This is a genomic window from Streptomyces sp. NPDC006326 (assembly GCF_040612915.1).
Taxonomy (GTDB): Bacteria; Actinomycetota; Actinomycetes; order Streptomycetales; family Streptomycetaceae; genus Streptomyces.
In genome coordinates, this window is the sequence record NZ_JBEXRC010000005.1 from 54,880 (window position 1) to 236,807 (window position 181,928).

Sequence of the window (181,928 nt, forward strand, 5' to 3'; positions counted from 1 at the left end):
CGGCGAGCTTGCGCCAGGAGACGGGGGCCAGGGCCAGGCCGATCGGCACGTTCAGCCAGAAGATCCACTGCCAGGACAGGTGCTCGACGATGGCTCCGCCGACGAGCGGTCCGGCGGCGATCGACAGGCCGTTGACGGCGCCCCAGATGCCGAGGGCCGTACCGCGCTTCTCCGCGGGGACGGCGGCGGTCAGCAGCGTCACCGAGAGCGGCATGATGAGCGCCGCGCCGGCGCCCTGGACGGCGCGGGCCGCGATGAGCTCGTTGATGCCGGGCGCGAGCGCCCCGGCGGCCGAGGAGAGGGTGAACAGCAGCAGGCCGAGCACGAAGACCTTGCGCCGGCCGAAGCGGTCACCGAGGGCGGCACCGAACATCATGAGCACGGCGAAGGACAGGGTGTAGGCGTTGACCGTCCATTCGAGGTCGGCCAGGCTGCCGCCGAGTTTGTCCTTGATCGTCGGCAGCGCCGTGATGATCACAAGGTTGTCCAGCCCCGCCATGAAGGAGGCGACACTGGTGGTGAGGATGGCCCATAAGACCACCCCCTTCTTTCCACCGCCCGTGGCTGGGGGGTTGACGGAGCTCATCCGAGCATCCTTTCTGGAGGCTTGTCAGTACGAGATGCTCATCGCCGAGACATGTCTGACTTGCGGTGACCGCCGCGGGCACACTCCGTGCCGGGCGCTCACGACGCTACGGAACGAGACTCAAGTCCCCCTCGAACCGGACTCGGGGCGCACCGGCCGGCCAGCGCCGCGGGGCTCCGTACCGGTGCCGGTACGGAGCCCCGCGGCTGCGCAAAGGAGGAGGGGTCAGGCGAGCTGGCGCTGGAAGGTGGCGAAGTCGAAGAACAGCGTCTCGTCGACCAGCACGTCGCCGTCGAAGTGGAAGAAGACCGCGACGGGGGCGTCGATCGACTTGCCGCGGTTGGGGATGCCCCGGTAGTCCGCCTCCTGCTTGCCGCGGGCCTGGGCCTCCAGGATCACCGCGGTCGGCGTGTGGTGGACGTGGTGCAGCTCGTGCTCCATGTTCGGGAAGGCGGCCTGGAGCTCGGCGAAGTAGCCCTTCTTGATGGCGTCCGCGCCGACGAACGGGCTGTCCTCGAAGGCCTGGATGCGGTAGACGGGACCGCGCGGGAAGGTGGCGAACACGCCGTCCAGGTCCCAGGCGATCTCGGCGACGGTGTGCTCCAGGACCACCGCCTCTCGCCTCTTGCGCAGCTCGGCGTCGGGCGCCGGGAGGTCCGCTCCGGGCAGGATGAACTCGTTCTCCATGGCCATGACCATTCCTCCACGCATTCGACCGTCTTCGGTTGCGGCCGACGCTAGGGCGCGCACCTCGTCGCACCCTCGCGCGGCGCTCGAACACACGGAGAGGGGGCCGGGTCAGGCGGTGGAGTGCAGCCGCGCCTCCGGACGCGCCTTCGCCGGCGGCTGCGGGGGCTTGTACGTGGACCGGTACCCGCAGGCCAGGCCGACCGGTGCGAGCACGGTGCACAGGGCCATGTCGAGGGCGAAAGGACGGCCCGTCACGACGCGGTACTCGTCGCGGAAGGCGAGGGCGAGCAGCGGCATCTGCAGGCGGGGGGTCCCGTCGGCCTTCAGCCGGCCCTCGTTGGTCAGCCCCCACAGGGTCTCGAAGACCTTCTCGGTCTGGTAGGCGGGGGTGGTCCGCCACACCATGCGGGTGCGCTCCGGGCCGGGGTTCCACATGGAGTGGGCGGCGCCCGGCGGGATGTAGAACTCGTCGCCCGCCTTGTACCTGTGCACGACGCCGTCGAGCTGGAGGTGGATCTCGCCGCTCTCCAGCCGCATGCTCTCGGTCTGCCGGGGGTGGTAGTGGACGGGCGGTTTGACGGCGGCGGCCGCGTAGTCGACCTCCACCTCGACGTAGGCGCCGTTCGTCTCCGCGGCGGTGGTCAGGAAGGTCAGGCGGTCGTTCCCCAAGTGCAGGACGTCTCCGGGGCGTGCCATCGGATGGCTCTCCATTCGGTACGGGGGGTGGTCGGGGCGGGGGGTCAGGCCGCGGTGGCAGCGGCAGCGGCGGCGGTGCGCCGCTTTCCGGGCAGGCCGAAGAAGGCGTTGGCCACGTTGAGGACGGCGATGCCCGCGGCGATCCAGAAGCCGAGGTGCAGTCCGTCCAGCCAGGCGAGCGCGGGGGCGGTGCCGGCTTCGAGGGCGCCGGTGGTGCGGGACAGGGCGCTGGTGGCGACCGTGGCCACCCCGAGCGAGGCACCGACCTGGAAGGCCGATACCAGGACGCCCGAGGCGATGCCCTGCTGTTCCTGCGGGATGTCGGAGACCCCGTGGACGTTGACCGGGATGCCGCAGCACTGCATGGACGCCCCGAGGATCAGCAGGGCGGGCAGCAGGTCCAGCAGGTAGTTGCCGTGGGCCGGGGCCTGGCTGAGCAGGACCAGGCCGAGGACGGTGCCCACCGCTCCGGCGAGGTACACCGGCCGGGGCCCGTACTTGTGCATGACGCCGGTCGCCGGCGCCGTGATCAGGATCGCCATGATCCCGAGCGGCAGGAACGCGAAGCCGGACTTGAGGGTGGAGTAGCCGAGGGTCCGCTGGAGGTAGTAGCTGGACAGGAAGAGCACGGAGGCCTGGACGGCGCTGGTCAGGACCCGGCCCAGGCCCGCCGTGGCGAGCGAGCGGGTGGCGAACAGCCTGAGCGGCATCAGCGGGTCGGCGACGCGCCGCTCGACGAGGACGAAGGCGCCGAGCAGGGCGAGCGCCGCGGCGGCGGGGGCCAGGACGTGGGCGGGCGAACTCCAGCCGTGGTCCTGGATGCTGACGACCGCGTACACGAGGGCGGCCAGCCCGCCGGTGACCGTGACGGCTCCGAGCAGGTCGGGGCGGCCGCTGCCGCGGGCATCGGTGCGCCCCGAGCCCAGGACCAGGACTCCGGCGACCGCCACGACCCCGATCGGGAGGTTGACGTAGAAGATCCACCGCCAGTCGAGGCTGTCGGTGATCAGCCCGCCGACGATGACGCCGAGCGTGGCGCCGAGACCGGCGAGCGCGGCCCAGATGGCGAGGGCGGTGGTGCGTTCCTTGCCGCTCGGGAAGATGGTGGTGACCAGGGACATGGCGGCGGGCGACAGGAAAGCCGCCCCGCAGCCCTGGAGGGCGCGGGCGGCGATCAGCAGGCCGGTGCCGTCGGCGAGGCCGCACAGCAGGGAGGCGGCCGTGAACAGCACGGCGCCCACGATGAAGGTACGCCGCCGGCCCCAGCGGTCGGCGGTGCGCCCGCCCAGCAGCATGAGGCCGCCGAAGCACAGGACGTAGGAGGTGAGCACCCATTCGATGCCGGTGGCGCCGGCGCCCAGGTCCGACTGGATGGCGGGTAGTGCCAGGTTCACCACGGTGGTGTCCAGGAGCACCATGAACTGCGCGAGCGCGACGAAGACGAGCAGGCGCCAGCGCCTGGGGTCGGGCGGTGGGGCGGCGGCGTGACCGGCAGCGCCGTCCTTGTCTGCGGATGCCGGGTCGCCGCCGGGGCGGGCCGCGCGCTTTTCGGTGTCCATGGTGTCCCCTCGGGTGTGGCCCGGCTCCCGCCCCGGCACCGGTGGGATGCCGGGGCGGGCACGGGCCGGTCAGGCGGCGGGTGCCTCGATGTAGCTGAGGGCGTTGTAGATGGTGCGGTCGGGGTCGGTGATGGCGCGGCGGCCGTGCATGACCCGGGTGTTGTCGATGACGGCGGCGTCGCCGTCCTGCCAGTCGAGGTTCTCGGTCAGCCGGGCGGTGACCTCCTCTACCTCGGCGATCAGCTCCGGCGGGAACGCGGTGCCGTCGGCGAAGGTGATGGTGGGCTTCTCGTAGTTGAAGGAGGGGCCCAGGATGGAGTTGGCGAAGGAGAGCCGCTCGCCGAAGACGGTGGTGCCGGCGGCGGGGGTGCGGAAGGAGTAGCGGACGCCGCCGTCCTCCTGGGGGACTATCTCCGTGCCGTCCAGCTGGGAGGCGAGCGCGAGGAGTTCCTCGACCTTGATCTCCTCGGCGGGCTTGGTCTTGCCCAGCAGGTGGTGGGCCATGGCGCGCCACTGCGCCTCGGAGACGTAGCGGCTGTAGACGATGTCCTGGGCGGCGAAGGCCTCGCGGGCCGCGGGGCTGAAGGCGTCCCAGACCCGGTAGCCGTCGCAGACGGTGGTCTGGGAGCCGGAGGAGGCCGCCTTCTCGCAGAAGAACCAGGCGACGTGGGCCCGGAAGGGGCTGTTGCCGTTCTCCGTGTGCAGGCCGACCTCGTCGAAGCCCGCGTCGACCTTCTGGGCGACCTCGGAGTAGAAGTCGCGGGCCGGGTCGAGGGTGGTGGAGGTGGAGGTGTTCTGGACCAGGGTGGTGAAGGAGTCCATGTCCGAGTCGAAGCCGCGCAGCAGCAGGAATCCGGCCTCGGCGAGCAGGTCGCGCAGGACCTTGGGTTCCACGTCCGCGAGGCTGCCGCCCTCGACGGGCTCCACCAGCAGCCCGCTACCGGTGCCGTAGGCGGTGGTCTTCACAGCGGTGCTCATGCTCTCTCCTTGGTCGTGGCGGGCTCGGCGCCTTCGCCGGCCCGGTGCTCTCGCAGCACGTGGGACCGGATGACGTCACGGCGCGGACGGCCGGTGACGGTGAAGCAGGTGGCGTATGCGGGGTCGTCCTCGGACATCAGGTGCACCACGGCGGCGCGTTCGATGCCGGAGAGGCGTTCGCGGCCGAACTCCTCGATGCGGCGCCGCGCGGGGCCGTGGTCGAGGCCGGACTCGATGACGAACAGGCCGTGGACCTGCTCCAGCCCGTCGGCGACGATCGCCGCCTCGCGGATGAAGCCGATCTCCCGGTAGCGGGCCTCGACCCATTCGGGCGACACGTTGCGGCCGCTCGCGGTGATCACCATGGACTTCTTGCGGCCGGTGATGCGCAGGTAGCCGTCCTCGTCGATCTCGGCGAGGTCGCCGGTGTGCAGGCGGCCCTGCTCGTCGACGACGACGCTGGAGGGGTCCTCACGGGTGTAGCCGGCGAACAGCGAGGTGGAGCGGATGAGCAGCTCCCCGTCCTCGGCGAGTTCGGCCTGGACGTGGTCCAGGGGGCGGCCCACGGTGCCGAAGCGGACCTCGCCGGGGAAGTTCCAGGAGACCACCGAGGAGTTCTCGCTCAGGCCGTAGCCCTCGTGCACGGTGAGCCCGTACGCGTCCAGGCGCTGGAGGATCTCGGCCGGGACGGGCGCTCCGCCGCAGGCGATGAAGACCCCTGCCTCGTGCCCGAAGATGCGCGTGCGCCGCTCGGCCACGCTCTCCTCGGGGTGCTGGTCGCACAGGGCGAGGAAGAGGCCGGCGACGGTGGGCGGGACGACCAGGGCGGTGGGGCGGGCCTGGCGCAGCAGGGCGAGCATCCGGGGGGCGGCGTCGGCGGCGGTGCCGACCAGGGCGGTGCCGGGGGGCAGGAAGGAGACCGAACCGCCCGCCAGGAAGGGCATGTAGAGGCCGGCGACCTGTTCGATGAGCAGGCTGAGCGGGACGATGGAGAGGTAGCGCTCGAAGACGGCGGGCTCGGTGCGCGCGCGCAGCGAGGTCAGCAGGGCGTCCAGGCCGTGCCGGCGGATCTGCACGCCCTTGGGGGCGGAGGTGGTGCCGGAGGTGTGGATGACCTTGACGACGGCGTCCTCGGCGGGCACCTCGGGGCGCGGCGCGCCGTCGCCGGCCTGGGCCAGCAGCCCGCGTACGTCGATCGGGACGACGGGGCAGTCGGCCCGCAGGACGCCCTGCTCGGTGTCCTTGGCCCAGCGCTCCAGGGCGCGGGTGCCGCCCTCGTCGACCAGGCAGATGTCGGCGGTGTCGAGGAGCGAGGCGGCCTGGTCGGCGGCGAAGGCCGTGGGGACGGGGACCTCGACTGCGGCGGAGAACAGGGCGGCGAGGTCGGCGACGACCCACTCGGGCGAGTTCTCGGCGAGGAGGCCGACGCGGGCCGGGCGGCCGTGGTCGGCGGCCCACTTCTCCATCTGTGCGGCCAGGACGAGGGCGGCGCCGATGATGTCGCGGTAGCGCCAGGTGGCGCCGGGGGCTCCGTCGGCGGAGAGCACCCGCACCATCACGGCGTCGCTGTCGGCCTGGGCCAGCAGGCCCTCGGCGAGGGAGAGGACGGCGGTCTCAGGCGGCACGGGTCAGCACCTTCTCCGGACGGCTGCTGAGCAGCCTCATGTCGACGGACTCGAAGCAGTAGCGGCCGATCGCGGCGAACAGCAGGGTGCTCTGGTCGACGGCCTTGGCGTAGCCGACCATCGGCCGGGTGTCGTAGTAGGAGCCCCAGGAGGCGGCCTCCTCGGGGGCGAGCCGGTCGGGCGAGGCGTCCGCGAGGGGGTGGAAGACGCAGCCGAGGCGCTCCATGAGGGCGGCGAGGCGGCCGGTCATCGTCATGACCGCGTAGGGCCGGCCGAGGCAGGCCATCACCAGGGGTATCGACTTGATGATCTCGCCGCCCGCGGAGGCCCGGACGGAGGCGATGTTGCCTATCTGAAGGACCTGGGAGCGCTGGACGTCCTCTCCCACGGCGCCCGCGATGACCTCTTCGACCGGGGCGTCGAGGTAGCACTCCAGCAGGATGCTGTCGGTGCCCTCGGGGAAGGACAGGCCCGCGCAGGCGAGGACTTCCTCCCTGCCGTCCTCGTTCTTCTCGAAGAACGCGAGGAAGCCGTCGGGGTCGGGGGAGATGTCTGCCTGGTACTGCTTGGCGAACACCTCCCGTGCCATGTCCGCAGCGACCTGCCAGTCCGGTGTACCGCGCTGCGAAAGCGTGATTCTCATGTGCTGCGCCGCCTTAGAGGATGGAGTGGGAGCGGAGGGAAGTGCTCACCGCCCCAGCAGGGCGGCGGAACGCCTGGCCGCCGGCTGGGTGCTGACGGCGAGTTCCGCGGCCCGCAGGGCGCTGTTGACGGAGGTTTCGGCGAGGATGCCGGGAGCGGCCACGGCGTCGCCGATCAGGTAGACGCCGTCGCCCCGGTCGATGGCGGGGCGGTCGCGCCAGCTGAGGCCGGGCAGGTCGAGGGCACCGGTGCGGCCGCGGGAGACTCCGTCGCGGCGCCACAGCGTGCGGTCCTGCCAGCCCGGTGTGGTGAGGTCGAACAGCTTCTCCAGGCGGCTGATCGCCTCGGCTTTGGACTCGCCCGGCCGCAGGGGCATCGCACCCTGGAAGAGTGCCTGGCCCTTGGGGGCGAGCGAGGGATCGTGGTCGGAGTACTGCGAGGTGAAGCCGCCCTCGTCCATGTCGAAGGAGACGTTGCCGTCCTTCTTGGAGCGGGTCACGGCCATGTCGACGAGGGCGGCGGTCCCGCTGGGCCAGTCCAGCGAGCTGTCGCCGAGCAGGCTGCGGGCGGAGGCCAGCGAGGTGGCGACGATCACGGGCCCGTCGGTGGGCAGTTCGGTGATGCGCGAGCCGGTTTCGATGACGACGCCGTGCCGCCTGGCCACGCGTTCCATGCGCTCGATGACGGTGCCCCAGCCGCCGATGAAGTAGCGGCTCGGCAGCGGGAAGCGGGGGGTGCCCACGCGCAGCAGCCGTTCCCAGACGAAGGCGGCGGACAGCCGGCCGGGGTCCCCGTCGAAGAGGATCGGGCCGAGGAAGCCGAGGGCCTCGTTGACGGTCTGCTGGGCGAAGCGCTCGCTCGCCCAGTCCTGGAAGGAGCGGTCGACGGGGACTTCGATGTCCCGGTGCATCCAGGTCATCTTCATGTAGCCGCCGGGCAGCGTCATGCGCAGCTTGCCCTGGTGGCGGAAGCGCATCCGCGTCCACTCGTGGAAGGACAGCCGTACGTAGCGTCCGGCGAGCCCGCGGTTGAGCAGCCACTGCCACACGGGGCCGTTGTCCATGATGGTGTGGGGGCCGTCGTTGGTGATGTAGGGCCCGGACGCGGAGCGGGCGCGGCCGCCCAGGTGCGAGTGGGCCTCGTGGACGGTGATGCGGGTGGCGCCCTTCTCCGCGGCTGCGATCGCCGCGGCCAGGCCGGCCAGTCCACCGCCGATGATCGTGATGTTCGCCGTGGTCATGCTCACTCACCTTCGGATTGGCAGGTCATGGCTCAGCCGTCGAGCGTGGCCATGGCGCCGGCGGGGTAGCGGTCTCCCACCGTGCTGCCGTGGGGGGCGATCCGGTCGAGCGCCGCGAGGTCCTCGGCGCTGAGCGTGACGGCGGAGGCCGCCGTGTTCTCTTCGAGGTACTTGACCCGCTTGGTGCCGGGGATGGCGACCACGTCCTCGCCCTGGGCGAGGACCCAGGCCAGGGCGAGCTGACCGGTGGTGATGCCCTTGGCCGCGGCCAGGGCCTCCAGCTGCTCGACGACGTGCAGGTTGGCGTCGAGGTTTTCCTTCTGGAAGCGGGGGGCGATGCGGCGGAAGTCGTGTTCGGCCAGGTTGTCGACGCCGCGGATGGCGCCGGTCAGCAGGCCGCGGCCGAGCGGGCTGTAGCCGACGAAGCCGATGCCGAGTTCGCGGACCGTCTCCAGGACGCCGTTGACTTCGACGTCGCGGGTGGACAGGGAGTACTCGGTCTGCACGGCGGTCAGCGGGTGGACGGCGTGGGCGCGGCGGATGGTGGGGGCGGCCGCCTCGGAGATGCCGAGGTAGCGGACCTTGCCCGCGGCCACCAGTTCGGCGAGGGCGCCGAAGGACTCCTCCACGGGGACCTGGGGGTCGACGCGGTGGAGGTAGTACAGGTCGAGCCGGTCGGTGCCCAGGCGCCGCAGGGTGCCCTCGACGGAGGCCCGGATGTACTCCGGGCGGCCGTTGAGCCTGCCGGTGATGGTGCCGTCCTCGGTGACCTCGTTGCCGACCTTGGAGGAGACGATGACCTCGTCCCGGCGGCCCGCGATGACCCGGGCGACGAACTCCTCGTTGCTGTGCGGGCCGTAGAAGTCCGCGGTGTCGAGCAGGTTCACGCCGAGTTCGAGGGCGCGGTGGGCCGTGCGCAGGGCCTCCTGGTCGTCGGCCGGCCCGTAGGCGAAGGTCATGCCCATGCAGCCGAGCCCCTGCTCGGAGACCGCAAGACCCTGGCTGCCGAGCTTTCGTTGCCGCATCATCGTGCGCCTTCCGGTGGGTTGTCGTCGCTTGAGATTCTATCGTTGCTAGACTAGAGAAGTGGCCGAGCTCCCCTTGAGGCCGGGTGCAAGCACCCGGCCTCAAGGGGTCGTTGACGGCCGGTCAGTCCTTGGCGGCCAGTTCGGCGGTGACGGAGGACCAGCTGTGGCCCTGTTCGGCGGCGCCGCCCTGCGCCAGCCGGGCCCACGGGTCGGTGCCGAACACCTCGCCCGCCTCCTGCCGCAGCCACACGTCGAAGGGGTCCTCGGAGTCCCGCAGCCGCTTCGCGGCGCCCGCCGGGTCACGGGCCTCCAGCTGGAGGACCACCACGTCCTGCCCGCCGAGCTCCTGCACCGCGAAGGACTCCTGGAGGATCCCGGCCCGCCGCCTGGAGGCCTCGTACGCGCGCAGGCGGGCACCGGCGAGCTCCTCCTGGACCTGCGCCCAGCGCCCGGCCCGCCCCTCGGGCAGCGGCAGCAGCACCGTGGCCGGCTTGACCGTGCGGCGCGCGGCGGCGCGCGCCGCGCCGCGCGAGGCGGGGGCGAGGCGGCGCATGCCGAGCACGGAGAGCATGTTGGACTCGACGCCGATGCCCCACCGCTCGGCGATCAGGCCGTTGTCCAGCAGCCGCCACACCACGACGCCCTGGAACTCGATGAACCTGCCCGTCGGCTCCATGCCGAGGAACTCGCCGAGGTGGGTGCCCCGCCAGGTGTTGTGGATGACCACGTGGTCGCCGTGGGCGCTCATGTCCTCGATGGTCACGTGCAGGTCCGGGAAGCCCTCCCGCAGGCCCGCGATGGTGTACTTGACGCCCTCCAGGCCCTCCGGCGCGCCCGGCAGCGGCTGGTGGTCGACCATGTCGGGGCTGTAGATCTCGTCGACGATCGAGAAGTCGCCCTTGTTGACGAAGGTGTCGAAGACCGATCGGATGGTCTTCTTGTTGCGCTCCTCGACACTCACGCCGGTGCGCTCGGTCTCTTGTATCGACACGTTCCATCCATCCTTACGTGGTCACTTGGCGGGGTGGGCGTCAGCGGGCGGGAGTGGGGGCGTCCCAGGTCAGGGTGAGGCCCGCGTACAGGTAGCGGCTGGCCTCGATGGCGAGCAGCAGCACGGTGTCGCCGGGCTTGATGCGGCCGTCGGTCCAGCCGGCGTCGAGGGCGAGCGGCACCGCGGCGGAGCCGGTCGCGCCGACGTCGGTGAGGTTCTCGACGATGATCTTGCTCAGGGTGGCCTGGTCGGCGGCCGACAGCCCGGCCGTGCCGTACTCGCTGGCGAAGTACTCGGCGTTGCCCTCGGGCAGCACGCACGCGTCGATGTCGTCGAGGGCGAGCCCCGAGCGCCGCAGCATGTCGTGGATGCCCTCCACGAAGACCCGCGGGCCGAACTGCGCGGTGCCGGGGATGTCGAGCCTGATGTCCATCAGGCGCTTGCGCTGCTGCTGCTCGGCCAGCGGGACGTCGGTGCCGCCGCCGACGATGAGCATGCCGGGCTTGCGGGCGCCGCCCATGGAGCGGGTGGCGAACACCTGTCGGCTGCCCTCGTGGGCCGAGCCCTCCTCGCCGGCGCGCAGCACCATGGCCCCGGCCCCGTCGCCGAAGGTGTAGACGGTCAGGCGGTCGCGCATGCGCACGCTGTACGGGTCGCGGCCGAGGAAGACCGGGGCCAGCAGCGGGGAGACCGACTCCGAGCCGATGACGAGCGCCGTGCGGTAGGTGCCGTCGGCCAGCTGGCGGCGCGCGATGTCGAGCGCCTGGACGGCGCCGACGCATCCGGCGCGGACCTCGATGACCGCGCAGCCCTCCAGGCCGAGCTGCTCCTGCACATAGGTGGCGGCGACCGGCAGCAGGTAGTCGGGGCTGGCCGTGGACAGCACGATCAGGTCGACCTCGGCCGCCTCCACGCCCGCCCGCTCCAGTGCCTGGCGGGCGGCGGCGGTGGCCATGGCGGAGGTGCTCGTACGGTGTTCACCCGTGGCCGGGTCCACCATCCAGTGCCGTCGCTGGACCTGGATGCCCTCCAGGACGTCGTCGGGCAGCGGCCCGCAGATCCGGGCCAGGTCGTCGTTGTCGAGCGGGTCGCCGGGCAGGTGGGCGCCGGTCGCGAGGATCGATACGTGCCGGTCGGCGGTAGTGGACATGGTCAGTTCTCCGTAGCGGGACGCAGGACGAGGCTGATGTGGGTGCCCCCGAGCGAGGAGCTGTTGATGAGCACCGGGCCGCTGTCCCGCCCGCTGTCCCAGCTCGTGAGCGCGAGCAGGGCCGCCAGCTGGGCGCCCGCGCCGACCGGTTCGCCGAGCGTCCGCTTGGGCGTGTGCACGGGGCAGTCCGCCTGCGCGGACAGCCGGCCGGTGGCCAGGGCCTCCGGGCCGTCGGCCCGCCCCAGCCCGGCCGCGTTGGCCCAGATCCCGGTCAGCTCGGCCGGTTCCACCCCGGCGTGGGCCAGGGCCTGGCGCATCGCGCGCTCCACGCCCTCGCCCCGGTCGTCCCAGCGGCCGATGCCCTGGGCGTCGGAGGCGGTGCCGTGCCCGGCGAACTCGGCCAGGATGCGCGCCCCGCGGGCCCGGGCCGTCGACTCGCGCTCCAGCACCAGGGCGATGCCGCCCTCCGCCAGGGTGTAGCCGGCGTCCTCGAAGAGGGGCAGCCCGCGGTAGGCCTCCAGCACGCCCGGCGAGAGGTCCTCGACCGCCGGGCACAGGACGGCGTCCGCGCGGTGCTGCACCAGCAGGTCGTGGGCGACGGTCAGGGCGGAGGCCCCGGCCGCGTGGCCCGTGGTCACCGTGGAGGTGGGGCCCTTGGCGCCGACGTTCATGGCGACCTGGCCGGCCGCCGCGTTGAAGACGGTGTTGGGGAAGACGGCCGGGCTGCCGTGGTCGGGGCAGCCCCCGAGGACCGGCAGCAGGAACTGCTCGATGGAGCGCATCGGGCCGAGGCCGGTGCCCAGGACCACGCCGACCCGCTCGTCGGCGGTGAGGCCGGCGTGCTCCAGGGCGATGCGGGAGGAGGCGATGGCCAGCTGGCTGAGCCGGTCGATCCGGCGCCGCTCGGCGGGCTTGGTGTACGCCGCCGGGTCGAAGTCGGCGCGCGCGACGCGCAGTCCGTCCTCCTCGGTGCCCAGCGGGCGGCCCTCCTGCCAGGCCTGCCACAACGCCTCGGCCCCCTCGCCGGCCGAGGTGATCGCGGCGAAGCCGGTGATCACGATCTTCTCCGCCGCCGGCTCGGGCGCCGGGGTGAAGCGGCGTCCGGCCGGTCTGCCGAAGGCCACGCACGCGTTGGCCCCGGCGAAGGCGAAGTTGTTCGACAGCGCCGCGTCCATCGCCATCGCGCGGTCCGCGTCCGGCACCGCATCCAGGCCGCACTTGGGGTCCACGCCGGTGAAGTTGGCGGTCGGCGGGGCGATCTGCTCCACCAGCGCCTGCACGGTGACGATGGCCTCTACGGCGCCGGCCGCGCCCAGCAGGTGGCCGATCATCGACTTGGAGCTGCTGAGCGCCGCGTCCTCGGCGGCCTCGCCGAGCGCGGCGCGCACCGCGTTGGACTCGGCGGAGTCGTTCTTCGCGGTGCCGGTGCCGTGGCCGTTGATGTAGTCGACGTCCTCGGGCCCGAGTCCGGCCGCCTGGAGGGCACCGCGGATCGCCCGGGCCGCGCCCTCCCCCTTCGGGTGCGGCGCGGTGGCGTGGTAGCCGTCGGCGGAGAGCCCGTAGCCGAGGACCTCGGCCAGGATCGGGGCGCCCGCGGCGCGCGCCACGGACTCCTCGGCGAGGACCAGCATGCCCGCGCCCTCGCCGAGCGAGAGCCCGTCGCGGTCCTTGGAGTACGGGGCCGCCGGCTTGGTGGACAGCGACTGGAGGCTGGTGAAGCCTGCCCAGGCCGTCTCGGTGAAGGCGTCGCTGCCGCCGACGAGCATGGCGTCGGCGCGCCCGGCCCGGATCGACTCGGTGGCGTGGGCGATGGCGTGGGCGCCGGAGGCGCAGGCGGTGTTCACCGACAGCGAGGGGCCCTTGAGGCCGAAGGCGCCGCTCAGCGCCTCGGCTATGGCCTGCGGCGGGACCAGCAGGTAGTGCCGGCCGTCGTCCTCGCCGCCGCTGCCCTCCTGGGTGCGGCGCGCCAGCTTCTCCGCGCTGCGCAGGCCGCCGTTGCAGGAGCCGAAGGAGACGCCCCAGCGCTCGGCGGGCAGGCCGGTGATCCCGGCCTGCGCGAGTGCCTCCTCGGCCGCGAGCAGGGCGAAGTCCGCCGCCGGCTCGCGCTCGCTGCCGCCGAAGGAGGCGAGGTAGTCGTAGGCGGGCAGCCGGTCGGTCTCCACCTCGCCGCCGATGTCGGTGCCGTATCCCTCCATCGGCATGCCGCGTACGGGGCCGATGGCCGTGAAACCGGACCGGATGCCCTCCCACAGCGCCTCGGCGGTGTCCCCCTGGGCCGTCACGGCGCCCACGCCGCAGACCACCACGGTCCGCGGCCGGGCGGTGCCCTCGGGCGCGGTGTCGTGCTCGTACACGTCGGTCATGTCCGCACTCCGTCCGGGTGTTTCAGGGTGTTCCGTATGTCCGTCATCAGGCCCGCCCCATGGCGACGGCCACCGCCTGGCCCTCCAGGCCGCGGGCGAGGGCCAGTGCACTGTCGGGCCGGGTTTCGCGCGGTGTGAGCGGGACGTAGTCCAGGTCACACTCCTGGGCGGGGTTGTGGAGGTTCTGCGTGGCGGGGACGACGCCGGAGTCCAGGGTCAGCGCGGCGACGGCTGCGTTGAGCGCGCCGGCGCCGCCGACCAGGTGGCCGGTCTGCGGTTTGACGCTGCTGATCTGCGCCGCCTTGGCGGAGGTGCCGAGGGCGTCGTGCAGGGCGATGGTCTCGCTGGCGTCGCCCTGCACGGTGGCGCAGCCGTGGGCGGCGATGTAGCCGCCGTCGTGGAAGACGCCGCCCGCGTCGGCCAGCGCCCGGGTGATGGCCCGGGACAGGCCGCGGGCGCGGGCCTGCGGGCTGGGCGGCCGTACGCAGTCGTTGCCGGCGCCGAATCCGGTGACCTCGGCGTAGCAGTGCGCGCCGCGGGCCAGGGCGTGTTCGCGCTCCTCCAGGACGAGCAGGGCCGCGCCCTCGCCGAAGACGGAGCCGCTGCGGTCGCGGTCGAAGGGCCGGAACGCCTCCTGCCCGAGCTCGGGGCGGGTGGACAGGACGCCGAGCCCGTCCATCTTGGACATGGCCCACCAGCCGGTCGCGTCGTCGTACCCGCCGGCGACGACGAGGTCGGCCTCGCCGCGGCGTACGGTGCGCATCGCGCGGCCGATCGCCATCGCGCCGGAGTCGGCGGTCCCGGCGAAGTAGGCGTTGGCGCCGCGGATGCCGAACTTCTCGGAGATGTGGAAGCCGGCCGCGGGCTGCAGGCCCTCGACGAAGAACAGCGGGGCGACCACCGAGGAGGCCGTCCGCCCCAGCGTGTGGAGGTCGGGGGTGCCGTCCTCGGCGCGGACGGCCTGCAGCTGGGCGATGAGCTCGTCCATGCGCGGCATTTCCTTGTTGCTGCCGAGGAAGAGGCCGGCGCGCAGGCCGAGGTCCTTCTCCCCGTCCAGCCCGGCGTCGCGCAGGGCCAGCGTGGCGCCGGCCAGGGCCAGCTGGTCCCCGCGGCACAGCATGCGCAGGGTGCGCCGGGTCGCCCACTCGGTCGGGTCGAAGCCGGGGATCTCCGCGCCGATGGGGGTGCGCAGCGGAGCCGGGTCGTAGGCGCGCAAGGGGCCGATGCCGCTGCGGCCTTCGAGGATGCTCTCCCAGGTGGGCGCGGCGCCCTGGCCGATCGCGGTCATCAGACCGATGCCGGTCACCATCACGCGCCGCCTGTCGTCGCTCATGCTGTGCCCTCCCAGGGCTTCTCGGCGCTCACGAGGGCGAGGACGCGAGCGGCGGCAACCACACGGCCCCCGACTCGGGCGGTGGCCCGTACGTCGGTCTTGTCTTGGGTGCGCTGCGTCACCTCGGCGGTGATCTCCACCTGGTCGCCGGGGCCGACGAAGTGCTTGAAGCGCACACCGCCCACGGAGGCCAGCCGCCACGGGGTGTCGGAGCCGGCCGCCGCCTTGGCGAGGGCCGCCATGGTCTCCAGCAGCAGGACTCCGGGCAGGATCGGGTGGCGCGGGAAGTGGTGGTCGAAGACCGGCAGGGTGCTCGGGATGTTGCGGACGGCCACGGCCCGCTCGCCGGGCACGAGTTCCACGAGCCGGTCGAAGCCCTGGAAGACCCCGGGGGCCAGCGAGGTGAGGGTGGCGGCCCCGAGGGTGGCGGCGGCGTCGGCGGCGGTGCTCACGCTTCCTCCCGGGGGGCGCCGATGACGATGCTGGTGTTGCTGCCGCCGAACGCGAAGGCGTTGATGAGGGCGGCGCCCACCGGCATCGGGCGGGCGGTGTGCGGCACGTAGTCGAGGTCGAGCCCGCGGTCGGGCTCGTCGAGGTTGACGGTGGGCGGCACGAGGGAGTGGCGCATGGCGTTGACCGCGGCGAGCACGCCGAGGCCCAGGCTGGCCGAGGTGAGGTGGCCGGCCATGGACTTGGGGGCGCTGACCACGAGCCGCTCGGCGTCGGCGCCGAACACCTTCTTGATGGCGACCGTCTCGGACTGGTCGTTGCCGTGGGTGCTGGTGCCGTGCGCGACCACGTAGTCGACGCCGCCGGTGCCCAGGCCCGATTCGGCGAGGGCCCCCTCCATCGCCTGGATCGCGCCGGAGCCGTCCGGCGGCGAGTCGGTGATCCGCCACGCGTTGAGGGTGGAGCCGTAGCCGAGGACCTCGGCCAGGATCGTCGCGCCGCGCGCGCGGGCCGCGTCCATGTCCTCCAGGACGACGGCGACGGCACCCTCGCCGACGACGAAGCCGGAGCGGTTGGCGTCGAAGGGCCGCGAGGCGTGCTCGGGGTCGTCGTTGTACTGGTCGGTGAGCGCGCCCAGCAGGCTGAAGCCGAGCAGGTCGAGCCAGGTGGTCAGCGAGTCGTAGCCGCCCGCGACCATCACCTTGGCGTCGCCCTCCTGGATGGCGCGGTACGCCTCCCCGATGGCGTGCCCGGATCCCGAGCAGGCGGTGCTGATGCCCATCATCGGGCCGGTGGCGCCGACCATCCGGGCCATGGCGGCCAGCGGCACGTTCTGGTCGTCGGTGAGGGCGACGGCCGGCGGCTGGCAGATGAAGGCGTCGGCCCGGCCGGTGGTGGCCCGCAGGTGGCCGATGTCCAGGAGCGCCTGGAGTTCGGGCCGGCCGACGCTGGCCCCCATGGCGACCCCGCGTTCGTCGCCGGGGTAGACCTCCTCGGAGACCTGGTCGATCCCGGCGTGGCGGACCGCCTCCCAGGCGGCGGCGACCCCGAACTGACCGACCCGGGAGAGGTGTTTGCGGCCGACGTGGGCGGGGATCGACGCGGCCGCGTCGAAGTCCTTGACCTGGGCGGCGATGCGTACCGGGAACCCGGAGGCGTCGAAGGTGGTCAGCTTCCCGACGCCGCTGCGCCCGGTGGACAGGCCCTCCCAGGTGCTGTCCGCGTCGTTGCCGAGCGGGGTGACGGCACCCATGCCCGTGATGGCCACACGCTTGGTCCCGCTCATCCCACCGGCCCTCCGCCCTGCAGCTGCCGCGCCATGCGCGCCGTGTTCGCCGGGTCGTCGAGGCGCTCGGCGTCGATGAGCGCGCACAGGATGCCGCTCGCTTCCAGGACGGTCTCGCCGTCCACGCTGACGGTGCCGTCCAGGATGGCGGCCTCGTCGTTCATCGATTCGATCCGGGCCTCCATGCGCAGCACCTCGCCGGGTGCCACGGCGCGGTGCGCGGTGGCCTCGCCGACCGCGAGCAGCGCCGCGCGCAGCCGGTGGTCGGTGCTGAGCATGATCAGCCAGGTCGCCGACTGGCACAGGGCCTCCAGCGCGAGGCCGAAGGGCAGTGCGGGGCCGGCCGGGGCGGCCTGCCAGTAGTCCTCGTCGACGGTGGTGACCTTGCGCGCGGTGATGTGCTCGCGGGGGGTCCAGGACTCGATCCGGTCGATCAGGTGGAATCGCATCGTCGTCTTCTTCTTCCGTTCTTCCTCTTCTCCGGTCCGCTACGGACGGCCGATGCCGAGCTGGGCGGAGAACCCGCCGTCGACGGTGAGCAGCTCGCCCGTGGTGTAGCCGGAGTCGGGGCCGGCCAGGAAGACGGCGGCGGCGGCCACCTGCTCGACCGTGGCGAACCGGCGCAGCGGGATCTGCCGCTTGATCGACTTGCCGCCGTCCTTCTGCATCACCTCGTCCACCAGTTCGGTCGGGGTGAAGCCGGCGAGGACCGCGTTGACCCGTACGCCGAACCGCGCGAGTTCGATGGCGGCGGAACGGGTGAAGGAGTTCAGGGCCCCCTTGGAGGCGGAGTAGTTGGACTGGCCTATCCAGCCGCGCTCGCCCATGGCGGAGGAGATGTTGACGATGGTGGCGTCACCCGCGGTCATGAACTGGTCCATGACGGCGTGGGTGCAGTGGTAGGCGCCGCCGAAGTTGACCTTCATGACGTTCCACCAGGCATCGGGCGCGGACTGGTAGATGAGCCCGTCGTCGCTGACGCCGGCGTTGTTGACCAGGATGTTCAGGGAGCCCAGCTGACGGGTCGCCTCGGCGACCAGGCGGGCCGCGTCCTCGGGGTCGGCGACGTCGGCGCCGACCGCCACGGCCCGGCCGCCCGCCGCCTCGATCTCCTTGACGACCGCCAGGGCGTCCTCCCGGCGTGAGCGGTAGTTCACTGCGACAGCCGCCCCCTGTTCGGCCAGGGCCAGGGCGATGGCCCGGCCGATGCCGCGCGAGGCACCGGTGACCAGGGCGGAGCGGTCCTTCAGCTTCATCTGTCTTCCCGTTTCTGCTACGAGTGGGCGTCCTGGTCGCTGGTGCCAGGGGGGCGGTCTGCGCGCCCGGCGCCGCCGTCCCGTCCGCCCGGGCCCCGAGGGGGCGGCCGGGCGGATACGGGGGGCGGCGCGGTCACCGGATCCCTCCGGGGCGCGGGCGGGGCGCCGTTGACCCGCCCGCGGCCGCCTCGGGGCGGCCCGGGGACCCCGGGTCAGGAGGTGGCGGCCGCTGCGGCGCGCTCGGTCAGCAGATCGGTGAGGTTCTGCACGGTGAACAGGCCCAGCACGCCCTCGGCCGTCAGCGGCTCGGAGAGCTGGCTGCGGTCGAACTGCGGGAGGACCTTCTCCAGGTGGGTCAGGCCCGTGTCGTTGACGACCTCGTTCTCGTCGCCGAACTCCTCGTCCGGGATGCCGCCCTGGAGCAGGTTGGCGATGTCGGCCACGGTGATCTTCACCTTGGTGGCGCGCTCCAGCCGGAAGAGGATGTCGAGCAGGTCGATCGACTCGGCACCCAGCTGCCCGAGCAGGGTCGCCTCGGGAACGGCCTCGGCCTCGTCGATGCCGAGCGCGTCGGCGATGGCGGCCTGGACCGCCGAGAGGTAGTCGGTCGAAGTGGTGATCAGGGTTTCGGGCACCGTTGGCTGCCTTTCAGATGGGTTGTTCCCTGCGGCGTCTGCCTGGGCGTACGCGCCGCACGGTCGTGGGAGGGGAGCAGGGCGGTCGCAGTCAGGCGGCCGTGGCGACGGGCTGCGGCCGCAGGTCGCGCAGGAGTGCGGCGATGCGCCGTTCGTCGTTGGTGCTGCGGACGGTGGCGTCGGCGACGGTCCGGTTGGCGAATCCGCTGAGGACCCGGCCGGGGCCGACCTCCAGGTAGCCGCCGACCCCGTACGCGGACGCCGCGGTCAGGACGTCGACCCAGCGCACGGGGCCGGCGAGCTGGCGCCGCAGCAGGTCGCGGGCGTGCGCCTCGTCCCGTACCGGGGCGCCGGTCACCGAGCTGATGACGGGCAGGCGGGGCGCGTGGAAGGCGGTGCGCTCCAGCTCGGCCGCGAACTCGTCCTCGATCGCGCTCATCAGCGAGCAGTGGAAGGGGGCGGAGACCTTCAGCGGCACGGCCCGCTCGGCGCCGGCCTCCAGGGCGAGCCGGCCGACCTCCTCGACGGCCGCGCTCTGCCCGGAGATCACCGTCTGGCCGACCTCGTTGTAGTTGGCGACCTCCACCACGCCGAGCGGGGCGGCCGCCGCGCACAGCTCCTCGATCCGCTCGGGGGCCAGGCCCATGAGCGCGGTCATCGCTCCCGAGACGGTCCGGGAGACGCCGGCCATCAGCTCGCCCCGGCGGCGCACCAGACGCAGGGCGTCGCCCGCCTCCAGGACGCCCGCGGCGACGAGGGCCGTGTACTCGCCGAGGCTGTGCCCGGCGACGGCGCCGGGCACGAAGCCTGCCTCCTCGCGCAGGACCTCGTAGATCGCGAGGCTGGTGGCGACGATGGCGGGCTGGGCGATCTCGGTCGGCGCGAGGTCCGCCTCGGGAGAGGTGGTGCACAGGTCGGTCAGCGCGAGCCCGGTGGCCTCCTCGGCCAGCGCCAGGACGCGGCCGACGGTCCGGGGGTGTTCGCGCAGGAGATGCCCGGCCATGCCCGCGCGCTGCGAACCCTGTCCGGGAAACATCGTGAATAGGTTGTCGATCATCCCCGTTCCTACCTCACTCTTTGCGGGTGAAAGGTCGTCGAGTCGTCGGCGAGCAGTTCTCGACTCCGAGAAATCTGGCAGTTCGTTCTGGCGCATTCCTCGAATGCGCCTGGACCCGGCCTTTTCGGCGGCGTTGCGCGCCGACGGACACAAAGGGAAGGAATGCCGGGCCGTTCGCCATCTCGCCACGGCAAGGGCCCCTCGCGCGGGACGGGGCCGTCCATCCCCTCGCAGCCGGCCCCTGCCCGGCCCCGGACCGGCCGGAAGCCGCCAAGCCGAGCGGGACCGTGTGGCGATCTGACGCGATCTAAGGCGATCTGAGGCGATCTGAGGCGATGGTGGGCCGCCGGGACCCTGAAAGGGGCACGCGCAACCCTGAAAGGGGGCAGGGCCGGGGCAACCGGCTCGCGGGTCCCTGACGGGCGGGCCCTGAAACGTGAACCCCCGGCCGCTCCCCCTCCTCGGGGGCTTCCCGGCAGTCTGTTGTCTTTCCGGGGCGGGCCGGGCGGTCAGGGGTGGCCGAAGGCCATCGCGAAGCGACGCGACGAAGGAGCGCCCTTGACGGCCCGGCCCACCCGGAAGGACAGTGGACTGACGGGACGCCCCCGAACCCCCTCCGACCCCGGACGCGGGTGCCTCAGCCCCGCTCCAGCCGCCCCACCCGTCCCTTCTCCCCCGCCGCCCAGCAGCCCCCGTCGCCGGCGCAGTCGACGGTGTCGAACGAGCCCGCCGCCAGGGCGTGCCAGGTACGTCCGCCGTCCGTGGTCACGTCGGTGCCCGTCGGTCCCACCGCCAGGGCCGTCCCCCGGGCGTGCGGAAGCCAGGCCGCGCCCGAGCGGTAGGCGGGCGGCGGCGTCTGCGCCGGCCTCCACGTGCGACCGCCGTCGGCCGACACGGACGCCGCCTTCGGTGAGGTCTCGCCGGTGCGGTAGTCACCGCCGACCGCGAGGCCCGTCGTACGGTCGCGGAAGGCCAGGGCGAAGACGCCCTTGGCCGGGTCGCCCGCCGGGATGCCCGACTCGGCGACTCGCCAGGTGCGGCCGCGATCGGCCGAGTGCAGGACCCGGCCCACCGCGCCTCCGCCCGTGGCCAGCCACACGTCGCGCGAACCGGCGCTGACGAGGCACTGGCCGCTCGCCGCGAAGCCCGCCTCGCCGGGCAGCGCGTCCGGCATCCCCGTACTCGGCAGCACCTCCCAGCTGCGCCCGCCGTCGTCCGTCGAGAGGATGCGGAACTTCCCGTCCACCGGGTCGCTCATCGCGAGCCCGTGCCGGGCGTCGAAGAAGGTCAGGCAGTCGTAGAAGGCCCGCCGATCGGGGTTGCGGAACGTCTCGGTCCATGTCGCGCCGCCGTCCACGGTGCGCCACACCCGTGAGGCCTCGCCCTCACCGATGGACAGGGCCACCGCGCGCCGCGCGTCGAAGGCCTCGATGTCCCGCAGCTCCAGCCCCTCCGCAACCGCCCCGGGCGGGGACACGTCGCGCCAGCTCCGCCCGCCGTCCACGGTGCGCAGCACCGTCCCCTTGGACCCGGCGACCCAGGCCGTGGACCGGCTGACGGCGGCCAGCCCCCGGAACCGGGCGTCCTTCCCGGTCGCCTTCACCCCCCACCCCCACCCGGCACCGACAGCGGCACCGTCACCACCGCCCGCCCCGATGCCGGCCACTTCCCCGCTCGCCCACGCCGGACCGGCCAGCACCCCCACCACCAGAGCAGCCGCGCACATGCCAACTCCCAGAAGTCTCATGGCGCCGGAAGCTAATGCACCCCGGATTCGCCGTCCAGGGCGCATCGCCGTCACCGGGTCCTAGGCTGAAGCCATGCCCTTCAACGACCAGGAACCCGAGGAACCCACACAAGCCCAACCCAACGCACCCCACCCACCCACCGCAACCACCGCAGCCACCCCACCCACCGCACCCAAGGCCTACCAAGGCCACAACATCACCGTCACCTACGACACCGGGCGCTGCCTGCACGCCGCCGAGTGCGTGCGCGGCCTGCCCGAGGTCTTCGACACCGGCCTGCGCCCCTGGGTGCAGCCGGACGGCAGCACCCCGGAGCGGGTCGCCGAGGTCATCCGCCGGTGCCCCTCGGGCGCCCTCCAGTACCGGCTCGCCGACGGCCCGGCGGAGGAGCCGGACCGGCCGACCACGGTCGTACGGTCGCCCACCGGGCAGCTCGTCGTACGCGGCGAAGTGAGCGTGAAGACCACGGACGGAACCGTTCGCACCGAAACCCGGGCAGTGCTTTGCGCCTGTGGAGTGAGCGGGAACCAGCCGTTCTGCGACCACTCCGGCCCCTGCGGCGCTTCCTGAACATCCGCAGCAACCACAACGACGACCACCCCCCACACCCCCTCTCCCCGACTACTCTGAGCAACCAAACAGACGCGTTCCAGCCAATCGGTGACACAGCTCACGTGATTCGGCGTGCACGGATTTGCCGAATCCGGCGTCTATCCGGTTGCCGGGTTCCACCCCTCATCCCGGCCGCAGATCCGCCGCAAGGGAGCCGAGCCTTGATCACTGTTATCGAGCAGTCCGTGCAGGCCCGTCTGGTCGCCACCGCGCCGAAGGTCGAGACCGTACCCGTCACGCTCTGCTACGACCGTGCCGATCCCTTCGCCGTGCGCATGTCCTTCCCGGCCCCGGCCACGCTCGAAGGCGTCGAGGTCTCCTGGACCTTCGGGCGCGAGCTGCTCGAAGCGGGCCTGGACTGCCCTGCGGGCCAGGGCGACGTCCGTGTGCGCCCGTACGACACCGACCGGACCTCGATCGAGTTCCACGCCCCCGAGGGCGTCGCGATCGTGCTGATGCTGACGGCCGAGCTGCAGCGGTTCCTGGAACGGGCCGCGATCGTCGTCCCGCCCGGGCTGGAGCACCTCTACCTCGACGTGGACCACGGCCTCGCCGAGCTGATGCGCGACCCGCACTGAGGCCGGCCGGTCACCGGCCCGGACATATTCGTTTGCGGGCGGCTCCGGCCGCCCGTACGTTCGTAAACGCCCCATCCCCGCCGAACGGAGCAGGACATTGCTCTTCTGAGGTCCGAGACACCGACCCGACCGTCACTGGCAGAGGCACCAGCCACCCGGCCACCGCCACATGCGCCAGGCACCCGGCCACCGCCACCAAGCACCAAGCACCAGTGCCAGCCGCACCAAGTGCCAGGTACCAGGTGCCAGGCGCCAGGTGCCAGGTGCCAGGTGCCAGGTGCGAGCGTCAGGCCGCATCAAGTGCCAGGCGCCAAGCACCCGGCGCCAAGCCCGCCACCGTGACGTCATCCAACCCGTCGGCTGTCTCCCCGCGTTGCACGCACCACTCACGCAACCTGGAGGCCTCTATGAGCCATCGCCACCCCCTTGCTTCCCTCACCTGCTCCGCCCTGTCCTTCGAATGGCCCGACGGCACCCCCGTCTTCAAGGACTTCCAGCTGACCGTGGGCCCGGGCCGCACCGGTCTGATCGGCCTCAACGGCTGCGGGAAGTCCACGCTCCTGAAGCTGTTCGCCGGTGAACTGACACCCACCACCGGCCAGTTGTCCGTATCCGGCACCATCGGGTACCTCCCGCAGAGTGTCACCCTCGACACCACGTCACGCGTGGACGAGGCCCTCGGCATCCACACCACCCGGGCCGCACTGCACGCGATCGAGGCCGGCGACGCCACCGAGGCGAATTTCGCCGCCGTCGGCGACGACTGGGACGTCGAGGAGCGGGCCCTGGCCACCCTCGACCAGCTCGGGCTCGCCCGGATCGGCCTGGACCGTACGGTCGGCGAACTGTCGGGCGGGGAATGCGTCCTGCTCCGGCTGGCCGCCCTGCTGCTCGCCCGCCCGGACGTGCTGCTGCTCGACGAGCCGACCAACAACCTGGACCTCCGGGCCCGGCGTCGCCTGTACGCGGCGGTCGAGTCCTGGTCCGGGGTGATGCTGCTGGTCAGCCACGACCGGGAGCTGCTGGAACGGGTCGATCAGATCGCCGACCTCCGCGAGGGCCAAGTCCGCTGGTACGGCGGGAACTTCACCGCCTACGAGCAACTGCTCGCCGCCGAGCAGGAATCGGCCCAGCGCATGGTGCGGGTCGCGGAGGCCGACGTACAGCGGCAGAAGCGCGAACTGGCCGACGCCCAGGTCGTCCTGGCACGACGCAAGCGCTACGGACAGAAGATGAACGACAACAAGCGCGAGCCGAAGATCGTCATGGGAGCCCGCAAGCGCGCCGCGCAGGAATCGGCCGGCAAGCACCGCATCATGCACACCGAAAAGCTGGCGCAGGCCAAGGAGCGCCTGGACCAGGCCGTCGAAGCGGTCCGCGACGACGACGAGATCCGCATCGAGCTGCCGGCCACCCAGGTGCCCCCGGGGCGACGGGTGCTGACCCTGAGCGATCTCCACCTGGCTTACGGGGCGCGGGTCTCGGGCGAGTGGGAGGTGCGCGGCCCGGAGCGGATCGCGCTGGTGGGCGGCAACGGCTCGGGCAAGACGACCCTGCTGCGCACCATCGCGGGGCAGCTCGCACCGCGGTCCGGGAAAACGGTGACCCATGTGCCGACCCGGTTCCTGCCGCAGCGGCTGGATGTGCTCGACCCGGACCGTTCCGTGGTGGAGAACGTGGCCCGGTTCGCCCCCCAGGCCTCGAACAACGTGATGCGGGCACGGCTCGCGCACTTCCTGTTCCGGGGCTCCCGGGCGGACCAGTGGGCCGGCACCCTGTCGGGCGGTGAACGGTTCCGTGCGGCCCTCGCGGCACTGCTCCTCGCGGAGCCGGCTCCGCAGCTGCTGATGCTGGACGAGCCGACGAACAACCTCGATCTGGCGAGCGTGCGCCAGCTGACGCACGCCCTGGAGTCCTACGAGGGTGCGCTGCTGGTGGCGAGCCACGACCTGCCGTTCCTGGAGTCGGTGGGAATCACCCGGTGGCTGCTGCTCGACGGCGAGCTCCGGCCGACCACGGCGGAGGACGTCCGGTCACGCTTGTGGCACTGACGCTACAGGCGCATGACGCTCACGGTCGGCCGGCACAGCCGGCCGACCGGCAACCCGCCGACAACACCGACCCCCGCCCCGGACCGTACGACAACACCGACCCAGATCCCGACCCCGACCCGACCGTCAAGGCGCGGGCGCCGGGCCACCTGTCGGCGTGACTTTCGTTCCGCTTACCCGCTTCGGAACCTCCGCACACTGCGTAGATAACGGGATGTAACCGGTCATATGAACGCCAGGGGCTTGGCGGGCCTTCACGCTCCGCTTAACCTACGGGTTCGTAGGCTACGGAACCGTAGGTAATTCGCTTTGTCCCCAGGAGTACCCGTGACGATCACCTCTCCCCACCTCGGCAGCTCGGAGGCGTGGACCGACGCCAAGCTGCTGTACGCGCTGGAAGAGGTGGTCGAGAAGGAGCTCAACCGCCATCTGAAGGTCACCAAGGACTGGATGCCCCACGAGTACGTCCCGTGGAGCGACGGCCGGAACTTCCCGGAGTTCTTCGAGGACGGAGAGGCCTGGGACCCCAAGCAGTCCAAGGTCACCGAGATCGGCAAGATCGCGCTGGTGGTGAACCTGCTGACCGAGGACAACCTCCCCAGCTACCACCACGAGATCGCGACGCTCTTCGGCCGCAACGGCGCCTGGGGCACCTGGGTGCACCGATGGACCGCCGAGGAGGGCCGCCACGGCATCGTGATGCGCGACTACCTGCTGGCCTCGCGCGCCGTGGACCCGGACAAGCTCGAAGCCTTCCGGATGCAGCACATGTCGGAGGGCTTCGAGTCCGACAACCGCCACTCGATGCTGCACTCGGTGGCGTACGTCGCCTTCCAGGAGCTGGCGACCCGCATCTCCCACCGCAACACCGGCCACCAGTCCGGTGACCCGGTCTGCGACCGGATGCTGGCCCGCATCGCGCAGGACGAGAACCTGCACATGATCTTCTACCGCAACCTGCTGGGCGCGGCCTTCGAGATCGCCCCGGACCTGACGATGCAGGCCGTCCGGGACGTCGTGGTCAACTTCCGGATGCCCGGACACGGCATGCCCGGCTTCGAGCGGATGGCCGCCCAGATGGCGATCGGCGGGGTCTACAACCTGCGGATCCACCACGACGACGTCCTCAGCCCGGTGATCCGCTTCCTGAAGATCATGGACATCGACGGGCTCGGCCCGGACGGGCAGAAGGCCCAGGAGGAGCTCGGCCTGTTCATGAACGGCCTGGACTCCGAGGCCCGCAAGTTCGACGAGCGCCTGGCCGCCCGCGCGGCCCGCCTCGCGGCCCGCAAGGGCTGAGACGCCGGTTGCCGGTGCCCGGGCGGAGCCCCGCTCCACCCGGGCACCGGCACCCCCAGGCACCCCCGCCAAGGCACCCCACGGGCACGCCCGCCGAGCACCCACAGGCACCCCGGCCGAGGCACCCCGGCCCCCGCGCCCTCCCCGCCCCCGGCGGTCGACGGCCAGCGGCCGGCGGCCGGCGGCCGGGTCAGCGGCGCGGACGCAGGGCGAGGCGCTCCGCCTCGGAGAGGCCGCCCCAGACACCAAAGCGCTCGTCATTGGCCAAGGCGTACTCCAGGCATCCCGCCCGCCCCTCACACGCCCCGCACAGCCGCTTCGCGTCCCTCAGGGACGAGCCCGGCTCCGGGAAGAAGAAGCCCGGCCCCGTCTGGGCGCAGAGGGCGAGGTCGTACCAGGCTGTGGCGGTGGCTGCAGTGGTGTTCATCGACATGCCGGTGATCCTGACCGGCGCCGATGGACGTCCGATCAACGGCTGATCAACACGCGCCGCACCGGGCCGGCGAGCTCCAGCGGCCGGCCACACCGTCACGCCCCACCTCACACCCCGGCCGCCGGGGCGCTGGCTATGACGGCGAACCGGGCGCCGTACGGGTCCGCCAGCTTGGCGAAGCGGCCGACCCCCTCCATGAAGACGGGGCTCATCCGGACCTTGCCGCCCGATTCCTCGGCCTTCGCCGCCGTCACATCGCAGTCGGCGACCTCGAAGTACGGCGTCCAGTACGGCCGCTCGGTGTCCTCCACCGGGTCCGCGGCGATCGGCACCAGACCGCCGAACGCCTCCCCGTCCGCCGCGCCGGCCGGCTTGACCATGGTGTACGTGCCGCCCTCGAACGGCATCTCCGCCGTCTCCCACCCGAAGACGGAACGGTAGAACCCGGAGGCTGCGGCCACATCGCCGGTGTAGAGCTCGGCCCAGCACAGGCTTCCCACCTCGGTCACGGCGTCAAGGCCCTTGTTCCGCATCGGCTGCCAGGCGGCGAAGCCGACACCGGACGGGTCGGTGAAGACCGCCATCCGGCCCAAGTCCATGACGTCCCTGGGCTGGAACGCCACCGAACCTCCCGCCTCGGCCACGGCGGCCGCGGTCGCGTCCGCATCACGCGTCTGGAAGTACACCGTCCAGGCCGACGGACCCTGTTCCGCGGTCACGGCCATGCCGCCCGCCACCGTCTTCCCCCCGAGGCGGAACATCCCGTACCCGCCGACCTCCTCACCTCCCGGCCGGAACTCCCAGCCGAACAAGCCGGCGTAGAACTCCGCGGCGCCGCCCATGTCGGGCGTGCCCAGGTCCACCCAGTTCGGGGAGCCGTCCTTGTAGTCCGTGGTGAGCATGGCCCGCCTCCTTCCCTCCTCTTCCCTCCTTTTGCGTCCTCTCCGAGCATGGCACCCGCCACTGACACCGGCCGCTCCACAAAGTGGACGACCGTGCGTTCGCTAAGCTGGGTGCATGGCTGACGGGCGCGTGGAGCGCGGAAACCAGACCCGGCGGACCGTCCTGGCGCACACGATGGACATCGCCTCGACCGACGGCCTGGAGGGCCTGTCCCTGGGGAAGATCGCCACGGACCTGGGCCTCAGCAAGAGCGGCGTCTTCGCCCTCTTCGGCTCCAAGGAGGACCTCCAGCTCGCCACCGTGCGCGCCGCGGTGGCGGTGTTCGTGGAGCAGGTCGTCACACCCGTGGGCGACGAGCCCGACGGTCTCGGCAAGGTCTGGCGGCTGTGCGAGCGCTGGATCGACTACTCGGGGCGCCGGGTCTTCGCGGGCGGCTGCTTCTTCTACGCCGCCTCCGCGGAATTCGACTCCCGCCCCGGGCCCGTACGCGACGAGATCGCGAAGGCGCGCTCCGACTGGACGCGGTACATGGAGCGGCTCCTCAACGAGGCCCGGCTCCACGGCGCTTTCCGGGCCGGCGCCGGCCCGGAGGACGTACCGCAGCTGGCGTTCGAGATCATCGCGCTGATGGAGCTCGCCAACGCGCACTCCCTCCTGCACGAGGACCCCGTCGCCTACGAACGCGCCGCGCGAGGCATCCTCCACCGCCTCCGCTCGGTGGCCTCCGCCGCGGACGACCTGCCGCACCGGCCCCCGCCGAGGGAGCGCTGAGCCGCGCAACGGCGCGCCACGCCCACCAGCCCCCACCCGGCCCCCATCCCCCACCACCACCATCACCGAGCGATGGGCGCCGCCTCCGCGAGGAACTCGACGGCCGTGGCGATGACTTCGGGGTCCGCAAGGATACGGCGGTGACCGAGCCCTTTGGTCTCGATCAGGCGGGCACGGTCCCCGTAGGCCGCCGCGATGCCGCGGGACTGATCGGGCGCGGCCACGTCGTCGTCGATGTCGTGCACCAGCAGGATCTGCGCCGGGACCTGCTCCGGGCGGTGGCGGGCGTCGAACCGCGGCCAGACGTCGGGCTCGTCGGGGAAGAGGCGGTCCTGGACGTACGCCCTCAGGGCGCGTTCGACGCCCGGGCCCACGCGCAGCATGCGCCGGAAGCCGGCGAGGAGGTAGTCGAAGTCGGCGACACCGCCGACGGCCACGATCCGGTCCGCCCCGATGCCGTCCCGCAGGGTGAAGAAGGTGGCGAGCACTCCGAAGGAGTGGGCCACCACGGCCGAGAAGTCGCCGTGGCGGGCGTGCAGTTGGCGGATGATTTCGCGCTGTCTGCGGATCGTGGTGGCCCGGCCGCCGGATTCGCCGTGGCCGGGCGCGTCGAAGGAGACGACGGTGTGGCCCTGGGCCCGCAGGGCCTCGATGAATCCGGCGAGGCGGGAGGCGCGGGAGGTCCACCCGTGCACCGCCAGGACGGGCCGGTCGCCTTCGCCCCAGCGGTAGGTGGTGACCGGTATGCCGTCGACGGTCAGCCGCCCCCTCACGGCCTCGGCCATCAACGCGGCCTCGTCGGAACGCAGCCGCGGCCGGCCGACGGGCCGCACGAACAATGCGAACGCCGCGCGTCCGGCCAGGCCCGGCGTGATCCGGGCAGCGAGATTGAGGGTCGTGCTCATGAGTGAAGACACGCCAAAAACATTAGCACGATCGTTCGTGTTGTTTGTAGCAGAAGCAACGCAGAGCCAGGGCGCAGGCGCAGCCACGTGCCGCGCCCGGCCCGATGATCGGTTCGGATACCGTCTGCGCCTGGAGACTTCACCAGGGGGATGGGATGAAAGCAGAGACCGTCACCGCGATGTGCGCGGTCGTGATCGCGGTCGGGTCGCTGGTCGTGTCGGTCTACCAGGCACACGCCACGCGACAGCACAACCGCCACTCGGTACGCCCGATACTCCAACTGCACCGCGGTTGGCCGGAGGGAGGCAGAGCAGGAATCCGGCTCATCAACTCCGGACTCGGCCCGGCGGTCATCGTCGGCAGCACGCTCGCGGTCGATGACGAAGTGATCGGCGTCTGGAACGCCCTCGGCGTGGACCGCGTCCGCGAGCGCCTGCCGGTGCGCCCGTCCGCGGTGACCTTCAACCAAGGAGAGGTCATCGCCACCGACTACGAGCAGTACCTGTTGGGTGTCGCCGACTTCGACCCGCAGCGTCACGCCGAAGTGGAGGAACTGATCAACCGGCGGCTCACACTCACGATCCGCTACGAGTCCCTGTACGGCGGGGAGGGCTACACGGCCGTGCTGCGCCCCATCCCCTGAGGGGCCGCTCCGCGTCGTGGCGCCGGCCGTTCCCCAGAGGCCGGGCCGGCCCGCGCATGCGGGCGGGGACGCCGGCGGCCGGCGGCCGGCGGTCAGGGCTCGTCGTCGTTCTTCGCGCGGCTCGGCTGGACGCGCTTCGGCTCGCCCGGCATCTTCGGGTAGTCCGGCGGGTACGGCATGTCGCCCAGGCCGTGGTCCTGTTCGAGGCGGGCCGCGAGTTCCAGCGCTGCTTCGAGGGTGAAGGCGTGGTCGTCCATGTCCGCGTGGAGGTCGCCCAGTTCGGCATAGCGCGCGGGCATGGTGACGATGTCGAAGTCGCGGGGCTCGGCCGAGTCGATCTCGTCCCAGCGCAGCGGGGCCGACACCGGGGCGTGCGGGCGGGGGCGTACGGAGTAGGCCGAGGCGATCGTGCGGTCCCTGGCCGTCTGGTTGTAGTCGACGAAGATCCGCTCGCCGCGCTCCTCCTTCCACCAGGCCGTCGTGACCTTGCCCGGCATACGGTGTTCCAGTTCCCGGCCGATCGCGATCGCGCACCGCCTGACCTCGGTGAACGTCCAGCGCGGCTCGATCGGCACGAAGACGTGCAGCCCGCGCCCGCCGGAGGTCTTCGGCCAGCCGCGCAGGCCGAGATCCTCCAGTACGTCGCGCAGCTCGTGGGCGGCGATCACCGCATGGCGGTAGTCGGTGCCCGGCTGCGGGTCCAGGTCGATGCGCAGTTCATCGGGCCGGTCGGTGTCCTCGCGGCGTACCGGCCAGGGGTGGAAGGTGAGGCAGCCCAGATTCGCCGCCCACAGCACGGCGGCCGGCTCGGTCGGGCAGATCTCGTCGGCCGTGCGCCCGCTGGGGAAGGCGATGTGGGCGGTCGGGATCCAGTCGGGGAGGTTCTTCGGGGCCCGCTTCTGGAAGAAGGACTCGCCCTCGACCCCGTCCGGGTAGCGCTCCAGGGTGGTGGGGCGGTTGCGCAGGGCCCGGGTGACGCCGTCCGCGACCGCCAGGTAGTAGCGGGCCACGTCCCCCTTGGTGAGGCCGCGCTCCGGGAAGTACACCTTGTCCGGGTTGGACAGCCGTACCGTCCGCCCGCCCGCGTCCAGCTCGATCGCATTACCGGATGCACCCATGTGGGCCACGGTAGGCGGGGCCGGCCGGAGGCGCATACCGGGCGGGGCCGGACGTACCACCGCAGAATCGAAGACATGGACCTGCCGGTGATGCCGCCCGTGAAACCGATGCTCGCCAAGTCGGTGGCCAAGATCCCGCCGGGCATGCAGTACGAGGCCAAGTGGGACGGCTTCCGGGCCATCGTGCACCGCGACGGCGACGAGGTGGAGATCGGCAGCCGCACCGGGAAGACGCTGACCCGGTACTTCCCGGAGCTGGTCACCGCCTTGCGGGACAATCTCCCGGACCGCTGCGTGGTGGACGGCGAGATCGTCATCGTGCACGGCGGGCGGCTGGACTTCGACCGGCTGACCGAGCGGATCCATCCCGCCCGCTCGCGGGTCGAGCTGCTCGCCGCGACGACGCCCGCCAGTTTCATCGCCTTCGATCTGCTCGCCCTCGGCGACGAGGCGCTCCTCGACACCCCGCTCGCAGACCGCCGTACCGCCCTCGTCGACGCCCTTTCCACCGCTCGGCCCCCCGTTCACCTCGCGCCCGCGACCACCGATCCCGCGCTCGCGCAGGAGTGGTTCGAGCAGTTCGAGGGCGCCGGACTCGACGGGGTGATCGCCAAACCGCTCCAGCTCCCCTACCGGCCCGACGCGCGCCTCATGTTCAAGATCAAGCACGAGCGTACGGCGGACGTCGTCATCGCAGGATTCCGTTTCCACAAGAGCGGTCCGATCATCGGATCACTCCTGCTCGGGCTCCACGACGCCCACGGCGCCCTCCAGCACGTCGGCGTGTGCGCCGCCTTCCCCATGAGGCGCCGCGCCGAGCTGGTGGACGAGCTGGCCCCCCTGCGGATGGCCGACGCCGAGGGCCACCCATGGGCCGCCTGGGCCGAGGAGGCCGCGCACGAGAGCGCCCGGCTGCCCGGCGCGCAGAGCCGCTGGACGGGGAAGAAGGACCTCTCGTGGGTGCCGCTGCGCCCCGAACGCGTCTGCGAGGTGGCGTACGACCACATGGAGGGCGACCGCTTCCGGCACACGGCCCAGTTCCGCCGCTGGCGGCCCGACCGTACGCCCGAGAGCTGCACGTACGCCCAGCTGGAGGAGGTCGTCCACTACGACCTGGCCGAGGTGCTCGGCGGCGGCCCCGGCGCCACCGCCCCCCTGCCCTGAGCGGCGGGCGGCCGGCGCGGCAGGCCCGCGGTCCACGGGCGCGGCCCCTCACCCCGCGGTCAGCTTCTCCCACTCCTCCCGGTCCGGCCCCACCGCATGCGGCACGTAGCCCGGCCGGGCCGCCAGCCAGCGCGCCACCCGGGTCCGTACCTCCAGGTCCGCGTACGCCCGCTCCGGCCGTTCGGCGAGGTGGCGGACCCGGGCACGGGCGCGCATCACCTCGGGGTCCTCCAGGGCGCACTCGAACAGCGCGGCCATCTCCCGCGCCGGGCCCGGCCGCCCGGCCCGCGCGGCGAACCGCTCCCCGACGGCCGTGTCCGCCACGACCTGGAAGTCGAACCACGGCTTCAGGGTCCGCACCGCCCACGCGTGGTACTCGGTCGAGAACCGCTCCGATCCGGGGTCCCGGTGGGCCGTGCGGGCCACCCGGAGGGCCGCCCACAGGGCCAGCGAGATGCCCTGCCCGAGCGTCGGGTTGGTGTGCGTCAGCGCGTCCCCGACCGGCACGAGCCCGGTCACCACCGGCCCCTGCTCGTCCACCAGTGCGCTCCACCGGTTGTCCAGGCTCGCCGCGGCCAGGACGCCCGACAGCGGCTCGGCCCCCAGCCCCAGCCAGGCCGCGCCGGGCGGGAAGGTGCGCGCGGCGGCCTCGAAGACGGCGGGGTCGCGCAGCGCCGCCCGGGTCGGGTCCTCGGTGTGCACGAGCAGCGTCACGGCGAACACCCCGTTGTCGGCCGGGAAGACCGCGCACCCGGCGAAGGGCCCCCCGGTCACCGTCCACGGCCGCCGCGGCCCCTCCTCCCTCCCCTCGGGCAGCCGGTACCAGCGGCAGAAGTACGCCAGCCCCGTGCGGTGGCGTTCCACGACGGCGGGCCGGCAGCCCGCCGCGGCCAGCCACCGCTCGGCGCCCCCGCGCCGTCCGCCCGCGTCCACGACGAGGTCACACGGGTACGCACCCGCACGCGTGGTCACTCCCGTCACACGGACCCCGAAGGACCCGGGACCGGGCGCCGTCGTCAGACCGGTCACCGGTTCCCCGTGGTGCACCACGGCGCCCTGTTCCCCGCGCAGGGCGGTGACCAGCGCGCTCTCCAGCACGATGCGCCGGGCGTGGAGCATCACGAGGTCCTCGTCGCCGGCCCGCGCGGCCGGGCGTACGTCGAACCAGTCCAGCTCGTGCCGCTCGCGGGCGCCGAGCCTCAGCATCTCCCGGTGGACGTCGGGCAGTTCCTCCCGCAGGACGGCGCGGGCGGCGCCGAGCAGGACGTGCGGCTGGTTCGCCTGGGGGACGCCGGGCCGGCGCCAGCCGAAGAAGTCCCGGTCGAGGGCGGTGCCGGGCGCACGCACGTCCCGTTCGAACAGCTCGACGGTGTGTCCGTACCGTGCCGCGAGCAGCGCGGTCGCGAGCCCTCCGACACCCCCGCCGATGACCAGCACCCGTGCCATTGCGCCCCCCGAGTCCGGAACCGATGAACCGTACGACGATCAGACCGCCCAGAGCCTGCACGCCGGGGGCCTGGCCGAAACCCGCACACATGTCCGATCCGCCGGATCCGTCGGCCCGTCAGGTACCGCTGCGGCCCGCACGGTATGCCGCGAGGGCCCGCCGGGTCTCCGCCTCGATCAGGTCGGTGTTGATCGCCACGGCGGCCCGCACCCCGGCTGCGGCCGCCCCGCTCAGCTGGTCCACCGGGTTCACCAGGTTCCCCGCCGCCCACACGCCCGGCAGAGCGGTGGCTCCGGTAACGGGGTCCGCCTCCACACACGTGCCGACCGCCACGCCGTCCCGCTCCAGGGTGGTCACGGGCAGCCCCAGACTCGCCGCCACCCCGGCGCGGGCGCCGAACCACGGCGCCACCACCAGAGCCGCGCAGTCCACCGACCCACCACCTGCCAGCCGTACCCCCACCAGCCGGCCTCCGCCACCGCTGCGGCCCCCGCCGTCTTCGCCGCCGCCGTCCGCCTCCAGGTCACCCTCCCCGGTGACCACCAGGCCGGTCACCTCGCCCTCCACCACCGCGATGCCCAGTGCGGCGAGCAGCTCCCGGTCCGCGGCCGTGGGCGTCCAGGTGTGGGCCAGCAGGGTCACCCGGTCGCTCCACTGCCGCCACAGCTGCGCCTGGTGCACCGCCACCGGTCCGCTCGCCAGCACGGCGAGCGGCATGCCGCCGACCTCCCACCCGTGGCAGTACGGGCAGTGCAGCACCTCCCGACCCCAGCGCTCCCGCAGCCCCGGCAGCTCCGGCAGCCGGTCCTCCAGTCCGGTGGCGAGCAGGAGCCGGCCGGCCCGTACGGCCGCACCGTCGGCGCACCGCACCAGGAAGCCGCCCCCGGGCTGCGGATCGGCCGCGACGGCCGTGCCGGCCGCCCCGGACCGGATCGCCCCGCCGTACCCGGTGACCTCCTTGCGACCGCCCGCGAGCAGCTCCGCGGGGCTCTCCCCGTCACGGCCGAGGTAGCCGTGCAGATGGGCGGCGGGGGCGTTGCGGGGGCTGCCGGAGTCGAGCACCAGCACCGAACGCCGGGCCCGGGCCAGGGTCAGTGCCCCGGCGAGTCCGGCGGCGCCGCCGCCCACGACCACTACGTCGAACTGCTGCGTGCTTGCGTTGTCCATACCGGCGAGGGTGGGCCCGTATCCCCCGGCTTGACAAATGATGTTGCCGAACCGGCAAATGGAGCCATGCCCCCTGAGGACGCCGAGGACCCCGAGCACTCCGAGCACCCCGAGGCCGCCGAGGCCGCCGAGGAACAGCGGCCGCGGCGGGACGACGAGCTCGCGGACGTGCTCACGACCGTCGGCCCGCGGCTGCGCGCACTGCGCCGGCAGCGCGGGATCACCCTGGCCCAGCTCAGCGAGACCACCGGGATCTCGCTCTCCACGCTGTCCCGGCTGGAGTCCGGGCAGCGCCGGCCGACGCTGGAACTGCTGCTCCCCCTGGCCAAGGCCCACCGGGTCGCGCTGGACGAGCTCGTGGGCGCGCCGGAGACGGGCGATCCGCGGATCCGCCCGCGCCCGTTCGTCCGGCACGGCAGCACCTACGTGCCGCTCACCCGCAGCTTCGGCGGGGTACACGCCTTCAAGCAGGTGATGCCGCCGGTCGACGGCAGCGCGCCCGAACCCGAACTGAAGGTCCACGAGGGCTACGAATGGCTGTACGTGCTCTCGGGCCGGATCCGGCTGCTCCTCGGCGAGCACGATCTGGTCCTCACCGCCGGGGAAGTGGCGGAATTCGACACCCGCACCCCGCACGCCTTCTTCAACGCGGGACCGCAACCCGCCGAGTGCATCAGCCTCTTCGGGCCCCAGGGCGAACGCATCCACGTCCGCGCCAGGCCGGCCCCCCGATCGGACGACGGAAAAGGAAAGCAGCGATGACGACGAAGCCGAACGAACGCCCCGAACGGTCCGTCCCCCAGCCCAACGCCGTCGTCGGCGTCGGCCTGGTCGTGGCCGACGCCGACGGGCGCGTACTCCTCGGCCAGGCACACGACGGCCGCTGGGAGCTGCCCGGCGGCAAGGTCGACCCCGGGGAGGGCTTCGAACAGGCCGCCGCCCGCGAACTGGCCGAGGAAACGGATCTGCGCGCCGACCCCGGGGCCATCCGGATCCTGGCCGTCCAGATCGACGCCAAGTCCGGGATGACCCGGCTGACCGCGGCCGCCGTCACCACCGCCGCGCAGGGCACGCCCAAGGTCACCGAACCGCACAAGATCGTCCGCTGGCAGTGGTTCGCCCCGGCCGAGATCCCGCACGCCCTCTACGCCCCCTCGGCGGCGGTCCTGCGCACCTGGCGCCCCGAGCTCACCCCGACCCTGCCGCCCGTGCCCTCGTACGACTACCCGGCGACCAACGACCGGTAGCGCCTGTCTCTTGGGAGTGCGGTGCGCATGGTGCCGCATCCGGATCGAAATCCTGTGGCAGCAGCACTCGCCCCGCAGCGGCTGATCGAGCGGGTCCCGGGCCTCTACGAGGCGGCAGGCGCTGCCGCCTGGCTTCGACCCGTCCCCCGCCGGGATGACGATGATCGATCCGCTCCGCGGCTGAATCCACGGCGGGCGCGGCCGGGGCGGCGGGCGTGGCGTCGGGATGCGGACGGGTTGGCGGGAGACGATGGCGCAGTGCGACTTGACCATGTGTCCTATGCGGTGGCCCGCGACAGCTTCGTCTCGACCGTCCAGTGGATCGGATCGGCCCTCGGCGCCGGGTTCGTCGACGGGGGCGTGCACCCGCGATTCGGCACCCGCAATTTCATTCTCCCGCTGAGCGGCGGCACCTACGTCGAGGTCGTCACCACACTCGACCACCCCGCCGCCGACCGCGCACCCTTCGGCCAGGCCGTCGCGCGCCGCGCCGCCGAGGGCGGCGGCTGGCTCGGCTGGGTGGTCTCCGTCGACGACATCGCCCCGGTCGAGGCCCGCCTCGGCCGCACCTCGGCCGAGGGCCACCGTGTCCGCCCCGACGGGTTCGACCTGCGGTGGAAGCAGATCGGCCTGCTGGAACTGCTGGAAGACCCGCAGCTGCCCTACTTCCTTCAGTGGTTGGTCCCCATCGAGGAGCGCCCGAGCGCCGACCCGCGCACCTCCACCACCATCCACGGGCTCTCCATCGCCGGCGACGCCGCCTCCATCGCCGAATTCCTCGGCGAACCGGCCGACCACCCGCTCGACCAGATCGACGTCACCTGGGTCGAGGACGAGGAACCGGGCCTGGTCTCGGTCGAGTTCGCCACCGCCCACGGCCCGGTCACGATCTGACCAGGGCCCGACTGCACCGCCGGAGCAGCCGGATGGGGTCTGCCGGCCAAGGCCGCACCCGCCGGACCGGCCCGCCCGGCAGCGCCTGCCCGGGCCGCCGCCCTGCCGGGGCACGCCCCGCCCGGCCGCCCCGCTACACCCCCGTCGGCGCCCGCGGGGCGAAGTTGCCCTCGCGCAGGTCCTCCGCCAGCAGGCGTTTCGCGATCGCGTCCGCGGCCACCCGCAGCTCCTCGCTCCGCGGGCGCCCGCGGTCCTTCTCCAGCTGGTCGCCGAGCCAGTCCCCCCACGCCTTGGAGATGGCCGCGGCCTCGCGCTCCCCCGGCGCGGTGAGGGCGAGGAAGTTCCCGTCCCGGGTCAGGTAGCCCTCTTCCACCATCCGGTCGAAGACCGGCAGCAGCACCTCGGGGGGAAGGGACCGGCGGGAGGCGATGAGTCCGAGACTGGCGTAGCCGACCGTCCGATGCATGAGCTCCACCTGCATGACGGCCCAGGCCCCCGCCAGGTCCAGGCGCGTGTCCGCGTTCCGCACGAGCTGCCGGGCGGTGTCGGGCCCCATCCCCCGGAGCAGCTTGCCGACCGCCAGTTCGAGCACCTTGGCCGAGTCGCCGGTGGCCGTGGTCGGCGAGGCGAAGCCGTCGCCCATGTCCGTGGAGCCGGCCCGGACGGTGTCGCGCAGCCGGACCTGCTTGAGGAAGAGCGCGACGACGAACCCGAACAGCGCCACCGGGACCGTCCACAGGAACACCGTGTGCAGCGCCTGCGCGTACGCCCCGACGATCGGGCCGGCCGCCGCGGGATCCAGCCGGTGTACGCCCTCGGGGCTCTGGGCCGCCCTCCCCAGCTGCGCCGGATCGGCTCCCGTGGCGCGCGCCGCCTCCCCGACCGCCCGCTTCAGCCCGGGCCCGAGGTGGTTGGCGTAGATCGTCCCGAACACGGCGGTCCCGAACGAGCTGCCCAGCGTACGGAAGAAGGTGACGCCCGAGGTGGCCGTGCCCAGGTCGGCGTAGTCCACGGTGTTCTGGACGGCGATCGTCAGCACCTGCATGCACAGCCCGATGCCGGCACCGAAGACGAACATGTACAGCGATTCCAGCCAGGTGCCGGTCCCGGGGCCCATCCGGGACAGCAGGTACAGGCCCGCCGCCATCACCAGGCAGCCGATGATGGGGAAGAACCGGTACTGCCCCGTCCTGCCGGTGACGGTGCCGCTGAAGACGGACGCCAACAGCAGGCCGATGACCATGGGCAGCGTCCGCACGCCCGAGATCGTGGCCGAGTCACCGTCCACGTACTGGAGGTAGGTCGGCAGGAAGGTCATCGCGCCGAGCATCGCGAACCCGACCACGAAGCTGAGCACCGAGCAGACGCTGAAGACGGGGTTGCGGAAGAGCCGCATCGGCAGCATCGGCTCCGCCGCGCGCCTCTCGGCCAGGCAGAACAGCACGAGGGCCAGGGCGCCGCCCGCGAAGAGGGCGAGGATGACAGCCGAGTTCCAGGCGTACTCGTTCCCGCCCCAGCTGGTGGCGAGGATCAGCGCGCCGGAGCCCACCGCGACCAGCGCGATGCCGAGGTAGTCGATGACGGGGCGGGAGACCGCCCGTACGGAGGGGATGGTGCGGGCCGCCGCGACCACCACGCAGATCGCGATCGGGACGTTCACGTAGAACGCCCAGCGCCAGCTCAGCTCGTCGGTGAAGACGCCGCCGAGCAGCGGCCCGATGACGGTGGCGACGCCGAAGACGGCGCCGATGGCGCCCTGGTAGGTGCCGCGTTCGCGCAGCGGGACCACATCGGCGATGAGTGCCATCGAGGTGACCATGAGTCCGCCGGCGCCGACTCCCTGCACCCCGCGCCACAGGATGAGCAGGGTCATGTTGCCGGCCAGACCGCACAGGAACGAGCCGGTGATGAAGACGATCGCCGAGATCTGGAAGATCCTCTTGCGGCCGAAGAGGTCACCGAACTTGCCCACCAGCACCGTGGAGACCGTCTCCAGGAGCAGGTAGGAGGTCACCACCCACGACATGTGGTCCCCGCCGCCGAGGTCCCCCACGATCGTGGGCAGGGCGGTCCCCACGATCGTCTGGTCCAGCGCCGCGAGCAGGACCCCCAGCATGATCGTGCCGAAGATGACGTTGCGCCGCCGCCGGTCGAGCACGGGGGGTGCCGCGGCTGCGGCGGGGGCCGTGGTGGTCACACTCGCACTCTCACAGCGCCCCCGCCCCGCCGCATGCCGCGCCGGGCCGTACGGGGGACCCGTGCCGCGGCGATCAGCGCAGGTGGGCGAGGCCGGGGTGCTCGGCCGCGTAGCCGTCGAGCAGCCGCCGGGCCACGTTCACGGAGTCCACCAGCGGGTGCAGGGCGAAGGCCTTGACCGCGTCGGCCCGGGAGCCGCTCGCCGCGGCCCGGAGCACCGCCCGCTCGACCGCCTTGACGGAGGTGACGAGTCCGACCGCGTGCAGCGGCAGCGGGTCCACGGCCACCGGGTGGGCGCCGTTGGCGTCGACCAGGCAGGGCACCTCGATCACCGCCTCGGCGTCCAGCACGGACAGGGTCGAGCCGTTGCGGACGTTCAGGATCAGCGTGGCCCGCTCGTCGCGGGCGATGGCGCGCATCAGCGCGAGCGCGACCTGCTCGTACCCGCCGGACTCCAGGTCCGCCGCGTCCCGCTCGCCGACCCCCGCCGCCTCGCGGTTCTCGGCCATGTACGTGGCCTCGCGCTCGTGCCGGGTCCGGTCCCAGGCCGCCAGCGCCGCACCGGTGGGCTGCCCGGGCCTCCCCGCCTCGGCGTAGAAGCGGCGCTGCTGGTCGCGCAGGAAGGCGCCGCGCGTCTGCCCGGCCTCCTGGTAGGCCCGTACGGTGTCGCGGTTGAAGTAGTAGTAGTGCAGGTACTCGTTCGGGACCGCGCCGAGCGAGCGCAGCCATTCGGCCCCGAACAGCCGCCCCTCCTCGAAGGACTCCAGCGCTTCGGTGTCGGCCAGCAGCCGGGGCAGTTCGTCGCGGCCGCCGATGCGCAGCCCGCGGACCCAGCCCAGGTGGTTGAGGCCGACGTAGTCAATCCAGGCCTCCTGCGGACGGGCTCCCAGCAGCCGGGCGATGCGCCGGCCGAGCCCCACCGGGGAGTCGCAGATCCCGATCACCCGCCCGCCGAGCTCCTCGGCCATCGCCTCGGTGACCAGCCCGGCCGGGTTGGTGAAGTTGATGACCCAGGCCCCGGGGGCGGTACGGGCGATCCTGCGCGCCAGTTCCCGGGCGACGGGCACGGTCCGCAGGCCGTACGCGACCCCGCCCGCGCCCACCGTCTCCTGGCCGAGCACGCCCTGTGCCAGGGCGATCCGCTCGTCCGCGGCGCGCCCGTCCAGGCCGCCGACCCGGATGGCGCAGAAGACGAAGTCGGCCCCGCGCAGCGCCTCGTCGAGGTCCCGGGTGGCCGTGACGGCGGGGGCGTCGTCGAGCCCGGAGGCGGCCGCCTGGCCGGCGAGCACCCGGGTCATGGCGGTGAGCCGGGCGGGGTCCTCGTCGTAGAGGGTCACCCCGGTCACCCGGCCCTCGGCCCGGTCGCCCAGGAGCGCCCCGTACACGAGCGGTACCCGGAATCCGCCTCCGCCGAGGATGGTCAGCCGCACGCCCTTGCCGCCCTTCGTCCTGTCACCGTCGGTGCACCCGCCGGTGCCACGATCGGTGCCACGATCCGTGGCATCCGGCTCCGCGGCACGCGGTGTCGGGCTCCAGTGTCCCCTGCCGGGCGCCGGGCGGCGGTCAGTCCACCGGCGAGGGCACGGCGCGCAGCCGGGGTCCCTGGCGGAGCGGGGCGGCGGCGCCGCCGCGGACCGGGCCGGTGGGCGCGCCCTGGGGCGCGGAGAGGACCAGGGTGATCCGGGTGAGCCCCATGCCGTCGAGCATGCGGCTGGATTCCGCCACCATCCGGCAGCGTACGAGGCCCCACTGGGGGTCCCAGTGGCGCACCGTCCGCACCGCCCCGTCGTGCTCGGCGGCGTCGGCGCCGTGGGTGGTGAGCCAGTGCGGCACGCCGTAGCGGTAGGCCGCCTCCATGAAGGGGTCGCGGGCCACCTCCTGGCGGATGCTGCGCAGGCCCTCGTCCTCCGGGGCGGCGGCCAGGGCGTTCGCGAACCGGGCCAGCAGCGGTACGCACCAGGCCGGTTCGTGGTCCTCCAGCACGGCCGCGGCGTCCGGGTGGAACAGCACGAAGCGCAGGAAGTTGTCGTCCGGCAGGGCGGTGGGGTGCGGGCGTACCGACTGGAACAGCTTGTCGAACGCCGAGTTGGTCAGGGCCACGTCCCAGCGGTGGTCCACCAGGAAGCTCGGGTAGGGCACGGCCTCCATCAGGGCCGCGTAGTCGCACAGGTAGTCGCGCTGGGCGGGGTCCTCGGGCAGCCGGTTCTCCTCGGCCGCCCGCCAGGTCGGCGGCGGGTCCCGGTCGACCATGACGCGGAACAGCCAGAAGCACTGCCGCTCGCTCATTTCCAGGGCCTCGGCCAGGGCGAGCAGTTTGCGGTCGGTCCATTCCTTGACCAGACCGCGTTCCCAGTTCCCGTAAGCGCGCACGCTGATGCGCAACCGCGCGGCGAGGTCTTCCTGGCTCAGGCCCAGTTCCTCGCGGCGCTGGCGCAAAATCTCCTTGCGTCGCTCCGACCGCACTGCGCCGCGTGCGGACTCCTCGCCCGCCAGGCGCTCCTCACCGGCTGGGGCGAGGCCATCGGACGGGCCCACCGCTGCGAGATGTGGCACCGAGAGCTCCCCCTCCTCACGGTCTGGATCTTCAATTTCCTCTGGCGATCCTGCTACCGACTTCATTCGAGTGTCAACTATCGTGGCAATTCCAGCCTCTTGACAGCTCATTCCCGCCACAGCTGTGGCAAGTTCTGGCCCTGCGGCGGCGGACCGGCTAGATTCCAAAAGCCGACCATGTGCCCGTACCGACCTCGCCGCGATCTAGGAGAACCACTGGTGACAGACGGCTTCCCGGCTCCCGTCGCGGTGGCCAACGCGCCCCTGGCAGCCACCGTCACGCGCGTCGCCGAACTCGCGGGCAAGTTGGGGTACGACCTGAACAAGGTCTTCGACCTGCGCCGCCTCTCCGAGGCCTCGGGCGTCCCCGCCGACGTGGTCAAGACCCTGCTGGACGGCAGGCCCGCCGGCGAGCCCTGTCTGCAGACCCGCTTCCTGCAGCGCCTCGACCTGCTCCGACGCACCCGGGTCAAACCCAACGGCCGCCGCTACACCCAGCAGGAGATCGCCGATGGCGCCGGGATGTCCCGGCAGCAGGCCGGCGCCCTGATCAACGGCGACCGCCGGCCCACCATGGAGCACTGCGACGCGATCCAGCGCTTCTTCGGCGTCCACGCGGGCTTCCTCACCGCCCATGACGCCGACGCCCTCACCGACGCCCTCCTGCGCACCGAGCAGCAGCTGCTCCAGGACTACGCGGGCCGCACGCGCGAAACCGTACCCGCCCCGGCCGCTTCGGCAGGCGATCCGCTGGCAAGACTTCTCCAGAACCACGGCGTACGGGGCATCGCCTGGCGCGCCGCCCAACTGCCCAGCGACAAGCACCGGGACAAGGTGACCGAATGGCTGGACATGCTTCTCGAAAGCGTCAAACCGAACGACGAATCCTGACCCAGTCGCGAGTCTGGGTCTGATCCTTGAGTCCTGATCCGGATCCGCGCCGACGGGGAGAACGGTGAGCATAGGCAGAGAGCAGCGCCGGTTGTGCGGCGAACTGGTGGCCGGGCTCCGGCTGACAGCGCCCGTGGAACCCGTGGACCTCTACGCCGCCCTCTGCGACGGCATGAGCAGACACCGCGGCCGCCGGGTGGACTTCCGGATGGCCTCGTTCCCGCCGGGGACGGCCAGCGGCCTGTGGCTCGACATGGCGGACCGCGACCTGGTGGTCATCGAGGAACGGACCGCGCCGGACCACCAGCTGGTGATCCTCGGACACGAGCTGTGGCACATGAAGGCCGGCCACTGCAGCCACCACGTCGACGGAGCCGCCGTCGCCGCCCGACTGCTGTCCGACGAGGCCGATCTGGGCGAGACCGTCCGCCGGGTCGCCGCGCGCACCCGCGCCGACGTCCAGGAGGAGACCGAGGCCGAGACGTTCGGTTTACTGCTGGGCAGCCGGTGCCGCACCTGGCTGGCCGGGTCCGCGGGCCACCGGGCGCCGGCACAGCGAGACCAGTTGGCGGGGCGCATCGAGGCCTCGCTCGGATACCGGGGGCACAGGAACGACCGTTGAAGGGCCAGGACTACTACATACCGGCAGCGGCGATGGCGATCGCCCTCGCCTTCAAGCTGCCCGCCCTCAGGCACAACTGGCGTGACCCGCTGCTGCGTTCCGTCTGCGCCCTGCTGATCCTGGCCGGATCGGTGTTCACCTTCGCCGCACCCCCGACCATCGAGGCGGTCAACCGCTGGACCGGCGTCAGCAACTTCTCCGCTCCGCTCGTCTACTGCCTGATCACCGCCTTCAGCGCCGCCTGCCTGGTGCTGATCGTGAACTGGCGCGGCGGCCCGCCCGAGCTGACCCAGCGCATCTCGCGCCGCTGGATCCTCGGGTACGGCGCGGTGATCGTGGGGCTGATCGTCCTCTTCCTGCTCGGTGAGGCGCCGGTCGAGCGGCTGCGCGACTTCGACACGTACTACGCCGGCACCCCCTACATGCGCGAGCTGATCGCCCTGTACCTGCTGGCCCATAACGTGGCCGCCGTCGTCATGGTCGCCATGTGCTGGCGCTGGTCCCTCCAGGTACGCGGCTGGCTGCGCACCGGCCTGATGATCATCGTGCTCGGGTACGTCTTCAACCTGAGCTACGACGCGACGAAGATGACCGCCGTGATCGCCCGCTGGACCGGCCACGACCTTGACTGGCTGAGCACCTTCGCCGCCCCGCCGCTCGCCTCCGCGGGCGCGCTGATCAGCGCGATCGGCTTCGTCGTTCCCCTGGTGTGCCAGCGGCTGTCCGACAGCTGGCAGACCTGGACCACCTACCGGCGGCTCGGTGCGCTCTGGCACGAGGTGCAGATCGCGGCGCCCAGCGGTGTTCCCGCCATCCGGATGGCCTGGTGGTCGCCGGTCGAGCTGCGGGTGATCCAGCGCGAGTCGGACATCCACGACGGGTTCCTGCACCTGGGGCCGTACTTCGACAAGCACCACCGCGACGACGCCTACGACCGCGCCCTGACCGGCGGGGCGGACGAGGAGACGGCGCGCGCCGTCGCCGACGCGGCGATGGTCGCGGCCGCCGTCCAGGCCCGCTCCGCGGACCCCGAGGGCAAGGTCATCGGGGCCAGCGAGGAGAGCACGCTCGACACCCCCGGCGGGCCGCGCGACCTCGTCCGCATCTCCCACGCCCTGCGGCATTCACCCGTGGTGGAGGCCGTGCGCCGGCAGGTCGCGCCGTCGAGGTGATCAGCGGCCGCTGACGGCCAGCGCCACCTTCGGGAAGAGGTCCTGGAACGGGGCCGCGCTGTCGATGCCCTCACGGCCGTAGGGGGCGTCGAAGCTCCACACCATGAACAGCAGGAACACGATCAGCGCGCTGAACAGCCCCGCCAGCAGCAGCTCCCGTCCCGAACGGCGGATCTGAAGGGTGAAGATCAGCCCCACCGTCACCACCCCGCCCACCAGCAGCCCGAACCACACCACGCTCGGCAAGGTCGACTCGGAGCTCTGCACCCGCGAGTGGCGGGCGTCGTCGGCGGCCGCGATGTGGTCCAGCAGCGGCTGGTAGGCCTGGGCCTGGAGTTCGGTGGCCGGGCTCTGGTGGGTGACGTCGCTGCGCAGCGTGCCGAGCAGCTCGGCGCCCTCGGCGGAGGCGTCCTTGCCGGAGGTCAGCCGGGGCCAGTCCACGGCGACGGTGTGGGAGACGTACGCGTCCACCTCGCCGCGGATCCGGTCGCGGACGGCAGCCGGGTAGACGTCGGCGCGCTGCGCGACCTCGTACAGCGACTGGGCCTCGCGGCGCACGCTGTCCTCGGCGGCGCCGCGGGCCTCCCAGACCCCGGCGATGGCCAGGCCCAGCACGATCGCGTAGACCACGCCGACCATCATCGTCATGTACTCGATGACGTCGGGGGTTTCGCTGGTGTCCTCGTCGGCTGCGACCCGGCGGTGCCGGATCAGCGTGCAGGCGAGGACGAGGGCGCAGACGAGCACCATGGCGATGGCCAGGACCAGCCATTCGGACACGAGGGATCTCCCGTTGGTGGTTCGGTGGGGATGGAATGCGGTGCGCGCGGGCTCAGCCGCGGCTCTTGGAACGGGGCCGCAGGGCGGCGGCCGCCAGCACGGCCGGGGTGGTGACGACCACCATGAGCATCATGGTGGACAGGCCGTCCGGGCCGCGCCGCTCCACGACGGACGAGCGGTACGGGCGCACGTGGAAGGCACTCACGGGCGCGGCCACCGCTGCGGCCCGGGGCGGAGCCGGGCTCTTCCCGGGCGCCGGCCCAGCCCCCGCGACGGCAGCCGCCGCGGGCGCCGGTGGCTCCGCCCGCCGGCCCCCCGCCTTCGCCGCCGGCCGCACGGGCTCCCGCCGCGGCGGTGCGGCGAGGGGCATCGGAGCCGACCCCCGCCCGGGGTGGTGCACGGTCGGCCGGACCGCGCCGGGCAGGAGGGCCCGTACCGGCGGCCGCGGCGAGGGCCGTACCGCGGGCGGGGAGGGTTCGGCGGCGGGCGGGGAGGGCCGGGCGGCGGGCGGCCGCGGCTGCCGGCTCGGCACGCACGCCTCCGCCCCGGCGCCGTCCTCGTCACCGCCGTGGCCGTGGCCGTGGCCGTGGTCGCCGGGGGTGTCGCCACGGCTGTGGCCACCGGTGTGGTCCGGGCGGTGGCCGTCGTCCGCGACCGCCACCTGGGCGTGCAGCGGGCCGAGCGCCGCCACCAGGCCCGCCCCGGCGAGGTACTGCCAAGCGGTCACCGCGCGTCCTTCCGTTCCGCAGCCGTTGAGTGGTGTCGGCTGAAGAAACGATCAGGGGACCGCTTCGATACGCTGCAGACGCGTCAAGATCCCCGGTGGAGGGATTACTTCAGGCCATCGGCGGCAGAAACCCGCTCAGGGGCCCCGGCGCCGCCGTCCGGGAGCGCGTCCGCGAGGATCCGCAGCGCCGCCTCCGACGGCGAGCCCGCCTCCGCGGTATAGGTGATCAACGACTGGTCGGGGTCGTCCGGCAGGTTCAGGCTCTCGTAGGCGAGGGTCAGTTCACCGACCACCGGATGCCTCAGGTGGTACCCGCCGTGGCTCTTGAGCCGGACCTCCTGCCGGGCCCAGAGCCCGGCGAACTCCGGGCTCCGCCCGCTCAGTTCCTCGATCAGCGCGGTGAACCGCCCGTCGTGCGGGTGGCGTCCGCGGTCCAGGCGGAGGTAGGCGACCAGGTCCCGCGCCTTGGCCTCCCAGTTGACGTACCGGCCGCGTACCCCGGGGTGCAGGAAGACCAGCCGGGCCTTGTTGCGCTGCTCCGGGGCCAGGGCGCCGAAATCGGTGATCAGGGCGGCGAAGAGCGGGTTCCAGGCGAGGATGTCGGTGCGCCGGCCGATGACGAACGCCGGGGTCTGCGGGATCGACTCCAGCAGCCTGCGCAGGCCGGGCCGGACCTCCTGAACCGCCGCGCCCTCGCCCTCCCCGCCCGCGGGCACACCGGCGCCGCGCCCCGTGGTACGCACCAGCCGGGTCAGGTGTGCGGTCTCGGTGGCGTCCAGGCGCAGGGCGCTCGCCACGGCCCCGAGGACGGCGTCGGAGACGTTCTCCGCGCGGCCCTGCTCGAAGCGGGTGTAGTAGTCCGCGCTCACTCCGGCGAGCTGTGCGAGCTCCTCGCGGCGCAGCCCCGGCACCCGGCGGCGGCCGCCCACGAAAGGCAGGCCCGTGTCCTCGGGGCGGATCCGGGCGCGCCGGGACCGCAGGAAGTCGCCGAGTTCCGCTTTCGGGCGTGTGGGTGTCATGTACGGATCCTATGAGGGGCCGGGCACCTTCCTCAGCCGAGGGAGAGGGCCGGTCCCGTGACCATGAGGCCGAGGTCGTGGCCCGCGTAGGCGAAGAAGGCGAAGATCACCAGGGCGGCCCCGCCGAGGGCCAGGTCCTTGAAGAAGTGGCTCTGCTCCGCCATCTTGGCCTGCGGATCCTTCTCGGCCCAGAAGCCGTGCATCAGCACGGCCGCCGAGAAGCAGAAGGCGGCGAGGAGGAGCGCCCCCAGGTCGGCCCACAGGCCGACGGCCACGCTGACCGCACCCGCCCCGAGCACCACTCCGCTGGCGAGGACGGCGGCGGTGGCGAAGGGGATCCCGCGCGAGGCGGTGTATCCGGCCATGGCCTTGGAACGGGTCAGATGGTTGACCGCGGACGTCGCGAAGAGGACGACGAACAGCACACGGCCGATCAGCACCAGAACGTCCATGACGACCTCCGAGGCGCATCGGGCTGCTCTCCCATGCGGATCCTGCCCCGATCAGGGCCGTTCACCCGCCCCGCGCGGTGATGCGGCGGCACGCGTGAGGGGCGCGGCCTCGGCAGGTCGCGCCCCTCACGGGTCGGCGTGTGCGTCCCGGGCGGTGCGGCCCGGCAGCGGGGGTCAGCCCGCCTCGGAACCACCGAAGCGCTCGCGGTAGGACTCCAGGTCCTCCTCGGTGATCTTCGCGAAGAGCACCGGCGGCACCGTGAACGGCGTCCCCGCCGGGACCGCGTCCAGCGAGCGGGCCTGCTCCGGGGTCACCCACGCCGCGGTGTCGTCGGCGAGCGCGAACGCGGAGCGCATGGCGCGCGCCGAGGCCGGGATGAACGGCTCGGACACCACCGAGTAGAGGTGGATCAGGTTCATCGCGGTGCGCAGGGTGAGGGCCGCGCCCTCCGGGTCGGTCTTGATCTCCAGCCAGGGGGCCTTCTCCTCCAGGTAGGAGTTGCCCGCCGACCACAGGGCGCGCAGGGCGGCCGCCGCCTTGCGGAACTGGGTGGTCTCCATGTGGCCCTCGTACTCGGCCAGCAGCTCGGCGATCTGCTCCCCGAGCCGGGTTTCGGCCTCGCCGGCCGCCGTGCCGGCCGGGACCTCGTCGCCGAAGCGCTTGCGGGAGAAGGAGAGCACGCGGTTGACGAAGTTGCCGAGGGTGTCGGCGAGGTCCTTGTTGACCGTGGCGGTGAAGTGCTCCCACGTGAAGGACGAGTCGTCGGACTCGGGCGCGTTGGCGATGAGGAAGTAGCGCCAGTAGTCGGCGGGGAGGATCTCCAGCGCCTGGTCGGTGAAGACGCCCCGCTTCTGCGAGGTGGAGAACTTGCCGCCGTAGTACGTCAGCCAGTTGAAGGCCTTGACGTAGTCGACCTTCTTCCACGGCTCGCGGGTGCCGAGCTCGGTGGCCGGGAACATCACCGTGTGGAACGGGACGTTGTCCTTGGCCATGAACTGCGTGTAGCGGACGTCGTCGGCCTCGTACCACCACGACTTCCAGTCGCGGGTGGCCGGGTCGAGGTCGGACCACTCCTTCGTCGAGCCGATGTACTCGACGGGGGCGTCGAACCAGACGTAGAAGACCTTGCCCTCGGCGGCCAGGTCGGGCCAGGTGTCGGCCGGGACGGGGACGCCCCAGTCGAGGTCGCGGGTGATCGCGCGGTCGTGCAGGCCCTCGGTCAGCCACTTGCGGGCGATGGAGGACGCCAGCTGGGGCCACTCCTCCTCGTGCTGCGCGACCCAGGCCTCGACCTCGTGCTGGAGCTTGGACTGCAGGAGGAAGAGGTGCTTGGTCTCGCGGACCTCCAGCTCGGTGGAGCCGGAGATCGCCGAGCGGGGCTCGATCAGGTCGGTGGGGTCGAGGACGCGGGTGCAGTTCTCGCACTGGTCGCCGCGGGCCTTGTCGTAGCCGCAGTGCGGGCAGGTGCCCTCGACGTAGCGGTCCGGCAGGAAGCGGCCGTCGACCGGCGAGTAGACCTGCCGGATCGCGCGCTCCTCGATGAAGCCGTTCTCCTGGAGCCGGCGGGCGAAGCGCTGGGTGATCTCGCGGTTCTGCGCGGAGGAGCTGCGGCCGAAGTAGTCGAAGGACAGCTCGAAGCCGTCGTAGACCGCCTTCTGCGCGTCGTGGGCCTGCGCGCAGAACTCGGCGACCGTGAGGCCGGCCTCCTTGGCGGCGAGCTCGGCCGGGGTGCCGTGCTCGTCGGTGGCGCAGATGTAGAGCACGTCGTGGCCGCGCTGGCGGAGGTACCGGGCGTACACGTCCGCCGGAAGCATCGACCCGACCATGTTGCCCAGGTGCTTGATCCCGTTGATGTAGGGAAGCGCGCTGGTGATCAGGTGTCGAGCCATCCTCGGATGCTCCATTCGTTGCATTATGCGGATTTATGCGGTGACAAACGTGCTGTGACGGATTGTGATCCGGTTCATCGTATCGAACCGCCGAAAGGCCCCGCGCCGCATTTCTGTGGGTGGACGTAACGCAAAAGCGAGGGAAGTGACCTCTGCGTCACGGCCCTCGCTCGTGGGTCATGGTACGTCACCGGCAGTGCGCCCCGTACGGCGCCCCGGGGGCCGCGGGCGGCCGGTGCATGGCGTCCCCGCTTGGCGAGGGCATATGCGTTTGCGCTGGTTGGAGCGGTGCGCGGTCGAAGTCTGTCACGAGTCGATCATCACCGACCGTAATCCTCCAGGTTTCTTCTCCTCGTTCCCCACCTGCGCCCTGACTGCCAGGCTGGCCGCGTACAGGGGATGAGGTGGAACGGTGAGCGATGGCGGACCAGAGGAGTCCGGTGGGGCCGTGGGACTGCCCAGCCGACGGCAGCGGCCGACACCCATGAGCCAGTGGGACCCGACCGCACGGTTGTCGTACTGGGCCTTCCACGCCAATCGGCGGCCCTCGTACATGCGCTTCGCGTATTTGCAGCTCGGCTCCGACGCGGCGGCCGAGGCCGCGGTGGACGCCACCTTCGACTCGATCATGAACGAGTGGCTACGCATGCTCCATATGGACCGCCTCGACGCCTACGCCTGGACCATCCTCAAGCAGCGGCTGGTCGACCGGCAGCACCTGCGCAGCCCGTGGCCCGAGCCCATGGACATCAGCGCCTTCGAGGCCGCGCTCAAGGAGGCCAACGCCGACCAGTACGAGGTCCTGACCGACACCATCCGCTTCTACTCGGCCGTCTCCCGGCTCGCCGAGCGCCAGCGCGACGCCGTGCTGCTGCGGTACGGGCTGCAGTGCACCCCGGGCGAGGCCGCCGCCGTCATGGGCGTCGACGAGGCCACCGTCCGCTCTCAGCTCGGCCAGGCCCACCGCCGGCTCGCCCGCCTGCTCGACACCTCCGCCGAATCATGAGGCGGCGGGAGGGCAAGGAGGAGCGCGGCGGCGACGCCACCCGCCGCTCCCTGGCCGAGTTCCTGGCCCGGGCGGGCGTCCGGGACCGCTATCCGCACTACGACCTCGGCGCTGCCGAGGCGCGGCTGCTGCGCGCCCCCCGCATGGGCGGCTGGGCGGCCCGCACCCGGCGGCGCGCCTACGGGTGGAGCGACCCCGTGCGGGACTGCCCGCTGGACGCGGAACGGGCCCGCCGCGACCTGAAGGCCGCCTGCCTGGCAGCGGTGTGCGCGCCGAGGGCGGAGGCACAGCTCGAAGCGTTCCTGGCCGGGGGGCCGACCGATCTGGGCGGTGCCCTGGTCTTCGGCTGCCTGCTGCACCTGGCCGGGCTGCGCGAGGGCGCGCGGTTCTGGTGGCAGTTCGCCGCCGGTTCCGGGACGGCCCGGACGGCGGTGGCCGCGTACTGCCTCTTCCTGGACCACTCCCGGCGCGGGGAGCACCACGACGCCCGGGTCTGGGCGCGCGAGCTGGGCCGCCGCGGTTTCCGGCCCGGGGGCCGGCGCGAACTGCGGGAGGTCCGGCTGTGCGCCCAGGCGGCCGTGCTCCGCCACGTCGACCAGCTCGACGATCCCGATCTGGGGCCGGTGCCGATGCCCCGGCCGGGGCTGACCTCCGTGCTGGCGGCGTTCCGGCCGCCGCCCCGGATGCAGCCGCAGCCGCCGCGGCCGGTCGCCGGGCCGCGGCGGCGCCCGGCCCTCGCGGCGGCCTCCCGGGGGCGCGCCCCGCGGGCCGGCACGAGCGAGGCCATGGCGGAGGCCCGCCGTGCCCTGGCCGTCGTACGGGTCCTGGAGAAGCACCCGCTGGGAGTCCGGGCCGGCCAGCTCGGGCGGGAGTCCGGGCTCGCCGAGGCGGAGCTGCGGCCTGTGCTGGCGATGCTGTGCGAGGAGGAGTACGCGTACCGCCCGGGGGCGGGGGTGTACGCGCGCGGGCCCGCGCTGGACCGGCTCGCCGCCCCGGGCGGCGGCGGCCTGGCGGGCCAGCTCCAGCGGACCCTGGCCCTGGCGCGGGACAGCGCGGGCGCGGCGGTGTACCTGAGCCGGTACGCCGAAGGCGAGGTCCGGATCACCCAGATGGCCGACGGGCCCGGGGCGCCGCCCGTGCAGGAGTGGGTGGACTTCCGGGCGGCCGCGCACGCCAGCGCCGTCGGCAAGTGCCTGCTCACCCAGCTCGACCCGGACCGCCGCCGTGACCACGTGGCCCGGCACCGGCCCGCGCGGCTGACCCCGCAGACGATCACCGACAGCCGCGTGCTGTTCACCGCCCTGGACGCGGTGGCTCCGGGCGCGCCCGTCTTCGACCTGCGCGAGTACTCCCCGGGCGTGGTCTGCTCGGCGGTCCCGATCGCCACCGGCGACGCGGCCGGCAGCCTGGCGCTCTCCCTTCCGGCGGCCCATGCGCACCGGCTGCACGAAGCGACGGAGGCTCTGCGCCGCAAGGCCGTTCCGGTGCTGCTGGCGCTGCTCCTGTCGGGGGCGATCCCGCCGGACGCCCCGGACGCCGCCGACGCCCCGGCGACGCCGGAGGCCGCGCCGGCCCCGACCGGGATCAGCCCGGAGACCCTGCGGCACTTCCGCCACGTGTTCCGGACCCCGCTGCCACGGCAGCGCCGCGGGGCGGCCGACCCGGCCGGCCCGCACCTGGTCAGCGACGCCGCCGCGGCGGCGGCGTACCTGTTCGAGGCCCTCCCGGACACCGGCCCGCCGCGGCTGGCCCTGCCCCACACCTTCGCCCCGCTCACCCCGGGCAGCCTGCCGGCCGCCGAAGGGCTGGTGGTCCTGAGCACCACCTGACCCACACGGCCCGCCAAGGCCGACGCCGAGCCGGTCACCGGCCACGGCCCGCCCGGCGGGTCCGCTCTGCCCGGCCTCGTCGGCCGCGGCGTCCGCTCTGCGCGGACCGGTGCCGCGCGGGGTTCAGCCCGCCCGGGTGAGGCGGTCCGCGCCCGAGAGGACGGCCGCCGCCAAGGCCTCCGCCGCGGCGGAGGAGTGCGGGCCTCGCAGCAGGGCGAACTCCACCGCGCCCAGCTCCGGCAGCCCGCCGACCCGTACCAGCCCCGGCGGGATCAGCCCGCGGGTATGGGCCATCACGCCCAGCCCCGCCCGGGCCGCGGCGACCAGCCCGCTCAGGCTGCCGCTGGTGCAGGCGATCCGCCAGGCCCGCCCCTCCCGCTCCAGCACCTCCAGGGCCCGGGCCCGGGTGATCCCCGGCGGCGGGAAGAGGATCAGCGGTACCGGGCGGTCCGGATCCACCCGCAGTCCCTCCGCCCCGATCCACACCATCCGGTCCCGCCAGACCAGCCGGCCCCGCTCGTCGCCCGGCCCCCGCCGCTTCGCCAGCACCAGGTCGAGCCGTCCCGCGTCCAGCCGTTCGTGCAGGGTCCCGGACAGCTCCACCGACAGCTCCAGGTCCACCTCCGGGTGCTCGTGCCGGAAGCCCTCCAGGATCTCCGGCAGCCGGGTCAGCACGAAGTCCTCCGACGCCCCGAACCGCAGCCTGCCGCGCAACCGCGTCCCGGTGAAGAAGGCCGCCGCCCGCTCGTGCGCTTCCAGGATGGTCCGGGCGAAGCCGAGCAGTGCCTCGCCGTCCTCCGTGAGTTCCACGCTGTGCGTGTCCCGCAGGAAGAGCGGCCGCCCGGTCGCCTCCTCCAGCCGCCGGACGTGCTGGCTGACCGTGGACTGCCGTACGCCGAGCCGGCCGGCGGCCTGGGTGAAGCTCAGCGTCTGGGCCACCGTGAGGAACGTGCGCAGCTGGACCGGGTCGTACACACCTCCAGCTTATTGCGGAACGCGATGGCAGTGAGAGCGGTATACGGGTTTCCCGATCACCGAGCGCCGCCCACGATGGGAACAGCCCTCGCCCGCCCGCACGACAGCAAGTGAGCCCTCCGTACATGCGCCGCCCGTCCTTCCCCGCCCGGCTGCCCCTGGACCCGTACGTCCTGGCCCTGCTCGCCACCGTCGGCCTCGCCGCCCTGCTCCCCGCGCGCGGTACGGCCGCCGCCGTGTCCGAGGGAGCCGCCACGGCGGCCGTGACCCTGCTCTTCTTCCTCTACGGCGCCCGCCTCTCCACCCGGGAGGCCCTCGACGGGCTGCGCCACTGGCGGCTCCACGTGACCGTGCTGGGCTGCACCTTCCTGCTCTTCCCGGTGCTCGGCCTGGCGACCGGATGGCTGGTCCCCGCCCTGCTGACCCCGGAGCTCCGGAGCGGGCTGCTCTTCCTCTGCCTGGTCCCCTCGACCATCCAGTCCTCCATCGCCTTCACCTCGATGGCCCGCGGCAACGTGCCCGCCGCGATCTGTGCCGGTTCGTTCTCCAGCCTCGCCGGGATCTTCCTGACCCCGCTGCTCGCCGCCGGGCTGCTCGGCAGCAGCGCGGGCGGCTTCTCCGCCGACTCCCTGGTCACGATCGTCTGCCGGCTCCTGCTGCCCTTCCTCCTCGGCCAGGCGCTGCGTCCGTGGGTCGGCGGGTTCCTCGTCCGCAACAAGAAGGTGCTCGGCCGCGTCGACCGCGGTTCGATCCTGCTCGTCGTCTACAGCGCCTTCAGCGCGGGCATGGCCGCGGGCATCTGGCACCAGGTCAGCCTTCCGCGGCTCGGTGCCCTGTTGGCGGTGGAGGCCGTGCTCCTCACCGTGATGCTGCTGGTCACCTGGTACGGGGCGGGGCGCCTCGGGTTCGGCCGCGCGGACCGCATCGCCATCCAGTTCGCCGGGTCGAAGAAGAGCCTGGCGGCCGGACTCCCCATGGCCAGCGTGCTGTTCGGGGCGCAGGCGAGCCTCGCGGTGCTGCCGCTGATGCTGTTCCACCAGATGCAGCTGATGGTGTGCGCGGTGCTGGCGCGGCGCCGCGCTCGGGAGGCCGATGCCGCCTCCGGGGCCGAACTCGGCGCCGGGCGTGTGGTGGAGGTCTCGCCCGGGTCCCAACACCCCGCCCCGCAGGCCCGGTAACGTGCGGCGGTGACCTGGATACGCCCGCTCGCCGCCCATGCCGAACGCCCCTGCACCCTGGTGGTGTGCCGCGGGTGCTGCTGCGGAGACCCCCGCAAGAACCCCGGCACCGACCACGCGGGCCAACTGGCCCGGCTGCGCGAGGCCGCGGCGGCTTCCGGTGGCCGGCTGGCGGTCCGTACGAGCGACTGCCTCGGCCCCTGCGCGCAGGCCAATGTCATCGTGGTCCAGCCCACCAGCGAGGCTCGTCGGCGGGGTGCCCGTGCGGCCTGGTTCGGCTGGGCGCTGGACGACACCGCCACGGACGAGGTCATCGCCTGGGCGGAATCCGGCGGTCCGGGCGTCACCCCCGTCCCGCCGACGCTGGACCTCCACCGCATCGACCCCCCGGACCCCAAGCCGGCTCCCACACGACGCGGCCGCCGCCGCTAGCACTCGCCGCCGCGGAGCTCCCGCTCGACCTGGTGGATGCAGGCCCGGACGTCGGCGGGGGGGCGGGCGAGCTTGCGATACGGGCCGATGTGCGCAGGGGACGGCACCTGCTCTCCGGTGGGCCCCGGCCCCTCACGCGTCGAGGAGGAGCCGTTCCTCTCCCGCGTAGATGTTCATGTCCGGGCCGCGCAGGAAGCCGACCAGGGTGAGGCCCGACTCCCGGGCCAGGTCCACCGCCAGGGAGGACGGGGCGGAGACGGCGGCCAGCACCGGGATGCCCGCCATGACGGCCTTCTGGGCGAGTTCGAAGGAGGCCCGGCCCGACACCAGCAGCACCGAGCCCGTCAGCGGCAGGCGGCCGTCCTGCAGGGCCCTGCCGATGATCTTGTCCACGGCGTTGTGCCGGCCCACGTCCTCCCGCAGGTCCAGCAGCTCGCCCTGCGCCGAGAACAGCCCGGCCGCGTGCAGGCCACCGGTCCGGTCGAAGACCTTCTGGGCCGCGCGCAGCCGGTCGGGCAGCTGCGCGAGGAGCTCCACGGGGATCCGTACCCCGTCGGAGGCGCCCTGGGGGAAGCGGGTGGCGGTGCGCACCGCGTCCAGGCTGGCCTTGCCGCACAGGCCGCAGGAGGAGGTGGTGTAGACGTTGCGCTCCAGCGTGAAGGCGGGCAGCTCGACGCCGGGGGCGAGCTGGACGTTGACCACGTTGTACGTGTTCGTGCCGTCGTCGGTGGCGCCCTCGCAGTAGGTCACGGCCCGTACGTCCGCGGGGGAGCCGAGCACGCCCTCGCTGACCAGGAAGCCGACGGCCAGGGCGAAGTCGTCGCCGGGGGTGCGCATGGTGATGGCCAGCGGTTTGCCGTTCAGGCGTATCTCCAGCGGCTCCTCCGCGGCCAGGGTGTCGGGGCGGACCCCGCTCACCCCGTTGCGCACCCGTACCACCCGACGGCGTTCGGTGACCCGTCCCATGCCGATCAGCCCGCCGTTCGTTCCGTGCTCGTTGCGCACCCGTGCGTGCGCCTGACGGGGCCCATTCTCGCGGATCCGCCGTCGGCGGGGCTCCCGGCAGGAAGATCCTCCGGAATCTCCAAATCCGAGGGCGGTAATCCTGTTGGTTCACGCGCACCCCTACCCACCGGTAGCAGGTCAAGCTGGGGCATCTGACTGCCGTATACAAGGGGGACCCCGCCCATGACAGGTTCACGCGTGGTGGCGCTTGGGCACTACCAGCCCGCCAAGGTGCTCACCAACGAGGACCTCGCGGCCATGGTCGAGACCAGCGACGAGTGGATCCGCTCGCGGGTCGGCATCAGGACCCGGCACATGGCGGGTCCGGACGAGCCGGTCGACGAGCTGGCGTTCCACGCCGCGGGCAAGGCCCTGGCCGGCGCGGGGCTGACCCCGGACGAGATCGACCTCGTGCTCGTGGCCACCTCCACCGCGATCGACCGGTCCCCCAACATGGCCGCCCGGGTGGCCGCCAAGCTGGGCATGGGCAGCAGCCCCGCCGTCATGGACCTCAACGTGGTCTGCTCGGGCTTCACGCACGCCCTGGCCACCGCCGACCACGCCATCCGGGCGGGCTCCGCCACCCGCGCCCTGGTCATCGGCGCGGACAAGATGACGGAGATCACCGACTGGAGCGACCGCACCACCTGCGTCCTGACCGGGGACGGGGCCGGCGCGGCCGTCGTCGAGGCGTGCGAGGAGCCCGGGATCGGCCCGGTCCTGTGGGGCTCGGTGCCCGAGATGGGCCACGCGGTCCGGATCGAGGGTTCGCCGCCGGTCTTCGCCCAGGAAGGGCAGTCCGTCTACCGCTGGACGACCAGCCAGCTGCCGCCGCTCGCCCGCAAGGTGTGCGAGAAGGCCGGCGTGGCCCCCGAGGAGCTGGCCGCGGTCGTCCTCCACCAGGCGAACCTGCGGATCATCGAGCCGCTGGCCCAGAAGATCGGCGCGGTCAACGCGGTCGTCGCCCGCGACGTGGTCGACTCCGGGAACACCTCGGCCGCCAGCATCCCGATGGCCCTGTCGAAGCTGGTGGAGCGCGGCGCGATCCCCTCGGGCGCCCCGGTCCTGCTCTTCGGCTTCGGCGGAAACCTCTCGTACGCCGGCCAGGTCATCCGCTGCCCGTAGGGTCTGCGGGGGCCGGGCAGGAGCGGGCTTCCGCCGCCAGCGCGGCCATCAGGACGACGACGAGGCCGAGCAGCTGCCACATCCCGGCGACCGCCGTGCCGAGCGGGATGGTGGCCAGGACGAGCACCGTGGCCGCCGTCCGGAAGCGGGCCGGGCCGATCCCGAGTACGGCCCGGAAAGCCAGGTCTCCGGCCAGGTAGACCGCCACCCCGCCGGCCAGGGCCACCGCCGGGCCGGGGTCGAGGTGCTCGCCGAGGTGCCCGATGGTCTTCTTGACCCCGGCGGCGAAGGCCGCGATGCCCAGCAGCATGGGCAGGAAGGCGTAGTAGTAGGCGAGCATCGCCAGCTTGAAACGCCGTTCGGGCGCCGTCTCGGCGAAGACCTCCTCGGCCCGCCCCTCGTCGCGTACGAAGTACATCCACCACAGGGCCGACGCGACGGCCAGGGCGAGGAAGGCACCCGCGGCGATGCCCGGGGACAGGGCCAGCGAGCCGACGCCGATGCCGATGGCGATCACCGACTCGCCGAAGACGATGATCAGCAGCAGTCCGTGGCGCTCCACGAGGTGGCCGGAGCTCATGCCGCCGAGCTGGTCGCTGACGGTGGTGGTCGTCCCCCCGGTGCTCGCGGCCTCCTTCGTCCCGCCGGCGGCGGCCCGCTGCACCACCTGCGGCACCAGGAACTGGATCAGCAGCGCGAGCAGCCACAGCCCCCACGAGGGCGGTCCGTCGAAGTACCCCGCGGCCGTCACCGCGAGCGCGCACAGCACGTTGGGCAGCGCGAACCACAGGACGCCCGCCCCGTGCGCCTGGGTGAAGAGCGCACTGTGCACGAGCACGACGCACAGGTAGCCGAGGCCGAAGGCGACCCCGCCGGCGCCGAACGCGGTCGGCACCGCGAGCGCGCACACGAGGAACGCGCCCATGGCCAGGATGAGGAGCACCCTGCGCGCCGTGCGGTCGGGCGGCACCTGGTTGGTCAGGTGTGCGTAGCCCCCGTACATCCAGAACAGCACGGTGAAGATCACGACGACCTGTCCCGCGCCCCGGAGGCTGAGGTCGTCGGCGAGCAGCACCGTCAGCTGCGTGATGGTGAAGACGAATACGAGATCGAAGAACAGCTCCAGCGTGCTGACGCGGTGCTCGGTTTCCATGCGCGGCTCCCCCGGCCTTCCGTCCTTGCGGCGCCCATCCGACCGGCTCGCCGCCCCGCGTGTCCAGCGGGATGCCGCATCCCGTCAGGTCCTGCGGGACATGCGTGCAGGTCAGCGAGCGGGCCCGGACCGAATACCTGGTCGGAAGCACCTCGATCCCCTGCTATTGTTGTCCTTGTCGCCGCGGGAAACCGGGGCCGACCACCGGTCCGGGTGGCGGAATGGCAGACGCGCTAGCTTGAGGTGCTAGTGCCCTTTATCGGGCGTGGGGGTTCAAGTCCCCCCTCGGACACAGAGCAGGAACCCCACTTCGGTGGGGTTTTTTGCGTTGTTCCCCGGGGGCCGCGGAGGCCGATCTCGTGGTGCGGCATCATGGGCGCACGGGGTCGGAGGGGAAGCAACGTGTCGTACGACGGGCCGGACGCCGGCAGGGTGATCGCCGGGCGCTACCGGCTGGAGAAGCGGCTGGGCAGAGGCGGCATGGGGACCGTCTGGCGGGCCTCCGACGAGCTGCTGGGGCGGCCCGTGGCCGTAAAGGAGCTGCACGTCGAGGGGGGCACCGACACCCGGGGGGCCCTGCGGGAGGCCCGGACCGTCGCGCAGGTCAGGCATGCACACGTCGTCGTGGTGCACGACGTGGTGGAGCACGACGGGCGGCCGCACATCGTCATGGAGCTCGTCGACGGCGGTTCGCTGGCCGACCGGCTCAGCGGCGACGGGCCGCTGGGCCCCGCCGAGACCGCCCGGATGGGGCTCGCCCTGCTCGGCGCGCTGACCGCGGCGCACGCGCGCGGGGTGCTGCACCGGGACGTCAAGCCCGCCAACGTCCTCATGGAGGCGGGCACCGGGCGGGTGGTGCTCACCGACTTCGGCATCGCGCGGCTCGCGGGGTCCACCACGATCAGTGAGACCGGTGCATTCGTCGGCTCGCCCGAGTACACCTCGCCCGAGCGGATGCAGGGGGCGTCCGCGGGTCCCGAGTCCGATCTGTGGTCGCTCGGGGTCCTGCTCTGCGCGGCGCTGACGGGCAAGTCGCCGTTCCACCGGGATTCGCTCGGCGGGGTGCTGCACGCCGTGGTGTACGACGAGATCCGGCCGCCGGCGCAGGCGGGGCCGCTGGCCCCGGTGATCCGCGGCCTGCTGGAGCGGCTCCCGGAGCGGCGGATGGGGGCGGCTGAGGCCGAGCGGCTGCTGTCGGCCTACGTGAGCACCGGAACGGTCCCCGCCGTCGGGCGGGTCCCGGCCCCGGCCCCGGCGTCCGGCTCCGCCGCCGCGGTCGGCTATGCGCCGACCGAGCACGTCACCCGGCCGTCCGCCCCCTCCCCGGAGCAGGCCCGGCAGGTGCCGCGAGTCCGGCCCGCCGCACGGGCGGGGCTGATCGCCGTGCTCCTCGTCATCGCCGTCGGCGGCGCGGTACTGCTGACCTCCCGCTTCGGTGACGGTGCGCGCGGGGCGACGGACTCCGCCGGTGCCGCTCCCCCGGCGCACTCCCCCGCCCCGTCGGCGCCGGGCACGCCCACGCGCGCAGCCACGGCCCCCGCGTCGGCGGCGGGCGCGACACCGAAGCCCGCGCCTGCCGGCTACCGGTCGGTGTCCGACGCGGAAGGCTTCAGCCTCGCCGTGCCCGCCGGCTTCCAGCGCACCACCGACGACCAGCGGGTCGTCTACGTGTCACCGGACGGTGCGTTCCGGATCGGCGTGAAGCTCCAGGCGGCGGCGCCCGCCGGGCCGGTCGGCGTGATGCGGCTCGCCCATGCGAACGGCCCGGCCACCAATCCCGGATACCGCGACGGCACGGTCGTCCCGACCACGCACGACGGACTGCCCGCCGCGCTCTGGGAGTTCACCTGGAACGGTTTCAGCGCCTCCGAGGGCGCCCGGCACACCTTCGACGTCTGCTGGGAGGACGACGGCCGCCTGTACGACGTGTGGGTGTCGGCGCCCGTCGGCCGGCTCGCCGAGGCGCGGAGCCACTTCGACACGGCCCTGGACTCCTTCGTTCCGGGCGGGCCCGCAGCCGCGAACCGCTGAGCACGCCAGCCCGCCCCCGAAACCGCGCACATGATCGGCGGGGCGTTCCGCGTTTCCGGACCGGCGCCGCGGGGAGTTTCCCTGGCGACCCGCCCTTCCCCCTCTGCCCCTGGGGAGGTCTTGTGGAGGTCTTCCCGCGGTGATCGACCGCGGGTGGGCGTGGGGTAGCGTCGCCGCGCTGCGGGGAGAGGAGCGGGGCATGCGCGAGATCACCGTCCCACCGGTCGTCACCGACCCACCCGTCGGCGGACTCGCCGACGTCGTCTTCCGGTACGCCCAGGAGGAGCCCGGCCGGATCGTGCTCGGGCGGAAGACCGGCGGGCTGTGGCAGGACGTGACCTCGGGGGAGTTCGCCGGGCAGGTGCTCGGGCTGGCGCGGGGGCTGCTGGCGCAGGGCGTGCGGTTCGGGGACCGGGTCGCCGTCATGTCCCGGACCCGGTACGAGTGGACCCTGTTCGACTTCGCGCTGTGGTCGGTCGGGGCCCAGCCGGTGCCCGTCTACCCGACCTCCTCCGCCGAGCAGGTGCACTGGATCCTGCAGGACTCCGACTGCGTCGCCTGCGTCGTGGAGGACGAGGACCAGGCCATGACCGTGGGGTCGGTGATCGAGGGGCTGCCCGGTCTGCGCAGGCTGTGGCAGCTCGACGCCGGGGCCGTCGACTCGCTGGTCGCGGACGGGCGGGGGGTCGACGAGGACGTGGTGCACCGCCACCGCCGCGCGGTCACGCCCGATGCCGTCGCCACCGTCATCTACACCTCGGGGACCACCGGGCGCCCCAAGGGCTGCGTGCTCACCCACGGCAATTTCATGTACGAGGCGGACACGATGGTGGCCCGCTGGGAGTCCGTCTTCCAGGCCGGGCCGGGGGAAACGCCCTCGACGCTGCTGTTCCTGCCGCTTGCGCACGTGTTCGGGAGGATGGTGGAGGTGGCGGCGGTCCGGGCCCGCGTGAAGCTCGGGCACCAGCCGGTGCTGGCGGCCGCCGAGCTGCTGCCGGACCTCGCCGCGTTCCGGCCGACGTTCGTGCTGGGGGTCCCGTACGTCTTCGAGAAGGTCTTCGCGGCGGCCCGGCGCAAGGCGGAGACGGAGGGCCGCACGAACGCCTTCGACCGGGCGGTGGAGACGGCCGTCCGGTACGCCGAGGCGCGTGAGCAGAAGGCCTTCGGCACCGGGCCGGGACCGTCGGCGGCGCTGCGCATGGAACACCAGCTCTTCGAGCGGCTGGTGTACGGGAAGGTCCGCGAGGCGATGGGCGGACGGGTCCGGCACGCCATGTCGGGCGGTTCGGCGATGTCGCGCCGGCTCGGGCTGTTCTTCGACGGCGCCGGGATCACCATCTTCGAGGGGTACGGGCTGACGGAGTCCAGCGCGGCGGCCACAGCCAACCCGCCGGGTGCCACCAAGTACGGCACGGTGGGCCTGCCGATCCCGGGCAGTACAGTGCACATCGCCGAGGACGGGGAGGTCTGGCTGCACGGTGGCCACGTCTTCTCCGGGTACCTGGGCGATCCGCGCGCCACGCAGGAGGTGCTGCGGGGCGGCTGGCTGGCGACCGGGGACCTCGGGAGGCTGGACGAGGACGGGTACCTCGTCATCACCGGGCGCAAGAAGGAGATCCTGGTGACCTCCAACGGCAAGAGCGTGTCGCCGACGGCCCTGGAGGAGCGGGTGCGTTCGCATCCCCTGGTCTCGCAGTGCGTGCTGGTGGGCAACGACCGGCCGTACGTGGCCGCGCTCCTCACGCTCGACATGGAGGGCGTCGCGCACTGGCTGTCGCTGCGCGGCCGACCGCAGCTGCCGGCCGCCCAGCTGGTCCACGACCCGGATCTGAAGGCGGAGGTGCGCCGTGCGGTGGTGGCCGCCAACACGCTGGTCTCGCAGGCCGAGGCCATCCGCACCTTCCGGGTGCTCGGGGAGCAGTTCACGGAGGAGCGGGGCCTGCTGACGCCCTCGCTGAAGCTGAAGCGGCGGGCGATCGAGAAGGCGTACGCGGTGGAGGTGGCGGCTCTCTACCAGGCGTGACCACCTGGCCCGCCACTCCCTGAGGGCTTTCTGACGAACCGTCACTTCGATGCCTTCCATCGTATTGACGCACCGTCAGCTCCCGCACAGAATGCGGGGATTCCGACCGGAGGGGATCCCCCATGCTGCGTCCGATCCGCGCCCTGGCCGCTGCCGCGGCGGCGCTCGCGCTCGTCTCCGCCTGCAACTCCGCCTCCAAGGCCACCTCCCCCGGCAAGCCGGACAGCGCCGCGGCCGCCAACTTCCGGGGGGTGACCGACCACTCGATCAGAGTCGGCGGCATCGTCTCCATGACCAGTGCCGGCGGCTACAGCAAGAAGGACACCGACCTCGGAGCCAGGGCCCGGTACATGCGGGCCAACGCCGAGGGCGGGATCAACGGGCGCAAGATCGAATACCTGGGCGCGGAGGACGACGGCCAAGACCCCGCCAAGAACCTGGCCGCCGCACGCAAGCTCGTCCAGCAGGACAAGGTCTTCGCGGTCGCGCCGATGAGCTCGGTCACCTTCTCCGGCGCCGACTTCCTGGAGCAGGAGAAGGTCCCCACGTTCGGCTGGGGCACCCTGCCCTCCTTCTGCGGCCCCCGGTACATCTACGGGTTCAACGGCTGCCTCGTCCCCTCCCCCGGCGGCACCCTCAACCAGACCTGGCCCGAGGGCATCGCCGCGCTCCTGGGCGGCGCCCGGGGCAAGTCGGTCGCGGTCATCGCCAATGACAGTGACGCCGGGAAGTTCGGCATCCGCACCTTCCAGCAGGGCTTCGCGAGCGCCGGGTTCACCGTCTCCTACGCCAAGGCCTCGGTACCGGGCACCGCGGTGCCGAGCGACTGGTCGGCGTACGTGAAGGAGATCCTGACCGCGAACGAAGGCAAGGCCCCCGACGCGGTCGTGTCGGTCATGCAGACCCCCAACAACATCGGTCTGTTCACCGCCCTCAAGCGCGCCGGGTACAAGGGCCTGCTCACCGACCCCACCGACTACGACCCGGGGCTGCTCGCCAAGGACGCCACCCGGCAGGCCCTCGACGGGGTGCACGTCCTGCTCCAGTTCGAGCCCTTCGAGTCGGACAGCCCGGCGATGACGCAGTTCAAGGCCGACGTCAAAGCGGCCTCGGGCGGCCAGGAGGTCCCCCTGAGCATGCACATGTTGACCGGGTACATGTCGGCGGACCTGTTCGTGTCCATCGCGCAGAAGGCGGGCAAGGACCTCACCGTCACGCACTTCCAGAACGCCGCGCAGAGCTTCTCCGACACCGGCACCCTCGTCGGCGACCGGGCCGAGCCCAAGGGGCAGAAGGACAGCTTCGGCTGCGGGGCACTGGTCCAACTGAAGAACGGGGCGTACGAGGTCTCCGTACCCTTCAAGTGCCACCCCCCGGTCCCGTTCAAGTAGGCCGGACCCATGGGAGAGCTGCTGGTCCTCGTCCTGAGCGGTCTGGTCTCCGGGGCCCTGTACGCGCTGCTCGCCACCGGGCTGGTGTTGTCGTACTCGGCGTCCGGGCTGTTCAACTTCGCGCACGGAGCCACCGCCTACCTGTGCGCGCTGGTCTTCCACGAGCTGCACTCCGGGCTCGGATGGCCGGCGGTCCCGGCCGCGCTGCTGGTCGTGGGCGTGCTGGCCCCCGGACTCGGCTGGGGACTGGACCGGCTGATGTTCCGGCGGCTCGCGCGGGTGGGGGAGACCGCGCAGATCGTGGCCACCATCGGGCTGCTGGTGGCGCTGCCCGCGGCCGGGCTGTGGGCGGTGGAGCTGCTGGCGGAAGCCGGAGCCCGGGTGGTCCCGGCGGAGAACCAGTTCGGCCTGCCGGGAGTGGGGCCGAGCCCCGCCGCCTCCTGGCAGGTCACGCACGGGGTCGGCATCGACTCCGACCAGCTGATCACCTGGGTGGTGACGGCGGTCGCGGCGGCGGCCCTGTGGGTGCTGATGCGGCACACCCGGCTCGGGCTGCGGTTGCGGGCGGCCGTGGACAACCGCTCGCTGACCGAACTGCGCGGGATCAGCGCCGACCGGCTGTCCTCGGTGGCGTGGATGATCTCCTCGGGGCTCGCGGGGCTGGCCGGGGTGCTGGCGACCCCGCTGCTGGGGCTGTCGGCCCACGACTTCACCCTGTTCCTCTTCGTCTCGGCCACGGCGGCCGCCCTCGGGCGGTTCGCCTCCGTACCGCTCGCCTTCGCGGGCGGGCTCGGCCTGGGGGTGCTGCAGAACCTGGTGGCCGGGTACGCGACCTTCGCCGAGTCCGTCACCGGGTTCCGGACGGCGGTGCCGTTCCTGGTGCTGTTCGGCGGGCTGCTGGTGCTGACCCGGCGGGCGCGGACGGCGGGGACCGCGGCGGTGGACACCCCGGCGGTGGACCACCTGGCCGGGGCCCGGTGGGGGCGGCGCTGGGGCGGGTGGGCCGTGGCCGCCGCCCTGCTGGCCACGGCCTTCTACACGGTGACCACGCCGTTCTGGAGCGGGCTGCTCGCGCAAGGGCTCGCCGTGGGGCTGGTGTTCATGTCCTTCACCGTGGTGACCGGCCTGGGGGCCATGGTCTCGCTGGCCCAGGCCACGTTCGTGACGGGGGCCGCGCTGGTCGCCGGGATGCTGATGAGCCGCGGCTGGCCGTTCGCCCTGGCCCTGGCGGTGGGGACGTGCGCCGCGGCGGCGCTGGGGACGCTGGCCGCCCTGCCGGCGCTGCGGCTGGGCGGCAGGTCGCTGGCCCTGGCCACCCTCGCCCTGGCGTTCCTCGCGGACCAGGTGCTCTTCCAGCTGCGGTGGCTGCGCAACGGTGATGCCGGGTGGTCCGTCCCCCGCCCGGTGTTCGGTCCGGTGGACCTCTCCGACGACCGGGCGCTGGGGGTGGCGCTGCTCGTCCTCGTCACCGCGGCCGCCGCCGCCCTGGGCGCCCTGCGCAACTCCCCCTCGGGCCGGGCGATGCTGGCCGTCCGGTCGGCGCCGGCGGCGGCGATGGCCTCGGGCGTGTCCGTACTGCGTACGAAGCTGCTGCTGTTCACGCTGTCGGCGCGGCTGGCCGGGTTCGGGGGCGTGCTGTACGCCTCGTACAACACCCGCATCACCGCGACCGACTTCACGGCGATGACGGGGCTGGTCTGGCTGGCGGTGGTGGTCGCGGCGGGGGTGCGGCGGCCGCAGTACGCGGTGGTGGCGGGGCTGGTGTACGCCGTGGCCCCGCGGGTGCTGGCGGACCACGTGACGGCCTCGGCACACCTGCCCGTGATCCTCTTCGGGCTGGCGGGTCTGGCCCTGGCCAACGACCCCGACGGGTACTGCGCGGCGGTTCCGGTCCGCCTGGCCCGCCGACGCGCCGCCCGCGCAGCCGGTACGGCCACCGCCGAGGCCGGTGCGGGCGCCGCGGAGGCCGGTACGGGCGCCGTCGGGAGCGGTGCGGGCGGCGGGGGGTCTCCCGGAGCGGTCCGGGGTTCCGGCGCCGCCGCCGCGGGGGTCCTGACCCCGGGGCCCGGGCCCGGGCGGAGGCCGGTTCGGGGAAGGGGCGGGGCGGGGGAAAGCCCCGCGGGGCCCGGCTCCGCAGCGCCCGCGCTGGAGCTGCGCGGCGTCAGCGCCGGGTACGACGGGGGGCTCGTCCTGCGCGGGGTGGACCTCCTCGTGCGGAAGGGGGAGATCCTGGCCCTGCTCGGACCCAACGGGGCCGGGAAGAGCACGGCCTGCCGCGTCGCCGCCGGGCTGCTGGACGTCACCGGCGGGAGCGTCCACGTGGGCGGGCGGGACCTGACCGGCCGGCGGGCCGTGGCCCGGGCGCGCGCCGGGGTGCTGCTCGCTCCGGAGGGCCGGGGCATCTTCCCCTCGCTCAGCATCGAGGAGAACCTGGCGCTGTACCTGAGGGACTCCGCCGAGCGGGACGCCGTGTACGGGCGTTTCCCCCGGCTGCGCGAGCGGCGGGGCGTCGCGGCGGGCGCGCTGTCCGGCGGGGAACAGCAGTTGCTGGCGCTCGCTCCGCTGCTCCAGCGGCCGCCCGCGGTACTGGTCGCCGACGAGCCCTCGCTCGGCCTCGCGCCGCGCGTCGTGGAGGAGGTGTACGTGCTGCTCACCGAACTGCGCGACGCCGGGACGGCGCTGCTGCTGGTGGAGGAGAAGGCAGCTGGGATCCTCGGGGTCGCGGACACGGTGGCCTGCCTCTCCCAGGGCCGGGTGTCCTGGTGCGGGCCGCGCGCGGAGGTGGAGGCCGACCGGCTCGCCGAGGCGTACCTGGGGACGGGCCGATGAGCGGCGGGGTGGTGCTGGAGGCGTCGGGGATCAGCGTCCGCTTCGGCGGGGTGCGGGCTCTGACGGGGGTGGACCTCGTCGTACGGGCCGGTGAGGTGTGCGGGCTGATCGGGCCGAACGGCGCCGGGAAGACGACGCTGTTCGACGTGCTGTCCGGGATCCGGCGCCCCGATCGGGGGCGGCTGCTGCTGGACGGGGAGGACATCACCCGCCGCTCCCCCGTGTGGCGGGCCCGGCACGGGATGCGCCGGACCTTCCAGCGCCAACAGCTGTTCGGGCAGCTCAGCGTCGCCGACAACGTACTCGTGGCGCAGGAGTGGCGGGGCGGCGGCGGTGGCTGGGCCGCGGATCTGGTCGGCTCGCCGACCCGGCGCCGCCGGGAGCGGGCGCGGCGGGAGCGGGGCGAGCGGGTCCTGCGGTCGTGCGGTGTCGGGGCGCTGGGGGCGGCGTACGCGGGCGGGCTGCCGGTCGGGCAGGCCAGGATGGTGGAACTGGCCCGCGCGGTGGCCGATCCGCCGCGGGTCCTGCTCCTCGACGAGCCGGCGTCCGGGATGTCCGCGCCCGAACGCGGGCAGCTCGCGGCGGTCGTGCGGCGGCTGGCCGGGGAGGGGTGCGCGGTGCTGCTGGTCGAGCACGACGTGGCCTTCGTGATGGAGCTGTGCGCCCGGGTGGTCGTCCTGGACCTCGGGACGGTCCTCGCCGAGGGGTCGGCGGCCGAGGTCCGGGCCGATCCGCTGGTGCGGGAGGCCTATCTGGGTGCCTCCTGACAGGCCGTCCGGGGAGCCGGTGCGGGGAAGCGGGAATAGGGTGCGGGGGAGGCCGGTTGCCGCCCGCGCAGCCGGCCGTACGGCCTCCGACGACCCGAGGGAACAGCCCGACGTGAACCAGGTCCCCGCCATCCCCGCCGTACGGCTCAACAACGGCGTCCTCATGCCCCGGCTCGGCTTCGGCGTCTGGCAGGTCCCGGACGCGGAGGCCGAGCAGGTGGTCGCCACTGCGCTCCCCGCGGGCTACCGGAGCATCGACACGGCGTCCGTCTACGGCAACGAGGCGGGCACGGGCCGGGCACTGGCCGCCGCCGGGGTACCGCGCGAGGAGCTGTTCGTCACAACCAAGCTGTGGAACGGGCCGTCCCGGCGCTGGGGGCGCGACGAGGTGCTGCGGGCCTTCGACGACTCGCTCGACCGGCTGGGCCTGGACCGGATCGACCTGTACCTGATCCACTGGCCGCGTCCGATGCGCGACGACTTCGTCCGCATCTGGAAGACCTTCGAGGAGATCGCGGCGAGCGGGCGGGCCCGGGCCGTCGGCGTGTCGAACTTCCGCCCGGTGGACCTGGAGCGGCTCGCGGCGGAGAGCGGTCTCGTCCCGGCGGTGAACCAGATCGAGCTGCACCCGCTGTTCCCGCAGCCCGAACTGCGGGCGCTGCACGCGCGTCACGGCATCGCCACCGAGGCCTGGTCCCCCCTGGGCCAGGGCAAGGAGCTGCTGACCCTTCCGGCGGTCGGCGCCGTCGCCGCCAAGCACGGGCGCTCCGCCGCGCAGGTGGTGCTGCGCTGGCACCTCCAGCTGGGCACCATCGCCATCCCGAAGTCGGTGACCCCCGCGCGGATCCGCGAGAACACCGAGATCTTCGATTTCGCGCTCGACGCCGAGGACCTCGCCGCGCTGGACGCCCTGGGCCGGGGCCCCGCGGCGCGGCGGATCGGGCCGGATCCCGCCGTCTTCGACGTCTGACCGGCGGGGTCCGCCCGAAGTCCCCGACGGGCCCCGCGCCGTCAGCCGCGCACGTAGCCGCGGATCCGGTACACGGGCTCCGCCCGCGGGGCGTCCGGGTCGGGCAGCAGCGCCAGCCGGGCCGCCAGCTCCCGCGGGGTGGTCCCGCGCGGACTGATCCGGGAGGCGTACCGGCCCGCGAGCAGCGCCTCGGCCGCCCCGCGGGGGGTGCGCCCTTGGCCGTGGCCGGTGAACCGGGCCTCGCCGTACGGTGTCAGGCCCGCCCGGGCCGCGTACGCCGACACGGTGTCGGCCGCGTCGGCGGGGGCGGTGGTCAGGTGGGGTGCGAGCAGCGCGTCGATGTCGCTGCCCACGTCGTGCGCGGCGTCCTTGTCCACCGTGGTGATGAACACCCCGCCGGGGCGCAGCACCCGGCCGGCTTCGGCGACCAGGTGCGCGACCGTGCCCGGTTCCCGCAGCAGGTGCAGCAGCCACACGGCGCTCACGGCGTCCAGCGACCGGGAGCGCAGCGGCAGCCGGGTCCCGGAGGCGAGCACCACCGGGACCCCCCGGCGCGCCGCCATGGCGGCCATGCCGTACGAGGCGTCCGCGCCGTACGTGCGCAGGCCGGGCCGGTTCAGCCGGGCGGTGACGATGCCCGTCCCGCAGCCGAGGTCGAGGAGCGTGCCCGCGGTGGCCGGGAGCAGGGCGAGGACCGCCCGGCCGGCGGCCTCGGCCCGCGGGGTGCCGCCGCGGGTGGCGTCGTAGGCCTGCGCCTCGGCGTCGTAGTCCAGCAGGGGCCCGGCCGGCGGCATCAGCTCGCGCCGTGGGCGGGGGCGAGGGCCTCCACGCGCTCCGCGAGCGCGAAGTCGGCCTCCGTCACCGTGTCGCCGGCGCTGTGCGTGTTCACCGACAGCCGGACCGTGTTGTAGCCGAGGGTCAGGTCCGAGTGGTGGTTCAACTCCTGCTGAACGGAGGAGATGTGGGCGACGAGGGCGCTGGCCGCGAAGTGCGTGCCCAGCCGGTAGGTGCGGACGATCCGGTCGTCTTCGAGCGACCAGCCGGGCAGTTCCCGCAACCGGTCCTCGATCTCCTTCTGCGAAAGCGGCTCACTCGGCATGCACCGGCTCCTTTTCCCCGTGACGTGGTGTCAAGGTTCCCACAGCGCGCGCCGGAGGGAAGCTTTCCCGCCATAGTGCGTGCGGGTAGTTCCGTGCCTTCCGGGGCCACGGCGCCACCCTTATGCTCCTGCGCCGGACGTGACTGTTACCGCCGGTAATGGACCTCAAGGGGGGCCTCTTCATGACGCGCACAGGCAGTTCCAGGCGCACCTTCCTCGCGGGGGCCGCGGCCACCGCCGGGGCCGTGGGGGTCTCCGGCGCGCTGCCCTCCCCCGCCCGCGCCGAGGACCGGGCGGCCGCGCCGGGTGCCCGGGCCGCCGCGCCGAACGGGCGCCGGGTCGCCGTCCTCGGCGGCGGGGTCGCCGGGCTGACCGCGGCCCACGAACTCGCCGAGCGGGGCTTCGCCGTCACCGTGTACGAGCGCCGCGCCCTGGGCGGCAAGGCCCGCAGCATGGACGTCCCGGGCAGCGCCCGCGGCGGACGGCGCCCGCTGCCCGCCGAGCACGGCTTCCGCTTCATCCCGGGCATCTACCACAACCTGCCCGACACCATGCGGCGCATCCCCTTCCCCGGCAACGCCCACGGCGTCTGGGACAACCTGGTCGCGCCGCCCGAGATGATGTTCGCCCGGGCCGCCGGCCGCGAGGACCTGCGCGCCCCCATCCCCTGGCCGGGCCAGTCGACGGCCGTCCTCACGCCGGACGAGATCCGCCGCGCCCTGACCGGCATCCTCCAGTCCGTGGTGCGGCTGCCCCTGCACGAGACCGCGTACTTCGTCGACCGGGTGCTGGTCTTCCTCACCAGCTGCGACGAGCGCCGCAACGAGGTCTGGGAGCACACCCCCTGGTGGGACTTCGTACGCGCGGCCCGGATGTCCACCGAGTACCAGCGCATCCTCGCGGTCGGCATCACCCGCAACATCGTGGCAACCAAGGCGGAGGAGGCCTCCACCCGTACGGTCGGCGCCCTCGGCGAGGCCTTCGTCTTCAACGCGCTGGGGCGCGGAGCCGACGGGCCGCCGGACCGGATCCTCAACCTGCCCACCAACGAGGCGTGGATCGACCCCTGGGAGGCCCATCTGCGGTCGCTGGGCGTGGAGTTCAGGATCGGCTGGACCGTGCAGGAGGTGCAGTACGGGGCCGGCCGCGTGAGCGGGGTCACGGTCCTGGACCCGACCGGCGCCCGGCAGACCGTGACCGCCGACCACTACGTGTCCGCGCTGCCCGTCGAGCACGCCCGCCGCACCTGGAGCGCCGCCCTGCGGGCCGCCGACCCGATGCTGGAGCGCTGCGACCGGCTGGAGACCGACTGGATGACGGGCATCCAGTTCTACCTGACCGAGCGTGCCCCGCTCGTCCACGGCCACCTGAACTGCATCGACTCGCCCTGGTCGTTGACGGCGATCCAGCAGGCGGAGCACTGGCCCGCGCGGGACTTCCCCGCCGACTACGGCGACGGGGTGGCGGTGGACTGCCTGTCCGTGGACATCTCGGACTGGGACAAGCCGGGGATCCTGTACGGGAAGACGGCCAAGCAGTGCACCCGCGAGGAGGTGGCCCGGGAGGTCTGGGCGCAGCTGAAGGCCTCGCTCAACGACACCGGGAAGACCCTGCTGAAGGACGGCGCCCTGCACTCCTGGTTCCTGGACCCGGGCGTGGACGGCCTGGGCACCCCGGACCCGACCAACCAGGACCAGCTGCTGATCCACCCGACGGGCACCTTCCACAACCGGCCGAGCGCGGGAACCCGCATCCCCAACTTCTTCCTCAGCGGGGACTACGTCGCCGTGGACATCGACCTGGCGACGATGGAGGGCGCCAACGCCTCCGCGCGTGCTGCGGTCAACGCCCTGCTGGACCGGGAGGGTTCCGCTGCGCAGCGCTGCCTGGTCGCACCGATGTACCGGGCGCCGGAGCTGGAACCGTCCAGGCGGCACGACCAGTGGCGCTACCGTCTCGGCCTGCGGAATGTCTTCGACGTGGGCTGAGCTGGGCCGACGCCCTCGACTACCGTCGTGGGCATGACCACCACGAGGCCCACGGTAGGCGCACTGCTCCGGACCTGGCGGGAGCGGCGCGGGATCAGCCAGCTGGAGCTGGCGGGCCGCGCCGGCTCCTCCTCGCGTCACATCAGCTTCATCGAGACCGGCCGGTCCCGGCCCAGCGAGGCGATGGTGCTGCGGCTCGCGGACCGGCTGGACGTACCGGTCAGGGAACGCAACGCCCTGCTGCTGGCGGCCGGTTACGCCCCGCACTACGCGCAGACCCCGCTGGACGACCCGGCCATGGGGACGCTGCGCGAGGGGCTGGAGCGCCTGCTGACCGGCTACGAGCCGTACCCGGCGCTGGTCGTGGACGCCACCTACCGCGTCGTCGCCGCCAACCGGGGCATCGCGATGCTGCTGGACGGCCTGCCCGGGCACCTGCTGGCCCCGCCGCTCAACGCCATGCGGATCACCCTGCACCCCGAGGGCCTTGCGCCGCGGATCCGCAATCTGAAGGAGTGGCGCGGGCACCTGCTGGCCCAGATGGAGCGGCAGATCGCCCTGGCCCGCTCCGCGCCGCTGCGGGCGCTGTACGAGGAGGTGGCGGCCTATCCGGTCCCCGACCGGCCGGGCGGCACCGAGCCCGACGAGGCGGTCCCCCACGTGGCGCTCCCGCTGGTGATCGAGCACGGCGGGCAGCTGCTCTCCTTCGTGTCGTCCATCGCCACCTTCAACACGCCGATGGACGTGACCGTCGCCGAGCTGGCCATCGAGACCTTCCTCCCGGCCGACCCGGCGACGGCGAAGTTCCTGCGCTCACTGGGTCCCTGAGTCCGCGGCCGAGCGCAGGGCGAGCTGCTGGCACGCCCCGAAGAGGGCGACGGTGACCGCCTGCACCGGGATCCACACCAGTCCCGCCGTGGTGGGGGCGCTCCACAGGAGCAGGGAGACCAGGCTGAGGGCCGCCCAGGCGTAGTTGGCCTCGATCACGCACCGCACCGGGAGGACCGGCGGGCGGCGGCGCGAGGCCAGCCGGCCGACGCCCGCGCCGAAGAGGGCCAGGAAGAGCCCCAGTTCGAACAGGGCGGTCTGGCCGACCCCGAGGAAGCGGCCGAGCGGGGCGGAGAAGGCGGCGTACGCGAGGCCGTTCCCGGTGGTGACCACGGCGTCGAGGGCGAGGAAGCGGCGCAGCGCGGTCTGCGGTGCGGTGGTGCGGGCGAAGCCGGCGAGCAGGGTTGCGGACATGGCGGATCAGCCTCCGTCGAGGTGGGCCGGGGTGGAATGGGCCGGGTCCCGGAACCGAGTGCACGGCTCCGGAAACCCGATGCCCCCACTCTGCCGCCGGGCCGCGGCCGGGTCGATTACCTGCGAGGTCATGCCCGGCCCGCGGGCCGGTGGAGCGCCCAACGTTCTTTGATCCGCATCGCAAGAAACGTTGGGGTTCTCCTGTCCCGCCGCGGAGCGGGAGGCTAGGCTTCACGCAGCCCGCAACGCTCGAACGTCCTCTCGACAGTGGAGACATCACGGTGCCAGCCGCCGCACGAACCGACCTCGCCGCGGCCTGGGCCCGTGTCGCGGCGCTGGCGGAGCGGTGTGGCCGGGACCCGGCCGACGTGCTGGATCCGGCCCGGCTGAGCCACCTGTCCGGCGTGGAACCCGCCCTCGTCCCGGGGGTGGTGGCCGGTACGGCGCCCGAGGAGGGCCTGTGCCCGCGGGTGCACCGGCGCTTCCTGCGGCTGCGCGCCACCCGGCGCGACAAGCACGGCCGGGAGTTCTCGCTCGCCGCCATCGCCGAGGAGTTCGACGCGCCCGGTGCCTCCCTGGGCCCGCTCAACGCGGGCACCGGCCTGCCCGGGCTGGGCCACGCGGCGGGAGTGCAGCGGTTCTTCGGGGTGTACGCCGGCTTCCTCCTCGCCGACAGCAAGAGCGCGGTGGAACGGGCCCTGGCCACCGCCTCGGGCACACCGGGCACCGCCCCGGGCGCCGCCGGCTCCGGCTCCGGCTCCGGCTCCGGCAGTGCGGACGACCTGGAGCACCTCTCGTACCTCACGGGCATGTCACCGCAGGCGATCCGGCTCACCCTCGACGGCAGGCCGCCGCAGCTGCCGCTGAAGGAGCAGGTCCGCAGGCGCTTCGAGCACCTGCGCCGCACCCGCCCGCGCGAGGACGGCCAGGCCCACTCGCTCGCCGCCATCGCCCAGTCCTTCGACGCGTCCGGGCAGTCGCTCACCCGCCTGGTGCGCGGCGAGGGCCTGCCCAGCCTGGCCGCCGCCGCCGGGATCCAGCGCTTCTACGGCGTCGAGAGCGGCTTCCTGCTGGCCGACGACGCCGAGGCGGTCGGCTGCGCGCTCACCTGCATCGAGCGCCAGCTCGAAGCCGCCGAGCGGGACGCGGAGAACCCGATGCTCGCGGTGTTGAGGGCGCACGACGTACGCAGCATCCTCACGCGGGCCGGCCGCCTCTCGCCTGCGGGCTGGAAGTCGCTGGCCGACCATCTGGACGACCTGCTGGCCCGCGAGGGCCAGCTCGGGCGTCCGCTCGCCGGCCGGGGGGATCCGGGGGGTGCGGTGCGCGAGCGGGAACTGGCTGCCGAGGGGGGAGCGCGATGAGGACCACACGGACCATGCGGAAGCTCGGCGAGGATCTGCTGGCGGACGCCCGCCTGACACCGCCCGCCGAGGCGGGCGAGATCATCGCGGGGCTGTGCGCCGCGTACGGCCGCAGGCGCGGGGGGCGGCCGGTGACGTTCCGGTTCGCCGGGTTCCCGCCCGACACGGCCAGCGGACTGTGGCTCCAGATGGCGGACCGCGACCTGCTCGTCATCGAGGAGCACACCCGGCCCGAGCACCAGCTCGTCATCGCCTGCCACGAGTTATGGCACGTGGAGGAAGGCGCCTGCGACCGGCACGGGCCGGGACCCGCCGTGGCCGCCCGGCTGACCGGCCCCGGCGGAGACCTCGGACGGCTGCTGGGGGCGGACGCCGGCCTGGGCGGCGTGGTCCGGCAGGCGGCCGCCCGCGCGGCCGGGGAGGATCCGGCCGAGATCCAGGCCGAGACCTTCGGCCTGTACCTCGGCAAGATCCTCAAGGCCTTCCTGCCGGCGCCCTGCGAAGAACAGTTCCCCGAGGCGATCGAACGCATCAAGACCTCCTTCGGCTGGGGACGTTGAGCGCACACCGGTGAGGCCACCCGGCACCTGGTCCCTGCTTCCCCCGCCCAGCACCTCCTCCGCCGCTGCGCCGAGCACGGCCCTGACAGAGAGCGCCTCACGATGAACCAGTCTTCCCCGCGCCGCCATGCCGTCGTCATCGGCGGCAGTCTGGCCGGTCTGCTCGCGGCGGCCGTCCTCGCGGAACACGCCACGGTCACCGTCATCGACGCGGACACGCTGCCCGAGGGGCCGGAGCCGCGGCGCGGGCTGCCCCAGGCCCGGCACGTGCACCTCCTGTGGTCGGGCGGGGCGCGCGCCATCGAGGCGATCCTGCCGGGCATCACCGGGGAATGGACGGCCGCGGGGGCGATGCGCCGCAGCCTGCCCACCGATCTGGTCACCAAGACCGCCCAGGGCTGGCTGCCGCGGCACCGCGAGATGCAGTTCAACATCTCGTGCAGCCGCGACCTCCTCGACGCGGTGGTCCGGGCCCGTGTCGTCGGACTGCCGGGCGTGAGCACCCTCCAGCAGACCAGGGTCCGCTCGCTGGAGGGCACGGCCGACCGGGTCACCGGCGTACGGGTCGACACCCCGCAGGAGAAGGGCCGGCTGGTCTCCGCCGACCTGGTGGTCGACGCGAGCGGGCGCGGCTCCCGGGCCCGTATCTGGCTCCAGGAGCTCGGGCTGAGCGGCATCCGGCAGGCCGAGGTGGATTCCGGGCTCGTCTACGCGACCCGGGTCTTCGAGGCGCCCGCCGGCGCGCACGCCATGGGCTTCCCGATCATCAACGTGCAGTCCGACCCGCGCGTGCCCGTACCCGGGCAGACGGCGACGATCGTGCCGATCGAGAACGGGCAGTGGCAGGCCACCCTGTCCGGCACCCGCGGCGGTCAGCCCACCTCCGACCCCGATGCCTTCGTCCCGTTCGCGAAGGGCGTCCGCGATCCGATCGTCGGTGAACTCCTGGAACACCGCAAGGCCTTGACGGACGTCACCGTCACCCAGGGCACCGCCAACCGGCGGCTCTACTTCGAGAAGGCCGACCTGCCCGACGGCTTCTTCGCGGTCGGCGACTCGGTCGCCACCTTCAACCCGCTGTACGGGCAGGGCATGACGGTCGCCGCCCAGGGCCTGCTGGCCGTACGCGCCCTGCTGCGCGCCAAGGGGCTCGCCCACCCGGCCATCGGCCGCGAGGCGCAGCGCGCGCTGGCCCCCCTCGTGTCCACGGCCTGGGACCTCGCCACCTCTCAGGACATCCTCTACCCCGGCGCCACCGGCATGAAGCCGCGGGCCGGAGCCGGTCTGCTGACCGCGTACGTCGACCGGCTGATGACCGGGGCCACCACCCGCCAGAGCCTGGCCCGCGCCCTCCTCCAGGTGATCACCATGAACAGCTCTCCCGCCTACTGGGTCCGCCCGTCCGTGGTGTGGGACGTCCTGCGGGCCTCGGACCGGGGCGCGCTGAAGGCGGCGCCGCTGACCGCCGCCGAGCGGGCCGTCGCGGGACTCGACCGGGACGCCGCCGCGGAGGCGGTGGAGCCGGCCGACCCCGTGGGGCCGGTGGGCCCCGTCGGCCAGGCCCGATGAGCGACAGCCTCATCCTGTACGTGCCGGGGGTGGTGATCGGCGTGGCCCTGCTGATCAAAGCGCCCACGCTGCGCCGCAGTTGGGGGCAGCCCACCGTGCGCGCCGTCTGCACGCTGCTGGCGGTCGGCACCCTCGTCATGTTCCTCGCGGCGCCGCCGACGATCGTCGCGGTCAACGAGCTGACCGGCATCGTCAACTTCTCGGCACCGCTGGTGTACAGCATGCTCACCGCGTTCTCGGGAGCCTGCATCGTGCTGATCCTGCACTGGGGCAGCCGCCCCACCCCCGGGGTGCGCCGGGCCACGCGCCTGACCATCGCCGCATACAGCGCCGTCGCGGTACTGATCGTCTCCCTCTTCTCCATGGGGGACGCACCGGTGGAACGGGTCCGCGACCTGGACACCTACTACGCCAACACCCCGTGGCTGCGGGAGATGATCGCCTGCTACCTGCTCGCGCACACCGTGGGCAGCACGACGCTGACCCTGCTGTGCTGGACGTGGATGCGGCGGGTGTCCCCCTCGATGCGCCCGCTGCGCACCGGGCTGGCGCTGGTCATGCTCGGCGGGGCGCTGGACGTGGGCTTCCTGGTCGCGAAGTGGGCCGCCGTCGGTGCCCGCTGGAGCGGGCGCGACTGGGACGACCTGTCCACGTACGTGGCGCCGCCGCTCGGCGCCGCGGCGGCCCTGCTGCTGGGGAGCGGGTTCATCGTGCCGCTGATCGGCGGGTCGGCGGCCTGGCGCGATTTCAGCCGGTACCGGCGGCTGTACCCGCTGTGGAAGGCGCTGCGCGGGTTCGCGGCGTCCAGTGCGCAGACCGTGCCGCTCACCTGGTGGTCGCCGGTCGGCATCCGGCTGATCCACCGGGAGTCGGTGATCGACGACGGGATCCTGGCCCTGGCGAGCTGGTTCGACCCCGCCGTGCGGTGCGCCGCGTACGAGACCGCGCGCGGAGAGGGGCTCGGCGAGCAGCGGGCCGCGATCGTCGCCGACGCGGCGATGCTGGCGGCGGCGTGCCGGCGCCGGGAGGTGGCGGATCTGGCGGCGGCCCGGGAGGGAGCCGCCGCCCAGGGCCCTGCCGATCCGCACCGCCTGGACTCCCGGCCGCTGGCGGCGCTGGCGTGGGAGTTCCGCAGGTCCCCGATCGTGGCGGCCGCCCGCCGGGACGTCTGCGGCCGCCCCTAGGGGCTGCGCCCCGGCGCAGGGTCCGGGGCGCGGCGTGGCCGGGAGCGGCGGCGCCGGCGTCAGAGGTCGGCGAGCGCGAGGCCGGCCTGGGCGGCGGCCGCCTGCACGGTCTGCTCCAGGAGCACGGCGATGGTCATCGGGCCGACCCCGCCGGGAACCGGGGTGATCAGCGAGGCACGGGCGGCGGCGGACTCGAAGTGGACGTCGCCGACGTTGCCCTCGTTGTACCCGGCGTCCAGGACCACCGCGCCCGGCTTGATGTCCTCGCCCCGGATGAACTCGGCCTTGCCGACCGCGGCGACCAGCACGTCGGCCTGGCGCACGATCGAGGACAGGTCCCGGGTGCGGGAGTGGCAGTAGGTGACGGTGGCGTTCTGCTCCAGCAGCAGCATGCCGGCCGGCTTGCCGAGGATGGCGCTGCGGCCGACGACGACGGCGTGCTTGCCGGTGAGGTCCACGTCGTACTCGGCGAGCAGGCGCATGATGCCGCCGGGGGTGCAGGAGACGAAGCCCGGCAGTCCGAAGCCCATGGCGGCGAAGGAGTGCATGGTGACGCCGTCGACGTCCTTGCCCGGGGCGATGGCCTCGAAGGCGGCCCGCTCGTCGATGTGGTGCGGGACGGGGTGCTGCAGGAGGATGCCGCTGATCTCCGGGTCCTCGGAGAGGGCGGTGATCGCGGCGACGAGCTCCTCGGTGGTGGTCTCGGCGGGCAGCTCCACGTGGCGGGAGGTGATCCCGGCCTTGGCACAGCGGTTCTGCTTCATGCGGACGTAGGTGACGGAGGCGGGGTCCTCGCCGACCAGCACGGTCGCGAGGCAGGGCGCGGTGCCGGTGCGCTCGGTGAGCTTCGCCGCGTGGGCCGCGGTCTGCTCCGAGATACGGCGGGCGAGGGCGGTGCCGTCCATGAGCCGGGCGGTCTGCGCCTGCTCACCGGTCGGGGCCTGCGGAACGGACTGGGCAGTCGTCATGGGGTCTCCTGAGCGTCGCTGCGGGATCGCGGTTCGCCCAGGCGCGCGGCAGTCGGCGCACGGGGGTGCGCCGGGCCGCTCCCCGGTGGTGATCCACCCGAACGCCAGTCACGGCCCGGTCCCACTCTAATCGACGCGGACGCCGGTCCACCGGGGAAGGCGCGGAGACCACCCACAAGCGGTCAAACCGGTGGATCACCGGCGCTCCGGCTGGGACGATGGGGCCATGACACGCACCTTCGACCACCTCGTGGCCGAGGCGGAGTCCGTCTCCGTGGACGGATGGGACTTCTCCTGGCTGGACGGGCGGGCCACCGAGCAGCGCCCCTCCTGGGGCTACCACCGGCTGCTGGGCGAGCGCCTCGCCCGGGTCCGCTCCGCCCTCGACGTACAGACCGGCGGCGGAGAGGTGCTGGCCGGGGTGCCCGCCCTGCCGAGGCTGATGGTGGCCACCGAGTCCTGGCCGCCGAACATCGAGAAGGCGACCCGGCTGCTGCACCCGCTCGGCGCGGTCGTGGTCGCCGACTCCGACGAGCCGCCCCTGCCGTTCGGCGACGCGGCCTTCGAGCTCGTCACCAGCCGGCACCCGGTGACCGTCTGGTGGGAGGAGATCGCCCGGGTGCTGCAGCCGGGCGGCACCTACCTGTCCCAGCAGGTCGGGCCGGCGAGCGTCTTCGAGCTGGTCGAGTACTTCCTCGGACCGCAGCCGGAGGAGGTCCGGCGGGCCCGGCACCCCGAGGACGCGGTCGCCGGAGCCGGCAAGGCCGGCCTTGAAGTGGTGGACCTGCGCTCCGAAAGACTGCGTACGGAGTTCCACGACATCGGAGCCGTGATCTACTTTCTCCGGAAGGTGATCTGGATGGTGCCCGGCTTCACGGTCGGGCAGTACCGGGACCGGCTGCGAGAGCTCCACGAACAGATCGAACGCGAAGGCCCGTTCGTGGCGCACACCGCCCGTTTCCTCATCGAAGCCCGCAAATCGGGCTGACGGGGGAGGCGGAGGAGGCGCGGACGGATCCCCAGCGGATCGGTTGCCCGCCCACAGCGTGGCGCAGGTCACTCAATTCAGCGCGTAACGAATCGACTCGGGCATGCGATGAACCGACAGGTGTCCTCGCGCGGCCCCGGAATACAGACCCCGCCGGGTCTGTTTTCCCGAGTCCGCGCGATGATGTCCCGCCCACTCCCTATCTGTTCGCAACGAGAGGCTCCTTGTGTCGCTCAGCCCGTCCCGTACGTTCCCTCCGGAGATCGCCGAATCGGAGGCCCTCGTCGCGCTCGTCGAGCGCGGCCGCGAGCAGGGTCACATCAACGGTGACGACGTGCGCCAGGCCTTCGAGGCAGGCCGCATCCCGGTGGACCAGTGGAAGCGGGTCCTGCGCAGCCTGAACCAGGTCCTGGACGAGGAGGGTGTCGCGCTGCACGTCAGCGCCGCGCCCGCCACGAAGGCTGCCGCCAAGAAGCCCCGCAAGGCGGCCGCTGCGCCTGCCCGCACCGTGACCAAGAAGGCGGCCGCCGCGCCGCGCCCCATCGGCGCCCGCAAGGCCTCGGCCGCCGCCACGGCGCCCGCCGCCGCGGCGGCGATACCCGCTGCGGCGACCGCGCCCGCCGCGGAAGAGGTGTCGGCCGAGGCCGCCGCCGAGCCGAAGAAGCGGACGGTCAAGAAGACCGCCGCGAAGAAGACCGCGGTCAAGAAGACCGCCGCGGCCAAGAAGACCACCGCCAAGGACGCCGACGAGGGCGAGACCCCGGTCATCGAGGGCGAGGACTGGGCTGCCGAGGACCTCGTCGACGACGTCGAGGAGGAGGCGCCCAAGGCGGGCGGCGCCCAGGGCTTCGTCCTGTCCGACGACGACGAGGACGACGCCCCGGCGCAGACGGTCATGGTGGCCGGTGCCACCGCCGACCCCGTCAAGGACTACCTGAAGCTGATCGGCAAGGTGCCGCTGCTCAACGCCGAGCAGGAGGTCGAGCTCGCCAAGCGGATCGAGGCCGGACTCTTCTCCGAGTACAAGCTCGAAGAAGAGGAGGACCACAAGCCCGCCTACCGTCGCGAGCTGGAGATCCTGGTCGAGGACGGCCGCCGTGCCAAGAACCACCTGCTGGAGGCCAACCTCCGCCTCGTGGTCTCGCTGGCCAAGCGCTACACCGGCCGCGGCATGCTCTTCCTGGACCTGATCCAGGAGGGCAACGTCGGCCTGATCCGTGCCGTCGAGAAGTTCGACTACACCAAGGGCTTCAAGTTCTCCACCTACGCGACCTGGTGGATCCGGCAGGCGATCACCCGTGCCATGGCCGACCAGTCCCGCACCATCCGCATCCCGGTGCACATGGTCGAGATCATCAACAAGCTCGCCCGCGTGCAGCGCCAGATGCTCCAGGACCTCGGCCGGGAGCCCACTCCGGAGGAGCTGGGCAAGGAGCTCGACATGACCCCCGAGAAGGTCATCGAGGTCCAGAAGTACGGCCGCGAGCCGATCTCCCTGCACACCCCGCTGGGTGAGGAGGGCGACAGCGAGTTCGGTGACCTCATCGAGGACTCCGAGGCGGTCGTCCCGGCCGACGCGGTCTCCTTCACCTTCCTCCAGGAGCAGCTCCAGTCCATCCTGGGCACGCTCTCCGAGCGGGAGGCGGGCGTGGTCTCCATGCGGTACGGCCTCAACGACGGCCAGCCGAAGACGCTGGACGAGATCGGCCGCGTGTACGGGGTCACCCGTGAGCGGATCCGCCAGATCGAGTCCAAGACGATGTCGAAGCTGCGCCACCCGTCCCGCTCCCAGGTGCTGCGCGACTACCTGGACTGAGCCGTCGGGCGGGCACCCTGCGGACCGGGCGTATGCGCCCGATCCGCAGGGTGCCCGTGCACCGGGGCCCGTCAGGACCCCGGCCCCTGTCCGTGCCTAGGCGTGTTCGAGCAGGTGCTTGAGCTTCTCCTCGCTGCGGGGCATCTCCTTGCGGGCGAACGGCTTGACCATCAGGGGGGCGATGACCTTGCCGATGCCGTGACCCTCGAAGTCGAGGGCCAGGGTGACGCGCGAGCGCCTGCCGTCGTCGAGCGGTTCGATGGTCCCGCGCACGTCGCCGCGCACGCGGCCGTCGACTCCGTGGATGTGCCAGCTCCGCGGCGGGTCGAGCTCCATGACCACCATGGTCATCGGGAACCGCCGCCCGCCCATCCGGCGGGTGACGGCGAGGCGCTGCCCCACGTGCGGCGGCGCGCCGTCGAGCGGGCGGGCCGAGACCGCGCTCGCCTGCCACTCCGGCAGGTGCGTGGCATCCGTGAGGTAGGTGTAGACCTCTTCGGGACGGCGGGCGATGTCGATGCTCTGTCTGATCGCGGACATGGCGACCCCTCACTGCCCCCTGCCGGCTCCCCGTCTGTTCCCGGTTCCTGTCCGGACTCCACGCTACTCCGCAGGTCAGACGGCAGCGCGCTGCCTGCGCGCGGACATCGCGGCGTAGCCGAGGACGCCGGCGAACAGGAACAGCACGCCCTGGTAGACGGCCGCATGGCCCGAGCCCGCCACCAGCCACATCGAGAACGCGAAGGCGAGGACGGCGAGGGCCCCGTCGCGCAGCAGTCGGCCGCGGTCGGCGCGCGCGGACTGCCCGGACAGCAGGAAGTAGACCTGCGCGGCGGTGGAGAGCAGGTACGGGACGGTCGCCGTGAAGGTGGTGACCAGGACGAGGACCTCGAAGACGCCGTCCGCGCCCACGGCGTAGTTGTAGACGGTCAGGCCGGAGGCCAGGACGGCGGTGACGAGCACGCCGGCGACGGGGACGCCCCGCTTGCGCGTCTCGAAGACCTTCGGGAAGAGCCCGTCCTTGGCGGCGGCGTACGGGGTCTGCGCGCTGAGCAGCGTCCAGCCGTTGAGCGCGCCGACCATCGAGACGACCGCGGCGCAGGCCACCAGGGTGCCGCCCCAGGTGCCGCCGAACATGGCGTTCACGGCGTCGGTGAACGGGGCCTGCGAGGCGACCAGCCGGTCGTGGGCGACCAGGCCGAAGACGGCGAGGGTGCCGAGCAGGTAGACGAGGGCCGCCCCGGCCGTGCCGAGGACGGTGGCCCGGCCGACGTTGCGGGCCGGGTCGCGGACCTCCCCCGCACTGACGGCGGCCGACTCCACGCCGAGGTAGCTGAAGAGCAGGATCGCCGCGCAGGCGGAGACCGCACCGGCCGGGCTCTGCCCGGTCGCCCGGAAGGGGCCGAGGTTCGCCGGGTCGAAGAAGAACAGGCCGCCCACGGCCACCAGCAGCAGCGGGGCGAACTTCAGGACGGTGGAGACCAGTTGGACCGCGCCCACGTACCGGGTGCCGGCCAGGTTGGCCAGCGCGGGGAGCCACTGGACGGTGAGCGCGGCCAGGCACATCGCCGCCTTGTGCTGTCCGACGGCCGGGAAGAGCACGGCCAGGTAGCCGACGGCGGCGACCGCGAGGGCCGCGTTGGAGACCCAGGTGGTGATCCAGTAGCTCCAGGCCGCGAGGAAGCCGGCGAAGTCGCCGAACGCCTCGCGGGCGTACACGTAGGGGCCGCCGGTCTGCGGGAGGTGTGCGGCGAGCCGGCCGAAGACCAGGGCGAGGGCGATCGCCCCGACGGTGAGCACCCCGAACGCGAGGAGGCTGATCGTGCCGAACGGCGCGACCGAGGCGGGCAGCAGGAAGATGCCGCCACCGATGATGTTGCCCATGACCAGGCAGGTCGCGACGGGGAGGCCGAAACGCCGGGCGTGCGGGCCGGCCGTCGTGTCGGCCGTGGTGGGGGCGGGGGCGTGGAGGGTGGTGCTCACGGGTGGTGCGCCTCGGGTGTTTCACATGCTGGACGGGTCGACACATCGTCGGCCACGCACCAACCCGCGCCAAATCAGCGGTTTTCGTCCTGTACGGGCACGGCTGCGGACGGAAAGGCTCCGTTCGATGCGGCTTCCTGCCGTGGATCCTGCAGCGGCACCTGCGGCCCGTCGCCCTCCCGCAGCCAGCGCCGCAGCACCCGGTGCACCGCCTCCGCACCCACCAGCTCCGCGCCGTCCGCCTGCGCGTCCCCGGCTCCCGCGGCGCCCTCCTCCGCCCAGGGCTGCGACAGCACCGTGGGCCACATCAGGAAGGCGTGCCCCTGCTCCCCGCCCAGACCCCCGTGCGAGCCGATCTGCTCCTCGAAGGCGTGCACCGTCCCCGTGAGCGGGTCGTACGCCGAGTTCACCATGACGTCCGCCACGTGCGGGAAGCCGTCGGTCCGCCGGACGGCCTCCACCGCCCCCGGCCCGAACGGCGCCAGCAGCTCCGCCGCGTCCGGCTCGTCCAGCCGGGCCACCGCCCCGCCCGGCCCCAGCACCTCCCCGTCCACCAGGAGGAACCCCACCCCCGGATGGTTGGCCAGGGTCGCCAGCAGGGCCGGGTGCGCCCGCTCGATCTGTTCGCGGGTCGCGCGGCCCGGCAGGTCCGGGAAGGAGATCAGCCCGAGATTCCCGGAGGCCAGCACCACCGGGTCCGGCCCCCGCACCGGATGCGCCTGCTCCCCCTCCTCCACCGGCCGGTGGAGTGCGGCGAGAACGGCGGCACGGGCCTCGGCGCCGCTGGGCGAGCGGCCCGCCCGGCGGGAGACCGGGAGGCCGCAGCCCGCCCGGACCAGGTCCTTCAGGGTCAGCCCGTACCGGGCGAGGAAGGTCTCCCCCGGGCTCTGGCCGTGGTCCGACAGCAGCACGATCCGGTACTCCCGCGGCGCGTGCTCGGCGACCCGGGCCAGGAGCGCGAGGCTGCGGTCGATACGGGCCAGCACCTGGTCGGTGTCCCGCCCGCGGGGCCCCGAGTGGTGGGCGACCTCGTCGTAGCCGACCAGGTCCGCGTAGATCGCCGTACGTCCCGCCAGCATGTCGCCGATCACGGCCGCGACGACGACGTCCCGCTCGACCACCGTGGCGAAGGCCCGGATCAGCGGGTACAGCCCGCCCCGCGCCACCCTCGGCTGCTCCCTGCGCAGCCGGGCCCGCAACGACTGCCCGACCTCCCGCACCACCTCCGCGGCGAAGGACAGCGCGGTGCGGACGGCGTTGGCCGGATCGGAGAAGTACGCGAAGTAGCCCGCGCGGGACCGGTTCGCCCGGCCCCGCCGCGCCGACACCGACAGCACCAGCGCCAGCTGGTCGGCGCCGCCGCTGAACAGGTTGCCGCGGCCGGCCCCGTCCAGGGTGAGCAGTCCGCCGTCGCCGGTGCGGGCGATCGCACGCCGCTGCAGCTCGGCGGCGCTGGTCGGCCGGTTGCAGACCACCACCTCCCCGGTGTCCTTCTCGTACCAGCGGAACGCGGGCACGTCGAAGGCGGAGCCGTGCAGGATGCCGAGCTGGCTGGCTCCGGTCTGGCTGGACCAGTCGGTGCGCCAGGAGGTGAGGCGGTGGCTGCCGTCGAGCCAGCGGGCGACGGTGGGCATCACGCCGCTGCCCGCGGCGTGGCGCAACGCCTCGTACCCGACGCCGTCGAGCTGGAGCATGAGCACGCCGGGCGTTGCCGCGCCGGGCTCGCCGCGGCCGCCTCGGGCGCGGCGGCGGGCGGCGAGCCGGTAGAGCCTGCGCCGGTACGCCTCGTCGTCGCGCACCGCGAGCGCCGTCGAGGTCGCCGATGCGACGGCGGACATCACGGCGGCCACCACGACGGCGGTCTCGGGGGCCGCCTCGCCGCGCCCGGAGGGGATCAGGCTGAGCGCGATCAGCAGCAGTGAGCCGTTGAGGAAGAAGACCAGCAGGCCGAGCACCAGGGCGGGCACCAGCAGCAGGGCCCGCACCAGCAGCGGCCACACGAGGGCGCTCAGCAGCCCGAAGGCCCCCGCCCCCCAGGCCGCGGTCAGCCCGATCTGCGTGACGCTGTCGTCGTCGCCGGAGCGCAGCCGGAAGTCGGGGAGGAGCAGGGCCAGGGCGAGCAGGGTGAGGGTGGACACCGCCCAGACGAGCAGCACCCGTGCCAGGGCGCTGCCCGTGGTCCGCCACCGTCCTCGCCGCACGCCGTACCCGCCTCGTGTCTTCCCACCGGGAAGATGCCCCCGGGCCCGCGCCGCACACGCGGTCCGCGCCGCCTCGTCCGGCGGCGCACGGGAGGCGGGCGGCGCTCAGGTGCCGTCGTAGCCGGCGGTCGGCATGGACAGCCGCCGGTGGACCTCGGCCTTCATCGCGGAGGTGTACCGCGGCTCGTCGAGCCCGGCGGTCTCCAGCCGTACGCCGCGCCGCCTGCACTCGGCGGTGAACTCCTCGACGGAGCGCAGGGCGCGCGCCAGGACCCGCTGGTTGGGGGCGACGAACAGGTCGATCTGCCCCGAGTCGACGTCGCACCAGATACCGCAGTGGTCGGCCCGCAGCCCGTAGAAGAGCAGCTCCCTCGTCACCACGTAGCCGTGGTCGGCGGCCCAGCGCGCGCACATGGCGTGCTGGCTGCGCGTGTCCACGGCGAAGGGGTCGGCGTCCAGATCCTCAAGCGGGGCCAGGCTGGCGATCGCGGCCACGCGCAGCTCATCCATGCCGCCCGACCCTACTCCGATCGGCCGCCCGCGAGGAGGGGGCGGACCCCTCCGGTTCGGGGCGTACGAGCGGGGCAGGATCTAGGCTCGACCGTGAGCGGGAGGAGGGCCGGGCCGGTGGAGATCACCTGGTGGGGGCATGCCACCTGCACGGTCGAGGATTCCGGTGTCCGGCTGCTGACGGACCCGCTGTTCGCCCGGCGCCTGGCACATCTGCGGCGGCGGCGCGGGGCGGTGCCCCCGCCGGAGGCCGCGGAGGCGGACGTGGTGCTGGTGTCGCACCTGCACGCGGACCATCTGCACCTGCCGTCGCTGGCGCGGCTGGCGCCCGGGACCCGGCTGCTGGTGCCGCGCGGCGCGCGCCGGGCCGTGCCGGGGCTGGTCCGGGTGGCGGGGGCGCGCGGGCTGGTGGTGACGGAGGTGGCCCCGGGCGACGAGGTCGGCGTCCGGGAGGGCGTGCGGGTACGGGCGGTGCGGGCGCGGCACGACGGGCGGCGGCTGCCCTTCGGGCCCCGGCTCGCGCCGGCCCTCGGGTACGTGGTGCAGGGGGCTGCGCGCACGTACTTCGCCGGGGACACCGGGTGGTTCGACACGATGGCGCAGGAGGTCGGGCCGGTGGACGTGGCGCTGCTGCCGGTGGGCGGCTGGGGCCCCTGCCTGGGGCCCGGGCACCTGGACGCGGGCCGGGCCGCGCGGGCGGTGGCCGCGCTGGCGCCGGCCGCCGCGGTGCCGGTGCACTACGGGACGTACTGGCCGATCGGGATGGACGCGGTGCGGCCGCACGAATTCCACGCGCCGGGCGCCGAGTTCGAGCGCCGGGCACAGCAGCTCGCGCCGAAGGTGGCGGTCCGCGTCCCGGACCACGGCGAACGGGTACGGCTGCCGTGACCTGGCACGCCGTGGTGGCGGCAGCCGGTCAGGTGCCGCCGGAGACCACCCGGCAGGCGGTCGGCTACCCGGCGTTGTTCGTGCTGGTGGCGCTGGGGGCGCTGGTGCCGGTGATCCCGACGGGTGCGCTGGTGAGTTCGGCGGCGGTGGTGGCCTGCCACCAGCAGCCGCTGCCCCTTGGGGTGTTGCTCGTGTTCGGGGTGGCCGCGCTGGCCGCGTTCACCGGCGATGTGGCGCTGTACTGGCTGGGCCTGCGCGGGGTGCGCTCCCGCGGCGGCTCGCGGTGGCTGGAGGCGCTGCGCGGCCGGGCCACCCCGGAGCGGCTCGCGCAGGCGCAGGCGAAGCTGGAGCGGCACGGGGTGCTGGTGCTGGTGCTCTCGCGGCTGGTGCCTGCGGGCCGGGTCCCGGTGATGCTCGCCTGCCTGCTGGCGCGGCTCCCGCTGCGCCGCTTCGCCCGCGGCGACGCGCCGGCGTGCCTGGCGTGGGCGGCGACGTACGGACTGATCGGCATCCTCGGAGGCTCGCTGTTCTCCGAGCCGTGGAAGGGCGTGGCCCTGGCGGTGGCCCTGGCCCTGCTGGTCAGCGCGGGGCCGGCCGTGTGGCGCCGCCTGCGGCCGTGACCGGCTCAGCAGGTGCGGGAGGCGCCGATGGGGAGGTCCCACAGGTCCTCGCGGGCGAGCCCGGCGCGGGACCAGGCCTCCCGCACCCGCTCCAGCGGCTCCGTCACCGGCTCGGCGGACAGGACGAACGTGCCCCAGTGCATGGGCGCCATCCGCCGCGCCCCGACGTCCAGGCAGGCGCGTACGGCCTCTTCCGGGTCGGCGTGGACATCGCTCAGCCACCACCGGGGCGCGTAGGCGCCGATCGGCAGCAGCGCCAGGTCGATGCCCGGATGCCGCCGGCCGATCTGCCCGAACCAGTGGCCGTACCCGGTGTCGCCGGCGAAGTAGACCTTCCTCGGCTCCGTCCCGTCGGCGGCGTGGAGGTCGGTGAGGACCCAACCGCCCCACAGCGTCCGGCAGGTGTCGATCAGGGAGCGCTTCGACCAGTGGTGCGCCGGTACGAACTCGAAGCGCACGCCGCCCAGTTCGGCCGACTCCCACCAGTCGAGCTCCGTGACCCTGGTGAAGCCGCGGCGCCGGCACCAGCGGGCGAGGCCCGCCGGGACGAAGAGCGCGGTGTGCCGGGGCAGCCGCCTGAGGGTGGGGGCGTCGAGGTGGTCGTAGTGGTTGTGGCTGATCACCACCGCGTCCACCGGCGGCAGGTCCTCCCAGCGGACGCCGACCGGCGTCATCCGGGCGGGGGTTCCGAGGATCCGCCGGGACCAGACCGGGTCGGTGAGTACGGTCAGCCCGCCGACCCGCAGCACCCAGCTGGCGTGGCCCGCCCAGGTCGCGCCGATGCGGCCGGCGGCCACGGCGGGCAGCGGACCGGGCGCGTACGGCAGGTCGGGGATCCCGCGCAGGCCCTCGGGGCCGGGCCGGAAGGCGCCTTCGCGGGCCAGCCGGGCGAAGGCGCGCACGCCGGGCAGCGGGGTGGTGAGCCGGTCCGCGAAGGAGGCGGGCCACCGGCGGATTTCCCCGAGAGGGCGCGGTGCGGTGGGCGGGGGCGCGGGCGCTGACGGTGCAGGTGCAGTAGGTGCAGGTGCCGGCGGCGCGGCCGGGGGGACGGCGGTCCGTACCGCTGCCGCGCGGCCGCCCGGCGGGTCGGCCGGCGGGGCGTCAGTGCGGTCGCTCATCGCGAAGTCTCCCTTCACCGCAGGTCGTTTCAGGAGGCCAGCCCGGCCAGGACCGATCCGAGGCGGTCCAGGGCGCCCCGCACGTGATCCAGGCCGAGGGGATCGGCCGCGGTGAGCGCGGCGAGCCGCTCCTCGGGGGTGGCTCCCAGCAGCGGCCCGGTCGACAACCGGACCCGCAGCGCACCGAGTTCGTCGGCGAACCGCTGGCCGCCGGGCGTGGGTACACCGAGCCTGCCGCCGAGGTAGTCCTCCAGTTCCATCGCGTCGCGGACCCCCTGGCCGGCCAGTCCCTCCCGCAGCGGGGTCAGGTCGGCGTACAGGTGGCGGCCCGCCTGCGGGGGCAGGGCGAGCGCGCCGACGGCCAGGACCTCACGGTGCGCGGCGGCGGCGACCGCCCCGTGCAGGGCGGCGGCCGCGCGGGCGCGGCCGGAGACGGCGGCGGGCTCGTCGAGGGCGTGCGCGGCCGCTCCGGCGACCGGGCCGGCCACCATCGCGCCCGTCGCGGTGAGCATGTCGAGGGTGCGGGCCTGGAGCCAGGTTCCGCGCGGGGTGCCGGGGAAGCGGACCACGGCGGCGGGCCAGCCGGCCGGCAGCAGGGCGCCGGACAGGTCGAGGAGGACGGCGGCGTCGTCGGGGAGCATCTCGGCGGGGCTGAGCACCAGGGTCTCGTGCGGCCGGTGGACGGTGTCGCGCCAGCTCTCGTCGCTGACGACGAACAGTCCCGCGGACTCGGCGGCCTCGCACGCCTCGCGCAGCAGCTCGGGCGGGGGCACGGTCGCGGTGGGGTCGTCGGCGACCGAGAGCAGCAGGACCCGCGGGTCACCGCCCTCGGCGCGCACCCTGCGTACGGTCTCCAGCAGGGCGTACGGATCCGGTACGCCTCCGCATTCGGCGGGCGTGGGCACGTGGTAGGCCCGCCGTCCCAGCAGCCGGACCTGCGGCGTCCACCAGGCGGGGCAGGGCCGGGGCAGCATCACGTCGCCGCCGAACGCGCCGAGCAGCGCGAGCAGGAGGGCGGGCGCCCCGGGTCCGGCGGCCACGTGCTCCGGTTCGGTGGCGAGGCCGCGCCGTTCCCAGTGCCGGCAGGCGGCCGCGCGTACGGGCTCCCCGCCGCCCGCGGGTTCGGGGGCGGAGCGTTCGGCGGCCGCGGCGATCACGGAGGTGAGCTCGGGCAGGACGGGCAGGCCCGGCTGGGGCGCGAGCGGCCCGTATCGGACCGGACCGCGGCCCTGCGCCGTCCGCTGCAGCCCCTCCGTGCCCGACACCTCGCCTGCCCTTCCCCGTCCGTCGCCGGCTCGCCGTGTGCTGGCCGACCGCAAGCCCTTTATACGGTTGTTCCCGGCGGTGCGCCTGTTATCGCCCGCCGCCGCCGGCCCGCCGCCGGGGAACGGCCCGGGCGGGCGCGGGATCAGGCCCGTCTGCCCAGCAGGGCCAGCAGCCGCGTCTGGGCGTCGGCGCCCTCGGGCACCTCCAGCGGCTCGGCGAACATGCCGCTCGCCGCGAGCCCGTCCGCGTACGGCATGACCTCCTTGAGGGAGAACTCGACCAGCCCGTCCGGCAGCCGCTCCCCGACCCCGATGGCCCGGGACAGGTCCCAGGCGTGCACGACGCAGTCGGCGGTCAGCTCCGCGCAGTAGGCCGCGCCGCGCGAGGGCCCGTAGGAGAGCGCGACCGTGCGGTCCAGGGCGCCCGGCGCCGAGAAGGCGGCCTGTGCGGCGGCCGCGGCCCGCTCCCAGGAGGCGACCGGGTCCTCGCCGAGCACGTCACCGGAGAAGCGGTCGCCCACCTCCTCGACGGTGCGGCCCTCGCCGACCAGCGGCGGGACCCACAGCTGCTCGCCTGTGACGTGGTTGACCAGGTCGCGTACGGTCCACTCGCTGCAGGGGGTGGGCGCGCCCCACTGGTCGTCCTCGACGGCGCGCACGCGCTCGCCGAAGAGCCGCAGCGCCTCGGCATGGGTTTCGACCAGCGTGTCCGGCACGTGCCTCACCGTCCTCCGCAGGGGTGTCGTGCCTCCTTGAGCCCACTGTCCTCGCCCCTGCTTCGCCCTGCCACCGACCTGCCACCGACCCGCCGCCTTTCCCGTGCCACCAAGGCTGCTGTCCACATGTCAAAACACAGATCTCATATAACGAGCTGATCGTTTACGGTGGGCGCACCGCTTCGACGAGGAGGATCCGTCCATGAGCCCCAACGAGAAGGCCGTCTACACGCACGGCCACCACGAGTCGGTCCTGCGCTCCCACCGCTGGCGCACGGCCGCGAACTCGGCGGCGTACCTGATCGGAGAACTGCGTCCCGGGATGTCGGTCCTGGACGTGGGCTGCGGTCCGGGCACCATCACGGCGGACCTGGCGGAACTGGTCGCCCCGGGCGGACACGTGACGGCGGTGGACGCGGCGCGGGACGTGCTGGAGCAGGCCTCGGCGTACGCGAAGGAGCGGGGCGTGGACGGCGCCGTCTCCTTCGCCACCGCGGACGTGCACGCGCTGGACTTCCCGGACGACTCCTTCGACGTGGTCCACGCCCACCAGGTGCTCCAGCACGTCGGCGACCCGGTGCAGGCACTGCGCGAGATGCGGCGGGTGTGCCGGCCGGGCGGGGTGGTCGCCGCGCGGGACGCGGACTACGCGGGGATGACCTGGTACCCGGCCGAACCGGGCCTGGAGGAGTGGCTGGGCCTGTACCGGCGGGTGGCCCGGGCCAACGGCGGCGAACCGGACGCCGGCCGCCGCCTGCTCGCGTGGGCCAGGGCGGCGGGCTTCACGGATGTGGCCTCCTCGGCGACGGCCTGGTGCTTCGCCGAGCCGGAGGAGGTCACCTGGTGGTCCGGTCTGTGGGCGGACCGGACGACGGCGTCCTCGTACGCGGCGATCGCGACCGGGGGCGGCCATGCGACCCCGGCGGACCTGGCCGCGATCGCGGAGTCCTGGCACCGCTGGGCCGCGGCCCCGGACGCGTGGTTCTCGGTCCTGAACGGCGAGATCCTCTGCCGCGCCTGATCCGGGGAGCGGTGCGTCAGCCGGGCGGGCGCATGCGGAAGTCGTAGGACGGCGGGAGGGGGCGGTCCGTCAGGCGGGACCAGACCTCGGAGAGGATCTCGTCGCCCTCCCGCAGGTCCGGCAGTTCGAAGCCGTCCTCGAACACCCGCCGGGCCGCGCCCACATGGCCCTCCGCCGCGAGCAGCCGGGCGGCGAGCAGCCGGAACCGGCCCTGCTCCCGCAGGGCCGGCCGCAGCCGCTCCCACACCGACCGCGCCGCGGGCAGGCGGTCCGCCGCCAGCAGGGCCGCCATCGCCTCCCCGCCCAGCGCGGACTCCGCGGCCGTCCACGGATCACCGCCCCGGCTCTCCTCCACCAGGTCGTCGAAGGCCTCCGCGTAACGCTCGGCCGCCCGCACCCGGTCACCCGCCAGGGCGTCCGCCACCGCCAGGCAGCGCAGCAGCGGCCAGCGGGAGGGCGCCAGCGCGAGGCCCCGCTCCCAGCTGCGGACCGCCTGGGCCACATCGCCCGCGTGCCACTGGGCCACGCCCAGGTGGTACTCGGTCAGCGGCTCCGCCGGGGCCGTCTCCAGCATGTCCCGCCAGTGCGGGGCCACGAGGCTCGGCCCCGGCGGCGCCACCCGGCGCGGGGCCGGGAAGACCCCGGTGCGCCACAGCTCCAGCCAGGGGGCCTGCTCCTCGCCGAGGGCGGCTTCCGCGAAGGGGGTGCCGGGCAGCTTGTGGCCCGCGCACAGCACCTCCAGCGACCCCCACCCCGAGCCCTCCGCCAGGCGCTCCCCCGGTTCGGTGTCGGCCGCACCGCGCCACGCCTTGTACGCCTCCTCGACCAGCTCGCCCGGCAGCGCGGCGTCCAGCGCCCGCAGTGCCTCGCCGCGGGCCGCCGCCCAGTCCGGCCCGTGCACCGCCGCGGGATCCGCGGCCAGCGGCCCGTACGCCTCCAGCCAGCTGAACTCCGCCCCGGCCTCCAGCCGTACGTGCTCCAGCTGGGTGCGGGCCAGTCCCGCCTGGATCTCCGCGTAGCCGCCGGTGCCCGGCTCCGTCAGCCACTCCTGCCAGCGCCGGCCGCCCTGCCCGGCGCCCCACACGAACAGCTTGCGCCCGCGCAGCCGGGCCGTGGAGGTCTGGACGAGCCCGCGCCCGTCGGCGTCCAGGGAGGCGATCCACGGCCGGGCCCCGGCCGGCACCTCGTAGAAGAAGTCGGCCGGATAGGTGCTGGCCAGCGGGTACGTGCGGTCCGCGCCCTCCCACTGCGGCACGGGGATCCGGCGCAGGGCGCGCTCGTACCCGAAGTGCCAGGCCTCCTCGGCGGGGGCGAGCACCCGGGTACCGGGGTCCTCCGGCACGGCGGTGTTGGACCACCAGTAGACGGGCGCGGGCCGCTCGTGCGGGTTGCGCACGCGGACGCCCACGTACAGGAACTCCGCGTCCTGCGGCAGCCACAGGTCCACCTGGAAGGGCAGGTCGCGCAGCCGCTCCCATTCCCACAGCCGCACCATCACGCCCCCGTCCGGGGCCGGGACGAGCGCGGCGTGCAGCGGGGCGCAGGAGAGGGTGGTGTGGCCGGTGGCGCCGATGTTCCACTCGATGCCGCCGGAGAACCAGGCGCCGTTGAGGGCGAAGTTGGCCGGCTGGAACACCGGGTTGCGGTAGAGCAGTTCCCGTCCGGTGGGGAGGTGCACGAGGGAGTGCACCCGGCCGCCGAGCCCGGGCAGGACGGTGACCCGCAGGTGCGCGTTCTCGATGACGATCGCGTCGACGTCGCGCTCCTGGCGCCGGCGCTGGTAGCCGTCCCGGAGCCGCACGGGCAGCAGCGACCGGAGCGGCTCGTAGCCGATCTGCCGTGCCATGTCGCGCGGAAGGCCCTCGCGGGACCGCTCGTCCAGGGTGTGGACCTCGGCGGGCGCGCGGAGGACCGGCAGCGGGTTCTCGGGCCCCAAGGGGGCTGCGGGCAGGGTCAGTACGGCGCGGCGGACGGTGGTGGCCATGCAGGAAATGGAACACGCCACGGCGGCCGGTGCACAGGGGTTCCGCAGATCACCACCGGTCAGGATTACGCAAAGCCCTGGCCGGAGCGCTACGCGGACTCCGGCCGCGGGCGCGGTGTTGCCGCGGTCAGGGCCCAGCGCTCGTGGTCCCGCCAGGCCCCTTCCACGTACAGGAACTCCGGGGAGAAGCCCTCCAGCCGGAAGCCCGCCCCGCGCACCAGTGCGAGGGACGCCGCGTTGCCCGGCTGGATGTTGGCCTCCAGGCGGTGCAGGGCGAGGCCCCCTTCGTCGGCGGGGGCGAAGGCGTGGTCCACCACCAGCCCGAGCGCCTCCCGCATCAGCCCGCGCCCGGCGGCGTGCGCGAACGCGCCGTAGCCGAGCGCCCCGCACTGGAAGGCGCCGCGGACGATGTTGTTGATGTTGACGAAGCCGCCGATGGCGCCGGTCTCCCGCTCGCACACCAGGTGGCCCGCCCGGGCCCCGTCCTCCTCGCCCTCGATCAGCCGCCGCGCGTACGGCTCGTACTCCTCGGGCGTCGTCGGCGGGGCGAGCCAGGGGTGGTGGAGCGCCCGGCTCTCGCGGGCGCGGGCGGTGAACTCGGGGCCGTCGGCGAGCCGGAAGGGACGCAGGCCGACCCGGGGCCCCTCGCAGAGGTACGCGGAAAATGACATCCGGCCAGGTTAAGAGGTGTGCCAGGATGCCCGGCGTGATCACCACCCCGAACGCCGACGAACTCCTGCCGGCAGCGGCACGCAACAACGCTGAGTGGTGCGCCGCGGTATGCCGCGGCGGCGCGTTCTCCGCCGGCGCCTGGAGCAGTGCCCGCCGGACCCCGCCCCTCTACCCCGATGCCGTGACCCTCGCCCCCGGCGCCTCGGCCGCAGCCCTGCTGGCCGGGACGGACACCGACTCCCCCGGCTGCTCGGTCAAGGACAGCTTCGCCGACCTCGACCTGGGCCCGGCGGGCTTCGAGGTGCTCTTCGAGGCCCACTGGATCCACCGCCCGGCCGGCGCCCCGGTTCCGGCGGCCCCCGGCCTGGAGTGGTCGCGCGTGCGCACCGTGGCGGAACTGGAGGCGTGGGAGACCGCGTGGGACGGCGAGGAGTGCACCGGCCTGTTCCACCCCGGCCTGCTGACCGGGGACATCGCCCTGCTGGCGGGGTCCGCGGACGGCGTGGTCGTCGCCGGTGCCGTCGCGAGCGTCGCGGCCGGAGTCGCGGGGCTGTCCAACGTGTTCACCGCCGAGGGCGTCCCGGCGGACGAGGCCTGGCGGGGCGGGCTCAGCGCCATTGCGGACCTGTGGCCGGACCTTCCCGTGGTCGGCTACGAGTCGGGTGAGGACCTCGACACCGCGCTGCGCCACGGTTTCACCGTCCTCGGCCCGCTGCGGGTCTGGCTGCACACCTCCTCCCGCCGGGACACCGCCTGAGCCCTCGGGTCGCCGTCTGGCCCCTCGGGCCCCGCCCGATCGCTCAGGCCTCCAGCCTGAGCCGCGGGACGTCCGTGCGCTCGATCCCGAAGACCTGGGCGTACAGCGAGAGTTCGGCCTCCAGGGCCCGGACCATGGTGTCGGCCCGCCGGAAGCCGTGGCCCTCGCCCTCGAAGGCGAGGTACGCGTGCGGCACGGCGCGGCCCCGCATCGCGGCGAGGAAGCGCTCCGCCTGGGCCGGCGGGCACACCGGGTCGTCCAGTCCCTGGAGCAGCAGGAACGGTGCGGTGATCCGGTCGGCGCGGGCCAGCGGGGAGCGTTCCCGGCACCGTACGGGAAGGGTCTGGGGCGGCCCGGCCAGCCCGTCGACGTAGCGGGACTCCAGGTCGTGGGTCTCCCGGGCGAAGCCCTGAAGGTCCAGCACGGGGTAGATGAGCGCGGCGCAGGCGTACAGGTCGGTGGCGGCCAGCGAGGCCGCCGCCGTCCAGCCGCCCGCGCTGGCCCCCCGGATGGCCAGCCGGTCCGGGTCGGCGGTGCCCTCGGCCGCCAGCGCCCGGGCCACCGCCGCGCAGTCCTCGACGTCGACGACGCCCCACTGCTCGCGCAGCCGCTCCCGGTAGGCCCGCCCGTAGCCGCTGGAACCGCCGTAGTTCACCTCGGCCACGCCGATGCCGCGCGAGGTGAAGTAGGCGATGTGCAGGTCCAGTACGGGCGGCACGTGGTCGGTGGGGCCGCCGTGCGCCCAGATCACGTACGGCGGCAGTTCGTCGGCGGGGGCCCGGCGCCCGGGGTGGTGCGGCGGGTAGACGTGGGCGTGGGTCTCGCGGCCGCCCGGGCCGAGGAAGGTCCGGCTCTGCGGTTCGGGGTAGTACGCCGGATCCACCGGGTCCGCCCCCGCCGCGCCCACCACCCGCGCGTGCCCGTCCTCGGTGTCGAGCTCCACCACCTCGTAGGCGCTGCGCGGGCTGGCGGCGACCCCGTAGACCCGGGTGCCGGACGCGGCGAGGGCCGGCTGCCAGGCGGTCCACGGCCCGGCGGCGTCCACCAGGTCGCCGCTCTCCGGGTCGAGGACCCCGAGCACGCAGGAGCCCTGGCCGTGCAGGACGGCGACGAGCCCGTCGGACAGCGGGGCCAGCCAGCTCAGCCCCGGCTTCCACAGGGGGCCGCCGAACTCCTCTTCGCGCGGGCAGAGGTTGACGGCGTCCCCGGTGTCGGGGTCCACCCGGTACGGGTTCCACCAGCCGCTGCGGTCGCTCACGGCGAACAGGCTCCCGTCGGCCGCCCACTCCACCTGCGCCACGGACTCGGCGGGGCCGCCGAGCACGGTACGGGCCCCGGTCAGGGTGCCGTCGGGCGCGATCCCGGACACCTCGACCTCGGTGCCGTCCCACGGCATCCGGGGGTGGTCCCACACCAGCCGGGCGGCCCGCCGGCCGTCGGGGGACACCCGGGGGCCGGTGGTGAACCGGTGCCGGTCATCGGTGAGTTCGCGCACCCGGGAGCGGTCCGCGGCCGCCGATCCGTCCAGCGGTACGGCGGCCGCGACGCGCCGTACGTCGGTCGGCGCCGGGCCGGTGAACTCCTCCAGGACGCACCAGACCTCGCCGTCCCGCAGGACCGGGTCGGCCCAGCGCAGGCCGCCGCCGACCGCGGAGAGGGGGGTGAGCGGGCGCGGCGGGGGGCCTGCGGGCGCGTCCGGCTCGTACGCGTACAGCCGCTGGTCGGCGAAGTGGACGAACACCAGCAGCGGGCCGCCCGCCGGCCGTTGCACGCCGGCCCAGGGGCGGCCGCCGTACTCGGTGACCCGGCTGCGGACGTTCCACGGCGGCGGCAGGACGCAGTCCGGGGGGCCGCCGTCCGCGGGGCGGCGCACCAGCGCGCGGCGGCCCCCCTCGGCCGGCCGGGGCTCGGTCCACCACACCTCCGGGCCGACCGTGCCGACGTACTCGGGCCTGCCGTCGTGGGAGGCGGCGAGGGCGGCGTCGAGGGGCGAGGGCCAGCTGCCGTAGGGTCCGGTCGGCTCCGCCATCACCGGCTCCCCATCACAGGGCCCGCAGGGCGTGGTCGAGGACGCGGACGCCGAAGTGCAGGGCGTCGACGGGGACCCGCTCGTCCACGCCGTGGAAGAGGGACCAGTAGTCGTAGCCGGGGGGCAGCTTCAGCGGGGAGAAGCCGTAGCCGGTGATCCCCAGCCGGGAGAACTGCTTGGCGTCGGTGCCGCCCGCCATGCAGAACGGCACCACGTGCGCCTCGGGGTCGAAGCGCTCCACGGACCGGCGCAGGACCTCGTACGTCCGCCCGTCCACGGGGGCTTCGAGTGCCACCTCGCGGTGGTGGAACTCCCAGGTGACGTCGGGTCCGGTGAGCTCGTCGAGGGTGGCCAGGAACTCGGCCTCGCCGCCGGGCAGCGTCCGCCCGTCGACGTAGGCGGTGGCATGTCCGGGGATCACGTTGAGCTTGTAACCGGCGCTGAGCATGGTCGGGTTGGCGCTGTTGCGCACGGTCGCCTCGGCGAGGGCGGCGGCCGGGCCGAGCTTGGTCAGGACGGTGTCGAGGTCGAAGTCGCGGCTGCGGGGGTCCACCACCATGCCCTGCAGGGCGGCGAGTTCGGTGATGCAGGCGGTGACGGTGTCGGTGAGCCGGACGGGCCACTCGTACGCGCCGATCCGGGCCACGGCGGCGGAGAGCCGGGTGACGGCGTTGGCCCGGTTGGGCTTGGAGCCGTGGCCGGTGGTGCCGTGCGCGGTCAACTTGAGCCAGGCCGTTCCGCGTTCGCCGGCGGCGATCGGGTAGACGGCCCGGCCGGGGCCGGTGTGCAGGGTGAAGGCTCCGGACTCGCTCAGGCCCTCCGTGCAGCCCTCGAAGAGGTGGGGGTGGTGGTCGGCGAGGTAGCCGGAGCCGTCGACCGCGCTGTCCTCCTCGTCGGCGGTGTAGGCGATCACGATGTCCCGGCGCGGCTTCACCCCAGCCCGGGCCCAGGCCCGTACGACGGCGAGCACCATCGCGTCCATGTTCTTCATGTCGACGGCGCCGCGCCCCCAGACCACCCCGTCGCGGACCTCTCCGGAGAAGGGGTCGGTGCTCCAGTCGGCGGCCTCGGCGGGGACGACGTCGAGGTGCCCGTGCACGAGGAGGGCGTCGGCGGACGGCTCGGTGCCCTCGATCCGGGCCACGACATTGGTGCGGCCGGGGGTGCGTTCCAGCAGCACCGGCTCCAGCCCGGCGGCGGCGAGCCGCTCGGCCGCGTACTCGGCGGCGGGGCGCTCGCGGCAGTCGCCGCCGCCGCGGTTGGTGGTGTCGATCCGGATGAGGTCGGAGGTGAACGCGACGACCTCGTCGAGCGCGATCCGGTCGACCGGGTCGTGGGGGGTGGGGGTGGCGCCGTGGGGGGTGACTGCGGGCATGTCAGCCATACTGCTCCTCCACGGCCGCCGAGACGACCGTCGTGACCGCCTTGAACGTCCGGATCCCCTCGTACATGGTCCCGCTGCTGTACGCGGCCCTGCGCTCCCCGGACCGCTCGACGCCCGGGACGACCGTGGCGGCCATCGCCAGGTGCTCGGCGTCGAACTCCAGCTCGACGGCGAACGGACCGCCGCGTACGGGCTCACCGCGGACGGCGAGGGCCGCCGCCTCCTTGGCGGCGGCCCTGATGTCGGCGGCGGTGCGGGCGGGGGTGCGGCAGACCGCGGCGTAGCGGGAGACGTGGTCCTTGACGGCGACGGTCACCGCGCCGGGGGCGTATCCGGCGGCGTCGGCGCAGGTCAGGTCGTCGCCGGTGACCAGGACCACGGGGACGCCGAATTCGGCGGCGACCCGGGCGTTGAGCAGGCCCTCGCCGGCCCGGACCCCGTTCAGCCAGACGCCGGTGATGGAGTTGGCGAGGTAGGTGTGGGCGAGCACTCCCTGCGAGCCGGCGCCGGTGTGGTAGCCGACGAAGGCGACGCCGTCGACGTCGCCGTGCTGCACGCCCTCGACCATGGAGAGCGACTTGTGACGGCCGGTGAGCATCTCGACGCGCTCGTCGAGCTGCTCCAGCAGCAGGTTCCGCATCGTCCAGTGGGCCTCGTTGACGAGGACCTGGTCGGCGCCGCCGTCGAAGAAGCCGAGCGCGGCCGCGTTCACGTCGGAGGTGAACAGGGGGCGGCAGCGCTCCCACTGGGGGGTGCCGGGCAGCACGTCGGCGGGCCAGGTGACGCCTGTGGCGCCTTCCATGTCGGCGGAGATGAGGATCTTCATCGGGCCCCCGGGCGGTCGAGGCGCGCGACGGGACCGGCGACCCCGGGCGGTCGACGGCGCGCGGCGCAAACGGCGCGGACGGGCGCCGCCCGCGCTCGGCCCCACCCTAGCCCGCGCAGGCCCGCACGGCCCGGGGCCACGCCCGGCGCGGCGGCGCGCTCGGGGCGTGGCCGTCGGCCGCGTCGGCCGCGTCCGCCGGTGGCGGTCGGTTCACCCGAACCGGTGAGGCCGTGTCTTCGGCCCCACCGGCAACCCGTTTGCTCAGCGCTCGACTTCGGCGGCGAGGTTGGCCAGCACGGTGTCGTAGATGCGGCCGAGGCCCTTGGGGGCGAAGGTGCGCTCGAAGAAGCCGCCGATGCCGCCGGCGCCGTTCCAGACGGTGGTCACCACGGCCTTGGACCTGCCCTCGCCGGCCGGGGTGACGACCCAGGTGGTGACCATGGTGGAGTTGCGGTCCTTCTCCACGAGCTGGCCGTCGGTGGGCTCGGTGACCTCCAGCAGGCAGTCGCGCACGCGCTTGCTGGTGGCCTGGAGCTTCCAGTGGACGAGGGTGCCCTCGCCGTCGCCGCCCTCGCGCACCTCGTACTCGCTGAAGTGCTCGGGCAGCAGCTTGCCCCGGGTGCCGCTGTAGTCCGCCAGCGCGTCGAACACCCTCTCCGCGTCGGCCGCGATGATCCGCTCCGTGGTGGCCTCGACCTGCGCCATACCTGTTCCTCCAGCAATCGTGTCCGCTCGTCGCGGCAAGCCAACCACCTCGGGCCCGGGCGTCCCAAATCCGGCCGGACGGCAGCGGACGCGCCCGGGAGGCGCAGGGAAGGGTCCCGCACGATCATGGGAACGTTTGTTCTATTCTCAGAGTCCGAGCTACCGAGGGAGGCGCCGATGCGCTGGGACGATCTGACCGACGCGCCCGGGACGCCACAGCGGGCGCGGGCGCTCTTCGCGGCGGATTCCGTCGTCACGCGGACGTTCGACACCCCGGAGTTCCGCGGGATCACCTTCCACGAGGTACGCGCCCGCTCGATCCTCAACCGGGTGCCGGGTGCCTCCCGGATGCCGTTCGAATGGACGGTGAACCCGTACCGCGGGTGCAGCCACGCCTGCGTGTACTGCTTCGCCCGCAAGACCCACGCCTACCTCGACCTCGACACCGGCATCGGCTTCGACAGCCAGATCGTCGTCAAGACCAACGCCCCGGAGCTGCTGCGCCGGGAGCTCGGCTCGCGGCGCTGGACCGGTGCGCACGTCGCCATGGGCACCAACGTGGACTGCTACCAGCGCGCCGAGGGCCGCTACCGGCTGATGCCGGGGATCATCGAGGCCCTGCGCGACCGCGCCAACCCCTTCTCCGTCCTGACCAAGGGGACGCTGATCCTGCGCGACCTCCCCCTCCTCCAGGAGGCCGCGGAGGTCACCGAGGTCGGCATCTCCGTCTCCGTCGGCTTCACCGACAGCGCCCTGTGGCGGACCGTGGAACCCGGAACGCCCTCCCCCGCCGCCCGGCTGGGCGCCGTGCGGACCCTCACCGACGCCGGCATCGAGTGCGGGGTGCTGATGGCCCCGGTGATCCCCTTCCTCGGAGACTCCCCGGAGCAGTTGCGCGAGACCGTCCGGGCCATCGCCGGGTCCGGCGCGACGTCCGTGACACCCCTCGTACTCCATCTGCGGCCCGGGGCGCGCGAATGGTTCGCCTCCTGGCTGGCCGCGCACCACCCGCACCTGGTGGAGCGGTACGAACGGATGTACGCGGGAGGGTCGTACGCGCCGACCTGGTACCAGCGCCAGATCACCCGTCAAGTGCACGAGCTCGCGGCCGAATTCGGCATCGGCCCGGCCCGGCGGGGTGCGGCCCGGCGGATCGTGGTGCCCGAGCGGCCCGCGGAGCCGGCGCCGGCCGGGCCGACCCAGCTCAGCCTCCTGTGATCCCGGACGGCCGCCCGGGGATCATCAGATCGGGCCAATAAACAGTCCAATCCCGTCTTCCAGACGTGGTTTCCGGGACGATTCCGCCCAGAACCCTCGGCTGGGAGGCCCCATGCTCCACCCCTTGAAGAAGCGCGGTCCCTTGAAGAAGCGGGCCGCCGTCCTGCTGTCGGTCGCCACCGTCGCCGCCACCGCCGCGGCCGGCCCGGTCACGGCCGCACAGGGCCCCGCACCGGCCCCCGGACGGGGCACCGCGCCGACGGCCGCGGCCGCGGCCCTGCGCTGGACCGGCTGCGCGACGACCCGCTACCCGACGCTTCAGTGCGCCTCCCTCAAGGTCCCCCTCGACCACGACCGGCCCGCCGGGCGCCAGATCTCGCTGGCCCTGACCCGTGTCGCGCACACCGCCGCCACCTCGCAGGGCCCGCTGCTGGTCAACCCCGGCGGACCCGGCGGCAGCGGGCGCGCGCTCGCCGGCTTCATCGCCTCCGCGCTCCCCAAGGACGTGGCCGCGCAGTACGACGTGATCGGCTTCGACCCGCGGGGCGTGGGCAAGAGCGAGCCGGCCCTGGACTGCGGGGGCAGCCACTTCGCGCCGGTGCGGCCGGACTCCGTACCGCTGGAGCCGCAGACCGAGCGGGCCAACCTGGACCGGGTCAGGGCCTTCGCCGAGTCCTGCCAGACCCGGCACGCGGACGTGCTCCCGTACATCGGCACCGTGTCCGCCGCCCGCGACATCGAGGCGGTGCGCATCGCCCTCGGCGCACCGAAGGTGAGCTACTTCGGCTACTCGTACGGAACCTACCTGGGCGCCGTGTACGCCAAGCTCCACCCGGGCCGGGTGCACCGCCTGGTCCTGGACTCGGTGGTCGACCCGGGCGGGGTCTGGTACGAGGACAACCTCGCGCAGGACCTGGCCTTCGACGCCCGCCACAAGGCGTTCCTGGCGTGGGTGGCCCGGTACGACGAGAAGTACCGGCTCGGCAGCGATCCGGCGACCGTCGAGAAGCGCTGGTACGCGATGCGCGCCGCCCTGCGCGAGACGCCGGCCGGGGGCAAGGTGGGCCCGTCGGAGCTGGAGGACACCTACATGCCGGGCGGCTACTACAACGGCTACTGGCCGAACCTGGCCGAGGCCTTCTCCGCGTACGCGGTGGACCGGGACGCCAAGCCGCTGGTCGCGGCGTACGAGCGGTTCGGGGCGGTGGAACCCTCGGCGGGCAACGGGTACAGCGTCTACACGGCGGTGCAGTGCCGGGACTCGGCGTGGCCGAAGGACTGGAACCAGTGGCGCGCGGACATGTGGCGCACCCACGTCCGGGCCCCCTTCATGACCTGGAACAACGCCTGGTACAACGCCCCGTGCGCGTTCTGGACCACCGAGCCGCTGAAGGCACCGGACGTCACCAACGCCGACCTCCCGCCGGCGCTGCTGCTCCAGGCCACGGAGGACGCGGCCACGCCGTTCGGGGGTGCGCTCGGCATGAAGGAGCGGCTGAAGGGATCGGCCCTCGTGGTGGAGGAGGGCGGCGGCAACCACGGGATCTCGATGAGCGGCAACAAGTGCCTGGACGAGAAGGTGGCGGCGTACCTGCGGACGGGCACGGCGGCGGACGCCACCTGCCCCGCCCAGCCGGCCCCGAAGCCGGCCACGGCCACCCGCGCGGTACCCCCCTCGGCGGGCGGAGCGGCCCTGCACGGCCTGCTGGGCTTCCGCGGCTAGCACGGCCGGCGGAGCGGCCGCGGGGCGTCGGCGGGGCGTCGCCGAACCGGCGCCCCGGTGTCCGGTGGGTGGCGGTTCGGTGCAGAACGGTCCGGTCGGTGCGTTCGCCAGATCACGGCGCCCCGGCCGGAACGTCGACTAGGGTCCGTCCGTGCAGACGCTGACATCCCCCCTCACCCGACGGCGCGCCGCCGGAGCGCCACCCGCTTCCACCGGCGCCCGGCTCGGCTGGCTGGACGCGCTGCGCGGCTTCGCCGCGCTGGTCGTGGCCCTCCACCACTTCGACGTGCTGCGGATGCTGCCCTTCGGCGGTCTGGTCTGGCGGAACTTCGACATGGGCCTGTTCGGCGTCATGCTCTTCTTCATCGTGAGCGGCTACATCATCCCCGCCTCGCTGGAGCGCCGCGGGGACGTCCGGGCCTTCTGGATCGGCCGGTTCTTCCGGATCCATCCGGCCTTGATCGCCACCGTGGCCGTATCGATCCTGATGCTGCCGGCCGGCGACGGCACGGTCGCGCTGCTGCGCACCGGCGACAATCCGGCCTCGCTCGTCGCGAACGGCCTGATGCTCCAGGACCTGCTCGGCGTCGTCAACGGCATGAACGTCACCTGGACGCTCTGCTACGAGATGGTCTTCTACTTCTTCGTCACCGCCCTGTTCACCCGGGGCCTGCACCGGCACAGCGGCGTGATCGCGGTGCTCTTCGCCCTCGCCGCCCTGACGGTCGGCACGGCGGTCGGGACCCAGCTGCTGACCGCGGAACTCGGCTCGACCCGGCTGCTCCTGCTCATCGTCACCCCGCTCGTCCTCACGGGCTTCGCCTGCGTGCTCAGCGGCCACCGGCGCGCGACTGCGGCGGGAGCCCTGCTGCTCGCCGGGACCGGCCTCGTGCTGATCACGCTGAACAGCCGGGCCCCCTTGTTCGAGACGCTCACGATCTTCGCGACCATGTTCGCCGGCACGGCGGTGTACCGGGCGCAGCACGGGGGCCTGCGGCGGATCCCGGCCGTGCTCGCCATCGGGTTCGTGGTCCTCACGGGCGTGCTCGTCGGGTGGCTGTACAACCGGGGCGGGGTCGAGGCCCACACCTGGACCTCCGGCTGGAGGGCCTGGTCGGTCTCGTGCCTCGCCGCCTGGGCGCTGTTCGGCCTCGGCTTCCTGCTGCGGGGGCGGCGCTTCCCGAAGGTGCTGACCTGGCTCGGCGCGATCAGCTTCTCGCTGTACCTGCTGCACTTCCCGCTGCTGCGCACCGTCGGACCGCTGGTGGGGGTCCCGCCCATGCCGTCGTCGACGCCGGGCCGGATCGCCTGGACAGCGATCTTCTTCACCGTGCTGCTGGTTGCGAGCCACCTGATGTACCGCCTGGTGGAGCTGCCGATGCAGCGCCTGGGCCGGCGGGTCCAGCGGGCGGCGGACCGCCGCAGGCCGTCCGCGGCGCCCGCACGGCCCGGGGCGGTTGTGCCCCGGCAGGCTCAGGGCGGGGCCCTCGACGCCGCGGGCGCCCCGGCACCGGTCGAGCCGTCGTCGGCGTCCCGGCTCTGAGGGGACCGCCCGCGCCTGGCGGGCCTGCGCGGACGCGTCGCCCGCACCGACGATCCGGCCCTGCTCGTCGCAGGCGCTTGTCAGCCGAGCGCGCGCAGCGCGCCCGTCGCCGCCACCGCGAGGCGGGGGTGGGACTGGGCGCGGGTGAGGACCTCGCGGGCGCGGGGGTCGGCCAGGGCTCCGAGTCCCTCCACGCAGGCCAGGGCGACGCGCCAATACGGGTCGTTCGGCGCGAGCAGCCGCGACAGGGTCCGGATCAGGGCCGGGGCCGATTCCGGGGCCCGCAGGGCGGTGAGCAGGCGGACCGGCTGGAGGGCGTACGCGGTGCGCAGTTCGTTCGTCGCCAGGGCCGCCGCCGCCCGGGCCGTGCGGGGGTCCGCCAGCACCGCCAGCGCCTCCGCGGCGGCCGCGCAGCGCGGCGGGTCCCGGTGGTTCAGCAGCAGCACCAGCGGCTCGAAGGCGCGCCGGTCCCCGGCCAGGCCCAGCCGGTAGGCGGCCAGTTCGCGGGCCCACAGGGGCCGGCCGGCCGAGGTCAGCGAGGCCGCCAGCGCGTCGGGGCCCGCGGCGAGCAGCCCCTCGTACTCCGGCGATCCGGCCGCTTCCGTCCGCAGGCGCTCCAGCACGTCGTTCACGCCGCCACCCTAGGCGGACACCACCGCCGCCACGCCGGATTTCCCGCAGACCCACCCCGTGCAGGGGAGGCGTTTGATCGATGATCGATGATCGGTACATTTGGGCGGTACAGGTCACATCTCCGCGCTCTGGCGCGCCAGTTACCGGCGGGTTACGCTCCCTCCAACGTACGAGGCCGGCCTGGTGACGCAGCCGCCCCGTACCAGTCGGTCCGGTACCTCACGTACTTCTCGTGTTACGGCGCGACCCCGGGACAGGGTCCGCCGCTCTCCGCCCCGCCCGTTCTCCGGGCTTCTCGTGCGGTCATTCCCGATGTCCGGGTGCCGGGTCCCCCGCCTTGCGGATCCCCGGCTCCCCGGAGCCTGCGGCCGCGCTCGTGCGCCGCGCGCCGCCCCTCAGTCGTCACCCTCTTCCACTGGAGTCCCGCGATGGACCGTCCGTCCACGTCCAGTCAGTCCACCCTGCAGACCATCGCCGTCGTCGGCCTCGGCACGATGGGCACCGGCATCGCCGAGGTCCTCGCCCGGGCCGGCCGCGAGGTCATCGGCATCGACATCAGCGAGACCGCCGCCCGCCGCGCGAGCTCCGCCCTGGCGGCCGCCACGGCCCGCTCCGTGACCCGCGAGCGCCTCACCGAGCAGGAGCGGGAGGGCGTCCTCGCCCGGTTCCGCACCTTCACGGAGCTGACCGCCGCCGCCGAGGCCGATCTCGTCATCGAGGTCGTTCCGGAGAACTACGAGCTCAAGCAGCGGCTGTTCCGCGAGCTCGACGCGATCGTGCGGCCCGACGCCATCCTGGCCACCGGCACGAACGCCCTGTCGGTGACCCGGCTCGCCGCCGAGTCCCAGCGCCCCGAGCGGGTCCTCGGCCTGCACTTCTTCAACCCCGCCCCGGCCATGAAGCTGGTCGAGGTCGTCTCCAGCGTCCTGACCGCGCCGCCGGCCGTCGAGGCGGTCACCGCGCTCGCCCGTGAGCTCGGCAAGGAGCCCGTCTCGGTCGGCGACCGCCCCGGTTTCGTGGCCGACGGCCTGCTCTTCGGCTACCTGAACCAGGCGGCCGCCATGTACGAGTCGAAGTACGCCTCGCGCGAGGACATCGACGCGGCGATGCGGCTCGGCTGCGGGCTGCCCATGGGCCCGCTCGCGCTGCTCGACCTGATCGGCGTCGACACCGCGCGCACCGTCCTGGAGGCCATGTACGCCTCCTCCGGCGACCGGCTGCACGCCCCCGCCCCGATCCTCGGGCACCTCGCCGAGGCGGGCCTGACCGGGCAGAAGTCCGGCCGCGGCTTCTACACGTACGCCGAGCCGGGCAGCTCCGCGATCGTGCGGGACGCGCAGACCCCGCTGGACGGGGCCCGGCTCGGCGAGGGCCGTCCGGTCACCTCGGTCGGCGTGGCCGGTTCGGGCACGATGGCGAGCGGGATCGCCCAGGTCTTCGCGCAGGCCGGCTTCGACGTGGTGCTCGCCGCCCGCAGCCAGGAGAAGGCCGACGCGGCGAAGGCCGCGATCGGCACCTCCCTGGGCCGTGCGGTCTCCAAGGGGCGGCTGACGGAGGAGGACGCCGCCCGGACGCTGGCCCTGATCACCCCGGCCGGCTCGCTGGAGTCCTTCGCCCAGGTGGATCTGGCCGTGGAGGCCGTGGCCGAGGACCTCGCCGTCAAGCAGGAGCTGTTCGCTGCCCTGGACAAGATCTGCAAGCCGGGCGCGGTGCTGGCCACCACGACCTCCTCGCTCCCGGTGATCGCCTGCGCCCGCGCGACCTCGCGCCCGCAGGACGTGATCGGCATGCACTTCTTCAACCCGGCGCCGGCCATGAAGCTGGTCGAGGTGGTCCGGACCGTCCTCACCTCCGACGACGTGCACGCCACGGTCCGCGAGATCTGCACGAAGGTGCGCAAGCACCCCGTGGACTGCGGGGACCGCGCCGGGTTCATCGTGAACGCGCTGCTGTTCCCGTACTTGAACAACGCCGTGAAGATGGTCGAGCAGCACTACGCGAGCCTCGACGACATCGACGCCGCGATGAAGCTGGGCGGCGGCTACCCGATGGGTCCCTTCGAGCTCCTGGACGTCGTCGGCCTGGACGTCTCGCTGGCCATCGAGAAGGTGCTCCACAAGGAGTTCCGCGACCCGGGCCTGGCCCCGTCCCCGCTGCTGGAGCACCTCGTGGCGGCGGGCTGCCTGGGCCGGAAGACCGGCCGCGGATTCCGTGAGTACGCCCGCCGGTAAGCCGCGTCCCGCCCCCGGGGCCCCTGAACCGGATGCGTGGGGAGGGCTGCTCGGGTCCGCCGGACCCTCACCGCGGACACACCCTCCCGAGCCCAGTGCGGGCTCTCCCCCGCATCCACCCCCGCCCCACCCCCCTCAGGCGCGCTCACCCGGGCGAATGAAGTACTTTCGCTCTATGTCCCAGCCCGCCAAGACCTCACCCCGCGCCGCCACGGCGTCCGACGGCCCGGAAAGCGCGGCCGGCACCAAGGCGGCCGCGCAGCGCCTCAAGATGCGCCGCGAGCTCGCGGCCGCCGCGATGGAGCTGTTCGCGACCAAGGGGTACGAGGCGACGACGGTCGACGAGATCGCCGCGACCGCCGGGGTGGCCCGCCGGACCTTCTTCCGGCACTTCCGGTCCAAGGAAGAGGCGATCTTCCCGGACCACGACGACACCCTGACCAGGGCCGAGGCGGTCCTGGACGTGGCTCCGGCGCACGAGCACCCGCTCGACACCGTGTGCCGCGGGATCAAGGAAGTCATGAAGATGTACGCCGCCTCGCCGGCGGTGTCGGTGGAGCGCTACCGGCTGACCCGGGAGGTTCCGGCGCTGCGCGAGCGGGAGATCGCCTCGGTGGCCCGGTACGAGCGGCTGTTCACGCGCTACCTGCTGGCCCACTTCGACGAGCACGAGCCCCACGACGGCAACGACGATCCGCTGCTGGCCGAGGTGGCCGCGTCGGCGGTGGTCACCGCGCACAACCACGTGCTGCGGCGCTGGCTGCGGGCGGGCGGCCAGGGGGACGTGGAGGCCCAGCTCGACCACGCCTTCGCGATCGTGCGCAAGACGTTCGGGACCGGGATCGGCGCGGGGCGCACGCTGAGCAGTACGCCCGCCGCGGCGCCGGCGGCGCCCGCGGAGGTCCGGACGCAGGGCGAGGTGCTGGTGGCGGTGGCCCGGACGGACGCTCCGCTGGACGAGGTCATGCGCACCATCGAAGAGGCACTGAAGAAGCACTGAAGAACGAACCGCAGTCATCCGCGTCACAGTGGCCGCTCCCTTTCGGGGGGCGGCCGCTTTCGTTTGTCCGACTTGCCCCTACTCGCGGGTAACTCTGATCGATCATCGCTCATCTGCGCAGGTCAGTAGGCAAATGAGAGAAAGTTTTGGCACGCGGTGCCTTGCTGAGTGACACGGGGTGCCATACGTTGAATCTCGTCCGGATGTCCCCGCGGTCCCGCCCACTCGGCACGGACCGCGCCCCGGACGCCTGCGTCACCAGGCACCGCAAGCGCCCCACCACAGGCGTCGCGCAGCACCACCGCTTCGCCGAACCGACGGCCCACGCACCACGAAGACCCCACCCGCACACGCAGCCGCGTATCCCCTCAGCGCACCCTCATCAGCGCTTAGCCGGAGGCAACACCGTGAAGGACATCCTGGACGCGATCCAGTCGCAGGCCGCTACGCCCGCCGACTTCGCGGCCCTGCAGCTCCCCGACTCGTACCGCGCGGTCACCGTGCACAAGGACGAGGTCGAGATGTTCGCCGGGCTCACCACCCGCGAGAAGGACCCGCGCAAGTCCCTGCACCTGGACCAGGTCCCGGTGCCGGAGCTCGGCCCGGGCGAGGCCCTGGTGGCCGTCATGGCCTCCTCGGTCAACTACAACTCCGTGTGGACCTCGATCTTCGAGCCGGTGTCCACCTTCAACTTCCTGGAGCGCTACGGGCGCCTGTCGGAGCTCACCAAGCGCCACGACCTCCCGTACCACATCATCGGCTCCGACCTCGCGGGCGTCGTGCTGCGCACCGGCCCCGGCGTCAACTCCTGGAAGCCGGGCGACGAGGTCGTCGCGCACTGCCTCTCGGTCGAACTGGAGTCCTCGGACGGCCACAACGACACGATGCTCGACCCCGAGCAGCGCATCTGGGGCTTCGAGACCAACTTCGGCGGTCTCGCCGAGATCGCCCTGGTCAAGTCCAACCAGCTGATGCCGAAGCCGGACCACCTCAGCTGGGAGGAGGCCGCCTCCCCCGGCCTGGTCAACTCCACCGCCTACCGTCAGCTGGTCTCCCGCAACGGCGCCGGCATGAAGCAGGGCGACAACGTCCTGATCTGGGGCGCCAGCGGCGGACTCGGCTCCTACGCCACCCAGTTCGCCCTGGCCGGCGGCGCCAACCCGATCTGCGTCGTCTCCTCCCCCGAGAAGGCCGACATCTGCCGGGCCATGGGCGCCGAGGCGGTCATCGACCGCAACGCCGAGGGCTACAAGTTCTGGAAGGACGAGCAGACCCAGGACCCGAAGGAGTGGAAGCGCTTCGGCAAGCGCATCCGCGAGCTGACCGGCGGCGAGGACATCGACATCGTCTTCGAGCACCCCGGCCGCGAGACCTTCGGCGCCTCCGTCTACGTCACCCGCAAGGGCGGCACCATCACCACCTGCGCCTCGACCTCGGGCTACATGCACGAGTACGACAACCGCTACCTGTGGATGTCGCTCAAGCGGATCATCGGCTCGCACTTCGCGAACTACCGCGAGGCGTGGGAGGCCAACCGCCTCATCGCCAAGGGCAAGATCCACCCCACCCTGTCGAAGGTCTACTCGCTGGAGGAGACCGGCCAGGCCGCGTACGACGTCCACCGCAACCTCCACCAGGGCAAGGTCGGCGTCCTCGCCCTGGCCCCCGAGGAAGGCCTGGGCGTGCGCGACCACGAGATGCGCGAGAAGCACCTCGACGCCATCAACCGCTTCCGGAACATCTGAGACCGTTCGAGGGCCAAAGGGACAGCCTGAGATGACAGAGCGCCAGAAAGACCGTCCGTGGCTCATGCGGACGTACGCCGGCCACTCCACGGCCGAGGCGTCCAACGAGCTCTACCGCCGCAACCTCGCCAAGGGCCAGACCGGCCTGTCGGTCGCGTTCGACCTGCCGACGCAGACCGGCTACGACCCCGACCACATCCTCGCCCGCGGCGAGGTGGGCCGGGTCGGGGTCCCGGTCTCCCATCTGGGCGACATGCGGCGGCTGTTCCAGGACATCCCCCTGGAGCAGATGAACACCTCGATGACGATCAATGCCACGGCCATGTGGCTGCTGGCGCTCTACCAGGTGGCCGCCGAGGAGCAGGGCGCGGACATATCCAAGCTCCAGGGCACCACCCAGAACGACATCGTCAAGGAGTACCTCTCGCGCGGGACGCACGTCTTCCCGCCCGGGCCCTCGCTCCGCCTGACGACGGACATGATCGCGTACACGGTCAACCACATCCCGAAGTGGAACCCGATCAACATCTGCAGCTACCACCTGCAGGAGGCGGGGGCCACCCCGGTCCAGGAGATCTCGTACGCGATGTCGACCGCGATCGCCGTCCTCGACTCGGTGCGCGACTCCGGGCAGGTCCCGGAGGAGCGTTTCGGCGAGGTGGTCGCCCGCATCTCCTTCTTCGTGAACGCGGGCGTCCGCTTCATCGAGGAAATGTGCAAGATGCGCGCCTTCGGGCGGATCTGGGACAAGGTCACCCGCGAGCGCTACGGCATCGAGGACGCCAAGCAGCGCCGCTTCCGGTACGGCGTCCAGGTCAATTCCCTGGGCCTGACCGAGGCGCAGCCGGAGAACAACGTCCAGCGCATCGTGCTGGAGATGCTCGCGGTCACCCTCTCCAAGGACGCCCGCGCCCGCGCCGTGCAGCTGCCCGCCTGGAACGAGGCGCTGGGCCTGCCCCGGCCCTGGGACCAGCAGTGGTCGCTGCGCATCCAGCAGGTCCTCGCCCATGAGAGCGACCTGCTGGAGTACGAGGACATCTTCGCCGGATCCCACGTCATCGAGGCCAAAGTCGACTCCCTGGTCGCCGACTGCCTGGCCGAGATCGACCGGATCCAGGAGATGGGCGGCGCGATGGCCGCCGTCGAGTCCGGGTACCTGAAGTCCCAGCTCGTCTCCTCGCACGCCGAGCGCCGCGCCCGGATCGAGGCCGGCGAGGACAAGATCGTCGGGGTGAACTGCTTCCAGCAGACCGAGGAGAACCCGCTCACCGCCGACCTGGACACCGCGATCATGACGGTGGACGGGGCGGTCGAGGCGCTCACCGTCGAGCGCATCGTCCGCTGGCGGGCCGAGCGGCAGGAGTCCTCGGAGCGGCAGGGGGGCGGCGACCCGTTCGTCTTCCCCACCGTCGGGCAGGCCCTGGACCGGCTGAAGGAGGCCGCGGCCGGGACCGAGAACCTGATGGAGGCCACCTTGGAGTGCGCCCGGGCCGGTGTCACCACCGGCGAATGGGCGAGCGCGCTGCGCGAGGTGTTCGGCGAGTTCCGCGCTCCCACCGGGGTCTCCTCGGCCCCGGTGGCCGTGGCCGCCGAGGAGGGCACCCCGCTGGCCCTGGTCCGCGAGAAGGTCGCGCGGACCGCGGACGAGCTGGGCAGCGGCCGGCTGCGGCTGCTGGTCGGCAAGCCGGGCCTGGACGGACACTCCAACGGCGCCGAGCAGATCGCCGTACGGGCCCGTGACGCCGGCTTCGAGGTGGTCTACCAGGGCATCCGGCTCACGCCCGAGGAGATCTCCGCGGCGGCGCTGGCCGAGGACGTGCACTGCGTGGGACTGTCCATCCTGTCCGGCTCGCACAGCGCGCTCGTCCCCGAGGTGCTGGAACGGCTGCGGGCGGCGGGGGCGGGTGACATCCCCGTCGTGCTCGGCGGCATCATTCCCCAGGCCGACGCCGTGGCGCTGAAGGCGGCCGGAGTCGCCGCCGTGTTCACCCCCAAAGACTTCGGTATCACGGAGATCATCGGCCGTATCGTCGACGAGATCCGGAAAGCGAACAAGCTCGACCCTCTGGAGGTCCCCGCATGACCACGCCCACGTCCCCGGTGAACCGGCTGCGTCCGCGCCGCTCCTGCCTCGCGGTGCCGGGTTCGAACCCGCGCTTCCTGGAGAAGGCCCAGGGCCTGCCGGCCGACCAGGTCTTCCTCGACCTGGAGGACGCCTGCGCCCCGCTCGCCAAGGAGGGCGCCCGGCACACGATCGTGGACGCGCTGAACAACGGCGACTGGACCGGCAAGACCCGGGTCGTGCGCGTCAACGACTGGACCACCCACTGGACGTACCGTGACGTCATCACGGTCGTCGAGGGCGCGGGCCAGAACCTCGACTGCATCATGCTGCCGAAGGTCCAGGACGCCCAGCAGGTCGTGGCGCTGGACCTGCTGCTGACCCAGATCGAGAAGACGATGGGCTTCGAGGTCGGCAAGATCGGCATCGAGGCGCAGATCGAGAACGCCAAGGGCCTGGTGAACGTCGACGAGATCGCCGCCGCCTCGCCCCGGCTGGAGACCATCATCTTCGGCCCGGCCGACTTCATGGCCTCCATCAACATGAAGTCCCTGGTCGTGGGCATGCAGCCGCCCGGCTACCCGGCGGACGCCTACCACTACATCCTGATGCGGATCCTGATGGCGGCCCGCATGCACGACCTCCAGGCGATCGACGGCCCCTTCCTGCAGATCCGTGACGTGGACGCCTACCGCGAGGTCGCCGGGCGCGCCGCGGCCCTGGGCTTCGACGGCAAGTGGGTGCTGCACCCCGGCCAGGTGGATGCGGCCAACGAGGTCTTCTCCCCCTCCCAGGAGGACTACGACCACGCCGAGCTGATCCTCGACGCGTACGACTGGTGCACCTCCGAGGCCGGCGGCAAGAAGGGCTCGGCGATGCTCGGCGACGAGATGATCGACGAGGCCAGCCGCAAGATGGCCCTGGTCATCGCGGGCAAGGGCCGCGCCGCCGGCATGCAGCGCACCACCAAGTTCGAGATCCCGGAGGCGTAGGGCCATGCAGTTCGGACGCACGTACGAAGAGTTCGAGGTCGGGGCGGTCTACAAGCACTGGCCCGGAAAGACGGTCACCGAGTACGACGACCACCTCTTCTGTCTGCTGACCATGAACCACCACCCGCTCCACATGGACAGCAACTACGCCGAGAACACGACGGACTTCGGCAAGAACGTGGTCGTGGGCAACTACATCTACTCGCTGCTGCTCGGCATGTCCGTGCCCGACGTCTCCGGGAAGGCCATCGCCAACCTGGAGATCGAGTCCCTGCGGCACGTGGCGCCGACCTTCCACGGCGACACCATCTACGGAGAGACCACGGTCCTCGACAAGACCCCCTCGAAGTCGAAGGACGACCGCGGGATCGTGTACGTCGAGACCAAGGGCTACAAGCAGGACGGCACCCTCGTCTGCGTCTTCCGGCGCAAGGTGATGGTCCCGACCGAGACGTACATCAAGGAGCGCGGCGGCGAGCAGCCCGGCCGCCCGCAGCTGAAGGAACAGGGGAAGTAGCCATGGCCCGACTCGCCCAGACCGCCGGGCTGAACGACGTCCAGCGGGAGATCCTCAAGACCGTCCGCGAATTCGTGGACAAGGAGATCATCCCGGTCGCCACCGAGCTGGAGCACCGCGACGAGTACCCGCAGCAGATCGTCGACGGCCTCAAGGAGCTCGGCCTCTTCGGGCTGATGATCCCGGAGGAGTACGGCGGCCTGGGTGAGTCGCTGCTCACCTACGCGCTCTGCGTGGAGGAGATAGCGCGCGGCTGGATGTCCGTCTCGGGCATCATCAACACGCACTTCATCGTGGCGTACATGCTCAAGCAGCACGGCACGCAGGAGCAGAAGGACCACTTCCTGCCGCGCATGGCCCTGGGCGAGGTCCGCGGCGCCTTCTCGATGTCCGAGCCGGGGCTGGGCTCCGATGTGTCGGCCATCACGTCCAAGGCGGTGAAGGACGGGGACGAGTACGTCCTGAACGGCCAGAAGATGTGGCTCACGAACGGCGGCAGCTCCACGCTGGTGGCCGTCCTGGTGCGAAGTGATGAAGGACACCCCGAGGGCACGGCGCCCCACAAGTCGATGACGACCTTCCTCGTCGAGAAGGAGCCGGGCTTCGGTGAGGTCCGTCCGGGCCTGACCATCCCCGGCAAGATCGACAAGATGGGCTACAAGGGCGTCGACACGACCGAGCTCATCATGGACGGACTGCGCATTCCGGCCAATCGGGTGCTCGGCGGCCAGACCGGCCGAGGGTTTTACCAAATGATGGACGGCGTCGAGGTCGGCCGCGTCAACGTGGCGGCGCGTGGCTGTGGCGTCGCTCAGCGTGCCTTCGAGCTCGGTGTCTCTTATGCCCAGCAACGTCATACTTTCGGCAAGGCGATCGCCGAGCACCAGGCCATCCAGTTCAAGCTGGCGGAGATGGCTACCAAGGTCGAGGCCGCCCATGCAATGATGGTGAACGCAGCACGCAAAAAGGACTCTGGGGAACGAAACGACCTCGAAGCAGGGATGGCGAAGTACCTCGCCTCCGAGTACTGCAAAGAGGTGGTGGAGGACGCCTTCCGCATCCACGGCGGCTACGGATTCTCGAAGGAGTACGAGATCGAGCGCCTGTACCGCGAGGCACCCATGCTGCTGATCGGTGAAGGTACTGCCGAGATCCAGAAAATGATCATCGGGCGACGCCTGCTTGAGGAGTACCGACTCCAGGGCTGAAAGTCCCTTTTGCGGCGAATCCTCCGTGGGTTCGCCGCAAAAGTGTCACTTGCAGTCACTGGCCGACGGCCATCGACTCGGCTTCTGGCTTGCCCAGTTGTTGCGCGCAACCGATAGCATTCCAGTAAAGCCGCCGTCCCGTCCCCCTGTTTGCGGCGCGGCAATCACCCGCTACGAAGGTCATCCATGCCCCACAGCCAAACCTCTGCACCTCGCGTCGGCCTCCTCGGTGGGCGTCTCGCACGCGGAGCATCGCCGTGGCTTCTGCCGACCGTCGCCACCGCGGCACTCAGCCTCACCCGGGCCCGCAAGTCCGGACGCTGGGCCGCGGCGGCCGTGCCCGCCACCGCGCTCGCCGCGGGCATGCTGTGGTTCTTCCGCGACCCCGAGCGTGAGATCGCCCAGGGCCGCGTCATCTCCCCCGCCGACGGCGTGGTGCAGAGCATCATGCCGTGGAAGGACGGGCGCACCCGCGTCGCGATCTTCATGAGCCCGCTGAACGTCCACGTCAACCGCGCGCCCCTCGCGGGCACGGTGACGTCCGTGGAGCACATCCCCGGCGGGTTCGTCCCGGCGTTCAACAAGGAGAGCGAGAACAACGAGCGCGTCGTCTGGCACTTCGACACCGAGCTCGGCGACATCGAGATGGTGCAGATCGCCGGAGCCGTCGCGCGTCGCATCGTCCCGTACCTGCCGGCCGGCACCAAGGTGGAGCAGGGTGAACGCATCGGTCTGATCCGCTTCGGCTCCCGCGTCGACATCTACCTCCCCGAGGGCGTCGAGGTCGCGGTCGAGGTCGGGCAGGCCACCACCGCGGGGGTGACCCGAATTGACCGTGACTGACCCTGAGACCCCGGCCACAGGCTGGATCCCGGAGGCCGCGGAGGAAGAGTCCGCAGAGGACGACATGCCGCTGTCGCTGCGGCTGTCGATAGCGGACACCCTCACCCTCGGCAACGCCACCTGCGGATTCATGGCGGTGTACTTCACCACCACGGGGATCCTCATCCCGCACCTCACCGGCAGCGGCGAGTCGGGCATGGCCCGGCACAGCGCGGCGACCGCGGTGATACTGATGCTGCTCGCGGCGGTCTTCGACCTCTTCGACGGCATCGTGGCCCGCAAGCTGCGCAGCTCGCCGATGGGCGCGGAGCTGGACAACCTGTCCGACCTGATCAGCTTCGGGCTGGCGCCCGCGTACTTCGTGCTGGTGTACGGCATGGTCGCGGACGACGCGCACCAGAAGATGTCGGCGCTGGCGGCGATCGTGGTGCTGCTGGCGGTCGTCCTGCGGCTGGCGAGATTCAGCTGCGTGACGATGAAGGACGGCATGTTCCAGGGCATGCCGAGCCCCTTCGGAGCCCTGACCGTCGTGTCGATCGTGCTGCTGGAGCTGCCGTTCGTGCCGACGCTGCTGGCGATCATCGGGGTGGCCTGGCTGATGGTGAGCCGGGTCGAGTACCCGAAGCCGCGGGGTGTCCTCGCGGTGGCGATGCTCAGCTGGATCGTCGGGGCGATGGGGCTGCTGGCGGCGTGGGCGTTCGACGCACCGGGCGGGCAGCTGCTGCTGCAGACGGGCTGCGCGCTGCAGATCGCCCTCGCGGCGACGATCCCGCTGTTCGCGACGACCCGCCGCGCGAACACGTTCCGCCACAACCGCCGCGAGGCCCGCGCGGCCCAGCTCCCGTAACACCCCGGCCACCGCTCCTCCCGAAGGCCCCCGCTGCCCCAGGCACCGGGGGCCTTTCGCTGCCCGGAGGGCGGCCGCGGGTCGGGGCCTCTGCCCGGGACGGGCGGTGTCGCCGGGGTCGCCCAGGGGCTCTGCGCGGGCGGGCGGTGCTGCCGGGGGCGCTGCCCGCGTGGGCGGGGTCGCCCAGGGCCTCGGGACCCACCTCTCTTACCGCCACGCCACTCAGCCCGGCGCGGCAGAACCAGCCCCGGCGATACCTCAGCCCCGCCGGCGTGTGAGGCGCGGGGCCCGGGGGCCGTCCCCCGGCAACGGCCGACACACCACATCCAGTCCAGGCACAGCAAAAACCAGCCTGTCGGCGGCTCGGCTCGGAGGCCCGGCCCCGCCGCCGAGGGAGGCCCGGGGCCGCGGTCGGGACCGGGCCGGCTCGGCTCCCGACGCGGAGGGGCGGCGGTGGCAATCCGGCCAGAGTCCGGGGAGGTTGTGCCGAGCTCGGGGCCGGGTACGGCTTAGGCTTGGTGTCGGAAAACCGCCAGCCTCGCCGGGGCGGGGCCAGGATGCTGGAGCCATGTACACCGACACCGACCGCTGCGTCAGGGCAGTGCAGTCCAAGGACGCCCGCTTCGACGGGTGGTTCTTCACCGCCGTCCTGACCACCCGGATCTACTGCCGGCCCAGCTGTCCCGCCGTGCCCCCGAAGGTCGAGAACATGACCTTCCTGCCCAGCGCCGCCGCCTGCCAGCAGGCCGGGTTCCGGGCGTGCAAGCGGTGCCGGCCCGACACCTCCCCCGGCTCCCCCGAGTGGAACGCCCGCGCCGACGCCGTGGCACGCGCCATGCGGCTCATCCAGGACGGTGTCGTGGACCGCGAGGGCGTGCCGGGGCTCGCGGCCCGGCTCGGTTACTCCGCCCGGCAGGTCGAACGCCAGCTGAACGCCGAGCTCGGGGCCGGGCCGCTCGCCCTCGCCCGGGCGCAGCGGGCGCAGACGGCCCGGCTGCTCATCGAGACCTCCGAGCTGCCCATGGGCGACATCGCGTTCGCCGCCGGGTTCTCCTCCATCCGGACCTTCAACGACACCGTGCGTGAGGTGTTCGCCCTCGCTCCGAGTGAGCTGCGGAGCAGGGCCGGGAAGACCGGCCGGCAAAAGCCCCGGATTCCAGGGACGATCAGCCTGCGGCTGCCCTACCGGGCCCCGCTCAACCCCGACAACCTCTTCGGCCACCTCGCCGCGACCGCCGTCCCCGGGGTCGAGGAGTGGAGGGCCGGGGCGTACCGGCGGACGCTGAGGCTGCCGTACGGGACCGGGGTCGTCGCGCTGAGCCCGCAGCCCGGCCACATCGGCTGCCAGCTCGCCCTCACCGACCTGCGCGACCTCACCATCGCCATCAGCCGCTGCCGCTGGATGCTCGACCTCGACGCGGACCCCGAGGCCGTCGACGGCCAGCTGCGCTGCGACCCGCTGCTGGCACCGCTGGTGGACAAGGCCCCGGGGCGCCGGGTCCCGCGTACCGTCGACGCCGCGGAGTTCGCGGTACGGGCGGTCCTCGGCCAGCAGGTGTCCACCGCCGCGGCCCGTACGCACGCCGCCCGGCTCGTCACCGCGTACGGCGAACCGGTGGCCGATCCCGACCCGGACGGGGGGCTGACCCACGTCTTCCCCTCCCCGCAGGCCCTCGCCGGGCTGGACCCCGAGGCGCTGGCGCTCCCCCGCAGCCGGCGCACCACCCTCACCACTCTCGTGGCGGCACTGGCCGAGGGCTCGCTCACGCTCGGCATCGACAGCGACTGGGAGGCGGCCCGCGCGCAGCTGAACGCCCTGCCGGGCTTCGGCCCGTGGACCACCGAGGTGATCGCGATGCGGGCGCTGGGCGACCCGGACGCCTTCCTCCCGTCGGACCTCGGCGTCCGCCGGGCCGCCGCCGGGCTCGGGCTGCCGTCCACGCCCGCGGCGCTCACCGCCCGGGCGGCCGACTGGCGACCCTGGCGCGCGTACGCCGTCCAGTACCTGTGGGCCACCGACAGCCACCCCGTCAACCACCTGCCCGTCTGAGGAGTTCGCCCGTCATGAAGAGCAAGCAGCACACCGTCGTCGACAGCCCGTACGGCCCGCTCACCCTGGTCGCCACCGAGGGCGTCCTCAGCGGCCTCTACATGGCCGGACAGCGGCACCGCCCGGCGGAGGAGTCCTTCGGCGAGCGGGTCGCCGCGGCCGAGGGGCCCTTCCCCGAGGTGGCCCGGCAGTTGACGGCGTACTTCGCGGGGGAGCTGACCGAGTTCGACCTCCCCGTCAGGATGGAGGGCACGGAGTTCCAGCGCAGCGTGTGGGACCAGCTCGTACGGATTCCCTACGGCAGCACCTGGTCCTACGGGGAGCTCGCGGCCCGGCTCGGCAAGCCGAACGCCTCCCGCGCGGTGGGCCTGGCCAACGGCAAGAACCCGATCGGGATCATCGTCCCGTGCCACCGGGTGATCGGCGCCTCGGGCGGTATGACCGGCTACGGGGGCGGCATCGAGCGCAAGGTGCGGCTCCTGGCCTTCGAGGCCGGGGCCCGGCCGCTTCAGATCACCGCGAGCGGGACCAGCAGCGCGAAGGCGGCCCCCGCCTCCACCGCGTAGGCGTACAGGGAGGGGTGGTGCACGGGGGCGGCCAGGAGGACCACGCTCCGCCGGTCGGCGGCGGCCGCCACCCAGTCGGCGTCGGCGCCGAGGTTGCCCTGGTACCAGCCCTCACAGGCGCCCGGGCCGGTGACGGCGAGGAGGTCGTCCTCGCGCCGGTAGAACGCCTGCCAGCCGGCTGCGGGCGCGGCCCAGCCCTCGAAGTCGGTGAACCGGGCCCAGCCGCCCTCGCGTATGGCGGTGTCGAACAGCCACACCGGCGTCCCCTCGGGGGTGACCTCGTCGCCGGCCTGTTCTTCGGTGGTGAAGTGGACCATGGGCAGGGCGTCGGGTCCGTCGGCCGTGCTGGGCCAGGCGTACATCGTGATCATCAGCTGATTCTGTCCTGCTCGGGGTAAGCCCGGTGTCACGGGGTGAGCGGCCGCCGGCCGTTCTCCAGCTCCACGGTCCCCTCGCCCGACTCCAGGACCCGGTACGCCTCCAGGGTGCGCAGGCCGAGGGAGCCGAGGAGGTGGGCGGTGAGCTCGGCGGGCTCCACCAGCCGCCAGGAGAGCAGTTCCTCCTCCTGGAGCCGGATGGCGGCGAGCTGCTCCGCGTCGAGTACGCCGCCGTCGTAGAGGTAGGCGACCAGCGGCGGACGGCCCGCTCCGAGGGTCCAGTCGAGGGCCAGCAGCCGTCCGAGCGGCAGGTCGAGCCCGATCTCCTCGGCGCTCTCCCGCCGGGCCGCGGCCCGCGGGGACTCCCCGCCGTCGGACTCGATGGTCCCGCCGGGCAGGGCCCACCCCTCCCGGTAGTTGGGCTCCACGAGCAGCACGCGCCCGCCGGCGTCCCGGTAGAGCACGGCGGCCCCGGCCAGCACCCGGGGCAGGCTCGCGATGTAGGTGGCGTAGTCATCCGTGGTGGTCACCCGGCAACCCTACCGAGCCGCGTGTGTGACCGGCCCCACCTCCGGCGTCCGCAGGCCCCCGGCGCGGGTGGGGCCGCCGCTCCCCACCTGCGGCGTCGGCAGTCGTGACGGGGCCGTGTGAGATCATCGGATCTCGATCGGCCGACCGCCCGCTCATATGAAGAGCCGTAGAACGGATAACATTCTGGCCGATCAGCACGGGGGGTTCTCCACTGCACGCGCATGTCGGGCCCTGCCGCACCACGTCGACCAGCCGTCAGCGGCCGGTCAGATCGCCGGCGCCTCGCCGGCGCTCTTTACGCTCTCAGGTATTGGGGACAGGCGAACAGCCATGCTCAACGCAGCCGCCTCGGCAAGCACCGACACCGCGCCCGTTCCCGCGCTGTCGGTCGTCATCCCGATCTACAACGAGCAGGAGGCGCTGCCGCTGACCGTGGCGCGCCTGCGGCCGATTCTGGACGGACTGGGCGTCGCCTACGAGGTGGTGGGCATAGACGACGGCAGCACCGATGCCACGCCTGTGATCATGCAGAAGATCCGTCAGGACTGGCCGGAGCTGCGCATCGTGCGCTTCGCCCGCAATTCCGGTCACCAGGCCGCCCTCACGGCGGGCATCCACAAGGCTCTCGGCGACTACGTGGTGAGCATCGACGCGGACCTGCAGGACCCGCCGGAGAAGATAGTGGAGATGTTCGACCTCGCCCGCGGGCAGGACCTCGACATCGTCTACGGCGTACGGGGCGACCGCGGCACCGACACCTTCTTCAAGCGGCGTACGGCCGGCGCCTACTACTGGCTGATGCGCAAGCTGGTCGGCAAGAACATGCCGAACCAGGCCGGCGATTTCCGGCTGCTCAGCCGCGCCGCCGTGGACGCGCTGAAGTCGCTGCCCGAGCACCAGCCGGTCTACCGGCTGCTCGTGCCGTGGCTCGGGTTCAGCAGCGGCGAGGTCGTGTACGTCCGCGAGGAGCGGGTCGCCGGGAGCACGCACTACCCGCTGTCGAAGATGGTGCGGCTCGCCCTCGACAGCATCACCAACTTCTCCGCCAGCCCGCTGCGCCTGGCCACCTGGCTCGGCCTGACGAGCTTCCTGGTCTGCCTCGGCCTCGCCGTCTACACCACGCTGCAGTATGCGTTCGGCTCCACCGTGCCGGGCTGGTCGTCTCTGTTCATCGGCATGCTCTTCATCGGCGGCGTGCAGTTGATCTGTGTGGGCTTGCTCGGTGAGTACATCGGACGGATCTATTCCGCGGTCCAGGCCCGGCCGGCCTACTTCATCGGATACGACTCCGCAGAGGAGGACGCCTCCGAGCGGACTCCCCGGAGCTCCGAGCACGCGGCCTGAGCGGTATGGGTACAACGGAAAGCCCTGCCCCCGAGCGGATCCCGGGGGCAGGGCGGCCGTCCGGCCGCTCGGACGTCCCCGGAGGGGTGGCGCAGCCGCGCCCGGCCCGGACCGCGGTCCTGCTCCGCTTCCTGCCGGCGGTCACGGCCTACCTCTTCCTGGTCGTTCTGCTGCTGACCGCCGGCACCTCGGCGGGCGACGTCGCCCGGTACACCGGTTACGCCGCCTGGGGTGTGCTCACGCCCGGCACACTGGTGTTCCGGGCGTTGCGCCGACGGCCGCACACCCTGGTGGAGGACCTCGCCTACGGGGCGGTCACCGGCCTGGTCCTGGAACTCGTCGCCTGGTTCGTCCTCGTCTCAGCCGGGGCGCAGTCCCTGGCCGTCGCCTGGCCGCTCGCCGTGGTGGTCCCGTTCGCGGCGGTACCCCGGCTGCGGCGGCACTGGCGCCCGCGGGGCTACGAGAGCCCGTCCGCGGGCTGGTCGTGGGCGGTGGCCGGGACGGTCATGCTCAGCAGCGCCTACTTCTTCCAGGACTTCCTGTCCCGCTATCCCGTACTGCCCGCCGGGACGGGCACGCGCATCTTCGGCGACATCCCCTACATGCTGTCGCTCGCGGCGAACGCGAAACAGCATGCCCCGCCGACCCTTCCGCAGGTGGCCGGCGAACCCCTGCACTACCACTGGTTCTCCTTCGCCCACATGGCGATGACCGACATGGTCGGCCACATCGACCTGGCGGTGGTCGAGAACCGGCTCATGGTTCCGGCACTGGCCGCACTTGCGATGCTGATCACCGCGGTGGTGGCCCGGCGCCTCACCGGCCGGGCCTGGGCCGGCCCGCTGGCCGCAGTGCTGGTCTTCGCGGTCGGCGAGTTCACGGCGGCCTATCCCAACAACGTGGACAGCTGGACGCTGGGGGCCCCGGCGGTCCGGCTGATGTACTGGTCCAGTGTCTCCCTGGCGTACAGCCAGCCCCTGCTGATCGCACTGCTGGGTGCCGTCGGCGACGCGCTGCGCAGGAAACCCGAGGGTGGGGGCGGTGCATCGGAGCGTTCCGCTCCGCTGTTCGGCGGCGGTGGGTTCGTCCTGGTCGCGATGTTCGCGCTGGCGTCGAGTGCTGCGAAGGCGAGTACGCTGCCGGTGACCCTCGCCGGGCTCGCCCTCGCCGGACTCGTCCTGCTGGTCACCACCCGCCGGATACCGTGGCGTGTGGTCGCGCTGGGCGCGATCGTCGCAGGGGCACAGCTCTTCGCGACCGCGGCCGTCTTCCGGTTCGAGAGCTACGGACTCCAGATCGTTCCGTTCGGGAACCTCCGGCAGTTCTGGGCGGACCCTCGGCATGCACGATCGACGGGGGTCCAGGCCGCCGTGGTCGTCGCCACGCTGTTCGCCTTCGTGCTGAACCACCACGTGAAGCTGCTCGGCATGCTGCCGCTGCTCTGGCGCCGACGGCTGCGGCTGGAGCCGGTCCAGTGGTTCCTGTTCGGCGCAGCCGTGGCGGGACCTGCCGCCTATCTGGTCGTCAAGGGTTACAACGCCGGTTACTTCACGATCGCGGCTCTTCCCTTCGGCGTGGTCCTTTCGGCATGGGGGTACTGCGAGACCTTCGAGCGTGCCGCGCTCCCCCGCCGGGCCAAGGCGGCGCTGGCCGTCGCCACGCTCGCCTTCGTCGCTCTGCTGACCTTCGCCATCTACCGCTACTCGGACCGCTGGGCGCGGTTCGCCCGGCACGCCTTCGGCGCCGACCAGGGCCGCGAGCCGTATGCCGTGCTGCTGGCAGCACTTGCCGCGGCTGCCGTACTGGCCGCCGCGGCCCTCGCGGCCGGCCTGCTGTGGCGGGCGCTCGGACGGGCGTGGCCGGCGCTGCGCGGGAGGGGCGGCATTCTTCTGCTGACCGCGGGTCTCGCCGCCGGCGCCCCCGGTATCTTCCACGACGCGCTCCAGGCGCGGGAGACGGCCTGGTCGGGTTCCTGGGTGATGCCCGGGACCCAGGTGGAGGCGGCTCGGTGGATCCGCGGGCACAGCGCGCCCTCGGACGTGCTGGTGACCAACAGCCACTGCTGGCAGTTCGACGACTACGCCGACGGCCCCGCGTGCGACAACGTGCGTTCGCAATGGCTGAGCGGCTACTCGGAGCGGTCGGTGCTGATCGAGGGGTGGGCGTACGCGCCCCGAGCCGTCGCCCTGACCGGTGGCGGCACCGCCTACGGCGGGCCGTTCTGGGACCAGGAGCTGTTCCGTCTCAACGAGGACGCGGTGTACCGGCCCACCGCGGAGAACCTGCTCCGGCTCCGCGAGCAGTACCACGTGCGCTATGTCGTGGCCCACCGCCCGTCGGGTGCGGAGTCGCCGCTGCTGGCCACGCTGGCGGAGCGCGTGTTCGACAACGGCCGGGTGGCCGTCTACCGGCTCGCGGACGGTACGGGGAAGGTCCGGCCCGCCGGTTCCTGAATCCGCTGTCGGCGTCCGGCATGTCCAGGCGTGCCTCATTCCCGGGAATCGGCACACATGCGACCACACTATGTGGGCGTATGTCCAGATTTATGGCCGTCGTGGACCGGGTGTGGCCCAGGCCACCCATGGGCATAGGAGGATCCTCCGGATAGGCTCATGGTGGCGCGACTGCACTGTTCGATAGCAAGGGATTAGCAAGGTGACGGACGGAGCAGTAACTGAGGCCGCGCGCGTGCTCATCGCCGCGGACAAATTCAAGGGCTCGCTCACGGCCGTTCAGGTCGCGGAGCGGGTGACGGCGGGTCTTCGCAAGGCCGTACCGGGCGTGGAGGTCGAGACCCTCCCCGTCGCGGACGGCGGCGACGGCACGGTCGCGGCCGCTGTTGCGGCCGGTTTCGAACGCCGGGAGGTACGGGTCACCGGGCCGCTCGGCGAGCAGGTCACGGCCGCCTTCGCGCTGCGCGACGGCACCGCCGTGGTCGAGATGGCGGAGGCCTCCGGCCTTCAGCTGCTGCCGACGGGCGTCTTCGCCCCGCTGACGGCCACCACGTACGGCTCCGGCGAGCTGCTGAAGGCCGCGCTGGACGCGGGGGCGCGCTCGATCGTGTTCGGCGTGGGCGGCAGCGCCACCACCGACGGCGGCGCGGGCATGCTGGCCGCCCTCGGCGCGGTGTTCCTGGATGCGAACGGCGAACCGGTCGGCCCGGGCGGCGGCGCGCTGGCGGAGCTGGCCTCGGCCGACCTGTCGGGCATCGACCCGCGCTTCGCGGAGGTGGACTTCGTCCTGGCCAGCGACGTGGACAACCCGCTGACCGGCCCGAAGGGCTGCGCGGCGGTCTACGGCCCGCAGAAGGGCGCTTCGCCCGAGGACGTGGCGACGCTGGACGCGGCGCTGGCGCACTACGCGCAGGTGCTGGAGAAGTCGATCGGCCCGAAGGCCGCCGAGCTCGCGGCTTCCCCGGGCGCGGGCGGCGCGGGCGGCATCGGGTACGGCGCCCTGCTGCTGGGCGCGGGCTTCCGGCCCGGTATCGAGCTGATGCTGGACGTGCTGGGCTTCGCCCCGGCGCTGGAGCGGGCCACGCTGGTGATCACCGGTGAGGGCTCGCTGGACGAGCAGACCCTGCACGGCAAGGCCCCGGCCGGTGTCGCGGCGGCGGCGCGGGCGGCGGGCAAGCCGGTCGTGGCGGTCTGCGGCCGGCTGCTGCTGGGCCAGGAGGCCCTGGAGGCGGCCGGCATCCGCAAGGCCTACCCGCTGACGGACCTGGAGCCCGATCCGGCCAAGTCCATCCCGAACGCGGGTCCGCTGCTGGAGCAGGTCGCGGCCAACATCGCCGCCGACGTCCTGTGATCCGTACGACGTCCTGACGAAGACGCCGAAGGCCCGGCACCCGTGAGGGGCCGGGTCTTCGCCGTTCGCCTGCGGAGCGGCGGGGGCGGCTGGTATGCCGGGAGTCATGGACCAGCTGGCCACCGAGCGACTCGTACTCGTACCCCTGGACGCCGAGCGGGCCCGCGCGCTGGCCGCCGGGGCCCCCGGGGCAGCGGACAGGTGGGCGCCCGGGTATCCCGACGAGGGGGACCGGGCCGGCGCCCTGCGGTACCTGCGGGTGCTCGCCGACGGCGGGGACCCCCGCCCCTTCGGGGCGTACGAGATCCGGCGGCGGGACGACGGCGTGGCCATCGGCGGCGCCGGCTTCCACGGCCCGGCGGACGCGCACGGGGTGGTGACCATCGGCTACGGCCTGGTCCCCGCCGCGCGCGGCCGCGGCTACGCCACCGAGGCCCTGCGGGCGCTGCTGGACCATGCGCGCGAACACGGCGCACGGGGGGTGGCCGGTGACGCCGACCGGGAGAACACCGCCTCCCAGCGGGTGATGGCCGCGGCCGGGATGCGGCTCGTCCACGAGGACGAGCTGCTGCGCCACTACGCGGTGAGCTGGGCCGCCCCGGACGCGGCCAGCAGCTGAGCCGTCGTCACCACGCGGGCGAAGCCGCCGCCCTGCAGGTTGACCGCGGTGGCGGTGGCGAGCTGGTCGGCCGTCAGGCTCAGCCCGTCGGGGCCCTCAAGGTCGAAGGTGTGGGTGGCGTCGAGCGGGAGGAGCACGTCGTAGCCCAGGTTGCCGGCCATCCGGGCGGTGGTCTCGACGCACATGTTGGTCTGGATGCCGGTCACCACCAGCTGGCCGATCCCCTGGGCGGTGAGCCATGCGCCCAGGTCGGGGGTGCCGTAGAAGGAGGAGTTGACGGTCTTCGTGACCAGCAGGGCCTCCCGGCCCTCCCACTGGGCCACGAAGTCCTTGAAGGCGTGTCCGGGCTGCCCCGCGCCGAGGACGGAGCCGGGGGTGCGGGAGGTGTGCCGGACTAGCACCACCGGACGGCCGGACTGCTGCCAGGCGTCCATCAGGGCGGCGATGTTGGCCTCGGCGGCCGGGTTGTTGCGGGGGCCCCAGAAGGAGGCGTCGTCGAAGCCCTTCTGCACGTCGACGACCAGCAGGGCGCTCTTCGCAGCGATCTCGATCCCGGTCTTGTACGTCTCCGTGGTCTCGGACGTGTCCCCGGGCGTGGTGTCGGGGGTGTCCCCGGGCGTGGTTCCGGGCGTGGTTCCGGGCGTGGTCTCGTGCGCGTTCTTCGTCATGCCCCCATGCTGGTCCGCCCGCGAGGCGACCGACAGCGCAGACGGGGACCCGAAACGATGGGATCCTGCCAGTCTGGCAGGATGGGGCCGTGCACCGCATCGCCGTCGTCGTCCAGCCGGGCATCCGCAGCTTCGACCTGGCCGTCATCACCGAGGTGTGGGGCCCGGACCGCAGCCGCCTCGGCGTCCCCCGCTTCGAACTGCGCCGGTGCGCCGTCGACACTGCTCCGATCCCGCTGCCCGGCGGGCTGACGCTGGCCCCCGACCGGGGGCTCGACTGGCTCGGCGCGGCCGACCTGGTCGTCGTACCGGCCCTGGCCGAGCCCGCCGATCCGACGCCCGAGCCGGTCCTCGCCGCCCTGCGGGAAGCGCACGCCCGGGGCGTGCCGGTCGCCGCGCTGTGCGCCGGGGCCTTCATCCTGGCCGAGGCGGGGCTGCTGGCCGGCCGCCGGGCGGTGACCCACTGGTCGCTGGCCCCGCAGCTCGCCGCCCGCCACCCCGCGGTGCTGGTCGAGGACGCCCCGCTGTACGTGGAGGACGGCGGTCTGTGGACCTCCGCCGGGGTGGCCTCCGGGATCGACCTCTGTCTGCACCTGGTACGGGAGGCGCACGGCGCGGAGGCCGCCGCCGCCATCGCCCGCTCCATGGTGACGGGCCCCTTCCGCACCGGGGAGCACGCCCAGTACCTGGACCGGCCCGTCCCGCCCGCGGACCGCACCGCCGAGGCCCTGTCCGCCGTACGGGAACGGGCCCTGCGCCACCTGCACGAGCCGCTGTCGGTCGCCACGCTGGCCGGATGGGCCGGCATGTCGCCGCGCTCCTTCGCCCGCCACTTCGCCGCCGCCACCGGCACCACGCCCCACCGGTGGCTGCTCGTCCGCCGCCTGGACGAGGCCCGCAGGCTGCTGGAGCTCACCGACCACCCGGTCCCGGAAGTGGCCCGGCGCGCGGGCTTCGCCAGCGAGGTCACCTTCCGCCAGCACTTCACCGCACACGTCGGCCTCGGTCCGCGGGCGTACCGTGCGGCCGCAATCACCGCACCGGCAGCGCCCAAATCCCGGCGACAGTGTTAGAAATGGCTCATGACCGGACGTTTGGGTCGACCCAGGGGATCGCCGCCCCGGCAGCCGACCGGGCGGGACCCGGGCCTGCTCTCGCGCCTGTCCCCGGGCACGCACAGCGTCGCCGGTCAGGTCTTCGCGCTCCAGGCCGTGATCGTGCTGCTGCTGATCGCCGCGGCCGCCCTGGCCCTCGTCCTCCAGGAGCGGTCCCACAGCGAGCAGGACGCCCGCCACCGCTCGCTCGCGGCCGCCGAGGCCTTCGCCCACGCCCCCGGCCTCCCGGCGGCGCTGGCGTCCCCCGATCCGACCGCCGTGCTGCAGCCCCTGGCCGATGCCGCGCGCCGTGCCTCCGGGGTCGACTTCATCGCCGTGATGAGCCGCGACGGGGTCCGCTACACCGACTCCCGGCCGGATCTGATCGGCCGGCGGGCCACCGGCGACCTGTCACGGGCCGTCGCCGGGCACTCCTTCACCGAGGTGTTCAAGGGCGCGCCCAGCGACGCGGTGCGCGCCGTGGTCCCCGTCCGGAATGCCGACGGGGCCGTGGTCGGCCTCGTCGGGACCGGGATCGAGGTGGCGAACGTGTCCGACGTGGTGGAGGGCCAGCTCCCGCTGCTCCTCGGCGCCGCCGCCGGCGCCCTGCTGCTCGGCACCGGCGGCGCGGCGCTGGTCAGCCGCCGGCTGCGGCGCCAGACGCGGGGCCTGGGCGAGGCGGAGATGGCCCGGATGAACGAGCACCACGAGGCGGTGCTGCACGCCGTCCGCGAGGGCGTCCTCATCATCAGCGCCGACCACCGGCTGCTGCTCGCCAACGACGAGGCCCGGCGACTGCTGAACCTGCCGCCCGACGCCGAGCAGCGGCCGGTCACCGAGCTGGGCCTCGACCCGCGCACCGCCGACCTGCTGGTGTCGGGGCGGGTCGCGACGGACGAGGTGCACCTGGCGGGCGACCGGCTCCTCGCGGTCAACGTACGCCCCACCAAGCCGTACGGGGGCCATCCCTCCGGCAGTGTCATGACCCTGCGCGACACCACCGAGCTCGCCTCGCTCTCCGGCCGCGCCGAGGTGGCCCGGGAGCGGCTGCAGCTGCTCTACGACGCCGGCGTGCGGATCGGGACCACCCTGGACGTGGTGCGCACCGCGGAGGAGCTCTCGGAGGTCGCCGTCCCCCGGTTCGCCGACTTCGTGACGGTGGAGCTGCTGGAGCCGGTGCTCCACGGCGAGGAGCCCTCCGCCGCCGGGGAGACGTACACCGAGATGCGCCGGGCCGCGATGAGCGGGGTGCGTACGGACCAGCCGCTGCAGCCCGTCGGCGACACCATCCGCTTCGACGTGCCGACCGCCCCGATGGCGGCGGCCCTGGACGCCGGGCATGCGGTCCTCGCGCCCGATCTGCACGCCGCGATGGGCTGGCGGGCCCAGGACGAGCCCGGCACCCGCGTGGCCCTCGGCTACGGACTGCACTCGCTGATCTCGGTGCCCCTCCAGGCCCGTGGAGTGGTGCTGGGCATGGCCAACTTCTGGCGGGCGGCCGACACCCCGGACGCCTTCGACGAGGAGGACCTGTCGTTCGCGGAGGAGCTCGGGGCGCGGGCGGCCGTCTGCATCGACAACGCCCGCCGCTTCACCCGCGAGCACGCGACGGCGGTGACCCTCCAGCGCAGCCTGCTGCCGCGGGTGCTGCCCGACCAGAGCGCCGTGGACGTGGCCTTCCGGTACCTGCCCGCCAAGGCGGGCGTGGGCGGGGACTGGTTCGACGTCATCCCCCTCGCCGGGGCCCGCGTGGCGCTGATCGTCGGCGACGTCGTCGGCCACGGGGTGCACGCGGCGGCGACCATGGGCCGGCTGCGGACCGCCGTGCACAACTTCTCCACGCTGGACATGCCGCCCGACGAGCTGCTGGGCCATCTGGACGAGCTGATCAGCCGGATCGACCAGAACGACGCCGCGCTCTCCAATGCGGCCGGCGACGGGGCGGAGGAGCCGGCCGGCATCACCGGGGCCACCTGCCTGTACGCGGTCTACGACCCGGTGTCCGGGCGGTGCACGATGGCCAGCGCCGGCCATCCGGGACCCGCGCTGGTCTGGCCCGACGGGCGGGTGGAGTTCCCGGAGCTGCCCGCGGGGCTGCCGCTCGGCGTGGGCGGCATGCCCTTCGAGGCCACCGAGCTGCGGCTGCCCGAGGCGAGCCGGCTGGTGCTGTTCACCGACGGCTTGCTGGAGGACCGCGACCGGGACTTCGACACCGGACTGGGGCTGCTCGCGCAGACGCTCGCGCGGACCGACCGGAGCCCGGACCAGGCGTGTTCGGACGTCCTGGCGGCGCTGCTGTTCCCCTCGCCGAGCGACGACATCGCCCTGCTGATCGCCGACACGCGCCGGCTGGAGTCCGACAGGATCGCCGAGTGGGAGGTGCCCGCGGACCCGGCCGCCGTCTCGCGCGTACGGGGAGCGAGTTCCGCGCAGCTCAGCGCGTGGGGGCTGGAGGACATCGCCTTCACCACGGAGCTCATCCTCAGCGAGCTCGTCACGAACGCCATCCGGTACGGGAGCGCCCCCATCCGGGTGCGGATGCTGCGTGACCGCACCCTGATCTGCGAGGTATCCGACAGCAGCAGCACCTCCCCGCACCTGCGCTACGCGGCCACCACCGACGAGGGCGGGCGCGGCCTGTTCCTGGTGGCCCAGTACGCCGACCGCTGGGGCACCCGCTACACCGAGCGGGGCAAGGTCATCTGGGCCGAGCTGCCGCTGACCGGCGGCAAGGAGCCCGCCGAGCCGGTGGTGGACCTGGAGAGCCTGGAGGACATGGCCTGGTGAGGCGGCCCGGTGCGCGCCCTCAAGGCCGCGCCGCCGTACGGGCCAGCAGCACCGCCACGTCGTCCTGGGGGGCGCCCTGGAGCAGCCGCGCCAGGATCCCGTCGCACAGGCGGTCCAGGTGCTGCCCGGGCTCCCGCAGGGCGACGGCGAGCAGTGCGAGGCCCTGGTCGAGGTCCCGGTCGCGGGCTTCGATGAGGCCGTCGGTGTAGAGGACGAGCATGCTGCCGGGGGGCAGGGCGACTTCCTCGGTACGGAAGTCGCGTCCGCCCGTGCCGAGCGGGGTGCCGGGCGGGCCGTCCAGGAAGGCGACCTCCCCGTCGGCCGTCACGACGGCCGGCGGCGGGTGGCCGGCGCGGGCGACGACGCAGCCGCCGGTGGCCGGGTCGTGGACGGCGTAGACGCAGGTCGCCATCTCGTCCTCGCCCAGGTCGGCGACGGCGGCGTCGAGCGAGCGCAACAGCTGCGTCGGGGTCACGTCGTGGCGGGCGAGGGTCCGTACGGCCGTGCGCAGCTGGCCCATGACGGCCGCGGCGTGGATGCCGTGGCCCATCACGTCCCCGATGACCAGACCGGTCCGTCCGCCCGGCAGCTGGATCACGTCGTACCAGTCCCCGCCGACGTCGTGGTCGCTGGCGGGCAGGTAGCGGCCGGTGAGTTCGAGGCCGGTGACCTCGGGCAGGGCGCTGTTGCTGAGGCTGCGCTGGAGGGTCAGGGCGGCGCGCCGCTGGTTGGTGTACATGCGGGCGTTGTCGATGTTGAGCGCCCCGCGGGAGACGACCTCGTCGAGGAGGACGCAGTCCTGCGCGTCGAACGGCTCGCGCGTGCCCAGCCGGGTGACGGTGACCGCGCCGAGGACGGTGCCGCGGGCGACGAGGGGGATCAGCCGGGCCGAGCCGAGGGTGGCCAGGTAGGCGCGCAGCGGTTCGGCCCGCGGATCGGTGACCAGTGCCGGGATGTCGGACACGTACAGGTTCATGGGCCGGCCCTCGGCGATCACCCGCTCGTACACCGACCCGGGGGGGATCCGCATGATCTGCCCGGGTGCGAGCCGGGCCGTGGGGGCGTCGGGGTCGGGGAAGCGGACGGCCAGCCGGCGCAGCACGCCCTGGTGCGAGGACGCGGCGTCGTCCGGTTCGAGGACGGCCTCCAGCAGGTGTACGTCGGCCGAGTCCGCGAGCTGCGGTACGAGGACGTCGACGATCTCATCGGCGGTCCGGGTCAGGTCCAGGGTGGTGCCGATCCGGGCGCCGGCCTCGGCGAGGACGGCGAAGCGCGCCTGGGCCCGCTCGGCCTCGACCTGTGCCTGCTGGGCTTCGGTGATGTCGATGAGGGAGGCGATCACTCCGAGCCGGCGGCCGGAGCCGTCGAGCAGCGGAGCGTAGGAGCAGGACCACGTGTGGTCCCGGTCGGGGTCGCTGGGCGTGCGGCCGGTGCGGCGGACGTCGAGGACGGCGGTGCCCCGGTCCAGCACCTGCTGCATCGTGGCCTCCAGTGCGACGGCGTTGACGCCGGGGACGACCTCGGTGAGCCGTTTGCCGAGGTGGGCGGCGGCCGTGACGCCGTTCATCCGGGCCAGCGCGTCGTTGACCCGCAGGAAGCGCAGGTCGGGGCCCAGGGTGGCGAGGCCGATCGGCGACTGCGTGAACAGGCTCTGGAGGGCGGCGAGGGAGTCCCGCATGCGCAGGACTTCGGAGGTCTCCACGGCGATGAGCAGGGCGCCCGTGCGCCCCTGCGGGTCGACGGCGGGGACGATCCACATCTCCATCGTGACGCGGTGGCCGTCGCGGTGGCGCACGGGCAGCGTCCCGACCACCGTTTCACCCGACTGGACGCGCCGGGTCAGGTCGTCGGCGAGGTCCCGGTTGGCGTCGGGGACCAGCACGGACGTCCCGGGCCGTCCGAGGATGTCCTCGGGGCGGTGCCCCAGCAGGTCCTGGGCGGCCAGCGACCATTCCACGATGCGGCCGTCGGCGTCCTCCCGCCACAGGGCGATGGGCAGCAGCTCGCGCAGGACACCGGCGTACCCGACAGCCGCGGCCGGCTGTTCCGGGACCTCGCTCGTCGACTGGTAAGTGTCCACCGCACCGACCTCACCCCGGGGGGCCTGATTTCCTACCGATTCACCCTAGCCGAGCCGCGGGAACGGGGCGCTGCGTCGGCTCGGCCGGCCCGGCCCCCGCCTTCCGGGCCCCGGGCGCGCAGCCGGCCGGGGGAGGACGGAGGTGACCCAGGCCAGGACGGCGTAGAGGATGAGGGCGGCCCACCATCCGCCGAGCCCGCAGCGGCCGGCCTGGACCAGCGCCGCGATCACGCCCGCGGCGAGCGTGGCGGCGGGGAGCAGCAGCCACCGCTCGGTGCCCGCGTACAGCAGGGCCGCGGCCGCGAGGGCGAACGCGGCGCCGACGACCAGGGTGCAGGTCCGGGGGGCGAGGCCGGGGGTGGTCAGGCCGCGCAGCTGCCACAGGGCGACCGGCGGTCCGGCCAGGAGCAGTACGTACGGGGCTCTGCGCGGCCCGGCGGGGGCGCCCCGGCGGTACGGGGCCGCCGCGAGGGCGGTCATCGCGTGGAGGCAGAGCGGGATGTGGGCGGGGAGGGAGGACCACCGGCCGGTGCTGAAGGCGACGCCGGTCCACATCAGCGCCACTGCGGTCAGGGCCGCCGCCGGGGCGAGGACGGCGCACAGGAGCGGCAGGCAGACCAGCGGTTTGAGCACCCCGAGCACCCCCTGCACGAGGCGGGCCCCGGCCTTGCCGGTGGGCTGGGGCGCCGGCCAGGCCAGCAGCCCGGCGCGCAGGACCGCCCGCCGCGGGTCCCGCGCCCGCAGCAGCAGCCCGACGTCCTCGGCGCCGACGGCCCGGAAGGAGTCCATCGCCGCGTCGAAGGCGGCCTGCGTCCTCAGCGGCGGCGGGTCGGGCGGCGGGTCGGGGGGCCTGTTCCCGCCGCGGAAGCCCCGGGCGTGCAGGGCGGCGATGAAGGGCAGTTCCTCGTCGAGGATCTCGTGCTGGCGGACGGCGGTGAGCACGCCCCGGACCCGGTCCCAGCGGGCCGCGCCCGGGTTCCCGGTGACGTCGGCCGCCCAGAGTGCGGTGAAGCGGGGGCCGGGCGCCAGTGCGGCCTCGATGTCCTGCCCGAGCGTGGCGAGGTCGCTGTCCTCCCCGAACGCGGCGGCGAGCCGTTCGTCGGAGGCGACGACGCCGACGAGGGATGCGGCGCCGTCGAGCCGGCCCCAGGTCCAGTCGCTCATGCGCCAGCGGGCACTCAGGGACGCGGCGAAGGTGTCGAGCCGGCCGCCGCTGAGCTTCGCCCTGACCAGCACCTCCGGGGAGGCGGGGGAAGCGCCTTGAAGCAGCGTCCGGGTGGCCCAGCCGGTGTGGGCCGCGGAGACGGTGTGGAAGCCGATGCCGGCGGTCTCGGCCAGCGGGTCCGGGCGCAGCGGGCCGAGCAGTACCTCGGCGAACGCCAGGGCGTCGGCCATCGGCGGGCCGGTGCCGGCGGCGGCCTGGTGGAGGGCTTCGAAGCCCTCGGTGCCGGGGGGCAGCCGGCCGCCGATCTCCTCGGCCAGGTCCGCCAGGCGCTCCCACAGCTCGCGGGAGCAGTCGGCCCCCTCCCCCGGGGCGCGGGCGGGGGCCGCGGGGGCCGGGCCGCCGGTGACCGCCTGCACGAGGCCCACCGCCCAGGCCTCCCATGAGGCGGCCGTCGCGCCGGACGGCGGCGGGTCGAAGGCGTCCAGCCATCGGCCCGCCGCCGCGTACGGAGCGGTGACGTCGGCGGGGAGGAGGCCGTGGAGCAGCGATGTCCGGTAGTCGGCCAGCAGCAGCCGGTCCCGTGCCGCGATCAGCGTGGCGATGGCGAAGCGGCAGGCGTTCAGCCGCTCGTGGAGCTCCGCCACCAGCTCGGCGTCCACCGGTGCGCCGCCCGATTCGTACGCCTGCACCCAGTCCATGAGCAGCTCCACGGTACGGGCCAGAGCGAGCGGGGAGTGCCCCGGGGCGGGCAGGGTGCCGGGCCCGACGGCCAGCTCTTCGCCCGCCGCGCGCAGCCGGGCGAAGAGGGACGCCGAGCCCTCGTCCGCTCTTTCGTCCAGCGCGTCCAGCGGCCCCGGTCCGGCGGGCAGCGGCAGCACGTCGGGGCCGGTCACCTCCGCCGGGTCGGCCAGCAGCCGGATCAGCCGGAGCGCCTCGGCCCCTCCGACCGTGCGGCGGTACGTGCCCAGCCGGGCCCACCCGGCGTCGTACAGGCCGGCAAGGGTCGGCGGCAGCACCGCGGCGACGGCCGGGCGCTGCCGGGCCGCGGCTTCGGCGGCCCGGAGTGCGAGCGCGTCGCCGCGCAGGGACTCCGCGCCGGCCTTCGCGGCCAGAGTCTTCGCCGCGGTGCGCACCAGCCGGGTGACCCGGCGGCTGCTGCCGGGTTCGGCGGGCGGCGGGAAGGGCGGCACGGGCTGCAGCAACAGCAGCCGGCGGTCGGCCCTGCGGGGCACCGGGGCCTCGGCGACGGCCCGCACCGCCCAGGCGACGGGGAGGGCGTCCGGCAACCCGCCGTCCATGAGCTCGACGCAGCCGTCCGGGTCCTCGTCCGGGTGGCCGGTCTCGCTGCTGACTCCGCGCATGTCCACGGGCAGCGGGTCGCGGACGGGCCGGGAGCCGTTGGCGACGTAGACCCGGCCCGGTTCGAAGACTCCCGGGAACGAGGAGGAGGTGCGTGCCGCGTAGGCCAGCCGGTCCAGGGCGGTTTCCCGGGCCGTACCCGTCGACTCGTGCGGGAAGTCGGTCAGGGCGCCGCGGTGCCGGAAACGGAACGTGGCGGTGGACCGCCCCACGGGCAGGGGCCCGCCGTGGGTGGGGTGCACCCGGTCCGGGCGCGGCCGCAGCCGGGTCGCGGTCAGGATCAGCCGCAGGGAGGCGGGCGGGCGCCACCCGGGCGGCGCTTCGTCGACGAGGGTGCCGAGTGCGCTGCGCAGTTCCCGGTAGAAGACCTCGTCGCCGCGCAGCAGCGACGCCGGTGCGTGGAAGGGCGTGGAGCGGCGCAGCAGGCCTTCGAGGTCGCCCAGGCGCAGCCAGAGGTCGCGCACGCCCCGGCCGAAGGGCATCCCGTACACGAGGTGGCAGGCCAGCAGCACCCCGTTGACGGCGCCGGCGCTGGTGCCGACGAGGACGTCGATGTCGACGTCCTCGTATCCGCAGGCCTTCAGCAGTCCCGGGTAGAGGGCTGCGTCCGGACCGGGTGCCCGGCCGGCCGCCGCCCGCAGCGCCGCGGTCTCGCAGCAGGCGCCGCCCGTCCAGGTGGCGAGGGTGACGCCGCCGCGCATCGCGAGGGCCAGGCGCAGTGCGGTGCTGCGCGGGGCCGGCCGGTCGTCGCTCATGCCTCCAGCTTGGGCCCGGGCCGGGCGGGTCGCACCCGGGCGGCGGCGCCGGGGCGGGGCGGCGGCCGGACGGCCGAAGTCCCGTACAGGCGGGGGAGGTTCGGGCCGGGAGGGCAGGAACGGGGCCGTCCCGGTCGGGTCGGCCCCGCGGGGTGCGGGCTACTGCCAGTCGTCCCAGGGCGGGTCCGTCTCGTCCGGGTCGAAGGGCGGCTCGTCCTCGTACGGAGCCGCCTGCCGGGGCAGGGGCGCGGCCTCGGAGGGCGCGGCTGCCGGCGCCGGGGAGCCGGGCGCGCCGGCCTCGGACAGCGCCTCCAGGATGCCCTCGGCGTATTTGGCGAGCTTGGCCTCGCCGACGCCGCTGATGGTGCCCAACTCCTCCACGTCGGCGGGCAGTCGGGTCGCGATTTCGCGCAGCGTCGCGTCGTGGAAGACGACGTACGCGGGTACGCCCTGCTCGCGGGCGGTCGCGGCCCGCCAGGCACGCAGGGCCTCGAACACGGGCAGGGCCGCCTCCGGCAGGTCGACCGGTACCCGCGGGCCCTTCCCGGAGCGCGAGCCGGACTCCTTGCGGGACGGGGTGGCGGCCGGCGCCTTCTCCCTGCGCATCGAGAGGGTCCGGCGGCCGCCGAGCACCTCGCCGCTGGCGTCCGTGAGCACCAGCGTCCCGTACTCGCCCTCGACCGCCAGCAGGCCGAGGGCGAGGAGCTGGCGCACGACGCCCCGCCATTCCGCGGTGCTCAGGTCCGCGCCGACGCCGAACACCGACAGCGCGTCGTGGTCGAACTGGATGACCTTGGCCGTTTTCTTTCCCTGCAGGATGTCGATGATCTGGCCGGCGCCGAACTTCTGCCGCCGCTCCCGGGCCAGCCGCCACACCGTGGACAGCAGTTTCTGCGCGGCGACCGTCCCGTCCCAGGACTCGGCGGGTGTCAGGCAGGTGTCGCAGTTCCCGCAGGGCTCGCCCTGCTGGCCGAAGTACGCCAGCAGCCGCACCCGGCGGCAGCCGACCGTCTCGCACAGGGCGAGCATCGCGTCCAGGTGCATGGCCAGCGAGCGCCGGTGCGTCTCGTCGCCCTCGGAGCCCTCGATCATCTTGCGCTGCTGGACCACGTCCTGCAGCCCGTACGCGAGCCACGCCGTGGCCGGTTCGCCGTCCCGGCCGGCCCGGCCGGTCTCCTGGTAGTAGCCCTCGACGGACTTCGGCAGGTCCAGGTGGGCCACGAAGCGGACGTCCGGCTTGTCGATGCCCATGCCGAAGGCGATCGTGGCCACCACCACGACCCCGTCCTCGCGCAGGAAGCGCGCCTGGTTCGCGGCGCGCGTGCGGGCGTCCATCCCCGCGTGGTAGGCCACCGCGTCGATGCCCTGCTCCGCCAGGAAGGCCGCAGTCTTCTCCACCGACGCGCGCGAGAGGCAGTAGACGACTCCGGCGTCCCCGTCGTGCTCGGTCCGGATCAGTTCCAGCAGCTGCTTGAGCGGGTTGTTCTTGGGGACGATCCGGTACTGGATGTTCGGCCGGTCGAAGCTGGCGACGAAGTGCCGGGCGTCCTGAAGGCCCAGCCGCGCCGCGATCTCACCGTGCGTCGCCTCGGTGGCCGTCGCGGTCAGTGCGATCCGCGGGACCTTCGGCCAGCGCTCGTGCAGCATCGACAGGGCGAGGTAGTCGGGGCGGAAGTCGTGGCCCCACTGCGCCACGCAGTGCGCCTCGTCGATCGCGAAGAGCGACACCGTCCCCCGGTCGAGCAGCCGCTGCGTACCCTCGGTGCGCAGCCGCTCGGGTGCCAGGTAGAGCAGGTCCAGCCGACCGTCGAGGAAGGCGTGCTCGACGGCGCGCCGCTCGTCCGGGTCCTGCGTGGAGTTGAGGAAACCGGCCCGCACGCCGAGCGCGGTGAGTGCGTCCACCTGGTCCTGCATGAGGGCGATCAGCGGCGAGATCACCACGCCCGTGCCCTCTCTGACCAGGGCCGGGATCTGGTAGCAGAGCGATTTGCCGCCGCCGGTCGGCATCAGCACCAGCGCGTCGCCGCCGGCCACGACATGGTCGATGACCTGCTGCTGCTCGCCGCGGAAGGAGTCGTACCCGAAGACGCGGTGGAGCACCTGGAGGGCATCGGGGGTCTCGGTGGACGCGTCCGGAAGGGTCATCCCAAAAGCCTAGCGGCCTCCCGGCACACCTCGTGCGCCTCGTACGCCTGCCCCGGGCCGAATACCGTCGGTCGGCTCGATAAACGCCACGCCGGACAAGATCACCGCATCGAGGTAAAACGAACGGCTCCAGGGTCGAATGGACGTATCGGCCATTACTGTTCCCCGTGATCTGGACCGATTCCCAGACATTCACCCCCCTTTTTCCTCTTTCAGCGGTGACGCACCCGTGTGCCGGTCGCCGCCCTTGCGAAGGAGAGCTCGCCCGATGACCGTTGACACCAGCCCGGAAGCCCAGCTGGAGCCCCCGCGGCAGTCCAGCCTGGGCACGGCGGCGGCCCGCAACCTTGCCACCACGACCAAGTCCGCCCCGCAGATGCAGGAGATCACCTCTCGCTGGCTGCTGCGGATGCTCCCCTGGGTGGAGACCAAGGGCGGCGCCTACCGGGTGAACCGCCGACTGAGCTACACCGTCGGTGACGGGGCCATCGAGTTCGTCCAGGACGGCGCCCACGTCCAGGTGATCCCCCGCGAGCTCGGCGAACTGGCCCTGCTGCGCGGCTTCGACGACGTCGAGGTGCTGTCCGCGATCGCCGGCCGGTGCGTCCAGCGCGACTTCCGGGCCGGCGAGGTGCTGGTCGAGCGCGGCAACCCCGCCGAGCACATCCACCTGATCGCCCACGGCCGGATCCGGCAGACCTCCGTCGGCAAGTACGGCGACGAGGTCACCGTCGCCGTACTCGCCGACGGCGACCGGTTCGGCGAGAACGCCCTGCTGGACGGCCAGGCCGGCTGGGACTACACCGCCACCGCCGAGACTCCCGGCACCCTGCTCACCCTGTCCCGTGCCGACTTCGACGCGGTGATGTCCTCGGCCCCGCACCTGCAGGACCACGTCCGGCAGTTCAGCTCGCTCCCCCACCAGCGGCAGAACCGCCACGGCGAGGCCGAGATCGCGATGTCGGCCGGCCACACCGGCGAGCCCGAGCTCCCCGGCACCTTCGTCGACTACGAGCTCAAGCCCCGTGAGTACGAGCTCTCCATCGCGCAGACCGTGCTGCGGATCCACACGAGGGTCGCCGACCTCTACAACGGGCCGATGAACCAGACCGAGGAGCAGCTCCGGCTCACCATCGAGGCGCTGCGCGAGCGCCAGGAGCACGAGCTGGTCAACAACCGGGAGTTCGGCCTGCTCCACAACGCCGCCTTCAAGCAGCGCATCCAGACCCACTCCGGCCCGCCCACCCCGGACGACCTCGACGAGCTCCTGTGCCGCCGCCGCGGCACCAAGCTGATGCTCGCGCACCCCAGGACGATCGCGGCGATCGGGCGCGAGTTCAACGCCCGCGGGCTCTACCCGGACCACGTCGACGTCGGCGGCCAGCAGGTCCCGGCCTGGCGCGGGGTCCCGATCCTGCCCTGCAACAAGATCCCCATCAGCAAGGAGAACACCAGCTCGATCCTCGCCATGCGCACCGGCGAGGACAACCAGGGCGTCATCGGCCTGCGCCAGACCGGCCTGCCGGAGGAGTACGAGCCGGGCCTGTCGGTGCGCTTCATGGGCATCGACGAGAGGTCGGTCATCTCCTACCTGGTCACCACCTACTACTCCGCCGCGATCCTGGTGCCCGACGCGCTCGGCGTGCTGGAGAACGTGCAGATCGCCCGCAGGCACGACTAGGGCCCGTCTTCGCGACCAGGCCCCGGGGGACCTGCCCGACGGCCATGACGGCCATGACGGCCCGGACCCGACCCGACCCGGGCCGACCGGGCATGCCGGGGCCCGGGACAGCCCACCCCTCTCACCAAGGAGCCACGGATGCCCGATCCCGGGCTTTCCCCTGTGCAATCGAGCCTGCCCGCCGCGGCCGCCCGCTTCGGTGCCCATGTCCTCGCCGCCGCCCAGGCCCACGCCCTGGACGGGGGCTCCGCCGCCGGGGGCGCCGTCGCCGCGGGCGCCGCCCCCGTCCGGTCCGCCCTGCCGACCGCGCCCGTCCTGCCCTTCGGTACCGCACCCGGGGAGGGCGCCGCAGAGGTGCGGCGGGCGAGCCCGGCCCTGGAGCGGATCCTGCGCGGGCCCAGCGGTCTGGGCACGGCCGGACTCCACTTCGCCCGGCCCGAGGCGCCGCCGGCCCCCGCGGGCCCGGCGGGGGACCCGGCTGCGGGCCGGCCCATCCCGGGCCTCTACCACCATCCGGTGCCGGAGCCTGACCCGGTGCGGGTGGAGGAGGTCAGCCGCCGGATCAAGCGGTGGGCGGTGGACGAGGTCCAGGCGTACCCCCCGGAGTGGGAGGACCAGTTCGACGGCTTCTCCGTGGGTCGCTACATGGTCGCCTGCCATCCGGACGCCCCGACCGTCGACCACCTGATGATCGCCACCCGGCTGATGGTCGCCGAGAACGTGGTGGACGACATCTACTGCGAGGACCACGGCGGCTCGCCCGTCGGGCTTGGCGGAAGGCTTCTGCTGGCGCACACGGCCCTCGACCCCGTCCACACGACGCAGGAGTACGCACCGGCGTGGGCGGAGTCGCTCCACTCGGACGCGCCGCGACGCTCCTACCGCTCCGCGATGGAGTACTTCGTCCGGGCGGCCACCCCCTCCCAGGCCGACCGGTTCCGGCACGACATGGCCCGGCTGCACATGGGGTACCTCGCCGAAGCCGCCTGGGCCGAGACCGAGTACGTCCCGGAGGTGTCCGAATACCTGGCGATGCGCCAGTTCAACAACTTCCGGCCCTGCCCCACCATCACCGACACCGTCGGCGGCTACGAACTCCCCGCGGACCTGCACGCGCAGCCGGCCATGCAGCGGGTCATCGCGCTCGCGGGGAACGCCACCACCATCGCCAACGACCTGTACTCGTACACCAAGGAACTCGACGCCCGCGGCAAGCACCTGAACCTGCCCGTGGTGATCGCCGAACGCGAGGGCCTGTCCGACAGGGACGCCTACCTCAAGGCGATCGAGGTCCACAACGACCTCATGCACACCTTCGAGGCCGAGGCCGCACAACTGGCCGCCGCCTGCCCGGTACCGGCCGTGCTGCGCTTCCTGAAGGGCGTGGCCGTGTGGGTCGACGGCAACCACTACTGGCACATGAGCAACACCTACCGCTACAGCCTGCCCGATTTCTGGTAAGGATGGGACTTATCCGTGACTAGCACCGATCTCACCGCCGACACCGCCTCCCCGGTCGACACCTCCCTGTTCATCCCCGGCCCGGCGACGCCCTACCAGGGCGACATCGCCCGCTACTGGAACAACGAGGCCAGGCCCGTGAACCTGCGCCTCGGTGACGTCGACGGCCTTTACCACCACCACTACGGCATCGGCGACATCGACCACGCCGCCCTCGGCGACACCGCGGACAGCGCATACGAGAAGAAGCTGATCGCCGAACTGCACCGGCTGGAGTCGGCGCAGGCCGAGCTCCTCCTCGACCACCTCGGCCCCATCGGGCGCGACGACACGCTCGTGGACGCCGGCTGCGGCCGCGGCGGCTCGATGGTCATGGCCCACCAGCGCTTCGGCTGCAAGGTCGAGGGCGTCACCCTCTCGGCCAAGCAGGCCGACTTCGCCAACCAGCGCGCCCGCGAACTCGGCATCGAGGACCACGTACGCGCCCGGGTCTGCAACATGCTGAACACGCCGTTCGAGACCGGGCAGGCCGCGGCCTCCTGGAACAACGAGTCGAGCATGTACGTCGACCTGCACGACCTCTTCGCCGAGCACTCCCGGGTCCTCGCGGTCGGCGGCCGGTACGTGACCATCACCGGCTGCTGGAACCCGCGTTACGGCCAGCCCTCGAAGTGGGTCTCCCAGATCAACGCGCACTTCGAGTGCAACATCCACTCCCGCCGGGAGTACCTGCGCGCCATGGCCGACAACCGCCTCGTACCGCAGGCCGTCGTCGACCTGACTCCGGCGACCCTGCCCTACTGGGAGCTGCGGGCCACCTCCTCCCTGGTCACCGGCATCGAGGAGGCCTTCATCAACTCCTACAAGGACGGGTCCTTCCAGTACGTCCTGATCGCGGCCGACCGCGTCTGAGAGACCGCCGCCGACCCGCAGGGGCCGGGCCCGTCACCCGACGGTCCCGGCCCCTGCGCGGTTCAGGCTCCCGGTCGGGATGCGTCAGGCCACCGCCGTCTCGAAGGCCGCGTACGCCTTCTCGTCGAAGAGGACGAAGCGGACCTCCTCGACGCCGGTGTCGCAGGCGCGGACCGTTTCGACGGCGATCCGCGCACCGTCCTCCGTCGGCCAGCCGTAGATTCCGGTGGAGATCGCCGGGAAGGCCACCGTACGGGCGCCGAGCTCGTCGGCGACGCGCAGGGACTCGCGGTAGCAGGAGGCCAGGAGCGCGGAGCGGTCCTCGGTGGCGGACCAGACCGGGCCGACCGTGTGGATCACCCACCGGGCCGGGAGCCGGCCCGCCGTCGTGGCCACCGCCTGGCCGGTGGGCAGGCCCTTGCCGTAGTGGGAGGCGCGCAGCGCCCGGCAGGCCTCCAGGATCTCCGGGCCGCCGCGCCGGTGGATGGCGCCGTCGACGCCTCCGCCGCCGAGCAGCGAGGAGTTCGCGGCGTTGACGAGGGCGTCGGCGTGCTCGGCGGTGATGTCGCCGCGGACGAGGGTGATCCGGACCATCAGCCGGCCTTTCGCAGTTGGCGCCACACGGCTTTGGCCGCGTTGTGGCCCGACATGCCGTGCACGCCCGGGCCGGGCGGGGTGGCGGAGGAGCAGAGGAAGACGGCGGGGTGGGCGGTGGTGTAGGGGAACAGGGAGAGCCGTGGGCGCAGCAGCAGCTGGAGCCCCGAGGCGGCGCCGCAGGCGATGTCCCCGCCGACGTAGTTGGGGTTGCGGGCGGCGAGCTGCGGCGGGCCGGCGGTGGCGCGCGCCAGCACCAGGTCGCGGAAGCCCGGGGCGAAGCGCTCCAGTTGGCGCTCCACGGCTTCGGTGAGGTCGCCGTCCCAGCCCGCGGGGACGTGCCCGTACGCCCAGAACACGTGCTTGCCCTCGGGTGCCCGGCTCGGGTCGGTCAGGCTGGGCTGGGCGGTGATGAGGAACGGGTTGCGCGGGGGCCGCCCGCCGGAGGCCAGTTGCAGGGCGGCGTCGATGTCCCGGGCCCGCGGGCCGATCTGGACGGTGCCGGCGCGGCGGGGCGCCTCGGCGGTCCACGGCACCGGGCCCGACAAGGCGTAGTCGATCTTGAAGGCGGCGGCGCCGTACCGGTAGTGGTCGTAGACGTGGCCCAGACGGGCGATCCGGGCCAGCGCGGTCGGCGAGGTGTCGAAGACGTACGCGCGGGCCGGCGGCAGGTCGTCGAGGCGTTTGACCTCGAACCCGGTGTGCACGGTGCCGCCCAGGTCGCGCAGGTACGCGGCGAGCGCATCGGACACGGACTGCGAGCCGCCGCGCGCCATCGGCCAGCCGCCCGCGTGCGCGGCGAGGGCGAAGACCAGGCCGACGGCGCCGGTGGCGATCCCGCCCAGCGGGGCGATGACGTGCGCGACGAGCCCGGCGAACAGGGCCCGCGCCGGCTCGTCCCGGAAGCGGCGCATCAGCCAGGTGGACGGCGGCAGCCCGGCGAGTCCGAAGCGGGCCAGGGTGACCGGGTCGCGGGGCAGGGCCGTCGACGGCAGGGACATGAAGTCCCGGGCCAGGGTGTCCCACTTGCCGAGGAACGGCTGCACCAGCCGCCGGTAGGTGCCCGCGTCGTGCGGCCCCAGGGAGGCCGCCGTCTCGGCGACGGACCGCGAGAGCACCGCGGCCGTGCCGTCGTCGAAGGGGTGCGCCATGGCCAGCGGGGCATGCAGCCACTCCAGCCCGTACCGCTTCAGCGGCATGGTGGCGAACACCGGGGAGCCCGCTCCGAGCGGGTGGACCGCCGAGCAGGGGTCGTGCCGGAAGCCCGGGAGGGTGAGCTCCTCCGTCCGGGCCCCGCCGCCGACGGCCCCGGCGGCTTCGAAGACGGCCACGGAGAAACCGCGCCGGGCCAGTTCGACGGCGGCGGTCAGCCCGTTCGGCCCCGCCCCCACCACGACCGCATCGAGAATCGACGGCACTTGCGACTCCTTCGTACGGCGGCGACGGCGGCGGCTCTGTTCCAGGATATGGGTCTATCCGCGCAGCAGGTCGCGGATGCGGTGCGCGGTGGGCTCGTCGCGGCCCACGGCGAACGGCAGCTCGTTGTCCCGGTCCACCCGGAAGGGCACCCCGGCGACGGTGCTCTGCGCGCCGCCCGCCTCGGCGACCAGCAGCAGACCGGCCGCGTGGTCCCAGGCCGAGGGCCAGGTGAAGGCGAGGCCGTCCATCTCGCCGCGGGCCACCTTCAGGTACTCCAGGCCCGCCGAGCCGCAGGGCCGGGCCGCGACGCCGGGCACGTCCAGCCGGGCCAGGATCCGCTTGTGCTCGTCGGAGGTGTAGAGCGGGTGGGCCATGGCGACCCGCAGTTCGCTGCCCGGATCCGGCGAACCGCTCCGGATCCGCTCGCCGTTGACGTACGCACCCTGCCCGCGCACCGCCGTCGCCAGCTCGTCCAGCGCCGGGGCGAAGGTCCAGGAGGCGAGGATCTCCCCCCGCTGGACGAGGGCGACCAGGGTGCAGAAGGCGGGGTCGCCTGCCACGAACTGCCGCGTGCCGTCGACCGGGTCCACGATCCAGACCGGGGCCTCGTCCCGCAGCGCGCCGTACACCGTCGGGTCGGCGTGCACGGCCTCCTCGCCGACGACGGCGGAGCCGGGCAGCAGCCGGGTCAGCGAGGCCGCCAGGTGCTCCTCGGCCTTGCGGTCGGCGACGGTGACCAGGTCGTGCGGGCCGCTCTTCTGGTCCACCTCGTGCTCGGCGAGCTGCCGGAATCTCGGCATGATCTCGACCGCCGCCGCCTTGCGGACGGCTTCTTCCACCGCGGACAGGTCATGGGCCAGGAACTGTTCGATCATGTCTCCATCACACCACGCCCGGCTGACAATCCCCACCCGCGGTCCCGGCGGACGGGCGCACACCAGGTGGCCCCCGGGTGAACCGGCCGCGGATCCCCGTGTCACCCGGGCGGCTGCGCGGACGGCTGGTCCCGGCGGGTGAGGACCGTGTACAGCAGCAGGGACGAGGCCAGGCCCACCGCCCAGCCGTAGTCGGCGAGGGGCCGCAGGAAGGGGATCAGCCCGTCCTGGGGGAAGGGTCCCTGGCCGGGAGCCGAGTGGGAGCCGCCGATGGCCAGGACCCCGCCGACCAGGAAGGCGGCCAGGGCCCGCGGGTTCCAGCCGCCGCTGTACCAGTACGGGCCCGAGTCGCGGTAGAGGTCGGGCAGCGAGAGGCGGGTGCGCCGCACGATCCAGTAGTCGGCGATGAGGATGCCGGCCACCGTGCCGAGGAGGCCGCCGACCAGGCCGAGCCAGGTGAAGATGTAGAGCTCGGGGGTGGAGGTCAGCTTCCACGGCATGATCAGCACGCCCACCACGCCCGTGATCAGCGCCCCCCTGCGGAAGTTGATCAGGCGCGGCGCCAGGTTGGCGAGGTCGTAGGCCGGCGAGACGACGTTCGCCGCGATGTTCACCGAGATCGTCGCGATCAGCACCGTCACCAGGGCGAACAGCAGCCCGAAGACGTTGTCCGTCTTGGAGACCAGCACCACGGGGTCCCAGATCGGGGTGCCGTATACCGCCTCGGAGCCGGAGGTGACGAACACCGACAGCAGGGCGAAGAGGGTCATCGTCGTCGGCAGCCCCAGCGTCTGCCCGATGATCTGGGAGCGCTGCCCGGCGCCGAAGCGGGTGAAGTCGGGGATGTTGAGCGAGAGGGTGGACCAGAAGGCGATCATTCCCATGAGCGAGGGGAAGAAGACCGGCCAGAACTCCGCGCCCCAGCCGAGCCGGGAGGGCTGGTCGAGCAGGTTGCCGAAGCCGCCCGCCTTGATGCCGATCCACACCAGGAGGACCAGGGCCCCGACGATGACGAAGGGCGCGGCCCAGTTCTCGAAGCGCCGCAGCGTGTCCATCCCCCGGTAGATGATGGCCAGTTCGAGCGCCCAGAAGAGGATGAAGCACAGCCACAGCGTCCAGGGCTGCCCGCCGATCCGCTCCGCGTCCGCCCAGCCGCCGAAGATCTTCCCGAGCAGGACGAAGATCCCGGAGCCGCCGATCCAGGTCTGGATCCCGAACCAGCAGCAGGCCACGGCCGCCCGGATCATCGCGGCCAGGTTGGCCCCGCGCACCCCGAACGAGGCCCGCGCCAGGACCGGGAAGGGAATGCCGTACTTGGGGCCGGCGTGGCCGGTGAGCAGCATCGGCACCAGCACGATCAGGTTGGCCAGGGCGATGGTGAAGACGGCCTGCTTCCAGTCCATGCCCAGGGCCACCAGGCCCGAGGCGAGCATCCAGGAGGGGATGTTGTGCGCCATGCCGACCCACAGGGCCGCGAAGTTGTACGTCGTCCAGCGCCTGGCCCCCACCGGCACGGGCAGCAGGTCGGTGTTGGCGAAGCGGCCGTCGGACGGGATGTCGCCGGGGGCGAGTTCCACGCGGTCGTCGGCGGTGCCGGTCGGGTGGTACGGCATGAGCGCGCGTCCCTTCGGGTCAGGAGGTGTGCGTCAGGCTCTGAACACCGGGATGACGTGCTGTCCGTACGCCTCGATCACGGACTCCCGCGCGTCGTGCATGGCGTAGACGGCGAACTGGTCGACGCCCAGTTCGCGCAGGGCCTCCAGCTTCCGGACGTGCGCCTCGGGCGGTCCCAGCAGGCAGAAGCGGTCGACGATCTCGTCCGGGACGAAGTCCGTGGACGGGTTCCCGGCGCGGCCGTGGTGGCTGTAGTCGTAGCCCTGGCGGGCCTTGATGTACTCGGTGAGCTCGTCCGGGACCATGCCGGAGTGCTCTCCGTAGCGGCCGACGAGGTCGGCCACGTGGTTGCCGACCATGCCGCCGAACCAGCGGCACTGGTCGCGGGCGTGGGCGAGGTCGTCGCCGACGTACGCGGGTGCCGCGACGCAGATGGTGATCGCGTCCGGGTCCCGGCCGGCCGCGGCGGCGGCGTCGCGGACCGCCTTGACCATCCATTCGGTGAGGTAGGGGTCGGCGAGCTGGAGGATGAAGCCGTCGGCCTTCTGGCCGGCCAAGGCCAGGGCCTTCGGCCCGTACGCGGCCATCCAGACGGGGAGTGAGCCCTCCCGCACCCAGGGGAGGCGGACCGGAGCGCCGTCGACCTCGGCCTCGCGGCCCTCGGCGAGGTCCCGGATGGCCTCGATGGCCTCCCCGAGCCGGGCGAGGGTGTTCGGCTTGCGTCCGGCGACGCGCATCGCGGAGTCCCCGCGGCCGATCCCGCAGACCGTGCGGTTGCCGAACATGTCGTTGAGGGTGGCGAAGGTGGAGGCGGTGACCTCCCAGGTGCGGGTGCCGGGATTGGTGACCATCGGGCCGACGCGCATCAGCCGGGTGTGCTCCAGGATCTGGCTGTAGATGACGAAGGGCTCCTGCCACAGCACGGCGGAGTCGAAGGTCCAGCCGTAGCGGAAGCCGTTGCGCTCGGCGCGCCGCATCAGGCTGACGACCTGGGAGGCCGGCGGGTCGGTTTGCAGGACGAGTCCGAAGTCCAAGGGACCACAGCTCCTTAGAGGTACTGGCAGGTGGAGCGGGGGATGTACGCGCCGTGGCCGGCCCGGCCCGTGTACGTGCGCCGGTCGATGACGAGTTCGCCGCGCGAGAGCACGGTGTCGACGCGTCCGGTGATCCGCTTGCCCTCGTACGCCGAGTAGTCCACGTTCATGTGGTGCGTCTCGGCGGAGATGACCTGCTCGGCGTGCGGATCGTAGAGGACGATGTCGGCGTCGGAGCCGGGCGCGATGGTGCCCTTCTGGGGGTAGAGGCCGAACATCCGGGCCGGTGTCGCGCAGGCGATCTCGATCCAGCGGCGACGGGTGATGTGCCCGTCCAGGACGGCCTGGTGCAACAGGTCCATCCGGTTCTCGACGCCCGGGAGCCCGTTGGGGATCTTGGAGAAGTCATCGCGGCCGAGCTCCTTCTGGCCCTTGAAGCAGAAGGGGCAGTGGTCGGTGGAGACCACCTGGAGGTCGTCGGTGCGCAGCCCCCGCCACAGCGCCGCCTGGTGCTCGCGCGGCCTGAGCGGGGTGGAGCAGACGTACTTGGCGCCCTGGAAGTCGGGCTCCGCGAGGTTGTCGGTGGACAGGAAGAGGTACTGCGGGCAGGTCTCCCCGAAGACGGGCAGGCCCTTGTCGCGGGCGGCGGCCAGCTCGGCCACCGCCTCCTCGGCGGAGACGTGGACGACGTACAGCGGGGAGCCGGCCACCCGGGCGAGCTGGATCGCCCGGTGGGTGGCCTCGGCCTCCAGCAGCACCTTGCGGACCTCGCCGTGGTGGCGGGGGTCGGTCTCCCCGCGGGCCAGGGCCTGTTCGACGAGGACGTCGATCGCGATGCCGTTCTCGGCGTGCATCATGATCAGCCCGCCGTTGCCGGAGGCCCGCTGCATGGCCCGCAGGATCTGTCCGTCGTCGCTGTAGAAGACGCCGGGGTAGGCCATGAAGAGCTTGAAGGAGGTGACGCCCTCCCCGATCAGGCGGTCCATCTCCTTCAGAGTCCCCTCGTTGACGTCCGAGAGGATCATGTGGAAGGCGTAGTCGACGGCGCACTTGCCGTCGGCCTTGTCGTACCAGGTGTCGAGCCCCTCGCGCAGGGTGCGGCCCACGCTCTGCACGGCGAAGTCGACGATGGTGGTGGTGCCTCCCCAGGCGGCGGCCCGGGTCCCGGTCTCGAAGGTGTCCGAGGCGGCGGTCCCGCCGAACGGGAGCTCCATGTGGGTGTGGGCGTCGACCCCGCCGGGGATGACGTACTTCCCGCTCGCGTCGATCGTCCGGTCGGCCGTCCAGGCTTCGGCGGCCGCCGAGCCGTGTGCCGCGAGGGCCGCCACCCGGCCGTCCTCGATCAGCACGTCGGCGTGGAGTTCGTCGGCGGCGGTCAGGACGAGGCCGCCGCGGATCAGGGTGCGGGTGCTCATGTACGTCTCCCCCGGTGTCAGTTGCCGTGGACGCTGCGGAGTGCGTCGGCGAGGATCTCGGCTCCCTCTTCCGCCTCGGCGACGGTGAGCGAGAGGGGCGGCGCGATGCGCAGCACGCTGGTGTCGTGCCCGCCGCCCTTGCCGAGCAGCAGACCCCTTTCGCGGGCGGCCTCCAGGACGGCGGCGGCCGCCGCCGGGTCGGCCTCGTCGGTGCCCGGCCGGGTCAGCTCCAGCCCGGCCATCAGGCCGCGGCCGCGCACCTCCCGTACGGCGGGCACCGTGGCGGAGATCGCCCGCAGCCGCTCCAGCAGCAGGCCGCCGACGCGGCGGGCGTTGCCCTGGAGGTCGTGTTCCAGCAGGTAGCCGAGGTTCGCCACGCCCGCGGCCATGGTGACCGGGGAGCCTCCGAAGGTGGAGATGGAGTTGGTGTCGATGCAGTTCATCACCTCGGCGCGGGCGACGACACCGCCGATGGCCATGCCGTTGCCGATGCCCTTGGCGAAGGTGAGGATGTCCGGCGGGCCGCTCTGCGCATGGGCCTGCCAGCCCCAGAAGTGGTCGCCGGTGCGGCCCCAGCCGGTCTGGACCTCGTCGCTGATCCACAGGATGCCGTGCCGGTCCAGGACCTCCCGGAAGGCCCCGTACAGGCCGTCGGGCGGGGAGGTGAACCCGCCGACGCCCTGGATGGCTTCGGCGATGAGGGCGGCCACGCCGCTGCGGGCCTGGCCGAGTACGTCTTCCAGGTCGGCGACGGCGGCGGCGGTGAACTCGGCGTCGGGCAGGTGCGCGAAGGGGCCGCGGGTGCGGACGGCGCCGTGCACGTAGTACGTCTGCAGGGGCGAGAGGCTGGTCGGGGACCAGCCGCGGTTGCCGGTGATCGAGACGGTGGAGAAGGACCGGCCGTGGTAGCTGTTGCGCATCGCCAGGATCTGGTTGGAGCGGCGGTACGCGGTCGCGAGCAGCAGCGCGGCGTCGTTGGCCTCGGTGCCCGAGGTGGTGAAGAAGACGCGGGCGTCGGGGATGCCGGACAGGGCGGCGATCCGCTCGGCCAGCTCGATCATCGGCCGGTTGAGGTAGAGCGTGGAGGAGTGGATGAGCCGCCCGGCCTGCTCGGAGACGGCCTTGGTGACCTCGGGCAGGGCGTGGGCGGTCATCGTGGTGAGGATGCCGCCGAAGAAGTCGAGGTAGCGGTTGCCGTCGGCGTCCCAGACGTGGCGGCCCTCGCCGTGCGTGAGCTCGATGGGGCGGTCGTAGTAGAGCGCGAGCCAGTCGGGCAGGACGGCCCGGTGGCGGCTGTGCAGGGGGATCGGGTTGGTCACGGCTGTACGAGCCCTCCGTAGGCGTCGGGGCGGCGGTCGCGGTAGAAGGCCCACTGGTCGCGGACCTGTTTGATCAGGTCGAAGTCCAGGTCGCGGACGAGGAGTTCCTCCTCCTTGTCGCTGGCGGTCTCGCCGACGAACTGGCCGCGCGGGTCGACGAAGTAGCTGGTGCCGTAGAAGTCGTTGTCGCCGTACTCCTCCTGGCCGATGCGGTTGATCGCGGCGACGAAGTACTCGTTGGCGACGGCCGCCGCCGGCTGCTCCAGCTGCCACAGGTACGCCGACAGGCCCCGGTGGGTGGCGGAGGGGTTGTAGACCAGCTGCGCTCCGGCCAGGCCCAGGGCGCGCCAGCCCTCGGGGAAGTGGCGGTCGTAGCAGATGTAGACGCCGACGCGGCCGACGGCGGTGTCGAAGACCGGCCAGCCGAGGTTGCCCGGGCGGAAGTAGTACTTCTCCCAGAAGCCCTTGACCTGGGGGATGTGGTGCTTTCGGTACTTGCCGAGGTAGCTGCCGTCGGCGTCGATGACGGCGGCGGTGTTGTAGTAGAAGCCGGCCCCCTCCTGCTCGAAGACGGGCACGACGATCACCATGCCGGTCTCGCGGGCGAGCTCCTGCATGCGGCGGACGGTGGGGCCGTCGGGGACGGGCTCGGCCCAGCGGTAGTGCTCGGGCTCCTGGACCTGGCAGAAGTAGGGGGCGTTGAACACCTCCTGGAAGCCGATGATCTTCGCGCCCTGGGCGGCGGCCCGGCGGGCGTGCTCCTCGTGTTTGGCGATCATCGACTCGGTGTCTCCGGTCCAGGTGGCCTGGACGAGTGCGGCGCGGACGACTTGGGCCATGAGCTGCTCCTCGTGACGGGAACGCCGGCTTCTACGCACGTAGACGGTGAGGTACGCGGTGTACGTAGGGATGTAGAACGTAGGCCTCGTCACTGCGTGGGGCAAGAGCGCCGTGCGCGGTTGGAGTAGTCGATCACGTTACGACACATCCTGGTCGATTACGGTCAGGACGCGGGCAGTTTCGCGACCCGCAGGGCGTGTACGAGGTCGCGGCGGCGGCTGTCGGAGAGGGTTTCGGCGGCCCGGAGCAGGCGGGGGCCGAACCACTGCGGGGCGCGGCGGGCCAGGCCGGCCGCCTCCTGCGGGGTGCGGACCCGGACGAAGGCCCCGAGCAGGGCATCGGCCTCGCGGGACCGGCCGGCCTCCGCCAGGGCCAGGACCGCGTCGGCGATCTCGGCGGTGGGGCGGGCGACGCCCTGGCGCAGCAGCGTCTCGCAGTCGGCGGTGCGGCCGGCCTCGGCGAGGGCGGCGGCGGCTGCGGCGAGCCGCTCGGGCGGGAGCGAGGCCGCCTCCCACAGGAGGGTGGCCCAGTCCGCGCCGAGCCCGGCGCGGACCAGCGCTTCGGCGAGGCCGGGCAGCCGCTCCGCGGGCCAGGCGGCGGCCTCGCAGAGCAGGGCGTGCGCCTCCCCGCCCCGCCCCTGCCCCCGCAGGGCGAGCAGCCCCCCGACCACACCCCGGACACCCCGCACCCCAGCGCCGGCCCCGACCCCCGAGGCGGGGAACCCGGCCGCGCCAGCCCAGGCGGTGTCGGGGCCGGGTGGGGGTTCCGGGGTGCGGGCCGGGCGGCCGAAGCGGGCGCCTCGGGGCGGGGCGGACTCGGCGGGGTAGCCGGGTGGCGGGGTGAAGACCGCGGCGCCGGGGGCTGCGGCCCCCGCGTAACGGGCCCCGCCGGACCGCCGCGCACCGCGCAGCCGGCGCCCCTCGGCCCGGTGCACGGGAGGCTCCGGCGCCTGGGCGCCGGACTCCCCGGGGCGCTGCCGCGGCACCCCCGGCAACGCCCCGCGCCCGGGTTCCCCGGCCGTTGCCCCCGCGTCGGCCCGGCCGGGCTCCGGCCCCGGCCGGCCCGGCCCGGCCCCCGTTTGCCCCGACCCGGGCCGGTCCTCCACCGAAGCCCGCCCGACCGGGCCCGCCAGGTCGGGGCGGGACCACGCGGGCCCTGCGGACGGGAGGCCGGGAGCCTGCCCGGGCGGAGCCACCGCAGCCGGGCCGGCCGGGGCGGGGCGGGACGGCGCGGGGCCCGAGGAGGGCGCCGGGAGGACGGGAGCCGGCGCCGGCGAAGCCCCCGCCGCGGACGGGTCCTGGCCGGGCGGATCGGTCAGGGTGGGGGCGAGGGCCGTCAGGCGGGATTTCAGGTCGGCTTCGCGGGAGGTGGCCCTGGAGGCGTCGTCACGGGTCCAGGTCAGCTCCAGGGACAGCGCCTCCGCCTCCGGCCCGGCCGGCAGCGCGGCCAGCCGCTCCGCCAGGCCCCGGACCGCCGCCTCCGTGGCCGCCCGCTGCCCGGCGGCCGCCGCGAGCAGGGTCCGCAGCTCCTCCGCCCCGCCCGGCAGCCGGTCCCACGCGCTGACGGCCGCCGCCCGCAGCCGCGCCGCGTACTGCCGCTCCCGCTCCGCGAAATCGGCTCCCCGGTCCCGTGCCAGATCGCCGAGCAGCGACTCCACCACGTCCCAGGGCGGCATCGCGGCCCCCTCCAGACAGGCCCGCACGCCCTCCGGATCCCGCCGCAGGAACTCCCCGTACCAGCCCGACCCGGGGTCCAGTCGCTGCGTCAACCCCCCTAAGTAGTCGGAGAGTTGCCCGATCGCCAGTGAAGTCGCGGTCTCCATCCCCGCATTGCATCCCACCCGTGTTACGGGCGGGCTACGGGAGTCTCAAAGCTTGAGGGCGACCGCGATCCCGGTGTGCGGCCGCCTGCCCCGCCGGGCCACCGCCGCGGGCAGGTCCACGGCCCAGAACTGCCAGGTGTACTTCCGCGACATCAGCGCGCGCACCCGCTTCAGCCCGGCCGCGTCCAGCAGCCGCGCCTCCCCTTCCAGGACACGGGCCCCCTGCGGCACCCGCCCCCGCACGTCGCACGGGCTCACCGTGACCCGTGCGTTGTTGCGGATCCGCTTCACCTTCCACGAATCGCTGCGCGTCCAGACGTACAGCTCGCCGCCGTCGGCCACCGCCCACACCGGCGTGGCCACCGCCGTGCCGTCCTTGCGGAAGGTGGTGAGGCTGACGTACTTGCCGCGGTTCAGCTCCTCAAGGGTCATACCCCGACTGTACGGGCCCGTACTCCCCCCAGGGCGTCCGGGCGGTGCTGCCGCCCGGAGCCGGGTGTGGCCGGCGACGGGGCCCGGGTGGCGGAGGATCCGCCACCCGGGGCCGATCTGGTCGGGGCCCGGCCCTCGGGCGCGGCGCGGGCCGCGAGCAGCAGGGCGGCCGCGAGGAGGGCGCCGAGGAGGGCGAGACCCAGGCGCTGGGGTGCGTTCGTGGCTGACACGCCTTCACGCTTGCCCCGCCCGGGGCCGCTCCCACACCCCCGGTTGGGCCGTTCAGCCGCCGGTTCCGCCCGAACGCCGCTCCCGGCCGTGCCGGGGCTACGGCCTGCCGTACGGGCGGACCACCATCGCGGAGCCGCCGCCGCGGCGGGTGGTCTCGGCCGCGGCCAGCCAGCGGCCGTCCGGGAGCCGCTGGACGCCGGTGGCGGCTCCGATCTCCGGGTTCTGCCGGAAGCCCTGCCCCAGTGCCTCCAGTTCGGCCCGGACCGGGCTGTTCCACAGGCCCGGTTCCAGCTCCGTGGTGGTCTGGTTGCGCTGGCTGGCGCGGGGCGCGGCGATGGCGTCGACCAGTGGCAGGCCCCGGTCCAGGTGGCCGATCAGGGTCTGCAGGACGGTGGTGATGATGGTGGCGCCGCCCGGGGAGCCCACGGCGAGCAGGGGGCGTCCGTGCTGCAGGACGATGGTCGGGGACATGGAGGAGCGGGGCCGCTTGCCGGGTCCGGGCAGGTTCGGGTCGGGGACGCCGGGAGCCGCCGGGGCGAAGGAGAAGTCGGTCAGCTCGTTGTTGAGGAGGAAGCCGCGTCCCGGGACGGTGATGGCGCTGCCGCCGGTGGACTCGATGGTCAGGGTGTAGGAGACGACGTTGCCCCAGCGGTCGGCGACCGTCAGGTGCGTGGTGTTCTCCCCCTCGTAGGTGGTGGGCGCGGCCTTGCCGGTGGCGGCGCACGGCGCCGGGTGGCGCGGGTCGCCCGGGGCCAGGGGGCTGGTCAGTGCCTTGTCCGGGGTGATGAGGCACCCGCGGGTGTCCGCGTACCGCTGGGAGAGCAGTTCGCGCGTGGGCACCTGTTCGAAGGCCGGGTCGCCGACCCAGCGGCCGCGGTCGGCGAAGGAGATCCGCGAGGCCTCGATGAACCGGTGCAGGTACTGCGCCTCGGAGAGGGAGCCGAGGTCGGTGTGCTCCAGGATGTTGAGGGCCTCGCCGACGGTGGTGCCTCCGGAGGAGGAGGGCGCCATGCTGTAGACGTCGAGCCCGTGGTAGCTCACCTGGGTCGGGTCCTGCCGCTTGGTCGCGTACGCGCGCAGGTCCCCGGTGGTGAGGTCGCCGGGCCGGACGATGCGGGTGGCGGCCGGGTCCACCGGGGGCTTGCGGACGGCGCGGACGATGTCCTCGGCGAGCGGCCCCCGGTAGAGCGCGCCGGTACCCTTGCGGCCGAGTTCGGCGTACGTGTCCGCCAGGTCGGGGTTCTTGAAGGTGGAGCCGACCACCGGCAGGGCGCCGCCCGGCAGGAAGAGTTTCCTGGTGTCGGGGAAGTCCTTGAAGCGGTCCTGGTTGAGCTCCGTCTGGGCGCGGAAGGTGGCGTCCACGGTGAAGCCGTCGCGGGCCAGTTTCTCGGCGGGTTTGAGGAGTTGGGACAGCGGGCGGGTGCCCCAGGCCTCCAGGGCGCTCTTCCAGGTGGCGGGGGTTCCGGGGACGCCGACGCCGCGGCCGCTGGTCTGGCCCTCGGCGAAGGGGATGGGGACGCCGTTCTCCTGGAAGAGTCCGGCGGTGGCCGTGGCGGGCGCGGTCTCGCGGCCGTCGATGGTCTGGACGCGGTGCGTCCTCGCGTCGTAGTGGACGAAGTAGCCGCCTCCTCCGATGCCGGCCGAGTACGGTTCGGTGACGCCGAGGGCTGCGGCCGTCGCGACGGCGGCGTCGACCGCGTTCCCGCCGGCGCGCAGGACGGCGATCCCGGCCGCGGAGGCGTCGGCGTCGACGCTGGCGACGGCTCCCCCGTATCCCGCGGCGACAGGGACCTTGGCGGGGGCGGCGTCCGCCCCCGGGGACGGCGGAGCCGCCGCGCCGGTGGACACCAGGGCTCCGGCAAGGGCGAGGAGCGTTAACTGACGTGTGGTGGAACGACGCATCCGTACCTCCAGTCGACGGCCCGTCGGACCCCACCGGACAGGCCTGAAGGCGGCACTGTAGCTTCACCGCACCCTCCGCGTCAGGAACACCTCGCGCGGGCTAGCATCCGGCGCATGGACGACGACGTGCGCAACATCGTGCTCGGAGTGGTGGCCACCGCCGTCAGCGGCGGTTTCGGCTGGTTCTTCCGGACTTATCTGTGGCGCCGTGCGCTGCGCCGCAAGCAGGCCTTCTTCGGTCTGCCGACCGGCTCGGACTGCCTGTTCGTGGTCAACCGGCAGATGGGCGGCACCGAGGGGTCGGTGCACCGCAACGACGCGTTCGCGCTGCTGGAGATATCGGCCCTGATCAAGGACTGCGGGGCCAATCTGCAGATCGTCTCCCACGACGCGGTGCGTCAGGGCTTCGGTGAGCGCGCCGAGTTCTGTGTCGGAGGGCCGGTCTCGAACGCCCGGACGGCGGCCCATCTGGCCTCCATGCTGCCGGGCGTACAGGTCGACGTCTCCAGCGCGCCGGGGCCCGACCGCGGTGCGATCCTGGTCGGCGGGGAGACGTACCGCTGGCACAAGGGGCAGGTAGACCACGTGCTGCTGGCCCGGCTGACGACCGGGCCGGGGAGCCGGCCGGTGTTCCTGATCTCCGGGCAGACCGCGATCAGCAACCAGGCGGGAGCCCGGTTCCTGGCCCGCCACCACAAGGACCTGGCGCGCCGCTACGGCAGGGAGTCCTTCTGCGTGGTGCTGAAGGTGAACAACTCCGATGCCTACGGCCCGGACGTGGTCGAGCTGCTGGCGGACGTCACCCGGCAGGCCCGGACACCCGCAGCGGCAGCCGCGTGATCCCGTTGATGAAGTTCGAGACCAGCCGGCGCGGCGGGCCGGCGAGCTCGGGGGCGGGCATGGCGGCGAGCCACTCCTCGTGGAGCACGCGCAGCTGGAGGCGGGCGAAGTGCGCGCCGAGGCAGACGTGCGGTCCGTCCCCGAAGGAGACGTGCGGATTGGGCGTGCGGCCGGGGTCGAGGCGCCCGGGGTCGGGGAAGACGCGCTCGTCGTGGTTGGCGGAGGCGTGGAAGACCACCACCTTGTCGCCGGCGCGGATCGGCTGCCCGGCCAGTTCGGTGTCGACGGCGGCGGTGCGGCGGAAGCTGAGCACCGGCGGGTGGACGCGCAGCAGTTCCTCCACGGCCCGTTCCACCGGGACCTCGCCCGCGGCGAGCCGCCGGTAGGCGTCCGGGGCGCCGGCGAGGGCCAGCAGCCCGCCGGGGGCGGCGCTGCGTACGGTGTCGTTGCCCGCGACGGTGAGCAGGAAGAAGAACATCTCCAGCTCGGCGGGGTCCAGTCCCGCCTCGGCGAGCGCGGTCATCACGTCGTCCCCCGGGTGCGTGCGCTTGTGGGCGGCCAGTTCCCGGGCGTACGAGAACATCTCGCCCAGCAGCGCCGGGGAGCGCGGGTTGAGGGGCTTGCCGTCGGCGCCGAGCAGGGGCGCCGGCGCGTCCTCGGGATCCTGGTAGCCGATGATCCGTACGGTCCACTCCAGCAGCAGGGCGCGGTCGGCGGCCGGGACGCCCAGCAGGTCGGTGAGGTTGAGGAGCGCGTACTCGTCGGTGACCGTGTGGACCAGGTCGGCGGCGCCGTCCTCGGCCCGGTCGCGGGCGCCGGCGAGCAGCGTACGGGCCCGCTCGCGGACCCGGCCGGCGAAGGCGTCGACGCGGGCGGGGGTGAAGGCGCGGGAGACCAGCCGGCGCAGTCTCCCGTGGCCGCCCGCGGTCTTCGCCGGGTCCTGGTTGAGCATGGTGCGCCGCAGGAAGGGCAGGTCGGCGGGGTCGGGGTCGCGGATCTGGGTGGCGCCGAGCCAGGAGGAGTACGTGGCGTGGTCGCGCAGCACCCGCACCACGTCGGCGTGCCGGGTGACCGCCCAGAAGCCGGGGCCGGCGGGCCAGCCGAGGATCTCGGGCTCCGCCTGCCAGGCGACCGGGTGCCGTTCCCGCAGCAGCCGGTAGCTCCCGTACGGGATGCCCGCGGCGTAGATCCGGGGGTCGAAGACGTCGGGCACGTGGGCGTCGGGCACGTGGGCGTCGGGCACGGCGGCGGGGTCCATGGGGCCACCGTGGCCGGAGCACCGGACCTCCCGCAAGGGGACGGTCGCCGACGGCGCGTCAGTGGTCGAGTTCGCACCGGGCGGGCCCGACCGAGGTGTCCGGGCCGCGCAGGACCACCGTGTACCTCGGGTCGACGGAGGCCGCCGTGCACACCAGCTGACGGCGGGCCACCTCGGACAGGCCGGCGACCGCGAACGGCAGCCGCACCTCCAGGGTGTCGCCGGACACGATGCTCGCCGAGAGCCCGAAGGGCGGCCTCTTGTCGGCCGGCGCGGGCACCCGGGTCTCCAGGCCCGCGGCCTTCTCCTGGTCGAGGGGGCCGATGAGCAGCCCCATGAGGGCGGACACGGGTGACTCCGCGGGCTGCTCCCTCTCGGGCACGGGGGCGAGCCGCCCGTCCGGCGTCACGAAGTACACCGTCCCCAAGGTGCCGGGTCCGGGTACGACCACCTTCGCCGCGGCCCCGCTCTCGATGACCCCGGTGGGCTTGATCCCGCAGCCGGTGAGCAGCGGGCCGCCCAGCAGCAGGGCGGCGCCGGCGGCGGCCGCCGCCGTCCGGATCCGGGTCATGCGTCGGCCTCCAGGGGCATGTCGAGGGTGAACACCGCTCCCCCGGCCGGGCCGTTCCCGGCCCGCAGGGTGCCGCCGTGCAGCCGCACGTTCTCCAGGGTGATGGCGAGGCCGAGGCCGCTGCCCGCGGAGCGGGTGCGGGCGGCGTCGGCCTTGAAGAAGCGGTCGAAGATGTGCGGGAGCACCTCGGGGGCGATGCCGGGCCCGCTGTCGGCCACGTCGATGAGCAGCCGGGGGCCGCCGGGACGCGGTTCGGTGCGCACGGTGACGTGGACCGGTGCGCCGCCGTGCCGGAGTGCGTTGCCGACGAGGTTGGCGAGGACCACGTCGAAGCGGCGCGGGTCGAGCCGGGCGCGGACCTGCGAGGGCAGGTGGGTGACCACGCGCTGGTCGTCCCAGTGGCGGCGTTCGAGGCTCTTGCGCACGGCCTCGGCCACGTCCACGTCGTCGAGGTTGAGCTCGGCCGCGCGGGCGTCGAAGCGGGAGATCTCCATGAGGTCCTCGACGAGGACGGCGAGCTTGCCGGTCTCGGCGCTGACCAGCCGCAGGGCGGCGGCCGTGTCCGGGTCGAGGTGCTCGGCGTCCTCGTCGAGGACCTCGGTGACGGCGAGCATCCCGGAGAGGGGTGTGCGCAGTTCGTGGGAGACGTCGGAGGCGAAGCGGCGGGCCCGGGTCTCGGCGTCCCGCAGTTCGCTCACGGACTGTTCGAGGGCGCGGGCGGTCTCGTTGAAGGTGCGGGCGAGTCCGGCGAGCTCGTCGGCGCCGCGGACCTCGATGCGGGTGTCCAGGCGGCCGCGGCCGAGGCGCTGGGCGGCGCGGCGCATGTCCCGTACGGGGCGCAGCACGCTGCGCGCGGCGAGCAGGGCGGGCACGACGGCGATGGCCAGGCCGGGGACGGCGCCGCGCTTGGAGGCTTCGACCATGGCCTCGACGGTCTTGCCCTCGGTGGCCAGGGGCATCGTCGCGAAGACGACCAGGCCGGTGGGTTCGCGGACCTCGTTGTGGAGCCAGACGGCCGGCATGCCGACGGCGAGGTACGGGTTGCCGGAGGCGTCGGTCACCCGCTGGAAGGCGCCGTGCGGATGGGCCGTCACCTGGCGGCGGAGCTGCTCGGTGACCACGGTGGAGGTGGGCGCGGTGGTGTTGGAGGCGCGCAGGGTGCCGTACTCGCCGAAGACGCTCCACGGATGCGGTTTGCCCTTTTTGCCCAGCTCGTTGACGATGCGCTGGAGCTGTGCCTGGTCCAGCGGCAGCTGGAGGGGCGTGGTCTCGATCTGGTCGCGCAGGGTGCTGACCGCGGTGTCCTGGCTCTGCTTGAGGACCGCGGTGCGGGCCTGCTGGTAGGTCAGCGCGGCCGTGGTCACCGCGCTGATCGCGGCGACCAGCAGGAAGGCCGCGATCAGCCGGGTGCGCAGCCCGAGCGGCGCCGTCCGCCGCCTCACAGCGGGCCGAAGCGGTAGCCGAAGCCGCGCACCGTCTGGATGTAGCGGGGGGCGCCGACGGGGTCCTCGACCTTGGTGCGCAGGCGGCGTACGCAGGCGTCCACGAGCCGGGCGTCGGCGTGGTAGCTGTGGTCCCACACGCATTCGAGGAGCTGCTGGCGGGAGAAGACCTGCTCGGGCGAGGCGGAGAGGTGCAGCAGGAGCTTGATCTCGCTGGGGGCGAGGGGGACGCGCTCGCCGTTCTTGGCCACGGTCAGCCCGGCGCGGTCGATGGCGAGCTCGCCGTGGAACTCGATCTCCTGGCGGCTGCCCGCCGGGGCGCCGAGGCGGCGCAGCACCGCCTTGATGCGGGCCTCGATGACCTCGGTGCGGGCGGGTTTGACGATGTAGTCGTCGGCGCCCGCCTCCAGGCCGACGACGATGTCGAAGTCGTCGCCGCGGGCGGTCAGCATGATGATCGGCAGCTGGCTGGTCTCCCGGATGCGGCGGCAGACCTGCACGCCGTTCATCCCGGGCAGCATCAGGTCGAGCAGCACCAGCTCCGGGAGGAAGCTCCCCATGAGCGCGAGGCCCGCCTCGCCGGTCTCGGCGGCGCTCACCTCGTGGCCGCGGCGGCGCAGGCCCAGGCCCACTCCTTCCCTGATGGAAGGGTCGTCCTCGATCAGCAGTACGCGTGGCATCCGGTCGTCGTCCAAGGTGGTTCGGGGCTTGTTCTCCTGCTAGCGGCGGGTCTTGCGCCGCAGGGAGCCGAGCAGGTCGGTGATCTCCGTGAGGCGCAGCGGCCCGGCGAGGAGGACGACGACCAGCGCCAGGGCCGCGGTTCCCGCGCCGACCGCGGCGAAGTCGCCGAGGCCGTCGGCGGCCCGGGCGGCCGCGTACCCGGCGGCGGCCGCGGGCGCGCAGGCGGTCAGCAGCCGCAGGTGGGTGCGGACGGCGGTGGTGCGTCGCCCGGTACGGGTTCCGGTGCGCGGGCCGAGCCGCCGGGCGAGGGTGTGCGCGGTCACCGCGAGGCCCGCGAAGAGCGCGAGCGAGTAGGCGCCGGCCATGCCGGTGACCGCCCAGCGCGGCGGCAGCACGAGGTAGGCGGCGGCCGACAGTGCGGCGTTCAGGGCGGCGATGACCAGGTTCAGGAAGAACGGGGTCCGGGTGTCGGAGAGGGCGTAGAAGCCGCGCGAGAGCACGTACTGGCCGGAGAAGGCGATCAGCCCGGGCGCGAAGGCCATCAGCATGCCCGCCATGACCTCCGTGTCGGCGGCGCCGGTCCGCCCGTACCCGAAGACGCTGCCCGTCACCCAGGGGGCGAGCGCGGCGAACAGCGCGGCGGCGGGGACGACGAGGGCGGCGCTGGAGCGCAGCGCGTACGACACGTCGCGGCGGACCGCGGCGAGGTCGCCGTCGGAGGCGGCGGCGCTCATCCGGGGCATCAGGGCGGTCACGAGGGAGACGGTGATGATGCCCTGGGGGACGATCCACAGCTGGTAGGCGTTGCTGTAGGCGGTGTAGCCGGCGCCGCCGGCGAGGCCGGCCTCCACGGCGTGCCGCCCGGTGGCGGTGGAGAGCCGGGTCACGACCCAGTAGCCGATCTGGTTGGTGAGGACCAGCATGACCAGCCAGCCCGCGTTGCGCAGCGGGCGGGCGAGGCCGCTGCCGCGCCAGTCGAAGCGGGGCCGCCAGCGGAAGCGGGCGGCGCGCAGGGAGGGGACCAGGGCGAGCGCCTGGACGACGATGCCGGCGGTGGTGCCGAGGCCGAGGAGCCGGGTCTCACCGGCCGTCAGGCCGTCCGCCGCGTCGTGGGAGACGTGGAGGAAGAGCCCGAAGACGCCGATGATGACGAGGTTGTTGAGGACCGGGGTCCACATCATGGCGCCGAACCGCCCGCGCGCGTTCAGCACTTGGCCGAGGAGGGTGAACATCCCGTAGAAGAGGATCTGCGGGAGGCAGTACCGGGCCAGGGCCACGGTGGTGCTCGCCTGGCTCCCGGTGTACGGGGTGTACGCCGAGACGATCAGCGGCGCGGCGACGACGGCGACGGCGGTGAGGACCAGGAGCGCGGCGGTGCAGGCGGTCAGCAGCCGGTCGGTGTAGGCGGCTCCGCCGTCCTCGTGCTCCTTGGCGGCCCGGACCAGCTCGGGGACGAAGACGGCGTTGAGCGCGCCCCCGATGAGCAGCATGTACAGGATGTTCGGGACGGTGTTGGAGACGGCGTAGCCGTCGCCGAGCAGTCCGGTGCCGAGCGCGGCGACGACGACGGCGGAGCGGACGAAGCCGGTGGCGCGGGAGACGATCGAGCCGGCCGCCATGAGCGCGCCGCTGCGCAGCACCGAGCCCGACGGCTTCCCCGGTGCCGGGTCCGCGGCGCCGGCGGCGGGCGCACCGGCGGCAGGCCTGGTGTCGGTGGTGGTCACCGGCGGGCCAGGTAGGCCTGGAAGGCCCTGTACAGCGCCGCGTTGCCGTACCCGTTCATCGGGGTCTCCCACTCGCCGAGGGTTTCGACGACCTGCCCGCCGGTGCCGAGCTTCCAGCGCAGCAGCCCGAAAGAACGTTCGTCGGGGTCAAGGGTGGAGGGTACCCCGCGCATGTCGTATTCGTCCGCGCCGAGGACGAGGGCGTCGCGCATCATGCGCCACTGCAGGGCGTTGCTGGGGCGCACCTCCCGGCGGTGGTCGGCGGAGGCGCCGGTCTGGTACCAGACCCGGCTCCCGGCGACGATCATGGTGTGCGCGGCCAGGATCTCGCCCTGGTGGATGCCCAGGTAGAGGCGCATCCGGCCGGGTGCCTCGGCGTTGAGGGCCTCGTACTGCTGCTGGTAGTACGCGAGCGAGCGGCCGAGCCGGAAGCCGTCGCGCTCCTCGGTGATGCGCAGCAGCCGGTAGAACTCGGGGAGGTCGGCGGCGGTGCCGAGGATCGTCTCCACGCCGGACTTCTCGGCCTTGCGCACATTGCGCCGCCATTCCTGGTTGAGGCCGGACCACAGGTCGTCGACGGAGCGGCCGGCGAGCGGCACGCGGAAGACGTGGCGTGGCTGGGCGTCGCCGTCGTCCTCGCCTCCGCAGCGCTTCCAGCCGCGGCTGCGCAACCGGTCTGCGAGGGCCGCACCGACCGGGTCGACCTCGGTGGCGAGCACGTCGGACACCTGACGGCCGGGTCCGGTGGCGGATTTGAGGGTGGCGGCGTCCCAGCGGCGGTAGGCCGGCGCGGGGCCGATCCGGACGGCGAAGGCGCCGGCCGCGCGCAGGTGGCGCCTGAGGGGTTCCAGCCACCGGTCGATGCGGGGGTCGGACCAGTCGGCGACGGGACCCTCGGGGAGGTAGGCGAAGTATTTGCGGGTGCCGGGGAATTGGCGGTAGAGGATCAGTCCGGCACCGGCCATTTCCCCGTTCGGGTAGTGCCATCCGACCCTTTCCGAGCGCCAGAGGTCCTTTACCGCGGCCCAGGACGGGTACTGGAGAAAGCTCGCGTTCCGGTTCTGGGAAAGGAAGCGCTGGTATTCGGGGACGGACAGCGGACGCACACTCAGCTCCCTATCCGGGGACGAGTGTCGCTGGGCTGGGGTCGCGAGCAGTGCGCACACGGCTGATCGGCCTTCCTGTACGTCCGTGGAAGCGGGGTGCACAGGACTCTCACAGGTGTCCATGACCGAAGTGCGCGGCGATTGTGACCGGACGATGACCGTTTCGCTGCGGTGGACGTCACAACCGGAAGTCGGATCTTTTCGGCGGATTGCGCAACCTACAGTCGTGCCGTTCGCATCTCCTTTTGCGCACGCATCATTACTTGGAGGGGTTTTCGTTGAGCCGCACACGCCGCACCGCACGCAGTCGCCACGCCATGCTGGCCGGGACCGCACTCTTGGCCGCCGCGCTGACCGCCTGCGGGGGCGGCTCGGGCGGGAGCGGTGCCGGGAGCGGGTCCGGTACGGCGGAGACGAAGAAGAAGCCGGACATGGCGATGTCCGTGAACCTCACGGGCGATCAGGCCAAGCCCGGCGAGCCGGTGAAGGTGACCCTCGCCGAGGGCAAGCTGTCGCTGGTGAAGGTGTCCGACGGCAAGGGCGGTGAACTGCCCGGGAAGATAGCCGACGACGGCAGGACGTGGACCTCCGAGCGCAATGCCTCGCCGGGTACGGACTACAAGGTCGAGGCGCAGAACACCGACAGCCAGAGCGCGAGCGCCCGGTTCAGGACGGCCGCCGCCGACAAGGTGAACAAGGTGACGATCAACCCGGGCAAGGCCACCGCGGTGGTGGGCGTCGCCCAGCCGGTGTCGATCGTCTTCGACAACCCGGTGAAAAACAAGGCCGAGGTCGAGAAGCACCTGAAGGTCACCACCTCGAACAACACCGAGGGCTCCTGGGGCTGGTTCAAGGACTACACCGGCAACGACCGGGTGGACTGGCGGCCGAAGGATTACTGGAAGTCCGGCACCGAGGTGAAGGTCGAGATGAAGCTCAACGGGGTGGACTCGGGCCCGGGCGGCGGGATGTTCGTCAAGGACTACGACACCGAGTTCAAGATCGGCAAGGACCGCCGCCTCCAGGTCGACCTCGACACCCGCACGATGACGGTGACCGAGGACGGTCAGGCGGTGAAGAGCATCCCGGTCTCCGCGGGCACACCCGGCGGCAAGAAGGCCTCCTGGTCCGGGAGGATGGTGCTGATGACCAAGGAGGGCACCATCCGGATGGACTCCCAGACGGTGGGCCTGGGCGACTCCTACGACAAGATGGTCGACTACTCGATGCGGGTGACGTGGTCGGGCATGTACATCCACGCCGCCCCGTGGAACGCCGGCTATTTCGGCCGGGCCAACGCCAGTTCCGGCTGTGTGGGGATGAGCGACTCCGACGCGAAGGACCTCTTCGCCCGGGCCCAGGTCGGCGACCTGGTCGAGGTCACCGGGGACGGGTCCAAGGGCAAGGCCGACATCGGCAACGGCTACGGCGAATGGAACCTCTCCTGGGACGAGTGGAAGGCCAAGAGCGCCCTCGCGGGTGCCGCGCAGAACGGCTGATCCGCGCCCTTGACGTTCGATCAATCGTTACCAGCGCGTAACTTACCGGTGGGTTACCGCCGGTAAGCCGCTCCGGTTACCGTCGGGTCACTTTGACAACCGGCGTACGCGAGGAGCGATTGATGGTCCGCACCACCAGCACCGCGGCTGCCGTGGCAGTCGCCCTGGCGGCAACCGCCCTGGGCCTGGCCCCCCACCAGGCCCAGGCGGCGCCCGCACCCACCGTCACGGCCTCCGCCGACGCCTCGTCGGGGCCGTCCTTCCACGACATCCCCGGCTCCGGCGGCATCACCCTCAAGGGCAACGTCTTCACCCCGGCCGGCGCCCAGGCCGGCCGGACGTACCCGCTGATCGTGCTCCCCACCAGCTGGGGCATGCCGCAGATCGAATATCTCGCCCAGGCCGAGAAGCTCGCCGACGAGGGCTACGTGGTGGTCAGTTACACCTCCCGGGGCTTCTGGCTCTCCGGCGGGCAGATCGAGGTGGCCGGCCCGCCGGACATCGCGGACGTCTCCGCCGTCATCGACTGGGCCCTCGCCCACACCCCCGCCGACGCCGGCCGTGTCGGCGTGGCCGGCGTCTCGTACGGCGCGGGCATCAGCCTGCTCGCCTCCGCGCACGACCCCCGGATCAAGGCCGTGGTCGCGCTCAGCGGGTGGGCCGACCTCATCGAGTCCATCTACTCGGGCCGCACCCAGCACCTCCAGGCCGCCGGGATGCTCGGCGCCGCCGGATACCTCACCGGCCGCCCCGGCCCCGAACTCCAGCAGGTCCTCGGCGACTTCCTCGGCTCCCGGCTCGACCGGGAGCAGCAGATGATCGAGTGGGGCCGCAAGCGCTCGGCCGCCGCACAGCTGGACCGGATCAACGCCAACGGCGCTGCGATCATGCTGGGCAACGCCTGGGGCGACACCATCTTCCCGCCCAACCAGTACGCCTCGTTCTTCGAGAAGCTGACCGGACCCAAGCGGCTGGAGTTCCGCCCCGGCGACCACGCCACCGCCGAGGGCACCGGCCTGCTCGGCCTGCCCAACGACACCTGGACCAACGCCCACCGCTGGTTCGACCGCTACCTCAAGGGCGAGCGCAACGGCGTCGACACCGAGGCCCCGGTACAGATCAAGTCCCGCAGCAGCGAGGGCTACGAGGGCTACGCCGACTGGAAGTCGGTCGGCTCCGGCGGCAGCGAGAAGCTCGCTCTCTCCGACAGCGAGCACGTCTTCGCGGGCGTCGACTCCGGCGCCGACGGCGGCGTCATCTTCCTCTCCAGCCTCCTCGACCAGTTCGCCCAGGCTCCCCCGGTCGCCTCGATCCCGCTGCTGCCGCGCGCCTTCGCGGCGGTCTGGCAGTCGGAGCGCCACGACACCCGGCGCCGGATCCGCGGCACGGTGAAGCTCCACACCACCGTCACGCCCACCAGGGCGGACGGCACCTTCGTCGCCTACCTGTACGACGTCGGCCCGCTCGGCATCGGCAAGCTGGTCAGCAACGCCCCGTACACCTTCCACGACAGAGCCCCCGGCCAGTCCTTCGGCGTGGACCTGGAGCTGTTCTCGACCGCCTACGACGTCCCCGCGGGCCACCGGCTCGCCCTGGTCGTCGACACCGTCGACCCCCTCTACATCGAGCACAACCCCACCGGCGCGCAGCTGACCTTCTCCTCGCCGCGCACCGATCCCTCGTACGTCTCGGTACCCCTGCGCGAGGAGTGATCTGCGGCTGCTGCCGGGCGGGGCGGCTCTTCGGAGCTACTGGCGTGTGCCCGGCAGCACCGTTCCGGGTCCGGCCGCGGCGGCCTCGGCCGCCTCGGTCGTCGGGCTGCGCCGCCGGGGGTCGCAGTGCATCGGGCCGCCCCTCAATGCTTGAGGATCTTGGAGAGGAAGTCCCTGGCCCGGTCGCTCTCGGGAGCGGTGAAGAAGGCCTCCGGGGTGCGGTCCTCGACGATCCTCCCGTCGGCCATGAACACGACGCGGTTGGCGGCGGAGCGGGCGAAGCCCATCTCGTGGGTGACCACGACCATGGTCATGCCCTCGGCGGCCAGCTGCTGCATGACCTCCAGCACCTCGTTGATCATCTCCGGGTCGAGGGCGGAGGTGGGTTCGTCGAACAGCAGCGCCTTGGGGTCCATGGCCAGGGCGCGGGCGATGGCGACGCGCTGCTGCTGGCCGCCGGAGAGCTGGGCGGGGTACTTCGCGGCCTGGTCGGCGAGCCCGACGCGCTCCAGCAGCTCCCGGGAGCGCCGGTCCGCCTCCTCCTTCTTCCGCTTGCGGACCTTGGTCTGCGCGAGCGAGACGTTGGCGAGGACGGTCTTGTGCGCGAAGAGGTTGAAGGACTGGAAGACCATGCCGACGTCGGCGCGCAGCGCGGCCAGATCCCTGCCCTCGGCCGGCAGCGGCCGGCCTTCGAGGGTGATGGTGCCGGATTCGACGGTCTCCAGCCGGTTGACGGCCCGGCACAGGGTGGACTTGCCCGAACCGGACGGGCCGATGATCACCACGACCTCCCCGCGGCCGACGGTGAGGTTGATGTCCTGGAGGACGTGGAGGTCCCCGAAGTGCTTGTTGACGTCCCGCAGCTCGATCAACGGATCGGCGGCCATGCGCTGCCCTGCCCACGTGTCGGTGTCTCAAGGTCAGCGCAAACTATCCAGCCGGGGAAAGGCACTTCGCCGCGACACGCCTAAAGGCCGCATAAAGCCCACGTGGTGATGACACAACCCCCCGGCTCCGGTGGCGGGCACCTGTGTAGCCTCCCTGTACACGTCAACACCGGGGGGACACCATCCGCGCCAGCCGCTTCGCCTTGCCCGCGCTCGCCTGCGCTTCGCTCTTCCTCGCTGCCTGCGGATCACCCGCACCGACGGCCGCCGACGTCTTCGCCAAGGCCCGCAAGGCGACCGAGCGGGTGCGGGAGACGCTGGTGACGGCGCACCTCACCTTGGAGGACGGACGGTCCGTGACGGGGGGCCTGCGCATCGACGCCCGCGGCAACTGCGAGGGGGAGCTGACCTTCCCCAGGGCGGGAACGGCCCAGGCGCTCGTGGTCGGGGACCGGGTGTACCTGAAAGCCGACGCCGGCTACCTGGAGAGCCTGTTCGCGGACCCCGGCGAGCGGGAGCGGCTGCGCGGCAGGTGGGCCGGCTTCGGGGCTTCGGATCCGCTGGTACGTCCGGTCACCGCCGTGTGCGAGGCGGCTCGCCCGATGACCCCGTTCTCGCTCGACCGCTCGGCCACCGTCCTGGACTCCGCCTCGTACGTCGACACGCACCGGGTGGCCGTTTTCAAGACGCCCGGGGCCCAGGGCGGCACCATCACGGAATCGGTGGCGGCCGAGGGCAAGCCGTACATCCTCGAACGGAACGAATTCGGCGGCCCGTCGTCGCTGAGCCTGACCCGGATCGCCTACTCCACGCGGGCGGAGCCGCCGGTGGCTCCGCCCGTCGAGGACGTGCTCCCCGCGCACCCGGGCGGGGTGTCGGCCTGACGGGGAGCTCAGGCCTCGGAGGCTTCGGCGTAGGCCTGGGAGAGTTCGGGTGAGCCCGTCACCGCCCAGGAGACCCCCCACTCCACCACGTTCAGCTCGCGGCCCGAGGCCAGCCGGATCACCGGCTGGCCGTTCGGCCACACCTGCCAGCAGGCGCCCGGACGGGAGCGGATGATCACGGTGCCGAGGTAGAAGCCCGCGTCGTTGCCGAGCCAGGGGACCAGCTCGGGATCACGCCGCCAGCGCGGCATCAGCTGGTCCAGGGCCTCCAACGAGCGCGGGCTCTCGTCGAGTTCGAGCCCCGCCGCCCTCGCCTGGACGCGCAGCATTTCGCATTCCGAGAACAACTCGGTGATGCCCTCGGGGTCGTCGGCGAGGGCGGCCGCGAGTCCGGTACCCCGTTCCGTTCCACGCCGGTTCAGCCAGTTGTCCAGGAAAGGGATGTTCATACCACCCAGCCTCGCACCAGGATTCCCCGCTGGCCACAGGGCGCGCGGACCCTTCTTCCGCCGCCTCCCCCGCCGACGGCGCAGTCCGCGCTACGCGCCGAGGTCGAGGTCGACGACGACCGGGGCGTGGTCCGAGGCTCCCTTGCCCTTGCGCTCCTCGCGGTCGACGTAGGCGTCGGTGACGGCCTTGCCGAAGGCCTCGTTCCCGTACACCAGGTCGATGCGCATGCCCCGGTTCTTCGGGAAGGCGAGCTGGCGGTAGTCCCAGTACGTGTACGGCCGGTCGTACTTGAGGGGCCGCGGCACCACGTCGGCCAGCCCGGCGGCGCGCAGGGTCTCCAGGGCGGCCCGCTCGGCGGGGGTGACGTGGGTGAGGCCCTCGAAGACCGCCGGGTCGAAGACGTCCTCGTCGGTCGGCGCGATGTTGAAGTCCCCGAGCACGGCGAACGGGCGCGGACCGGCAGCGTCTTCGGCGACCGCGCCGGCCAGGGAGCGCAGCCATTCCAGCTTGTAGCCGTAGTGGTCGTGCGCGACCTCGCGGCCGTTGGGCACGTACACCGACCACAGGCGGACCCCGCCGCAGGTGGCGGAGATCGCGCGGGGCTCCTCGACGCCCTCGTACCCCGGGCCGCCCACGAGTCCGGGGACCACGTCCTCCAGGCCGACCCGGGAGAGCAGGGCCACCCCGTTCCACCGGCCGGTGGCGTTGACGGCCGACTCGTACCCCAGCTCGCGCAGCGCGTCGTGCGGGAACTGCTCGGCGGAGCACTTGGTCTCCTGGACGCACAGGACATCCGTGCCGGAGCTCTCCAGCCAGGCCAGCAGCCGGGGCAGCCGGGCGGTGATCGAGTTGACGTTGAACGTGGCGATACGCATGCCAACCAACCTACCGCCCGGCACCGACAGCGGGCTCAGAGGTCGGTGGCGTCCCCGGCGGCGAGGCGGCCGTGGCCGGTGCCGCCCAGCGAGTCCAGGACCCGGTCGTAGATCGGCCGGGCGATGTCGGCGAGGTAGGCGTCGTGGATGTCGAGGGCCCGCCGCGGCTTGACCTCGCGGAGGTAGTCGACCACCTCGGAGACCTTGTTCCAGGGGGCGTGCACCGGCAGCATCAGCGTGTCCACGGGGGCCTCGGGCACGGTGAGCGCGTCGCCGGGGTGGAAGAGGGAGGCGTCCACGAGGTAGCCGACATTGGTGACCCGGGGAAGGTCCGGGTGGATCACGGCGTGCAGCTCGCCGTGGACTTGGACGTCGAAGCCCGCCGCGGTGAACGAGTCCCCGTGGCCGACGGTGTGCACCCGGCCCGGGTAGGCCGGGGCCAGCTGCTCCGCGACGCTGCGCAGGGTCCACACCGCGGCGGCCGGGTTGGCGTCGAGGGCCGCCCGCAGCCGGCCCTCGTCGAAGTGGTCGGGATGCTCGTGCGTGACGAGCAGGGCGTCCGCCCCGAGCCCCGCGTCGGGCTCGCTGAAGGCGCCCGGGTCGATGACGAGCACGCGCCCGTCCTTCTCCAGTTGGACACAGGAGTGCAGCCGCTTGGTGAGCTTCATGATCCCAGGCTAGGCCTTGCCGGGTGCCGGCGGGCCTGCGGGCCTGCGGGCTTGCGGGCTTGCGGGCTTGCGGGCTCACGGGCTCACGGGCTCACCGGGCGGGTGCCTCACGGGGTCGCGGTGGAGACCACGTAGACCCGCGGCTTCTGCGGGTCGGTGAGGTCGACGGTGACGTCCCGGGTGGGGCGCGGGTCCGGCTGCTCCAGGGTGATGCCGTACCACGCGTTGCGCGGTCCCCAGCTCCAGCCCGCGACCTCGGCGTCGTGGGCGCCGATCGACACGCCGCGGGTGAGCGCCCCGCGGTCGGTGCCGAGGTCGGCGAGGAAGGTGTCCAGGTCGGCGGGGGTGGCCGCGAACTGCACGTACAGCCGGCTGGTGCGCCAGTTGTTGGTCTCCAGGAAACCCACCCGCCAGGCCTTCGGCGGGATGGGCACCTCGTAGATGCTGCGCTGCACCTTGGAGGGCCAGCCGGGGCGGACCTTGACCGCGCCGACCTTGGCGGCCTTGTCGCGGCCGCTCTCGCGGCTCTGCTGGGCCGAGACGGCGAGGTATCCCGCGGGCACGCCGACGAGCAGCAGGATGATGATCGCGGTGATCCAGCGGCGCCGGACCACGTGCCTGCGGTCTTCTCCGGGGGTCTGCGGCGTACCGCCCCCGTCGGGGGCGGGGGCCTGGCGGGGCAGGGTGGGGGGCGGGGTCACTGCGGGTCCTGGTGGTCGGGGTCCGGGGAGGCGGGGGGCTCGCGCCGGCCGAGCTGCGCGTAGCGCTCGTAGCGCTCGACGCGCCGGCGCGTGGCGCGGCGGAAGCGGCGGGCGACGAGCCGGGCGAGGTCGGCCGCGCCGACCATACCCGCCTCCGGGCCGAGCTGGGCCTTGGCGATCCGGGCCTCGGGCCGGTAGCCGCGGCCGGTGAGGTGGCGCCGGAAGGCCTCCCGGGCCGGGCCGATCAGCAGGTCGTCGGCTGCGCTGACGCCGCCGCCGATCACGAAGCAGGACGGGTCGAGGGCGGCGGCGAGATTGGCGATGCCGACGCCGAGCCACTGGCCGATGTCCTGGAGGAGCTCGACGCACATGGCGTCGCCCTCGCGGGCCAGCTCGGTGATGAGCGGCCCGGTGATCTCGTGGACGTTGCCGCCGACCTTGGCGATGATGTTGTACGCGACCGGGGAGTCGGCCGCGGCCAGCTCACGGGCCTCGCGCACCAGTGCGTTCCCGGAGCTGTACTGCTCCCAGCAGCCGCGGTTGCCGCAGGGGCAGCGGTGGCCGCCGGGCACGACCTGCATGTGGCCGAACTCGCCGGCCACCCCGAAGCGGCCGCGCTTGACCTGGCCGCCCTCCAGGATGGCGCCGCCGATGCCGGTGCCCAGGGTGATCATGACGAGGTGGTCCTCGCCGCGGCCGGCGCCGAAGCGCCACTCGGCCCAGGCGGCGGTGTTGGCATCGTTGTCGACCATGACCGGGACCGCGAGCCGGGACTGGAGGGCGTCGCGCAGGGGCTCGTCACGCCAGGCCAGGTGGGGGGCGAACAGGACGCGGGAGCGGTCGGCGTCGACCCAGCCGGCCGCGCCGATGCCCACGGCGTGGACGTCGTGCCGGTCGGAGAGGTCGAGCACCAGCTCGACGATGGTGTCCTCGACGACCTTGGGGCTCTTGGACTTGTCGGGGGTCTCGGTGCGGATCTTCTCCAGGATGACCCCGTCGGCGTCGACGACGCCGGCCATCACCTTGGTGCCGCCGATGTCGATGCCGACGGTCGGGACGCGCGGGGCGGTCAGGTGCGACCGGCGCTCACGGGTCCCGATGGTCCGCAGGACGGTGCCTCGCGCAGACCGGTGGGTGAGCGTGAAGTCCCGGTACGTGCTCATCGAGTCGTGTCGTCCCTCGGGGTGCGGTGGGTGGGGCCGGATGCGCGGTCAGGACCTGATTCTGCCACCCGCTCCAGTTCGTGGCTCAGTTCCTCCAGCTCGGAGCCGCCCGCCATCTGCCGGGTGAGCTCGTCCAGGGTGATCGAGTCGCGGGTGTGGCTGCCTGCCATGGCGCCGCGCTTGAGCAGGACGAAACGGTCCCCGACCAGGTGGGCGTGGTGCGGGTTGTGGGTGATCAGGACCACGCCGAGCCCCGCGTCGCGGGCGGCGGCGACGTACTTGAGGACCACGCCCGACTGCTTCACGCCGAGGGCCGCGGTCGGCTCGTCGAGGACGAGGACCTTCGCCCCGAAGTGGACGGCCCGGGCGATGGCCACGCACTGGCGCTCGCCGCCGGACAGGGTCCCGATGGGCTGGTCGACGTCGCGCAGGTCGATGCCCATGCGCAGCAGCTCGGAGCGGGTGGTCTCGCGCATGAGCTCCACGTCGAGGCGGCGGAAGGGACCGCGGCCGCGGGTGGGCTCGGAGCCGAGGAAGAAGTTGCGCCAGACCGGCATGAGCGGGACGACCGCGAGGTCCTGGTAGACGGTCGCGATGCCGCGGTCGAGGGCGGCGCGCGGGTTGGCGAGGGCGGTCTCCTCCCCCTCGATCTCGAAGGTGCCGGCGTCGTGCTGGTGCAGGCCCGCGATGATCTTGATGAGGGTGGACTTGCCCGCGCCGTTGTCGCCGAGGACGCAGGTGATCTCGCCGGCCGAGACCTCCAGGGAGACCCCCTGGAGGGCACGGATGTTGCCGTAGTACTTGCTGACGCCGGTCAGCTTCACCAGGGCCGTCACTTGGTGGCCTCCGCCCGCTTGCGCACCCACGCGTTGAGCAGCGTCGCCAGCAGGAGCATCCCGCCGAGGAAGAACTTGAACCAGTCGGGGTTCCACTGCGCGTACACGATGCCGTTGCTGGTCATGCCGAAGATGAAAGCGCCGACGGCCGAGCCGATGGCCGAGCCGTAGCCGCCGGTCATCAGGCAGCCGCCGATGACGGCCGCGATGATGTAGAGGAACTCGTTGCCGACGCCCTCGCCCGACTGGACGACGTCGAACGAGAAGAGGATGTGCTGGCCGGAGATCCACGCGCACAGGGCGACGCCCATGTAGAGGCCGATCCGGGTCTTGACGACCGGGACGCCCGTCGCGCGGGCTGCGTCCGCCCCGCCGCCGACCGCGAAGATCCAGTTCCCGGCGCGGGTGCGCAGCAGGATCCAGGTGGCGACGGCGACCAGGGCCAGCCACCACAGGATGGTGACCTTCAGGGTGACCGAGCCGATGTTCCACTGCGAGGCGAAGAGCGCGCGGGCGGAGGCGAAGCCCTCCATGTCCGCGACGGTCTTGGTGGAGACGGAGCCGGTGATCAGCTTGGTGAAGCCGAGGTTGAGGCCGGTCAGCATCAGGAAGGTGCCGAGCGTGATGATGAAGCTGGGCAGCTTCGTACGGGTCAGCATGAACCCGTTGAAGAACCCGATGGCCAGGGTGACCAGCAGGGACACCCCGACGCCCACCCACACGTTGGCGGTCATCTGGTAGCTGAACATCGAGCTGAACAGCGCCGAGGTGGTGACCAGGACGCCGGCGGAGAGGTCGAACTCGCCGCCGATCATCAGCAGGGCCACCGGTACCGCCATGATCCCGATGGTGGAGGCCGAGTACAGGACCGTGCTCAGGCTGGCGGCCCGCAGGAAGCTGTCCGCGGCGAAGCAGAAGAAGACGAAGACCGCGGCGGCGCCGACCACGGCGCCCAGCTCGGGCCGGCCCAGCAGGCGGCGCACGAGCGAGGTGGGGGCGAGGCGCTCGTCGGCGAGGGCGGGCGCGCTCATCGGCTGCCCCGCTTGATGAACTCCTCCAGCTCGGCCGATTCGGCGGCGGTGACGATCTGGGGGCCGGTGAGCACCGGACGGCCGCCGCCGAGCACGTCCGCGTTGTACCGGTAGAGCCAGAGCAGGTCGATGGCCTCGTACCCCTGGAGGTACGGCTGCTGGTCGACGGCGAAGCCGAGCACGCCCGCCTTCAGGTCGCGGGCGACGGCCTCGTTGAGGTCGAAGGTGTCCACCTCGGCCTTGCTGCCCGCCGCGTCCTTGGCCTTGACCGCGGTCGGGGCGAAGGGGGCGCCGAGGGTGACGATGGCGTCGACCGAGGGGTCTGCCTGGAGCTTCGCCTGGACGGCCGCCTGGACGGAGGGCATGTTGGTGCCCTCGACGTACAGGTTCTCCATGTCCCCGCCGAACGTCTTCTTCGCGCCGGCGCAGCGCTGCTCGTGGCCCACGTTGCCCTGCTCGTGCAGGACGCAGACGGCCTTCTTGCGGCCGCGCTTGGTCAGCTCGGTACCGACCGCCTCGCCGGCGATCTGCTCGTCCTGGCCGATGTGGGTGAGGGCGCCGTACGCGGCCGACTGGGCGGAGCCGGAGTTGACGGTGACCACCGGGATGCCGGCCTTGACCGCCTTGGCGATGACGTCCTTGAGGGCCTCGGGCTTGGCCAGGCTGACCACGATCCCGTCGACCTTCTGGTCGATGGCGTTCTGCACGAACTGGGCCTGCTGCTGCGCCTGGTCGTCGTGGGAGTAGACGAAGTTGATGTTGTCCTTGGCCGCGGCCTCCTTGGCGCCCTTCTGGACGATGTCCCAGAAGGTGTCGCCGTCGCCCGCGTGGGTGACCATCGCGAAGGTCCAGCGCGGGGTGGACACGGCGGGCCGGCCCGCCGCAGCGGCCTTGGCCCGGTCCTCGGCGCGCTTGCCGCCCGTGCTGCTGCAGCCCACGAGGGAGGCTCCCAGTACCGTCGCGAGCACGGCGCCCACGACGCGCACCCCTGTCCGAACCCTAGCCACGTCTGCGTGCCCTTCCCTCGTCCTGCGGTCTCTGATCCTGCTGCGGTCGGCTGCTGCCAAAGCGGTCATTCCGGTTCCAGCCGCTCAGTATCCGCCACAGTGGACCATGTGAGGTCATCGGGGGCTTCCCGGCGATCCGGCCCATCTGTGACATCGTCGGCCTCGCCCGGCAGATTGACAGCTCCCGCCGGGCGGGTCAGGTTGAGTTCATGCGCATCGGGCTGATCGGAACGGGCCGTATCGGCTCCTTCCACGCGGCGGCACTGGCCCGCCACCCGGACGCCGGCTCCCTCCTGCTCGCCGACGCGGATCCGGCGCGGGCGGTGCGGGTCGCCGACCGGCTGGGCGCCACCGCCGCCCCCTCCGTGGAGCAGGTCTTCACCTGGGGCGTGGACGCGCTGGTCGTGGCCTGCGCCACCAACGGGCACGCGGAGCTGGTGGTCCGGGCGGTGCGCGGCGGGCTGCCGGTGTTCTGCGAGAAGCCGCTGGCCACCGACCTGCCCCGGACCCTGGCGGTGCTGCGCGAGGTGGAGTCCGCGCACGGGGTGCTGCAGGTGGGCTTCATGCGCCGCTTCGACGCGGGCTACCGCACCGCCCGGGAGCTGGTGCGCTCCGGGGCCCTGGGGAGGCTGCACACCGTACGGACCATGACCGCGGATCCCGCGCCGCCGCCCGCCGCGTACCTGGCGACGTCCGGGGGCCTGTACCGGGACTGCCTGGTGCACGACTTCGACATGGTCCGCTGGGTGACGGGGCACGAGGTGGCCGAGGTGTACGCCACCGGTTCGGACGCCGGCCCGGCGCCCTTCCGGGAGCTGGGCGACGTGGACACGGCCGCGGCCCTGCTGACCCTGGACGACGGCACCCTGGCCACCTGCACCGGGACCCGGTGCAACGGGGCCGGGTACGACGTCCGGATGGAGCTCGCCGGGGAGCTCGACCAGGTCTCGGCCGGACTGGACGACCGTACGCCGATCGCCTCGACCGAACCGCACGGCCCGCCGCCCGCGAGCAAGCCCTGGACGGGGTTCCTGGAGCGGTTCGGCCCCGCGTACGAGGCGGAGCTGGCGGCCTTCGTCCGCCTGGTGCGCGGGGAGGGCCCCAATGCGTGCGACGGCCGGGAGGCGCTGGCCGCGCTGCGGATCGCGGAGGCGTGCGAGCTGTCGCGGCGGGAGGGGCGCCGGGTCCGGATGGCGGAGTTGCCGGACCTGTGAGGCCGGCCTGTCGTTCCTGGCCACCGGGTACGGCTACCAGCGCACCGGCAGCCGGGTCACGCCCCGGATGAGACTGCCCCCGATCCAGCTCGCCGGATCCGCGAACGGGTCCCCCGACAGGTCCTCGGCCAGGTCCGGGAACCGCTCCAGCAGGCCGCGGATCGCGATGCGGCCCTCCATTCGGGCGAGCGGGGCACCGATGCAGAAGTGCAGTCCGTGCCCGAAGGCCAGGTGGCCCTGCGGGGCCCGCCGGATGTCGAAGGTGTCGGGGCTTTCGTACCGCCCGGGGTCGCGGTCCGCGCCGGCCAGCGACACGAGGACGGTGGCCCCGGCCGGGATGGCGGTGCCGCCGAGCTCCATGGCCTCGCGGGCGTAGCGGTAGGTGGTGTTCTGCACCGGGCCGTCGTAGCGGAGCATCTCCTCGACGGCGCCGTCGAGGAGGCCGTCGTAGTCGGCGCGCAGGGCGGCCAGCTGGTCCGGGTGGGCGAGCAGGGCGCGGGTGCCGTTGGAGATGAGGTTGACGGTGGTCTCGTGGCCGGCGATCAGCAGCAGGAAGGCCATCCCGATCAGCTCGGCGGAGGAGAGTGCGTCGCCGTCCTCGTCCCTGGTCCGGATGAGCGCGCTGAGCAGGTCCTCGCCGGGGTCCTTGGCCTTGGCCTCGACGAGCTCGGCGAGGTAGTCGCTGAGCTTCTGGTGCGCGTGGGTGCTCGGGGTGAGGGAGGTGGGCGCGAGGACCTCCTTGGACCAGTGGCTGAAGCGTTCGCGGTCCAGGTCGGGGACGCCGAGGAGTTCCCCGATGACGGTCATGGGCAGCGGGAAGGCCAGGGCCTTGATCAGGTCGGCGGTGCGCTGCGGGCGGGCGGCCATCGCGTCGAGGAGTTCGTCGGTGATCTGCTGGACGCGGGGGCGCATGGCCTGCACGCGGCGGGTGGTGAACTCGCGGGCGACCAGGCGGCGCAGCCGGGTGTGCTGCGGGGGGTCGGTCTCCAGCATGTTGCTGTTGGCCACGGTGGTCGCGACGCCCGGCAGGACCCCGCTGCTCGCCCAGTTCTTCGACAGGCCGGGGTGGTTGAGGGCCCGGCGGGCCTCCTCGTAGCCGACGACCAGGAAGGTGGGCGTGTACTCGGCGGCCGTGACCTCGACCTGGTGCACCGGTCCTTCGGCGCGCAGCCGGGCGTAGTACGGGTAGGGGTCGGCATGGAAGTCCGCGTCGTTCACACTGATGTCCGGCTGTGGCATACACATACATTACGGCGGCCCTTTGGCGCCGGACCCGGCGATTTCCGGTCAGTCGCCGCAGGTCATCCGGCCACGGCGCGGCGTCCCCAGGCCGTGCCGCCGAGGACGAGCACGGCGCCCACGAGGCCGGCCGCACCCAGGTGTTCGCCGCCGAGGGCGATGCCGGCCACGGCCGCCCAGAGGGGTTCGGTGCCCAGGAGGAGGCTGACCCGGGAGGGCGAGCTGCGGCGCAGGGCCCAGGTCTGCACGAAGAAGGCGAAGAGGGTGCAGAAGACGGAGAGGAAGACGAGTCCGGCCCACTGCCCGGGGCCGAAGGAGAGGGCGACGTCCCAGGGGCGCTCGCCGGTGCCGGGCAGGGCGGCCAGTACGGCGAAGACGAGGACGGCGCCGCCGAGCTGCACGGTCGTCAGGGACAGCGGGTCGGCGCCGCGGACGGCCTCGGTGCGGGCGGTCAGCAGCACGTTCAGGGTCCGCACGAGCGCGGCGGCGAGCATCAGCAGGTCCCCGAGGCCGGGAACGGTGAACCCGCCCTGCTGGGTGAGCAGCGCCACCCCGGCGACGGAGACGGCGGCCGCGCCGAGGAACGCGGCCGGCGGCGCCTTGCGCTGCACGGCGGCCTCCGCGAGCGGTGTGAAGATCATGGTTAGGCTGATGATCAGCCCGGCGTTGGTGGCGGAGGTGTGGACGACCCCGTAGGTCTCCAGCAGGAAGATGGCGCCGAGCACCAGCCCGAGCAGCCCCGCCCCGCGCAGCTGCCGGGCGGTGAGCGCGCGCAGGCGCTGCCGGCCGGCGACGGCGAGGACGGGCAGCACCAGCGAGAAGCGCAGCACGAGCACGGCGACCACCGTGTGGGCCGTGGTGATGCCCTTGGCGGCGAGGTAGCTGGCGCCCCACACGACGGCGACAGCGAGCACCGGCAGGTCGCCGAGCCAGGCCCGGCGGGGGACGGCGGGGCGTTCGACGAGGCTGTACGAGGTCACCGGGCTCTCCAACGGCGTGCGGCGGGTGGAGACTTCGGCGGCTCACACGGATGCACGCCGAAGCTATCCGATCCGGTCACCCAGGTCGACCCGTTTACCCGGCCGCCGCACACGCCGGAGCCCGCTCAGAAACTGCCGAACGTGGCGCGGCCGGTGGGGCGGTAGGTGTTGATCGCCGTGCCGTTCGGCGTGGTGCGCGAGCCGGTCAGCTCGTAGGCCGTCGGCAGCCCGCCCCTGGGGAAGAGCCGGCGGCCCGCGCCCAGGAAGACCGGGAACACCAGCAGGTTCAGCTCGTCCACCAGGTCCCGGGCCAGCAGCCACTGCGCCAGCCGCCCGCTGCCGTGCACCTGGAGCTCCCGCTCCCCCTCCAGTGCGTCCTTGACCCGCACGATCTCGCTCTGCAGGTGTTCCCCGTCGACGACGGTGGTCCCGGCCCAGGCCGGGCTCGTCAGCGTGGTCGAGGCGACGTACTTCGGCAGGCCGTTCAGACGGCTCGCGACCGGGTCCGTGGGATCGGTGACCTGCGGCCAGTACCCGGCGAAGATCTCGTACGTCCGCCGGCCCAGCAGGAAGGCCCCGGCCCGGTCGAAGAGCTCCTTGACGAAGGCCTCCATCCCGTGGTCGGCGAACGGCACGACCCAGCCGCCGTACTCGAACCCGTCGCTGCGGTCCTCGTCCGGGCCGCCGGGGGCCTGCATCACGCCGTCGAGGGTCAGGAAGGTGGTGAGGGTCAGCTTGCCCATGGCTCTGCGCTCCTTGCGTCCGGTTCCGCTGTCGTCGCGGTGTCGTCTGCTCCTGCTCCCGTTCAGACTCCCGGGCGGCGCGGATCGCATCGGTGCGGCGCGCACGGACGCACGTCGGATTCCCGCGGAAACCGCAACGCGGGAACGCAACGCGGGGAACGCAACGCGGGGAACGCAACGCAAGACAGCGGCCGGAAAAAAGGCCGGGCCCCGGGGGTGTCGGCCCCCGGGGCGGTCACACGGGTGGCGTCAGCCGCCCAGCTCCTGGTGGCGGGCCGTCAGCGCGGCCGCGCCCTGCTCGGTGAGCGAACCGAACAGCCGCAGGCGGGAGAACCCGCCGTCCGGGAAGATGTCGATGCGCACGTGCGTGCCGACCGCCGGGGTGTCCAGCACGAACCGGTGGTTGGTGTCGGGCTGCAGGCGGGTGCGCGGCAGGAACTCGGTCCACTCGCCCTCCTCGCCCGTCTTGACCGACAGGGAGGCCCAGCCGGCCGAGTTGCCCTTGAGGTAGGCGGTGTCGATCTCGACGGCGCGGATCTCCGACTCGGCAACGAGCTGGTAGCGGATCCAGTCGTTGCCGTTGTCGCGGCGGCGCGCCGTCTCCCAGCCGTCGTCCATCTTGCGGGAGCGGCCCGGGTTGATGGTGTTGGTCGGCGGGGAGTAGAAGCGGTTGGAGGCGTCCTGGACGGCGCCGCCGTTCTCCAGCGCGACCACGTCGAAGGAGCCGAGCGCGTCGAGCCACTTCGGGTCGGGCAGGACCTCGCCGTAGACGCGCAGGCGGGCGATGCCGCCGTCGGGGTGCTGGTTGACGCGCAGGTGCGTGAAGCGCTGCTCGACGTCGACCTCGAAGCCGTTGGCCGCGTGGCCGCCGACGGGCGTGCGCGGGACCAGGGTGGTCCACTTCACGTCGTCGCCGAGGAGCTCCTCGGGGGTCGGCGCGCCGTCGACCGAGGTGCCCTCGATGGAGACGGCCTGCGGCATGTTGCCGCGGAAGTGGGCGGTGTCGACGACGATGCCGCGGATGACGCCGGGGGCGCCCAGGCGTACGAGCGCCCAGTCGTGGTCCTCGGAGGTCGGCCAGGGCTGCTCGGCGGAGACGCCGCGGCGGCGGCGGGTCTCCCAGCCGTCCATGACCTTGCCCTTGTGACCGAAGTCCTCGGGGTCGAAGTGGGCGGCCTCGGAGATCAGCAGGTTCTCGCGCTGGGCGAAGAACTCGTCGTTCGCGGCGATGACACCGGCGCCGAGCTGACGGTCGGCCAGGTTCGCGAACTGCGTGAACGGGAACTCCGCGGTCCGGTAGTCGGCGTACGGGTCTCCGCCTTCGTACGGGTTCGCGTTACCGGTGAAGGAAGCCAAAGGAGTCGAACGCTGTGCCACTGTCAGTTCTGCCTTTCAAGGAGTCGGCCGGTGGGCTCGGTCGGGGTGCCGTGGTCGGCGATCCGCTCACCGCGCAGCCAGGTGGACTTCACGACGCCGTGCAGGGTCTTGCCCGCGTACGCCGTGACCTGGTTGCGGTGGTGCAGCTCGGCCGGGTCCACGGTGAAGGTCTCTTCGGGGGCCAGGACGGCGAAGTCGGCGTCCCGGCCGGCCTCGATCGCGCCCTTCCGGGCCAGGCCCGCGAGGTTCGCGGGGGCGGCGGACATCCAGCGGACCACGTCCTCCAGGGTGCGCCCGCGGCGGCGCGCCTCGGTCCAGATCGCGGGCAGGCCCAGCTGGAGGGAGGAGATGCCGCCCCAGGCGGTGAGGAAGTCGTCGGTCTTCAGGTCCGCCGTGGAGGGCGAGTGGTCCGAGACGATGCAGTCGATGGTGCCGTCGGCGAGCGCGTCCCACAGGAGGTCCTGGTTGGCGGCCTCGCGGATGGGCGGGCAGCACTTGAACTCGCTGGCGCCGTCCGGTACTTCCTCGGCCGTCAGGGTCAGGTAGTGCGGGCAGGACTCGACGGTGATCTGCACGCCCTCGGCCTTTGCGGCGGCGATCAGCGGCAGCGCGTCGGAGGAGGACAGGTGCAGTACGTGGACGCGGGCGTTCAGCCGCTTCGCCTGGGCGATCAGGTTCTCGATCGCGGTGTTCTCGGCGTCCTTGGGACGGGAGGCGAGGAAGTCGGTGTACTTGGGTCCGGGCGTCTGCGGGGCGGACTCCAGGTGGTGCGGGTCCTCGGCGTGCACGATCAGCAGGCCGCCGAAGCCAGTGATCTCGGCGAGGGAGGTGGCCAGCTGCTCCTGGTCGAGCTGGGGGAACTCGTCGACGCCGGACGGGGACAGGAAGCACTTGAAGCCGAAGACGCCGGCGTCGTGCAGGGGGCGCAGGTCCTTGACGTTGTCCGGGAGGGCACCGCCCCAGAAGCCGACGTCCACGTGCGCCTTGGTGCGGGCGACCTCCTGCTTGACGCGCAGGTGGTCCACGGTGGTGGTGGGCGGCAGGGAGTTGAGGGGCATGTCGAGGATCGTGGTGACGCCCCCGGCCGCGGCGGCGCGGGTGGCGGTCCAGAAGCCCTCCCACTCGGTGCGGCCCGGGTCGTTCACGTGCACGTGGGTGTCGACCAGTCCGGGGAGCAGGACGTCGTCGCCGAAGTCCTCCAGGCGGGCGCCGGCGGGCACCTCCGCCTCGTGCGGCAGTACGGCGACGATCTTCCCGGCGGCGACGGCGACCGAAGCGGCGCGCGTCCCGTCGGGGGTGATGACGCGAGTCGAGCGCAGTACCAGTTCCACGTCGTCGGACACGCCGGAACCTCCCCATCTACTTCCACAGAGCGAAATTCAACGTTCTGTTGACGGAGTCTTCACCCCGATCCGGGGCCAGTCAAGAGCGGCCGGACACTGCACCGACACGGCTTCCCCGCAATTGGAGGTTTCCACAGCATGGAATTAAGATTTCACTATTCAGAATGTAGCTATCACCACCCGGGGTCGGCCAGGTAACTTCCCGAGGACGTCCGCCACCCGGACAAACCGCCTCTGACCGGCGGGGACGGCATTGCCCCGGCCCTAGGGCCGACGCCGACCGACCGGTAGGCTGCTTCCTTGCCTGCCAGCACCGAAAGGACCGCGCCGTGCCGACGTCCAGCGCCAGCACCACCGACGCTTCCGCCAAGACCACCGCCGCCGGCGGTGGCGTCCAGTCCCTTGAGCGTGCCTTCGATCTGCTCGAACGGATGGCCGACGCCGGGGGCGAGGTCGGCCTCAGCGAGCTCTCCGCGGCCAGCGGTCTGCCCCTGCCGACCATCCACCGCCTGATGCGCACCCTCGTGGCGTGCGGCTACGTGCGCCAGCAGCCCAACCGACGGTACTCCCTCGGTCCCCGGCTGATCCGCCTCGGCGAGTCCGCGGCGCGCCTGCTCGGCACCTGGGCGCGGCCCTACCTGGCCCGCCTGGTCGAGGAGACCGGCGAGACGGCGAACATGGCCCTGCTCGACGGCGACGAGATCGTCTACGTGGCCCAGGTGCCGTCCAAGCACTCCATGCGCATGTTCACGGAGGTGGGCCGCCGGGTGCTGCCGCACTCCACCGGTGTCGGCAAGGCGCTGCTGGCGTACACACCCGCCGAGGAGGTGCGGGCCCTGCTCGCGCGCACCGGCATGCCGGCCGCGACGGAGAAGACCATCACCACGCCGGAGGGCTTCCTCGATGCGCTGGAGCAGGTCCGCAAGGTGGGCTACGCCGTCGACGACAACGAGCAGGAGATAGGGGTCCGCTGCCTCGCCGTCTCCGTACCGAACTCGCCGACCGCCGCCGCCATCTCGATCTCCGGTCCGGCGGGCCGGGTGACCGAGGCCCTGACGGACTCGATCGTGCCGATCCTGCAGAACGTGGCGGCCGAGCTGTCCGTCGCCCTGCAGAGCCAGAGCCCGGCCTGAGGATCCGTCTTCCGGATCCGGGGCCTGGCCGCTCCTGACGCACCCCGGCCATCACGATGTCCCGGCCCCGGCACCCCTCGAAGCGGAGG

At 73.1% G+C, this 181,928-nt stretch carries 157 protein-coding genes, 1 tRNA gene, 1 pseudogene and 1 riboswitch (1 of these 160 running past the window's edge); of the genes and pseudogenes, 66 read left to right on the forward strand and 93 right to left on the reverse strand.

From position 1 onward, the window contains the following. From ABZ128_RS05785 to ABZ128_RS05880, 20 genes are all read right to left on the reverse strand, one after another. Nucleotides 1–586: the 5' end (the start) of a DHA2 family efflux MFS transporter permease subunit gene (locus ABZ128_RS05785; protein ID WP_356846247.1), read on the reverse strand. Its footprint begins 908 nt before the window's first position; the window shows 586 of its 1,494 coding nt (coding positions 1–586); its start codon is at nt 584–586; the stop codon falls past the left edge of the window. 225 nt (nt 587–811) lie between these two features. Further along, nucleotides 812–1,279, reverse strand: coding sequence for a nuclear transport factor 2 family protein (locus ABZ128_RS05790; RefSeq protein ID WP_356846248.1), 468 nt, complete (start codon nt 1,277–1,279; stop codon nt 812–814). A 105-nt stretch (nt 1,280–1,384) separates the two neighbouring features. Further along, nucleotides 1,385–1,972: a cupin domain-containing protein gene (locus tag ABZ128_RS05795; RefSeq protein ID WP_356846249.1), complete on the reverse strand. Its 588-nt coding sequence runs from the start codon at nt 1,970–1,972 to the stop codon at nt 1,385–1,387. Nucleotides 1,973–2,016: 44 nt separating this feature from the next. Then, nucleotides 2,017–3,531, reverse strand: coding sequence for an MFS transporter (locus tag ABZ128_RS05800; RefSeq protein WP_356846250.1), 1,515 nt, complete (start codon nt 3,529–3,531; stop codon nt 2,017–2,019). A 69-nt stretch (nt 3,532–3,600) separates the two neighbouring features. Beyond that, a complete protein-coding gene (locus tag ABZ128_RS05805) occupies nt 3,601–4,509 on the reverse strand; it encodes a TauD/TfdA family dioxygenase (RefSeq protein ID WP_356846251.1) in 909 nt (302 codons plus the stop codon). After that, nucleotides 4,506–6,134: an AMP-binding protein gene (locus tag ABZ128_RS05810; RefSeq protein ID WP_356846252.1), complete on the reverse strand. Its 1,629-nt coding sequence runs from the start codon at nt 6,132–6,134 to the stop codon at nt 4,506–4,508. The genes ABZ128_RS05805 and ABZ128_RS05810 overlap by 4 nt, the downstream gene beginning before the upstream one ends. Then, the gene (locus ABZ128_RS05815; protein ID WP_356846253.1) at nt 6,124–6,777 is read right to left on the reverse strand and encodes a thermostable hemolysin; all 654 of its coding nucleotides are present in this window, start codon (nt 6,775–6,777) and stop codon (nt 6,124–6,126) included. Before ABZ128_RS05815 ends, ABZ128_RS05810 begins: the two co-directional genes overlap by 11 nt. 45 nt (nt 6,778–6,822) lie before the next feature. Then, on the reverse strand, nt 6,823–8,016 hold the full coding sequence (locus tag ABZ128_RS05820; RefSeq protein ID WP_356846254.1) for an FAD-dependent oxidoreductase: 1,194 nt from the start codon (nt 8,014–8,016) through the stop codon (nt 6,823–6,825). A gap of 32 nt (nt 8,017–8,048) precedes the next feature. Next, nucleotides 8,049–9,041, reverse strand: a complete 993-nt coding sequence (locus ABZ128_RS05825; RefSeq protein WP_356846255.1) for an aldo/keto reductase — start codon at nt 9,039–9,041, stop codon at nt 8,049–8,051. Nucleotides 9,042–9,165: 124 nt separating this feature from the next. After that, nucleotides 9,166–10,035, reverse strand: a complete 870-nt coding sequence (locus ABZ128_RS05830) for an ester cyclase (RefSeq protein WP_356846256.1) — start codon at nt 10,033–10,035, stop codon at nt 9,166–9,168. Between the two features lie 40 nt (nt 10,036–10,075). Beyond that, nucleotides 10,076–11,185, reverse strand: a complete 1,110-nt coding sequence (locus tag ABZ128_RS05835; RefSeq protein WP_356846257.1) for a 3-oxoacyl-[acyl-carrier-protein] synthase III C-terminal domain-containing protein — start codon at nt 11,183–11,185, stop codon at nt 10,076–10,078. Between the two features lie 2 nt (nt 11,186–11,187). Beyond that, on the reverse strand, nt 11,188–13,548 hold the full coding sequence (locus tag ABZ128_RS05840) for a beta-ketoacyl-[acyl-carrier-protein] synthase family protein (protein WP_356846258.1): 2,361 nt from the start codon (nt 13,546–13,548) through the stop codon (nt 11,188–11,190). Nucleotides 13,549–13,594: 46 nt separating this feature from the next. Further along, nucleotides 13,595–14,881, reverse strand: coding sequence for a beta-ketoacyl-[acyl-carrier-protein] synthase family protein (locus ABZ128_RS05845; RefSeq protein ID WP_356846259.1), 1,287 nt, complete (start codon nt 14,879–14,881; stop codon nt 13,595–13,597). Then, nucleotides 14,878–15,333 (reverse strand): hydroxymyristoyl-ACP dehydratase, encoded by a 456-nt coding sequence (locus ABZ128_RS05850; RefSeq protein WP_356846260.1) that lies wholly within the window; start codon nt 15,331–15,333, stop codon nt 14,878–14,880. Before ABZ128_RS05850 ends, ABZ128_RS05845 begins: the two co-directional genes overlap by 4 nt. Beyond that, the gene (locus tag ABZ128_RS05855; protein ID WP_356846261.1) at nt 15,330–16,616 is read right to left on the reverse strand and encodes a beta-ketoacyl-[acyl-carrier-protein] synthase family protein; all 1,287 of its coding nucleotides are present in this window, start codon (nt 16,614–16,616) and stop codon (nt 15,330–15,332) included. The genes ABZ128_RS05850 and ABZ128_RS05855 overlap by 4 nt, the downstream gene beginning before the upstream one ends. Beyond that, nucleotides 16,613–17,065 carry a 3-hydroxylacyl-ACP dehydratase gene (locus tag ABZ128_RS05860; RefSeq protein ID WP_356846262.1) on the reverse strand — a complete coding sequence of 151 codons (453 nt, stop codon included), beginning with the start codon at nt 17,063–17,065 and terminating at the stop codon, nt 16,613–16,615. The genes ABZ128_RS05855 and ABZ128_RS05860 overlap by 4 nt, the downstream gene beginning before the upstream one ends. Nucleotides 17,066–17,104: 39 nt before the next feature. Further along, a complete protein-coding gene (locus ABZ128_RS05865) occupies nt 17,105–17,872 on the reverse strand; it encodes a 3-oxoacyl-ACP reductase family protein (RefSeq protein WP_356846263.1) in 768 nt (255 codons plus the stop codon). A gap of 212 nt (nt 17,873–18,084) precedes the next feature. Beyond that, nucleotides 18,085–18,507 (reverse strand): acyl carrier protein, encoded by a 423-nt coding sequence (locus ABZ128_RS05870; RefSeq protein WP_356846264.1) that lies wholly within the window; start codon nt 18,505–18,507, stop codon nt 18,085–18,087. A 91-nt stretch (nt 18,508–18,598) separates the two neighbouring features. After that, nucleotides 18,599–19,564: an ACP S-malonyltransferase gene (fabD, locus tag ABZ128_RS05875; protein ID WP_356846265.1), complete on the reverse strand. Its 966-nt coding sequence runs from the start codon at nt 19,562–19,564 to the stop codon at nt 18,599–18,601. A gap of 637 nt (nt 19,565–20,201) precedes the next feature. Next, on the reverse strand, nt 20,202–21,311 hold the full coding sequence (locus tag ABZ128_RS05880) for an oxidoreductase (protein WP_356846266.1): 1,110 nt from the start codon (nt 21,309–21,311) through the stop codon (nt 20,202–20,204). A gap of 73 nt (nt 21,312–21,384) precedes the next feature. Here ABZ128_RS05880 and ABZ128_RS05885 point away from each other — a divergent pair, with 73 nt between their 5' ends. The 4 genes from ABZ128_RS05885 (at nt 21,385) to ABZ128_RS05900 (ending at nt 25,852) form a co-directional block, all read left to right on the forward strand. Next, entirely contained in the window at nt 21,385–21,882 is a 498-nt protein-coding gene (locus ABZ128_RS05885; RefSeq protein WP_356846267.1) for a (4Fe-4S)-binding protein, read from the forward strand. Nucleotides 21,883–22,085: 203 nt separating this feature from the next. After that, nucleotides 22,086–22,502, forward strand: a complete 417-nt coding sequence (locus tag ABZ128_RS05890; protein ID WP_356846268.1) for an SsgA family sporulation/cell division regulator — start codon at nt 22,086–22,088, stop codon at nt 22,500–22,502. Between the two features lie 407 nt (nt 22,503–22,909). Continuing rightward, nucleotides 22,910–24,553, forward strand: coding sequence for an ABC-F family ATP-binding cassette domain-containing protein (locus tag ABZ128_RS05895; RefSeq protein ID WP_356846269.1), 1,644 nt, complete (start codon nt 22,910–22,912; stop codon nt 24,551–24,553). 327 nt (nt 24,554–24,880) lie between these two features. Beyond that, complete coding sequence (locus ABZ128_RS05900; RefSeq protein WP_356846270.1) at nt 24,881–25,852, forward strand: acyl-ACP desaturase; 972 nt, start codon at nt 24,881–24,883, stop codon at nt 25,850–25,852. A gap of 190 nt (nt 25,853–26,042) precedes the next feature. On the opposite strand, the gene ABZ128_RS05905 is transcribed toward ABZ128_RS05900, so the two are convergent. Both ABZ128_RS05905 and ABZ128_RS05910 read right to left on the reverse strand, forming a co-directional pair. After that, nucleotides 26,043–26,285, reverse strand: a complete 243-nt coding sequence (locus tag ABZ128_RS05905) for a WhiB family transcriptional regulator (protein WP_356846271.1) — start codon at nt 26,283–26,285, stop codon at nt 26,043–26,045. Between the two features lie 107 nt (nt 26,286–26,392). After that, nucleotides 26,393–27,187 (reverse strand): VOC family protein, encoded by a 795-nt coding sequence (locus ABZ128_RS05910; RefSeq protein WP_356846272.1) that lies wholly within the window; start codon nt 27,185–27,187, stop codon nt 26,393–26,395. Between the two features lie 115 nt (nt 27,188–27,302). Here ABZ128_RS05910 and ABZ128_RS05915 point away from each other — a divergent pair, with 115 nt between their 5' ends. Next, complete coding sequence (locus ABZ128_RS05915) at nt 27,303–27,959, forward strand: TetR/AcrR family transcriptional regulator (protein ID WP_356846273.1); 657 nt, start codon at nt 27,303–27,305, stop codon at nt 27,957–27,959. Nucleotides 27,960–28,021: 62 nt separating this feature from the next. Here the strand turns inward: ABZ128_RS05915 and ABZ128_RS05920 are convergent, their stop codons facing one another. Next, nucleotides 28,022–28,864 (reverse strand): alpha/beta fold hydrolase, encoded by an 843-nt coding sequence (locus ABZ128_RS05920; RefSeq protein WP_356846274.1) that lies wholly within the window; start codon nt 28,862–28,864, stop codon nt 28,022–28,024. 155 nt (nt 28,865–29,019) lie between these two features. On the opposite strand from ABZ128_RS05920, the gene ABZ128_RS05925 reads away from it, so the two are divergent. After that, nucleotides 29,020–29,508 carry a hypothetical protein gene (locus ABZ128_RS05925; protein WP_356846275.1) on the forward strand — a complete coding sequence of 163 codons (489 nt, stop codon included), beginning with the start codon at nt 29,020–29,022 and terminating at the stop codon, nt 29,506–29,508. Between the two features lie 92 nt (nt 29,509–29,600). On the opposite strand, the gene ligD is transcribed toward ABZ128_RS05925, so the two are convergent. After that, nucleotides 29,601–30,626 (reverse strand): non-homologous end-joining DNA ligase, encoded by a 1,026-nt coding sequence (gene ligD / locus ABZ128_RS05930; protein WP_356846276.1) that lies wholly within the window; start codon nt 30,624–30,626, stop codon nt 29,601–29,603. Nucleotides 30,627–30,701: 75 nt separating this feature from the next. Between ligD and ABZ128_RS05935 the strand changes: the two genes are divergently transcribed. Next, nucleotides 30,702–31,790 (forward strand): ATP-dependent DNA ligase, encoded by a 1,089-nt coding sequence (locus ABZ128_RS05935; protein ID WP_356846277.1) that lies wholly within the window; start codon nt 30,702–30,704, stop codon nt 31,788–31,790. A gap of 48 nt (nt 31,791–31,838) precedes the next feature. On the opposite strand, the gene ABZ128_RS05940 is transcribed toward ABZ128_RS05935, so the two are convergent. Together ABZ128_RS05940 and ABZ128_RS05945 are read right to left on the reverse strand one after the other, a co-directional pair. Continuing rightward, nucleotides 31,839–33,236, reverse strand: a complete 1,398-nt coding sequence (locus ABZ128_RS05940; RefSeq protein WP_356846278.1) for an NAD(P)-binding protein — start codon at nt 33,234–33,236, stop codon at nt 31,839–31,841. Between the two features lie 118 nt (nt 33,237–33,354). Then, on the reverse strand, nt 33,355–34,404 hold the full coding sequence (locus ABZ128_RS05945) for an FAD-dependent oxidoreductase (protein ID WP_356846279.1): 1,050 nt from the start codon (nt 34,402–34,404) through the stop codon (nt 33,355–33,357). Nucleotides 34,405–34,470: 66 nt separating this feature from the next. Here ABZ128_RS05945 and ABZ128_RS05950 point away from each other — a divergent pair, with 66 nt between their 5' ends. From ABZ128_RS05950 to ABZ128_RS05960, 3 genes are all read left to right on the forward strand, one after another. After that, entirely contained in the window at nt 34,471–35,166 is a 696-nt protein-coding gene (locus ABZ128_RS05950; protein WP_356846280.1) for an XRE family transcriptional regulator, read from the forward strand. Beyond that, complete coding sequence (locus ABZ128_RS05955; RefSeq protein ID WP_356846281.1) at nt 35,163–35,651, forward strand: NUDIX hydrolase; 489 nt, start codon at nt 35,163–35,165, stop codon at nt 35,649–35,651. The genes ABZ128_RS05950 and ABZ128_RS05955 overlap by 4 nt, the downstream gene beginning before the upstream one ends. A gap of 258 nt (nt 35,652–35,909) precedes the next feature. Next, on the forward strand, nt 35,910–36,545 hold the full coding sequence (locus ABZ128_RS05960; RefSeq protein WP_179175467.1) for a VOC family protein: 636 nt from the start codon (nt 35,910–35,912) through the stop codon (nt 36,543–36,545). Between the two features lie 133 nt (nt 36,546–36,678). Here ABZ128_RS05960 and ABZ128_RS05965 read toward each other — a convergent pair whose 3' ends face one another. The 3 genes from ABZ128_RS05965 to ABZ128_RS05975 form a co-directional block, all read right to left on the reverse strand. Further along, nucleotides 36,679–38,661 carry an MDR family MFS transporter gene (locus ABZ128_RS05965; protein WP_356846402.1) on the reverse strand — a complete coding sequence of 661 codons (1,983 nt, stop codon included), beginning with the start codon at nt 38,659–38,661 and terminating at the stop codon, nt 36,679–36,681. Between the two features lie 154 nt (nt 38,662–38,815). Beyond that, the gene (locus ABZ128_RS05970) at nt 38,816–40,171 is read right to left on the reverse strand and encodes a 6-phospho-beta-glucosidase (protein WP_356846282.1); all 1,356 of its coding nucleotides are present in this window, start codon (nt 40,169–40,171) and stop codon (nt 38,816–38,818) included. Nucleotides 40,172–40,304: 133 nt separating this feature from the next. Next, complete coding sequence (locus ABZ128_RS05975; RefSeq protein ID WP_356846283.1) at nt 40,305–41,294, reverse strand: helix-turn-helix domain-containing protein; 990 nt, start codon at nt 41,292–41,294, stop codon at nt 40,305–40,307. Nucleotides 41,295–41,513: 219 nt separating this feature from the next. Between ABZ128_RS05975 and ABZ128_RS05980 the strand changes: the two genes are divergently transcribed. The 3 genes from ABZ128_RS05980 to ABZ128_RS05990 all read left to right on the forward strand — a co-directional run bounded on the left by ABZ128_RS05980 (nt 41,514) and on the right by ABZ128_RS05990 (nt 43,979). Beyond that, nucleotides 41,514–42,185, forward strand: a complete 672-nt coding sequence (locus tag ABZ128_RS05980) for a helix-turn-helix transcriptional regulator (protein WP_356846284.1) — start codon at nt 41,514–41,516, stop codon at nt 42,183–42,185. A 64-nt stretch (nt 42,186–42,249) separates the two neighbouring features. Continuing rightward, complete coding sequence (locus ABZ128_RS05985) at nt 42,250–42,807, forward strand: toxin-antitoxin system, toxin component (protein ID WP_356846285.1); 558 nt, start codon at nt 42,250–42,252, stop codon at nt 42,805–42,807. Then, complete coding sequence (locus tag ABZ128_RS05990) at nt 42,804–43,979, forward strand: MAB_1171c family putative transporter (RefSeq protein ID WP_356846286.1); 1,176 nt, start codon at nt 42,804–42,806, stop codon at nt 43,977–43,979. The genes ABZ128_RS05985 and ABZ128_RS05990 overlap by 4 nt, the downstream gene beginning before the upstream one ends. Here ABZ128_RS05990 and ABZ128_RS05995 read toward each other — a convergent pair whose 3' ends face one another. The 5 genes from ABZ128_RS05995 to metG all read right to left on the reverse strand — a co-directional run bounded on the left by ABZ128_RS05995 (nt 43,980) and on the right by metG (nt 48,847). Then, a complete protein-coding gene (locus ABZ128_RS05995; protein WP_356846287.1) occupies nt 43,980–44,759 on the reverse strand; it encodes a hypothetical protein in 780 nt (259 codons plus the stop codon). Between the two features lie 52 nt (nt 44,760–44,811). Then, nucleotides 44,812–45,486, reverse strand: a complete 675-nt coding sequence (locus ABZ128_RS06000) for a hypothetical protein (protein WP_356846288.1) — start codon at nt 45,484–45,486, stop codon at nt 44,812–44,814. Nucleotides 45,487–45,590: 104 nt separating this feature from the next. Then, nucleotides 45,591–46,505 (reverse strand): helix-turn-helix transcriptional regulator, encoded by a 915-nt coding sequence (locus ABZ128_RS06005; RefSeq protein ID WP_356846289.1) that lies wholly within the window; start codon nt 46,503–46,505, stop codon nt 45,591–45,593. A 32-nt stretch (nt 46,506–46,537) separates the two neighbouring features. Continuing rightward, on the reverse strand, nt 46,538–46,957 hold the full coding sequence (locus ABZ128_RS06010) for a DoxX family membrane protein (RefSeq protein ID WP_356846290.1): 420 nt from the start codon (nt 46,955–46,957) through the stop codon (nt 46,538–46,540). 174 nt (nt 46,958–47,131) lie between these two features. Beyond that, nucleotides 47,132–48,847, reverse strand: coding sequence for a methionine--tRNA ligase (gene metG / locus ABZ128_RS06015; protein WP_356846291.1), 1,716 nt, complete (start codon nt 48,845–48,847; stop codon nt 47,132–47,134). Between the two features lie 484 nt (nt 48,848–49,331). Between metG and ABZ128_RS06020 the strand changes: the two genes are divergently transcribed. Next, on the forward strand, nt 49,332–49,853 hold the full coding sequence (locus tag ABZ128_RS06020) for a sigma factor-like helix-turn-helix DNA-binding protein (RefSeq protein ID WP_356846292.1): 522 nt from the start codon (nt 49,332–49,334) through the stop codon (nt 49,851–49,853). A gap of 785 nt (nt 49,854–50,638) precedes the next feature. Next, a pseudogene (locus ABZ128_RS06025) lies at nt 50,639–51,358 on the forward strand (IclR family transcriptional regulator C-terminal domain-containing protein); the annotation flags it as partial. A gap of 447 nt (nt 51,359–51,805) precedes the next feature. Here the strand turns inward: ABZ128_RS06025 and ABZ128_RS06030 are convergent. Continuing rightward, a complete protein-coding gene (locus ABZ128_RS06030) occupies nt 51,806–52,657 on the reverse strand; it encodes a LysR substrate-binding domain-containing protein (protein WP_356846293.1) in 852 nt (283 codons plus the stop codon). A 125-nt stretch (nt 52,658–52,782) separates the two neighbouring features. Here ABZ128_RS06030 and ABZ128_RS06035 point away from each other — a divergent pair, with 125 nt between their 5' ends. Next, on the forward strand, nt 52,783–53,835 hold the full coding sequence (locus tag ABZ128_RS06035; RefSeq protein ID WP_356846294.1) for a bile acid:sodium symporter family protein: 1,053 nt from the start codon (nt 52,783–52,785) through the stop codon (nt 53,833–53,835). Between the two features lie 9 nt (nt 53,836–53,844). Next, entirely contained in the window at nt 53,845–54,267 is a 423-nt protein-coding gene (locus ABZ128_RS06040; RefSeq protein ID WP_356846295.1) for a (2Fe-2S) ferredoxin domain-containing protein, read from the forward strand. A 132-nt stretch (nt 54,268–54,399) separates the two neighbouring features. Here the strand turns inward: ABZ128_RS06040 and fdhD are convergent, their stop codons facing one another. Continuing rightward, nucleotides 54,400–55,233, reverse strand: coding sequence for a formate dehydrogenase accessory sulfurtransferase FdhD (gene fdhD / locus ABZ128_RS06045; protein ID WP_356846403.1), 834 nt, complete (start codon nt 55,231–55,233; stop codon nt 54,400–54,402). A gap of 222 nt (nt 55,234–55,455) precedes the next feature. On the opposite strand from fdhD, the gene ABZ128_RS06050 reads away from it, so the two are divergent. Then, entirely contained in the window at nt 55,456–56,397 is a 942-nt protein-coding gene (locus ABZ128_RS06050; RefSeq protein WP_356846296.1) for a beta-ketoacyl-ACP synthase III, read from the forward strand. Here the strand turns inward: ABZ128_RS06050 and ABZ128_RS06055 are convergent. Next, the gene (locus ABZ128_RS06055) at nt 56,381–57,550 is read right to left on the reverse strand and encodes a low temperature requirement protein A (RefSeq protein WP_356846297.1); all 1,170 of its coding nucleotides are present in this window, start codon (nt 57,548–57,550) and stop codon (nt 56,381–56,383) included. The two genes, ABZ128_RS06050 and ABZ128_RS06055, sit on opposite strands and share 17 nt — an antisense overlap. Before the next feature lie 207 nt (nt 57,551–57,757). On the opposite strand from ABZ128_RS06055, the gene ABZ128_RS06060 reads away from it, so the two are divergent. From ABZ128_RS06060 to ABZ128_RS06090, 7 genes are all read left to right on the forward strand, one after another. Continuing rightward, nucleotides 57,758–57,842 (forward strand) — tRNA-Leu (locus ABZ128_RS06060). 110 nt (nt 57,843–57,952) lie between these two features. Then, nucleotides 57,953–59,581: a serine/threonine-protein kinase gene (locus ABZ128_RS06065; RefSeq protein ID WP_356846298.1), complete on the forward strand. Its 1,629-nt coding sequence runs from the start codon at nt 57,953–57,955 to the stop codon at nt 59,579–59,581. Nucleotides 59,582–59,780: 199 nt separating this feature from the next. Beyond that, entirely contained in the window at nt 59,781–61,604 is a 1,824-nt protein-coding gene (locus ABZ128_RS06070; protein WP_356846299.1) for a long-chain fatty acid--CoA ligase, read from the forward strand. A gap of 122 nt (nt 61,605–61,726) precedes the next feature. Next, nucleotides 61,727–62,995 (forward strand): ABC transporter substrate-binding protein, encoded by a 1,269-nt coding sequence (locus ABZ128_RS06075; RefSeq protein ID WP_356846300.1) that lies wholly within the window; start codon nt 61,727–61,729, stop codon nt 62,993–62,995. A 9-nt stretch (nt 62,996–63,004) separates the two neighbouring features. Then, the gene (locus ABZ128_RS06080) at nt 63,005–65,824 is read left to right on the forward strand and encodes an ATP-binding cassette domain-containing protein (protein ID WP_356846301.1); all 2,820 of its coding nucleotides are present in this window, start codon (nt 63,005–63,007) and stop codon (nt 65,822–65,824) included. Next, nucleotides 65,821–66,591: an ABC transporter ATP-binding protein gene (locus ABZ128_RS06085; protein ID WP_356846302.1), complete on the forward strand. Its 771-nt coding sequence runs from the start codon at nt 65,821–65,823 to the stop codon at nt 66,589–66,591. The genes ABZ128_RS06080 and ABZ128_RS06085 overlap by 4 nt, the downstream gene beginning before the upstream one ends. A gap of 163 nt (nt 66,592–66,754) precedes the next feature. After that, nucleotides 66,755–67,561, forward strand: coding sequence for an aldo/keto reductase (locus tag ABZ128_RS06090; protein ID WP_356846404.1), 807 nt, complete (start codon nt 66,755–66,757; stop codon nt 67,559–67,561). Nucleotides 67,562–67,602: 41 nt separating this feature from the next. Here ABZ128_RS06090 and ABZ128_RS06095 read toward each other — a convergent pair whose 3' ends face one another. Further along, complete coding sequence (locus ABZ128_RS06095) at nt 67,603–68,355, reverse strand: class I SAM-dependent methyltransferase (RefSeq protein ID WP_356846303.1); 753 nt, start codon at nt 68,353–68,355, stop codon at nt 67,603–67,605. After that, on the reverse strand, nt 68,355–68,660 hold the full coding sequence (locus ABZ128_RS06100) for a 4a-hydroxytetrahydrobiopterin dehydratase (RefSeq protein ID WP_356846304.1): 306 nt from the start codon (nt 68,658–68,660) through the stop codon (nt 68,355–68,357). The genes ABZ128_RS06095 and ABZ128_RS06100 overlap by 1 nt, the downstream gene beginning before the upstream one ends. 182 nt (nt 68,661–68,842) lie before the next feature. Between ABZ128_RS06100 and ABZ128_RS06105 the strand changes: the two genes are divergently transcribed. Both ABZ128_RS06105 and ABZ128_RS06110 read left to right on the forward strand, forming a co-directional pair. Further along, nucleotides 68,843–70,648 (forward strand): FAD-dependent oxidoreductase, encoded by a 1,806-nt coding sequence (locus tag ABZ128_RS06105; protein WP_356846305.1) that lies wholly within the window; start codon nt 68,843–68,845, stop codon nt 70,646–70,648. A gap of 33 nt (nt 70,649–70,681) precedes the next feature. Beyond that, nucleotides 70,682–71,476: a helix-turn-helix transcriptional regulator gene (locus ABZ128_RS06110; protein WP_356846306.1), complete on the forward strand. Its 795-nt coding sequence runs from the start codon at nt 70,682–70,684 to the stop codon at nt 71,474–71,476. Here ABZ128_RS06110 and ABZ128_RS06115 read toward each other — a convergent pair. Beyond that, entirely contained in the window at nt 71,462–71,890 is a 429-nt protein-coding gene (locus tag ABZ128_RS06115; protein WP_356846307.1) for a hypothetical protein, read from the reverse strand. The genes ABZ128_RS06110 and ABZ128_RS06115 overlap by 15 nt on opposite strands. A gap of 281 nt (nt 71,891–72,171) precedes the next feature. Between ABZ128_RS06115 and ABZ128_RS06120 the strand changes: the two genes are divergently transcribed. From ABZ128_RS06120 to ABZ128_RS06135, 4 genes are all read left to right on the forward strand, one after another. Next, nucleotides 72,172–73,254, forward strand: a complete 1,083-nt coding sequence (locus tag ABZ128_RS06120) for a hypothetical protein (protein WP_356846308.1) — start codon at nt 72,172–72,174, stop codon at nt 73,252–73,254. After that, nucleotides 73,251–73,814, forward strand: coding sequence for a toxin-antitoxin system, toxin component (locus ABZ128_RS06125; RefSeq protein WP_356846309.1), 564 nt, complete (start codon nt 73,251–73,253; stop codon nt 73,812–73,814). Before ABZ128_RS06120 ends, ABZ128_RS06125 begins: the two co-directional genes overlap by 4 nt. A gap of 102 nt (nt 73,815–73,916) precedes the next feature. Next, complete coding sequence (locus tag ABZ128_RS06130; RefSeq protein WP_356846310.1) at nt 73,917–75,383, forward strand: FAD-dependent monooxygenase; 1,467 nt, start codon at nt 73,917–73,919, stop codon at nt 75,381–75,383. Beyond that, entirely contained in the window at nt 75,380–76,567 is a 1,188-nt protein-coding gene (locus tag ABZ128_RS06135) for an MAB_1171c family putative transporter (RefSeq protein WP_356846311.1), read from the forward strand. Before ABZ128_RS06130 ends, ABZ128_RS06135 begins: the two co-directional genes overlap by 4 nt. 59 nt (nt 76,568–76,626) lie before the next feature. Here ABZ128_RS06135 and ABZ128_RS06140 read toward each other — a convergent pair whose 3' ends face one another. Then, nucleotides 76,627–77,535, reverse strand: coding sequence for a bifunctional 5,10-methylenetetrahydrofolate dehydrogenase/5,10-methenyltetrahydrofolate cyclohydrolase (locus tag ABZ128_RS06140; protein WP_356846312.1), 909 nt, complete (start codon nt 77,533–77,535; stop codon nt 76,627–76,629). A gap of 28 nt (nt 77,536–77,563) precedes the next feature. Beyond that, a riboswitch (ZMP/ZTP riboswitch) is annotated at nt 77,564–77,657 on the reverse strand. Nucleotides 77,658–77,761: 104 nt separating this feature from the next. Here ABZ128_RS06140 and ABZ128_RS06145 point away from each other — a divergent pair. Both ABZ128_RS06145 and ABZ128_RS06150 read left to right on the forward strand, forming a co-directional pair. Next, on the forward strand, nt 77,762–78,523 hold the full coding sequence (locus ABZ128_RS06145; RefSeq protein WP_356846313.1) for a methyltransferase domain-containing protein: 762 nt from the start codon (nt 77,762–77,764) through the stop codon (nt 78,521–78,523). Nucleotides 78,524–78,749: 226 nt separating this feature from the next. After that, nucleotides 78,750–80,339 (forward strand): RNA polymerase sigma factor, encoded by a 1,590-nt coding sequence (locus ABZ128_RS06150; RefSeq protein WP_356846314.1) that lies wholly within the window; start codon nt 78,750–78,752, stop codon nt 80,337–80,339. A gap of 96 nt (nt 80,340–80,435) precedes the next feature. Here the strand turns inward: ABZ128_RS06150 and ABZ128_RS06155 are convergent, their stop codons facing one another. From ABZ128_RS06155 to ABZ128_RS06170, 4 genes are all read right to left on the reverse strand, one after another. After that, nucleotides 80,436–80,879 (reverse strand): SRPBCC family protein, encoded by a 444-nt coding sequence (locus tag ABZ128_RS06155; protein ID WP_356846315.1) that lies wholly within the window; start codon nt 80,877–80,879, stop codon nt 80,436–80,438. 75 nt (nt 80,880–80,954) lie between these two features. Next, entirely contained in the window at nt 80,955–82,322 is a 1,368-nt protein-coding gene (locus ABZ128_RS06160) for an amino acid permease (protein WP_356846316.1), read from the reverse strand. Between the two features lie 74 nt (nt 82,323–82,396). Beyond that, nucleotides 82,397–84,523, reverse strand: a complete 2,127-nt coding sequence (locus ABZ128_RS06165; protein WP_356846317.1) for a phage holin family protein — start codon at nt 84,521–84,523, stop codon at nt 82,397–82,399. Nucleotides 84,524–84,628: 105 nt separating this feature from the next. Further along, complete coding sequence (locus ABZ128_RS06170; protein ID WP_356846318.1) at nt 84,629–85,033, reverse strand: hypothetical protein; 405 nt, start codon at nt 85,031–85,033, stop codon at nt 84,629–84,631. Between the two features lie 93 nt (nt 85,034–85,126). Here ABZ128_RS06170 and ABZ128_RS06175 point away from each other — a divergent pair, with 93 nt between their 5' ends. Both ABZ128_RS06175 and ABZ128_RS06180 read left to right on the forward strand, forming a co-directional pair. Next, the gene (locus ABZ128_RS06175; protein WP_356846319.1) at nt 85,127–85,921 is read left to right on the forward strand and encodes an MBL fold metallo-hydrolase; all 795 of its coding nucleotides are present in this window, start codon (nt 85,127–85,129) and stop codon (nt 85,919–85,921) included. Then, on the forward strand, nt 85,918–86,541 hold the full coding sequence (locus ABZ128_RS06180) for a VTT domain-containing protein (RefSeq protein WP_356846320.1): 624 nt from the start codon (nt 85,918–85,920) through the stop codon (nt 86,539–86,541). The genes ABZ128_RS06175 and ABZ128_RS06180 overlap by 4 nt, the downstream gene beginning before the upstream one ends. Before the next feature lie 5 nt (nt 86,542–86,546). Here ABZ128_RS06180 and ABZ128_RS06185 read toward each other — a convergent pair whose 3' ends face one another. The 3 genes from ABZ128_RS06185 to ABZ128_RS06195 form a co-directional block, all read right to left on the reverse strand. Further along, entirely contained in the window at nt 86,547–87,659 is a 1,113-nt protein-coding gene (locus tag ABZ128_RS06185; protein WP_356846321.1) for an MBL fold metallo-hydrolase, read from the reverse strand. A gap of 29 nt (nt 87,660–87,688) precedes the next feature. Further along, nucleotides 87,689–88,924: an aminotransferase class I/II-fold pyridoxal phosphate-dependent enzyme gene (locus ABZ128_RS06190; protein WP_356846322.1), complete on the reverse strand. Its 1,236-nt coding sequence runs from the start codon at nt 88,922–88,924 to the stop codon at nt 87,689–87,691. A 143-nt stretch (nt 88,925–89,067) separates the two neighbouring features. After that, complete coding sequence (locus ABZ128_RS06195; RefSeq protein ID WP_356846323.1) at nt 89,068–89,640, reverse strand: TIGR03086 family metal-binding protein; 573 nt, start codon at nt 89,638–89,640, stop codon at nt 89,068–89,070. Nucleotides 89,641–89,842: 202 nt separating this feature from the next. Between ABZ128_RS06195 and ABZ128_RS06200 the strand changes: the two genes are divergently transcribed. Next, complete coding sequence (locus ABZ128_RS06200) at nt 89,843–90,661, forward strand: methyltransferase domain-containing protein (RefSeq protein WP_356846324.1); 819 nt, start codon at nt 89,843–89,845, stop codon at nt 90,659–90,661. Between the two features lie 16 nt (nt 90,662–90,677). Here the strand turns inward: ABZ128_RS06200 and ABZ128_RS06205 are convergent, their stop codons facing one another. Both ABZ128_RS06205 and ABZ128_RS06210 read right to left on the reverse strand, forming a co-directional pair. Further along, a complete protein-coding gene (locus ABZ128_RS06205; protein WP_356846325.1) occupies nt 90,678–92,645 on the reverse strand; it encodes a DUF5107 domain-containing protein in 1,968 nt (655 codons plus the stop codon). Between the two features lie 89 nt (nt 92,646–92,734). Further along, nucleotides 92,735–93,316 carry a GNAT family protein gene (locus ABZ128_RS06210; RefSeq protein WP_356846326.1) on the reverse strand — a complete coding sequence of 194 codons (582 nt, stop codon included), beginning with the start codon at nt 93,314–93,316 and terminating at the stop codon, nt 92,735–92,737. Nucleotides 93,317–93,342: 26 nt separating this feature from the next. Here ABZ128_RS06210 and ABZ128_RS06215 point away from each other — a divergent pair, with 26 nt between their 5' ends. After that, nucleotides 93,343–94,074, forward strand: coding sequence for a hypothetical protein (locus ABZ128_RS06215; RefSeq protein ID WP_356846327.1), 732 nt, complete (start codon nt 93,343–93,345; stop codon nt 94,072–94,074). Nucleotides 94,075–94,117: 43 nt separating this feature from the next. On the opposite strand, the gene ABZ128_RS06220 is transcribed toward ABZ128_RS06215, so the two are convergent. The 4 genes from ABZ128_RS06220 to ABZ128_RS06235 form a co-directional block, all read right to left on the reverse strand. Continuing rightward, nucleotides 94,118–96,103 carry a prolyl oligopeptidase family serine peptidase gene (locus tag ABZ128_RS06220; RefSeq protein ID WP_356846328.1) on the reverse strand — a complete coding sequence of 662 codons (1,986 nt, stop codon included), beginning with the start codon at nt 96,101–96,103 and terminating at the stop codon, nt 94,118–94,120. Between the two features lie 13 nt (nt 96,104–96,116). Beyond that, entirely contained in the window at nt 96,117–97,478 is a 1,362-nt protein-coding gene (locus ABZ128_RS06225) for a M20/M25/M40 family metallo-hydrolase (RefSeq protein WP_356846329.1), read from the reverse strand. Nucleotide 97,479: 1 nt separating this feature from the next. Continuing rightward, nucleotides 97,480–98,313, reverse strand: a complete 834-nt coding sequence (locus ABZ128_RS06230; protein WP_356846330.1) for a M55 family metallopeptidase — start codon at nt 98,311–98,313, stop codon at nt 97,480–97,482. A 261-nt stretch (nt 98,314–98,574) separates the two neighbouring features. Further along, nucleotides 98,575–99,018 (reverse strand): SRPBCC family protein, encoded by a 444-nt coding sequence (locus ABZ128_RS06235; protein WP_356846331.1) that lies wholly within the window; start codon nt 99,016–99,018, stop codon nt 98,575–98,577. A gap of 177 nt (nt 99,019–99,195) precedes the next feature. Between ABZ128_RS06235 and ABZ128_RS06240 the strand changes: the two genes are divergently transcribed. The 3 genes from ABZ128_RS06240 (at nt 99,196) to ABZ128_RS06250 (ending at nt 103,502) form a co-directional block, all read left to right on the forward strand. Then, entirely contained in the window at nt 99,196–100,236 is a 1,041-nt protein-coding gene (locus tag ABZ128_RS06240; RefSeq protein ID WP_356846332.1) for an Rv2578c family radical SAM protein, read from the forward strand. Nucleotides 100,237–100,348: 112 nt separating this feature from the next. After that, nucleotides 100,349–101,959 (forward strand): alpha/beta hydrolase, encoded by a 1,611-nt coding sequence (locus ABZ128_RS06245; RefSeq protein ID WP_356846333.1) that lies wholly within the window; start codon nt 100,349–100,351, stop codon nt 101,957–101,959. Between the two features lie 151 nt (nt 101,960–102,110). Next, on the forward strand, nt 102,111–103,502 hold the full coding sequence (locus tag ABZ128_RS06250; RefSeq protein ID WP_356846334.1) for an acyltransferase: 1,392 nt from the start codon (nt 102,111–102,113) through the stop codon (nt 103,500–103,502). Between the two features lie 80 nt (nt 103,503–103,582). Here ABZ128_RS06250 and ABZ128_RS06255 read toward each other — a convergent pair whose 3' ends face one another. Continuing rightward, on the reverse strand, nt 103,583–104,134 hold the full coding sequence (locus ABZ128_RS06255) for an adenylosuccinate lyase (protein WP_356846335.1): 552 nt from the start codon (nt 104,132–104,134) through the stop codon (nt 103,583–103,585). Nucleotides 104,135–104,563: 429 nt separating this feature from the next. Here ABZ128_RS06255 and ABZ128_RS06260 point away from each other — a divergent pair, with 429 nt between their 5' ends. The 11 genes from ABZ128_RS06260 to ABZ128_RS06310 all read left to right on the forward strand — a co-directional run bounded on the left by ABZ128_RS06260 (nt 104,564) and on the right by ABZ128_RS06310 (nt 118,196). Next, entirely contained in the window at nt 104,564–106,366 is a 1,803-nt protein-coding gene (locus ABZ128_RS06260; protein ID WP_356846336.1) for a 3-hydroxybutyryl-CoA dehydrogenase, read from the forward strand. A 175-nt stretch (nt 106,367–106,541) separates the two neighbouring features. Continuing rightward, a complete protein-coding gene (locus ABZ128_RS06265; RefSeq protein WP_356846337.1) occupies nt 106,542–107,366 on the forward strand; it encodes a TetR family transcriptional regulator in 825 nt (274 codons plus the stop codon). Between the two features lie 407 nt (nt 107,367–107,773). Beyond that, on the forward strand, nt 107,774–109,111 hold the full coding sequence (gene ccrA, locus ABZ128_RS06270; RefSeq protein ID WP_356846338.1) for a crotonyl-CoA carboxylase/reductase: 1,338 nt from the start codon (nt 107,774–107,776) through the stop codon (nt 109,109–109,111). 31 nt (nt 109,112–109,142) lie between these two features. After that, on the forward strand, nt 109,143–111,194 hold the full coding sequence (locus ABZ128_RS06275) for a protein meaA (RefSeq protein WP_356846339.1): 2,052 nt from the start codon (nt 109,143–109,145) through the stop codon (nt 111,192–111,194). Then, the gene (locus ABZ128_RS06280; RefSeq protein WP_356846340.1) at nt 111,191–112,165 is read left to right on the forward strand and encodes a CoA ester lyase; all 975 of its coding nucleotides are present in this window, start codon (nt 111,191–111,193) and stop codon (nt 112,163–112,165) included. The genes ABZ128_RS06275 and ABZ128_RS06280 overlap by 4 nt, the downstream gene beginning before the upstream one ends. 4 nt (nt 112,166–112,169) lie before the next feature. Further along, the gene (locus ABZ128_RS06285; protein ID WP_356846341.1) at nt 112,170–112,682 is read left to right on the forward strand and encodes a MaoC family dehydratase; all 513 of its coding nucleotides are present in this window, start codon (nt 112,170–112,172) and stop codon (nt 112,680–112,682) included. Between the two features lie 2 nt (nt 112,683–112,684). Next, a complete protein-coding gene (locus tag ABZ128_RS06290) occupies nt 112,685–113,890 on the forward strand; it encodes an acyl-CoA dehydrogenase family protein (protein ID WP_356846342.1) in 1,206 nt (401 codons plus the stop codon). A gap of 186 nt (nt 113,891–114,076) precedes the next feature. Then, nucleotides 114,077–114,733, forward strand: a complete 657-nt coding sequence (locus ABZ128_RS06295; protein WP_136212902.1) for a phosphatidylserine decarboxylase — start codon at nt 114,077–114,079, stop codon at nt 114,731–114,733. A gap of 25 nt (nt 114,734–114,758) precedes the next feature. After that, on the forward strand, nt 114,759–115,580 hold the full coding sequence (gene pssA / locus ABZ128_RS06300) for a CDP-diacylglycerol--serine O-phosphatidyltransferase (RefSeq protein ID WP_356846406.1): 822 nt from the start codon (nt 114,759–114,761) through the stop codon (nt 115,578–115,580). Between the two features lie 568 nt (nt 115,581–116,148). Further along, complete coding sequence (locus ABZ128_RS06305) at nt 116,149–117,630, forward strand: AlkA N-terminal domain-containing protein (RefSeq protein ID WP_356846343.1); 1,482 nt, start codon at nt 116,149–116,151, stop codon at nt 117,628–117,630. A 14-nt stretch (nt 117,631–117,644) separates the two neighbouring features. Further along, the gene (locus ABZ128_RS06310; RefSeq protein WP_356846344.1) at nt 117,645–118,196 is read left to right on the forward strand and encodes a methylated-DNA--[protein]-cysteine S-methyltransferase; all 552 of its coding nucleotides are present in this window, start codon (nt 117,645–117,647) and stop codon (nt 118,194–118,196) included. Here ABZ128_RS06310 and ABZ128_RS06315 read toward each other — a convergent pair. Beyond that, nucleotides 118,139–118,567 (reverse strand): hypothetical protein, encoded by a 429-nt coding sequence (locus ABZ128_RS06315; RefSeq protein ID WP_356846345.1) that lies wholly within the window; start codon nt 118,565–118,567, stop codon nt 118,139–118,141. The two genes, ABZ128_RS06310 and ABZ128_RS06315, sit on opposite strands and share 58 nt — an antisense overlap. A 35-nt stretch (nt 118,568–118,602) precedes the next feature. After that, nucleotides 118,603–119,103, reverse strand: coding sequence for an NUDIX hydrolase (locus tag ABZ128_RS06320; protein WP_356846346.1), 501 nt, complete (start codon nt 119,101–119,103; stop codon nt 118,603–118,605). A gap of 331 nt (nt 119,104–119,434) precedes the next feature. Here ABZ128_RS06320 and ABZ128_RS06325 point away from each other — a divergent pair, with 331 nt between their 5' ends. The 4 genes from ABZ128_RS06325 (at nt 119,435) to ABZ128_RS06340 (ending at nt 124,871) form a co-directional block, all read left to right on the forward strand. Then, a complete protein-coding gene (locus tag ABZ128_RS06325; protein WP_356846347.1) occupies nt 119,435–120,448 on the forward strand; it encodes a glycosyltransferase family 2 protein in 1,014 nt (337 codons plus the stop codon). A gap of 86 nt (nt 120,449–120,534) precedes the next feature. Next, a complete protein-coding gene (locus ABZ128_RS06330) occupies nt 120,535–122,901 on the forward strand; it encodes a hypothetical protein (RefSeq protein WP_356846348.1) in 2,367 nt (788 codons plus the stop codon). A 202-nt stretch (nt 122,902–123,103) separates the two neighbouring features. Next, the gene (locus ABZ128_RS06335) at nt 123,104–124,252 is read left to right on the forward strand and encodes a glycerate kinase (protein WP_356846349.1); all 1,149 of its coding nucleotides are present in this window, start codon (nt 123,104–123,106) and stop codon (nt 124,250–124,252) included. A 106-nt stretch (nt 124,253–124,358) separates the two neighbouring features. Beyond that, entirely contained in the window at nt 124,359–124,871 is a 513-nt protein-coding gene (locus ABZ128_RS06340; RefSeq protein ID WP_356846350.1) for a GNAT family N-acetyltransferase, read from the forward strand. On the opposite strand, the gene ABZ128_RS06345 is transcribed toward ABZ128_RS06340, so the two are convergent. Beyond that, the gene (locus tag ABZ128_RS06345) at nt 124,829–125,422 is read right to left on the reverse strand and encodes a cysteine hydrolase family protein (protein WP_356846408.1); all 594 of its coding nucleotides are present in this window, start codon (nt 125,420–125,422) and stop codon (nt 124,829–124,831) included. The genes ABZ128_RS06340 and ABZ128_RS06345 overlap by 43 nt on opposite strands. 206 nt (nt 125,423–125,628) lie before the next feature. On the opposite strand from ABZ128_RS06345, the gene ABZ128_RS06350 reads away from it, so the two are divergent. Both ABZ128_RS06350 and ABZ128_RS06355 read left to right on the forward strand, forming a co-directional pair. Then, nucleotides 125,629–126,612 (forward strand): helix-turn-helix domain-containing protein, encoded by a 984-nt coding sequence (locus tag ABZ128_RS06350; protein WP_356846351.1) that lies wholly within the window; start codon nt 125,629–125,631, stop codon nt 126,610–126,612. A gap of 9 nt (nt 126,613–126,621) precedes the next feature. Next, nucleotides 126,622–129,420, forward strand: a complete 2,799-nt coding sequence (locus tag ABZ128_RS06355; protein WP_356846352.1) for a SpoIIE family protein phosphatase — start codon at nt 126,622–126,624, stop codon at nt 129,418–129,420. 19 nt (nt 129,421–129,439) lie between these two features. On the opposite strand, the gene ABZ128_RS06360 is transcribed toward ABZ128_RS06355, so the two are convergent. From ABZ128_RS06360 to recQ, 3 genes are all read right to left on the reverse strand, one after another. Beyond that, the gene (locus ABZ128_RS06360; RefSeq protein ID WP_356846353.1) at nt 129,440–131,500 is read right to left on the reverse strand and encodes a SpoIIE family protein phosphatase; all 2,061 of its coding nucleotides are present in this window, start codon (nt 131,498–131,500) and stop codon (nt 129,440–129,442) included. A gap of 45 nt (nt 131,501–131,545) precedes the next feature. Further along, complete coding sequence (locus tag ABZ128_RS06365) at nt 131,546–134,779, reverse strand: DUF3376 domain-containing protein (RefSeq protein WP_356846354.1); 3,234 nt, start codon at nt 134,777–134,779, stop codon at nt 131,546–131,548. A gap of 159 nt (nt 134,780–134,938) precedes the next feature. Continuing rightward, the gene (gene recQ, locus ABZ128_RS06370; RefSeq protein WP_356846355.1) at nt 134,939–136,924 is read right to left on the reverse strand and encodes a DNA helicase RecQ; all 1,986 of its coding nucleotides are present in this window, start codon (nt 136,922–136,924) and stop codon (nt 134,939–134,941) included. Nucleotides 136,925–137,192: 268 nt separating this feature from the next. On the opposite strand from recQ, the gene ABZ128_RS06375 reads away from it, so the two are divergent. The 3 genes from ABZ128_RS06375 (at nt 137,193) to ABZ128_RS06385 (ending at nt 140,978) form a co-directional block, all read left to right on the forward strand. After that, on the forward strand, nt 137,193–138,605 hold the full coding sequence (locus ABZ128_RS06375; protein ID WP_356846356.1) for a family 2B encapsulin nanocompartment shell protein: 1,413 nt from the start codon (nt 137,193–137,195) through the stop codon (nt 138,603–138,605). A gap of 138 nt (nt 138,606–138,743) precedes the next feature. Continuing rightward, nucleotides 138,744–140,066 (forward strand): family 2 encapsulin nanocompartment cargo protein terpene cyclase, encoded by a 1,323-nt coding sequence (locus ABZ128_RS06380; protein ID WP_356846357.1) that lies wholly within the window; start codon nt 138,744–138,746, stop codon nt 140,064–140,066. Nucleotides 140,067–140,081: 15 nt separating this feature from the next. Then, a complete protein-coding gene (locus ABZ128_RS06385; protein WP_356846358.1) occupies nt 140,082–140,978 on the forward strand; it encodes a geranyl diphosphate 2-C-methyltransferase in 897 nt (298 codons plus the stop codon). An 84-nt stretch (nt 140,979–141,062) separates the two neighbouring features. Here ABZ128_RS06385 and ABZ128_RS06390 read toward each other — a convergent pair whose 3' ends face one another. The 12 genes from ABZ128_RS06390 to ggt all read right to left on the reverse strand — a co-directional run bounded on the left by ABZ128_RS06390 (nt 141,063) and on the right by ggt (nt 154,475). Then, a complete protein-coding gene (locus tag ABZ128_RS06390; protein ID WP_356846359.1) occupies nt 141,063–141,572 on the reverse strand; it encodes an O-acetyl-ADP-ribose deacetylase in 510 nt (169 codons plus the stop codon). Continuing rightward, nucleotides 141,572–142,990 carry an NAD(P)/FAD-dependent oxidoreductase gene (locus ABZ128_RS06395; protein ID WP_356846360.1) on the reverse strand — a complete coding sequence of 473 codons (1,419 nt, stop codon included), beginning with the start codon at nt 142,988–142,990 and terminating at the stop codon, nt 141,572–141,574. Before ABZ128_RS06395 ends, ABZ128_RS06390 begins: the two co-directional genes overlap by 1 nt. A 54-nt stretch (nt 142,991–143,044) precedes the next feature. Next, nucleotides 143,045–143,866, reverse strand: coding sequence for an inositol monophosphatase (locus ABZ128_RS06400; RefSeq protein ID WP_356846361.1), 822 nt, complete (start codon nt 143,864–143,866; stop codon nt 143,045–143,047). A gap of 101 nt (nt 143,867–143,967) precedes the next feature. Beyond that, complete coding sequence (locus tag ABZ128_RS06405; protein ID WP_356846362.1) at nt 143,968–145,479, reverse strand: NCS1 family nucleobase:cation symporter-1; 1,512 nt, start codon at nt 145,477–145,479, stop codon at nt 143,968–143,970. A 33-nt stretch (nt 145,480–145,512) separates the two neighbouring features. Next, a complete protein-coding gene (locus ABZ128_RS06410; protein ID WP_356846363.1) occupies nt 145,513–146,514 on the reverse strand; it encodes a TIGR03842 family LLM class F420-dependent oxidoreductase in 1,002 nt (333 codons plus the stop codon). A 14-nt stretch (nt 146,515–146,528) separates the two neighbouring features. Continuing rightward, nucleotides 146,529–147,929 carry a dihydropyrimidinase gene (hydA, locus tag ABZ128_RS06415; protein WP_356846364.1) on the reverse strand — a complete coding sequence of 467 codons (1,401 nt, stop codon included), beginning with the start codon at nt 147,927–147,929 and terminating at the stop codon, nt 146,529–146,531. Between the two features lie 17 nt (nt 147,930–147,946). Next, a complete protein-coding gene (locus tag ABZ128_RS06420; protein ID WP_356846365.1) occupies nt 147,947–149,248 on the reverse strand; it encodes an aspartate aminotransferase family protein in 1,302 nt (433 codons plus the stop codon). Further along, the gene (locus tag ABZ128_RS06425; RefSeq protein ID WP_356846366.1) at nt 149,245–150,087 is read right to left on the reverse strand and encodes a nitrilase-related carbon-nitrogen hydrolase; all 843 of its coding nucleotides are present in this window, start codon (nt 150,085–150,087) and stop codon (nt 149,245–149,247) included. The genes ABZ128_RS06420 and ABZ128_RS06425 overlap by 4 nt, the downstream gene beginning before the upstream one ends. Nucleotides 150,088–150,251: 164 nt before the next feature. Continuing rightward, complete coding sequence (locus tag ABZ128_RS06430; RefSeq protein ID WP_356846367.1) at nt 150,252–151,856, reverse strand: hypothetical protein; 1,605 nt, start codon at nt 151,854–151,856, stop codon at nt 150,252–150,254. A 99-nt stretch (nt 151,857–151,955) separates the two neighbouring features. Then, complete coding sequence (locus ABZ128_RS06435) at nt 151,956–152,342, reverse strand: PPOX class F420-dependent oxidoreductase (protein ID WP_356846368.1); 387 nt, start codon at nt 152,340–152,342, stop codon at nt 151,956–151,958. Further along, entirely contained in the window at nt 152,339–152,572 is a 234-nt protein-coding gene (locus tag ABZ128_RS06440; RefSeq protein WP_356846369.1) for a hypothetical protein, read from the reverse strand. The genes ABZ128_RS06435 and ABZ128_RS06440 overlap by 4 nt, the downstream gene beginning before the upstream one ends. Nucleotides 152,573–152,669: 97 nt before the next feature. Beyond that, complete coding sequence (ggt, locus tag ABZ128_RS06445; protein ID WP_356846370.1) at nt 152,670–154,475, reverse strand: gamma-glutamyltransferase; 1,806 nt, start codon at nt 154,473–154,475, stop codon at nt 152,670–152,672. Between the two features lie 114 nt (nt 154,476–154,589). On the opposite strand from ggt, the gene ABZ128_RS06450 reads away from it, so the two are divergent. Continuing rightward, complete coding sequence (locus tag ABZ128_RS06450) at nt 154,590–155,315, forward strand: hypothetical protein (protein ID WP_356846371.1); 726 nt, start codon at nt 154,590–154,592, stop codon at nt 155,313–155,315. Here the strand turns inward: ABZ128_RS06450 and ABZ128_RS06455 are convergent. The 6 genes from ABZ128_RS06455 to ABZ128_RS06480 all read right to left on the reverse strand — a co-directional run bounded on the left by ABZ128_RS06455 (nt 155,275) and on the right by ABZ128_RS06480 (nt 162,157). After that, entirely contained in the window at nt 155,275–156,573 is a 1,299-nt protein-coding gene (locus ABZ128_RS06455; protein ID WP_356846372.1) for a cytochrome P450, read from the reverse strand. The two genes, ABZ128_RS06450 and ABZ128_RS06455, sit on opposite strands and share 41 nt — an antisense overlap. A gap of 58 nt (nt 156,574–156,631) precedes the next feature. Continuing rightward, on the reverse strand, nt 156,632–157,144 hold the full coding sequence (locus tag ABZ128_RS06460) for a hypothetical protein (RefSeq protein ID WP_356846373.1): 513 nt from the start codon (nt 157,142–157,144) through the stop codon (nt 156,632–156,634). Further along, nucleotides 157,141–158,586, reverse strand: coding sequence for a HAMP domain-containing sensor histidine kinase (locus ABZ128_RS06465; protein WP_356846374.1), 1,446 nt, complete (start codon nt 158,584–158,586; stop codon nt 157,141–157,143). Before ABZ128_RS06465 ends, ABZ128_RS06460 begins: the two co-directional genes overlap by 4 nt. After that, nucleotides 158,583–159,266: a response regulator transcription factor gene (locus ABZ128_RS06470; RefSeq protein ID WP_356846375.1), complete on the reverse strand. Its 684-nt coding sequence runs from the start codon at nt 159,264–159,266 to the stop codon at nt 158,583–158,585. Before ABZ128_RS06470 ends, ABZ128_RS06465 begins: the two co-directional genes overlap by 4 nt. A gap of 39 nt (nt 159,267–159,305) precedes the next feature. Beyond that, on the reverse strand, nt 159,306–160,907 hold the full coding sequence (murJ, locus tag ABZ128_RS06475) for a murein biosynthesis integral membrane protein MurJ (RefSeq protein WP_356846410.1): 1,602 nt from the start codon (nt 160,905–160,907) through the stop codon (nt 159,306–159,308). 80 nt (nt 160,908–160,987) lie between these two features. Beyond that, nucleotides 160,988–162,157, reverse strand: a complete 1,170-nt coding sequence (locus ABZ128_RS06480; protein WP_356846376.1) for a peptidoglycan bridge formation glycyltransferase FemA/FemB family protein — start codon at nt 162,155–162,157, stop codon at nt 160,988–160,990. 257 nt (nt 162,158–162,414) lie between these two features. On the opposite strand from ABZ128_RS06480, the gene ABZ128_RS06485 reads away from it, so the two are divergent. Both ABZ128_RS06485 and ABZ128_RS06490 read left to right on the forward strand, forming a co-directional pair. Continuing rightward, nucleotides 162,415–163,596: an Ig-like domain-containing protein gene (locus ABZ128_RS06485; RefSeq protein WP_356846411.1), complete on the forward strand. Its 1,182-nt coding sequence runs from the start codon at nt 162,415–162,417 to the stop codon at nt 163,594–163,596. Nucleotides 163,597–163,718: 122 nt separating this feature from the next. Further along, complete coding sequence (locus ABZ128_RS06490; protein WP_356846377.1) at nt 163,719–165,308, forward strand: CocE/NonD family hydrolase; 1,590 nt, start codon at nt 163,719–163,721, stop codon at nt 165,306–165,308. Nucleotides 165,309–165,451: 143 nt separating this feature from the next. On the opposite strand, the gene ABZ128_RS06495 is transcribed toward ABZ128_RS06490, so the two are convergent. Further along, nucleotides 165,452–166,195: an amino acid ABC transporter ATP-binding protein gene (locus ABZ128_RS06495; protein WP_356846378.1), complete on the reverse strand. Its 744-nt coding sequence runs from the start codon at nt 166,193–166,195 to the stop codon at nt 165,452–165,454. A 203-nt stretch (nt 166,196–166,398) separates the two neighbouring features. On the opposite strand from ABZ128_RS06495, the gene ABZ128_RS06500 reads away from it, so the two are divergent. Beyond that, nucleotides 166,399–167,079 (forward strand): hypothetical protein, encoded by a 681-nt coding sequence (locus tag ABZ128_RS06500; protein ID WP_356846379.1) that lies wholly within the window; start codon nt 166,399–166,401, stop codon nt 167,077–167,079. 8 nt (nt 167,080–167,087) lie between these two features. Here the strand turns inward: ABZ128_RS06500 and ABZ128_RS06505 are convergent, their stop codons facing one another. From ABZ128_RS06505 to ABZ128_RS06540, 8 genes are all read right to left on the reverse strand, one after another. Then, nucleotides 167,088–167,528 carry a DUF6278 family protein gene (locus ABZ128_RS06505; RefSeq protein ID WP_356846380.1) on the reverse strand — a complete coding sequence of 147 codons (441 nt, stop codon included), beginning with the start codon at nt 167,526–167,528 and terminating at the stop codon, nt 167,088–167,090. A gap of 90 nt (nt 167,529–167,618) precedes the next feature. Beyond that, nucleotides 167,619–168,404 carry an exodeoxyribonuclease III gene (locus tag ABZ128_RS06510; RefSeq protein ID WP_356846381.1) on the reverse strand — a complete coding sequence of 262 codons (786 nt, stop codon included), beginning with the start codon at nt 168,402–168,404 and terminating at the stop codon, nt 167,619–167,621. Nucleotides 168,405–168,439: 35 nt separating this feature from the next. Further along, a complete protein-coding gene (locus ABZ128_RS06515; RefSeq protein WP_356846382.1) occupies nt 168,440–169,072 on the reverse strand; it encodes an MBL fold metallo-hydrolase in 633 nt (210 codons plus the stop codon). Nucleotides 169,073–169,179: 107 nt separating this feature from the next. Next, nucleotides 169,180–169,773, reverse strand: coding sequence for a hypothetical protein (locus ABZ128_RS06520; RefSeq protein WP_356846383.1), 594 nt, complete (start codon nt 169,771–169,773; stop codon nt 169,180–169,182). Then, nucleotides 169,770–170,936 carry an ROK family glucokinase gene (locus tag ABZ128_RS06525; RefSeq protein ID WP_356846385.1) on the reverse strand — a complete coding sequence of 389 codons (1,167 nt, stop codon included), beginning with the start codon at nt 170,934–170,936 and terminating at the stop codon, nt 169,770–169,772. Before ABZ128_RS06525 ends, ABZ128_RS06520 begins: the two co-directional genes overlap by 4 nt. After that, nucleotides 170,933–171,772: an ATP-binding cassette domain-containing protein gene (locus tag ABZ128_RS06530; RefSeq protein WP_356846386.1), complete on the reverse strand. Its 840-nt coding sequence runs from the start codon at nt 171,770–171,772 to the stop codon at nt 170,933–170,935. The genes ABZ128_RS06525 and ABZ128_RS06530 overlap by 4 nt, the downstream gene beginning before the upstream one ends. Beyond that, nucleotides 171,769–172,803, reverse strand: coding sequence for an ABC transporter permease (locus tag ABZ128_RS06535; protein ID WP_356846388.1), 1,035 nt, complete (start codon nt 172,801–172,803; stop codon nt 171,769–171,771). Before ABZ128_RS06535 ends, ABZ128_RS06530 begins: the two co-directional genes overlap by 4 nt. Next, the gene (locus tag ABZ128_RS06540; protein WP_356846389.1) at nt 172,800–173,810 is read right to left on the reverse strand and encodes a sugar ABC transporter substrate-binding protein; all 1,011 of its coding nucleotides are present in this window, start codon (nt 173,808–173,810) and stop codon (nt 172,800–172,802) included. The genes ABZ128_RS06535 and ABZ128_RS06540 overlap by 4 nt, the downstream gene beginning before the upstream one ends. Nucleotides 173,811–174,019: 209 nt before the next feature. On the opposite strand from ABZ128_RS06540, the gene ABZ128_RS06545 reads away from it, so the two are divergent. Beyond that, nucleotides 174,020–175,024: a Gfo/Idh/MocA family oxidoreductase gene (locus ABZ128_RS06545; RefSeq protein WP_356846391.1), complete on the forward strand. Its 1,005-nt coding sequence runs from the start codon at nt 174,020–174,022 to the stop codon at nt 175,022–175,024. A 33-nt stretch (nt 175,025–175,057) separates the two neighbouring features. Here ABZ128_RS06545 and ABZ128_RS06550 read toward each other — a convergent pair whose 3' ends face one another. The 5 genes from ABZ128_RS06550 to allB all read right to left on the reverse strand — a co-directional run bounded on the left by ABZ128_RS06550 (nt 175,058) and on the right by allB (nt 180,706). Further along, on the reverse strand, nt 175,058–176,263 hold the full coding sequence (locus ABZ128_RS06550) for a cytochrome P450 (protein ID WP_356846393.1): 1,206 nt from the start codon (nt 176,261–176,263) through the stop codon (nt 175,058–175,060). 62 nt (nt 176,264–176,325) lie between these two features. Further along, entirely contained in the window at nt 176,326–177,243 is a 918-nt protein-coding gene (locus tag ABZ128_RS06555) for a DMT family transporter (RefSeq protein ID WP_356846394.1), read from the reverse strand. A gap of 125 nt (nt 177,244–177,368) precedes the next feature. Further along, on the reverse strand, nt 177,369–177,986 hold the full coding sequence (locus ABZ128_RS06560) for a dihydrofolate reductase family protein (protein ID WP_356846395.1): 618 nt from the start codon (nt 177,984–177,986) through the stop codon (nt 177,369–177,371). A 249-nt stretch (nt 177,987–178,235) separates the two neighbouring features. Next, nucleotides 178,236–179,363, reverse strand: coding sequence for an allantoicase (gene alc / locus ABZ128_RS06565; RefSeq protein ID WP_356846396.1), 1,128 nt, complete (start codon nt 179,361–179,363; stop codon nt 178,236–178,238). 2 nt (nt 179,364–179,365) lie between these two features. Further along, a complete protein-coding gene (allB, locus tag ABZ128_RS06570; RefSeq protein WP_356846397.1) occupies nt 179,366–180,706 on the reverse strand; it encodes an allantoinase AllB in 1,341 nt (446 codons plus the stop codon). A gap of 329 nt (nt 180,707–181,035) precedes the next feature. Here allB and ABZ128_RS06575 point away from each other — a divergent pair, with 329 nt between their 5' ends. After that, on the forward strand, nt 181,036–181,839 hold the full coding sequence (locus ABZ128_RS06575) for an IclR family transcriptional regulator (protein ID WP_356846398.1): 804 nt from the start codon (nt 181,036–181,038) through the stop codon (nt 181,837–181,839). The last annotated feature ends 89 nt before the right edge of the window (nt 181,840–181,928 follow it).

Coding starts and splice junctions, on each gene's coding strand:
- ABZ128_RS05790 (WP_356846248.1), bottom strand. CDS start 1,279: ATGGCCATGGAGAACGAGTTCATCCTGCCCGGAGCGGACCTCCCGGCG.
- ABZ128_RS05795 (WP_356846249.1), bottom strand. CDS start 1,972: ATGGCACGCCCCGGAGACGTCCTGCACTTGGGGAACGACCGCCTGACC.
- ABZ128_RS05800 (WP_356846250.1), bottom strand. CDS start 3,531: ATGGACACCGAAAAGCGCGCGGCCCGCCCCGGCGGCGACCCGGCATCC.
- ABZ128_RS05805 (WP_356846251.1), bottom strand. CDS start 4,509: ATGAGCACCGCTGTGAAGACCACCGCCTACGGCACCGGTAGCGGGCTG.
- ABZ128_RS05815 (WP_356846253.1), bottom strand. CDS start 6,777: ATGAGAATCACGCTTTCGCAGCGCGGTACACCGGACTGGCAGGTCGCT.
- ABZ128_RS05820 (WP_356846254.1), bottom strand. CDS start 8,016: ATGACCACGGCGAACATCACGATCATCGGCGGTGGACTGGCCGGCCTG.
- ABZ128_RS05825 (WP_356846255.1), bottom strand. CDS start 9,041: ATGCGGCAACGAAAGCTCGGCAGCCAGGGTCTTGCGGTCTCCGAGCAG.
- ABZ128_RS05835 (WP_356846257.1), bottom strand. CDS start 11,185: ATGTCCACTACCGCCGACCGGCACGTATCGATCCTCGCGACCGGCGCC.
- ABZ128_RS05840 (WP_356846258.1), bottom strand. CDS start 13,548: ATGACCGACGTGTACGAGCACGACACCGCGCCCGAGGGCACCGCCCGG.
- ABZ128_RS05845 (WP_356846259.1), bottom strand. CDS start 14,881: ATGAGCGACGACAGGCGGCGCGTGATGGTGACCGGCATCGGTCTGATG.
- ABZ128_RS05855 (WP_356846261.1), bottom strand. CDS start 16,616: ATGAGCGGGACCAAGCGTGTGGCCATCACGGGCATGGGTGCCGTCACC.
- ABZ128_RS05860 (WP_356846262.1), bottom strand. CDS start 17,065: ATGCGATTCCACCTGATCGACCGGATCGAGTCCTGGACCCCCCGCGAG.
- ABZ128_RS05865 (WP_356846263.1), bottom strand. CDS start 17,872: ATGAAGCTGAAGGACCGCTCCGCCCTGGTCACCGGTGCCTCGCGCGGC.
- fabD (WP_356846265.1), bottom strand. CDS start 19,564: ATGATCGACAACCTATTCACGATGTTTCCCGGACAGGGTTCGCAGCGC.
- ABZ128_RS05880 (WP_356846266.1), bottom strand. CDS start 21,311: ATGAGACTTCTGGGAGTTGGCATGTGCGCGGCTGCTCTGGTGGTGGGG.
- ABZ128_RS05885 (WP_356846267.1), top strand. CDS start 21,385: ATGCCCTTCAACGACCAGGAACCCGAGGAACCCACACAAGCCCAACCC.
- ABZ128_RS05895 (WP_356846269.1), top strand. CDS start 22,910: ATGAGCCATCGCCACCCCCTTGCTTCCCTCACCTGCTCCGCCCTGTCC.
- ABZ128_RS05905 (WP_356846271.1), bottom strand. CDS start 26,285: ATGTCGATGAACACCACTGCAGCCACCGCCACAGCCTGGTACGACCTC.
- ABZ128_RS05910 (WP_356846272.1), bottom strand. CDS start 27,187: ATGCTCACCACGGACTACAAGGACGGCTCCCCGAACTGGGTGGACCTG.
- ABZ128_RS05915 (WP_356846273.1), top strand. CDS start 27,303: ATGGCTGACGGGCGCGTGGAGCGCGGAAACCAGACCCGGCGGACCGTC.
- ABZ128_RS05920 (WP_356846274.1), bottom strand. CDS start 28,864: ATGAGCACGACCCTCAATCTCGCTGCCCGGATCACGCCGGGCCTGGCC.
- ABZ128_RS05925 (WP_356846275.1), top strand. CDS start 29,020: ATGAAAGCAGAGACCGTCACCGCGATGTGCGCGGTCGTGATCGCGGTC.
- ligD (WP_356846276.1), bottom strand. CDS start 30,626: ATGGGTGCATCCGGTAATGCGATCGAGCTGGACGCGGGCGGGCGGACG.
- ABZ128_RS05935 (WP_356846277.1), top strand. CDS start 30,702: ATGGACCTGCCGGTGATGCCGCCCGTGAAACCGATGCTCGCCAAGTCG.
- ABZ128_RS05940 (WP_356846278.1), bottom strand. CDS start 33,236: ATGGCACGGGTGCTGGTCATCGGCGGGGGTGTCGGAGGGCTCGCGACC.
- ABZ128_RS05945 (WP_356846279.1), bottom strand. CDS start 34,404: ATGGACAACGCAAGCACGCAGCAGTTCGACGTAGTGGTCGTGGGCGGC.
- ABZ128_RS05950 (WP_356846280.1), top strand. CDS start 34,471: ATGCCCCCTGAGGACGCCGAGGACCCCGAGCACTCCGAGCACCCCGAG.
- ABZ128_RS05955 (WP_356846281.1), top strand. CDS start 35,163: ATGACGACGAAGCCGAACGAACGCCCCGAACGGTCCGTCCCCCAGCCC.
- ABZ128_RS05965 (WP_356846402.1), bottom strand. CDS start 38,661: ATGCTGGGGGTCCTGCTCGCGGCGCTGGACCAGACGATCGTGGGGACC.
- ABZ128_RS06005 (WP_356846289.1), bottom strand. CDS start 46,505: ATGACACCCACACGCCCGAAAGCGGAACTCGGCGACTTCCTGCGGTCC.
- ABZ128_RS06010 (WP_356846290.1), bottom strand. CDS start 46,957: ATGGACGTTCTGGTGCTGATCGGCCGTGTGCTGTTCGTCGTCCTCTTC.
- metG (WP_356846291.1), bottom strand. CDS start 48,847: ATGGCTCGACACCTGATCACCAGCGCGCTTCCCTACATCAACGGGATC.
- ABZ128_RS06020 (WP_356846292.1), top strand. CDS start 49,332: ATGAGCCAGTGGGACCCGACCGCACGGTTGTCGTACTGGGCCTTCCAC.
- ABZ128_RS06035 (WP_356846294.1), top strand. CDS start 52,783: ATGCGCCGCCCGTCCTTCCCCGCCCGGCTGCCCCTGGACCCGTACGTC.
- fdhD (WP_356846403.1), bottom strand. CDS start 55,233: ATGGGACGGGTCACCGAACGCCGTCGGGTGGTACGGGTGCGCAACGGG.
- ABZ128_RS06050 (WP_356846296.1), top strand. CDS start 55,456: ATGACAGGTTCACGCGTGGTGGCGCTTGGGCACTACCAGCCCGCCAAG.
- ABZ128_RS06055 (WP_356846297.1), bottom strand. CDS start 57,550: ATGGAAACCGAGCACCGCGTCAGCACGCTGGAGCTGTTCTTCGATCTC.
- ABZ128_RS06070 (WP_356846299.1), top strand. CDS start 59,781: ATGCGCGAGATCACCGTCCCACCGGTCGTCACCGACCCACCCGTCGGC.
- ABZ128_RS06075 (WP_356846300.1), top strand. CDS start 61,727: ATGCTGCGTCCGATCCGCGCCCTGGCCGCTGCCGCGGCGGCGCTCGCG.
- ABZ128_RS06080 (WP_356846301.1), top strand. CDS start 63,005: ATGGGAGAGCTGCTGGTCCTCGTCCTGAGCGGTCTGGTCTCCGGGGCC.
- ABZ128_RS06085 (WP_356846302.1), top strand. CDS start 65,821: ATGAGCGGCGGGGTGGTGCTGGAGGCGTCGGGGATCAGCGTCCGCTTC.
- ABZ128_RS06090 (WP_356846404.1), top strand. CDS start 66,755: ATGCCCCGGCTCGGCTTCGGCGTCTGGCAGGTCCCGGACGCGGAGGCC.
- ABZ128_RS06095 (WP_356846303.1), bottom strand. CDS start 68,355: ATGCCGCCGGCCGGGCCCCTGCTGGACTACGACGCCGAGGCGCAGGCC.
- ABZ128_RS06100 (WP_356846304.1), bottom strand. CDS start 68,660: ATGCCGAGTGAGCCGCTTTCGCAGAAGGAGATCGAGGACCGGTTGCGG.
- ABZ128_RS06105 (WP_356846305.1), top strand. CDS start 68,843: ATGACGCGCACAGGCAGTTCCAGGCGCACCTTCCTCGCGGGGGCCGCG.
- ABZ128_RS06110 (WP_356846306.1), top strand. CDS start 70,682: ATGACCACCACGAGGCCCACGGTAGGCGCACTGCTCCGGACCTGGCGG.
- ABZ128_RS06115 (WP_356846307.1), bottom strand. CDS start 71,890: ATGTCCGCAACCCTGCTCGCCGGCTTCGCCCGCACCACCGCACCGCAG.
- ABZ128_RS06125 (WP_356846309.1), top strand. CDS start 73,251: ATGAGGACCACACGGACCATGCGGAAGCTCGGCGAGGATCTGCTGGCG.
- ABZ128_RS06130 (WP_356846310.1), top strand. CDS start 73,917: ATGAACCAGTCTTCCCCGCGCCGCCATGCCGTCGTCATCGGCGGCAGT.
- ABZ128_RS06135 (WP_356846311.1), top strand. CDS start 75,380: ATGAGCGACAGCCTCATCCTGTACGTGCCGGGGGTGGTGATCGGCGTG.
- ABZ128_RS06140 (WP_356846312.1), bottom strand. CDS start 77,535: ATGACGACTGCCCAGTCCGTTCCGCAGGCCCCGACCGGTGAGCAGGCG.
- ABZ128_RS06145 (WP_356846313.1), top strand. CDS start 77,762: ATGACACGCACCTTCGACCACCTCGTGGCCGAGGCGGAGTCCGTCTCC.
- ABZ128_RS06155 (WP_356846315.1), bottom strand. CDS start 80,879: ATGTCCGCGATCAGACAGAGCATCGACATCGCCCGCCGTCCCGAAGAG.
- ABZ128_RS06170 (WP_356846318.1), bottom strand. CDS start 85,033: ATGGATGAGCTGCGCGTGGCCGCGATCGCCAGCCTGGCCCCGCTTGAG.
- ABZ128_RS06185 (WP_356846321.1), bottom strand. CDS start 87,659: ATGAGCGACCGCACTGACGCCCCGCCGGCCGACCCGCCGGGCGGCCGC.
- ABZ128_RS06200 (WP_356846324.1), top strand. CDS start 89,843: ATGAGCCCCAACGAGAAGGCCGTCTACACGCACGGCCACCACGAGTCG.
- ABZ128_RS06205 (WP_356846325.1), bottom strand. CDS start 92,645: ATGGCCACCACCGTCCGCCGCGCCGTACTGACCCTGCCCGCAGCCCCC.
- ABZ128_RS06210 (WP_356846326.1), bottom strand. CDS start 93,316: ATGTCATTTTCCGCGTACCTCTGCGAGGGGCCCCGGGTCGGCCTGCGT.
- ABZ128_RS06215 (WP_356846327.1), top strand. CDS start 93,343: ATGCCCGGCGTGATCACCACCCCGAACGCCGACGAACTCCTGCCGGCA.
- ABZ128_RS06220 (WP_356846328.1), bottom strand. CDS start 96,103: ATGGCGGAGCCGACCGGACCCTACGGCAGCTGGCCCTCGCCCCTCGAC.
- ABZ128_RS06225 (WP_356846329.1), bottom strand. CDS start 97,478: ATGCCCGCAGTCACCCCCCACGGCGCCACCCCCACCCCCCACGACCCG.
- ABZ128_RS06230 (WP_356846330.1), bottom strand. CDS start 98,313: ATGAAGATCCTCATCTCCGCCGACATGGAAGGCGCCACAGGCGTCACC.
- ABZ128_RS06235 (WP_356846331.1), bottom strand. CDS start 99,018: ATGGCGCAGGTCGAGGCCACCACGGAGCGGATCATCGCGGCCGACGCG.
- ABZ128_RS06240 (WP_356846332.1), top strand. CDS start 99,196: ATGCGCTGGGACGATCTGACCGACGCGCCCGGGACGCCACAGCGGGCG.
- ABZ128_RS06245 (WP_356846333.1), top strand. CDS start 100,349: ATGCTCCACCCCTTGAAGAAGCGCGGTCCCTTGAAGAAGCGGGCCGCC.
- ABZ128_RS06260 (WP_356846336.1), top strand. CDS start 104,564: ATGGACCGTCCGTCCACGTCCAGTCAGTCCACCCTGCAGACCATCGCC.
- ABZ128_RS06265 (WP_356846337.1), top strand. CDS start 106,542: ATGTCCCAGCCCGCCAAGACCTCACCCCGCGCCGCCACGGCGTCCGAC.
- ABZ128_RS06275 (WP_356846339.1), top strand. CDS start 109,143: ATGACAGAGCGCCAGAAAGACCGTCCGTGGCTCATGCGGACGTACGCC.
- ABZ128_RS06280 (WP_356846340.1), top strand. CDS start 111,191: ATGACCACGCCCACGTCCCCGGTGAACCGGCTGCGTCCGCGCCGCTCC.
- ABZ128_RS06285 (WP_356846341.1), top strand. CDS start 112,170: ATGCAGTTCGGACGCACGTACGAAGAGTTCGAGGTCGGGGCGGTCTAC.
- ABZ128_RS06290 (WP_356846342.1), top strand. CDS start 112,685: ATGGCCCGACTCGCCCAGACCGCCGGGCTGAACGACGTCCAGCGGGAG.
- ABZ128_RS06295 (WP_136212902.1), top strand. CDS start 114,077: ATGCCCCACAGCCAAACCTCTGCACCTCGCGTCGGCCTCCTCGGTGGG.
- ABZ128_RS06305 (WP_356846343.1), top strand. CDS start 116,149: ATGTACACCGACACCGACCGCTGCGTCAGGGCAGTGCAGTCCAAGGAC.
- ABZ128_RS06310 (WP_356846344.1), top strand. CDS start 117,645: ATGAAGAGCAAGCAGCACACCGTCGTCGACAGCCCGTACGGCCCGCTC.
- ABZ128_RS06315 (WP_356846345.1), bottom strand. CDS start 118,567: ATGATCACGATGTACGCCTGGCCCAGCACGGCCGACGGACCCGACGCC.
- ABZ128_RS06325 (WP_356846347.1), top strand. CDS start 119,435: ATGCTCAACGCAGCCGCCTCGGCAAGCACCGACACCGCGCCCGTTCCC.
- ABZ128_RS06340 (WP_356846350.1), top strand. CDS start 124,359: ATGGACCAGCTGGCCACCGAGCGACTCGTACTCGTACCCCTGGACGCC.
- ABZ128_RS06355 (WP_356846352.1), top strand. CDS start 126,622: ATGACCGGACGTTTGGGTCGACCCAGGGGATCGCCGCCCCGGCAGCCG.
- ABZ128_RS06365 (WP_356846354.1), bottom strand. CDS start 134,779: ATGAGCGACGACCGGCCGGCCCCGCGCAGCACCGCACTGCGCCTGGCC.
- recQ (WP_356846355.1), bottom strand. CDS start 136,924: ATGACCCTTCCGGACGCGTCCACCGAGACCCCCGATGCCCTCCAGGTG.
- ABZ128_RS06375 (WP_356846356.1), top strand. CDS start 137,193: ATGACCGTTGACACCAGCCCGGAAGCCCAGCTGGAGCCCCCGCGGCAG.
- ABZ128_RS06380 (WP_356846357.1), top strand. CDS start 138,744: ATGCCCGATCCCGGGCTTTCCCCTGTGCAATCGAGCCTGCCCGCCGCG.
- ABZ128_RS06390 (WP_356846359.1), bottom strand. CDS start 141,572: ATGGTCCGGATCACCCTCGTCCGCGGCGACATCACCGCCGAGCACGCC.
- ABZ128_RS06400 (WP_356846361.1), bottom strand. CDS start 143,866: ATGATCGAACAGTTCCTGGCCCATGACCTGTCCGCGGTGGAAGAAGCC.
- ABZ128_RS06405 (WP_356846362.1), bottom strand. CDS start 145,479: ATGCCGTACCACCCGACCGGCACCGCCGACGACCGCGTGGAACTCGCC.
- hydA (WP_356846364.1), bottom strand. CDS start 147,929: ATGAGCACCCGCACCCTGATCCGCGGCGGCCTCGTCCTGACCGCCGCC.
- ABZ128_RS06425 (WP_356846366.1), bottom strand. CDS start 150,087: ATGGCCCAAGTCGTCCGCGCCGCACTCGTCCAGGCCACCTGGACCGGA.
- ABZ128_RS06435 (WP_356846368.1), bottom strand. CDS start 152,342: ATGACCCTTGAGGAGCTGAACCGCGGCAAGTACGTCAGCCTCACCACC.
- ggt (WP_356846370.1), bottom strand. CDS start 154,475: ATGCGTCGTTCCACCACACGTCAGTTAACGCTCCTCGCCCTTGCCGGA.
- ABZ128_RS06450 (WP_356846371.1), top strand. CDS start 154,590: ATGGACGACGACGTGCGCAACATCGTGCTCGGAGTGGTGGCCACCGCC.
- ABZ128_RS06455 (WP_356846372.1), bottom strand. CDS start 156,573: ATGGACCCCGCCGCCGTGCCCGACGCCCACGTGCCCGACGCCCACGTG.
- ABZ128_RS06460 (WP_356846373.1), bottom strand. CDS start 157,144: ATGACCCGGATCCGGACGGCGGCGGCCGCCGCCGGCGCCGCCCTGCTG.
- ABZ128_RS06470 (WP_356846375.1), bottom strand. CDS start 159,266: ATGCCACGCGTACTGCTGATCGAGGACGACCCTTCCATCAGGGAAGGA.
- ABZ128_RS06485 (WP_356846411.1), top strand. CDS start 162,415: ATGCTGGCCGGGACCGCACTCTTGGCCGCCGCGCTGACCGCCTGCGGG.
- ABZ128_RS06490 (WP_356846377.1), top strand. CDS start 163,719: ATGGTCCGCACCACCAGCACCGCGGCTGCCGTGGCAGTCGCCCTGGCG.
- ABZ128_RS06495 (WP_356846378.1), bottom strand. CDS start 166,195: ATGGCCGCCGATCCGTTGATCGAGCTGCGGGACGTCAACAAGCACTTC.
- ABZ128_RS06505 (WP_356846380.1), bottom strand. CDS start 167,528: ATGAACATCCCTTTCCTGGACAACTGGCTGAACCGGCGTGGAACGGAA.
- ABZ128_RS06510 (WP_356846381.1), bottom strand. CDS start 168,404: ATGCGTATCGCCACGTTCAACGTCAACTCGATCACCGCCCGGCTGCCC.
- ABZ128_RS06515 (WP_356846382.1), bottom strand. CDS start 169,072: ATGAAGCTCACCAAGCGGCTGCACTCCTGTGTCCAACTGGAGAAGGAC.
- ABZ128_RS06525 (WP_356846385.1), bottom strand. CDS start 170,936: ATGAGCACGTACCGGGACTTCACGCTCACCCACCGGTCTGCGCGAGGC.
- ABZ128_RS06535 (WP_356846388.1), bottom strand. CDS start 172,803: ATGAGCGCGCCCGCCCTCGCCGACGAGCGCCTCGCCCCCACCTCGCTC.
- ABZ128_RS06545 (WP_356846391.1), top strand. CDS start 174,020: ATGCGCATCGGGCTGATCGGAACGGGCCGTATCGGCTCCTTCCACGCG.
- ABZ128_RS06550 (WP_356846393.1), bottom strand. CDS start 176,263: ATGCCACAGCCGGACATCAGTGTGAACGACGCGGACTTCCATGCCGAC.
- ABZ128_RS06560 (WP_356846395.1), bottom strand. CDS start 177,986: ATGGGCAAGCTGACCCTCACCACCTTCCTGACCCTCGACGGCGTGATG.